This window comes from Streptomyces populi, assembly GCF_002911015.1.
GTDB classification, from domain to species: domain Bacteria; phylum Actinomycetota; class Actinomycetes; order Streptomycetales; family Streptomycetaceae; genus Streptomyces; species Streptomyces populi.
Map to the genome: position 1 here is coordinate 1 of NZ_KZ626847.1, position 166855 is coordinate 166855.

138 protein-coding genes, 1 tRNA gene and 1 pseudogene are annotated in these 166855 nt (G+C 72.6%); 60 read left to right on the top strand and 80 right to left on the bottom strand.

From position 1 onward, the window contains the following. From CW362_RS06465 to CW362_RS06475, 3 genes are all read right to left on the bottom strand, one after another. A partial coding sequence (locus CW362_RS06465; RefSeq protein WP_240657701.1) for a condensation domain-containing protein occupies positions 1–1674 on the bottom strand: 1674 nt, incomplete at its 3' end. Next, positions 1671–8273: a non-ribosomal peptide synthetase gene (locus tag CW362_RS06470; protein WP_103548397.1), complete on the bottom strand. Its 6603-nt coding sequence runs from the start codon at positions 8271–8273 to the stop codon at positions 1671–1673. The genes CW362_RS06465 and CW362_RS06470, both read right to left, overlap by 4 nt. Further along, on the bottom strand, positions 8263–9567 hold the full coding sequence (locus CW362_RS06475) for a condensation domain-containing protein (RefSeq protein ID WP_103548510.1): 1305 nt from the start codon (positions 9565–9567) through the stop codon (positions 8263–8265). The genes CW362_RS06470 and CW362_RS06475 overlap by 11 nt, the downstream gene beginning before the upstream one ends. A 193-nt stretch (positions 9568–9760) precedes the next feature. On the opposite strand from CW362_RS06475, the gene CW362_RS06480 reads away from it, so the two are divergent. Next, the gene (locus CW362_RS06480) at positions 9761–11746 is read left to right on the top strand and encodes an amino acid adenylation domain-containing protein (protein ID WP_103548398.1); all 1986 of its coding nucleotides are present in this window, start codon (positions 9761–9763) and stop codon (positions 11744–11746) included. 80 nt (positions 11747–11826) lie between these two features. Here CW362_RS06480 and CW362_RS06485 read toward each other — a convergent pair whose 3' ends face one another. Then, entirely contained in the window at positions 11827–13068 is a 1242-nt protein-coding gene (locus CW362_RS06485) for a cytochrome P450 (RefSeq protein ID WP_103548399.1), read from the bottom strand. Between the two features lie 175 nt (positions 13069–13243). Between CW362_RS06485 and CW362_RS06490 the strand changes: the two genes are divergently transcribed. The 4 genes from CW362_RS06490 (at position 13244) to CW362_RS06505 (ending at position 16813) form a co-directional block, all read left to right on the top strand. After that, entirely contained in the window at positions 13244–14035 is a 792-nt protein-coding gene (locus CW362_RS06490; RefSeq protein ID WP_240657703.1) for a thioesterase II family protein, read from the top strand. Further along, positions 14028–14786: an SDR family NAD(P)-dependent oxidoreductase gene (locus CW362_RS06495; RefSeq protein ID WP_103548400.1), complete on the top strand. Its 759-nt coding sequence runs from the start codon at positions 14028–14030 to the stop codon at positions 14784–14786. Before CW362_RS06490 ends, CW362_RS06495 begins: the two co-directional genes overlap by 8 nt. 72 nt (positions 14787–14858) lie before the next feature. Further along, entirely contained in the window at positions 14859–16097 is a 1239-nt protein-coding gene (locus CW362_RS06500) for a pyridoxal phosphate-dependent aminotransferase (protein WP_103548512.1), read from the top strand. Next, positions 16097–16813 carry a tryptophan 2,3-dioxygenase family protein gene (locus CW362_RS06505; RefSeq protein WP_240657705.1) on the top strand — a complete coding sequence of 239 codons (717 nt, stop codon included), beginning with the start codon at positions 16097–16099 and terminating at the stop codon, positions 16811–16813. The genes CW362_RS06500 and CW362_RS06505 overlap by 1 nt, the downstream gene beginning before the upstream one ends. A gap of 116 nt (positions 16814–16929) precedes the next feature. Here CW362_RS06505 and CW362_RS06510 read toward each other — a convergent pair whose 3' ends face one another. Beyond that, positions 16930–17439 carry a helix-turn-helix domain-containing protein gene (locus tag CW362_RS06510; protein WP_103548402.1) on the bottom strand — a complete coding sequence of 170 codons (510 nt, stop codon included), beginning with the start codon at positions 17437–17439 and terminating at the stop codon, positions 16930–16932. A gap of 418 nt (positions 17440–17857) precedes the next feature. On the opposite strand from CW362_RS06510, the gene CW362_RS06515 reads away from it, so the two are divergent. After that, complete coding sequence (locus CW362_RS06515; RefSeq protein ID WP_103548403.1) at positions 17858–19054, top strand: FAD-dependent oxidoreductase; 1197 nt, start codon at positions 17858–17860, stop codon at positions 19052–19054. Between the two features lie 121 nt (positions 19055–19175). Here the strand turns inward: CW362_RS06515 and CW362_RS06520 are convergent, their stop codons facing one another. Then, entirely contained in the window at positions 19176–19556 is a 381-nt protein-coding gene (locus CW362_RS06520; protein ID WP_103548404.1) for a VOC family protein, read from the bottom strand. A 3-nt stretch (positions 19557–19559) separates the two neighbouring features. Between CW362_RS06520 and CW362_RS06525 the strand changes: the two genes are divergently transcribed. Both CW362_RS06525 and CW362_RS06530 read left to right on the top strand, forming a co-directional pair. Then, entirely contained in the window at positions 19560–19742 is a 183-nt protein-coding gene (locus CW362_RS06525) for a hypothetical protein (RefSeq protein ID WP_103548405.1), read from the top strand. A gap of 143 nt (positions 19743–19885) precedes the next feature. Further along, the gene (locus CW362_RS06530; RefSeq protein WP_103548406.1) at positions 19886–20713 is read left to right on the top strand and encodes a restriction endonuclease; all 828 of its coding nucleotides are present in this window, start codon (positions 19886–19888) and stop codon (positions 20711–20713) included. 143 nt (positions 20714–20856) lie between these two features. On the opposite strand, the gene CW362_RS06535 is transcribed toward CW362_RS06530, so the two are convergent. Next, the gene (locus CW362_RS06535; RefSeq protein WP_103548407.1) at positions 20857–21621 is read right to left on the bottom strand and encodes an SDR family oxidoreductase; all 765 of its coding nucleotides are present in this window, start codon (positions 21619–21621) and stop codon (positions 20857–20859) included. Between the two features lie 100 nt (positions 21622–21721). On the opposite strand from CW362_RS06535, the gene CW362_RS06540 reads away from it, so the two are divergent. Then, the gene (locus tag CW362_RS06540) at positions 21722–22576 is read left to right on the top strand and encodes a helix-turn-helix transcriptional regulator (RefSeq protein ID WP_162683984.1); all 855 of its coding nucleotides are present in this window, start codon (positions 21722–21724) and stop codon (positions 22574–22576) included. A 68-nt stretch (positions 22577–22644) separates the two neighbouring features. Here the strand turns inward: CW362_RS06540 and CW362_RS06545 are convergent, their stop codons facing one another. Further along, complete coding sequence (locus CW362_RS06545) at positions 22645–24252, bottom strand: FAD-binding oxidoreductase (RefSeq protein WP_103548408.1); 1608 nt, start codon at positions 24250–24252, stop codon at positions 22645–22647. A 70-nt stretch (positions 24253–24322) separates the two neighbouring features. Between CW362_RS06545 and CW362_RS06550 the strand changes: the two genes are divergently transcribed. From CW362_RS06550 to CW362_RS06560, 3 genes are all read left to right on the top strand, one after another. Continuing rightward, the gene (locus CW362_RS06550) at positions 24323–24991 is read left to right on the top strand and encodes a TetR/AcrR family transcriptional regulator (RefSeq protein WP_103548409.1); all 669 of its coding nucleotides are present in this window, start codon (positions 24323–24325) and stop codon (positions 24989–24991) included. Between the two features lie 185 nt (positions 24992–25176). Next, positions 25177–26658 (top strand): extracellular catalytic domain type 1 short-chain-length polyhydroxyalkanoate depolymerase, encoded by a 1482-nt coding sequence (locus CW362_RS06555; RefSeq protein WP_103548410.1) that lies wholly within the window; start codon positions 25177–25179, stop codon positions 26656–26658. A gap of 163 nt (positions 26659–26821) precedes the next feature. Continuing rightward, entirely contained in the window at positions 26822–28267 is a 1446-nt protein-coding gene (locus CW362_RS06560; RefSeq protein ID WP_103548411.1) for a 3-hydroxybutyrate oligomer hydrolase family protein, read from the top strand. A 389-nt stretch (positions 28268–28656) separates the two neighbouring features. Here the strand turns inward: CW362_RS06560 and CW362_RS06565 are convergent, their stop codons facing one another. Further along, the gene (locus CW362_RS06565; protein ID WP_103548412.1) at positions 28657–29910 is read right to left on the bottom strand and encodes an MFS transporter; all 1254 of its coding nucleotides are present in this window, start codon (positions 29908–29910) and stop codon (positions 28657–28659) included. Positions 29911–30058: 148 nt separating this feature from the next. Between CW362_RS06565 and CW362_RS06570 the strand changes: the two genes are divergently transcribed. Then, complete coding sequence (locus tag CW362_RS06570; RefSeq protein WP_103548413.1) at positions 30059–30994, top strand: LysR family transcriptional regulator; 936 nt, start codon at positions 30059–30061, stop codon at positions 30992–30994. A gap of 9 nt (positions 30995–31003) precedes the next feature. Here CW362_RS06570 and CW362_RS06575 read toward each other — a convergent pair whose 3' ends face one another. The 5 genes from CW362_RS06575 to CW362_RS06595 form a co-directional block, all read right to left on the bottom strand. Beyond that, positions 31004–31261: a hypothetical protein gene (locus CW362_RS06575; protein WP_103548414.1), complete on the bottom strand. Its 258-nt coding sequence runs from the start codon at positions 31259–31261 to the stop codon at positions 31004–31006. A 77-nt stretch (positions 31262–31338) separates the two neighbouring features. Further along, entirely contained in the window at positions 31339–32208 is an 870-nt protein-coding gene (locus tag CW362_RS06580; RefSeq protein ID WP_103548415.1) for an SDR family oxidoreductase, read from the bottom strand. A 159-nt stretch (positions 32209–32367) separates the two neighbouring features. Continuing rightward, positions 32368–32898: a hypothetical protein gene (locus CW362_RS06585; protein WP_103548514.1), complete on the bottom strand. Its 531-nt coding sequence runs from the start codon at positions 32896–32898 to the stop codon at positions 32368–32370. A 21-nt stretch (positions 32899–32919) separates the two neighbouring features. Then, positions 32920–34062, bottom strand: a complete 1143-nt coding sequence (locus CW362_RS06590) for an acyl-CoA dehydrogenase family protein (protein WP_103548416.1) — start codon at positions 34060–34062, stop codon at positions 32920–32922. Positions 34063–34225: 163 nt separating this feature from the next. Then, on the bottom strand, positions 34226–35038 hold the full coding sequence (locus CW362_RS06595) for an SDR family oxidoreductase (protein ID WP_103548417.1): 813 nt from the start codon (positions 35036–35038) through the stop codon (positions 34226–34228). Between the two features lie 457 nt (positions 35039–35495). Between CW362_RS06595 and CW362_RS06600 the strand changes: the two genes are divergently transcribed. After that, positions 35496–36494, top strand: coding sequence for an NAD(P)H-dependent flavin oxidoreductase (locus CW362_RS06600; protein ID WP_103548418.1), 999 nt, complete (start codon positions 35496–35498; stop codon positions 36492–36494). 50 nt (positions 36495–36544) lie between these two features. Further along, the gene (locus CW362_RS06605; RefSeq protein ID WP_103548419.1) at positions 36545–37333 is read left to right on the top strand and encodes an enoyl-CoA hydratase-related protein; all 789 of its coding nucleotides are present in this window, start codon (positions 36545–36547) and stop codon (positions 37331–37333) included. Between the two features lie 78 nt (positions 37334–37411). On the opposite strand, the gene CW362_RS06610 is transcribed toward CW362_RS06605, so the two are convergent. After that, positions 37412–38095 (bottom strand): TetR/AcrR family transcriptional regulator, encoded by a 684-nt coding sequence (locus tag CW362_RS06610; protein WP_162683985.1) that lies wholly within the window; start codon positions 38093–38095, stop codon positions 37412–37414. A 185-nt stretch (positions 38096–38280) separates the two neighbouring features. On the opposite strand from CW362_RS06610, the gene CW362_RS45240 reads away from it, so the two are divergent. Further along, on the top strand, positions 38281–38859 hold the full coding sequence (locus tag CW362_RS45240; protein WP_276313649.1) for a hypothetical protein: 579 nt from the start codon (positions 38281–38283) through the stop codon (positions 38857–38859). A 118-nt stretch (positions 38860–38977) separates the two neighbouring features. On the opposite strand, the gene CW362_RS06620 is transcribed toward CW362_RS45240, so the two are convergent. The 3 genes from CW362_RS06620 to CW362_RS06630 all read right to left on the bottom strand — a co-directional run bounded on the left by CW362_RS06620 (position 38978) and on the right by CW362_RS06630 (position 44382). Continuing rightward, positions 38978–40066: a glutamate--cysteine ligase 2 gene (locus CW362_RS06620; RefSeq protein ID WP_103548422.1), complete on the bottom strand. Its 1089-nt coding sequence runs from the start codon at positions 40064–40066 to the stop codon at positions 38978–38980. A gap of 232 nt (positions 40067–40298) precedes the next feature. Further along, entirely contained in the window at positions 40299–42896 is a 2598-nt protein-coding gene (gene rph / locus CW362_RS06625) for a rifamycin-inactivating phosphotransferase (protein WP_103548515.1), read from the bottom strand. Between the two features lie 370 nt (positions 42897–43266). Then, positions 43267–44382 carry a MerR family transcriptional regulator gene (locus CW362_RS06630; protein WP_103548423.1) on the bottom strand — a complete coding sequence of 372 codons (1116 nt, stop codon included), beginning with the start codon at positions 44380–44382 and terminating at the stop codon, positions 43267–43269. 190 nt (positions 44383–44572) lie between these two features. Here CW362_RS06630 and CW362_RS06635 point away from each other — a divergent pair, with 190 nt between their 5' ends. After that, complete coding sequence (locus CW362_RS06635; protein WP_162683986.1) at positions 44573–45076, top strand: hypothetical protein; 504 nt, start codon at positions 44573–44575, stop codon at positions 45074–45076. A 94-nt stretch (positions 45077–45170) separates the two neighbouring features. Beyond that, positions 45171–45674, top strand: a complete 504-nt coding sequence (locus CW362_RS06640; protein ID WP_103548425.1) for a hypothetical protein — start codon at positions 45171–45173, stop codon at positions 45672–45674. A 110-nt stretch (positions 45675–45784) separates the two neighbouring features. Here the strand turns inward: CW362_RS06640 and CW362_RS06645 are convergent, their stop codons facing one another. The 3 genes from CW362_RS06645 to CW362_RS06655 are packed head-to-tail and all read right to left on the bottom strand — an operon-like array spanning position 45785 to position 47451. Continuing rightward, positions 45785–46135, bottom strand: coding sequence for a hypothetical protein (locus CW362_RS06645; protein WP_240657706.1), 351 nt, complete (start codon positions 46133–46135; stop codon positions 45785–45787). Between the two features lie 40 nt (positions 46136–46175). After that, positions 46176–46874, bottom strand: coding sequence for a VOC family protein (locus CW362_RS06650; protein WP_103548426.1), 699 nt, complete (start codon positions 46872–46874; stop codon positions 46176–46178). Between the two features lie 52 nt (positions 46875–46926). Further along, the gene (locus CW362_RS06655) at positions 46927–47451 is read right to left on the bottom strand and encodes a MarR family winged helix-turn-helix transcriptional regulator (RefSeq protein ID WP_103548427.1); all 525 of its coding nucleotides are present in this window, start codon (positions 47449–47451) and stop codon (positions 46927–46929) included. 52 nt (positions 47452–47503) lie between these two features. Here CW362_RS06655 and CW362_RS06660 point away from each other — a divergent pair, with 52 nt between their 5' ends. Beyond that, positions 47504–48400 carry an EamA family transporter gene (locus CW362_RS06660; protein WP_103548428.1) on the top strand — a complete coding sequence of 299 codons (897 nt, stop codon included), beginning with the start codon at positions 47504–47506 and terminating at the stop codon, positions 48398–48400. 113 nt (positions 48401–48513) lie between these two features. Here CW362_RS06660 and CW362_RS06665 read toward each other — a convergent pair whose 3' ends face one another. From CW362_RS06665 to CW362_RS06675, 3 genes are all read right to left on the bottom strand, one after another. Continuing rightward, positions 48514–49233, bottom strand: coding sequence for a VOC family protein (locus CW362_RS06665; RefSeq protein ID WP_103548429.1), 720 nt, complete (start codon positions 49231–49233; stop codon positions 48514–48516). Between the two features lie 181 nt (positions 49234–49414). Next, entirely contained in the window at positions 49415–49678 is a 264-nt protein-coding gene (locus CW362_RS06670; RefSeq protein ID WP_103548430.1) for a hypothetical protein, read from the bottom strand. Positions 49679–49880: 202 nt separating this feature from the next. Further along, positions 49881–50741, bottom strand: coding sequence for a class I SAM-dependent methyltransferase (locus CW362_RS06675; RefSeq protein WP_103548431.1), 861 nt, complete (start codon positions 50739–50741; stop codon positions 49881–49883). 94 nt (positions 50742–50835) lie between these two features. Between CW362_RS06675 and CW362_RS06680 the strand changes: the two genes are divergently transcribed. Continuing rightward, positions 50836–51444: a TetR/AcrR family transcriptional regulator gene (locus CW362_RS06680; protein WP_103548432.1), complete on the top strand. Its 609-nt coding sequence runs from the start codon at positions 50836–50838 to the stop codon at positions 51442–51444. Between the two features lie 58 nt (positions 51445–51502). On the opposite strand, the gene CW362_RS06685 is transcribed toward CW362_RS06680, so the two are convergent. Next, complete coding sequence (locus CW362_RS06685; protein ID WP_103548433.1) at positions 51503–52231, bottom strand: glycoside hydrolase family 16 protein; 729 nt, start codon at positions 52229–52231, stop codon at positions 51503–51505. A 312-nt stretch (positions 52232–52543) separates the two neighbouring features. Between CW362_RS06685 and CW362_RS06690 the strand changes: the two genes are divergently transcribed. Both CW362_RS06690 and CW362_RS06695 read left to right on the top strand, forming a co-directional pair. Further along, entirely contained in the window at positions 52544–52783 is a 240-nt protein-coding gene (locus tag CW362_RS06690; protein ID WP_103548434.1) for a hypothetical protein, read from the top strand. Beyond that, on the top strand, positions 52780–55308 hold the full coding sequence (locus CW362_RS06695) for an ABC transporter permease (protein WP_103548435.1): 2529 nt from the start codon (positions 52780–52782) through the stop codon (positions 55306–55308). The genes CW362_RS06690 and CW362_RS06695 overlap by 4 nt, the downstream gene beginning before the upstream one ends. A 116-nt stretch (positions 55309–55424) precedes the next feature. Here the strand turns inward: CW362_RS06695 and CW362_RS06700 are convergent, their stop codons facing one another. Next, complete coding sequence (locus tag CW362_RS06700; RefSeq protein ID WP_103548436.1) at positions 55425–56342, bottom strand: aminoglycoside phosphotransferase family protein; 918 nt, start codon at positions 56340–56342, stop codon at positions 55425–55427. Between the two features lie 309 nt (positions 56343–56651). On the opposite strand from CW362_RS06700, the gene coaD reads away from it, so the two are divergent. From coaD to CW362_RS06720, 4 genes are all read left to right on the top strand, one after another. Beyond that, complete coding sequence (coaD, locus tag CW362_RS06705; protein WP_103548437.1) at positions 56652–57080, top strand: pantetheine-phosphate adenylyltransferase; 429 nt, start codon at positions 56652–56654, stop codon at positions 57078–57080. A gap of 381 nt (positions 57081–57461) precedes the next feature. Beyond that, on the top strand, positions 57462–58331 hold the full coding sequence (locus tag CW362_RS06710) for a HalD/BesD family halogenase (protein WP_103548438.1): 870 nt from the start codon (positions 57462–57464) through the stop codon (positions 58329–58331). Positions 58332–58401: 70 nt separating this feature from the next. Then, the gene (locus CW362_RS06715; protein ID WP_103548439.1) at positions 58402–59247 is read left to right on the top strand and encodes a methyltransferase type 12; all 846 of its coding nucleotides are present in this window, start codon (positions 58402–58404) and stop codon (positions 59245–59247) included. Continuing rightward, positions 59244–61067, top strand: coding sequence for a choline/carnitine O-acyltransferase (locus CW362_RS06720; RefSeq protein WP_103548440.1), 1824 nt, complete (start codon positions 59244–59246; stop codon positions 61065–61067). The genes CW362_RS06715 and CW362_RS06720 overlap by 4 nt, the downstream gene beginning before the upstream one ends. Before the next feature lie 133 nt (positions 61068–61200). On the opposite strand, the gene CW362_RS06725 is transcribed toward CW362_RS06720, so the two are convergent. The 3 genes from CW362_RS06725 to CW362_RS06735 all read right to left on the bottom strand — a co-directional run bounded on the left by CW362_RS06725 (position 61201) and on the right by CW362_RS06735 (position 65810). Then, on the bottom strand, positions 61201–62343 hold the full coding sequence (locus tag CW362_RS06725; RefSeq protein ID WP_103548441.1) for a hypothetical protein: 1143 nt from the start codon (positions 62341–62343) through the stop codon (positions 61201–61203). A 59-nt stretch (positions 62344–62402) separates the two neighbouring features. Continuing rightward, positions 62403–64049, bottom strand: a complete 1647-nt coding sequence (locus CW362_RS06730; protein ID WP_162683987.1) for a hypothetical protein — start codon at positions 64047–64049, stop codon at positions 62403–62405. A 921-nt stretch (positions 64050–64970) separates the two neighbouring features. Then, positions 64971–65810, bottom strand: a complete 840-nt coding sequence (locus CW362_RS06735; protein ID WP_103548516.1) for a bestrophin-like domain — start codon at positions 65808–65810, stop codon at positions 64971–64973. Positions 65811–66407: 597 nt separating this feature from the next. Here CW362_RS06735 and CW362_RS06745 point away from each other — a divergent pair. The 3 genes from CW362_RS06745 to CW362_RS06755 all read left to right on the top strand — a co-directional run bounded on the left by CW362_RS06745 (position 66408) and on the right by CW362_RS06755 (position 70027). Further along, positions 66408–67550 carry a winged helix DNA-binding domain-containing protein gene (locus CW362_RS06745; RefSeq protein ID WP_103548444.1) on the top strand — a complete coding sequence of 381 codons (1143 nt, stop codon included), beginning with the start codon at positions 66408–66410 and terminating at the stop codon, positions 67548–67550. 105 nt (positions 67551–67655) lie between these two features. Further along, the gene (locus tag CW362_RS06750) at positions 67656–68339 is read left to right on the top strand and encodes a hypothetical protein (RefSeq protein WP_103548445.1); all 684 of its coding nucleotides are present in this window, start codon (positions 67656–67658) and stop codon (positions 68337–68339) included. Positions 68340–68419: 80 nt separating this feature from the next. Continuing rightward, positions 68420–70027: a serine/threonine-protein kinase gene (locus CW362_RS06755; protein WP_103548446.1), complete on the top strand. Its 1608-nt coding sequence runs from the start codon at positions 68420–68422 to the stop codon at positions 70025–70027. A 54-nt stretch (positions 70028–70081) separates the two neighbouring features. Here the strand turns inward: CW362_RS06755 and CW362_RS06760 are convergent, their stop codons facing one another. Then, positions 70082–70789: a response regulator gene (locus CW362_RS06760; RefSeq protein WP_103548517.1), complete on the bottom strand. Its 708-nt coding sequence runs from the start codon at positions 70787–70789 to the stop codon at positions 70082–70084. After that, positions 70774–72036 carry a sensor histidine kinase gene (locus CW362_RS06765; RefSeq protein ID WP_240657708.1) on the bottom strand — a complete coding sequence of 421 codons (1263 nt, stop codon included), beginning with the start codon at positions 72034–72036 and terminating at the stop codon, positions 70774–70776. The genes CW362_RS06760 and CW362_RS06765 overlap by 16 nt, the downstream gene beginning before the upstream one ends. A 338-nt stretch (positions 72037–72374) precedes the next feature. On the opposite strand from CW362_RS06765, the gene CW362_RS06770 reads away from it, so the two are divergent. The 3 genes from CW362_RS06770 (at position 72375) to CW362_RS06780 (ending at position 76123) form a co-directional block, all read left to right on the top strand. Continuing rightward, a complete protein-coding gene (locus tag CW362_RS06770) occupies positions 72375–73067 on the top strand; it encodes an ABC transporter ATP-binding protein (RefSeq protein WP_103548448.1) in 693 nt (230 codons plus the stop codon). Further along, positions 73064–75484: an ABC transporter permease gene (locus tag CW362_RS06775; protein ID WP_103548449.1), complete on the top strand. Its 2421-nt coding sequence runs from the start codon at positions 73064–73066 to the stop codon at positions 75482–75484. Before CW362_RS06770 ends, CW362_RS06775 begins: the two co-directional genes overlap by 4 nt. Before the next feature lie 189 nt (positions 75485–75673). Continuing rightward, the gene (locus CW362_RS06780) at positions 75674–76123 is read left to right on the top strand and encodes a hypothetical protein (RefSeq protein ID WP_103548450.1); all 450 of its coding nucleotides are present in this window, start codon (positions 75674–75676) and stop codon (positions 76121–76123) included. 17 nt (positions 76124–76140) lie between these two features. Here the strand turns inward: CW362_RS06780 and CW362_RS06785 are convergent, their stop codons facing one another. From CW362_RS06785 to CW362_RS06795, 3 genes are read right to left on the bottom strand one after another with little or no spacing between them, the layout of a single operon-like run. Continuing rightward, positions 76141–76515, bottom strand: coding sequence for a hypothetical protein (locus CW362_RS06785; RefSeq protein WP_103548451.1), 375 nt, complete (start codon positions 76513–76515; stop codon positions 76141–76143). Between the two features lie 18 nt (positions 76516–76533). Next, positions 76534–76917, bottom strand: a complete 384-nt coding sequence (locus CW362_RS06790) for a VOC family protein (RefSeq protein ID WP_037619804.1) — start codon at positions 76915–76917, stop codon at positions 76534–76536. Positions 76918–76974: 57 nt separating this feature from the next. Further along, a complete protein-coding gene (locus CW362_RS06795; RefSeq protein ID WP_103548452.1) occupies positions 76975–78186 on the bottom strand; it encodes a glycoside hydrolase family 3 N-terminal domain-containing protein in 1212 nt (403 codons plus the stop codon). 328 nt (positions 78187–78514) lie between these two features. On the opposite strand from CW362_RS06795, the gene CW362_RS06800 reads away from it, so the two are divergent. The 4 genes from CW362_RS06800 to CW362_RS06815 all read left to right on the top strand — a co-directional run bounded on the left by CW362_RS06800 (position 78515) and on the right by CW362_RS06815 (position 81353). Continuing rightward, entirely contained in the window at positions 78515–78979 is a 465-nt protein-coding gene (locus tag CW362_RS06800) for a GNAT family N-acetyltransferase (protein WP_103548453.1), read from the top strand. Between the two features lie 89 nt (positions 78980–79068). After that, positions 79069–79596, top strand: coding sequence for an SMI1/KNR4 family protein (locus tag CW362_RS06805; protein ID WP_103548454.1), 528 nt, complete (start codon positions 79069–79071; stop codon positions 79594–79596). A 43-nt stretch (positions 79597–79639) separates the two neighbouring features. After that, on the top strand, positions 79640–80305 hold the full coding sequence (locus tag CW362_RS06810; protein ID WP_103548518.1) for a class I SAM-dependent DNA methyltransferase: 666 nt from the start codon (positions 79640–79642) through the stop codon (positions 80303–80305). Positions 80306–81152: 847 nt separating this feature from the next. Continuing rightward, positions 81153–81353 carry a hypothetical protein gene (locus CW362_RS06815; protein ID WP_103548519.1) on the top strand — a complete coding sequence of 67 codons (201 nt, stop codon included), beginning with the start codon at positions 81153–81155 and terminating at the stop codon, positions 81351–81353. A 142-nt stretch (positions 81354–81495) separates the two neighbouring features. On the opposite strand, the gene CW362_RS06820 is transcribed toward CW362_RS06815, so the two are convergent. Beyond that, positions 81496–82266, bottom strand: a complete 771-nt coding sequence (locus CW362_RS06820; protein WP_103548455.1) for a polysaccharide deacetylase family protein — start codon at positions 82264–82266, stop codon at positions 81496–81498. A gap of 299 nt (positions 82267–82565) precedes the next feature. Between CW362_RS06820 and CW362_RS06825 the strand changes: the two genes are divergently transcribed. Together CW362_RS06825 and CW362_RS06830 are read left to right on the top strand one after the other, a co-directional pair. Continuing rightward, entirely contained in the window at positions 82566–83000 is a 435-nt protein-coding gene (locus tag CW362_RS06825) for a VOC family protein (protein ID WP_103548456.1), read from the top strand. A 348-nt stretch (positions 83001–83348) separates the two neighbouring features. Beyond that, entirely contained in the window at positions 83349–85940 is a 2592-nt protein-coding gene (locus CW362_RS06830; RefSeq protein ID WP_103548457.1) for a cellulase family glycosylhydrolase, read from the top strand. 97 nt (positions 85941–86037) lie between these two features. Here the strand turns inward: CW362_RS06830 and sigJ are convergent, their stop codons facing one another. Then, positions 86038–86976, bottom strand: coding sequence for an RNA polymerase sigma factor SigJ (sigJ, locus tag CW362_RS06835; RefSeq protein WP_103548458.1), 939 nt, complete (start codon positions 86974–86976; stop codon positions 86038–86040). Between the two features lie 204 nt (positions 86977–87180). Here sigJ and CW362_RS06840 point away from each other — a divergent pair, with 204 nt between their 5' ends. Next, on the top strand, positions 87181–87810 hold the full coding sequence (locus CW362_RS06840; RefSeq protein ID WP_103548459.1) for an LUD domain-containing protein: 630 nt from the start codon (positions 87181–87183) through the stop codon (positions 87808–87810). A 22-nt stretch (positions 87811–87832) separates the two neighbouring features. Here the strand turns inward: CW362_RS06840 and CW362_RS06845 are convergent, their stop codons facing one another. After that, positions 87833–94843, bottom strand: a complete 7011-nt coding sequence (locus tag CW362_RS06845) for a glycoside hydrolase domain-containing protein (protein ID WP_162683988.1) — start codon at positions 94841–94843, stop codon at positions 87833–87835. A 932-nt stretch (positions 94844–95775) separates the two neighbouring features. On the opposite strand from CW362_RS06845, the gene CW362_RS06850 reads away from it, so the two are divergent. After that, positions 95776–96672, top strand: a complete 897-nt coding sequence (locus tag CW362_RS06850; RefSeq protein WP_103548461.1) for an arginase family protein — start codon at positions 95776–95778, stop codon at positions 96670–96672. Between the two features lie 23 nt (positions 96673–96695). On the opposite strand, the gene CW362_RS06855 is transcribed toward CW362_RS06850, so the two are convergent. Next, a complete protein-coding gene (locus CW362_RS06855) occupies positions 96696–97394 on the bottom strand; it encodes a response regulator (RefSeq protein ID WP_103548462.1) in 699 nt (232 codons plus the stop codon). After that, complete coding sequence (locus CW362_RS06860; protein WP_206300879.1) at positions 97391–98704, bottom strand: sensor histidine kinase; 1314 nt, start codon at positions 98702–98704, stop codon at positions 97391–97393. The genes CW362_RS06855 and CW362_RS06860 overlap by 4 nt, the downstream gene beginning before the upstream one ends. A gap of 212 nt (positions 98705–98916) precedes the next feature. Here CW362_RS06860 and CW362_RS06865 point away from each other — a divergent pair, with 212 nt between their 5' ends. Beyond that, complete coding sequence (locus CW362_RS06865; RefSeq protein WP_103548463.1) at positions 98917–99621, top strand: ABC transporter ATP-binding protein; 705 nt, start codon at positions 98917–98919, stop codon at positions 99619–99621. After that, positions 99618–101963: an ABC transporter permease gene (locus CW362_RS06870; RefSeq protein WP_206300880.1), complete on the top strand. Its 2346-nt coding sequence runs from the start codon at positions 99618–99620 to the stop codon at positions 101961–101963. The genes CW362_RS06865 and CW362_RS06870 overlap by 4 nt, the downstream gene beginning before the upstream one ends. Positions 101964–102039: 76 nt before the next feature. On the opposite strand, the gene CW362_RS06875 is transcribed toward CW362_RS06870, so the two are convergent. The 5 genes from CW362_RS06875 to CW362_RS06895 form a co-directional block, all read right to left on the bottom strand. After that, a complete protein-coding gene (locus tag CW362_RS06875; protein WP_103548464.1) occupies positions 102040–103014 on the bottom strand; it encodes an NAD(P)-dependent alcohol dehydrogenase in 975 nt (324 codons plus the stop codon). A 554-nt stretch (positions 103015–103568) separates the two neighbouring features. Next, entirely contained in the window at positions 103569–104573 is a 1005-nt protein-coding gene (locus tag CW362_RS06880) for a MerR family transcriptional regulator (protein WP_103548465.1), read from the bottom strand. A gap of 3 nt (positions 104574–104576) precedes the next feature. Then, entirely contained in the window at positions 104577–105266 is a 690-nt protein-coding gene (locus CW362_RS06885; RefSeq protein WP_103548466.1) for a HEAT repeat domain-containing protein, read from the bottom strand. Between the two features lie 171 nt (positions 105267–105437). Beyond that, positions 105438–106046 carry a TIGR03086 family metal-binding protein gene (locus CW362_RS06890; protein WP_103548467.1) on the bottom strand — a complete coding sequence of 203 codons (609 nt, stop codon included), beginning with the start codon at positions 106044–106046 and terminating at the stop codon, positions 105438–105440. Positions 106047–106130: 84 nt separating this feature from the next. Beyond that, a complete protein-coding gene (locus CW362_RS06895; RefSeq protein WP_103548468.1) occupies positions 106131–106769 on the bottom strand; it encodes a TetR/AcrR family transcriptional regulator in 639 nt (212 codons plus the stop codon). A gap of 268 nt (positions 106770–107037) precedes the next feature. On the opposite strand from CW362_RS06895, the gene CW362_RS06900 reads away from it, so the two are divergent. Beyond that, a tRNA-Met gene (locus CW362_RS06900) sits at positions 107038–107110 on the top strand. Here the strand turns inward: CW362_RS06900 and CW362_RS06905 are convergent. From CW362_RS06905 to CW362_RS06915, 3 genes are all read right to left on the bottom strand, one after another. After that, positions 107067–108176, bottom strand: a complete 1110-nt coding sequence (locus CW362_RS06905; RefSeq protein ID WP_103548522.1) for an LLM class flavin-dependent oxidoreductase — start codon at positions 108174–108176, stop codon at positions 107067–107069. The genes CW362_RS06900 and CW362_RS06905 overlap by 44 nt on opposite strands. Positions 108177–108309: 133 nt before the next feature. Next, positions 108310–109134, bottom strand: coding sequence for a DUF1684 domain-containing protein (locus CW362_RS06910; protein WP_103548469.1), 825 nt, complete (start codon positions 109132–109134; stop codon positions 108310–108312). A 79-nt stretch (positions 109135–109213) separates the two neighbouring features. Continuing rightward, on the bottom strand, positions 109214–110137 hold the full coding sequence (locus tag CW362_RS06915; protein ID WP_103548470.1) for an LLM class F420-dependent oxidoreductase: 924 nt from the start codon (positions 110135–110137) through the stop codon (positions 109214–109216). Positions 110138–110392: 255 nt separating this feature from the next. Between CW362_RS06915 and CW362_RS45575 the strand changes: the two genes are divergently transcribed. The 8 genes from CW362_RS45575 to CW362_RS06950 all read left to right on the top strand — a co-directional run bounded on the left by CW362_RS45575 (position 110393) and on the right by CW362_RS06950 (position 118848). After that, entirely contained in the window at positions 110393–110476 is an 84-nt protein-coding gene (locus CW362_RS45575; RefSeq protein ID WP_354775551.1) for a putative leader peptide, read from the top strand. Positions 110477–110613: 137 nt separating this feature from the next. Continuing rightward, entirely contained in the window at positions 110614–111888 is a 1275-nt protein-coding gene (locus CW362_RS06920) for a sulfite oxidase (RefSeq protein WP_103548471.1), read from the top strand. 149 nt (positions 111889–112037) lie between these two features. Next, positions 112038–112658, top strand: a complete 621-nt coding sequence (locus CW362_RS06925; protein WP_103548472.1) for a DoxX family membrane protein — start codon at positions 112038–112040, stop codon at positions 112656–112658. 163 nt (positions 112659–112821) lie between these two features. After that, the gene (locus CW362_RS06930; protein WP_206300881.1) at positions 112822–113775 is read left to right on the top strand and encodes a universal stress protein; all 954 of its coding nucleotides are present in this window, start codon (positions 112822–112824) and stop codon (positions 113773–113775) included. Positions 113776–113802: 27 nt separating this feature from the next. Then, the gene (locus CW362_RS06935) at positions 113803–114729 is read left to right on the top strand and encodes a universal stress protein (protein ID WP_103548473.1); all 927 of its coding nucleotides are present in this window, start codon (positions 113803–113805) and stop codon (positions 114727–114729) included. 152 nt (positions 114730–114881) lie between these two features. Next, complete coding sequence (locus tag CW362_RS06940; protein ID WP_103548474.1) at positions 114882–117587, top strand: bifunctional acetate--CoA ligase family protein/GNAT family N-acetyltransferase; 2706 nt, start codon at positions 114882–114884, stop codon at positions 117585–117587. A 12-nt stretch (positions 117588–117599) separates the two neighbouring features. Then, positions 117600–118334: a CBS domain-containing protein gene (locus CW362_RS06945; protein ID WP_103548475.1), complete on the top strand. Its 735-nt coding sequence runs from the start codon at positions 117600–117602 to the stop codon at positions 118332–118334. A gap of 16 nt (positions 118335–118350) precedes the next feature. Continuing rightward, positions 118351–118848 carry a flavodoxin domain-containing protein gene (locus CW362_RS06950; protein WP_103548476.1) on the top strand — a complete coding sequence of 166 codons (498 nt, stop codon included), beginning with the start codon at positions 118351–118353 and terminating at the stop codon, positions 118846–118848. 124 nt (positions 118849–118972) lie between these two features. On the opposite strand, the gene CW362_RS06955 is transcribed toward CW362_RS06950, so the two are convergent. Then, positions 118973–119554, bottom strand: a complete 582-nt coding sequence (locus tag CW362_RS06955; protein ID WP_103548477.1) for an Rv1733c family protein — start codon at positions 119552–119554, stop codon at positions 118973–118975. A 224-nt stretch (positions 119555–119778) separates the two neighbouring features. On the opposite strand from CW362_RS06955, the gene CW362_RS06960 reads away from it, so the two are divergent. Then, complete coding sequence (locus CW362_RS06960; RefSeq protein ID WP_103548478.1) at positions 119779–120849, top strand: zinc-dependent alcohol dehydrogenase family protein; 1071 nt, start codon at positions 119779–119781, stop codon at positions 120847–120849. Between the two features lie 133 nt (positions 120850–120982). On the opposite strand, the gene CW362_RS06965 is transcribed toward CW362_RS06960, so the two are convergent. From CW362_RS06965 to CW362_RS07055, 18 genes are all read right to left on the bottom strand, one after another. Further along, entirely contained in the window at positions 120983–122554 is a 1572-nt protein-coding gene (locus CW362_RS06965; protein ID WP_103548479.1) for an oleate hydratase, read from the bottom strand. 105 nt (positions 122555–122659) lie between these two features. After that, positions 122660–123046 (bottom strand): hypothetical protein, encoded by a 387-nt coding sequence (locus CW362_RS06970; RefSeq protein ID WP_103548480.1) that lies wholly within the window; start codon positions 123044–123046, stop codon positions 122660–122662. Positions 123047–123095: 49 nt separating this feature from the next. Beyond that, complete coding sequence (locus CW362_RS06975; protein WP_103548481.1) at positions 123096–124310, bottom strand: globin domain-containing protein; 1215 nt, start codon at positions 124308–124310, stop codon at positions 123096–123098. Positions 124311–124357: 47 nt separating this feature from the next. After that, a complete protein-coding gene (gene adhE / locus CW362_RS06980; RefSeq protein ID WP_103548482.1) occupies positions 124358–127090 on the bottom strand; it encodes a bifunctional acetaldehyde-CoA/alcohol dehydrogenase in 2733 nt (910 codons plus the stop codon). 392 nt (positions 127091–127482) lie between these two features. Continuing rightward, positions 127483–130167, bottom strand: a complete 2685-nt coding sequence (gene ppdK, locus CW362_RS06985; RefSeq protein ID WP_103548483.1) for a pyruvate, phosphate dikinase — start codon at positions 130165–130167, stop codon at positions 127483–127485. 159 nt (positions 130168–130326) lie between these two features. Next, on the bottom strand, positions 130327–130644 hold the full coding sequence (locus CW362_RS06990) for a DUF3040 domain-containing protein (protein ID WP_103548484.1): 318 nt from the start codon (positions 130642–130644) through the stop codon (positions 130327–130329). A gap of 84 nt (positions 130645–130728) precedes the next feature. Continuing rightward, positions 130729–131205, bottom strand: a complete 477-nt coding sequence (locus tag CW362_RS06995) for an Asp23/Gls24 family envelope stress response protein (RefSeq protein WP_103548524.1) — start codon at positions 131203–131205, stop codon at positions 130729–130731. A gap of 142 nt (positions 131206–131347) precedes the next feature. Continuing rightward, positions 131348–134119 (bottom strand): fumarate reductase/succinate dehydrogenase flavoprotein subunit, encoded by a 2772-nt coding sequence (locus CW362_RS07000; RefSeq protein ID WP_103548485.1) that lies wholly within the window; start codon positions 134117–134119, stop codon positions 131348–131350. Between the two features lie 12 nt (positions 134120–134131). Beyond that, positions 134132–134899: an ABC transporter ATP-binding protein gene (locus tag CW362_RS07005; RefSeq protein ID WP_103548486.1), complete on the bottom strand. Its 768-nt coding sequence runs from the start codon at positions 134897–134899 to the stop codon at positions 134132–134134. Continuing rightward, on the bottom strand, positions 134883–135833 hold the full coding sequence (locus CW362_RS07010; RefSeq protein ID WP_103548487.1) for an ABC transporter permease: 951 nt from the start codon (positions 135831–135833) through the stop codon (positions 134883–134885). The genes CW362_RS07005 and CW362_RS07010 overlap by 17 nt, the downstream gene beginning before the upstream one ends. Further along, positions 135830–137173 (bottom strand): ABC transporter substrate-binding protein, encoded by a 1344-nt coding sequence (locus tag CW362_RS07015; protein WP_103548488.1) that lies wholly within the window; start codon positions 137171–137173, stop codon positions 135830–135832. Before CW362_RS07015 ends, CW362_RS07010 begins: the two co-directional genes overlap by 4 nt. A 16-nt stretch (positions 137174–137189) precedes the next feature. Beyond that, positions 137190–137417, bottom strand: a complete 228-nt coding sequence (locus CW362_RS07020; protein WP_037623574.1) for a 4Fe-4S dicluster domain-containing protein — start codon at positions 137415–137417, stop codon at positions 137190–137192. A gap of 40 nt (positions 137418–137457) precedes the next feature. Then, a complete protein-coding gene (locus CW362_RS07025; protein WP_103548489.1) occupies positions 137458–138246 on the bottom strand; it encodes a GntR family transcriptional regulator in 789 nt (262 codons plus the stop codon). 230 nt (positions 138247–138476) lie between these two features. After that, positions 138477–138746 carry a DUF4190 domain-containing protein gene (locus CW362_RS07030; protein ID WP_103548490.1) on the bottom strand — a complete coding sequence of 90 codons (270 nt, stop codon included), beginning with the start codon at positions 138744–138746 and terminating at the stop codon, positions 138477–138479. Beyond that, the gene (locus CW362_RS07035) at positions 138743–138937 is read right to left on the bottom strand and encodes a hypothetical protein (protein WP_103548491.1); all 195 of its coding nucleotides are present in this window, start codon (positions 138935–138937) and stop codon (positions 138743–138745) included. The genes CW362_RS07030 and CW362_RS07035 overlap by 4 nt, the downstream gene beginning before the upstream one ends. Positions 138938–139915: 978 nt before the next feature. Next, the gene (locus CW362_RS07045) at positions 139916–140374 is read right to left on the bottom strand and encodes an RrF2 family transcriptional regulator (protein WP_103548492.1); all 459 of its coding nucleotides are present in this window, start codon (positions 140372–140374) and stop codon (positions 139916–139918) included. Between the two features lie 58 nt (positions 140375–140432). Beyond that, entirely contained in the window at positions 140433–141692 is a 1260-nt protein-coding gene (locus CW362_RS07050) for an acyl-CoA dehydrogenase family protein (RefSeq protein WP_103548493.1), read from the bottom strand. Positions 141693–142451: 759 nt separating this feature from the next. Continuing rightward, a complete protein-coding gene (locus tag CW362_RS07055; protein ID WP_206300882.1) occupies positions 142452–143879 on the bottom strand; it encodes a hypothetical protein in 1428 nt (475 codons plus the stop codon). 305 nt (positions 143880–144184) lie between these two features. Here CW362_RS07055 and CW362_RS07060 point away from each other — a divergent pair, with 305 nt between their 5' ends. Then, positions 144185–145108, top strand: coding sequence for a carbamate kinase (locus tag CW362_RS07060; protein ID WP_103548527.1), 924 nt, complete (start codon positions 144185–144187; stop codon positions 145106–145108). Between the two features lie 43 nt (positions 145109–145151). On the opposite strand, the gene CW362_RS07065 is transcribed toward CW362_RS07060, so the two are convergent. The 4 genes from CW362_RS07065 to CW362_RS07080 all read right to left on the bottom strand — a co-directional run bounded on the left by CW362_RS07065 (position 145152) and on the right by CW362_RS07080 (position 147555). Continuing rightward, complete coding sequence (locus CW362_RS07065) at positions 145152–145433, bottom strand: SHOCT domain-containing protein (RefSeq protein ID WP_103548528.1); 282 nt, start codon at positions 145431–145433, stop codon at positions 145152–145154. Between the two features lie 173 nt (positions 145434–145606). After that, positions 145607–146059, bottom strand: a complete 453-nt coding sequence (locus CW362_RS07070) for an OsmC family protein (RefSeq protein ID WP_103548494.1) — start codon at positions 146057–146059, stop codon at positions 145607–145609. Continuing rightward, on the bottom strand, positions 146056–146718 hold the full coding sequence (locus CW362_RS07075) for a CBS domain-containing protein (RefSeq protein WP_103548495.1): 663 nt from the start codon (positions 146716–146718) through the stop codon (positions 146056–146058). The genes CW362_RS07070 and CW362_RS07075 overlap by 4 nt, the downstream gene beginning before the upstream one ends. Positions 146719–146853: 135 nt before the next feature. Further along, on the bottom strand, positions 146854–147555 hold the full coding sequence (locus CW362_RS07080; protein ID WP_103548496.1) for a CBS domain-containing protein: 702 nt from the start codon (positions 147553–147555) through the stop codon (positions 146854–146856). 330 nt (positions 147556–147885) lie between these two features. Here CW362_RS07080 and CW362_RS07085 point away from each other — a divergent pair, with 330 nt between their 5' ends. Next, complete coding sequence (locus tag CW362_RS07085) at positions 147886–148395, top strand: DUF2231 domain-containing protein (protein WP_103548497.1); 510 nt, start codon at positions 147886–147888, stop codon at positions 148393–148395. 259 nt (positions 148396–148654) lie between these two features. Here the strand turns inward: CW362_RS07085 and CW362_RS07090 are convergent, their stop codons facing one another. Continuing rightward, positions 148655–149530 (bottom strand): universal stress protein, encoded by an 876-nt coding sequence (locus CW362_RS07090; protein ID WP_206300884.1) that lies wholly within the window; start codon positions 149528–149530, stop codon positions 148655–148657. A 442-nt stretch (positions 149531–149972) separates the two neighbouring features. On the opposite strand from CW362_RS07090, the pseudogene CW362_RS07095 reads away from it, so the two are divergent. Next, a pseudogene (locus tag CW362_RS07095) lies at positions 149973–150814 on the top strand (sensor histidine kinase); the annotation flags it as partial. A 60-nt stretch (positions 150815–150874) separates the two neighbouring features. On the opposite strand, the gene CW362_RS07100 reads toward CW362_RS07095, so the two are convergent. Both CW362_RS07100 and CW362_RS07105 read right to left on the bottom strand, forming a co-directional pair. Further along, positions 150875–151339 (bottom strand): CBS domain-containing protein, encoded by a 465-nt coding sequence (locus CW362_RS07100; protein WP_103548499.1) that lies wholly within the window; start codon positions 151337–151339, stop codon positions 150875–150877. Between the two features lie 39 nt (positions 151340–151378). Beyond that, a complete protein-coding gene (locus CW362_RS07105; RefSeq protein WP_103548500.1) occupies positions 151379–152368 on the bottom strand; it encodes an Acg family FMN-binding oxidoreductase in 990 nt (329 codons plus the stop codon). Between the two features lie 225 nt (positions 152369–152593). Between CW362_RS07105 and CW362_RS07110 the strand changes: the two genes are divergently transcribed. Then, entirely contained in the window at positions 152594–153481 is an 888-nt protein-coding gene (locus CW362_RS07110; RefSeq protein ID WP_103548501.1) for a universal stress protein, read from the top strand. Positions 153482–153594: 113 nt separating this feature from the next. Here the strand turns inward: CW362_RS07110 and CW362_RS07115 are convergent, their stop codons facing one another. The 3 genes from CW362_RS07115 to CW362_RS43200 form a co-directional block, all read right to left on the bottom strand. Then, positions 153595–154518: a pyridoxamine 5'-phosphate oxidase family protein gene (locus tag CW362_RS07115; RefSeq protein ID WP_103548502.1), complete on the bottom strand. Its 924-nt coding sequence runs from the start codon at positions 154516–154518 to the stop codon at positions 153595–153597. Positions 154519–154868: 350 nt separating this feature from the next. Beyond that, positions 154869–155153, bottom strand: a complete 285-nt coding sequence (locus tag CW362_RS07120; protein WP_103548503.1) for a DUF1876 domain-containing protein — start codon at positions 155151–155153, stop codon at positions 154869–154871. 11 nt (positions 155154–155164) lie between these two features. Next, complete coding sequence (locus tag CW362_RS43200) at positions 155165–155443, bottom strand: hypothetical protein (RefSeq protein ID WP_162683983.1); 279 nt, start codon at positions 155441–155443, stop codon at positions 155165–155167. A 574-nt stretch (positions 155444–156017) separates the two neighbouring features. On the opposite strand from CW362_RS43200, the gene CW362_RS07130 reads away from it, so the two are divergent. The 4 genes from CW362_RS07130 (at position 156018) to CW362_RS07145 (ending at position 161652) form a co-directional block, all read left to right on the top strand. After that, positions 156018–156887, top strand: coding sequence for a universal stress protein (locus tag CW362_RS07130; protein WP_103548505.1), 870 nt, complete (start codon positions 156018–156020; stop codon positions 156885–156887). Positions 156888–156924: 37 nt separating this feature from the next. Next, on the top strand, positions 156925–158400 hold the full coding sequence (locus CW362_RS07135; protein WP_103548506.1) for a bifunctional aminoglycoside phosphotransferase/ATP-binding protein: 1476 nt from the start codon (positions 156925–156927) through the stop codon (positions 158398–158400). Positions 158401–158976: 576 nt separating this feature from the next. Next, a complete protein-coding gene (locus CW362_RS44005) occupies positions 158977–159252 on the top strand; it encodes a hypothetical protein (RefSeq protein WP_206300885.1) in 276 nt (91 codons plus the stop codon). 72 nt (positions 159253–159324) lie between these two features. Further along, the gene (locus CW362_RS07145; RefSeq protein WP_103548507.1) at positions 159325–161652 is read left to right on the top strand and encodes a heavy metal translocating P-type ATPase; all 2328 of its coding nucleotides are present in this window, start codon (positions 159325–159327) and stop codon (positions 161650–161652) included. Between the two features lie 143 nt (positions 161653–161795). Here CW362_RS07145 and metX read toward each other — a convergent pair whose 3' ends face one another. The 4 genes from metX to CW362_RS07165 form a co-directional block, all read right to left on the bottom strand. After that, complete coding sequence (gene metX, locus CW362_RS07150; protein ID WP_103548529.1) at positions 161796–162968, bottom strand: homoserine O-acetyltransferase MetX; 1173 nt, start codon at positions 162966–162968, stop codon at positions 161796–161798. Then, positions 162965–164326, bottom strand: a complete 1362-nt coding sequence (locus CW362_RS07155; RefSeq protein WP_103548508.1) for a bifunctional o-acetylhomoserine/o-acetylserine sulfhydrylase — start codon at positions 164324–164326, stop codon at positions 162965–162967. The genes metX and CW362_RS07155 overlap by 4 nt, the downstream gene beginning before the upstream one ends. Before the next feature lie 426 nt (positions 164327–164752). Beyond that, positions 164753–165121: a MerR family transcriptional regulator gene (locus CW362_RS07160; RefSeq protein WP_103548530.1), complete on the bottom strand. Its 369-nt coding sequence runs from the start codon at positions 165119–165121 to the stop codon at positions 164753–164755. A 58-nt stretch (positions 165122–165179) separates the two neighbouring features. Next, entirely contained in the window at positions 165180–166214 is a 1035-nt protein-coding gene (locus CW362_RS07165) for an MDR family NADP-dependent oxidoreductase (RefSeq protein WP_103548509.1), read from the bottom strand. Positions 166215–166855 lie beyond the last annotated feature (641 nt).

The following is a 166855-nucleotide window of genomic DNA, read 5'->3' on the forward strand; positions in this document are numbered from 1 at the left end:
GGCCCGGCCGGTCAGCGTCGCGTGGTCGACGCTCCCGTGGCGGTCGATCACCGCCGTCGCGTCCGGACGCCGACGCGCCTCGTCGAGCAGCGCCTGGTGCAGCAGCGCGTCGCCGACCGGCCGGGCCGTGTCGTTGACCGCCGTCCGCCGCCGCGCCTGGTGTTCGGGGAGGGCGAGCGGGTCGCCGTCCCATACGTCGTCCCCGTCGGCGAGCCGGTGCAGCAGGTCGCGGAACGCGGCGAACATGTCGTCGAGCACCGGGCCGGGCACGGTGTCGTCCCGCACGTCCCAGTTGACGAGCAGTGCCCCTCCCGCCTCCATCGCCTGGCAGTCCACCCAGACCTGCGGCGTCTGGCTGATGCCGTTGCGGATCCGGGACCGCATCATGCCCCGCGGGGCGAGACCGTCGGAGAGCCCGATGGCGCTGGTGAACACCACCGGCATCGTCGAACCCTGCCGACCCCGGCGGCGGGTGAGCTCGCGCAGCACCTCCACGCCCGAGAACAGCCGGTGGTCGAGGTCCTCGAAGAGCTGCTCGCCCGCCCTGCGGGCGCGTTCGGCGAAGGTGCCGGCGCAGCCGCCGTCGACGGCCAGCAGTTCGACGGAGGTGAAGTCCCCCACGATGTCGCCCACGTCCGGGTGCAGGGGCAGCCGGCTGAGCACCGTCACGTCGAGGGTGAACCGGGGGTTGCGGCTCCAGCGGCCGATCACCTCGGCGTACGCGGCCATCACGGCCGTCGAGGCGGAGACCCGCCGCTCCCCGGAACGGGCCTTGAGCGCCGACCACAGCGCGGGCTCCAGACGCAGCTCACGGCGGGTGAAGCCGGCCGGGCCCTGCCGGCTGGGCCGGTCGACCAACGGCAGTTCGGGGGCCGGCGGCAGGGTGTCCAGCCGCGCCGTCCAGTAGTCGCGGTCACGCTCGTAGGCGGGGCCCTGGCGCACCGCGCGTTCCGCCCGCAGATAGTCACGGAACGAGATCCCGGGCGCCGCGAGGGCGGCGTCGGGGTCCTCGTAAAAGGTGCCGAACTCGTCCAGCAGCCGGTAGATGCTCACGTAGTCGGCGATCAGGAAGTCGATGGAGAAGTGCAGGACGGCCCGGTCGGCCAGCTCGGTGACCTCCAGGGAGTACAGCGGACACACGGTGACGTCCTTGGACTCGGCGGAGAGCCGGCCGCGGACCTCGCGGAGCGTCTCCTCGCCCGCCGCCTCCGGCAGTCCGGTCGCGTCGTGCCAGCCGATGACCGGGGCGGGCGGGTCCTTCAGCACCCGCTGGTAGCCGTCGTGGTCGATGACCACGCGCAGCATCTCGTGCCGGTCGACCACCCGCCGCCAGGCCCGCAGCAGCCGGTCGCGGTCGAGCGCGGGGAACTCCAGCTCGCCGTAGGCGTGACAGGGCACCGAGCCGTACTCGAAGGCGCCCCGGCGGCCCAGCAGGTAGGCCGACTGGACCTCGGTGAGCGGGAACGGCTCGTGGGCCGCGGCGGGATCAGGCCGCACCTGCTGCGGGCCGCGTTCGCGCAGGGCCCGGAGCACGTCCTCCCGGCAGTCGGCGAGCAGCTTGCGGCGCTCGGGGGTCATCGCCCCCTCCGGTCCCCGGAAACGGATCCTGCCCTCGTCCTCCCACAGGTGCAGGCCGACCTGTTCGAGTTCGCTGATGATGCCGGCGGCGGTCACAGGACACCTTCTTCCAGTCGGACGGACGTTTCGTGCCGGTGGCTGCTCGAGATCTCGGCGTCGATGACGGCAGCGATCCCGGCGACGGTCGGATGATTGAAGAGCCGGCGCAGCGAGAGCTCCACGCCGAAGCGCTTGGAGAACTGCTGGATGACCCGGGTGGCGGTGAGGCTGTCGCCGCCCAGAGCGAAGAAGTCGGCGCTGCGGCCCACCCCGGGAGCCTCCAGCAGCACGGCCCACACCTCGGCCACCGCGCGTTCGGTGTCCCCCCGCGGCCGGTCGTCCGCCGGCGCCGCCTCCGCCGCACGGCGCAGCCCGTACGTCCGTGCGACGGCGGCGCGGTCCACCTTGGCATTCGCGTTCAGCGGCAGCCGGTCGACGACGGTGAGGTGTTCGGGAAGCATGTGGGCCGGCAGGCGCCCGGCCAGCGCGGCCAGCAGATCCGCTTCGGCCGGAGCGGGGCCCGTGCCCTGCTCCGGGGTGACGACCGCGGCCAGACGACGCACCCCGGCACTGCTGTCCACCCACGCCACCGCGCTCGCCACGCCGGGCAGCTCGCGCAGCCCGGTCTCGATCTCGCCGAGTTCGATCCGGTGGCCGCGCACCTTCACCTGGTGGTCGCGCCGGCCCAGGAACTCCAGGACCCCCGAGGGGTGGTAGCGGCCCAGGTCGCCGGTGCGGTACCACCTCTCGCCCCCGGCCGCCACGAAGGAGGCGGCGGTGCGGTCGGGGTCCCCGCGATAGCCGAGCGCCACGCCGGCACCCCCGATCCACAGCTCGCCGGGCACGAAGTCGGGCCGGTCCCGGCCGTGTGCGTCGACCACACGGAAGCGCTGGTTGGCCAGCGGACGCCCGTACGGGATCGACACCCACGCCGGGTCGACGGCCGTCACGTCGTGGGCGTTCGACCAGATCGCGGCCTCGGTGGCGCCCCCCATGGCGACGAGGAGGGCGTTCGGGGCGATCGCCCGGAGCCGGTCGGGCAGATCCAGCCCGACCCAGTCGCCGGAGGCGATCGCCACGCGCAGCCGAGGCAGCCCCGGGCCCGACTCGCAGGCCACCAGCAGCATGTCGAGCAGGGTGGGCACCGTGTTCCAGACGGTGACCCCGTGCTCGGCGGCGAGAGAGGCCCACACGGCCGCCTCCCGTCGGACGTCCTCGGTGAGGGTCACCACGGTGCCGCCCGCCGCGAGCACTCCGAACAGGTCGTAGACGGACAGGTCGAAGTCGAGCGCCGAGACCTGTAGGACCACGTCGTCGGACCCCACGCCGTAGCGGGCGTTGACGTCGTCGATGGTGTTGGCGGCGGCCGCGTGGGTGATCTCCACCCCCTTGGGCTCGCCGGTGGAGCCCGAGGTGTAGATGACGTAGGCGAGCTGTGCGGGGTCGACCGGCACCGGCTCCACGACCGGTACGGCCGCCGACGCCTCGGCCACCGGCACCGGTCGCACCGCCTCGTCCCAGTCGTCACCGGACCCGGGTCCGTCGGAGACCAGGGCCAGGCGCGCTCCGGCGGACCGCACGATCCGGTTGCGGCGCGCCGCCGGCTGGCCGACCCCGACCGGAACGTACGCGCAGCCCGCGGCCAGCACGCCGAGCACCGCCACCACCTGGTCGGGCCCCTTCGGCAGGCAGACGACCACGGTCTCACCCGGCCGCGCCCCGAGCGAGACCAGGTGCCCGGCGACGCCGAGGGCCCGTTCGGCCAACTCGGCGTAGGTCAGGGCCTCGCCGGACGCCGAGCGCACCGCGACGGCCTCGGGAGTGCCGCGGGCGACGTCCAGGACCGGCTGGTGCAGCGTTCGGGCGGGACGGGCCACGGCGGTGTCGTTCACCTCGGCGCGGACCTTCGCCTGTGCTTCGGGCAGGGCGATCGGCGGGGCCGGACGCGACCAGTCGCTGTCGGCGAGCGCGACCAGGAGGCGGCGCATCGCCTCCAGGGCCGCCGGGACGACTCCGGGGCTGTAGAGGCCCTCGACGTGGTCCCAGTTGACGGCGAGTCCGCCGCCGCGTTCCACCACCTGGCAGTCGAGGGCGACTTGCGGGCTCTGCGAGAGGCCGCGGCGCAGCTCGCCGAAACCGAACTCGAGATCCTTGAAGTCCGCGCTCACCCCGAGCGTGGAGGTGAACACCACCGGCATCAGCATCTGACCGCCCCCGGTGCGCCGGGCGAGCTGCTGCAGCACCCAGGTGGTGGAGACGTCGCGGTGCTCGATGCCCTCCCAGACCTGCCCCTGCAACCGGCGCACGGTGTCGGCCCAGGAGCCCTCGGGGCGGCTGTGGTGACCGAGCAGCAGCAACGAGGTGAAGTCGCCGACCACCTGGCCCACCTGGGGGTGCACGTCCTGCCGGTCGAAGACCGTCAGGTTGAGCGTCAGCGAGGTCTCGGCGCTCCACGCCGCCAGCACCTCGGCGAAGGCGGCCGCCACGACCGTCGAGGCGGTCAGCCCCTCGTCGGCCGTGCGGCGGCGGAGCTTCGCCCAGGTCTCCCGGTCGAGGTGGAACTCGTCCCGCACGAAGCGGGGTCGGTCGACGTGCTCCGGGTCGAGGGCGGTGGGAAGCGCCGGCGCCGCGGGCAGGTCCTCGATCGCCTTCAGCCAGTACTCCTCGTCCCGCGCCCTGGCCTCGGGATCGGTCCGCCGGGCGAGCAGGTAGTCGCGGAAGGACAGGTCGAGCGCCGGGAGTTCCCGGTCGGGCTCGGCGTACAGCGTGTTCAGCTCGGTGAAGATGGTCATGATCGACAGCGCGTCGAGCACCACGTAGTCGAAGCCCACGCCGAACACCGTGCGGCCGTCCTCCCGCTGTACGGCGCGCACGTCGAACAGCGGCCAGGAGGTCACGTCGAGCACCTGCTGAGCCATGTCCCCCAGTGCGGTGACCGCCTTGTCGTGGTCGGCCGCAGTGGTACGGGTGACCGCGAAGCGGTAGTACGGCACCTCGGGCAGGATGCGCTGGCCCCCCGCACCGTCCAGCACGGCGCGCATCATCTCGTGCCGCCGCACCAGCCGGTTCCAGGCGGCCTCCAGCCGGTCCAGGTCGACCCGGTCGCTCTCGAACTCCCAGTACCAGTACGAGGCGACACCACCGAGAGCGAAGTCGGGGTCGCGGCCGAGCCAGTAGGCGCGCTGCACATCGGTGAGCGGGAAGGGTTCGTGCCGGCGTGCCGGGTCGGCCGGGACCGTACCGGGCGCCGGAGTCTTGACGCGCGTCAGCGTCCCGGCGAAACCGCTCACCGTGGGACGGGTGAACAGGTCGCCCAGCCTGGCGTCGTACCCCTCCCGGCGCAGGGCGGCGAGCAGACGGGTGGCCTGTAGGCTGTCACCGCCGATGTGGAAGAAGTTGGTGTCCCTGCCGATCGGCCCGCCACCGAGCAGCTCCGCCCACAGCGCGGCGACCGTCTCCTGCGCCGCACCGCTCGGGGGCGCGGACGCGGCACCGGACATCCGCTCGCTCAGCGTCGCGGCCAGCAGCTGCCCCGCCGCGGCGCGGTCGACCTTGCCGTTGCGGCTCAGCGGCAGCTCGTCGACGGCCACCGCGCGGGCGGGCACCATGTACGCGGGCACCTGCCGGGCGGCGGTGGCCAGCACCTCCTCGGTGTCGGCCGAGGCCGGGGTGACCAGCGCGTACAGCGCGCCACCGTGCCCGGCGACCGGTGTCACGACGGTGTCGCGCACCCCGGGATGCAGGGCCAGGGCGCGCTCGACCTCGCCGAGCTCGACCCGGTAGCCGTTCAGCTTGACCTGGAGGTCGGCGCGGCCGAGGAATTCGATCACGGCCCCGGACCGGTAGCGGGCCCGGTCGCCGGTGCGGTACCAGCGTGTGCCGTCGGCCTCCAGGAACTTCGCGGCGGTCGACTCCGGTGCCCCCACGTACCCCCGAGCCACCCCGGCCCCGCCGATCCACAGCTCTCCGGCCACCCAGTCGGGGCGGTCGTTCCCGTGCTCGTCGACGATCCGGCAGCACTGGTTGGGCAGCGGCACGTTGTAGGGGATCGAAGCCCAGGAGGGGTCCACGTCCACGACCTCCTGGACGGTCGAGTGGATCGCGGTCTCGGTGGTGCCGCCCAGGACCACGAACACGCTGTCCCGGCGCAGCGCGTGCACTCTGCCGGGCAGGTCGAGTCCGGCCCAGTCGCCGCCGAGGAGTTGCAGCCGGAACGGCCAGCCGCCCGGCTGCGGCCGTGACCGGGCGGTGGTGAGAGCCATGTCGAGCAGCGCGGGCACGCAGTTGAGGACGGTGGCCCGGTGCTCGGCCGCCCTGCGCAGCCACGTCTCGGGGGAGCGCCGTTCCTCGTCGTCGACCAGGACCAGCGCGCCGCCGGAGGTGAGGGGGCCGAAGATGTCGTAGACGGAGAGGTCGAAGTCGAGCGCCGACAGGCACAGGGTGCGGTCGGTGGGCCTCATCCGGTAGCGCTGGTTCAGCGCGGCCACGGTGTTGTGGGCCGCCGCGTGCGTCAGCTCCACGCCCTTGGGCTCCCCGGTCGAGCCGGAGGTGAAGATCACGTAGGCCGGGGCGTCCGGCGGGACGTCCACCGGACGCTCCAGCGACGGCTTCCCGGGATCGGTGCCGCACCGCACGTCGACCTGCGCGATCCGGCCGTCGGCGGCGTCGCGGTCCGGGCCGCGGACCACCGCGCACCGAGCTCCCGCCAGCGTTTCCACGGTGCGTCGCCGTGCCTCCGGCTGGTCCGTGCCCACCGGCACGTAGGCCGCGCCCAGTGCGTGCACCGCCAGCACCGCGACCACCTGCTCGACGCCCTTGGGCAGGGTGAGCACGACCCGGTCGCCGGCGGTGACACCGGCGGTGCGCAGGACGTGGGCCAGCCGCAGGGCCCGCTTCGCGAGTTCGCCGTAGGTCAGCGTCTCGCCGTCGCCCCAGAGCGCCGCCGGCGCGTGGCCGCGCTCGGCCGCCTGCCGGAAGAACTCCTCGTGCAGGGCCCGGCGGGGCAGTTCGGTGCGGGTGTCGTTGGCGCTGCGGCGCGCCTGGAGCTGCGGTGCGGGCGGCCGCACCGGCAGACTCTCCCACCAGGCGCTGGGCTGCGAGGCGAGCAGCCGTACGCGGTTGACGAAGGTCTCGAACATCGCCTCGGGGACCCCGGCCTCGAAGAGGTTCTCGGTGGTCTCCCAGTTGATCAGCATGCCGTTCTCGTGCTCGATCAGCTGGAGGTCGATCCACACGCCCGAGGTCTGCGAACTCATCCACACCGGAGTGCCGAGCACCGCGCGGGTCGCCCCGTCGAAGAGTTCGCCGAGGCTGAGCGCGCTGGTGAACACGACGCCGGCCCGCCGGTTCGAGCCGGCGGCGGTCCGGGCCAGGTCACGGAGGACCGAGGTACCGCCGTACGCCGCGTGCGCGGCGTCGCGCCGGTACTGCTCCTGCACCGCGCGGGCGCGCTCGACGAAGGTGCGGCGTGCGTCGGGCGCCACCCGGAGCAGCAGCAGATCGGTGAAGTCGCCGACGATCCGGCCGACTTCGGGGTGCACCGGTATCCGGTTCAGCACCGGCAGGTTGAGCAGGAACTCCGCCTCCTCGCTCCAGGCCGCGAGGACGTCCGCGTAGGCGGCGGCGATGGCCATCGACACCGTCAGGCCGTTGCTGCGCGCGTGCTGGGCGAACCGCTCGTACGTCTCCGGCGCCAGCCAGGCGTGCCGCCTGACCGTGTGCACCCGCTCGATCCGCTCCGGCGGCGCGGCCAGCGGCAGCCGTGGTGCCTCGGGCAGGTCCTCGGCACGGTCGCGCCAGTAGGAGACGTCGGCCGGGCGGGGCCCCCGGTCGGACTCGGCGACCAGGCGGCGGTACTCGGGGAAGGTCAGGGCGGGCCGCGAAGGCGCGGCCTCCGGGTCCTCGTAGTGGCGGGCCAGGTCGCCGACGACGATCCGGAAGCTCGACGCATCGCAGACGATCATGTCGATGTCGAGGAAGAGCCGGCCCTTCCCGGCGGGTAGCAGGGCCAGCCGCACGTCGAGCCCGCCCCCGTCGCCGACGGGCAGCGTCTGGTGGGAGAGGCGCTCGCGCAGTTCCGCCAGCCGCCGTTCGCGCTCCGGCTTCTCCAGCCCGCGCAGGTCGACGACCTCGTCCAGCCCCCGGCACTCCGGCAGGATCCGCTGGCCGCCCCCGGCGCCGACGGCCGCGCGCAGCATGGGGTGCCCGCGGCGCAGCGCGGTCACCGCGCCGTTCCAGCGCGCGACGTCGGCGGTGACGTCGAACTCGAAGTAGAAGTGCGAGCCGGTGCCCAGCGGCATGCCCGGCTGCCGGCCCGACCAGTAGGCGTGCTGCATCGGGGCCAGCGGGAACTCACCGGCCTCGGCGGCCGGGTCCTCCCCGGCCCCCGGGCGGGGGCCCGCGCCGTCGTCGGTCCTGGACAGCAGCGCGGCCCAGGCACGCACGGTGGGTTCCTCCACCAGGTCGCCGAACGTCACCTCGACGCCGGCCTCCTGCCAGGAGGCCGCCAGGCTCATCATCCCGAGGGAGTCGAGGCCGAGGGTGACGAGGTCCTCCTCGAATCCGATCTCCGCGGCGGGGAGTTCCAGCCGTGCGGCGACGGTGTCACGGATCTCCTCGGCGGACAGCGCGCGTCCCGTCGTCACCTCACTGGTCATCGTGGCCTCCCGTGCGTGGCCCGGGGCGGGCCCCGGCCTGGTCGGTGTGGGGCGCCGCGCTGCGGGCGGCGGTCGTGCAGTCGTCGACGTACGCGGCGAGCAGCGACTCGGCGAACTCCGGGTCGAAACGGTCGGGGTTGTAGAAGAGCAGCACCCGCACCGTGTCCCGGTCGGGCACGGCGACCAGCTCCAGCTCGAAGCGGGTGGCGACGCCGTCGGGAACCAGGACCTCGATGTCCAGTCCGCCGGCCCGGGTCGAGTACACCGGGTCCGCCATCATCTGGAAGACCACGTCGTCGAGCCGCCGGTCGGTGTCCCTGAGACTGATCGGCAGCATCTGGAACGGCAGCGCCTGGTGGACGAACGCCGCCATCACCGTGCCGTGCGTGGCCCGCAGGTGCGAGGCGAAGCCGGTGCCGGTGAGCCGGGTCCGCAGCAGCACCATGTTGGCCAGGAACCCCACGGTGCGGCGGTGTTCGGCGCTGCGATTGGCGAACAGGGTCGCCACCGCCAGGTCCTCCGCACCGCTGACCGCCCGCAGGGCACGGTAGTAGGCGGTGAGCAGGGCCACGAACATCGTCGACCGCTCCCGCTTGGCCAGGGTGTCCAGCGCGGCCACCGTCGGCGCGTCGAGGACGTGCTGCACGAGCCTGGTGTCGCGCGGCGCGCCCACGGTGGCCTGCCGGATCGGCAGCGGGGGCAGCGTCACGTCCTTCAGACGTTCGCCCCAGAAGGCCCTCAGCCGTTTTCCGGAAGGACCGGCCAGGGCCTCGCGCTGCTCCTCGGCGAACCGGGAGTACGCCGTGGCGTCGTCGGAGGCCTTCCCCTCCAGCGCGGCACACAGGTCCTCGAAGATCACGTTGCAGGACCACGAGTCGGTCACCATGTGGTGCATGTTGAAACAGAGCACATGATGGTCCTCGGCGAGCCGCCACAGCGTGATGCGAACGGCGCTTTCGGCGGCGTCGATCCGGGTGCCCAGCTCCCTGGCGACCTCCCGGTCGGCGGACTCCCCCGGATCCGGCTCGCCGGAGAGGTCCACCTCGCGGATCTCCGGTGACGCGGCCGGGTGCACCAGAGCCTTGAGCCGGTGGCCGCCGCCGGTGAAGGTGGTGCGCAGAGCCTCGTGCCGGGACGTCACGTGGTCGACCGCCTCCCGGAGTCTGTCGCGGTCGAGCGGACCGCGCAGCCTGCACAGCACCGGGCAGTTGAGCGCGCCCTCCTCGCCCCGGTAGCGGTCGAGGAACCACAGCAGCGTCTGGCCCGCGGACGGACGGATCTCGGTGACTGTCACGTCCGGCAACGTAACGACGGTCGTCGCTCCCGCGGCCGCCGCTGAAAGAAAGCTGAGAGGACCTTCACGTTCCTTTCCCGCGGCTCGGGCCCGTCCCCCGTCCGGGCCAGGGTGGGGACACCTGTGTCGCGCGCGGCGCCCCCGCAGGGCGCCGGACCCCCTCCAGCGGCACCGTCACACGGGAGGTCGCCCGATGCCAGCCAACCCCTTCGAAGACCCGGACGAGAGCTACCTGGTCCTGTGCAATCAGCACGGCCAGCGATCGCTGTGGCCGGCCCGGCTGCCGTCCCCCGCCGGATGGCTGGTGGAGCTGCCCGCGACCTCCCGCGCCTGCGCCCACGTGCACGTCGAACGCGTCTGGCCGGACGTGCGCGCAAAGGCCCCCGCGGAGGCCGCGCCCGCCGCCGAGACGCTTCCCGTTCTCTTCGAGCGGGTGGCGGCGGAGCACCGGGAGCTGCCGGCGGTCGAGAGCGAGAGCACCGCTCTGGCGTACGGCGAGCTGGCGGACCGCGTGAACCGGCTGGCCCGGCGGCTGCTCGCGGTCGGCATCGGCCCCGGTGGCCTCGTCGGGATATCCGTACCCCGCGGGATCGACCAGGTGGTGGCGGCACTCGCCGTGACGACCGCCGGAGCGGGCTACGTACCCCTGGACCCGAGCTATCCGACGGCGCTGCTGCGCCACATGGTGGCCGACTCGGGGGTGCGGACCCTGCTGCACACCGGTCTGCCGCCGGTGGACGTCACCGGCCTGGACACCCTCGACCTCGCCTCCCCGGACACCGTTTCCCGTCCGGCCGGGCCGGTCACCGACGAGGAGCGACGGCGGCCGCTGCGCGCCGAGGACACCGTCTACGTCATCTACACCTCGGGCTCCACCGGGACGCCCAAGGGCGTGGTGATCCCGCACGCCGGTATGGCGGCGCTGGCCGCGGCGCAGCGGCACTGGATCGGCCCGGGCCCCGGCGACCGGGTGCTGCAGTGGGCCTCGTTCAACTTCGACGCCGGATTCTGGGACCTGACGCTGGCCCTGCTGTCGGGAGCCACCCTGGTGCTCACCGACGACCGCGCGGTGCTGCCCGGTGAGGAACTGCGCCGCACGCTGATCGACCGGCGGATCAGCCATGCGGTGCTGCCCCCGGTCGCGCTCACCGCCACCGACCCGGACGGCGTCCTGCCCGGCGGGGTGGTGCTCTCCACCGGGGACGCCTGCACACAGGCGCTGGTGGCGCGGTGGGCGCCCGGTCGGCGCATGTTCAACGGGTACGGGCCCACCGAGATGACCGTGGGGGTGACCATGGCGGGTCCGGTGCGGCCGGGCGAGCCGGTCAGCATCGGGGAGCCGTGGCCGGGCAACGAGGTCCGGGTGCTCGACATCGACCTCCGGCCCTGTCTGCCGGGCGAGGAGGGAGAGCTCTACCTGGCGGGCGAGGGGGAGGCCCTCGGATACCTGAACCGGCCCGCTCTGACGGCGGAGCGCTTCGTCGCGGACCCGTACGGCGGCCCCGGGAGCCGGATGTACCGCTCCGGCGACCTCGGGTATCTGGACAAGCACGGCTCGCTCTTCTTCACCGGCCGCGCCGACCGCCAGATCAAACTGCGGGGCTTCCGGGTCGAACTGGGCGAGGTGGAGACGGCGCTGGAGTCCTGCGACGGGGTCAGGCTCGGGGCGGTGGTCGTCACCGGTGAGGTGGACTCGGCGCGCCTGGTCGCCTTCGTGGTGCCCGACGCGTACCCGGTCGACGGCCTGGCGGAGGAACTGCGCCGACGGCTCGCCGAGCGGCTGCCGGCGCACATGGTGCCCGCTCGCGTCGAGGTGGTGGCGTCCCTGCCGATGACCGACAACGGCAAGATCGACCGGCGCGTCCTGGAACGCCGGGCCGCTTCGTCACAGTCCACCGCGGAATCCGGCGGTGCGGGCGCCACGACGGTGTCCGGCGGGTCCGCCCGGGCCTTCGACCGGTCCGACCCGGTGGCCGCGCTGTGTGAACTGGCCGCCAGGGTGCTGGAGGTGCCCGCGGTCGCGCCGGACGACAACTTCTTCGACCGCGGCGGGCACTCGGTGCTGGCGGTGCGTCTCGCCAAGGCGGTACGGGACGACTGGGGGATGAGCCTGCCGGTACGGGCCATCTTCGAGCGGCCCACCATGGCGGAGCTGGGCGGCCTGCTGACCGCGAACTGAGGCGGCGCGGACCACGGGGATCCGCGTCGGCCGGGCGGCCCCTTCCCGGTGAGCGGTACCGGGAGGGGCCCGGCCGCGGCTCAGTCGAGCCGCAGGTGCAGGGCGCTGTGCCCGAACAGGAAGTTGGAGTAGACGCGGGGCGGTTCCCGGAGGATCTCGATCCGGTGCACCCGGCGGACCAGGGAGTCCAGAACGGCGGAGAGTTCCAGCCGGCCGAGGAAGGCCCCCAGACAGAAGTGGGGGCCGTGCCCGAGGGCGAGGTGGGGGTTGTGCTCCCTGCCGACGTCGAAGCGGCGGGGCCGAGCGAAGACGGCCGGGTCGTTGTTGGCGGAGATGTTCCACAGGGTGACGATGTCGCCCGCCGACACCTCGGCGGGGCCGATCCGCAGGTCGGCGGTGGCCGTACGGGCGAAGTGCATGGCTGGAGTCACCCAGCGGAGCACCTCCTCCACCGCCGTCCGCACCGTCGCCCCGCCGGTGCGCAGCCGACGCCACTGCTCCTCGTGGGTGCCCAGGGCGTGCAGTGCGCCGATCGTGGTCACCCGGGTGGACTCGTCGCCCCCCAGGATCAGGCTGTAGCAGTTGAGAGCGAGATCGTCCTCCGTCATCGGCTCGTCCCCGACCCGGGCGCCGGCGATCATGCTGATCACGTCCTCGCCGGGACGGCGGCGGCGCTCGCGGACCACGTCCACGAAGTAGGACAGGATCTCGTTGCGGGCCTCCAGTGCGTCGAAGGGGTCGTCCTCGGCGCTCTCGGACGACAGCGCGCGCTTGTTCCAGTCGAGCAGCAGGGGCCGGTCGGAGGCGGGCAGTTCCAGCAGGTCGCACACGGTGTTGAGCGGCAGGTGCTCGGCGATGTCGCGTGCGGCATCGGCCTCGCCCGCACCGACCACGGCGGTCACCAGGGCGTCGGCCCGCCGCCGCACGGCGTTCTCCACGTGCCCGAGAACCCGTGGCGAGAAGGCGCGCAGCATCACCTGGCGCAGTTCGCGGTGGCGGGGCCGGTCCATCACCGCCAGCATCCGGCCGCCGGCCGAGTCGCCGCCGCGCAGCAGGACGTCCAGCACCGTGCCCCGGGCCGAACTCAGCCGGGCCGCGTCCTTGTAGCAGTTCTGGACGTCCCGGTGCCGGGCCACCGCCCAGAACCCGGGGCGGCCTCCCACAGGGGGGTGCCACCGCACCGGTTCGCTGCGGCGCATCCGGTCCCAGTACGCGTACGGGTCGTGCTCGACGAAGGCGGCCGGGTCGGCGAGGTCGGGAGCCGCACCGGAGGGGTCGTCGTACGGGCCGTCGAAGACGGCGGTGTTGCCGGAGGAGACCACCGGGAGACTCCTTTCGGCCCGGGCACCGGGCCTGCACGGGGGCGAACTTCTCGTCCCGATCCTCACTTCCCGCACCAGCGCCCGAGGCAGTGCTGAATGAATGCTGAAGGATTCGGCGGCGGCCCCCGGCGCGCGTGCGACTCTCAAGTCCGAGGCGGGGAAGGGGAGGTCGGCCATGAGCTTGCGTCGCGGATCGGTGCGCACGGTGACGAGCGCGTCGTGCCCCGGGCTCCGGCTGCTCGCGCTGCCGCACTCCGGCGGCCGCGCGGAGAGCTTCGCCTGCTGGCGCGCCCCGCTGCCCGCGGCGTTCCCCGGGGCCGCGGTGGAGCTGTGCGCCGCGCAGTACCCCGGGCACGGCGACCGGCTGGCGGAGCCGCCGAGGGAGGAGGTCGGCGCGATCGCCGAGGAGATCGTCGCCGACCTGACCCGGCTGCCGCCGGCGGACCTGCTGCTCTTCGGCCACAGCTTCGGCTCGGCCGTCGCGTGCGAGGTGGCCCGCCGCTGTCCCGGGGCCGGCATCGACGTCGTTCTGCTCGTCGCCTCTTCCGCCTGGGCGCCCGGGGACCCGGCCCGGCCCCCTCGCGATGAACACCTGTTGCCCGACGAGGAGCTCTGGGAGCGGCTGGTCGCGCTGGGGGGCATCGACTCCGGCATCGCGGCCGAGGCCGAGATCCGTGATCTGGTGCTCCCCGCGATGCGCGCGGACATCGGCGCGCACGAGCGCTACCTCGGCTCCCCGGACCCGGTTCCGCTCACCTGCGACGTGCACGTCTGCATGGCCCGGGGGGATCCCCTCGTGCCGGTCCTGGCCGGCCGTCACTGGAGTCGGCTCACCACCGGGAACGCGAGTGTCGACATCAGATCCGGAGCCCACTTCCACGTCTTCGACGACCCCGCGAGCCTGCTCGCGGACCTGGCACGGAGGGTTCCGGCCCATGCGAAGGGAGGTTGTACGGCGCATGAGTAGTTCTTGGGAGGGCCTGCGGCTGGTCGTCACCGGCGGCGGCTCGGGCATCGGGGCCGCCGTGGTCGCCCGCGCGGCCGGGCTGGGCGCCGACGTCCTGGCGGTCGGCAGACGTGCCGACCGGCTGGCGGAGGTGACGGCGAAGGCGGGGGCCGAGGGAGGGGGCACCGCCGTGCCGTACGCCGTGGACGTCACGGCCCCCGACTCCGCCGCGCGGATCGCGGAGCGGGCCGGGGAAGTGCTCGGCGGCGTCGACGCGTTGGTCAACAACGCGGGACACGCGGTCTTCGACCGCCTGGAGGACGCCACCGAGGCGGACCTGCGGGGGATGGTCGACACCAACCTGGTGGCTCCCGCCCTGCTGATCCGGGCGCTGCTGCCCATGTTGCGCAGCAGCCGGGGCTGCGTGGTCAACGTCTCCTCCGTCGGCGGCGTCCTGGCGATGCCGTCCCGGTCCTTCTACGGGGCCAGCAAGGCCGCGCTGAACTCCCTGACCAGGTCGCTGGCGGTGGAACTGGCGCCTGAGGTCCGGGTCAACGCGGTCCTGCCCGGTCCGGTCGACACGGGCCTGTGGGACCTGGCGGCCGGCGAGGGCGCGGACGCCCTGCGCGAGGGGATCGTGGCCGGCACCCCCATGGGACGGTTCGGCCTGGCCTCGGAGGTGGCGGCCTGGGTGTGCCACCTCGTCGACCCCGGGACCTCGTCCTGGATCACAGGATCCCTGGTGGCCGTGGACGGCGGACGAGCGGCGTGAGCCACACCCCAGGAGACCACCTGGCCGGCCCGACCCGGCCGGTCCTGCCACCAGCGGAAAGGCATGAATCAGATGACGCAGACAGCTCCACCCTGGTTCGCCCGGGCCTCGGCGATCCCCTCCTCCTGGCTGTACGAGTCCTTCCGGCTCGCCAACGAGCGTGAGCGGGAGCGCCCCGGTCTGATCAAGCTGCACGTGGGTGAGCCGGCCTTCGGCCCGCCGGACTCCGTCGCCAAGGAATTCGCCGCCGCCGCCGTGGAAGGCCGGGCCCGCTACATCGACGTGCAGGGGCTCATGGAGCTCCGCGAGCGTCTCGTGGACAAGCTCGACACCGTCAACCACATCGACACCGAACCCTCCCGGCTCTTCGTCAGCCCCGGGTCGTGCCAGGGGCTCAGCTCGCTGATGCGCTCTCTCGCCGACTCGGGAGCGGAGATCCTGCTGCCGGAGATCCACTGGCCCGTGCACCTGCAACAGGTCCTGCTCGCCGGATTCCGCCCGGTCTTCTACAAGCTCGACGAACACTTCGCGCCCGACCCCGAGTCGATCAGGCAGGTGGCCGGCCCCGCGACACGGGTGCTGCTGCTCAACACCCCGTCCAACCCCACCGGCGCGGTCATCGGCCTCCCGTTGCAGCGGACCCTCTACGAGATGGCCGACGAGCACGGCTGGCAGATCATCAGCGACGAGGCCTACGAGGACTTCGCCTTCTCCGGCCCCCACCTGTCGATCGCCGCCCTGGAGCGCGACCGCCCCGCACCGGAACGCATCGTCAACAGCGTCTTCACCTTCTCCAAGGGACTGGCGATGACCGGCTACCGGCTCGGTTACGTCGCGGTCTCGCGGCCCGGGACCGCCACCGCCATGCGCACGGTGCAGGAGTCCTGCATCATCGCGCCCTCCGCACCCGTCCAGTACGCCGGGCTGGCCGCCCTGGACGCGTCGGGAGCGCTCGCCGGCAATCACGACTTCGTACGGGGGAACCGGGACGCGCTGTCCCCGCTGGTCGACGAAGGACTGCTGCCCGCGCTGCCCGGCGGCGGCTGGTACGCCATGGCCGACATCTCCTCCACCGGCCTGACCGGCGAGGAGTTCAGCGCCGAACTCATGCTCCACCACGACGTCGTGGTCGTTCCCGGCAGCGGATTCTCCGCACGGCCCGAGTTCGCCCCGGACGGCTCGATGCGACCTCTGAAGCCCGGCGGCGTCGCGTCCGGCATGGTCCGGATCGCGTTCTGCGTCGACCGCGGGCAACTCACCACCGGAGTGGAGCGCCTGATCGGCCTGGTCCGCGAGAAGAGGGAACAGTGATGCGGACAGAGGTGACCTATGCCGCCTACCTGAAACTCGACGACCTGCTCAAACTCCAGGAGCCGCGCACACCCGACGACGCCGCGGACCTCACCACGGTGCTCTCCGAGCAGTTCTTCATCGTCAGCCACCAGACCTGCGAGCTGTGGCTGAAGCAGATCCTCGGCGACCTGGCCGCCGTGGAGGGCAACTTCCTGACGATGACCACCACAGACCTGGAACGGTCGGTCGACCTGCTCTGCCGGGCCGGTGAACTGCTGCGCCTGCTGCACGAGCAGCTCATGGCGCTCGAGCGGCTGCCGCTGGAGGACTTCGTCCGCTTCCGGCAGTACCTCGGCACGGCCAGCGGCGCCCAGTCCAGTCAGTCCCACGAACTGGAGCGGGTGCTGGGCAGTGCCAGCCGCTCCGGGTCGCTGTTCCTGGCCTTCCGCGCCGGGCTGGAGCGCATCGGCGCCGACCTGGAGGAGATCGTCGGAGCGGGCGTGGCGGCGGGTCCGTTCCACCGGGTCGTCGAGGCGATGCTCAGGGTCGGCAACGGCTACTTCCAGTGGAAGATCGGGCACGTGGGCCTGGTGACGAAGATGATCGGGGAGCAGTCGGGCACCGCCGGCACCTCGGGAGTGGCGTACCTCATGGACCGTGCCACGATGCCGTTCACCGAACTTCACGAACTGCGCGGCAAGGTGCACGAGCGGCGGCGCCGGCAGGTGGGCTGACCGCCGCGGAAGCGGCCCTCCGGCCCGCGCACGCGGGAGGACCCGCGACGCCGCACGCGAAGTGTCCGGCCCCTTCGAGGAGGGGCCGGACACTTCGCGTTCCGGGGCCGGTCGGTTCAGCCGGCGGCCTCCAGGATGTAGCCCCGGCCCCATACCGTGCGCAGGCTCAGACGGACGCCGTACAGCCGCTGGCGCAGCCGCATGATGTGCAGGTCTATCGCGTTGCTGGTGACCGCCTCGTTGTTGATGCGGCTCAGGGCCTTCTTCAGCCTGTCCCGGCGGACGAGATGGCCGAAGTCGGCCAGGAAACAGCGCATCATCTCGCTCTGCGCATCGGACATGGGCACCGACTGCCCGCCGTAGTAGAGCACCCCGGTCGGATCCAGCGCGGGCATGAAGTCCGTCCCGGTGCGCCGCTGCAAGGTGTGGACGCGCGCCGCCAGGTCGAGGCGGGCCACCGGCGGGCGCACCCAGTCCTCGGTGGGCGAGATGTCGTTCGGCGGTGCCGTCTGGCCCTCCAGGACCAGCAGGCACGGCAGCCCCGCCTCGCGCAGCTGGTCCCGTTCGTGGCTCTGTACCGGCCAGCGGAGAAACTTGACTTCGTGCTTGTGAACGAGCGTGGCCATGGTCGTGACCCCCGTTTCCCGTGACAAGTGGACGCTGGTGTGCGGGGCCGGTGACGTCGCCGGGGCATGCGCGCGTCCGTCCGGGCCGCCGTCGGAGTGTCGGCCGACGGTGCTGCCGGAGCTGGTCCGGGACGCGAGCGAATCGTTCCGCTGCTGCCTGGCTTCGACGCCGGTTCCCCAGGTGATGTCGTCACCGGCCCGTGACGGTGATCCTGCCGGGTCTCGATTCCAGGCCGGTTCCGGGTGGATTCCGCTTCGACGGGGGCTCGATTCCGGCCCGAGCCAGGGGCCGGCCCGCGGCGGGACGGCGAAAGGAGCACGACATGGTCGCGTGGGAGCACCGGGTGATCGGCAAGAGACCTCGTACAGAGGCCGACCGTCCGAAGCCTCTGAACGCGGTCATGATCAGGAGCACGCGATGAAGAACGAGAACAGCACTCCGCGCCGACGGGTCGCCGTCGTCGGCGCCGGCATCACCGGACCCCTGCTGTCCCTGTGCCTGGTGAGACTGGGCTTCGAGGTGGACCTGTACGAGGCGTACATGCGCCGGGCCCAGGACGTCGGCTCGTTCCTCAACCTCGCTCCGAACGGGCGCGCCGTGCTGGAGCGCCTGGGCCTGGCCGACCGGGTCCTCGAGCAGGGCACCGTGGCGGACTCCATCGGCTTCGCCAACCACAAGGGCCGGGAACTCGCGCAGAACCCGGAGACCACCACCAACATCATGCGCGGCGAACTCAGCGGTGCCCTGCGCGATGCGGCGACCGACGCCGGGGCGAAACTGCACACCGCCAAGCGCCTCGTCGCACTGGACGCGACCGGCGACGGCTGCTGGCGGATCGGCTTCGAGGACGGCACGAGGGCCGAGGCCGACCTCGTGCTCGGCTGCGACGGGGTGCACTCCACCACACGTCGGCTGCTGTTCCCCGACGCGCCCCGGGCCGCCTACACCGAGGTGGTCGGTTCCGGGGGCAGGTCGGAGATCGGCGCCGCGGACCTTCCCGTGGACGGGCGGTTCCACATGATCTTCGGCCTGCGCGGCTTCTTCGGCTACCAGGTGACGTCGCCCGGTGTCGTGTGGTGGTTCGAGAACCACCAGGAGACCCGCGAACGCAGCTTCGCCGAACTGGCCGAGGTCGACGATGCGCAGTGGGTGTCCCTGCTGGCCGACCGGCACCGCCCCGACCCCGCGGTGGTCCGGCGGATCCTGACCGCCTCCACCGGACCGGTCGGCCGGTGGCCGGTCCACGAGGTGCCGCCCCTGGAGACCTGGCACCGGGGGAGCGCTGCGGTGCTGGGGGACGCCGCGCACGCGGTGGCCCCGCACCTGGGGGCGGGCGCCGCGCTCGGTATGGAGGATGCCTACGAACTCGCCCTGGCACTGCACGAACACCCCACCGCGCCGCAGGCGTTCACCGTGTTCGAGGAGTCACGGCGGGACCGGGTCGCCGCGATGGCGAAACAGGCCCGGCAGACGGGTGCGGTGATGACCCCCGACCGATGGATCACCCGGGTGATACGCGACCTGATGCTGCCGATGGCCATCAAACAGGGGGTGCGCAAGGGCACCGAGGCGTACTCCTACCGGCCTTCGCCGTGGCCCGTGCGGGGCGACTGAGCCGGGGGCGGGCCACGGCGGACCTCGGGGCCTCCCGCCGCCGCTCCGCCGGGATCGCCCGGCGGGCGGTACGGGAGGCCCCGAGGGGCCGTCGGCGGTCATCGGCCGCCGGGACGGTGGTTCAGCGCAGCTCGCCGGTGACGATCCAGAGGTGACCGAACGGGTCGCGGAGGCGTCCCTCCCGTTTGCCGTACGGGCGGTTCTCCACCGGTACGACCACGGTGCCGCCTCCGGCGACCATCCGCTCGGCGACGGCGTCCTGGTCCGTGAACTCCGCTTCCAGGAGGACCGGGGAGCCGCCGACGTCGTCGGGCGAGAGCCAGCCCCACTCGGGCACTGCCGGGGACAGGGAGAGCGGTGAGCCGCCGATCCGCAGGACGACGACCATCACGCGGCCGTTGTCGTCCTGGGCGCGGAAGACCTCCTCGGCGTCCATGGCCTTCTGGTAGTAGGCCGCTGCGGTGTCGGGGTTCGGGACGATTAATCGTGGCGTCAGACTCATGAGTTGACCTTAGAGGACGTCCGAAAAGTCTGTCAGCGGGTCGGCCTCGCCGGCCCCGCCTTCACCCGCGCGGACGGCCCCGCCTTCACCGCATACCGCGAAGCCCTCCATGCCTGCCTGAAGGGCGCCGAGCCTGAAGCGGCCGCGCTGCGGGCGTCGTGGGAGGCCGAGAAGGCCGAGGGGTGAGGGCTGATCCGTTGTGAGTGGAGACGTTCGCCGGGCTGCGGACGGGCCGGAGAAGGTGTGCACGACGGAACCCGGTAGAACGGCCGCTGCCTGGGAAGACGCGGATTGATCTTCGTTGACGTCCCAGGGGAGGAAACACCACCATGGCCGTTCCCGCACGCGCCCGGCGTACCGCGCGCCGCTCCCGCCGGTTCGATCTCCGGGCGACGGCCCTCTACTTCGCCCTCCTCGCCGTCATCCTCGCTCTGATGGGCGCGGCCGTCCGTACCGCGGCCGCGGCCGCGGTGCACCGTCCCGTCTGGGCCGCGGCGCTCGTCCTCATGGGCGTCGGCGCCTTCATGGCCGGCTGCCGCGGGAAGCGCCGCATATCGGCGGCCAGGATCGCGCGCCGCTCGGCCGAAGCCCTGGACGAAGCCACACGGACGGCGGTCGAAGCGCTCGACGCGGCGTCACCGGCTCCCGCCGTCGGCCTGGTCCCCGCCGGGGCCGGCACCCGCAGCGGCCGCCTCGGCGCGGAACCCGCCGTGCTGCTTCCCGAGACCATGCCCGAGGTGCCCGCGGACACGGTGGAGATCGCCTACGAGGCCCTGGACCCGGACGAGTTCGAACAGGCGGTGGCCGAACTGTGCCGACGCGACGGCTGTCTCGACGTGGACGTCGTGGGCGGGGCCGGCGACCTGGGCGCCGACGTCGTGGCGAGGACGCCTGACGGGCGCTCGGTCGTCATCCAGTGCAAGCGGTACTGCGACGGCAACCGGGTCGGCTCACAGGACTTGCAGCGCTTCGGCGGCACCTGCTTCACCGTTCACGGCGCCGATGTCGCCGTCGTGGTCACCACCAGCGACTTCACCGCCCCCGCGCTCGACTACGCGGAGCAGTGCGGCATCGTGTGCGTCGACGGTCCGCAACTGCGGGGCTGGCAGGAGGGTGCGGGACCGCGGCCCTGGGAGGCGCAGTCGTCTGCGGACTGAGGCGGGTCGTGGGCGGCGCGCCGGACGCCACGGCGCCGGACCCCTGTCCCGACGAGAAGTCGGAGAGGGGGACCGGCTCCGTCTCACCGGCACCGACAGCCTTGCCGGCCCAGGGCGTCACGGGCCGTCCGTCCCGGTCCCGTTCACGGATGCGTCGGCAGTGCGGGGTTGAGGGTCGCGACGACCTGGTCGTAGTCGCCACGAGCCTCGCCGTAGCGCAGGAACTTCACCCGTTCGACCTGGATCTCCTTGGCGTCGGGCCGGGATTCGATCAGGCTCATCACCTCGGCGACGAACTCGTCGAGCGGCATGGCGTGTTCGTTCTCCTCGTGACCGGGCATCAGCGCCGTTCGCACCGCCGGCGGTTCGAGCTCCACGACGCTCACCGAGGTACCGGCGAGTTGCAGCCGGACGGACTCGCTGAGCATGTGGATCGCGGCCTTCGACGCGTTGTAGCTCGGTGTGATCATCAGCGGGGTGAACGCCAGGCCCGAGGACACGGTCATGATCGTGGCGGCCGGCCGGGTCTGGAGGTGCTCGACGAACGCGGCGATGAGCCGGATCGGACCGAGCAGGTTCGTCGTCACGGTCGCCTCGGCACCGGCGAGGAACGACTCGGGCTTGCGCCAGTCCTCGGCCTGCATGATTCCGGCCATCGTCACCAGGACGTCGAGGTCCGGATGGGCGGTCAGCACCTGCCGTGCGGCGGCGGTGATGCTCGCCGCGTCCGAGGTGTCGATGCGTACGGTGTCGATGCCGGGGTGCTCGGCCGCGATCCGTTCCAGCAGGTCGGCACGCCTGCCGCCGACGATGACGGTATTGCCCCTCGCCTTCAGCGCGAGGGCGAGAGCGAGGCCGATACCGCTGGTGGCCCCGGGGATGAAGACGGTGTTTCCGGAGATGTTCATGCTCCGATCCTCACCGTCCCGTCGGCGCGGGTGCAGAGACCGGTTATCGGGGGATCGGCGATCCCTGGTTCGTCCTCGGGGAGCGGACGACAATGGCCCCATGGACCGAGCAGCACTGGCTGAATTCCTGCGCCGCCACCGCGAGGCGCTCCAGCCGGAGGACGTCGCCCTTCCTCCGGGCGCACGACGACGGGCCCCGGGCCTGCGGCGCGAGGAGGTGGCCTCCCTCGCGGTGATGTCGACCGACTACTACACCCGGCTGGAACAGCGGCGCGGCCCGCAGCCCAGTGACCAGATGCTGGCCTCGCTCGCCCGTGCCCTGCGGCTGACCGATGACGAGCGCGCCTACCTGTACCGGATCGCCGGACGCAACGCACCGGCCAGGCTGTCCGCCCACACGCATGTCGCCCCCGCACTGCTGCGCGTGCTGGACCACCTCGACGACACGCCCGCGATGATCCTGACCGACCTCAACGAAACGCTGGTGCAGAACCGGATGGCCGTCGCCCTGTTCGGTGACGCCTCACGGCACACGGGGCTCGCCCGCAGCGCGGTCCACCGTTGGTTCACCGATCCGTCGGAACGCACCCTCTACCCCGAGGAGGACCACGAACGGCAGAGCCGCGCCCAGGTCGCCGGTCTGCGGGCGGCCCACGGGCTGCGCGGACCGGAGTCGCGTGCCGGGACACTCGTACGGACTCTCCGGAGGACGAGCGTGGAGTTCGCCGAGCTGTGGGACCGGCACGAGGTCGCGCAGCGCTTCGAGGACCACAAGACGCTCCTGCATCCCGAACTGGGCCCGATCGAGCTGGACTGCCAGGCGCTCTTCACCGAGGACCAGTCCCAGACCCTCCTCGTCCTCACCGCCCCACCCCGCACCGAGGGCCACGAGAAGCTGGGCCTGCTCGCCGTGCTGGGCCTGAACCGCTTCACAGAGGCGCAGCCCGATGTCTGAAGCCGCTGCGGGCGCCGCACATGGTGCCGGCGATCCGTCGCGGGCGGGCCCCGGCAAGGGGAGCCCTTTCAGCGCAGGGGGTCGATCACGACGCCGGGATTGAGGATCCCGGACGGGTCCAGCACGGCCTTGCCCGCCCGCAGGGCGGCGGCGAAGAGGTCCGGGCGCTGCCGGTCGTACCACGGCCGGTGGTCCCGGCCCACCGCGTGATGATGGGTGATGGTGGCACCGTGCGCGATCAGCGCCTCGGAGACCGCCTGCTTGATCTCGTCCCACTGCTCGACGGTCCTGCCCCACGCGCCCGCGGCGTATATCCCGAAGTACGGGGCGGGGCCGTCGGGATAGACATGGGTGAACCGGCAGGTCACGACACCCGTGGCGCCGACCTGGCGCATGGCGTCGCGGGCCGCCGCGTCGACGGCCGCGCGGAGGCCGGCGAACCGGTCCCAGGTGCAGGCCGTCTCGAACGTCTCCACGATCATGCCCTGGGCGGCGAGGGCGTCCCGCTGATAGGGCATCCGCAGGAAGGAGGAGCGCCAGGTGTCGGCGGCCGAGGTCCGGGCGGCCGTGTCCGCGGGGCCGGTGTACCGCGGTGGCTCCGGAAGCGTGCCCCCGTGGTCGAGGCAGAGCTCCAGCGCGCGTTCCGTCCACGCGTCGACGGGGTGGTCGGCGGACTCGAAGCCCAGCACCAGGACCGCGGTCGGGCTGCCCGCGTTGATGAACGCCTCCATCGGGTCCAGCAGCCGGCAGTTCGCCGGGTCGAGCCCGGACTGCGCCAGGGCCCGTACGGCCCGGACCCCCGCCTCGTGGTCCTGGAAGGCGACGGAGGCCCCGGCCCGCCACCGCGGTCGGTCCTGGAGGCGTACCCAGGCCTGGGTGATGACACCGAGCGTTCCCTCGGAACCGAGGAACATCCGGTCGGGCGAGGGACCGGCGCCCGAACCGGGCAGACGGCGGCTCTCGACGACGCCGGCGGGGGTGACCACCCGCAGCGACTCGGTGAGGTCGTCGATGTGGGTGAGGCGGGTCGCGAAGTGACCGCCGGCCCGGGTCGCCAACCAGCCGCCGAGAGAGGAGAACTCGAAGGACTGGGGGAAGAACCGGAGCGTGTATCCGTGGGGTCTGAGCTGATCCTCCAGGTGCGGGCCGAGGACGCCGGCCTGGACGAGCGCGGCCCGGCTGGTCCCGTCGACCTCCAGAACCCGGTCCAGGGAGCCGAGATCCAGGCTGACCACTCCCGCGTACTCCGCACCCGTACGGGCTTCGACGCCTCCCACCACGGAGGTGCCGCCGCCGAACGGGACGACCGCCGCGCCGGCGCCGTCGCACCATTCCAGGATCCGCACCACCTCGGCCTCCGACGTGGGGCGCATGACGAGGTCCGGCACGTGGGGCAGCTTTCCGAGCAGCGCGCGCACGACGTCGCGGAACGCCTGGCCGTGGCTGTGCGCCAGCCGGTCGCGGAGGTCGTGCGAGGCCGACCGGGCCAGCGAGGGCGGAGGCGAGAGCCTGCTCGGGGCCACCTCGAACGATTCGACCGGGGGAGCGGAGTGCACGGTCAGGTCCGCGTCGGGGAGCAGCTCGGCGGTGCGCCGGGTGAGTTCCGCCCGCTCCGCGCCGGTCACGGCGTCCTCGACGTTTCCCCAACCCCACCACGAACGCGTCCTGCGGCTCATCGCCCCTCCAGTCATCCGAACTGAACGCCGGGTAATTTACTGGTCGGTCACTTTGGCATAGGGTGGCGGCATGAGCAACCAGGAGAAGGCGACGCGGAGCGTGGGCACCAAGGGGATGCCCCGCAAGGACCGGGAGCGGCTGATCCTGGAGGCGGCCGCCGGGGAGTTCGGCGCGAAGGGCTACGCGTGCGGGTCGACCGCGCAGGTGGCGGCACGGGCCGGCATCACCAAACCCATGATCTACGAGTACTTCGGGTCCAAGGACAGCCTCTATCTGACCTGCCTCGACCAGGCCGGCACCCGCCTGGTCGAAGCCGTCGCGTCCGCCCAGCAGGGGCCCTCCGACCTCTCGCGCGCCGTACGCACCCTGGGGGCCGTCTTCCGCGCGCTCGAATCGCGCCCGCACGACTGGGAACTCGTCTACGACGGGACCCTTCCGGCCGAGGGTCCGCTGTACGAGGCGGCGACCGGATACCGGCGGGAACTCAACCGGATGGGCGCGGTGGGCGTGGCCGAATTCCTGCACGCCTCCCCGGCCGTGGAACCCCTCGACGCCGACCTCGGCACCCACCTCTGGTACGGGACCGTGAGCGCCGCCGTCGCCTGGTGGCGGCACCACCCCGAGCAGACCGCCGACGCGATGGCCGCGCGCTTCGAACGCATCGTCGCGGTGCTCTGCCCGGACCTGTGGGCGGCACCCGGAGCGGACGGAGGACCGTCCGGGGTTCGCTCGGCGTAGCAGAGCGGGCGGCGCTCCCGCAATCCGTGCGATGACGACTGCCATGCGCACGGTTGTGGTGGCGGACGCCATGTCACGGCGGTCACAGGCGGTCGACCCTGGGGTTCCGCAACGCCCCGCTCGTCCGATGGCCAGGGACGGCCCAGGACGGGCGGGGCCGGACACCCCCAGAGAGGGAGCCGCGCATGCACCGCCCTTCCCCACCACGACGGCCCCGGAACCGGCCGGCCCGCCTGTCGGTCCGCCTCCTCACGGTCGTGGCCCTGGTCCTGGGGGCCGCCCTGACCGGCCCCGTACCCATTGCCCGGGCCGCCGTGCCGGTCACCCGGGTCACCGGCTTCGGCTCGAACCCCGGCGGGCTGAACATGTACGTGTACCGCCCGGCGTCCCTGCCCGCGCACCCGCCCGTGGTCGTGGCGCTGCACGGCTGCACGCAGAACGCCCAGGTCTACGCCGACAACTCCGGACTGCCCCGGCTCGCCGACCGGGACGGGTTCGTCCTCGTGCTCGCGGAGACGACCTCCTCGAACAACATCCAGAAGTGCTTCAACTGGTTCCAGGCGACGGACAACCGGCGCGGTCAGGGCGAGGCCCTCTCCGTCCGGCAGATGGTGAGCCACGCCGTCTCCGCCTACGGGGCCGACCCCGGGCGCGTGTACGTCACCGGTCTGTCCGCCGGCGGCGCCATGACCTCGGTCATGCTGGCCACCTACCCCGACGTCTTCGCCGCCGGCGCGGTCGTCGCCGGTCTGCCCTACGACTGCACCCGGGACAACAGTCCGTACACCTGCATGAACCCCGGAGTCGACCTCGCCCCGAGCGCCTGGGCCCAGCGGGTGCGCGACGCCTACCCGTCGTACGACGGTCCCTGGCCCCGTACGGCCATCTGGTACGGCGACCAGGACACCACGGTGGTCCCGCTGAGCGCCGCCGAACTGCGTGACCAGTGGACGGCGGTGCGGGGACTGTCCCAGACCCCCACCCGCAGTTCCGTGATCGGCCCCGACTCCACCCGGCGCGACGAATACCTGGCGGCGGACGGCACGGTCGCCGTCGAGGTCGACGCGGTACCCGGCATCGGGCACGGCACGCCGGTCGAACCGGGCGGCGGTGACCGGCAGTGCGGTGCCACCGGCGCCCCGTACTTCCTCGGCTCGATCTGCTCCAGCTACTGGATCGCCCGCTTCTTCGGCCTCGAAGGCCCGTCGTCCGGCGGGGGCTCGCTGCCCGCACCCACCGGACTGGCCACGACAGCGGTCACCGACACCGGCGTCGGTCTGCGCTGGGACGCGGTGGGCGGCGCCGCCGACTACGCCGTGTTCCGCGACGGCGACCCGGTCGGGACGACGAGCGGTACGTCGTACACGGACACCGGACTGACGGCGGGCACCACGCACACGTACGCGGTCGCCGCGCGCGACGACGCCGGTACGGCGGGCCCCCGTTCGGGGACGGTCACCGCCACGACCACCGGCGGCGGCACCGCGGCCTGCTGGACGAGCAGCAACTACGCCCACGTCCAGGCCGGCCGGGCCGTCACCGGCGGCGGTTACACCTACGCCAAGGGCACGAACCAGAACATGGGGCTGTACAACACCTTCGTCACCCACACCCTCAAGGAATCACCCGTCGGCACCTACACCATCGCCGACGGCGGCTGCCCCTGACCGGACCTCAGGTCCCGTCCGCACACGGGAACACGGACCGCCATGGTGGCCGACGCTGCTCCCACCCCCGCCATCATGGCGGTCCGGCACATGTTCCCACCGGTCCCCCTGTCACTAGCCTCCGGCGCGTCCCCACCGTCCCCACTCGGATTCGAGGTCCCGGATGCCCCACCCCAGTACGGACGCCACCCCACCCGGCGGACGGCGGCCCCGATGGCGCGCCGCGCTGTGCGCGCTGGCGCTCGCGACCGCCGGTCCGGGCGTCCTCGCGTCGGCCGCACCCTCGTCCGCGGCCGGTCTCCACGGCCCGCGCACCGGGGCCTGCGCCGCGGGCGATCCGCCGCGGGTACCCGGCGCCGCCCACCAACAGGCAGCCTGTCTCGACGAGTTGACCACCGCCGGGACCGTGGCCTCCGGCCACACCGACCCCGCCGACTACGCGGGGCTGACGCCCAAGAACCTGCCGACGCCCAGCGGGGTGCCCGGGACCCAGATCGACGGTTACTTCCCCGACACGTCCACCACCAACACCAACCACGGCTGGAACCACGACGCGCAGTTCGTCATCCGGCTGCCCGACCACTGGAACGGCGGGCTCGTCGTCGCCGGAACACCGGGCAACCGCGAGCAGTACGCCAACGACCGCGCGATCTCCGACTGGGTGCTCTCACGCGGCTACGCCTACGCCGCCACCGACAAGGGCAACACCGGCCTCGCCTTCCACCGGGACGGCCGCCGCCCCGGCGACGCCATCGCCGAGTGGAACACACGGCTCACCCAGCTCACCCGGGCCGCCCGAGCCGTGGTCAAGGAGCGCTACGGGAAGTCCCCCTCCCGCACCGTCGCCACCGGCATCTCCAACGGCGGCTACCTGGTCCGCTGGCAACTGGAGAACCATCCCGAGCTCTACGACGGGGGAGTCGACTGGGAGGGCACGCTCTGGAACTCCGACGGCGGCCCGCTCGCCTTCCTGCCGACCGCGCTGCGCGAATACCCGGCCTACGCGGCGGGCGGACCCGGCGCCGACGCGGCTCGGGACGCCCTGCACGCGGCCGGCTATCCGGCCGGGTCGGAGTTCCTGTGGCCGTACCACTACAAGACCTACTGGGATCTGACCCAGCGCCTCTACCGTGAGGAACTGGACCCCGGTTACGACGGGGAGACCGAGGCGGGAACCCCGTTCTGCGCCTCCGGCACCCCCGGCTGCGACGCCGACTACGACTACGGCGCGAGACCCCGTGCCGTGCACCGCGCCGTCGGCCGCATCGCGCTGACCGGACGCATCGGCAAACCGCTCGTCTCCCTCCAGGGCACGCTCGACGTGCTGCTGCCGATCAGCCGCGACGGGGACGCCTACGCCCGGATGGTGCGCGCGGCCGGGCGGGGTCCGCTGCTGCGCTACTACCGCATCGCGGACGGGACGCACACCGACGCGCTCGTCGACGCGTTCCCCGACCGGCTCCGTCCGATGACCCCCTGCCACCGCTCGGCCTTCACGGCGCTGGAACGCTGGCTGGCCGGCGAAGGACGCCCGTCGGCCGGCCACACCGTGGCGCGCCCGGCCGACGCGGACGCTTCGGCACTGCTGGCCGAATGCCCCTTGGCTTGACGTCCTCACCTGCCCGGGGGCAGGTGATTCCGGTCCGTACTGCTCCGCAGTACCACCGTGGGTTCCTGTTTCACGGGCCTCCGCCGACCGGTGAGGGTCGGTCTCACGTGGCCTCCGCAGGCCTGACTTCCCGCCCGTCCGGCGGTAGGCAGGACAACTCCGTCGTCCGGCAAGGCGATCCTGCCATGCCGCTGCGGCCTTCCGGGCCGCCATGGGCAGGATGCCCTTCATCTCCACCCTGAAGGGTGGAGCACTGGGCAGACATTCGGTAGCGGCCGGGCCAGCCGATCCCCCTGCCGCGTCCTCGGCGGCGCGGGCCGCGGGCCGCGCCGCGACACTGCCTCGCGGCGGGCCCCGGCACCAGTACCTCCTGAGCGCACCGTCTCTCCTCAGGCGCGACCCGGCGCCGGTGCCGTCTCCGCCTCGGCGGTGCCGGGTGCCGCGGCCCGCCGGGGGAGCAGCAGCGGGGTCGCCAGCAGGAGGACGCCGGCCAGGGCGATGGCCGTGCGCGGGCCGAGCAGGGCGCCCAGTACGCCCCAGAGCGCGGTCAGGAGCGCGGTCGAGGCCTTGGTCGTCACCGCCCAGGCGGTCAGCACCCGGGCGACCCGGTCGTTCGCGGTGCGTTCGAGGCGGCAGGTGGAGGAGACGGGGTTGAAGACCCCGCAGCAGAAGATGAGCCCGAGCTCCACGCCCGTCACCAGCGCCAGTCCGCCGGTGCCCGGCCCCAGGAACGCCAGGCCGAGCGGCCAGATCGCGCGCAGCGCCCCGGACGCGACCAGGACCCGGTGCTGCCCGAACCGGGTGACCAGCGGCCGGGCCAGCCGCGAACCGAGCAGCCCGCCGATCGAGGGCGCGGCGAAGGCGAGGCCGTACTGCCACGGTGTGAACCCGAGCCGGCCGAGCATCAGGACGGCCAGCAGCGGCTGGGCGGCCATGACCAGGCCGTTGAACAGGGCCGTGTTGAAGAACAGCGGACGCAGCGTGGGGTCGGCGAGGACGTACCGCCAGCCGTCGAGCAGGTCCGGTGCCCGCATGCGCGCGGTCTCCCGGCGTCCGGGCCCCGGCTCGTGCCCGCCCGTCGCGCGGATGCCCAGGGCGGAGAGCAGATAGCTGACCCCGTCGGCCACCACCGTCGCCACCGGGCCCAGCAGGCCGATCGCCGCACCGCCCAGCGGCGGTCCGACGATCGTCGTCGTCCACGCCGTCGACTCGAGCCGGGCGCCCGCCACGAGCAGGTCCTCGGCCGGCACCAACGTCTTCAGGTACGCGCCGGAGGCGGCGCGGAAGGCGATGTCGGCCGCCGCGACGACGACCGAGACGAGCAGGAGCTGAAGGAAGGTGAGCACGCCCAGCGCGAACGCGGCGGGGATCGTCAGCAGCGCCGCGAACCGCACCAGGTCCATCGCGATCAGCACCGGCCGCTTGCGCCGGAACTCCACCCACGGGCCCAGCGGCACCGCCACGGCCGCGCCCACCGCGGCCCCCACGGAGGCGAGCACGGCGACCTCGGCCGGCCCCGCGTGCAGCACCCGGACGGCGATCAGCTCGAACGAGCCGAAGGCGAGCCACGTGCCGAGCGCGCCGGCCCCGTAGGCTCCCCAGAACCACCCGAACCGCCGCCCCAGCCGGTGCCCGCTCCTCACGCCCGTCCCCCCACCGCTCGCCCGTACAACCGATCCGCGCGTACAACCGATCCGCGTCCGATGGCATCAAAGCGGGCACTGTGACCAGGGATCAAACAACCGTGTGGCCGTACGCTACAACCATCGGTTGTGGAGCTAGGGTGATGACGTGGACCTCGACACCGTACGGACCTTCGTCGCCGTAGCCGACGCCGGGCAGTTCCAGGAGGCCGCCGCCGAGCTGGCGGTCACCCAGCAGGCCGTCTCCAAACGCGTCGCCGCGCTGGAGCGCACCCTCGGTGTGCGCCTGTTCGCCCGTACACCGCGAGGCGCCGAGCTGACCATCGACGGGCAGGCGTTCCTGCCCCACGCGCGCGAGCTGCTGCGGGTGTCCGAACGCGCGGTCTCGTCCGTGCGCACCGGCAGCCGTCCACTGCGCGTCGACATCATCGCCTCGCGCGGCGCGGCCTCGGGCCTGATGCGCGGCTTCCACCGTACGTACCCCGAGGTCGACCTCGACGTGGTGATGCTGTTCGACATCGAGACGGCCGTCGCCGCCATCCGGTCCGGCGCGATCGACGCGTCCTTCCGCGCCGTCGCCGTGCCCGGCCGGCCCCTCCCCGAGGACATCGAGTCCGTACGGGTGCTCGACGAACCGCTCCAGCTGCTCACCGGCCCCGCGCACGCGCTGGCGGGCGCGAGGTCGGTGACGGTGGCCGAACTCGTCGGCCACCGGATCTGGATGCCGGGCATCGTCCCCGGGACCGAGTGGGCCGCCTACTACGACGACCTCGTCGCCGAGTTCGGCCTCACCATCGAGGCGACCGGCCCCAACTTCGGCTCCGACGCGCTCCTCGACACCGTCGCCGACACCCCGGCGCTCGCCACCTTCATGGGCGGGCAGACCCGCCTTGTCTGGCCCACGGGCCACGGCCTGCGCCTGATCCCGGTGACCGACCCGACACCCGTCTACCCGCACTCGCTGCTGTGGCACCGCGACAACCCCCACCCGGCGCTGGGCACCCTCCGCACCCACCTCGCCGCCACGACGGCCGGCCACGACGCCGCCGGGACCTGGACCCCGGACTGGGTGCTCCCGCGCTGAACGCGGCTCCTACGGGCGCTCTCCGTCGTCGGCGCTGTGGTCGTGGACCCAGTTCTTGTGGGCGCTCGACCCCTCACGTCCGGGGGAGATCTTCAGTACGGCCTCGTCGTCGATCTGTTCCAGGCTGGTGATCACGTAGGGGGATCCGGTCTTCACCGCGATCCGGATGCTGCCGTTGGCGTACTCCGTCACCCGCAGCGTCCGCCCGCCGGACAGGGGGACGTCCTGTTTGCCGACTTCTCGTGGTCTCTCGTCTGCCGCAGCCATGACCGGCCCCTCGTGTCGCACGGATCGGAGGGCGTCACCTTACGCCGCCTTCGCCCGTGCCCGGCCCCCGCGGCCGGTCAAGGAGAAGGGGAGTCATCGGCCGCGGCGCGCAGGACCTGGTCCAGCGGTGTCGCCCGGTGTCCGGTGAGGTCCTCGACGGCGGTGGTCACGGTGGCGAGGGAGCCGTCGGCGATCGCCGCGTAGGTGGACACCCATGCGTCGAGCTGCCAGTCGGGTGCTCCGTACACCGCGCGGGAGGCGTACGCCTCTTCGGTCGTCTCCGGGACGTAGGAGACCGGCCGACCGCCGACGGCGGTGAGGATCCGGGCCACGTCGGCCAGGCCCAGCGCCTCCGGTCCCGTGAGTTCGTGGGTGCGGCCGGCGTGCGGACCCGGATCGAGCAGGACCGCCACCGCGGCGTCGGCGATGTCGTCCTGGGCGACCAGGGCCGCCCTGCCGTCCCCGGCGGGCCCGCGGATGGCGCCGTCGGTGCCCACGAGGGCGGGCATGAAGTCGGCGTAGAGGTTGTCCCGCAGGAAGGTGAAGGGGATCCCGGCGGCGCGGATGTGCTGTTCGGTGTGCCAGTGGTCCCGGGCCAGGGTGAAGGTCGCGTCCGGTGCGGCCCCGCAGAAGGAGACGTAGACCAGATGCGCGACACCGGCCCGGGCCGCGGCGTCGACGAAGGTGCGGTGGTCCCGGAGCCGTTCGGGGGACTCCGAGGCCGAGACCATCAGGACGCGGTCGGTGCCGCGCAGGGCGCGTGCGAGGGCTTCGGGGTCGTCGTAGGAGCCGGGTACCGCGATCGCGCCGGGCAGCAGCGGAGCGCGGGAAGGGGTGCGGGCCAGGAGGGTCTGCGCGATGCCGGCGGCGGCCAGCCTGCGCGCGACGCGCCCGCCCAGGCGGCCGGAGGATCCGGTGATCGCGTAGGTGACATCGGTGGGGGCCAACGTTCTCCTCCTCGGGCGGGTGCCGGGTGCGGGTGCCGGTCCGCCCCGGTGGCCGTCGCGGACGGGCGGTCCGCCGGGCGGGGGCGAAGCGGTACGGGACGAGTGTGGCGGTGGACCGGGGCGTCGCGCCCGCGGCCCGCCGACAGGGGTGCTCCGGTGTCACGTCCCAGGGTTCGTCAGCCAGCGGCCCGGGTGGCCGGGAGGCAGCCGGAGGTCCTCGCGCACGGCCGCGTAATAGCCTTCGCGGCCCCTGCGCTGGCGCTCCAGGAGTGCCTGCCACGCCTGCGGATCGAGGGTGCCGACGCGCTGGAAGCGTTCCATCTCCATCACCACGGTCACCCACTCCCGGGCCCGGTCCACCACTTCGCGGCTGCCCAGCATGATCAGGGCCTCTCCCGCGGGATCGCGGTCGTCGGTGGCCCGGGCCAGGAACGGTTCGGCCTCGGCCAGGGGCAGGGGGTGCGGGTGCGGGTCGTTGCCCAGGTGCGCGGCGACGCGGTAGGTGAGCGTCACCGACTTCTTCAGCGACCGCGCGTACTCGGAGTACACGGCGAGGCGCCGCTCGTCCCACCGGTCCGCGCGGTCCCGTTCGAAGCGCTCGCGATCGCTGCGGACGAGGGCCAGGTACGAACCCAGGGCGCCGATCACGACGCCCACGAGAGCGGGGAGTTGCTGAAGGAAGGCGGACATGTCCGCACCGTACACAGCGGATCAGGCGAGCAGCGAGCGTCCGATGATCTCCTTCATGATCTCCGTCGTCCCGCCGTAGATGGTCTGGACACGGCCGTCGGTGAACGCCTTGGCGATCGGGTACTCCGTCATGTAGCCGTAGCCGCCGTGCAGTTGCAGGCACCGGTCGGCGACCCGCTTCTGCAGCTCGGTCGCCCACCACTTCGCCATCGAGGCGTGGACGGCGTCCAGGGTGCCGCTCGCGTGCTCCTCGACGCACCGGTCCAGGAAGGCCCGGGCCACCGCGCACTCGGTCGCCATCTCCGCGATCTCGAAGCGGACGTGCTGGAGTTTCGCGAGCGGCCGTCCGAACGCCTCGCGCTCCTTCACGTACCGCGTGGTGATCTCCAGCAGGCGCTCCGCCCCGGCGACGGCGGCGACCGCGATCGTGACGCGCTCCTGCGCGAGGTTCGTCATCAGGTGCAGGAAGGCCCCGTCGAGCTCACCGAGCAGGTTCTCCTTGGGCACGCGGACGTCGTTGAAGAACAACTCGGCGGTGTCCTGCGACTTCTGGCCGATCTTGTCGAGGTTGCGGCCGCGTTCGAAGCCCGCCATGCCCCGCTCGACGACGAGCAGCGACAGTCCGCGCGCGCCGCCCTCGGGGGTGGTCCTGGCGACCACGATCACCAGGTCGGCGTTGATGCCGTTGGAGATGAAGGTCTTGGAGCCGTTCAGGACCCAGTGGTCCCCGTGGTCCTCCGCGGTGGTGCGGATGCGCTGGAGGTCGGAGCCCGCGCCGGGCTCGGTCATCGCGATCGCCGTGACGATCGAGCCGTCGCAGAAACCGGGCAGCCAGCGCCGCTTCTGCTCCTCGGTCGCCAGCGAGGTCAGATAGGGACCGATCATGTCGTTGTGCAGGCCGATGGCGAAGCCGGCGGCGTAGGCGCGGCCGAACTCCTCGGCGAGCACCGCGCTGTAGCGGTAGTCGGGGTTCCCGCCGCCGCCGTGCTCCTCCTCCACGGCGAGGCCGAGCAGGCCCTGCCGGCCGGCGGCCAGCCAGACCTCGCGGGAGACGATGCCGTCCTTCTCCCACTGCTCGTAGTGCGGCAGCACCTCCTTGTCCAGGAAGGTGCGGACGGTCGCCCGGAAGGTCTCGTGGTCCTCGGTGAAGATCTGGCGTCTCATGCGGAAGGCTCCTGACGGTCGAGGGGCAGGGTGGGTACGGCACGATCGAGGGACGGAGCGGGTACGACGCCCCGGCCGTGGGTGATTTCCGCGGTGCGGCCGCCGGGCCGTGCGGGCACACCACCGCCCCTCGCGGTTCCGGGAGGGGCCGGCCGCGCTCCGGTCACCGCGGGGCCGAGGCGAGGAAGCGGCCGGCTTCCTCGATCGCGCGGAGGCTTTCGAACGAGCCCCCGCCGTCGCAGGGGATCACCGCGCCGGAGACGTAGGCGGCGGCGGAGGACGACAGGAACATCGCCAGGTCCGCGATCTCCTCCGTGGTGCCGAACCGGCCCAGCGGAACACTCCTGACCGACCTGTCGCCGTTCGGGTCGTCTCCCGGCGAGAGGCGGGCCAGCCCCTCCGTCCCGGCGATCGGTCCCGGCGCTATCGCGTTCACGCGCACGCCCTTGCCGCCCCACTCCAGCGCGAGCACCCGGGTCAACTGGTCCACGCCGGCCTTCGCCGCGCACACATGGGCCTGATAGCGCACGGGGATCATCGCCTGCGGCGCGGTGATGTTGATGACCGAGGCGCCGGGGGCGAGGTGCTCGAACCCGGCGCGCATCACGTGGAAGGTGCCGTTCAGGTCGATGTCCACGACCACCTTGAAGCCGTTCGACGACAGCTCGTTCGCCTCCGCCAGGAAGTTGCCGGCCGCCCCGGAGACCAGGACGTCGACCGGCCCCCACTCCGAGCGCACCGCTTCGAAGACCTCCGCGACCGATTCCATGTCCCGCACGTCGGCCACGAAGCCGCGCACCGGGTTCCCGTGGACACCGAGCCGCTCCACGGCCGCGTCGACGTTGGACCGCTTCCGGCTGGCCACCGCCACCGCGGCGCCCCGCGCGGCGAAAGCCTCGGCGATGGCGAGGTTGATGCCGGACGTGCCACCGAACACCACCACCCTCCTGCCGCTGAAATCGAACTGGACGTCCATGCGTGTCCCTCCCTGGTTCCTGACGCGAACAGCCGCACCGCTCACGGGTGAGCAGGGGCTGCGATGACGGCAGCGTCGATCAAGCTGACAAAATAGTCAAGTCTTTGTCGAGTCACGCCCTCGGGTCTTCGGCGCGGTGCTGATTCGATTTGGCCGTGTCGTTGCGCGTCGAGCGAATCGACGATTCAGGGGAGTGGGGCTGTGATGTGCATCTCTTTGATAAAAAAGTCAGATCCCGGATCGGGTTGGGCGGGTCGCGGGAAAGTCGCTGGTCGGGCCGCTCGTGAGGCGGCCGGGGGGCGGGTGCCGGCGTCGTCCTCGGCGGGCGGCCTGCGGGCGGGCGTCCTTGTCCGATTCTGCAACGAGTTGCAGAATCGGGGCCCCGCCCCTCGCCGAGGTCCCCTCCGCCGGCCGTCACGCCGCCGAGGGCTCGACGAAAGCCGCCGAAGGACCCGCCATGCCGCTGCCCCCCGCCCTGTCACGGCCCCTCACGCTGCCCGTCGTGGGCTCGCCCCTGTTCATCGCCTCCGGACCCGAACTGGTCGTCGCCCAGTGCCAGGCCGGTGTGATCGGTTCCTTTCCGGCCCTGAACGCCCGGCCCGCGTCCCTCCTGTCCGACTGGCTGGACCGCATCACGGAGGAGAACGCCGCGTACGAGGCCGCGCACCCGGACGCCGTCGTCGCCCCGTTCGCCGTCAACCAGATCGTGCACCGCTCGAACGACCGCCTCGAGCTCGACATGGACGTGATCGTGAAGCACCGGGTGCCGATCGTGATCACCTCGCTGGGGGCGCGTCCCGAGATCAACGACGCCGTGCACGCGTACGGCGGGATCGTCCTGCACGACGTGATCAGCAATGAGTTCGCCCGCAAGGCCGTCGAGAAGGGGGCCGACGGCGTCATCGCCGTGGCCGCGGGCGCCGGTGGTCACGCGGGCACGCAGTCCCCGTTCGCCCTCGTCCAGGAGATCCGTGAGTGGTTCGACGGACCGCTGCTGATGTCCGGCGCCATCGCCCACGGCCGGTCGGTCCTGGCCGCCCTGGCCGCGGGCGCCGACCTCGCCTACGTCGGGTCGGCGTTCCTGTCCACCGCCGAGGCCAACACCCCGCCCGCCTACAAGCGGATGATCGTGGACAGCACCGCCAAGGACATCGTCTACAGCAACCTGTTCACCGGCATCCACGGCAACTATCTGCGCGGCAGCATCGCCGCCGCCGGACTCGACCCCGACGACCTCCCCGAGTCCGACCCCTCCGCGATGGACTTCGGCTCCGGCGGCAATACGAACGCCCGGGCGTGGAAGGACATCTGGGGATCCGGCCAGGGCATCGGCGCCGTCAAGCGGAGCCGGACCGTCGCCGAACTGGTCGCGGTGCTCAAGGAGCAGTACGACGACGCGCTGACCGGCCTCGGCGCCAGGACCTCGGTCCACAGGGCCCCGTCGAGGACCGCCTGAACCCCGTCTCCCGTCAGACGGTCCGCCAACGATCCAGGAACGGAACCACCATGCCGAACACCCCTGCCGTCACCACGTCCACCCGGGGAAACGTCCGGACGGTCCGGCTCGACCGGCCGGCCCGGATGAACAGCCTGGACCTGAACGCCAAGTCCCAACTCCTGGACGCGTTGCGGGCCGCGGCCGACGACCCGGACGTCCGTGCCGTGGTGCTCACCGGAACCGGACGGGCGTTCTGCGTCGGCCAGGACCTGGGGGAAGCGCGGTCCGCGGGCTACGGGCAGGCCATGGCCGACGCCGTACGGGAGCAGTACAACCCTCTCGTGCGGACCCTCCTGACGATGCCCAAGCCCGTGGTCGCCGCGGTCAACGGGGTCGCCGCGGGCGCCGGCATGGCACTGGCGCTGGCGTGCGACATCCGGATCGCCGCTTCGTCCGCGACGTTCACCACCGCCTTCGCGGGCATCGGCCTGTCCTGCGACACCGGGATCTCCTGGACCCTGCCGCGCGTCGCCGGACGGGCGGTGGCGCTCGACCTGCTGCTGCGCCCCCGGCTCCTCGGCGCGGCAGAGGCACTCGGCCTGGGACTGCTGCACCAGGTCGTCGCCGACGAGGACTTCGAGGGCACGGTCCACCGGAGCGCGGCCGAACTGGCCGCCGGACCCACCCGTGCGTTCGCCGCCATGAAGACCGCCGTCACCTTCGCGTCCGGGCCGACGCTCGACGCCGCGCTGGAATGCGAAGCGGCCCAGATCGCGCTCACCGGCGCCACGGACGACTACCGGGCAGGCTTGGACGCCTTCCTGGCCAAGCGGGCGCCCGCGTTCACGGGACGCTGATCCGTCCGCGCTCCCCGCGCTTTCGCCGTGACGGCCGACCCGCGGCGACGAACGCCGTCGCGCGGCCGCCCGCCCGCGTCAGCCGGAGGCCGTACCCGCGGAGGCGTCGACGCGATCGGCCCAGCCCTCGTCCGGCGCGCCCCGCAGCCCGATGGCCGCCGCCCACAGCCGTGAGAGGTGGTCGACCACCGTGTCCTCGTCGTACGGCTCGTCCATGGAGGACCGCGCGTGGGCGACCTGCTCGACCATCGACCCCAGCGCCAGGGCCGTCAGCCGGGTGTCCAGGTTCGGATTCGCCAGCCCCGCCTCCTGTAGGCGCCGGATGCCCCGCGTGGCACGGCTGACGTAGAACTCCCGGATCTCGAGGACCATGTGACGCACGGTCTCGTCCGCGGCCGCCCCCTGGTCCACGAGCCGTAGCACCTTGGACGCCCTGTCCCAGGCGCGCAGGTAGAGGCGGTTCGCCTCCACCAGCTTGGTGTAGGGGTCGTCGGCGGTGTCCGGCGGCACCAGGCTGGACGCGAACATCTCGCCGACGACCGACCGGACGACGTGGTGCAGCAGGTCTTCCCTGGACTCGAAGTACGTGTAGAAGGTCCCGTACGAGACGCCCGCCGCCTGGGCGACCGCTTCGGGGCTGAACGCCGACCACCCCTGCTGCTCCAGGACCTCCCGCCCGGCGAGGATCAGGCCGTCACGAGTACGCCGACCACGTGTGGTGGTCGGCGGCGTCGGAGCCGGCTTGGTCCTCTGTCGTCCCATGGCCCCATCATCGCACCCACCTGTGATCGCCTTGGGTCCGGCGGCGGCCCGGCGCCGGTCGTCCGCCCCCTCGCGGACACATGTGGGATTGCTGCGCATTCCGGCAACAAGTGTTTTTTCAGGGGTGGTCGGGAATATCCGGGGGCGAGCCGCAAGTCGATGGTTCAACAATCCCGGGGGGATCTGTGACTTTCATTCGCCGTGCCGTCACGGCCGCTGCCGCCGCCTCTGTCGTGATCGTGGTGACCTCGGCGGGCTTCGCGCTGGCAGGGGACGCGCAGCGGTCGTACATCGCCGGGGACGGCACGATCCATGGGTGCGTGAACGCGAACGGCAGGCTGCGTCTCGTCGAGCCGGACTCCGCCTGCCGCCAGGGCGAGGACTCCGTCACCTGGAACCGGACCGGCCCCCAGGGGCCCGCCGGTCCCAAGGGGGACAAGGGAGACAAGGGGGACGCCGGCGCTCAGGGGCCCGCCGGGCCCGCCGGGGCGGACGGGGTCGCGGGGGCGCACGTCGTCACCGTCACGAAGGACGTCGCCGAGCTGGACATGGTCGACGTCGAGGCGCGGTGCCCGGCCGGTGAGACCGCCACCGGCGGCGGGTGGTACATGCCCGGCGGCACCGCGATGGCGAACGGCCCGGCGCTGCACTCCAACCCGATCGTCTCCGGCGCCACACCCGTCGGCTGGACCGCCGGCTTCCTGAACGGCGCCGGCAACACGTACACCGCCGCCGTCTACGCGATCTGCGCCAAGACCGGCTGACCGCTCACCCCGGCCGGGGAAACGGCCGAGGGGCCCGGTGCCTCGCCGGACCCCTCGACGCCGGGCCCCTCGACCGCCCCCCGCACCTCGGTGCGAGGCGGCACGGTCCTGGCGGCGTTCATCCCTGGCTCTGCTGGACGCACTCGGTGACGACGTCCCGCAGGTTGCCCGTGCGCTCCCACATCCGGCGCTGCTCACGGGCGCCGGTACCCCGGCGCAGCAGTTCCGCGAGTGCCTTGTCGACGAGGTCGGTGTCGCCGGTGCGCGTCAGGGCGTCGCCCACGTGTTCCCGCAGTGTGCGCAGGACGCGTGCGGCGGGCCGGGGACGCATGGTCGTGGGGTCGAGGAGGTCCTGCTCGAGGCCGCAGCGGGCGGCTTTCCAGGCGGCGAGCCTGAGCACGTTCACGTTGTGGTCCGGTGCGGGCCGGCCGGCCCGCCAGTCACGTGCGGCCGTGTCCACCAGGGCGCGGGCCAGGGCCGCGATGAGGACGGCGGTGCCGGAGCGCAGGCACACGTCGGCCACCCGGATCTCCACGGTGGGGTAGTTCGCCGACAGGCGCGCGTCGAAGTACACCATGCCTTCGTCGAGGATGACGCCGGTCGCCACCATGTCCCTCACGCGGCGGTGGTACCGCTCGGCCGTACCGAACGGCTCCGAGGGCCCTGCCGAGGGCCAGCGGTCCCACATCCGGCTGCGGTAGCCGGCATAGCCGGTGTCCTGCCCTTGCCAGAACGGCGAGTTCGCGCTGAGCGCGGCCAGCACCGCCAGCCAGGGGCGCAGACGGTCCAGGACGGCCACGCCCTCCTCGTCGGACGCCACGGACACGTGGACGTGGCAGCCGCACACCAACTGATCGCGTGTCGCGATGCCGTACTGTTCGGCCATCCACTGGTAGCGGTCGTTCACGCTGACCGACGGGCTGACCGGCAAAGGGGAGGTCGCCAGGGCGGCGACCGCGCAGCCGATCTCACCGGCGAGGCGTGCCGCTTCCTTGCGGCACCGCACGATCTCGTTCCCGAGGTCCGCCATGTCCGACCGGGGATGCGTGGCGAACTCCAGCATCTGCCCGAACAGTTCTTTCTCGAACACGTCCTGTCCGGGGTCGTCCCGGTCGGCGTGGGCCAGGACCGCGGCCGACAACGCCTTCGGCTCCCCGGTCACCGGATCGACCAGGAGGAGCTCCTCCTCCACCCCGACGGTACGCAACGTCGTGCCACCTTCCTGCCACAGGCATACGGGACACACAGCCGTCGGCGGCCGCCGACGGCTGTGTGTCGCAAGACCCCGAATCCCCGAAAGTGCCCCCTCGGCACCTACGGCCGAGCGGTGTCGGCGTACGCCCCGGGTTCCCCGTTTGCGTACGGACGAACGTCCCCGGCCGGCCCGCCGACCGGGCGGTCTCCTCCGAGCGGTCGGCCGGGCCCCCGGGGGCCGTCGGTCAGGACAGGAGCTCGACGTACCCGTCGGCGCCGTGCACCCGGATCCGCTGTCCGTCCCGGATCAGCCGGGTGGCCCGCTCCACGCCCACGACGGCCGGCAGACCGTACTCCCGGGCGATGACCGCGCCATGGGTCATCAGACCGCCCACCTCCGTCACCAGTCCCGCGACCGCGACGAACAGCGGTGACCAGCTGGGGTCGGTGAAGGGCGTGACCAGGATGTCGCCCGCTTCCAGATCGGCCTCCTCCAGGTCGAGGACGACGCGGGCCCTCCCCTCGACGGTCCCGGCGGAGACGGGCAGGCCGATCAGGGCGCCGGCCGGCACGTCGTCGCGCCGGTACGACCCGGTGACGGCCTCACCGTCCGAGGTGAGCACCCGGGGCGGCGTGAGCGCCTGGTACGACCGGAACGCCTCCTCGCGCCGCCGGACGAGCCGGTCGTCCACCCGGTTCGTGCGCACGACGTCGTGGAACTCCTGGAACGTGAGGTGGAAGACGTCCTCCTTCTCGCGGAGCACGCCCGACCGCACGAGCCGCCCGGCCTCCTCCAGCAGGGCCCGCTTGTAGACGAAGGAGCGGCTGACGATGCCGTACTTCGGGTACTCCCGGTACCCGGCGAAGGCTCTGACCTGGTCGATCATCCGCTTGGTCGCGTCGGCTCTCCGCTCCCCGTCCGGCAGGGCCCGCAAGCGCGACAGCACCTCCCGCTCCTTCTCCCGGGCCTTCCGCAGCCCCTGTTCGAAGCGGCGCCCGGCGGCGCCCGGCTCGAAGTTCCTGACGTTGTCGAGGATCACGGGCACGAGCGTGGCGGGGCGCTCGCGCCACCGCGGCCTCGTGATGTCGATCTCGCCGACGCAGCGCATGCCGTACCGGTCGAGGTACGCCTCGATGGCGTCGCGGGCTTCGGTCCCGCCCGGCAGCTTCACCAGCTCGTCCAGGAAGTCCTCGTCCTCGACACCCCTCAGGAACGCCACCACCTCCGGATGCGGCCGGATCACGTCGGCGACGTCGAGCAGTTCGAGGCCCATCTCCGAGGTGATGTTGTCGGGGGCGGACAGCGTCAGCGTGTCAGCGGCGTTCTTCTCGCCCAGCCACTCCAGGAGCTTGTCGTTGAGCCACCACGTGGCCTCCATCCCCGCCATGATCGCCCGGATGTTCAGCGGATCACCGAGAACCCGCTTGTGCTCCTCGAAGGCCTCCAGCAGGAACTCGAACAGCGCCGGTCCGGTCTTCGTCCGGATGCCCTGCTCCAGGGCGGCCACGGACGCCCGGCTGCGTTCGATCAGTTCCGTGACGATGGCCGGATCGGCCTCGGCCGGAGTGGACACACCGGCCGCCGGCGGTTCGCCGGGAGCCGTGTCAGGGGGCGACGGGAGACCGTCCTCGTGGCCGAGGACGGTCTCCAGGGCGTCCCTGACCAGCGGATCGCCCCTCCCCATGACGTCCAGGAGCGCGGCGCGGCTCGCGGGCGAGGCCAGGCGCGGCGCCACGTCGACGAACAGCCTCCCGCCGGCCTCGTGCATCGGCACCATGGCCGTCAGCCGCCACATGGACAACCCCAGGGACTTCATGGGGTCGGTCATCATCTGCTGGTGGCCGACGGAGACGTAGAGGTGCTTCTCCTGGTCGTCGCTCTCGGGGACCGGGAACAGCGTGGTGATCGGCCGGCTCTGGACGATCCGGAAACCGCCGTCGGCCAGACACCACTCGATGTCCTGCGGGCGGCCGAAGTGCGCCTCGATCCGCCGTCCCAGCCGCACGAGTTCCACGGCCTGCTCGTCCGTCAGCGCGGGCCGCTCCCGCAGCTCCTCGTCGACCGTCACTTCCCGCGTGCCGCCGGCGGGCACGGCGTGAACGGCACGCCGCTTGGCGGAGATCGTCCTGGCGACGACCTCGCCGTCGCGCACCTTGAAGACGTCCGGGTTCACCAGGCCGGAGACGAGGGCCTCGCCGAGGCCGAAGCCGGCGTCCACGGTGGCGACCTTGCGGTTGCCCGTGACGGGGTCGGCCGTGAACAGGATCCCGGACGCGTCCGGGAAGACCATCCGCTGCACGACCACGGCCATGCGGACCGTACGGTCGTCGATGCCGTTCCGTCGTCGATAGGTCACGGCGCGCTCGGTGAACAGCGACGCCCAGCACCGGCTGATGTGCCGGAGGACCTCCGTGGGCCCCACGACGTTCAGGTAGGTGTCCTGCTGGCCGGCGAAGGACGCCGTCGGCAGGTCCTCCGCCGTCGCGCTGGAGCGGACGGCGTACGCGGAACGCTCGCCGAACCGGGTGAGCGCGCGGGTGATCGCCGCCGCGAGATCGTCCGGGACGGCGACCTCCTCGACGGCCCGGCGGATCCGCGCGCTGAGCGTCCGGACCGCCTCCCGGTCGTCCGGGTCCACGCGGGACAGCCGGTCGAGCAGATCACCGGCCGACGGCGCTTCCGCCATGACGCGCCGGAAGGCGTCCGTCGTCACACAGAAACCGTCCGGCACGCGGACGCCTTCGATCCGCGACAGCCCGCCCAGATGGGCGCCCTTGCCGCCGACGACCGCGCCCTGCGTCTCGTCGGTCTCCTGAAGATCCAGCACGTACCGCTCGCTCATCGCGAAGCCTCCGAGGCCGCCGTGCTCCGTCGTACCGCGGTGTCCGGTTGAGTCACCGGCGCCTCCCACTCTGTCGAACCTCTTGTCGGGCACGTCCCCATCCCTGATCGTCTTCCCGCCGGTGTGCCGCCCGGCCGCTCCGCCGGTCGGGCGGCACGCCTCCGCGCCTCCGCGGGTCGTGGCACAGGCCGACGATTGTGCGCCGTGACGGGGGCCTTGCGGCAAGACCCCCGGTGCGCTATACGTTGAGAGAGGCAAGGAGAGGGCTCTCCTTGCCTTCGCCATGTGCGGTCCGGACGGACGCACTTTCCTCTCCCGGCCTTCTCCCGCGGCGCGATGGCGTACGGGGTGAGGGAACGCCTCGTCGGGTTCAGGCGACGAGCAGGCGGAGGCCGAGTTCCGCCGTGTCGAGGGCGACGATGTCGCGGTTGCGCTCGGCCCACCGGCCCGAGGACAGGTCGTCGCGGAGGCTGTCCACCGCCCGCCGCTCGGCCTCCGGCCCGACCCTGGTCCACACCGACACCGCGCGCCGCACGGATTCCTCCAGGTAGGCCTCGGGCCGGCGCCAGTAGGCCTCGAAGAAGCCGTCGGCGCAGTCCCACGGAATCAGCACCGGCTCCGCCCGCCCCCCGATCGCGCGGGTCAGGTCGGCCAGCGAGGGCCAGCCGACGAGCAGGTCGGCGAACTCGGGCAGGTAGTCGCGCGCGAGCCAGAACCGGTCGCGCCAGTTGGCGTCGCTCGCGTCGTACGTGACCACCACCACGCGGCGGGCCACGCGCCGCATCTCGCGCAGCCCGGCGATCGGGTCCCGCCAGTGGTGGACGGTGCTGAAGGCCATCGCCGCGTCGAAGGTCCCGTCCTCGAACGGGAGGCTCTCCGCCTCGGCGGCCACGCACGGTGCCGCGCCCGCGGGACGCTGGGCCCGCATGACCGCCGACGGCTCCACCGCGGTCACGTCACGGTCCGGGGGCTCGTAGGAGCCCGTGCCGGCGCCGACGTTCAGCACCGTGCGCGCGTCCCCGAGCGCGTCCCAGACCCGCGCGGCGATCCGCGGCTCGGTCTGCCGCGTGGCCGGGTAGGCGGATCCGATGGTGTCGTACAACTGGGCTCCGAACATGGTCAGTTGTTCCTCCGGTGTCGTCCTGATCCCCATGGCCCGTGCCTCCAGTTCCTTGTCGATCGCCGTCACCATGGCGGCGGCACGGTCGCGTTGTTCCAGCAACAGGCCGCGCAGCCGGCGCAGCCGCGCGACCGCGTCGGTGGCCGGGTCGTCGACCAGATCCGCGATCTCCCGCAGTCCGAAGCCGAGCCGCCGGTGGGCGAGCACCTCCCGCAGCCGCTCCACGTCGTCCGCCGAATAGGCCCGGTATCCGCCCGCGGTTCGCGCGGACGGCCGTACGAGGCCGATCTCGTCGTAGTGGTGCAGCGTGCGGACGCTCACGCCGGCCAGCTCGGCCACGCGGCCCACGGTCAGGTGTTCCTCCATGCCGCCGACGATGCGGCATGACGCCGCGTGAGGGTCAAGGGCACGGTCCCGGGGCCGTGTGACGTCGTTACCGGGTTGTGCAACTGTTCCGCTTCCGTGCCGACTTGGCAGGGGACGGTGGGGTGAGAGGGGTGCCCTGGTAATTTGGCACGTCCGGTCGGGGCAGGACGGGTGTCGAGGGGGCAGGGACATGCGACGTGGTGGGAACGAGGCGGAACTCGGTGCCAGACGCGGGAGTTACCCGATAGCGGGCGTCACCGGGACGCTGCTGCAGATGTTCCGGCGGTTCGCCGTACTCTTCTGTCTCATCCTGCTGGGATTCAATATCTACAAAGGGCCCGACGGCGAGCTCTCCAAGGGACTGATCGCGGCGGCCGTGATCCTCGGTCTGGTCGGCCTGCGGGCGGCGTGGGGATGGACGTCCGTGCGCCTCGGGGTGCGCGTGTGCCACATCCACACCGGCGGTCTCGTCGTCACCGGTCTGTTCGGCCAGGTGAAGCACGTCGTGCCGTGGGACCGGATCGCCGTCCTGAAGCACATGTCCAATCTGACGCCCCTGCTCACCTTCCACCGGTTCGATCTGGTGCGCACCGACGCCAAGCCGGTGGCGATCCTCGTCCTGAAGGCGAAACCGGAGTTCGTGCCGGCGCTGAAGAGGGCGACGGAGCTGGCCGGTATGCGCGAGGAGGGGTGAACGGCCGCGATCCGGAGCCCAGGTGACACCCGGTCATGTCGATGAGCCATGTTCCTCTTCCCGCCCCGCGGGCCGGTGGGTCACACTCGGGCGTATGGACGCCATCCCGCTGAGCCAGGGCGACCTGCGCTGGATCTTCCCGGAGGTGCGGGACCCCGGCACGGTCCGTGGCGCTCTGTCCGAGGCGGACGCACAGGTCCGGGCCCTGGCCCGGCACCTCGGTCTGTTTCCGGGCGGGGTGGGCGGCGGCCTCGAGTTCCACCGGGTCGAGGGGATCGTGGTGGCGGGTCTCTTCGGCGCCGCCGAGGCGGAGGGACTCGCCTTCACCGCCGAGCTGTACTTTCCCCGCCGGTGTCTCTGGGACCTTCGATGGGGTCCTCCCTGGGAGGTCACTGCGGAGGTCATGGCCGTGTGCGACCAGGTGCGGGAATGCGGCGGCCACATCCTCGCCGAGAGGGCGGAGACCTTCACGACACCGCTCGAAGCGGCCGGAGGACTGGTGGAGGCGACGGCCTGGCTGCTCGAACGCGGGATCACGGAACCTCCGGCCTCGTGGCGGTCCCGGGACGGTGCCCGTTGCCGCGGCGCGACCCCGTAGGACACGGCCTCACGCCGAGGGGCGGCCGCCCGCCGGTCCGCCGCGTGCCACGGGGCGCCGGGGCCGACGCCCGGGCGAGACGGATCCGCACGATGCCCGGCCGGGCTCGATCACCCCGGCTCGGGGCGCGCGCACGAGGTGTTTCCGGAGGTGCCCGGACCGTCCGGTGACGAGACACCCGGCGCCTCGTCACCGACGAGGAAGAGCCTGAGGCGGCACTCGTCCTCCGCCTCGACACCCACCTGCCGCCCCCAGTGGGCGGTGAGACGGTGGGCGACGTCGACCAGCCGCCGGCGGTCCTCCCGGGTGTACGCGGGGTACCGCGCCCATCCCTCGTCGGCGATCCTGTTGCCGAGCTCGGTGAACAGCAGGGCCCGGAAACGCGCTTCCTCCTCGGTGGTGAGCGGTTCGGGCGCGTCCTCCGCGGGCCGCGTCCGGACGTTGTACAGGTCTCGTACCACTGCTCGGCCCGCCCTCTGCTCCAGATCCGTTCGCGCGAGCCTACCGGCCCCCGGCGAGCGACTCGGGGGGACCGGCCACGCCGACGCAGGCCTCGTTGCCCTCGGGGTCGGCCAGTACCCAGTTCGACGGGGCGTCGGCGTCGCTCACCAGACGGCCGCCCGCCGCCAGGGCCGCGGCGATCCGTGCCTCGGCCTGGTCGTAGGGCACCCACACGTCGACGTGGACGCGGTTGCGCCGGGGCCGTGGGGCGTCCATCCGCTGGAAGGAGAACGGCGCCCCGCGGCCGCCCGGGTCGACCAGGTCCTCGTCGCTCTTCGCGCGGTCCCGGTAACCGAGCAGGGCGCGCCAGAACGGCACCACGTCGGCGCCGGAGAGCGCGTCCACGGTGATCTGGACGGTCTGGACGGCGGACGGGTCGGCCGGGATGTCCAGCGAGCGCGCGATCGCCGAGATCTGCCCGGCGAGATCGATGTGCCGCTCGGTCAGTCCGTAGTAGTCGTCCGTGAGCGTGATCAGTCGTACGGTCACACCCTCCCGGCGAAGGTCGACGTCCGGGTGGTCGTCGACCACCCCGGGCAACTCGCTGATGGCCCGGACGAGTCGGGCCCCGGCCGCGAACGATCCGGTACGGAAGTACGCGCACGCACCTTCGCCGAGCACACGCCAGTCCTCCAGACCGGCGGTCTCGTGGAAGCGGCGCGGCCTGATGTGGCCGGTTCTGTTCTTTTCCTCGATCATGCCGCCAACTTAGCGGGCCACTCGGACAACTTTCCCGACCTCCTGGGCCCGGTCACCCGCCGTCGGGAACGCGCGGACGCTCGACCCGGGAGAGCCAGGCGGTGAGCAGCGTTTCGAGCGACTCGGCCTCGGCCGGCGTCAGCAGGTCCAGCAGGCGGCGTTCGTTGCGCATGTGGTCGGTGAAGGCCCGGTCGATCAGTTCGCGCCCGGGTCCGGTGAGGGCGACGATCCGGCCGCGCTGGTCGTCGGCGGAACGGCGGCGGGTGACGAGTCCGGCCCGCTCCAGACGGTCGATCCGCTTGGTCATCGCGCCGGTGGTGACCATGGTGTGCGCGGCGAGTTCGCCGGGTGCCCGTTCGTAGGGTTCACCGGCGCGGCGCAGCGCGCACAGGACGTCGAACTCGCCCTCGCCCAGACCGTAACGGTCGTAGACGAGGCGGAGTTCCTCGCCGAGCCGGTCGGCCAGGCGGTGCAGCCGGCCGATCACTCCTTGCGGGGCGATGTCGAGGTCGGGTCGCTCGCGACGCCACTCCGCCTGGATGCGGGCCACGCGGTCCAGAGGTTCACCGTGCTCCATGCCTGGCATTGTAGCTTCCCGGGAAGTTATATTGTCTTCCATGGAAGCTAATATGCGATGGGTGGCGCTGACCGCGGTCGCGCCGGTGGCCTGGGGGACCAATTACTTCGTGACGCACGAGTACCTGCCGGCCGACCGGCCGCTCTACGGGGCCGCCCTGCGGGCGCTGCCCGCCGGCCTCGTCCTGCTCGCCGTGCGCAGACGACTGCCGCGCGGTGCGTGGTGGTGGCGTTCCGCGGTGCTCGGGCTGCTCAACATGAGCGTGTTCTTCGTCCTCGTCTACGCCGCTTCCCAGCTGCTGCCGACGAGCGTGGCCTCGACCGTCATGGCGGTGGCCCCGCTGACGATGATGCTCATCGCCTGGCCCCTGGTGTCCGAGCGGCCGCGGACCGCTCACCTGGCCGGCGCCGTGATCGGACTCGGAGGGGTCTGCCTCATGCTGCTCGGGGGCGCGGGAGGCGTGAGCGTCGCGGGGGTCCTCGCCTCGGCCGCCGCCATGCTGGTGTCGTCCTTCGGGTACATCCTGGCCAAACGGTGGAACACCGGTGCCGACGTGCTCGCCTCGACCGCCTGGCAGCTCACCGCCGGAGGCGTGTTCCTGCTTCCGGTCGCCGCGGCCGTGGAAGGCCGTCCTCCCGCGTTCTCCGGGCAGACGCTCCTGGCGTTCGGCTACGTCACCCTGATCGCCACCGCGCTGGCCTTCGCGGCGTGGTTCACCGGGCTGCGGCACCTGCCCACGGGGACCGTCGGACTGATCGGACTGCTCAACCCCGTCACCGGCGTACTGCTCGGCACGGTGGTCGCCGAAGAGGCGCTGACCGTGCAGCAGCTCGGCGGACTGGCCCTGGTCCTGGCCGGAGTCGTCCTGGGCCGGCCCGGGCGCGCGGACCGGCGGAGCGTCGCCCGGGCGGCTTCCCGCACCTGTCCGACGCCTGTGCGCAACGAGTGATCCTGTGGCGCGCGTCCGCGGAGAGTGGTCCTCCCACGGGACGGCGCGTGCCGCCCGCCGGCCGGGCGACGACGTGGCGCCGCAGGCGTGGGGCGAACGCCTGACCGGGGGAGCTACCCCCGCCGCAGGGAGAACTCGTTGCCGTCGGGGTCCAGCAGCAGGACCCGGCCGCCGTGGTCCTCGCCGGTGACGGTACGCGTCGCGCCGAGCGAGACCAGACGGTCGACCTCCGCGTCCCGGTCGGCGTCGGCGGGGAGCGCCAGCTCGAAGTACAGCCTGTTCGGGCCCGTTGTCGGTGCCACCGGGGGGCCACCCCAGGTGATCTTCGTACCACCGTTCGGCGACTGGACCGCGGTCTCCTGGCCCTGGTCCCAGACCAGTGGCCACCGCAGCGCCTCGCTCCAGAAGTAACCGACCTCCTGCGTACCGTCGCAGGCCAGGGCTCCGATGGCTCCGGTGTCGGCGAGGAACTTGTTGCCCGCCTCGATGACGCAGAACTCGTTGCCGTCCGGGTCGGCGAGCACCACGTGCTCCTCTTCGGGGAGTTGGCCCACGTCGATGTGGCTGCCGCCGAGTTCCAGGGCCCTCGCCACCGTCTGCCGCTGATCCTCGGGCGAGGCGCTCGTGAGGTCGAAGTGCCCCCGGTTCGGGCCGGTCTTCGGTTCTCCGCCCGGCAGGAAACGGATGCGGAACCCGGTGGCGTCGGGCGGCAGGACCGCGGCGTCGCCGTCGGGGCCGTCGGCCGGCTCCCAGCCCAGGACGCCGGACCAGAAGCGCGCCAGTTCCGAGGGCCGGGTCGCGTTGAAGCAGATCGCGAACAGTTGGCTGCTCATACCCCAGGCATCTCCGATCCGCTGACGGTCGATTCGACGTCTTGCCCTGTGCGCGCGTGCAGCCTAGGGGCGGTCGTGCGGTGTCCGCATCCGAGTTTCCGCCGGAAGGAGGCCGGGGCACGGGCGGGGCGCGGATCTGTCCGGTGGGGCTGCCGACGGCAGGTCTGAGCGGGTGGCCGGGTCAGAGGGGCAGGTCGTGGTCGATGAGCGGGTGTCCGCAGGTGCTCCTCCTGCACGTGCCGAGCGGGCCGCCGTGCTGGAAGTCGGGGCACGGGCAGGACAGGCAGGGGATGTGTTCCTCGAGGCCCGGCTCCCAGCCGTGAGCCGTCAATCGTGCTCGGGCGGCTTCCTGAATGCTGCGTCTGTGCTCGTCGAGTTCGCGGAAGGCGGCCTTGTTCTCTTCGAAGGCCTTCTTCTGGGCCTCTGTCAGCTCGTCCTTCTTCATGGTGCCTCCGGAGGGGGAGATGGCGGCGAGAGGGCTGCTTGATCCCTACGATCACGATGGCCCGGTGGACGCCCGCTCGCACGTCGGGCGCGAGGACCCCGTCGCCGGAGGCACCGGGGGCCGTTCCGGTCCGTCCGGCAGGGGGCCGCCCGTACCGCCGCGACGGGCGGGCGCGGCCTTCCCCGCCCGCAGGGGTTCCCGTTCACCGGCGCACGGCCGTGACCAGCCACGCCCCCGTCCGCATGAGGACACCCGGCCCCTGTTCGTACGGCGTGAGGGCGGCGGAGAGCGCGGCCCTCGCACGGCTCGCCCCGTCCCCGTGGTCCGCGGAGTCGAGCAGCTCCACCAGATGTCGCCCGGGCCCGGACCCCAGCAGGTGCTCGGCGGCGTCGTCGGCGTCCCGTCCGAAGTTCCCGAGCGCGTCGACGGCTTCCGTGCGTACGCCGTCGAAGCCGGCCCTCGTCAGAACCTCTCGTACGACGACCGGGTCGGCCAGCGAGAACATGCCGGGGCCTGCGGAGTCGCCGGACGCCTGCGGCGGGGAGGTCGGCGTCGCGCTCACGGCGTCGTACACCAGGGCCCACTCGCTGCGGGCGGGGTCCGCCGTGCACACGAAGGCGAGCCGTCCGCCGGGGCGCAGCGCGCGGGCGATGTTGCCGAACGCGGCGACCGGATCCGCGAAGAACATGATCCCGAAGCGGCTCACGGCCACGTCGAAAACGGCCTCGGGCAGGGGATGGACCTGGGCGTCACCCCGCTCGAAGCCGATGTTGGCCAAGCCCTCCTCCGAGGCCAGCCCGCGCGCCCGGTCGAGCATGGGGCCCGACAGGTCAAGGCCCAGTGCCGATCCCCGGGCGGCGGTACGGGCGGCCAGCCGCGTGGTCGAGCCGGTCCCGCAGCCGACGTCGAGCACACGGTCCTCCGGGCCGACCCCGGCCGCGGCGAGGAGGGGCTCGTCGAAGCCCTCGTTGATGGCGTTCCAGCGGTCGTGGTGGTCGCTCCAGTGCCGGCCCTCGTCGCCGTTCCAGGCCTGGGACTGTGCGGTGTTGACGAGCTCGCGCATGGGACTCCTCCTGCCGGGGAGCTAGTATGGGCGTCTGCCCATACCAAGGTATGAGCGTTTGCCCATACTTGCAAGCGTCGCCCGGGAGGACCCGATGTCACCACGCGGAGTAGCGATCCCCGATGTCAGGGAGCGGCTCTTCGCCGCGGCGGAGCGGGTCCTGGCCCGGGAGGGCACGGCCGGACTGACCAACCGATCCGTCACGGAGGAGGCGGGCTGTGCGAAGGGGCTGCTCTACAACCACTTCGCGGACCTGGACGACTTCGTGACGCAGCTCGTCCTGGACCGGTTCGCCCGGATCGCCGCGGAGGTCGGCCCGCTGCCCGGCCGGGCGGGCAGCGGTACCGTGCACGAGAACCTCGCCGCCGCCGCACTCGCGATGCTCGGCACGAGCGGCCCCGCGATCGCCGCGGCCGCCCTCTCCCGCCACGAGGTCGCCCAGAGGGTGGCCCGGTCCTGGGCTGACGGCGCTCCCGGACCGGGCGCGGTCGAGGGCGCGGTGACCCGCTACCTCGAGGCCGAACAGCGGCTGGGCCGAGTGACCCCGGACGCCGACTGCCCCATGCTGGCCCTCGCCCTGGCCGGCACGGTCCACCACCTCCTGATGCACCCGGGTCCGCAACCGCAGGACAGTGCCCCGCTGATCCGCCGTCTGGTGGCGGCCCTGGTGCCCGCGCCGCCCGGGTCCGTGGCGGCACTCTGAGCGGACCGCTCTCCCCGGTCCTCGCGCGGCTCGCGGCGCACGGTCCGGCGGTGACGGATCAGGGGTAGTACGGGGTGTACGTGATCGAGGAGACCTTGAGGTAGCGGGCGCCGTCCGCGGTGGCCCAGGTCGAGGAGTCCGGGTTCCCCGGCCAGTCCCCGCCGACCGCGGTGTTGACGATGAAGTGCATGCCGACGCCGGGTGCGGTGGTGTACCACTTCGTCCCCTGGAAGGCGCCGTCCACCCAGAAGTCGATGTGATCGGGCCACCAGCTGAACGCGTAGACGTGGAAGCTGTTGGTCCAGCCGGACGCGTTGTTCGCGGACCACTGGGTCTGGGCGTTGTCGGTGTCGTGGAAGGTCTGGTACACGGTGTCGGGGTTCGAGCCGACGATCTCGGCGGCGTCGAACTCGGGGAGCCAGGGGTTCAGGTAGGCCGCCCACACCGCGGGGAGCAGACCCTGCCCGTTGGGCATGTTCGCGGTGAAGCTGTAGGTGCCGTAGCCGTAGAGGGCCTTCGATTCCACGCGGCCGGAGTAGTAGACCCCGCCACCCGCGTCGTAGGTCTTGATCATCAGGGTGTCGCCGTCGTACCAGACGCAGTTCGGCGTGTACGTCTCCAACTCGTTGTTGGCCGTCCATCTGCCGCTGATGACGTTCCAGGAGTTGACGGTCTGCGGCGCGCCCCAGGAGCCGGCGTGCGCGGGTTGCTGGGCCGAGAGCAGCATCACGCAGGCGGCGAGCACGGTGAGCATGAACCACTTGGGCCGTAAGGGGATCGTCGTCATCGGAGCTCCGTTGCTCGATGGGGGAGACACGGCGTGGGAGCGGTCCCACGTCTTCATCCGGAACGTAGGACTTTGTTTAGGACCTGACAATAGGAGCGGCATAGATTGCCGTTTGTGTTCTGAACGTGAACGAAAGGCCGTGCCGCCTTCGCGGCCGCCCGGCCCCACCGGGAGGACCGGCGCCGCCCGTTCCGGCACCGCCCGTTCCGGCGGCGACCGGGACCGTTGCCCGCCCGGGTGGGGTTGACCCCCCGTCGTAGACGCCGGTCCGCCGCAGTGCACAGGAACCTGCGCGCGGACGACTGTGTACGCATGGCACAGGAACCCGCGGCCGTCGGACCGCATGCGCCCGCCGGACAGGCCCCGGCGCCTCCGCCCGGCCCGGTCGAACTCGCCGATCTCGCCGCGCTGGAGGTGCTCGCGCACCCGCGGCGGCAGCGGCGCGTGCTCCGGCACCTCACCCCGCACGGCCCCGCACGCACCGCGCATTCACACACCGCGAATCCGCCCGTCACGAATCCGCCCACGACGAAGAGGACCGATCCCTCATGATGCTGCGCTACGCCCTGAAGTCGGTCCGTGCCCGCAAGGCCGCGTTCTTCGGTGCCTTCCTGGCCCTGATGTGCGCGGCGGCCCTGATCACCGCCTGCGGCACCCTCCTGGAGACGGGCTTACGCGGGTCGATCCGCACCGAGCGGTACACCGCCACCCCCGTCCTGGTCTCGGCCGACCAGAACGTCCACCGGACCACGGTGAAGCACAAGAAGGGCAAGACCAAGATCAAGCACAAGGCGAAGCCCATCGCCGAGCGGGCCTGGCTCCCACAAGGTCTGGCGGACACCCTCGCGCACACCCCGGGCGTCGCCCGTGTCGTGCCCGAACTGACCTTCCTCGCCCAGCCGTTGACGGCGAACGGCACGGGCGGCCGTACCGCCTACGGGCACGCCTGGGACTCCGCCGCCCTCACGCCGTACAGGCTGACCGCGGGGAAGGCGCCGAAGAGCCCGACCGACCTCGTCGTCGACCCGTGGCTCGCCGGACGGGCCCGGCTGGAGGTCGGCGACCGGCTCACCGTCCAGTCGACGCAGGCACCGCGCACCTACCGCGTCTCCGGGATCGCCGCGCCGACCGTCGACGTACGGCACCAGACGTCGCTGTTCTTCTCCACCGAGGAAGCCCGCAGGCTGGCCGCGCACCCCGGGAAGGTCACCGCGTTCGGCCTGTTCCCCGACCGGGGCACGGACACCGGACGGCTGCGTTCCGCCGTGGCGCGGACACTGCGGGGCACCGGCGCGCAGGTCGGCAGCGGGGATTCCCGCGGGGCCGTGGAGTTCCTGGACGCCGCCGCGGCCCGCACCAAGCTGGTCAGCCTCGGTGGTGCCATGGGCGGCACCTCGCTGCTGGTGGCCGTGCTCGTGGTCGTCGGCACCTTCGCACTGACCGTGCAGCAGCGCCACCGCGAACTCGCCCTGCTCCGCGCCGTCGCCGCGGGCCCGGGACAGATCCGGGGCCTGCTGGGCCGTGAGGCGCTGATCGTCGGTGCGGTCGCCGGCCTCACGGGGGCCTTGCTCGGGCTGCCGTTGGGCGGCCTGCTGCACAGCAGGTTCGTCGCCATGGGGGCCGTCCCCGCGACGCTTCGGCTCACCGTCGGCGTCTTCCCCGTGGTCGCGGGCGTCGTCGCGACGACGGCCGGAGCCTGGGCCTCCGCCCGGGTCGCCTCCCGCCGGATCACCCGGATCCGTCCGGCCGAGGCGCTCGCCGAGTCCCGCACCGAGCCCGCGCGGCTTCCGTGGGGACGTGTCCTCGCGGGACTCCTCCTGCTCGCCGGCGGTACGGTCCTCGTCGTCGTCCTCACCTCCCTGCGCACCGAGCCCGCGTCGACACCGGTCACCTTCCTGGCGGTCGTGGTCCTGTCCACCTCCGTCGCGCTGCTGGGGCCGCTCCTGGTCAAGGCGGCCGTGCTGCTCCTCGGCGGCCCGCTGCGGCTCATCGGGCCGGGCGGCCGGCTGGCCACGGCCAACCTGCGCGGCAACGCCGCCCGCATGGCGTCCGTCGTCACTCCTCTCACCCTGCTCGTCGGCATGACCTGCACGGTCCTGTTCGTGACACCCACCCTCGGCGACGCGGCCCGCGCCCAGGCCCGCGAGGGCGTGCGCGCCGACCAGGTCGTCGTCCCGGCCGGCCCCGGCGTCCCGGCCGAGGCCGCACGGCGGCTGCGCGCCCACCACGACGTGGCCACCGAAGTGGTGCGTACGACCGTCCGGGTCGGCCTCGACAAGTACGCCGCGCAGGGCGTCACTCCCGCCGGGCTCACCCGCACCTGGGACCCGGGCGTCACCGCGGGATCCCTCGACCGGCTCACCGACCGCACCGTGGCCGTGAGCGAACTGGCCGCCGACCAGCTTCACTTGAAGCCCGGCAGCACACTGAAGCTCACTCTCGGCGACGGCACGCCCACCGAGCTGACCGTCGCCGCCGTCTACAGCAAGGGGCTCGGCTTCGGGGACCTCACCTTCACCCACGACCTGGTGGCACGCCACGTCGACAACCCCCTCGCCGCCGTGGTCCTCGTCAGCACGACCCGTACGCGGACGCAGATCGCGACAGCGCTCCGTGACGTCCCCGGCGCCCGCGTCGTCTCCCCGCGCACCGCCGACCACCTCCAGGCGCAGCGGCAGCAGGCGAACGCGGAGGTCAACCACCTCGCCATGGGGCTGGTCCTGGCCTTCACCGCCATCGCCGTCGTCAACACGCTCGCCATGTCGGTCTCCGAACGCGTCCGTGAGTTCGCCCTGCTCCGGCTCGCGGGGGCCACCCGCCGGCAGGTGCTGCGCATGCTGCGGACCGAGGCGCTGTCGGTGGTACTGCTCGCCACCGTGCTCGGCAGCGGCATCGCCCTCGCGGTCCTGACCGCGTTCAGTGTCGGCATGACCGGTCGCGCGGCCCCGTCCGTCGCTCCGCTGCTGTACGTCGCCGTCGTGGCGGTCGCCGGACTCCTCGCCCTCGCCGCCACCGCCCTGCCCGGACGCGCGGCACTACGGGTGCGCGCGGTGACGGTGGCCACCGCCAAGGAGTAGCGCCGGGCTCGGGGACCGAGACCCTGCTCCTTCGGTCAGGGCCTCGCCGGGCCCTTCGACGGCCGGGGCCCCGGAGAACGGCTCCGGGGCCCCGGCCGTTCTCACGGGATCCTCGGTCACCGGCCTGCCGTCGCGGTGAGGCGTCGCAGGGAGGCCTGGGCGGGCGGGCCCCAGCTGGGCTTGCCTCCGGGGCGGCCGTGGACGCCGGCGTCGGCGACGTGCAGACAGGCGAGAGCCCGCAGCACCGCCCAGCCGCGGGCGCGGCGAAGGGTCGCGGGGTCCGGGCTCGGCCGGTAGGCCTCGTGGAAGCGGTCGACGGCGCCGTCCGGCAGCAGGATCCACGCGGCGGCGAGGTCGAAGGCCGGATCGCCGGCGAAGAGGTCCCCGAAGTCGATCACGCCGGAGACGGTGCCGTCCGTGGTCAGGACGTTGGCGGGATGCAGGTCGCCGTGGAGCCAGAGGCGCGGGCCGGTCCGGTCGGGCGCGGCGGCCGCGTCCTCCCAGACCGCGCGGACGGCGATCGGATCCTGGACCAGCCCCAGTTCGGTGGCCGAGGCGAGCGCCCGGGTGAGGTGTTCGGCGGTGTCGGCCAACGGGCCGCCGCGGTCCCGGCCCGCCGGTGCCGCGTCGGGGGCGGGCCGGTGAAGGGCGGTCAGGAAGGCGGCGAGGGCGTCGGCGGCCTCGGCGGGGCGTGTGGCGGGGGCGCGGTCGGCGGGCTCGCCCGGCACCCAGGTGGTGATGAGCCAGGGGCGCGGGAACCGCTCACAGGGCTCACCCAGGTACTGAGGGACGGGAATCCGCAGGGGAAGTCCCGGGGCGAGGAGGGGCACCCACTCGTGCTCTTTGCGCAGCAGCGCGTCCGCGGACCGCGTCGCCCAGGGCAACCGGACGGCGAGGTCGTCGCCGAGCCGCCACACCTGGTTGTCCCAGCCGAGCGCTCCGAGTTTCAGGGGCAGATCCGCCAGATCGGGACACTGCTCGCGCAGCAGGTCCCGGATCAGGTCCTCCGTGATGTCCGGCTCGGTGAACGTCATGCGGGGCAAGGGTAGTTGGGCTACGGGGCGCCCGGGTTCCGATCAGATCCGTGCCGGGGACCGGGTTCCGGTCCCCGGCACGTCAGCCGTCCGTCCGGTACGGCGCGGAGCGGACCCGCCGGGCCGTGTTCGCGGCGAAGGAGACACTGTCGTCCGGGTCTCTCCCGGCCCGCTACCGGTGTCCGCCCGGTCGGCCTCGCCGTCGACCGGCCGAGGAACGGGTCGACCGACCCTCTGTGAGCCCGTCCCGCATGGCCGCGATCTACGTGTGATGTTGCCGAGAGCGGCCGCTTGTTAGTCTTTCCGATCATGCGAGCCCTCTTCCCAGGATCCTTCGACCCGATCACTTCAGGGCACCAGGACGTACTCCGGCGCGCTGCCCTCCTGTTCGACGAGGTCGTCGTGTGCGTGATGTTCAATCCGAACAAGACCGGCCGCTTCCCCGTCGCGGAACGGCTGGACCGGCTCCGCGCGGCAGCGGCCGACTTGGGCAACGTGACGGTCGACTCCCACACCGGCGGCCTGCTGGTCGACTACTGCCGCCGAGCCGGAATCGACGTCGTCGTCCGCGGGGTCCGGGGCGTCGCCGACCTGGACTACGAAATGCCGATGGCCCGCATGAACCGTGAACTGGCGGGAGTCGAAACGTTCTTCATCGCCGCGGACCCCGCCCTGGCCCACATCTCCTCCACCCTCGTCACCGCGATGAGCCGACAGGACCGTGTCCCCGAACGGTGATGTGAGCGAGCCTCTTCCGGCGATGTGCGGACCGTAGGGGCGCTGACCGCTGACGGACCTCGGGAGAACTCCTCTTCGACCTCGCCCGGGCCTGTCGCGGGGCGCACGGCCCCTGCGGCCCCTGCACGACGGCCGGTCCGTGTCGAGCCCGCGAAGGCATGCTGGAGCACACAGTTGGGCAGTGTGACGTGTCACAGACAGCGCGGCGCCACTGTGGGAACTTCAAGTGCCTTTCTTGCCGGTCGAGTTGCTGAAAAGCCGAGAGCGAGGTCCGGTCGACCGCACGGGTCATGATGCTCGTCCCGTGCGTGTGGAAGAGGTGGGACCGCGGGCCGGCGAGGGAACCTACGGGAGGGGTGGCCTCCATGCGGAAAGGATCGAATGCGCTCTTCGGAAACTCTGACGCTTGATCAGGTGGTCGACACGGACCGCTACCCCCTGTCGGACATCACGAGCGCCCGGGGACAGGCCGTGGTTTCCCGTGCCCGGCACGACCTGGCGACTCTCGGCTGCACCGTGCTGCCGGACTTCGTCCGCCCGTCACTGCGCGATGTGCTGCGGCAGGAGTGCTCGGCCATCGCCCCCCGGGCGCACCACGACGTCGAGACGGTGAACGTCTACAACATCGCGGTGGACTCGGAGCTGCCGGACGGCCATCCGGGACGGAAGACCTTCGAGCGGGGCAACGCGTTCGTCGCGCGGGACCGCATCCCCGCGGACGCCCTCATCGGCCGGCTCTACTCCGACACGGTGTTCCGGGACTTCGTCGCCCGCTGCTTCGAACTGCCGGAGCTGTACGAGCTGGCGGACCCGCTCTCCGGGCTGGTTCTCAACGTCGTCGCGCCGGGCATGGAGCACCCCTGGCACTTCGACACCAACGAGTTCACCGTGAGCATGCTCACCCAACAGGCGCAGGCCGGCGGCGTCTTCGAGTACTGCCCGAACATACGGACCGCGCAGGACGAGAATTTCGACGACGTCCGGGACGTGGTGGACGGCCGGGGCGAGCGGTTGACCCGGCGCCTCCCCCTGCAACCGGGTGACCTGCAGTTGTTCAAAGGCCGCTACTCGCTGCACCGGGTGAGCCCGGTGCGTGGCGAGGTCGCGCGCCACTCCGCGATCTTCGCCTACAGCGAGCGCCCCGGTGTCATCGGGAGCGTGGAACGGACCCGGCAGCTCTTCGGCCGGGTACTGCCCGAGCACCTGGCGGCCGAGGGCCGGGCGGTGCGCGGCGACCGGCTCCTGGACTAGCGGGCGGCGCGAGAACGCGTAGTCGCCGCAGGCCGTTTCCCTTGCGCGATCCCACGGAGGAGTAAGCCCTGTGCGTTTCGACGTGACCGGAAAAGTGTCACTCGACCATATCTACGACCAGCCCGATCCGCGTACCTACTTCAGGGTGCTGCGCCCCCTCGACTACGGCGTCCCGCAGCAGGCCAAACCCTACTTCGCCAAGATCATCACGGAGTACCGGGAGTCCCGGCACGTCGCGGTGCCGAAGGTGCTGGACATCGGATGCTCATACGGAATCAACGCCGCCCTGCTGAAGTACGACGCGACCATGGACGAGCTGTACGCGCGGTACGGCGACGAGGAGCACATGGGTGAGAGCCGCGAGGCTCTGCTGGCCCGCGACCGGGAGCTGGCCCGTTCACGCCAGCCCCCGCAGGCGATCCGCTTCACCGGCCTCGACACCTCCGGCAGCGCGCTGTCCTACGCTCGCGAGGCCGGGTTCCTCGACGACGCGGTGCACGCCGACCTGGAGGCGCACGAGCCCACACCGCGACAGCGCGCCCAGCTCTCGGGCACGGACCTGGTGATCTCGACGGGCTGCGTCGGCTACGTCACCGAGCGGACGCTCACGCGAGTCGTCCGGGCGCAGGGCGTCCACCGGCCCTGGATGGCGCACTTCGTGCTGCGGATGTTCCCGTTCGACCCCGTCGAGCGCGCGTTGGCGGGTCTGGGCTACCGGACCGTCCGCGTCGACGAGGTGTTCAGGCAGCGGCGGTTCGCCTCCCCGCAGGAACAGGCACTCGTACTCGACAGCCTGTCGGCCGCAGGAGTGGATCCACGGGGCCTGGAGGCGGAAGGCTGGCTGTACGCACAGCTCTACATTTCCCGGCCGCACGACGTCACAAGTACCGACGATCCGAATCGAGACCAGAGTTGAAGACCAGTCAGGATGGTTCGGGCAACGCGACCTTCGCCCAGGAGGAAAGCCTCCCGCGCGTTCCGCTGCCCACGCTGGATGCCAGCTGCGAGAGGTTCCTCGCATGGTGCACGCCGCTGCTGACCGCCGACGAGCGGTCGGAGACCGAGGCGGAGGTCGCCGCCTTCCTCCGGCCCGGTGGCCCCGGCCGGGTGCTGCATGCCGCCCTGGAGGAATACGACGCCACGGAGGGTGTGCACAGCTGGCTCGACACCTTCTGGCCGTACCGGTACCTGGGCCGCCGGGACCGGATCGCGCTCAACGCCAACTTCTTCTTCCTGTTCCAGGACTCGGACCAGGCGCAGGTGGAGCGGGCGGCCGGGCTCGTGGCCGGAGCCCTCAACCACAAGCGGCAGATCGATCAGGGGCTGATCGCACCGGTGGTGCAGCGCGGAGCACCTCAGTCGATGGTGCAGAACAAGTTCCTGTTCTCCACCACGCGCATTCCCGGCGCGCTCCAGGACACCGTCCGTGCTCCCTACACCGAGGAGTGGCCCGGTCCGTCCCAGGCCCGGCACATCGTGGTGTTCTTCCGGGGCGGCATGTTCCGGCTGGACGTGCTGGGTCCGGACGGTGTCCCGCACAGCCTGGACGACATCGAGGCGGGGCTGCGCGCCGTGATGAAGGCCGACCCGGTCGGTGCGGACGTCCCGGCGGGCCACCTCACCACCATGGCCCGCGCGGAGTGGGCGGCCGCCCGGGAGGCCCTTCTCGCCTGCCACCCCCGCAACGCCGAGGCCCTCGACGACGTCGAGACCGCGCTGTTCTGTCTCGCACTGGAGGACTTCGCCCCCGCGGACGTCCAGGACGCCTGTGACCAGCTGCTGTACGGAGACCGCGGCAACCGCTGGTTCGACAAGGCCGTGTCCTTCGTGGTCTTCGCCGACGGACGGGCGGGCATCAACGTCGAGCACTGCGAGTTGGACGGGACCACGATCCTCAGCTTCACCGACGCCCTGCTCGACACCCCGGCCGAGGAACAGTCCCGGCAGTCCGGAGCCCGCTCCCAGGGGCTGCCGGCGCTGGAGCCGATCGTGTTCGAACTGGACGACGCGCTGCGGGACCGGGCGCGCTCCGCCGCCGACTCGTTCGCGGCGTACGGGGAGAACACCGCGACCAGCACGTTGTCGTTCGCCGACTTCGGCAGCAGCGCGGTCAAGGCGCTGGGAGTCTCGCCGGACGCCTTCGTCCAGGCCGCGTACCAGCTCGCCCACCAGCGAGCCAAGGGGCACCTGGGCGCCACGTACGAGTCGATCGCCACCCGGCAGTACCGGCACGGGCGGACCGAGGCGATGCGCGTCGTCACCACCGAGATGGCCGCCTTCGTGGAGGCGATGGAGGACCCGGCAGCGGACGCGGACGCCCGGCGCGACGCGTTCCGGGCGGCCACCGAGGCCCATGTGGCGCGTGCGAAGGCGTGCCAGGCCGGGCAGGTGCCGGAGCAGCACCTGTGGGAACTGGAGTTGATCCAACGCCGGCGGGGGGCCGAGCTCGGGGTGACCGAGCAGCCCGCGCTGTACCGGACGCCGGGCTGGCTGACCATGCGGGACGACTACCTGAGCACGAGTTCCGCGCCGTCCGTCAACATCCAGTACTTCGGCTTCGGGTCGACCAGCAGCCGGTGCATCGGTGTGGCCTACGTGCTGCTTCCCGATCGGTTCAATCTCTACCTGAGCACGCCGTTGCCGGTCGCCGCGCAGATGCGCACGTTCGCCGACCGGCTCCGGGAGGCGGTGGACGAACTCCGGGAGCTGCTGGCGCCCGAGCGGCCCGAGGACTGAACGGACCCCGCCGGACCGTGGTCCCCGACCGGGACTCCCGGTCGGGACTCCCGGTCGGGGACCACGGTCCGGCCCGCCTCGAAGTCCTTCTGCGAAGTCCGTCCTGCGGCAGCGCCTGCGGGGCTTTCGCGGCTCAGTGGCGGCGGGCCCAAGTGGCGAGCGGAGCGGCGCGGTAGCCGGGGGCCGGTGTCGCGCTGAGGCTCTGCGCCAGCGCGGCCGGCTCGACGGGCGCGGAGGCCACCTGCACGCAGGCGGTCTTGGGTTGCGTGGTGCTCTGTCCGAACCGGCAGGCCACGCCGGTCAGCCTGATGGTGATGAAGTCGGTGATCTGCGCGCCGAACCGAATGGGCTTGCCGTTGATCTTGATGTCGCCGACGGTGAAGCCCTTGTCCTGGGGCACCTCGTAGACGAACCGCACGGGGTGGGTCGCGCTGCCGCGCTGCCTGATCCAGTAGTCCTTGGGGTCCGAGCCGTCCGGGGTGGCCCAGCCGTCCGTGGCCAGACCGTCGAAGTAGAGACCGACCGGGTCGGCGAGGGAGACGTCCGCCTTCTGCCGGGCGAGGGCGTTCACGGATCCGCCGATGTGCGGGTCGCTGTTGCGCTCGGGCGCGCCGTACTTGCTGCAGTTGATGAGTTCCTGCTCGGTGGTCAGTTCGTGGCCGTCGACGACCCGCACGATGGTGGCCGCGGCCGCGAGTTCGATCTCGGCGCCCAGGGTGTTGTTGGGCTGGATCAGATGCATGGCGCCGTCCGTCGTGGAGTCGTTCCACCGGTTACGGGGGTTGTAGGTGCCGGTGGCTCCGAAGAGGTCGCTGTGCTGGATGTCCGGGTTGATGTGTGTCCGGTAGAGCTCGAGAACCTCGGCAGGGTTCGACTGGGCGAGCAGATGCCAGTACTCGGGGCCCTCGCAGGTGAACAAGACCTTGGTGATCTTCCCGGCGGCATCGCGGGTGACGCTCCACTCGCAGTACTCGTCCTGGACGTCCCGGCTGGCGTCGGCCCGCTGCCACCGCTGGGCGTCGGACAGAGACTGGATCTTGACCAGACGGGGGAAGGCCGTCCAGGTGACGGAGGCCTCCTGGGCGTCGGCCGCGGTGTCGGTCTTGGTGAGGTTGTAGAACTGACCGCGAGGGCTGTCGTTGAGCACCTCATGGGGGTCGGGGCCCGTGATCGAGTTGTCGACCTGGCCGCTGATGAACATGTTCCAGGCCTTCAGACCGGTCTCGTCGAGATCGTCGAGGTGTCCGGGCGGGCCGTAGGAGGCGAGCGGGCTCATGGGGCACTCCTTCGCTGAGAGGTGGCCGGGGACGGATGAGCCACGGACGCGGGCGGCTGTCAGGAGGCGGGTGCGACCGTGCCGTCGTCGTTCATCCTGAGCCGTGCGGCGTCCACGGGAATGTTGGTGGTGGGCAGCGTCAGCTCGAACTCGTTGAGCCGCATCGCCTTGAAGTCGCGGCGGCGGGACTCCGCCAGCCGGACGTAGTCGTCGAAGCCGGCGGACTCGCGGATCCGTCGGCCGACGCGGCCGAGGTAGTCGTCGATCCGCTGGGCGAAGGTCTTGGGCCAGACGTCGTCCGCGAGGGCCCAGGCGGCGGCGAAACGGCCCTCGGGGCTGCTGGGCGGCAGACTCGTGGCGGCTTCCAGGATCGCCTGTACGGTGTGGTCCTGCAGCTCGGTCACAGCGGTCGGCGTGGTGGGGACATGGGCCATCAACTGCGCCCGGACGGAGCTGAAGACCGGATCGGTGAAATCGACCATGAACGCGCAAGCGGCGAACTTGTCCGTGATCAGGCCCTGTTCCACCATCTGCCGTACCACGTCGTTGTCCTCGCAGGCCGGCTCCGGTACGACGAAAGCGAAGAACGTGTCCCCCGGCTGAGAGAAACCGCTGCTCTTCTCCTCCAGGGCGAAGTCGAAAGTCGTAAGGCTCTCGACGTAGTGGGCGGCCGGGGCCATGGGGGGAAGGGCGGCCGTGACGGGCAGTTCGAGATCGCTCAGGAGCGCGTCGCCGTTCAGCCAGAAGCCCGGGGGCAGCAGCAGGTCACCGCTGGAGGGGGTGATCGTCGAACTCTGGGTCGTCGTACTGGCCAGGTTCACCGCGGTCGTGGTGAACAGATGGCGCATCAGCTGCTCGGGATGTTCCACGATGCCGTCCTGTGCGACGGCTGCCAAGCGCGCGGCGGTCCAGCGGCCGATCAGCGCGCGGACGGTCAGCTCGAGATTCTCGGCGCCGACGACCTGCTGATACAGCGGGTCGTCACGGAAGGGGGAGTCCGGGGCCAGGCGGATCGTCGCAGCCTGGGACTGCCAGTTGCTCCAGGGCGCTTTCAGCTCCTTCATCACGACGCTGCCGTTGATGTGGCTGTCGAAGCAGCCGTGGCCGCGGGAGCCGGGGGCGAGGGCGGACCACGAGTTGCCCGCCCACACCCACACGGGGCTGAGCCGCATGTAGTAGTTGAAGACCTTCGCGACCGGGTCCCAGGCGGCGACCTGCAGGAACGTCGCGGCCGGATCCTCGTTCGCCCCTGTGCTCACCAGCAGGTCCACGTCCCGGCCGGTGGCGGCGCGAGCGACGGCGAACCGCATGGCGCGCGGCGGCTCGGGGGCGGAACCGAGCGGTATCTGCCCGGCCTCGCCGATCAGGTACACGGACTGGTTCGCTTTCGTCGCCGGCTCGGGCAGCCCGGCGAGGAGATCCTGCACCGTCAACGGGAAGGCGTCCTTGCGGAAGAACAACTCGGCCATCGGATCCCCCAGCTCCGCCAGCTCATGGGCCTCCAGCGGGCGGGCCTGCTGATCGACGCCCACCACGAAGCGGTACAGCTTCGGTGCGTTCCGGTCGTCGAAGTCCGCGTCGCCCAGGGCGGAAAGGACCGCACGGCTGGTGGGGTGTGCGATTCCGGGTGGGGAGCCGCGGGTCTCCGCGGTGCGAGCCTGCTGCAACCAGGCCGTTGCCCGGCGATGCTCTCGTATGCCGTCCACCGACTCGACCTTTCGTCGCCCACAATCGTCCAGCGAGGTGGGAGCGGTGCGTCAGGGGGCTTGAGTGCCTCGCACTCCATGACCAGTCTGCCTCGCCCGGGGACGTGATGCATCCTCAGCCACGGGGGACCGCGCACATGGCTGGTGGTGGCCGTCCGGGCGCATGGAGACGCTCAGCTCCTGAAGCACGGAGGCGATCGGGTTGTCGACCGCGTTCGCCCCCGAGCCGCGCAGAGCAGCGTCACCACGAAACCGTCCTCACGGCCGTCCCGGGTGCGGCTGTCTTCGTCCCGCGCACGGAGATGGCGTGGAGTTCTTCGGTCGCCGGCATCACGCATCCCTTCGGTCGTCATGGGCACCACACATCACGCTCCCATGTACGCCGAGACCTCGCTCGGCGAGTTGCCTGCGCAAGGTGGTCCAGGGCCGAGCAGGCACGATGAAGGGGTGCAGATGACCCTCGAACAAGCGCTGTCCATTCAGCGCCGCCATGAACAGGGCATCCTGTCCTTTCCGTCCGTGACCGGCGCTCCACCGGGCCCGTCACGGAACCGGTGGAGAGGACCTGCCGCCGCTCGGCCCCGGCCGTTTCCGCCGACGCTCCGGCCGATGACGGCCGCGGCCTGTTCCGGGTGCTGCTCCAGCCATGTGCCGAGGTGCCTCCCGACGGCGTCGCGACGGCCACGGTGCGGCGGCCGCGGGAACTGCGGAGCCCGGGTGCTGTGCGCAGGGCCAGCAGGGTTTCGAGGATCGGACCGCCGGTGCGACCAGCCGCTTCCACGGGTACGCCCGGCCCGTCGTCGGCGACGAGTGAGGGCTTGCGGGCAGGTGGTCGACCCGAGGGGTGCGGACCGTCGTCGAAGCGTGCCGACGGTTCCGTGGAAGTCGCGGACGACACCCTTTCAGGCAGCGCCGAGGACTCTATTCCCCGGACTTCAGCGGTTGGTGCTCGGCGCCCACGTCACCGGCTCCCCGGTTCCAGTACTGCGCGAGCGCCCCTTCCCTGTACGGGGCCGGACTGACGCTGAGTTCACCGGCGAACGGGCGGTCCAGGACGAAGACCAGGAGCAGGCTGAAGCCGACGAGCCCGGCGACCGAGGCGACGAAGAGGAGCTGGACCCTCAGTTTGCGCATGCCGTAGAGGAACGTGAGCGGGACCAGGACCAGTGCGCCTCCGAAGGCCAGAACCTGGAGCAGCGGGGGGAGTTCCTGGCGTGCCATGGTGATGCGGGCGCGGCGCTGGGAGGCGACGTCGTTGAGACGGGTGACGGCCTCCTCGTAGAAGACCTGCTTGCTCGGGCTCTTCGGGTCGTAGTCCTGGAGCGCCTGGAAAGCGGCTCGGAGATGGGTTTCCGTGGCTCCGTAGCTGGGGTCTCCCGCGCGCATGCGGGGCCACTGGTCCTCGACGACCGCGTGGACGTATCCGCTCACGGCGGAGTCGAGACGGGCGCGGACCGGCGCCGGGAACGCGGCGGCGTCCCGGGTGATGAGCGCCGCGTCGGTGGCCTCGGTGGCGACGATGGTCTGGGTGTCCTCCAGTTGGGTCCAGAGGGTGACGATGACGAAGGCCAGGATGATCCCGTAGATCGCGCCGAACATCCCGAGTGTCACCCCGACCATGTCGTTGTGTTCGCCACGGGCCACCGAGGGATACCTGCGGCGCAGCAGCACGCTGCCGCCGACGGAGAGGAGGACGGTTCCACCGACGACGCCGACGGCAAGCGTGAAAGTGCTGAAGTGGTTGAGCAGCCACAGCGAGATGTGTGTTGATTCCAGGGCGGACACAACCGTCCCAACGCGCGGCGCTGATCAGCCGCTACGGGTGCGACCGGCGGTTCACACCACAGGGTGAGGGATCCATTCCGCCGGACCTCGTGCGTCCTCGCGTCTCACACGGCCGCCCCGCGGACGCGGAGCGGTGGGCGCGCCGTGCATCGCGCCCCCACACCTGCCCCTCGGTGCCGTCCGGCATCGGTCCTTCGGCGTGCGTCATGGTGATCGGAGAGAGCGCCACGGTGACTTTCCCCAGCGTCAACCGCGGTGCGGCGGTGTGGACTTCGCACCGCCAGCGGGCCGGGTCGGCCCCGTCAGGGCAGCGGCGCCGGCGAGCGTGAGCGCGGCGCGGCGAACGAGGGGCGGGCGGCGGCCATCGGTGGTCGTGTTCAACATGAGTACAGCGTGCTGGTCATGACCGGACAGGCGCCATCGGTGACGTCCCGCCCCCGGCCCTGAGCCGACCCTGACGACTTGTCAGGGTCGATGGGCGGTCGGATCGCACTGGCTCCGGAAGCGAGGGACCCGGGCACATGGACGTCGGAATTCGGCGCGCGGGGCGGCGGCGAGCGGGATAATCCGGGCATGACCCTCACCGCGCGACAGCTCACCCTGGCGACCCTGGACCGTCAGCTCCTGCTGGAGCGCGGGCGCCTCGACGTGGCGGAGGCGGTCCGCCGGGTCTGCGCCGTTCAGGCGCAGGCGCCCGCCTCGCCGTACGTGGCCCTGTGGAACCGGGTGGAAGGCTTCGTGCCCGAGCAGCTCGACGCGGCGTTCACGGAGCGCCGGGTCGTGAAGGCGACCCTCATGCGGATCACCTTGCACGCCGTCCACGCCGACGACCACGCGCCGTACCACGCCGCGATGGCCCGGAGCCTGCGGGCGTCGCGGCTGTACGACCGCCGCTTCACCTCGACCGGGCTGACCGACGCCGACGCCGACGGGCTGCTTCCGTGGCTCGCCGAGTTCCTGGCCGGTCCCCGCACCGGTGCCGACGTGGAGGAAGAGGCCACGGCGCGCTTCGGTGAGCGGGCGCACCGTGTGTGGTGGGCGCTGCGGACGTACGCGCCGATCCAGCACGTGCCGACCGGCGGTCCGTGGTCCTTCAAGCTGCCGAACACCTACCTCGCCGCGCCCGTCGCCCCCGGGGCCGCGGCACAGGACGCGGCGGCGGGAGTGCGGCGGCTCCTGCTCGCCCACCTCCGGGCGTTCGGACCGGCGTCGGCACAGGACTTCGCGCGCTTCACCCTGCTGGGACGCCCCGTGATCACCCAGGCGCTCGGAGAGCTCGGCGACAGGGTGGTGCGGGTTCCCGGTCCGGGCCGTGCCGTCCTGTACGACCTGCCGGGCGCCACCGTGCCCGCCGAGGACACCCCCGCGCCACCGAGGCTGCTGCCGATGTGGGACAGCGTGCTGCTGGCCCACGTCCTCCCCGGGCGCGTCATGCCCCCGGACCACCGGCCCCTCGTCGTCCGGCGCAACGGCGACATCCTGCCCACCCTGCTCGTCGACGGGCAGGTCGCCGGGGTGTGGCGGGCCGTGAACGGCGGCCTGGAACTGACCGCGTTCCGGGCGCTCGACAAGGCGGCCTGGCGCGGACTGACCGAGGAGGCGGAGAAACTGGCGGCCATGCTCGCCGACCGGGACCCGGCCCCGTACAGCCGGTACAACCACTGGTGGGACAAGGGGATCCCCGGTGTCGAGACCAGGACCGTCAAGGGCCGTTGAACCGGCCCCGGGCACACGCGTCGCCGAACGGCACCCGGACGGGCCGTGGTTCCCGCGGGGGAGGGGCCGAGTCCGCCCCGGCCAGGGCCTCTTAGGATTCCCCGTATGGCGAAGCGCAAGGTTCAGCGGAGGGTGCGGACGATCCTGGGGGAGGACCCCACGGCCATGGTCTGGTGCGAGATCCACAAGGCGATCCCGAAGCCGCCCGCCGACGTGCACCGGGCCGCCGGCAAGGGCCGGCTCAAGCCGAGGCGCCACTGGCTGCTGTACGTCGGGGCGGCCGTGTTCTTCTTCGTGGTCGTCCCGATGATGCTGATCGACAAGCTCGGTGACCGTCTCGGCGGGCAGTCCTCGGGGAGGCGGTCACGAAATGCCGGAACGGCCCGGGACCGGACGTCCGCCGGCGGGCGGCCGACGACGGGGAACCGCGGGCGGGAGGACCGGACCGACGGCGTCTTCGACGGGGACTGGGACCTGACGGCGGGCAGGCTGCTCCTGCGTTGGTACACCCAGTCGCCCGAGCCGAAACGGCTCGTGCTGCTGGCCCGCGACAGGGTCTGCGTGGCCGCCTCTCCCCGGCGCCGTCTGTCGCCCACGAAGGCGGACGACTTCCGGATCGTCGCGGAGTACCCGGCGCACGAGATCCGTGTGGAGGGCGAGGCCGGCCAGCCACGCGGGTTCGCCACGTTCCGGCTGTGCTTCACCGACGGCTCCTGGCTGGAGCTGGGCCGCCTGGCGGAACCCGAGGACGCCGACAGCTTCCTGCGGCGCGTGGCCACGGGTCACTGACGAATCGTCATGAGGCAGGCCGTAGGCTGTCGTTGATCAACACCGGGGCCAGGGGTACGGGGTCGGGGGGACCAAGTCCGATGAAGAGCGCAGCCGAGACCTTCCAGCCGCTGGAGGCGGACGATCCGCGTCTGGTGGCCGGTTACCGCATCGCCGCCAGACTCGGCGCGGGCGGCATGGGCCGGGTCTACCTGTCGCACACGCAGGGCGGCCGGCCGGTGGCGATCAAAGTCGTACGTCCCGAGCTCGCCGACTCACCCGACTTCAGGCACCGGTTCCGCCGGGAGATACAGGCGGCCCGGCGGGTCCGGGGCGCCTACACGGCCGAGTTGATCGACGCGGACGCGGACGGCACACCGCCCTGGCTGACCACGCTGTACGTGCCCGGCCCCTCCCTGGCGGAGGTGGTGGCCCGGCGCGGCCCCCTGCCGGTGCAGGCGGTGCTGTGGCTCATGGCGGGGGTGGCCGAGGCACTGGAGGCCATCCACGGCGTCGGCATCGTGCACCGCGACCTGAAGCCGTCGAACGTGCTCCTGGCCGCGGACGGGCCACGCGTGATCGACTTCGGCATCTCGCTGGCTTCCGGCATCACCTGGCACACGGCCACGGGCGCAGCCATCGGCACACCCCAGTTCATGGCACCCGAACAGGCGTCGGCGGGTGAGGTCACCGCCGCCACCGACGTCTTCGCGCTCGGGCAGACGGCCGCGTTCGCCGCACTGGGCGAACCGTTGTACGGGGACGGCCCCTCGGTCAGCGTGCTGTACCGGATCGTGCACTCGGAGCCCGACCTGTCGCCGCTGCCCGAACAGATACGGCCGGTGATCGCCCGCTGTCTCGCCGCCGATCCCGCGGAGCGGGCCACTCCCTCGGAGATCGTCCACTGGTGCCGGCAGCGACTGGGCCGGGACGCGGACGACGGCGCGGGTCCGGCCGTCTGGAGGGAGATCACGGGACCGGAGGTGACCGTGCCGGCTCCCGTGCCCGATCCGACCCCGGCACACACCATGCCGTTGATCGCCCGGCCGCAGACGGCGCGTCCGGTACGGCCCCCGTCGCGACGGCGGCGCGTCGCGCGGATCGCGGCGTTCGGCACGGCGTGCGCGCTGCTGTTCACGGGGCTGGTGTGGACGGTCGTGGAAGCGGGTGAACAGTTCCGCCGGATCGGCGGGCTCGCCACGTCGACGTCCACGCCGGGCGCGTCCCCGAGGACGTCAGCCCCCTCGAAGGGGCTCGGGACCGTCTCCGGCACGGGCCGCCGGACACCGAAGCCCTCCGACTCCCCGGCGACCGCGTCCGCCTCCCCGCTGCCCGAGGCGCACCCGCTCCAGTGGCTGGACGACAAGCACTCCCTGTACATCGAGCAGCCGGTCGACCGCGACGACGCCAAGGGCGACATCCGTTTCGTCTGCGACGCGAACAGCTGCGCTCTGTCGAGCGACACCAGCGTGATCACCATGCTGTACACCGGGAAGCCCGGCGCCACCCTCGACTCGTGCCGCATCGCCCTGACCGGCGCCACCGGCCACCGTCTCCCGCTCGCCGCGGCGGCGGCCGGGAGCGAGATCTGCGTCAAGCACCCCTCCGGAGACATCGCGCTGCTCGTCATCCAGGTCAAGTCGACCGCGCTGGCGGACAAGGGCAGCTTCCTGACCGCGGACATGACGGTCTGGCGGGCGTCCGCCTGACCCCTTGCGACGCGCCGCCGGCCCTGCCCGAGCCGGCCGGTCCCGCCCGGGACCTCAGTCCGTTCCGTGCGGCCCCTGCGGGGAGATCAGACCGCTCTCGTAGGCGAGGACGACGGCCTGTACGCGGTCCCTCAGGTCGAGCTTCGACAGGATGCGGCCCACGTGCGTCTTGACCGTGGTCGGGCTGAGGAAGAGGCGGTCCGCGAGTTCGGCGTTGCTGAGGCCGGTCGCCAGCAGCCGGAGCACCTCCAGCTCGCGCGGGGTCAGCCCGGACAGATCGCGGTGGAGGCCGGTCCGCGGGGACTCCTCGCGGTGCGCGAAGCGCTCGATCAGCCTGCGGGTGATCGTGGGCGCGAGCAGCGCGTCGCCGGAGCGCACCAGGCGCACGGCCGCCACGAGGTGTTCGGGGGTGACGTCCTTGAGCAGGAAGCCGCTCGCTCCGGCGGTGAGCGCCGCGTACACGTAATGGTCGAGGTCGTACGTGGTGAGGATGATGACCCGGGTGTCGCCGGAGCCGTCCGGGCCGTCGCCGAGGATGCGCCGGGTGGCCTCGATGCCGTCCATGCGGGGCATCCGGATGTCCATGAGGACGACGTCGGGCCGGGTGCGCCTGACGGCGTCGACCGCCTCGGCCCCGTCCGCCGCCTCGGCCGTCACCTCGATGCCGTCGGCGGCGAGGATCATCCCGAAGCCCGTGCGCACCAGGGCCTGGTCGTCCGCGATGACGGCGCGCAGGGCGGGGCCGTTCACACCGCCTCCCAGGGGATGCGGGCCGTGACCTGGTACCCGCCGGTGGGCGTCGGTCCGGCGGTGAGCCTGCCGCCGTAGAGCGCGAGCCGCTCGCGCAGCCCGATCAGTCCGCGGCCGTTGCCGTCCACCGGAGGCGAGTCCCGGACGGCTCCCGTGTCGCTGACCTCGATCTCCAGCCAGGAACCGGCGAAGCCGACCGTGACCCGCGCGCCGGCGCCCGCCGCGTGTTTGATCGTGTTGGTGAGCGCCTCCTGCACGACGCGGTACGCCGTGAGCTCCACCCCGGGCGGCAGCGGCACGGGCGGCAGCGACACCGTCAGGCCCACCGGCGTCCCCGCGGCCCGTACCCTCTCGGCGAGGGCGTCGAGCTGCCCGAGACCGGGCTGCGGCTCCAGACCGTCGGCGGGAGTGTCGGTGCCCGCGTCCGGGCCCGCGAGCAGGCCCATCACATGGCGCAGCTCGGCCATGGCGGCGCGGCCCCCGGCCTCCACCGCCAGCAACGCCTCCTTGGACCGCTCCGGAGCCGCGTCCATCACCTTGCGCGCCGCGCCGGCCTGTATGACCATCACGCTCACATTGTGGGTGACGACGTCGTGGAGCTCGGCGGCTATCCGGGCGCGCTCCTCCTCGACGGCCCGGCGCATGGCCTTCTCCTGAGCCCGCTGCAGGTCCGTGAAACGCTTCCGGCTGGCCTCCAGCCGCAGGCGCCCGAGGCGGACGAGGCTGGCCAGCACCCCGACGACCAGGAGCACCACGGCGGGGCTGGACCAGCCGGGGAGCATGGGGTCCGTGTCCCGGAACGCGACACCCGCCAGCACGGCGGCGGCGATCAGCGCGACCAGCGCCCGCTTCCGGTAGCGGCTGTGCGCGACGGCTCCGTACGCCGCGATGCTGCATGTCAGCACATTGATCCAGGAGACGGCGTCGCCCAGGGCCAGTGCGGCGGCGGCGATCACACCGAACGCGAGCAGCGGGAACCTGCGCCTGGCCACGAGCGGCAGCGCCGACAGCACGACCAGGACCCAGGGCGCGGAGGACCGCGGGTCGTACGTGACCCCCGGGCCGGGGACCGGGGGCCGCTCCAGGTACGGCATCCCGTCCCGGCCCACGGAAACGGCCCGGGAACTGATCCGTACCGGCCCGTCGCCGGGATAGCGCGCCGCCACCACCAGCGCGACGACGGTCAGCACGAGCGCCAGCAGCACGTCCGCGCGCACCGCCCGCCGGGACAGCGGGACGGGCTCGCCCTCCGGCCGCATCGCGTCGCGGACATGCGCCCACCACGTCCCCGGCCGCAGCGCGTCGCCGGCCCTCTCCCGCCATGTGCCCGCCCACGACGCGTCGCGCGGCCGCCCGTACGGGTCCTCCTTCTCCATCCGCACATTGTGCGGTCCCGCGGCACGGGTCCACGTCCACCTGTGTGACCGGCCCACCTGCCCGCCAGGCGTACTTCTCGAGGATGACCCCCCGGCCGGATCCTCCGCGGGGAGGGCCGTATGTCGGTGCCGCGGCCGACGCGCCCCCGAGGCGCCCGCCCGTACGTTCACCTGGCCCGCACCGGGCACCAGCTCCCCGACCACGAAGGACGGACACACCCATGACTCACGTGATCGAACTGGAGGGCGTGGCCAAGCGGTACGGCGGCGCCGACGCCCCGGCGCTGGGACCGGTCGATCTCTGCGTGGCCCAGGGCGAGGCCCTGGCCGTGACGGGGCCGTCCGGCAGCGGCAAGTCCACGCTGCTCAATCTCGTCGCCGGTCTCGACCGGCCGAGCGAGGGCACCGTGACCGTGGCCGGACAGCGCGTCGACCGGATGGGCGAGCACGCGCTGGCCCGGTTCCGCCGCGAGCGGATCGGCATGGTCTTCCAGTTCTTCAACCTGCTCGACGACCTCACCGTCGCCGACAACATCCGGCTTCCCGCCCAGCTGACCGGGACCGCCCGGCGGGCGGCGGCGTCCCGGGCCGGGGAGCTGATGGAGGTGCTGGGGATCCAGAAGCACGCCCGCGCCTACCCGGGGCGGCTGTCCGGCGGCGAACGCCAACGGGTCGCCGTGGCACGGGCCCTGGTGAACAAGCCCGCCCTGCTGCTCGCCGACGAGCCGACCGGCGCGCTGGACACCGCGTCGGGACAGGACGTACGGGAACTGCTCGTGGATCTGCACCGCGGCGGACAGACCGTCGTCCTGGTCACGCACGATCTGGAGCTGGCCCGGGCGTGCGCGACCCGCACGATCCACCTGGTCGACGGTCACGTCGCCGTCGACACGCACGCGGAGGCCGTCCGATGATCCGGTTCGGCAGCGGTGCCCTCGGGCGGGTCGTGCGCTCCGGGGTCGGCAGACGACGCGTCCAGACGCTGGTGATCGCCGTGGCCACGATGATGGCGGTGGCCTCGGCCGTGGTCGCCGGGTCCCTCATGGTCGCCACGAACGCCCCCTTCGACCACGCCTTCGCACGCCAGCACGGGGCGCACCTCACCGCGTCGTTCGACCCCGGCCGGGTGAGCGCGGCGCAACTGGCGGGCACCCGGGACCTGGAGGGGGTCACGGCGAGCGCGGGACCGTTCCCGGCCACGACGATCAAGCCCGTGGGCCGGGACGGCGGACACCTGCCCGCGCTGACGCTGGTCGGACGGTCCGGTCCGGGCAAGGACGTGGACGCGCTGGACCTGAAGTCGGGCCGGTGGGCGCGGAAGTCCGGCGAGATCGTCCTGGCCGCCTCGTTCTCCGGCCAGTTCCTCGAACTCGGTTCGACACTGATGAGTTCCGACGCCGCGGACGCGCGGACGCTGACCGTCGTCGGCTTCGCGCTGTCGGCCGGCGGGAGCGCCGAGATGTGGGCGACCCCCGATGAGGTCAGGTCGCTGGCGAGCGGGGACGGCGGCCTCACGAGCCAGATGCTCTACCGCTTCGACTCCGCGGCGACGAAGTCGCAGATCGCGGCCGACCGCAAGAGGCTCGGCGCGGCCCTGCCCTCCGGGGCGCTGGTCGGCACCCAGTCGTGGCTGGACACCAAGCGGGCCGCCGATCAGGGCGCGGCGGCGACGATCCCCTTCCTGTTCGCGTTCGGCGTGCTCGGCATCGTCATGTCGGTGATCATCGTCGGCAGTGTGATCAGCGGCGCCGTCGGTACGAGCCTGCGCAGGATCGGCATCCTCAAGGCCGTCGGATTCACCCCGCGCGAGGTCGTACGGGCCTATGTGGCCCAGGCGTTGATCCCCGCCGCGGCCGGCATCGCGCTCGGGGTCGTCCTCGGCAACCTGCTGGCCGTGCCGCTGCTGAACGACACCGAGTCCGTGTACGGCACCGTGTCGCTCTCCGTGGCCTGGTGGGTGGACGTCGTGGTGCCGGCCGGCGCGTTGCTCGTGGTGGCGGTCGCGGCACTGGTGCCCGCGCTGCGGGCGGGCAGGCTGCGTACGGTCGAGGCCATCGCCGTCGGCAGGGCGCCGCGCACCACGCGCGGACAGTGGGCGCACCGGGCCGCGGGACGGCTCCCGCTCCCGCGCCCGGTGACGTACGGTCTCGCGAGTCCCTTCGCCCACCCCGTACGGGCGATCGCGATGGTGCTCGCGGTGGCGTTCGGGACGGTCGCCGCGACGTTCGCGGTGGGACTGACGCAGTCCCTCGACGCGGTGGCGAACGCGCAGGATCCCGAGAACCGCGCCGACGTCACCGTCGTCAGCGGCGGTCCCTCCGGCTCCGGGCCCGGCACGGTGGAGAAGAGGCAGAAGCCGCCCCCGGGCGGCTCCCGGCAGGCGCCCGCGGGCGCGGGGCCGAACCAGGGGCAGGCGTCGGCGGATCCGGCCGCGGTACGTGCCGCGATCGCGGCACAGCCCGGCACCGCCTCGTACTACGGCACGGCGACGGGCGACGCCACGGTGTCCGGGATCTCCGGCACCGTCCGGGCCACCCTCTACCAGGGTGATTCCCGCCCCGGTGGTTACGAGATGATCGCCGGGCACTGGATCTCCGGGCGGGGCCAGGTCGTGGTGCCCACCGGCTTCCTGGAACGGACGGGCACCAGGATCGGCGACAGCGTCCGCGTGACGTTCCAGAAGGAGACCGTGAGCCTGCGGATCGTCGGCGAGGCCTTCGACACGTCCGACGACGGCATGCGGGTCCACGCGGATCTCGACAGTTTCGCGAAGGCGGAGCCGGGGGTCTTCCACGTCGAGGTCAAGTCGGGTGTCTCTGCGGCCGATTACGCGCAGAAGCTCGCCGGGGTGGTCAAGCCGCTGGGCGGTGACGCCTTCGCCGAATCCGCCCCGGAGGGCGAGAACATGATCGTCCTGCTGGAGGCGATGGCCGCGCTCCTCACCTTGATGCTGGTCTCCGTGGCGGGCCTCGGCGTACTCAACTCCGTCGTCCTCGACACCCGTGAGCGCGTCCACGACCTGGGGGTGTGCAAGGCGCTCGGCATGTCCCCGCGGCAGACCGTGAGCCTCGTGCTCGCCTCGGTGGCCGGGATCGGCGTGGTCGGCGGACTGATCGGCGTCCCGGCCGGGTTCGCGCTGCACGGCTACGTGCTGCCGGTCATGGGACGGTCCGCGGGCACCGGCCTTCCGCCGTCGGTCCTCGACGTGTACGACACCTCGCAACTGGTGCTGCTGGGCCTGGCCGGGGTGCTCGTCGCGGTGCTGGGCGCGATGGCCCCGGCGGGGTGGGCGGCCAAGGTCCGCACGGCCACGGCGCTGCGCACGGAGTGAGGCCGACACCGTGGGGTGCCTCGCCAGGACGGGGCGCCCCACGGCGCTCGGGCCGTCCGACCGCGGGGCATCCCGTGGCGTCCGGCCCGGCCGCGCCCGGCTCGATGCCCTGGCGCGCCGTCCGCCTCCGGTGCCAGGATGACTCCATGGAGATCACCGGAAAGGCCCGTGCCGCGTAAACGCCCGGGTATGCTCCGCGCCGCGCAGGAACGCCGACCGCGCCAGTGGGCTCGCGAACTTCCTCCCGTCGACCTGCTGTCACGCGATGCGAGTGCCGCGATCCATGTGATGGAGCACAGTGGATACAGCCATGAAGTCCAGCCGGGGCGGACCTCGCAGTTCCTCCGCGCCTATCGGGAGTTCCTGCGCCGTCCCGGCGGGAGACTGGCGCTGACCGCGTCGGAGTGCCCGTCCTGTCCCGGGTGCCGGTACGACGACGTCGCGGTGGTCAGGGACGCGCTGGAGCACATCACCGGCGAACTCCCCGCCCCGGTGCGCACCGAACTGCGACGGCTGCTGGAAGGCCTCGACGCGGAGTTCCGCCGCAGGACACTGCACGATCCTGATCCGAGCCACTGGGTGGACCGGAGCGGAAGCCCGTATCCGTGGTGGCATCGGCGGCGGTACGTGGGCCGTTGAGCGGGGACGGGGACCACTCACGCGGACCCCTCGTCCCGGGCCCGTAGCCACCGCCGGGCCGCGGCCGGCGTCACCGGGCCGCCGTCGCTCCAGGAACAGACCTCGAGCCACGACAGGTAGCCGCCCCGGGTGAACACCAGGACCTCACCGGGACATTCGCCGGACTCGGTGAACAGCGTGGCCTCGGCGGCCACGACGGTGCCTGGGTCGACCGGAGCCCGAGCCGCGGCGTCCGTGTCGACGTCGAAGAACGCCGTCCCGCACCCGCACGCGCAGCGTTCGCGTACGCGGAGGTGCGGAAGCTGTCGACGCAGGGCGAGGTGCGCCGGATCGTCGGTTGCCAGGACGGCGTCGAGCACGTCGGCCACGTCAGCGGGAAGGCTCTCCGCCATTCCAGGGCCACCTCCGCGTCAGGCCTCGTCGAAGCACAGGCAGAACGGGTGTCCGGCCGGGTCGAAGAGGACCCGGACGTTGTCCTGCGGCTGGACGTCCGCGACCGTGGCGCCCAGGGCGACCGCGTCGGCCACCGCTGACTCCAGGTCACCGACCTGGAAGTCGAAGTGCATCATGGGCCGTTGGTCTCCGTCGGCCGGCGGCCACACCGGTGCCCGGTAGCCGTCCGCCTGCTGGAACACGAAGAACGGCCCTTGCGGGGAAGCGGCGACGACAGCCGTTCCGGGCTCCTCGTGCCCCAGGTGCCAGCCGAGGAGCTCGGCGTAGAACCTCGCCAGGCCGCCGGGGTCCGGCGCCTCGACGGTCGTTCCCCACCACATGCCGGATGTCCGGGATCTCATGCCGCCACCTTGCACCACGAGGGCGGTCCTGTCGTGCACCGCCCCCGGGCCGACCAGTCAGCCACAAGTCAGCAGGCCCGCCTTCTGCTTGGCGTTCAGGACGCGGTGCACGCTCTGGCTCACCTGTGTGCGGAACGTCGAGCTCTGCGTCATGCGGTTCTGTACCGCCTTGGTCATGGCCGGGATCAGGTTCGGTTCGACGGTGAGGACCACGTCGCCGCCCGCGGAGAGGAACTTGACCGCGCGGTCGCCCGGGGCCACGGCCTTCACCGCCACCGCGTTGCCCAGGTCGTCCGAGATGACCACGCCCTTGAAGCCCATGTTCTTGCGGAGAATCGTCTGGATCACCGTGGGGGAGAACGCGGCACGGTTCTTCGCGTCGATCCTGCTGTACGTGGCGGAGGAGATCATGACGAACGGCGCCCCGGCGTCGATGCCGGACTTGAACACCGTGACGCTCGGGCTCGTGCTCGTCGTCACCGTGTCCACGACGCCGGCCGTGGTGTCGGTGTTGCCCCGGACGTAGCCGAGCCCGGGGAAGTGCTTGAGCGTCGCCAGCACCCCGGACTGCAAGGAGCCCTGGAGGAACGCGTTGCTGTGGGGCGCCACGACCGCCGCGGTGTGGCCGAACTCGCGGTTGTACTTGCCGATCGGCGCGTTCGCCGTGCCCAGACTCGCGGGGACGACGTCCGCGACGGGCGCCAGGTTCAGGTTCACCCCGGCCGACTTGAGCTGCTTGGCCCACGTGGCGGCTTCGCCGCGCAGCTTCGTCGTCGTCCACGTGCCCTGGGTCAGCGCGCTCGGGATCGTCGAGAATCCGGGTCCGGAGAGCACCTGCACCGCTCCGCCCTCCTGGTCGGTCGAGACCAGCAGGCCGACACGATGCCCGGCCACGCTGTCCGCCTTCGCCTGCAGACCGTCGACGAGGGACTTGGTCGCGCTCGTCCCGGCCTTGCTGCGCCCGGCGAGGAAGACCGAGCCGACGTGGTACTGGCGCATGAGGTCGATCCGTTTGCTGTCCGGGGCGGACGGCACGACCGACCCCATGAAGAGCTGACCGACCCGCTGCGAGGCCGTCATCGCCGAGTAGGTCTTGTCCGCGCAGGTGGAGGCGGCGTACTTCGAAGGCGCGGCGGAGGTGTCGATCGGGGCGGCCTGCGAGACCTGCACGGCCAATCCGGCCGCCACGAGGGACACAGCCAGCGAGGACGCGAGCCAGACACGTCGGCTGATGCCGGAGCGACGGGTGGGCGACTGGTGTGATGCCATGAAGATACTCCGAGGGTGCCTGCTGCGGGCAGCTTGTATCTCGAGCGGGTCGTCAGTTGCCGGTCCCATTTTACATCCGCGGACCTCGGCCGGTCCTGGTCGTGCGCGGAGGGGGTTCCGGGCCCCGGGCGCCCGCCGGCCCGCGCGGAGCCCGGAGGGGCGGCCGACGACGTGCTGCGGACGGAGTGCCCCGCCCGGCGGCGCGTCCGACCGGTCGGCGCCACGGCCCGGGGCGTCGGTCCTTGAGGTTTCACGGGTCCTGGTGGGGAGCGGGCAGGGGCGCGTGATGCGACGACAGCCGGCCGAGACGACAAAATAAGGTGAGGGCATGCCAGTTCTGCCGTACCTGCAAGAGATCACCGCCGACAACTTCGAGGCCGCCGTCGGTCTGAGGGTCCGCCCCGACCAGGAACACCTGGTGGCACCCGTGGTGAAGTCGCTCGCCGAGGCCTATGTCCACCCCGGGGTCGCCTGGCCGCGCCTCATCTGTGCCCACGGCGAGGCCGTCGGGTTCCTCATGGCCTTCTTCAGCATCGACTGGACCGGCGACGGCACCGACTTGCGCTCCGGGCTCTGGCGTCTCAACATCGCGGACGGACAGCAGGGCCGGGGCTACGGACGCTTCGCGGTGGAGGCCGTGGCCGCCGAGATCCGGCGCCGGGGAGGCACGCGCCTGACCACCACCTGGCATCCCGGTGAGGACGGCCCGTCGGGCTTCTACTCGAACCTCGGGTTCAGGCCGACCGGAGAGACCAGCGGCGACCAGACGGTGGGCGTGCTGGAACTGGACTGAGGGCCGAAGAGGCGGGCTGAGGGCCGAAGAAGCGAGCTGAGGGCCGAAGCAGTGGGCCGGGGCCGTCCCGCACTCCTACGATGCCGTGCATGGCACGCTTCGAGGATCTTCGGCACTCCTTCTGGGACACCGGCAACGACCACGGGGTGCAGCCGGCTCTGACCGGCCGGGTCGTGGAAGAGGCCGAGCGGCTGTTGGAGGTCACGCTCCCCGCGTCGCTCCTGGACCTGCTCCGGGTCCGGAACGGCGGCCAGGTGAAGGACAGCCGCGCCGCTTTTCCCACGAGTCGGCCGACCTCGTGGAGTTCGGACCACGTCCCCTTCGACGGTTTGATGGGCCTGGGGCGTCGTGCGCGGACACTGTCCATGCTCGACAGCCCGTACCTGGTCGAGGAGTGGGGCCTGCCCACGGCCGTGGTACTGCTCTCGGGCGACGGGCACTACTGGATCGGGCTCGACTACCGGGCGTGCGGCCCGCACGGAGAACCGTCCGTCACCTGGTTCGACGCGGACGACGGATCGGACCTGGCCCTCGCTCCGGACTTCCGCTCCTTCGTCGAGGGGCTCACCTCCGCCGACGCGTTCGAGGACGAGGAGGGTGGAGACGCTCCCGACTGACCTCGCGGGCGCGGCCGTCGGCCAAGGCGGTACTGTCGCGCGCGTGGTGGAACACGATGCTCTGCATGTCGTCCGTGATGCCTACGACGCTGTCGCTTCCGAGTACGCGCGGCTGTTCCGGGACGAGTTGGGTCAGAGACCCTTGGACCGGGCGATGTTGGGCGTCTTCGCCGAAGCCGTCAGGGCCGGTGGGGGCGGTCAGGTCGCCGACCTGGGGTGCGGGCCCGGTCATGTCACCGCCCATCTCGCCGGTTCGGGGCTCGACGTGTTCGGTGTCGACGCCTCTTCCGAGATGGTCGAGCTGGCCCGTCAGGCCTGTCCGGACCTGCGGTTCGAGGTGGGCACGATGGCCGCGCTGGACATCGCCGACGGCGCGCTGGACGGTGTGCTCTCGCGCTGGTCCATCATTCACACCGCGCCACACGAACTCCCCGGCGTGCTGGCGGAGTTCCATCGGGTGCTGGCGCCCGGAGGGCACCTTCTGGTCGGCTTCTGGGGCGGCGACGACCCCTCCCGGCCCACGCAGGTCTTCGACCACGCGGTCACGCCGGCCCACCGGTGGCGGCCCGATCACCTTTCCGCGATGCTGCGCGAGGCCGGGCTGGACGAGGTGGCCCGGATGATCCGTGAGCCTCAGCCCACCGACCGGCGGCAGTTCCAGGAGGTCCATCTGCTCGCGCGCAAGGACGCCGTACCGACGGCGGACTGACGGTACGTCGCTCGACGGTGATGCGGAACGGATGCCCTGCCGGGTCGGGGGTCGTCCTGTCGGCGGCGACGAGGGACCGTCAGCTCACCGGCACCGGTGCGGATCGAGGCTCCGCCGATCCGCGGCCCGGCCGACCTGGCCGCGGCCGACGCTCTCCGTGTCGAGTCCGCTCCGGAAGGTGACCGCCCCCTCGCTGTCGTCCCCGTCCCGGCCGCGGCACCCTGCCCGACGTCGCGCCGGCCCCCTCGGCGCCCGGTGCCGCCGCCGGTGTGCATCGACGTGACCGGGCCGGCGTCCGGCCGGTCGTTCGGTGCGTGGGTCCGGTACGCCGGCACCGCTTTCGCCGTCGTGCCCGTCACCGCCGGGGCGCCCCCCGGACCTCGCCCCCCGGGCGCGCCGATCCGCTCCACGCCCTGGGCGCCCCCCCGCGTGCCACGCCGGGCCCGGTGCTCCGCCGCGTACGGCCCGGCCGGGGCACGTGCTCGCCCGGGTCCTGAGCGCCGCCGCGGGCGAGGCCCGAGCCGCTCCGTGGTCCGCCGACCGACGCCCGTCCTGGCCGCCGCCGTGGTGACGGCCCGGATCCGGCACCCGGCCGGCAGCGGTGTGGCCGGTTGCACATCCGCCGTCGGAGCGGAAAACGGCCGGCGTCGAAGAGCCTTCTTCTCGGCGCCTGTTGGGCCCGAGCGAGGCTCGGGGAACGGCCTCGCGCCCGCCCGGTCGAGGCCTGTCGGGCGTCCGGAGGGGCCGTGGACGTCCCGAGCTGGACGGGAGGGGGCCGTGAGGCCCGTACACTCGGCAACCGCCTCCGTTTCCGGCGCGAGGCCCCGACAGGAAGGACGCGTTGTCCGTGTTCCAGGAAGCCCCGATCTACCGCCAGCTCGTCGCCGAGCGCGGTGACATCCCCGCGCAGGTCCGAGGTGAGGCCGAGCGGATCAAGAGCGACCTGCAGCGGGTGATGCCTCCCCTCCGGACCTCGGCGCCCGCCGCGGCCGAGCCCGTCTGGTCCGGCGCCCCCGCCGGCCTGGCGCTCCCGCCCGGCGCACAGTAGGGCTGACCCGCCTCCTCCGCGGTCGGCCTCGTTTCCGGCCGGCACGACCGTCCCGGAAGCCTCCGGCTTCCGGGATCAGAACGAACCGGACCCTTCTCTCCCGTCGGCCCTCGTGAGCCGACGGCGGGCCCGGCTCCCGGGTTCAGCGCACCGGGAAGCCGAACGTGTGGCCCTGCTCCTTGAGCCAGGGGAGGATCCTGCGCAGGGCCTCGACGGTCTGGGAGCGGTCGCCGCCCGCGTCGTGGAAGAGGATCGTCGGGCCGTTCGGCGACTCCCGCTCGACGGTGGCGACGACGGCGTCCGTGCCCGGCCGCTCGAAGTCCTTGGAGTCCACGTTCCAGCCCAGCGGCCGCATGCCCCGGGAAGCGGCCAGCTTGCGGCTGTACGGGGTGAAGGCCCCGCCGGGCGCCCGGTAGTACATGGGTCGCACGCCCCCGGACGCCTTGGTGATCATGCGTTCGGCGTCGAGTATCTGCTGCGACTGGTACGCCTCCGGCTTCTTGTCCATGGCGGTGTTGTGCGACACGGAGTGGTCACACAGCCGGTGTCCCGCCGCGACCACCTTCTTCACCAGGTCCGGGTGGGCCTGCGCCTGCGTTCCGACCATGCAGAAGGTGGCCTTCACCCCGTACTCGCGCAGCACGTCCAGCACCTGAGGGGTCCACGCGGGGTCGGGGCCGTCGTCGATGGTGATGTTGACGCCGTGCGCGCCCTTGTCCGAGGCGTGCGCGATGGTCACCGCCACCGGCTTGGCGCGGTCCGCGTCGGCCGACGCGGACGGGCGCGGCGTCGAGGGGTGTACGGCACCGGCCTGCGCGGTCCACACCGAGGCCCCGGCGGCGAGCAGGGTCACCCCGAGTGCCGCCCCGGCCACCTTGCCGTACCAGCCCCGCTTGCTGCCGTGCCGTGCCATGTCCGCCCCGCTCTCACGCAGTTCCCCGGTCGCCTCCCGACCACCTGGCAGGACGAGCGACGGCGCCCGGAGGATCCGTCTGTTACAGATCACGGACAATTTCGAGAGGGAACGGGGACAACTCGGCGGGGAGCGGCGGGAGACGGGGGCCGGCGCCACTCCCGGCACCGGTGGCCCGATGCCTCGCTCCCGGAGGCGCGAGCCGCACCGCACCGCTCATGAGCGCAACCTGTTTTTCTTTCAACATGACCGGGAACAAAGGCAGTTGAGCTGCGAGATTCCCCTGCTACGGTGGCCCGATGTCATCCGTCAAGCAGTTCCAGGTCACCTTCGACTGCAAGGAGCCCGAGCGCGTCGCCCGCTTCTGGTGCGAGGTCCTCGGGTACGTCGTGCCGCCGCCGCCGGCCGGGTTCGACACGTGGGACGAGTTCACGCTCTCGCAGCCGCCCGAGACCCGGGGCTCGTGGTTCGCCTGCGTCGATCCGTCGGGCGTCGGCCCGCGGCTGTACTTCCAGCGTGTGCCCGAAGGAAGGGTCGTCAAGAACCGGGTGCATCTCGACGTGCGGGTCGGCACCGGACTCGTGGGGGAGGAGCGCCTGGCCGTGCTCGAGGCCGAATGCGCACGGCTGGTCGCGCTCGGCGCGGTCCACGTGCAGACGCTGTTCGCCGATGACGAGAACGAGTCCTGCATCCCGATGCAGGACATCGAGGGCAACGAGTTCTGTCTCGACTGAGAGGCCGCGTTCCGGACAAGTGCGACAGGTGGGGCGGTCGGCGACGACGCCTCACCACCGGTCGGCCGGACCGTTACCGTGGTGTGATCAAGGTCGTCCGGCGCCGTACGGAGGGCCGCGGTCCGCCCGCGGGGCACCGGCTCCGCGAGCGACGGGCGGCGGCGGGTCCGGCGACTCCCGGGCCCGGCAAGCGAGTTCGGATCTCCGCCCCCGACCCGGCGAAAGCGCCTCGCGCGAGCGGCCCGCGGCCTCCCTGCCGCCCGTACCGACCCGAGCTCCGCCTATCAAGAGAAATTCCTGTTCACAGGGCTTTCGCAGGACCTTCACACTGCCCTATCTTCTCCATCCATGCTCCCAGCCGATGATCAGAGCGGCGGCCGTCGGCTTGCCCGCATCGCGTCCTTCGCCACCGTGGTCGTCCTCGCGGTCCTCTGCGCCGTCCTCGGCCTTGCCGACGGGACCGGACTGTTCGCCCCGGAGAACTGGCTGGACGCGGGTTTCCTGCCCGGCAACGCGACCAGCCCGGCGTGGGCCACGGTGGTGTTCCTGCCCCTGCTGATCGGCGGCAGCGCGGTGGCCGTCCACCGGGTGGTGCGTGCCGCGGCTCCCGGGGCGAAGGCGCGTTGGGTCCTCGGCGCCGTCTGGGCGAGCCTGGTCCTCGTGGCGGTCCTGGCCAAACTGGCCTACAGCGTGCTGCTGCTGGCCGTCGCCGGACCGGCCGGGCTGCACATCTTCCCGACAGCCGGGGCGTTGCTCGGCGAGTGCGGGCTCACCGGTGCGAAGTACGCCGTGTTCGGACCGCTGGTCGCGGGCGTGTCGGCAGCCGCGTACCGGATCGGCGTGTGGCGCCTGCGCCGTAGGGCGGACGAGAGCGGTGAGCCGGACGAGGGCCGCGAGAGCGGCGAGTCCGCCGCAGAGGCCCCGGGCGCCGACATCAACGAGATCGCCGGGTTCGCGTGGCTGCCCGCCGGTGCCGCCGTGGCGCTCCACGCGGGCACCGGCATGTTCGCCTGGGCCGCCGGCCCGATACCCGGCGGCCTCGGCGTGGCCACGCTGATATCCGGCGTCGCCACCGTGCTCGCCGGTATCGGGCTCTGGCGCCGGGTGGTGTCGCCCGGACTCACCCACGCCGGTACCGGGGTGACCCTGTGGTCGCTCGCCACGACGCTCACCGCGGCGGGAGCCCTCGGGTTCGTGCCCCTGTGGCTGATCGACGCGGGCCTGAACGGATTCGGCGGAGCCCTGTTCCCGGTCGCGTCCGCGCTCACGAGGGTCGCGGAGGGCGTGGCCGCGGGCGTGTGCGCCGGCGTCGTCTGCGTGCCCTGGGTCGCGGAAATGGCGTGGAGGCGACGGCGGGAGCCCTCGGCCGAGCGCGGCGGCCTGGCCCGCGCCGTCCGGTGGGCGCCGCCGGTCGCGATCGCCGCGGTGCTGGCGCTCGCCGCGGGCACCCTGGCACCGGGACCGGCGACGGAGGTCGCCTCCGTCGCCGCGCCCACGCAGACCGCCGGCGGCGACCGCGACGAGTTGCTGCCGCTGACCGTGTTGCGTCGCGAGGGACAGGACCCGGTGATCGGCGACAGCACGGGACGCCAGGTGCTGCTGCGCGGTGTGAACGTCAACCAGCTCATCGACTACGGGCAGCCCGACCCGGCCAAGCCGACGGTGTGGCCGCTGAAGGACTCCGACTACGCCCAGATGGCACGGTACGGGTTCGACGTCCAGCGGCTGGCCCTGTCCTGGTCGGCCCTGGAGCCGAAGCGGGGCGAGTTCGACGAGGGTTATCTGGAGCGGGTGCGCACCGCCGTCCGGCAGGCCGCCGCCCACGGGATCCACACCGTCCTCGACATGCACCAGGACACGTACTCGAAGTACGTCAGCGCCGCGCCGGGCACCCGCTGCCGCGCCAACGCCTCACCGGAGTTCGGCAACGACGGCGCCCCCGAGTGGGCGACCCGCACCGACGGCGCCAAGGCCTGCGGCTTCCTCGGCCGCGACCTCGCGCCCAATGTGCAGCAGGCGTTCACCAACCTCTACGACGACACCGACGGCATCGGCACCGAGTTCGCCCGTGCCTGGGGCCGGCTCGCCAGGACGTTCGCGGACGAGCCCGCCGTCGCCGGCTACGACCTGCTCAACGAGCCCGGCCCCGGAAACGCCCCGGGCGTCACGTCCTCGATCCTGCTCGGACGCCTCTACCAGCAGGCGATCACCTCGATCCGCGCCGCGGAGTCGAAGGTGCCCGGCGGCTTCCACCACCTGGTGTTCTTCGAGCCCTCGATCCTCTGGTCGGGCCTGGGCTTCGACACCACCCCGCCGGCCGGGTTCTCCGACGACCCCCTGCTCGTCTTCTCGCCCCACCTGTACAGCGAGTCGATCACCATGGACCAGGGCCTGGGCGTCACCCTGACCTCGATCGAGCAGGGCTACACCACCGCCGAGCGCACCGCCCGGGCGTACGGGGCACCCCTGTGGTCGGGCGAGTGGGGATGGTTCGGGGAACCCGACGACTTCCACGCCCGGTTCGACCGCTTCCTGGAGCGGCAGAACAGCGACATGCTCGGATCGGCGATCTGGGTCTGGAAGAAGGCCTGCGGCGATCCGCAGAACGACCCGGCGGCCACCACCTCGGGCGGCGGCGTCGTGCTCCACACCTGCCCCGAGGGTGAGCCGCTGGCGAGTCCGGCCTTCGAGATCACGGCACTGTCCCAGGCGTACCCGCGCAGCGCCCCCGGCCGTCTGAACTCCCTGAAGTCCTCCCTCACCGAGCGGGACCTGCGGCTGGCGGGCTCCGGGACGGGCACCCTGGACGTGTGGGTCCCCGGCCCGGCCCGCCCGGAGGCCGAGGGCGGCGGCCTCACCGGCATCCGGCTGGAGCGGCAGCCCGGCGGCTGGCGGCTCACCGCGCACACCTCCGGCCGGTACACCCTGCGCGTGGCGTAGTGGCCGCCGTCGGCCCGGCCCGCCTCGGGGGCGGACCGGGCCGACGGCGCCGGGCACCGCGAGCGGAGGACGGCACGGGGGCCGGACGACCCGCGCGTCACCCCGTGGTCCAGCGCCGGAGTTTCTCGGGATTGCGCACCACCCAGATGTTCTTGATCCGGTCGCCCACGACCTCGAACGCGAACACCGTCACGGTGGTGCCGTCCTGCTGGGCCACCAGTCCCGGCCGGCCGTTGACGGTACGTTCCAGGAGCAGCATTCCGTCGGGCCTCCGGCGGGCGAGATCGACCCAGGCGTGCGCGATCCGCTCACCGCCCTCGATCGGGCGCAGGAAGGTCGAGGCGAGACCGCCGCCGTCGGCGGTCGCCGTGGCGTCGGGGTCGAGCAGACCGATGAGGGCCTCGATGTCCTTGGCCTCCCACGCCTTCTTGAAGGCGCCGACCACGTCGGTGTGCCGGCCCGCAGAGGTCGCGGAAGGCCGTGCGGCCCGGACCCGGCGGCGGGCCGAGGAGGCCAGCTGGCGGCACGCCCCCGGCGTACGGCCGACGATCTCGGCCACCTCGGCGAAGGGGTGGCAGAAGACGTCGTGCAGGACGAACGCGACGCGCTCGGCCGGGGTCATCGATTCGAGCAGGACCAGGAACGCCAGGCTGACCGACTCGTCCAGGGTGACCCGGTCCGCCGGGTCCACGGCCGCACCCCCCTGCCGCCCGCCGACCCACTCCGCGCCCCCGGGCAGCGGCTCGGGAATCCACTCGCCCACGTAGGTCTCCCGCCGGGCTCGTGCCGAGCCGAGCACGTTGAGGCAGACACGGCTCGCGACCGTCGTCAGCCAGGCGCCGGGGGACTCGATGGCGTCCTGCTGCTGCCGGGACATGGCGTACCAGCGGGTGTACGTCTCCTGGACGGCGTCCTCGGCCTCGGTCAGGGACCCCAGCAGCCGGTAGGCGAGATCGAGCAGGTGACGCCGCTCGCTCATCACCGCGTCCAGGCTCGGATCGGGGCGGCCGTGCCCCGGGTCGGATCGGGTGGTCATGGTGCCGACAGCTCCCTCGGTCGCATGTGCTCTCACCGGTACGACAGGACAGCGCACCGGAATGTGAGGCCGGAGCGCCGCCCCACATCCGGCCGGACCGGAGCCGCGCCTCACATTCCGCGGGGCTGTGCTGTCGAACAGGTGAGACCGGCACATCATCCAGCGGACAGGAAGACCGGAGACACCATGACTGCCCCGACACCTATGACACCGACGACAACGACGACACCGTTCACCGCCCCGGCGACCGACGAGCGGCTGGAACGGGTGGCCGCCGCGCTCAAGGAGAGGAACTTCGACGTAGAGATCCTCGACGACGCCGCCGCGGCACGGACCCGCGTCAAGGACCTGATTCCCGCGGGCAGCTCGGTGTTCACCGCGGCCAGCGAGACCCTCCGCCTGTCCGGCATCGACGAGGACATCAACGACAGCGGCCGGTACGACTCCGTCAAAGTGCGCGGGCTGACCATGGACCGCGCCACCCGGATGGCCGAGATATGGCGGATGCTCGCCTGCCCCGACGCCGTGGTGGGCAGCGTCTGCGCGGTCACCGAGACCGGCTCCCTCGTGGCCGCCTCGGCCAGCGGCAGCCAACTGCCCGCCTACGCGGGCGCCGCGCCCCGCGTGATCCTGGTGGTCGGCGCGCAGAAGGTGGTGCCCGATCTGAGGACCGCGCTGCGCCGCGTCGACGAGCACTGCGTCCCGCTGGAGGACGAGCGCGCCAGGCAGGTCTACGGAGTGCCCGGCGCGCTCAACCGCCTCCTCGTCCTCAACGCGGAACCCCGGCCGGGACGCGCCACCGTCCTGCTGCTCCGTGAAGCGATCGGATTCTGAAGCACCAGGAGGCTTTCCGCGGTCACGTCGTGCCGGCCACCTCCGGAACGCCGGTGCGCCGCGCCCACTCCGTCGCCGGCGACCAGCGTCCGGCGCCGCCGACGGATCCCGTTCCATCGCCTCCGGGCGGCCGGGGGACGGCGCCCGCGCCATCGCGGTCGCCGCCGTTCCCGCCGGCTGCGACCGGCCGGTCGTCCCGGTCCGTGGGCTGGAACGCGACCGTGTAGGTCCGGGTGACCGAACCGTTCGCCGAGGTCACCCTGACGGTGCGGGTGGTGAACCGGGATCCGGCCGGAGAGAGGACCGGACCGCCGTAGGTGACCTTCACCCGCGCGCCGGACCGGGCCGGTACGGCGGAGACGGCCGGGACCCTCGTGTTCTTCGGCCAGTCGACGACGTAGGTGGACACCTCCGGGTCGAACCCGTCGACGGGGACGCCCCCCACGGTGATCGCGGTGGCGTCGGCGACACTCGCCGCGGTGGCGTCCGCGAAGTTCGTCACCGTGACCGATCCGTCGGCGTTCACGGTCACGTGCGCCGCCATCGCGGCCGCCAGGTTGATCCGCTGCCAGCTCGCTCCGCCGCCCGCGGTGAGGTCGAGCGGGTACCCGGAGTCCGTCGCGGTCTGCTCCAGGACCTGGGTGCGCTGCTCGGTGGTGAGGTCGGGGAAGGCCGTGAGCAGCAGGGCCGCCGCGTCGGACGGCGTCTTGAGCGTCTGTCCGGCCTCCGCCACCCGGGAGAACCCGTAGGTGAGGCGCCGCGTGTACAGGTCGACGTCCTGCGCCGTGCTCAGGCCTGCGTAGGCGTCCCCCGCGCAGACGGCGAGCGTGTTGCCGTACCCCTCGTTCTCGCACTGCGCGAGCAGCACGTTCTCGATCTCGGTGTGGGCCTGCGTCAGCAGTCTCCGGAAGTCGGGGTCCGCCCACCGGTGGGCCACGGTGGCCTGTCCGGTGATGCGTCCTCCCATGACGTCTAGCGGGTAGTGGAACCCGAGGACGACGCGGTTGTCCCCGTACTCCGAGGTGCGCGCGAGGATCGACGGTGCCAGTTCCGGCAGGAGCGTGGCGAGGACCGTCCCGGCTTCGTAGCCGCCGTAGGTGTGGCCGCTCGGATACGAGCCGCTGGTCGCGAGGCCGCTGTAGGAACCGTCCTGCGACTCGTGGACGTCACCCCCGTCGCCGACGAACCCGAGCCGTACGTAGGGGCGCAGATAGCCGTAGTGGTTCTTCGCCGCGTCGACCTTGTCGAGGTTCTTCGTGACGCGGGAGAACAGAGCGCTGGTCCTGGGCAGTCGGCCGTCCTCGAGGGCGTCGCTGTAGATCCGGCCGAGCCGGGAGCCGAGGCCGTCGGCCATGGTGACGGTGGCGCTGTTCGTGGCGTCCACCTCGGCCCGGTCCACCTCCTTCTGCGTGGCCGCGTTGTTGATGCGCACAGCCGTCCTGTCGTTCTCCGCGGTGGGCGAAGTGCCGTACGGAACCTTGGTGTTGGTACCGAGAACGTCGGCGCGCAGGTTGCCGACACCGCTGAGCAGGCTGTCGAAGTAGTCGCTCCCGTCACCGGTCGTCGGCCAACTGTCCGAGGAGTAGGTCGTGTTCAGCACGTCGTCCGGGAAGGGGGACGACACGTACGCCGGGCCGGAGGCGTCCGCCGGGGCGGTCGCGCCGGATCCCCGTGCCGAGGCGGTCGTGGGGGAGTCGTCCGAGGTTCCGGCGGGAGTGACCGCGGTGACGACGGCCGTGTGCGCCCCGGCCTTGCCGGAGGCCGTGAGCAGCGCGGTGTCCGCCGTGGCGGGAACGTGCGCGGTGGTCCCGTCGTCGAGGACCACGGTGTAGCCGATGACCGGGAACCCGCCGTCGCCGGCCGCCCGCCAGGTCACGCGGACCCGCCTGCTGTCGGTGACCACTCCCGTCACGACCGGCTTCTGCGGCTTGCCGCCACCGGTCACCACGGGTGCCGTGGCGGCGCTCGGGCGCGAGGCGCCGACGGCGTTCACCGCCCGGACCCGCGCCGTGTACGACCGGCCGGTCCGCAGCCGGGTGAACGTCGCGCTCCGGCTGTCCGGGTCGTGGATCTCGACCCGGTGGCCGTCGTCGAGGGTGATCCGGTAGCCGGTGACCGGCGAGCCGCCGGTGTCCTCGGGCGCGGACCAGACGACGGTCACGCTCGTGCCGGACGAGGTCGCCGACACCGTGTCAGGTGTGACCGGTACCGTTCTCGGCCTGACGGTGAGTGCGGCCATGGCGCGGCGGAGGGTGTCGTACCGGGCGGTGAGGGTCGCGTCCCCGGCCGTGTCGTCCGCGACCGCGGTCCTCGCCTCGGCGAGTGCCGTGGTGAACGCCGTCCACGACGCGTCCGTGTAGCGGTCGTCGGTGAGGGCGGACGCGGTCGCGACCAGGTCCTCCAGCCTCAGCCGGGGGAGCGGGACCAGCTGTCCGGCGGCGAGGGCGAGGCTGCGGGTCCGGGTGTCGATCTCGAGCCGGGTCGCGTCGTCGGCGTCGACGAGGGCGCGTGCGGCGGCGAGTTCGCGCCGGTACACGCCGAAGTCGATCGTGTCGTAGCGATCGGCGTGGTCGGACAGCCCCTCGTACCGGTCGATCGCCTTGCGCAGGGCGGACCTGTCGGTGGCGGTGGGCGTTTCGACGTGGTCGAAGGTGATCCGGCCCAGGTTCGCGACGTAGGGATGCGAGGAGTCCGGGGTCGTCACCAGCCGGAGGTGGACGGCGTGCGTTCCGGTGATCGCCCCGGGCAGCGTCAGGCTCGTCGTCCCTCCCGACGACCACGCGGCACCGGTGACGGGCAGCGGGACGGTCGCGTACGGCGTTCCGGGGGCGGTCGCGTCGAAGGCGTCCAGGTAGAGCTGGACGGCGGAACCGGTGCCGCAACGGGCGGAGTTGTTGGCGTAGGTGATCGTGACAGTGTTCTTGGGGGAGGCGCCGAAGCCGATGTCGCCGTAGTCGAGCCAGGCTCCGTCGTAGGTGCCGCCGAGGTCGGTGGTGGAACCCGCGCCGCTCCAGCCGACCGGCTCGCTCTTGAGTCCGCCTCCGCTGTGGGAGCGGAACGCGGTGGCGTCGAACACCACGGGCGCGGACGTGTCCTGAGCGAGCGTCAGTGCGTAGACGTTGGCCACATAGGGCTGCGCGGACGACTGGGTGCCGGAGACGAAGTCGGCGTACACGTCCTGGACGCCGCTGAAGACGTCCGGATCGAGCCGTACGGTCGTGGTGGCGACGGTTCCCCAGCCCGATCCGGTGTAGTCGAGGGGGATGTCGGCCTTCTTCGGACCGTCCTTCGAGCCGAGGCGCAGTTCGATGTGCGAGTCCGACGCCGCGCGCGACCGCGGCTTGTCATAGCGGACGGTGACGCTGTCGGCGCCGTCGTGGAGGTCGATGCCCCGCCACTGGGCCCACGCGCCGTTCGTGGTGTTCTCGAAGATGCCGTTCGTGAGATCGAGGGGGAGCGAACCACCGCCGGTCGTGGTGCTGCCGGCCGCGGTCAGCGTGGCGAGCGTGGTCGTGGTGGACGAGGAGACCGCGTTCGCCGAGAACTGGTACCAGTCGAAGTTCGACACCCACGACTGGCCGGACGGGGCGTGGAAGACGAACGTCGCGCTCGACGCGCCCAGCAGGGCGTCCGGGTCGGTGACGGCCGCCCGCACCGTGCTGTAGTACTGCCGGCCGCCCGTGCCGGGCAGCTGGACGGTGGCCACGACGGGGCCGTCGGCGGCACCCGCGTGGATGTCCACACTGCTCGGCTTCGCGGTCGTAGGCTGCGAGTTGGCGTAGCGGACCGACACGCTGCGCGGGGCGACCCCGCCGAAGTCCAGCCTGGCGAACCGCTCCCACGACCCTTCGGTGACGCCACCGAGGTCGCCGTCCGAGTAGTACGCCTCCTTCACCAGGCCGGGGCCCTCCATCTGGTCGGGCGCCTCGGCCTGGAGGACGGCGTAGCCGCCCTCGTCGAGGGTGAGCGCGTCGGCGGCGGACCGCAGCGCGTCCTCCGCGGCCATGATCGTGCCCGTCACGGAGGCGGTGTCCGCCAGGACGGTCCGCGCACGCTCGAGCGCCGACCGGAACACGTTCCACGAGCCGTCGGAGTAGTTGCCCTCGCGCACCGGCACGGCCTGGTCGACGAGCGCGCCGAGCGCCTTGCGGGGCACCGCGGCGGCGGAGACGACGAGCGGGTCGGTCGGGGACGTCCCGGTGCCGCGCACCGTCGAGGCCCGCACGCCGTGTGCGAAGGCCGCGTCCTGGAAGGTGATGCCGAAGCGCGCGTCGACCTGCGTGCTGCCGGTGAGCGACAGCGTCGCGGTGCGCGGGCCGGCGACGCGCAGGTCCGCCGTGACACCGCCGGGCAGGCCGGTCACGGTGGCCGCCCCGGTCCCGGTCAGGCTGGTCCCCTTGCGGGCGGCGAAGGACGCCAGTCCGGACAGGGTGAGCCGTACGCTGCCGTCGAGGGTGCCGTCCGCCCCGGTGGCGACGGTGCCCGGGTCGGCGGAGACGACGGTGTCGCCCCGGCCCGTGCCGCCGTCACCGGTGTCGCCCGCGTCGGTGTCCAGCGAGTAGGCGGGCTTGGTGTGGGCGCCCCACTGCGAGGGCTTGGCGCCCATCGTGAAGTCCAGGGTCCCGCCGGCGACGATCCGCGAGTAGTCGAGCCAAGTGTCGTCGAACCGCGCGCCGTTGAGGGTCGCGCTCTGCACGTAGTAGTTGCCGGGCGACACGTTGTCGGCCTTCACCGTGAACCGGGCGCCGTTGGCGTAGCGGATCGTGGTGGAGTCGAAGAACGGGCTGCCGATCTGGAACTGGCCGGAACCGGCGGTCACCGGGAACAGCCCCAGCGCGGCGCCGACGAACATGGTCGACATGGTGCCGGCGTCGTTGTCCATGGTCGGCAGGAAGCCCTTCGGGGAGAGCTTGTACACCTGGGTCTTCACCGGTGGGCGGAACTCGCCGCCGGAGCTGGGGGCTTCGTTCGAGGAGCCCGTCGCGATGTAGCGGTTCCAGGTGGCGCCGGTGTAGACGGCGCGCACCCACTTCTGCGTCAGGCTCGGCTCACCGACGTAGTTGAAGAGGTACGGGGCCTGTAGGTCGATCTCGTTCGCGTTGGAGTGCAGCATCGTCGAGCCGTCGTCGGCGGCGGAGTCCTCGCCGAACATGTGCTCCACGGCGGCCCTGCCGGCCCGCGCGCCGCCCATGGCCTCGATGAGACCGCCCATGTCGTACGCGTCGTACCAGTGGTACTGCCAGAGCGTGCCCTGGTAGAGGCCGGCCGCCTCGAACTTCTCGTGGTCGGCGCTCTGCCAGTCGCCGCCCGTGGCGCGCGGGGTGAGCAGACCGACCTTCGTGCCGTCGGCCGCCGTCCAGGCACCGGACTTCACGAGGTGGTCGATCGCCATCGTCGCCTGGGTGCGCAGCTTCTTCGCGTCCTCGTCCTTGCCGAGCGCGTCGGCGATGACGGACAGCGCCCACTGGTCGTAGCCGCGCTGCACGGTCTTGCCGGGATCCCCGCTGACGTAACCCTGCCGCAGCTGCGCCCCGGTGTAGTACCCGGCGTACGACTCCAGCGCCGGGTACGCCTCGTCGAGCCGGTCGAAGTCCGTGAAGCCCTTCGACAGCGCGTCGGCGACCAGGACGGGCGAGCGCTCCCAGCGCACGGTCGGCACCGAGTGGGTCAGGCTGCCGAGGCTCTTGCCGGAGGCGTGCACATCGGCGAAGAGCTCGATCAGCGACTGCACCATGTCCCGGTAGGCGGCCGGGTCGATGTACGCCTCGACGGAGTACTTGCGGAAGTCGTCCCAGGTGGACCAGCCGTCGTAGTACGTGAAGCCGTTGGCCTTGTGCACCGCTCCGTCCGCGCCGCGGTACGTCCCGCTGGTGCTGGTGGCGTTCACCGGCAGCGCGTACATGCGGTACAGGTGCGTGTAGAACTCCTTGGTGAGCGTCGACCCCGGATCGGACTTCTCGGAGGCGTGCACGTCGACGGCGCCGAGCGCGCGGTTCCAGTCCGCCTTCGTCTGCGCCCGCACCTGGTCGAAGGTGAGCCGGCCGACCTCGCTCCGCTGGTCGGTCGCGGCCTGTTCCGCGCTGATCGGCGACAGCGTGACGCGCAGTTCGATGTCGTTCCCGGCGGCCTTGTCGAACCCGAGGACGGCGCCGGTGTCGGTGCCGTCCTGCGCGGTGGCGTCGCTCAGCCCGCCGTCGCCGCCCCAACTCCGCAGGGAGGTCACGGGGACGTTGGTGGTGGCGTCGTAATACAGCTGGTACGAGGCGCCGTTGAACGACCCCGCGACGAGCCCGCTGATCGAGGTGGTCCCGTCCGGGAGGGTCGTCGCCTTCAAGGTCGAGCGGGTGCGGCTGGTGAAGTTGTTCGCCAGGTCGAGGACGAGTTCGGGCTCGGACCCGGCGGGGAAGCTGTACCGCTCCAGTGCCGTGCGCGTCGTCGCGGTCATCTCGGCCTTGACGGTGCCGGGGTCCTGCGTCACCGACGACGCGGTTCCGGAGACCGCCCCGAGCCCCACCCGGTAGTGGCCGGGTGTCGCGGTCTCGTCGTCGTGGCTGTACGTGTGGGCGTAGGTGCTGGGCGCGGGGCGCTTGTCGTAGCGGACGGAGGTCGGGACGACGAGCAGGTCGCCACCGCCCCCCGAGCCGCCGACGCCGTCGAGGTTCGTGGCGGTGAACCCGGCGATGCGGTCCTCGTCGTAGTCGTACCCGGAGTGGCTGCGGTCCGGCGTGGTCAGCGGGTTGACCTTGGCCAGACCGTGGGGCGCCTGGGCACCCGGCAGGTCGTTGCCGTCGTCGCCGGCGGTCGACACGAACGGGTCGACGAGTGTCGTGTAGTCCGTCCCGCCGGATGTCCCGCCGGATCCTGCGGACGCGGTCGGGGAAGGCGCCGCCGCGGCCACACCGCTCCCGCCCGGAGCGGTGAGGGCGAGGGCCCCGGCGAGCAGCGCGACGGCCGTCGCGCGCAGCGGCCGGGACCGGCGGGTGGTGCCCGGAAGGAGCACACGGGGTAAGGGGGACCGGGATCTGATGGGCACGTAACCTCTCCACGTCGCTCGTACGCACACACGGTCCGGTCTCACCGGAAGACAACGTTGTCGGCCCGGCGCGCCGGGCGTGCAACCCAGGGTGAGTCGGAAGTGGACACACAGGATCGCACCCGTACCCCGGATTGCACCCGCCGCGTTCACGACCGTCCGCAAGGGGACACGGCGAAGGCGTACAACGGGCGAACGTCATCCGTAGTCCGGTGGAACCACATGGGCACGGCTGCGATCCTCGTGGACAACTCGCCCTGCATGAAAGCTTCTTGACGATATGTCTTCCGCGAGTGGCCCCTCCGGGCGGCCGTTCGCCGGTGCCGGGACGGCCGGCAGAGGTCGGTGCCGGAACGGCCGGCAGGGGGCGGCGTTTCCGGCGCGGGTGCCTCGTTCAGGTTCGGCCCGCGGCCGAGCGGTTCCTCACGTCGGAGTCCCGGACCGGGGCGCCTCCACGTCGGACCGGGGCGCCCAGGGGTCCGGCTCGGCCTCGTTCCTGCTTCAGTCGTTCGTTGTCCTCAGTCCGTTTCCTCCGTGTCCTCGCCTTCGGCCTGCGAAGGAGTCGTCCGAGGGACATCGGTATGGGTCTCTTCCGCATCGTCGTCCGTGCGTTCGCCCTCTGCCTGGGACGGGGTCGGGAACTGATCGCTCATGATCGGCCTCGCTGACCGGTGTGTCGGGTCCGGTGTCGTGGTGTTCGCCGGAGCGCCGTGACGGCCCGGTGGAGAACCACTCGTACGAGCGCCCGGAGGTGACTGGCGCCGTGCGGACCGTCGTGCTCCTCCGGCACGGGTACCCACGGTCCCTGGGTTCTCACGTCGTGGTCCCGCCCCGGCCCGCCGAGCTCCTCGGCGGCGACGCGCACCGCGCGTCGGTCGCGCGGATCGCGGAAAACCGTGGCCGGCGCCGCCCCGCGCGGTCATCATGGCCGGATGCGCCGTCTCGTCGTCATCGACGCTCCGTCCAATCTCGGTCTCCGGCCGCCCACCGAAGGCAGTGTCCCCGGGTGTTACAAGCTGGCGGGTGCGCTGCGGGAGCAGCGGCTGGTTCAGCGACTGGGGGCGTACGAGGGCGGAGTCGTCGTTCCGCCCCGCTACGACCGAGGTGAGTGGAGGGAGGGCGACGGCGTGTTCAACGCCGGAGCGATCGCCACGTACACCCGCAAGCTGGCCGACCGCGTCGAGCACCATGTCCGGGCGGGCGACTTCCCGGTCGTCCTGGGCGGGGACTGTTCCATCCAGCTCGGCGCCTCGCTCGCCCTGCGCAGGATCGGGCGGTACGGACTCGTCGTCATCGACGGATCGGCGGACTTCCGGCACCCCGGCAACTCCGACCGCATCGGTGCCGCGGGCGGCGAGGAGCTGGCCATCGGGACCGGCCGCGGCCAGAGGGACCTGACGGATCTCGAAGGACTGCGGCCGTACGTCAGGGACGAGGACGTACGGGTCCTCGGCATCCGCGACTACGACGAGGAGCGGGCCGAGCTCACCGAGTTGAAGATCATGAACGCGACGGTCGGCGAGATCCGGGAGTGGGGCGCCGAGGAGCTGACGGGTGCGGTTCTGCGGACCCTCGAAGTGCCCGTGACCGACGGGTTCTGGGTGCACCTGGACGCTGACGTGCTGGACCCGTCCGTCATGCCCGCCGTCGACAGCCCCGACCCCGGTGGGCTCCTGCCCGACGAACTCGCCTCACTGCTGCGGACGTTGGTGCGATCGGAACGATGTGTCGGCTTCAACCTCACCATCTACGACCCCGATCTCGATCCCGACGGTTCCTGCGCGGCCCTCCTCGCCGACCTCCTCCAGGAGGCCTTCGCCCGGGCTTGACCGGGACCGGCCCCGGCTTCGGGCTACGGCTCGGCGGACCGTCGGGCGGCCTCGCGCTCACCGGCGCTGACCAGACCGGTCTCGTAGGCGACGATGACGGCCTGGACCCGGTCACGAAGCCCGAGTTTGGCGAGGATGCGGGCGACGTGGGTCTTGACGGTCGCCTCGGCGAGGTGGAGGCGGGCGGCGAGTTCGGCGTTGCTCAGTCCCCGGGCCAGCAGACCGAGGACCTCCAGTTCGCGCGGGGTGAGCGAGGCGAGGTCGCGGTGGAGGGCGGCGGTGTCGCCGCCGTGCCGGGCGAACCGCTTCACGAGGCGGCGGGTGATGGCGGGCGCGAGAAGGGCGTCGCCGGTACGGACCGTGCGGACGGCCGCGGTCAGCTGCTCGGGGGTGACGTCCTTGAGGAGGAAACCGCTGGCACCGGCGGACAGTGCCGCGTAGACGTACCGGTCGAGGTCGAAGGTGGTCAGGATGATGACGCGGGGCTCGTCGGGGGCGCCGGTGAGGATGCGGCGGGTGGCCTCCAGACCGTCCATCTCCGGCATCCGGACGTCCATCAGGATCACGTCGGGACGGGTGCGGCGCGCCGCTTCGACGGCTTCGGCACCGTTGGTCGCCTCGGCGACGACGCCGATGCCGTCGGCGCGGAGGATCATCCGGAACCCGGTGCGGACCAGGGTCTGGTCGTCGGCCAGGAGCACGCGCGGCGGCTGCTCGGTCACGGTGCCTCCAGAGGGATCAGCGCTTCCACACGGTAGCCGCCGGTCAGGCGTCGGCCGGTGCTCAGCGTCCCGTCGTAGACCGCGAGGCGCTCGCGCAGGCCGATCAGGCCCCGGCCGTTGCCGGTGGCCGCACCCGTGCCCGGCCGTCCGCCGGTGTCGGTGACTTCCACCCGGAGCCGTTGTGGTCCGTATTCGACGGTGACGCAGGCGGTGGCGCCGGACGCGTGCTTCACCGTGTTGGTCAGGGCCTCCTGGACCACGCGGTAGGCGGCGAGTCCGACGCCGGGCGGGATCTCGCAGGGCGGTCCGGTCATGGTCAGCTCGACCGGCAGTCCGGCGTCCCGTACCCGTCCGACGAGCGTGTCGAGCTGGTCCAGGCCGGGCTGCGGGGTCAGCTCCGCCCCGCTGTCCGCCAGGTCCTCGTCCTCGCTCGCCGGCTCGTCCTCGTCGGTCATGGTGAGCAGGCCCATGACGTGCCGCAGTTCGGTCATGGCCGCCCGGCCGCCCGCCTCGACGGCGAACAGGGCCTCGGCGGCCTCCTCGGGGTCGGTCTTCATGATCTTGCGGGCGGCACCCGCCTGGATGACCATCACGCTGACGTTGTGCGTGACGACGTCGTGCAGCTCGCGGGCGATCCTCGCACGCTCGTGCTCCACCGCCCGGCGCAGCGCCTCGGCCTGTTCGCGTTCCAGGGCGGAGAGCCGGGCCCGGCCCTCGTCGGTCCGGAGCTTCCAGGTGCGCAGTCCCAGCGCGGCGCCCGCCATCGGCACCAGGATCAGCAGGACGATGTACTCGTTGGGGACGACCGGTGTCACCGAGTTCCCCGAGGTGCCCACCAGCAGCACCGACACCGGCAGCGCCGCCAGGGTCGCCAACCGGTACGGGCTGTACACGGCGGCGCTGTAGACGGCGATGACGAACGCGTACAAGGTCAGCCGCAGAACGCTCTGCGGTGTCGCCAGGGTCGCGGCCGTCACGACGCACAGCACGGTGAGCGGGAAGCTGCGGCGCAGCGCCAGGGCACCGGAGGCGACGGCTGCGAGCGTCACCATGAAGGCCAGGCCGCCGGGGCCGGACGGGCGCGGCACGACGTACGTCACACCGGGCGCGATCTCACGCACCACGATGTTGTTCGCGTTGTCGATGCCGTAATAGACCGTGACGACACCGAGCACCAGTGCCACCAGCACGTCGAACCGCCAGGCGCGACGGCTGAGCCGCAGTGGTGGACCGGCCGGGATCCAGGCATCGCGGACAGCCTCGCGGGCCAGGGTCCGCAACCGCTCCCACGTCGTACGCGCGCTCGTCACCGGTTCATTGTCGCCGCCGTCCGCACTCACGGAGTCCGCCTCGGCGACCGTTTCCGGCGTCCCGCCTGCATCGGACGCCTACATCGAAAGGATGACGTTCCGGGAGGTCATCCCGATGCGGTACGGCAAGGGGTCCGGGCGGGCGACGCGTTCGGGCCGGCCGGGCTCCTAGCGTCCGACGGGTCCGATCCCCGTACCGAAGGAGCCCTTTCATGACCACGCCGGTGATCGAACTGTGCGAGGTGAGCCGACGCCACGACGACGGACCGCCCGCCGTGGACGACGTCTCGCTGACCGTGCGGCCCGGCGAGGCCGTCGCGATCCTCGGCCCGTCCGGCAGCGGCAAGTCCACCCTGCTCAACCTGATCGCGGGGCTGGACCGTCCGGACTCGGGGACCGTCACCGTGGACGGAGTGCGCGTGGACCGGTTGGGGGAGGCCGCGTCGGCGCTCTACCGGCGGTCGAAGATCGGCATGGTCTTCCAGTTCTTCAACCTGCTCGACGATCTGACCGTGGCCGACAACGTCGTCCTGCCCGCGCGGCTCGCCGGTACGGCACGGGCCGAGGCCGACCGCCGAGCGGCCGAACTCTTGGAGGACCTCGGCATCGACCGGCACGCCGGCGCCTACCCCGGGCGGCTGTCCGGTGGCGAGCGGCAGCGCGTCGCGGTGGCACGGGCGCTGATGAACAGGCCGCCGCTGCTGCTGGCCGACGAGCCGACCGGAGCCCTGGACACGGCTGCCGGACAGGACGTCAGCAGGCTGCTCCGCGACCTCCACGCAGAGGGCCAGACCATCGTCCTGGTCACCCACGACCTGGCGCTCGCCCGGTCCTGCACCCGGCGGACGGTCCGGATCGGCGACGGCCGGATCACCGAGGACGTCGACTCGCGAGCCGCCGCCGAGGCCGCCCGATGAGCGCGCTCGGCAAGGTGGTGCGCTCCGGGGTGGCACGACGCCGGGTGCAGACCCTGGTGATCGGGCTCACCACACTGATGGCGGTGGCCGCCGCAGTCCTCGGCGGAACGCTGACGGTGGTCTCCGACGCACCCTTCGACGACGCCTTCGCCAGGCAGCACGGCGCGCATCTGTCCCTCCGGTTCGACGCGGGCAAGGTGAGCGCGGGGCAGTTGTCGGCGTCCGGGGACACCGAGGAGGTGAGCGCGGCGGCCGGACCGTTCCCCACGGCGACGGTCACCCCGCGGGCGGACAAGGAGGGCCCGGGGTGGCCCATGACCGTCGTCGGCCGCAGTGGTCCCGGCCGGGACGTGGACGAGGTGGCGCTGCTCGACGGACGGTGGCCGGTCCGGGCCGGCGAGATCGTGCTGTCCGCCGATTCCCCGCTCATCCCTGAACCGGGAAGGAGAATCGCCCTCGCCCGACCGTCCGGCGTTCCGACCCTGACGGTGGTCGGTGTCGCCCGGTCGGTCACGCGGACCGCCGACGCCTGGGTGCTTCCGTCCCAGATGCCGGCGCTCACCGAGCCCGGCAGCGGCGGCTACCAGATGCTCTACCGCTTCACCCGGGCGGGCACCGCCGCGCGGATCATCGCGGGCGGCAAGGCCGTGACGGCATCCCTGCCGCAGAAGGCGGCCGTCGGCGAACAGTCATGGCTGACCGCCAAGAAGAACGCCGAGCGCGACACAGCCCTCTACGTCCCGTTCCTCGTCGCGTTCGGCGCCCTGGGTCTGATCATGTCGGTGCTCGTCGTCGGCAACGTCGTCGCGTCGGCCGTCGGCGCGGGAACGCGCCGGATCGGCATCCTCAAGGCCGTCGGCTTCACCCCGGCCCAGGTCGTACGGGCCCATGTCGGCCAGGCGCTGGTCCCGGCCGCGGCCGGCACGGGACTCGGTGTCCTCGCGGGCCATCTGTTCGCCGTGCCCGTACTGGCCGAGGCGGAGGACGCGTACGGCACCTCGTCCCTGGCCGTCGCCCCCTGGGTCGACCTGGCGGTGATCGCCGGGGTGCTCGGCCTGGTGGCGGCGACCGCGTGGGCGAGCGCCTTGCGGGCGGGCCGGCTGCGTACGGTCGACGCCCTCGCCGTCGGGCGTAACGCCTCGGCGGAGCGCGGTCGGTGGGCGGTCCGGCTGGCCGGCCGGCTGCCGTTGCCGCAGCCGGTCGCGCTGGGTCTGGCCCGGCCCTTCGCCAGGCCCGCCCGCGCGCTGGCCATGGGCACGGCGGTGCTGTTCGGCACGGTCGCCGTCACGTTCACGGTGGGAATGGGCGCCTCGCTCGGCGAAGTGATGAAGGCCAAGGCCCATGACGTCGCCGATGTGACCGTGCCCGAGCCGCTGCCGGACTTCGGCCCCGGAGGTCCTGTCGCCGACAGGCCGCGGGCCGATCCCGCCGCGGTCGCCGCGGCCGTCGAGGCCGCCCCCGGCACCGGGAAGTACTACAGCGCCGCGACCGTACGGGCCACCGTGTCCGGCCTCACCGGCATCGCCCATGTGATCGCCTTCACCGGCGACGCCTCCTGGGGCGGCTACACGATGGTCGAGGGCCGCTGGATCGACAAGCCCGGCGAGGCGGTGGTCCCCACCCCCTTCCTGACCGCCACCGGCACCCGCATCGGCGACACCGTCACCCTCGGCGGCCTCGCCGAGCCGGTCACGGTCCGGATCGTCGGCGAGGTCCTCGACCCCCGCAACGACGGCATGCAGGTCTTCACCGACGTCCGCACCCTCGCGTCCGCCCGTCCCGATCTGACGGACACGAGCCACCACATCGCGGTCACCTCCGGCACCGACGTCGCCGCCTACGTCGACGCGCTGAACAAGGACCTGACACCGCTGGGTGCCACCGCCCGGGCCGGTGGGCTCGACGGCGGCAGTGACATGGTCGTCACGCTCGACGCGCTCTCCGCGACCCTCACGTCGATGCTCGTCGCCGTCGCCGCGCTCGGCGTCCTCAACGGCGTGCTGCTCGACACCCGCGAGCGGGTCCGGGAGATCGGGGTGCACAAGGCACTGGGCATGACACCCCGGCAGACCGTCACGATGGTCATCACCTCGGTCGTCGTGACCGGGCTCGTCGCGGGGGCGCTCGGTGTGCCGCTCGGCGTGACCGTGCACGGCTGGGTCATGCCCGCGATGGGCGAGAGCGCGGGGCTGCGCCTGCCCGATTCCGTCATCGCCGTCTACCACGGAGCCGAACTCCTCCCGCTCGCACTCGGCGGCCTGCTCATCGCCGCCCTGGGCGCGCTCCTGCCCGCCGGCTGGGCCGCGAGAACCCGGACCGCCACGGCCCTGCGCACCGAATAGAGGGCCGGCCCCGGCGGAACACTGCCGGCCCGCGGTGGTGACGGCAGTGCTCCGCCGGGGCCGGTGCCGCCGTCCGTCAGACGGTGATGACGACCTTCGAGCGCGCGTGCTCCCCTTCGAGGTAACGGATGGCTTCGGGCGCTTCGCCCAAGGGGTAGGTGCGGTCGATGGCGGGGACGAGTTTTCCCGACCCGGCGAGTTCCCCCAGCGCCGCCAGGTTCTCCCTGCTCGGTGTCGCGGTGAGGACGAACAGCCGGTGGCGGGCGAAGCGTGACATCACCTGCCCCCTGAGGAGGAGGCCCATCGGCCCGACCACACTCCCGCCCTCGAACACGCCCCCACCGGAGAGGACGAGCGTCCCGGTGGGTTTCAGCGCGCGGCGGAACCCGGTCAGCGAATGGTTTCCCACCAGGTCGAACACGACGTCGTACCGCCGTCCGATCCGGGTGAAGTCCTCCCGGGTGTAGTCGACGAGGTGGTCCGCGCCGAGCGACCTGACCAGGTCCGTGTTTCTCGTACTGCACACACCGGTCACCTCCGCGCCGAACGCCTTGGCGATCTGTACGGCGAAGGTGCCCACCCCGCCCGACGCGCCGTTGATCAGCACCTCCTGGCCCGGCCGCACCCCTCCCAGGTCGCGCAGGCCCATCAGCGCGGTGTTCCCCGCCAGCGGCAACGCGGCCGCCTGCTCGAACGACAGCCCGGCCGGTTTCGGCTCCACCGCGCTGTCCGGGGCACACACGAACTCGGCGAAGGCGGCGTCGGCCTCGCCGAACACCTCGTCGCCGGGACGGAACCGCTTCACGTTCCTGCCCACCGCTTCCACCCGGCCCGCGAAATCCGTGCCCCGGATCTTCGTCTTCGGGCCGTTCAGCCCGAGCCCCAGGCGCGCCAGGTACGGATCGCCCCGCATGAGGTGCCAGTCGCGCGCGTTGACCGCGGCGGCGCGCACTCGGACGAGCACCCCGTCGTCGGCGACGGCCGGCGCGTCGACCTCCCTGAGTTTCAGGACATCGGGTGAGCCGTACCGGTCCTGGACGATCGCCTTCATCGGTCCTCCGTGGCGAACGAGTTCGGTGCGGAACGGGTGGCTGAGCGGAAGTCCAGCACCCCTCACGAGGGTAGGCAAGGGACCGCGGCACGGGTATCGGGGCGAACCCCTAGGGCGTGTTTCGAAAGTAGCGTCGTCCGCCCGGAGGGCGGGGCTCGCGGCGTCTGGTGCGGTGCATCGCAAGGCGGAGGGTCGCCCGCGTACTGGGTGTACTCGGGTGATCCCGACAACGCGGCGTGGGGGTACCCCCTGCTCGAAGAGCTTGGGGGAGCCGTGCCAGGCGTCGCGAGCCAGACGGGACTTTCGAAACACGCCCTAGGTGACACGTGGGACATGGTGGGGGTGTGGGCGACGCACCGCCCGAGGCCCTCGAGTTCCCGGGAGGCGGTCAGCCGCCCTGGCCGGCGTTTCCGACCCCCAGGCCCCCCGGCCCGGCACGCCGTTCCGCTCGACCGGGCCGTAATACAGGGCTGTTACACATGCCGTCAGACACGACACATGCCGCTGGACACGACCTACGCCACCGGCGAGGCGCCGCCCCGGGGGGACACGGGTCACCGTGCGTCGCGCAGCCGGAGGAGGTAGGTCGCGGTCAGCGCGACGGCACGGTCCGTGTCCCGAGACAGTTCCACGAGCGCGTGGGACACCCTCGTCCCCGGGATGCCCGCCAGTGCCTGGGTCAGCCGTCCGCGTGCGGATGCCCGCGTGGTGGGGCGGGCGAGCCGGTCGAGGAGCCCGGCCGCGAGCCGGTCCGCCGTGGCGTCGTCGCCCGCCAGCACGCTCAGGGCGTCGGCCGCGTCCGTGTCGTTGCGCCCCTCCACGATCATGTCGACGAGCGTCGGGACCGCGTCGGCCACGCCTCGTGCGCCGAGCGCCAGAGCCGCATGCCCGCGGACCACGGGGTCGGGGCTCGCCAGGGCGGTCCGCAGCTGCGCGGTGGCCTCGGCGCCGGGCATCTCGGCGAGCGACCGGACGGCCCGTTCCCGTACCGCGGCCACCGGGGAGTCCAGGCCCTTCGCGAGCAGCGCCGGGCCGCGGTCGCCGGAGCGCGCCAGTGCCCAGCGAAGGGCCCCGGCGACGTTCGGCTCCGTCTCGCTCAGCGCCGCCTCGACCAGGGCCTCCACCGGCACCGGAACCTCGCCGGACGAGGAGAGCGCCGCTCGCTGGCGCGCGTCGGCGTTCTTCGAGGCCAACGCCTGTAGGAGCGCGACGACCTGGAGCACGTCCTCCCAGTCGGCCGGCTCCGCGGCCCGGATCCTGTCCAGCCGCGTGAGCAACTCGGTCTCCGCCTCGATGCGTTCGCGGGTCCGGCCGATGAGGTTCTCGACGAGTGACGAGGGCGCGAAGCCGGGATCGTCGAGCGCCCGTCCGATCTCGCGCAGCGACAGCCCCAGCGACCGCAGGCTCTCGATGTGGAAGATCCGCCGGATGTCCTGGCCGGAGTACTCCCGGTAGCCGGAGCCGGTGCGTCCCGAAGGGCGCACCAGACCGAGCGACTCGTAATGCCGCAGCATGCGGGCACTGACGCCGGACCGTCGCGCCACCTCACCGATCAACACGCCCTATCGTCCCTCCCGGTCCGGCCCGTCGAGGACCGCGACGCGCTTCGCCTCCTCGATCGCGAGCTCGAAACCGGCGTCCGGGTCGCGCAGCAGCCGCTGCGTGGCGAGCGCGTGGGCACGCACCTGCGGCTCGGACGCCGTGGTCGCGGCGTGCACCACCGGCACCATCGCCTCTCCCAGTGCCACCAGGGCCTGGCTGAGACTCAGCTGCGTCTCCCGCCCGCCACGCCCGAGTTGCGTCGCCAGCAGCGTGGCCAGTGCGGCCTCCTCGCCCTCGGGCACGAGCACGACCGCGGTCCGCCAGGCGCTCCGTGCGACCTCGTCCTCGCTGTCGGACAGCAGCGCGGGCGTGATCGCCGGCCACGCCCTCCGGTCCCCGATCTTGGACAGTGTGTGCAGGGCCTGGCTCCGTGCCTGCGCGTGGTCCGAGCGGACTTCGCGGAGCAGCGCGGGAAGCGTCACGGACACCGGGTGGCGGGTGAGTGCCCAGGTCAGCATGTCGCGGACGAAGAAGTCGGGCTCGATCGCGCACCGGTGGACGAGACCGGCGACGAACCGTGGGCCGGGTGCCGCGCCGGCCGCCATGGCGGCCCGGAGCCGCACCGACGAGCGGCCGTCCTCGAGCCCCCGGAGAATTCGTACCGCATCCGCATCCGCATCCGTGTCCTGGTCCTGTCCCGTGACCGTCATCGAGACCACCTCCTCGGCGAGCAGTGAAGACCTTGTCACCGTGTCAAGGTCAAGCGTCCTGCCCAGCCCGGCCCCGCTCAGTCACGACTCGCCCCGCACCCGGTTCGTCCCGCGCGGCGGCGCGAGGGCGCACGCCCGGTGTCCTCGGGGCGATGCCCGAGGTCCGTGGGTTCAGGCACGCGCGGGCCACCGGTCCGGTTCCCGGCCCAGCAGGCGCAGCGTCTCGTCGAGCGGTCCCGACCCGTCGGGCACGCCCAGCGCCGGGGCGAAGGCGTTTCCAGGGCCGCGGACGGCCGGATCGTCCGGTACCCGTCGGGCCGTGGCGAGCGCCGCGCCGAGGACGTCGTCGGAGAGTTCCAGGCCCGCTCCCAGGGTCGCGGCGACGTCCCAGGCGTGCACGACGTAGTCGACGAAGTGGAAGCGGACGGCCTGCCGTCCGGGAAAACTTCCGCCCAGCTCGGGGAGCGCGAACTCCCGCTCCGTCACGCCGGGTTCGGCGAAGGCCGCGAGCACCGTCGCCGCGGCCGCCTCGTGGACGCGGGCCGGCTCGTCCATGTCCCGCGGTTCCCGCCAGTGTGCCGCCTCCAGTCCCGCTCCGCGCGCGGCCGCCGCGAAGCCGAGGTGCTGTGCGGTCATGTGCGCCACGAGCCGGCGGAGGCTCCAGTCCGCGCACGGTGTGGCGCGGTCCCAGTCCGCGTTCTCCGCCAGTCCCACCACCCGCAAGGCCTCGTGGACGGCGATCCGGTCGAGTTCCACGATGTCCGCTCCGGTGACATTCATGGTCCGACCGTAAAACTGTGCGACCGGTCGTGCAATTTGTTTTCCGGCCGCAGATCCCTCCGGGGCCGGGGCCGGGTCAGGGGGTCATTCCCCCAGGGGTACGGGCGTCCCGTCCGCCGAGGCGTTCCGCAACCGGTCCGCGATGCCGACCCGGGCCCGGCCGTAGGCGGTCTCCTCGTCGTGCAGCACGGATACGGCGTTGGCCGTCTCCATCAACGCCACCAGTTCGAAGGCGAGTTGGGGGACATCGGTGTCCGAACGCAGCTCTCCGCCGGTGCGGGCCTCGTCGATCGTGCGCTCCATCAGGCCCGTCCACGCCCGGTGGGCCGAGACCACCGCGTCGTGCACCGGCCCGGACCGGGCGTCGAACTCGGCGATGACCCCGTAGAAGAAACAGCCGCCCGGGAAGACCCGACCGCGGGAGTACTCGAGCCACAGCTCGCACAGCCGCCGCACCCGACCGACCCCGGCCGGCACCTGTTCCGCGGGCCGGATCACCCGCTCGGCGAAGATCCGTCCGGCTTCGCGCACGGTCGCGAGCTGAAGCTCCTGTTTGGACCCGAAGAGGGCGAACACCCCGCTCTTGCTGAGCCCCAGTTCGGTCGCGAGCCGTCCCGCGGACAGCGCTTCCAGTCCTTCGACCGACGCGATGTCGACCGTTCGGTCCAGTACCGACTGCCGGGTACGGTTGCCCCGTTCGATCCGCCCGTCGAGCCGGGTCATCGCCGAACTCCCCGGCGCGTGTCCACCCGGGCCCGGGTGTCCTGCCGGCCCAGCGCGGCCGCGGACACGCGGCACCGCGCGCCGGGTCCGGGGAGCGGGGGGCTGCCGCCGGGGAATGTCGGATCGTCGCTCACGACAGACCACTCTAAGTCTCACGGAACGGCCGACGGCACGGCGCGGAGCGAGCCCGTCGCCCCCGGCCGCGTGTTTCCCGGCCGAAACCCCGAGCGATGGAGCGCGGAGTGTTCGTATGATCGGCTGCGGGACGGGGTTCGTAGCGCAGAGGTCGTCGCGCCTTCACCTCATGTGGGAGGACGCCGGTTCGAATCCGGCCGGCCCCGTCCCACCCGTGCCGGGCGTCCCGGCAGGGCGTGCATCGGCCGGGGAGGCCGGGCGCCAGCCCAGCTCGGGGGCGATCAGGTGCCGTGTGTCGTGCAGGATCTGTTCGTACTCCTCCCGGTGGAACTCGTACGGCAGTTCCAGGCGCAGCTCCGACACCTGGGCGAGGACCGGGTCGGCGGTCAGGTGTTCGAGGATCTGTTCGGCGGTGCCCACCACGTCGGGGGCGAACAGGGTCCGCTTCGGGCCCTGGGGTGCGAGGGTCCGGGCGTGACGGGCGGCCGCGTAGGCGCGGTAGCGGGCCCGGCCGGCCGCGTCCGCGCCGTCGAAGGGCACGATCACCCGGCCCAGCGCCACCCGTGCCGGACGCTCCGCGCCCTGCGCGGACAGCCTCCGGCGGTACTCGGCCAGCAGATTCAGCTGTGCCGTGGTGAAGTCGTCGGTCCCCTCGCCGGTGACGATGTTGCCGGTCAGCAGACCCAGGCCGTTCTCCGCCGCCCAGCGCACCGAGCGCAGGCTCCCGCCGCCGTACCAGACGCGGTGCGCCAGACCGGGGCTGTGCGGTTGCAGACGGGGGCGCTGGACGTTGCCCGGCGAGTGGATGACCGTGTCCGGACCGCCGAGGTGGTCGCCGCGCAGGTTGTCGAGGACACGGGCGATCCTGCCGTACGACAGGTCGAGGCGGCGCCAGTCCCCGTCGTGCACGAGGTCGCCGAGCAGGTCGGCGTGCGGCATCCCGGTGCTGAAGCCGATCTGGAGCCGGCCCCGGGACAGCACGTCGGCCAGCGCCAGGTCCTCGGCGAGGCGGAAGGGGTTCTCGTAGCCGATCGGTATGACCGCGGTGCCGAGTTCGATCCGCTCGGTGCGCTGGCTCGCCGCGGTGAGGAACACGGCCGCCGAGGCGACACCGTGTTCGAGGTGCCGTTGCCTGATCCAGGCACCGTCGAAGCCCGCCCGCTCGCCGTGCTCGAACAGCCGGAGGGTCTCCTCCAGGCCGGTGTACGGGTCGTCGTCGGCGAAGTTGCCCGGGGTGAGGAAGGCCAGGGAGGTGATGGCGGGAGTGCTCATGAGGCGCGGGCCCTTCAGCTCGTGATGGTCTCGGCGGGGGAGGGGAGCCGGGGGCCGGGACGTGCGCCGGGGACGGCGGCCGGGGCCGGGGCGTGCCGCGGCCCCGGCCGCCCCGGTCCGGGAAGCGGGGTGTTCAGGAACCGCCGCGTTCGCGCGGGATCTTCTGGCCCGCCTCGATCGCCACCGGCAGCCGGTTCTCCGCCGGGGGGAGCGGGCAGGTGGCCAGGTCCGTGTAGGCGCACGGCAGGTTCGCGGCGCGGTTGAAGTCCAGGACGACCGTGCCGTCGGCGGCGGGCGCGTCGACGGACAGGGACCGGTTGGCGGCGTAGGTGGTGACCCCGGACGTCGCGTCGGTGAACAGGACGGTCAGCCGGCCCCGACCGTGCCCGGGGAACGCGGTCAGCGCCAACGGGCGTCCGTCCAGCTCGAACTCGATCCTGCCGGGGGCCTCGTACACGTGCTCGAGGCCCTCGACCGCGGCGCCCACGGTGGTGGGCCGCGGCTCGTCGAAGGGGACGTAGTGGCCCGTCACGGCCCAGCGGGGGTCGGGGGCGTAGACGGGCGTTCCGGCGAAGGCCGTACGCAGCGGGGCGTCCGGGTGACGGGGCCGCACGATGTCATGGCCGCCCCGCTTGGCGACCTCGATGACGGCGTCCTTCCAGACGGCGTCGACGCCACCGCGTTCGGGCAGGACGCCGAACCGGTGCTCACCGCGCACCGGCGTCCCGTCGACGGTCAGTTCCTCGCCCTCGTCGAGGGTGACGACGACCCCGTCGCGGCCGGTGCGCCAGGCACCGGGCGCGTCGGGGAAGCGCTGCGGCCGGTCGTCGAGCCAGTGCAGGCCGGTGATCGCCAGGAATCCGTGCGGGTGGGCGAGTTGCGCTTCCTGGGCGCGGTACCACTCCAGCCACCGCTCGGTGAAGGCGTGGAGGTCCGTCGAGGTCGCCTCGGTGGTCATGAATTCTCCTTCGGTGTACGGGGGTTCGCTCCCGCGCGGGGATGCCGTGACGCGGGAACGGTGAACCGGGTGGTGGGGCTCAGCGGGCCAGTTCGCCGAGGAGGGCCCAGGTGCGGCGCCGGGCCGCCTCCCCCGCCAACTCGGTGCTCGAGAAGACGACTTCGGTGGCCCCGGCGTCGCGGTAGCGCCGTACCTCGGCCTCGACCGCCTTCTCGTCGCCGATCACGGCCAGGTCCGCGGCGCGCCGGCCGCCGGAGAGTTCGATGACCCGGGCGTAGGACGGGATCTGTTCGTAGAAGGCGAGGCTCTCGGTGGCCCTGGTTCGCACGGCGTCCACGTCGTCCGTGACCACGCCCGGCACCAGCGCCACGATCCGGGGAGCGGGCCGTCCGGCGGCCTCGGCCGCGGCGGTCAGGGCGGGCACGATGTGTTCGGCGAGGGCGCGCGGCCCGGCGAGGTAGGGCAGGATCCCGTCCGCCAGTTCACCGCTGACCCGCAGCGCCTGGGGGCCCATCGCGGCGACCAGCAGCGGAACACCGCCCTCGGCGCCCGGCACGCGCGCGGGCATCGGGGTGGTGGCGCTGAGCAGTTCACCGTGGAAGTCGGCCGTGCCGGTCTCGGTCAACTGGCGCAGTACGGTGAGGAATTCGCGCAGACGGGCGATGGGACGCTCGAAGGGCAGGCCGAAGCCGGTCTCCGTCAGCAGTTTCGTGCCCAGGGCCAGTCCGAGGTGGTAACGGCCGTGGGTGGCGGCCTGGGCGGTCTGGGCCTGGCTGGAGACCAGCAGCGGATGGCGGCCGAAGACGGGGATCGCGGAAGTGCCCACGTGCAGTTCCGGTACCGCGCGCCCGACGATCGCGGCGAGCTGCGGTGAGTCCGCGCCGAAGGTCTGGCCGAACCACACGGACCGCAGACCGGCGGCCGCGGCCTCCTCGGCCAGTTCGACACTGGCGTCGACCTGGTTCTGCGCGTCGGACGCGTTGAGTGCTACTCCAACTGTCATGTCAGTTGGAACGGGTCCTCGACGAGCCCGCATTCCGTTCGTGTGTGACGGCTGTATGTCAGTCGTGTGATGCGCGGTCGGCCGGGTCCGCCGGTCTTCCGGCGCGCGTGTCCACGGGGCCGTGGGTCTGCGGGGCCGACGGCCGGACGCGGGACGGCAGGGCGCGGCAGCCACGTGCGTCGACGGGCCTGCCGGTCGTCTCCCCGGTACGAACAGTGCGTTGACGCCTTCCGCCCCGCGTGATTGCATCCCGCCATGCCGTTGTCGGAGCCCCTGACCCGCCGCCGTGCCGTGGACCTCGTCCGCGTCGCCGCCGCGCTGTGTCGGACGACCGGCTGACCACGAGACTTCCCCTCCCCGTTCCCGACCGCCGCCAGGCGTGAGCCGGTCGAGCTCGTACGGGCCGTCCCGGGCAGGACCGCGCCTTCTCCCGCAGAGCCCTCTCGTTCGTCCCCCCGTCATGATGAGGACCCGCCATGCCTTCACCCGTCCCTGCCGACCGCCGCCACGAGACCGAGTACGACCGCCGCCGACTGCGCCAGTGGCTCGCGGGTGAGGCCAGAGCCGACGGGGTGACCCGCCGTCAACTGCTCACGCTGCTCACCGCGACCGCCGCCGGAACCACGCTCGGCACCGCACGGCCCGCCCGCGCCGCCGACAGGACGATCGTCAAGCCGCTGCCCGCCGAGTGGTTCATCGAGCGCGGCACGAACGCGGAGACCCGCTGGGAGGCGCTGCGCGGAACCGGTCACCACACTCCGAACGAATTGTTCTTCGTGCGCAACCACACCGCCACACCCGTCCTGAAGGCCGACGACTGGCGGCTGCGGCTGTGGGGGAGCGGACTGCGCGGCAGCCCCGGCGAGGACCGTCCGGTGGAGTTCGGGTACGACGATCTGCGCGCGCTGCCGGCCGTCACCCGGACCGCCTTCGTCGAATGCGCCGGGAACGGCCGCTCGTACTACACGACGCAACAGGGCGAGACGGTCACCGGAACCCCGTGGACCCTGGGCGCGATCGGCGTCGCACGCTGGCGCGGGGTGCGTCTGGCCGAGGTGCTGCGCCGGGCCGGACTGTCCCCGCGCGCCGTGGACGTGCAGCCGCGCGGTCTGGACGCCGAGTACGTCAGCGGCGGCGAGAGCCTGGGCCGGGTACGCCGCCCGCTGCCGCTGGCCAAGGCCCTGGACGACGTCCTGCTCGCGTACGAGATGAACGGCGAACCGCTCCCGTACGACCACGGCCATCCGGTACGGGTGTTGGTGCCCTCATGGGTGGGGATCGCCTCGATCAAGTGGGTCGGCGACATCGAGGTGTCCGCGCAGCCGCTGTTCTCGCCCTGGAACACCACCTTCTACCGGCTGTTCGGCCCCGCCCACCCCGAGGGCGGCAGCGCCCCGCTCACCCGACAGGCCGTCAAGAGCGCCTTCGAGCTGGCGAGCGGGGCCACGTTCGAGGCGGGTCGCGGGCACGTGCTCCACGGACGGTCGTGGTCGGGCGCGGGAGCCGTCGCCAGGGTCGACGTCAGCACCGACGGCGGCGCCCACTGGCGGCCCGCCCGCCTGCACGACAGGCCCCGGACCGGCACCTGGACCCGCTGGTCGCTCGGCTGGAGCCCCGACACACCCGGCACCACCCACCTCCTGGCCCGCGCCACGGACACGGCCGGCCGGACCCAGCCGGACACCGCCGTCCCCAACACGCAGGGGTACCTGTTCGACGCGGTGGTACGGCATCCGGTGAACGTGGTCTGACGGACGGCGGACCTGTTCCCAACAGGCCTTCCACACAGGGCCGTTCGGCCCCACGGCGACAGCCCTTCGGCATCGGGCACCCGGCATCGCACGGGACGAGAGTGAGACGCGTCAGGCAAGGACCCGACTCTCCCGAGGGGATTCCCACCATGGCCGTTCACCAGCACCCGCACCGCAGTTCCGGCTTCCGTCTGTCCGCCGTCCTGCGCGGGCACCGGACCGCGTCCGCTTCCGGGACCGCCGTGGTGGCGGACACCGCCCCGGCCTACGCCCTCGCCCTCCTGCGCCTGCTCACCGGGTTCGTCTTCCTGTGGGCCTTCCTCGACAAGACCTTCGGCCTCGGCTACGCGACCCCGTCCGGCAAGGGTTGGGCCGACGGCGGATCGCCGACCAAGGGGTTCCTCAGCGGAGTCGCGGCCGGACCGATGGAGTCGACGTTCCACGCGTGGGCCGGCACCGCCTGGGCCGACTGGCTGTTCATGCTCGGTCTGCTCGGCATCGGTCTGGCCCTGATCGGCGGGGTCGCGCTGCGGTTCGCCGCCGTCGCCGGCACGGCCATGATGGCCCTGATGTGGTTCGCCGAGTGGCCGCCCGCCCGGCACCTCTCGGACGGTTCGCCGAGCATGTCGACGAACCCGTTCGCCGATTACCACCTCGTCTACGCCGCCGCCCTGGTCGTCCTGGCCGTCACCGCCGCCGGCGACACCCTGGGCGCGGGCCGGCTCTGGGCCCGGCTGCCGTTCGTCCGCGACCACCGCTGGCTGCGCTGAACCCTCACGGCGCCCGGTCCCGTACCGGCACCCTCGGCCGCTGCCGGGCCCCGTACCCGGCATCGAGCCGCACCGCGGCCGCCCGGACCCGGACGACGACCGGCGTCTCCCGCACCAGGGCCCCGAAGCAGCCCCCGAAACCCGATCCGCCGCGTCACAGGAGATGAAGACCATGCCCCGCACTGTCACCGTAGGTCTCGACGGCTCGCGCGAGAGCCGGGCCGCCGCCGAATGGGCGGCCCGCGAGGCGAAGCTGCGTGATCTGCCGCTGAAGCTCGTCCACGTGTGGGAGCCTGTGCCGGAGCCGATGGCGCAGGCCTCGCTCCTGAGCGCCGAGACGCAGCAGCACCGGAGCGAGCGAAGCGAGATGGGGGTACCCCCGGCCGAAGGCTGGGGGAGGATCCCCCAGGAGGCCGCCGAGGCCGTCCGGCTGCGTCACCTCGACGTCGAGGTGGTCACGGAACAGCTTTCCGGCCACCCGGGCGACGTGCTCGTCAAGGCGGCGGAGGACGCCGAACTGCTCGTCCTGGGCTCGCGTGGCCTCGGCGGGCTGGGCGGCTTCATGGTCGGCTCGGTCGGTCTGTCCGTCGTCGCGCACGCCGAGCGTCCCGTGGTGCTGGTCCGGTCACAGGAGCAGGCCGCCGACGAGCACGAGACGGACCCGACGGGTGTTCCGTCCGCCGGGACACCCTTCCGGCCGGTCGTGCTCGGGCTCGACGTCCAGCACCCGGACGAGACGCTCCTCACCTTCGCCTTCGACGCCGCCCGGCGGCGGGAGACCTCGCTGCGGGTCGTCCACGCCTGGTACCCGCCGCCCTACTACGCGTACGGCACCCCCGTGAATCCCGCCCTGAACGAAGCCCTGGCGCTGAGCGCCGAGGCGGAACTGGCGAAGGTGCTCAGCCCCTGGCGGACCCGGTTCCCGGACGTGGAGGTCGTCGAGGTCACCCGGTACGGCAGCCCCGCGTTCCACCTGGTGAAAGCCTCCCGCGAGGCCTGCCTGGCCGTCGTGGGCCGGCGCGCCCGCCGCCTCCCCGTCGGCGCCCACATCGGCCACACCACGCACTCCGTCCTGCACCACGCCACCGCCCCCGTCGCCGTCGTCCCCCACGACTGACCCCCTTCCCCCGAGGAGAGCAGACCCATGAACGCAGCGGTCGTACGAGCGTCCGGCGAGCCTCCGGCCGGTGGGACGAAGAAGACGGAACGGCCCCTGGTCGTCGGCGTGGACGGCTCCGAGCCCAGCCTGCGCGCCGCCGACTGGGCGGCCGACGAGGCCGTGCTGCGCGGTGTGCCGCTGCGGGTGGTGTACGCCTCCCTCTGGGAGCGCTACGAGGGCACGGCGCTCGCCGGGGAGCACAAGCCGTCCGAAGAGGTCCGCGCCGACGACATCGTGGCGGTGGCCGCACGCCGGGTCCTGAAGCGTCACCCGGACCTCGAGGTCTCGGCCGAGATCCTGGCGGAGGAGCCCGAGTACGCCTTGGTGCGGGAGGGACGCGACGCCTCCGCGCTGGTGCTCGGCACCCGGGGCCGCAGCGGTTTCGTCGAGATGCTGCTGGGCTCCGTCAGCCTCGCGGTGGCCGCGTACGCCGACTGCCCGGTGATCGTGCTGCGCGGCGGCCACGACAACCATGTCGGTGACGCCACCGCACACCGCGTGGTCGTGGGGGTCGACGAGAGCGGGAAGGACTCGGCGGCGATGCGTTTCGCCGTGGAGGAGGCGAGGCTGCGCCGGGCGCCCCTGGACGCCGTACGGGCCTGGCGCTGCCCCGCGCACGAGAGCGTGGACCATCCCCTGCTCGCCGGCGAGCCCGCTCGGCTGCACGAGGAACAGGCCGTCGAGACGCTGGACGAGGCATTGAAGAACGCGCCGGCCGATGTCGACGTGCACCGCCGCACCGTGGAGGGCCCCGCCCGCCACGTCCTCCTGGGCGCGTCCCGGGGCGCCGGTCTGCTGGTGGTCGGCGCCCGGCGCCGTCCCGGACGCCTCGGGCTCCAGCTCGGCCGCGTCGCCCACGGAGTCCTGCACCACGCGGCCTGCCCGGTCGCCGTGGTCCCCGAACCGGCGTGAGGCGGCGCGACCCCGCACCGCGGCCGCCCGGGCGGGGCCGGTCGGCGGCGGTGGCAGGGCCGACCGGCCCCGGAGCGGCCCCGTACAGCCCATGGGTCCCGTCCCCGCTCCGCCGGACGATCGAAGTACCGAGTGATGGGAGGAGATCCGCGATGACGGACGACCTGCTCGAACGGCACCCCGTCCACGCCCTGCTCGCCGACGGCACCACCGCGCGCATCCGGCCGGCGCTCCCGGGCGACCACGACCGGCTGCGAGGGTTCTACGAGGAGATGGCGCCGGAGAACCTCCGGCTGAGGTTCTTCTCCGCGAGCGGGCGCTCGGGCACCCAGGCCGCCGACCGGGCCTGCGCCCCCTCCCGCCCGGGTTACCGCGCCCTGCTGGCCGAGGCGGGCGGCCGGGTGATCGGCCTCGCCGAGTACGACACCGGCGGGGAGGAGGGCACGGCGGAGGAGAAGAGCGCGGAGATCTCCATCGCCGTCGCGGACGGCCTCCACCACCGGGGCGTGGGCACCCTGCTCGTCGAGCACCTCGTCTCGTCCGCCCGGTCCGAGGACATCACCGCCTTCACCGCCGACGCCCTCGGTGAGAACCACGAGGTGCTCCGGCTCTTCGCCGACCTCGGCCTGCGCACCACCCGCCGCTTCGAGGGGCCGGAAGTGCGCTGCACCATCCACCTCGACCAGGACAACGCCTACCTGGCCGCGGTCGAGGCCCGCGGCCGCGCCGCCGACGTGGCCAGTCTGCTGCCCCTGCTGCGGCCCTCCACGGTCGCCGTGGTCGGGGCGGGACGCACACCGGGATCGGTGGGTCGGGCCGTCCTGCACCACCTGCGCACCGGCGGCTTCACCGGTCGCCTCTTCGCCGTCAACCCCCGCATCGAGTCGGTGCTCGGGGTGCCGTCCCACCCGTCGGTCGCGGCACTGCCGAAGACACCCGATCTCGTGGTCGTGGCCGTACCGGCCGCCGGGGTGCCCGCCGTCGCCGAGGAGTGCGGGAAGGCCGGGGTCCGCGCGCTCGTCGTGGTCACCGCCGGCCTCGACCGCACCCAGGCGCGGGCGCTGCTGACCGCGTGCCGCACCCACGGCATGCGGCTCGTCGGACCCAACTGCCTCGGTGTCTCCAACACCGACCCGGAGCTGAACCTCGACGCGACCTTCGCCGCGGGCCACCCGCGTCCCGGCACCGCGGGCATCGCCGTACAGTCCGGCGGCGTCGGCATCGCCCTGCTCGACGGGCTGTCCCGGCTCGGCATCGGGGTGTCGTCCTTCGCGTCCCTGGGCGACAAGTTCGACGTCAGCGGCAACGACATGCTCCAGTGGTGGGAGGGCGACGGCCGCACCGACCTCGCCCTGCTGCACCTGGAGTCCTTCGGCAACCCGCGCGCCTTCTCCCGCACCGCCCGGCGGGTGACCCGCCGCATCCCGGTGCTGACCGTCGACGCCGGCCGCACCGACGCGGGCCGCAAGGCGGCCGCCTCCCACACGGCCGCCGCGGCCACCCGCACGATGACCCGCCAGGCGCTGTTCACCCAGGCAGGCGTCACCGCGACCCGCTCGGTCGGCGAACTCCTGGAAACCGCGGCCCTGCTCCACTCCCAGCCGTTGCCCGAAGGCCCTCGCGTCGCCGTCGTCACCAACGCGGGCGGAGCCGGGGTGCTCACCGCGGACGCCTGTGCCGAGGCCGGACTCGTCCTTCCCCCGTTCACTCCCGCGGTGATCGACGACCTTCTCGCCGTCCTGCCGGAAGGCGCCACCGTCGGCAACCCGGTCGACACCACCGCCGCGGTGGCCGAGGAACAGCTCGCCGAGTGCGTCGACCGCCTCACCCGGTGCTCCGGCGTCGACGCCGTCGTCGTGGCGCTGGTCCCCACCGCGGTCGCCGCCGCCACCGGCGACGACCTGGTCAGGGCCCTCACCACGGCTCCCGGGCGCAGGGCCCGCCCGGTGATCGCCGTACGGCTGGAGCAGGACCGGTCCGTGGAACTGATGCCCGCCGACGGCGGCACCGTCCCCTCGTACGCCGAACCGCAGTCGGCGGCCCGCGCCCTGGCCCACGCCGCCCGGCGCGCCGCCTGGCTCGCCCAGCCGGCCGGAACCGTCCCCGGACTGGACGGCATCGAGTCCGAGCGGGCCCGCACGGTCGTCGAGGAGTACCTCGCCTTCAACCCCGACGGCGGCTGGCTCGACCCGCGCACGTGCGCCGAACTCCTCGCCTGCTACGGCGTTCCGCAGATCCCGTGGGCCTGGGCCGAGTGCGAGGACGACGCCGTGCTCGCCGCCGACCGGCTGCGCGGCTTCGACGGCAGGGTGGTCATGAAGGCCCACTGGCCCGGCCTCCTGCACAAGACCCAGCAGCGCGCGGTCCACCTCGACCTGCGCGGCGACGCCCAGATCCGGGCCGCGTTCCGCGACCTGGAGACCCGCTTCGCCGGCCTCATGACCGGCGTGGTCCTACAGCCCCTCGCCGACCGCGGCACCGAACTCCTCGCCGGCGTCGTCCAGGACGAGGTCTTCGGCCCGCTGGTCCTGTTCGGACTCGGCGGTACGACGACGGACGTGCTCGCCGATCACGCGGCCCGCCTCGCCCCGCTGACCGACCGGGACGTGCACGAACTGATCACCTCGCCGCGGTGCGCCCCGTTGCTGCTGGGCGCGAACGGAAGCACCCCCGTCGACCTCGAACGGCTGGAACAGCTGCTGCTGCGGCTGTCCCGGATGGCGGCGGACCTGCCGCAGCTCGCCGAGGCCGACCTCAATCCCGTCCTGGCGACACCGGGCGGGGTCACCGTGCTCGACGCACGGGTGCGGCTGCTCCCGCGCCGCTCCCAGGACCCGTATCTGCGCAGACTGCGCTGAGGAGGAACGGTCATGCGACACAACAAGGTCGGATCCGTGATGACCACGGACGTCGTCCGCGCCGAGTACGGCACGCCGTTCAAGGAGGTGGCACGGCTGCTCGCCGACCACCGCATCAGCGGACTGCCGGTGGTGGACGAGGACGACAAGGTCATCGGTGTCCTGTCGGAGACGGACCTGATGATGCACCGGGCGGTCACGCCGGATCCCCACGAGCCGGAACACCACCCGAGGCCGACGGACCTGTTGCCGGGGGCCAGGCGCCAGAGGGCCAGGAGCAAGGCCCGTACCGCCGGTGGACTGATGACGTCACCGCCCGTCACGGTGCACGCCGACGACACCATCGTCCAGGCCGCCCGCACCATGGCCCAGAAGCACGTGGAGCGGCTCCCCGTCCTCGACGAGGAGGACCGGCTCGTCGGGATCGTCTCCCGCCGGGACTTCCTCCAGGTCTTCCTGCGGCCGGACGCGGAGATACGGCGCGACGTGATCGACGAGGTACTGGTGGGCTCGCTGTGGCTGGCGCCGCGCAGCGTCGAGGTCTCCGTGACGGAGGGGGTCGTCACTCTCACCGGGAGCATGGAACGCAAGAGCGAGACCGAGATCGCCGTGGCCATGACGCGCAGGATCGACGGTGTGGTCGACGTGGTCGCCCACCTCACCCACCGGCTGGACGACGCGCACCTGCGCCCGGACCACGATCGCACACCGCACGGCGTGACCGAGGACTGGCTGCGCCGGTTGTGAAAGGAGGCGGACCGCCATGACCGACACCGTGCTGGTCACCTACGGAACCACGAACGGATCCACGGCGGAGATCGCCGAAGCGGTCGCCGGCACCCTGCGCGAGCAGGGACTGACCGTCCAGGTCCTTCCCGCCGGCTCCGTGACGAGCGTGACGTCCTACGACGGCGTCGTGGTCGGCGGCGGGCTCTACGCGGGACGCTGGCACAAGGACGCCCGACGGTTCGTGCGCAGGCACCGCGCCCTGCTCGCGGACCGCCCGGTGTGGTTCTTCAGCAGCGGACCGCTCGACGCCTCCGCCGCCGAGCGGGACATCCCGCCCGTGCGCGGGGTGCAGAGGGCCATGACCCGACTGGACGCCCGCGGACACATCACCTTCGGCGGGTGCCTGAAGGAAGGAGCCAGGGGACGGATCGCCAAGATGATCATCAGCTCCGGCAATGGCGGTGACTTCCGGGACTTCGACGCCGTCGAGGCGTGGGCGAAGGGCGTCGCGGACTCCCTGAACCACAAGTAGCACAAGCATCTGACCCACAAGCAGGGCAAGCGGGAGGGGGGAAGCCGTCGGACTCGTCCACCCGCTCCGCCTCACGGGCCCGGACCGCCTCTGCGGCCCGGGCCCGAATCCGGTCCGCGGCCGGTCAGCCGGTCCTGTGCCCCCAGCGCGGTTCCACCAGCACCCACTCCCGGGCCCACGCCTCGACACGGCGCCGGTCGAGCCGCCGACGGGCGACCGTGCCGGAGCCGAACACCAGGCCGGCGACGGCGGTCGCGGCCGCGGTGCCCGCGACACCCGACTCGACGGCCGCCCTCGTGGGACTCGGCGGCGCGAAGGTGAGACGGCCGTGGCCGTCCTGCCAGACCGTCACCTTCGATCCCGCCCTGCTCCCGGTGCTCACCAGGGCCCGCCCGGTACGGGGCGAGCCGTCGGCCGCCGTCCAGCGCACCGCCGTCATCAGGCGGCCGGAGCCGGAGCCCGGCCCGGCGGCGACCAGCGGGACGTCGTGCAGGACCACGGCGCGGACCGACTGCCGTTCGGCTCGTTGCCGTGCGAACGCGTCGTCCGCGGCCCGGGCGGTCACCAGCCCGGCGGCGGTTCCGCCCAGGGTGAAGACCGTCCAGGCGGCCAGGACGATCCAGGCCTCGATGACGTCGTCGCGTCGCCGCAGCGGGTTGTCGTACCACCGCCACAGCCGCTTCCTCGCGTACGCGTCGAGGGGCATGGACCGGCACCTCCTTCGTCGTCCTGGTGACACTTCCGACGGTGACAGCCGGGGCCCCGCCGCGGCAGAGGCCGACCAGGCGCCGTGGCAGGGCCGCCCGGGTCCGGGGCCGGGGCCGGGCAGCGGACGTCGAGGGCCGGACGGCCCATGCGCAACGCCTCACGACGGAACAAGCTGGACTCGAAGGCTCATCTCGTACCGGACAGGGGAGGGCGAGGGAAATCATGAAGGGCTACGTCTTCCACGGTCCCGGGCAGTCCGCCTGGGAGGATGTCCCGGACCCGGCGATCAAGGAACCCACCGACGCCGTCGTACGGGTCGATGCCGTCACCATCTGCGGCACGGATCTGCACATCCTCAAGGGTGACGTCCCCGAGGTGCGTCCGGGAACGGTCCTCGGCCACGAGGCGGTCGGCGAGATCATGGAGGCCGGCAGCGATGTGCGGACCGTGCGTCCCGGCGACCGGGTGCTCGTCTCCTGCATCACCTCCTGCGGCCGCTGCCGCTTCTGCCGGGAGGGCATGTACGGCCAGTGCCGGGGCGGCGGGGGCTGGATCCTCGGCCACCTGATCGACGGCACCCAGGCCGAGTACGTCCGCGTCCCCCACGCCGACCTCTCCGTGCACGCGCTGCCCGGAGCCGTGGAGAGCAGGGACGCCGTCCTGCTCGCGGACATCTTCCCGACGTCCTACGAGGTCGGCGTTCTCAACGGGCGCGTACGTCCGGGCGACACGGTCGCCGTCGTCGGCGCCGGACCCATCGGCCTGGCGGCGGTCGCCACGGCGCAGCTGTTCTCGCCCGAGCGGATCGTCGCCGTCGACCTCGCCGCGTCCCGGCTGGAGGCCGCCCGGCGGCTGGGCGCCGACGCCGTGGCCGACGCGGGCGAGGACCCGGAACAGCTGATCGCCGACCTCACCGACGGCCTCGGCGCGGACGTGGTCATCGAGGCGGTCGGGGTGCCGGAGAGCTTCGAACTGTGCACGCGCATGGTGCGGCCCGGCGGTCACGTCGCCAACATCGGCGTCCACGGCAGGCCCGCGACGCTGCACCTGGAAGACCTGTGGATCAAGAACGTGACCATCACCACCGGGCTGGTGGACACCCGCTCCACCCCCACCCTGCTCCGCATGACCGCCGCAGGCCGGCTGCCCACCGCGGAGCTGGTCACCCACACCTTCCCGCTGGAGCACATGGAGGAGGCCTACGACGTCTTCTCCCGGGCCGCCGACACCGGCGCCCTCAAGGTGGTGCTCGGCGCCCCGTCGCACGACGACCTCGCCGTTCCCGCGGCCTGACGGACGTGACGAGCCGGAGCGCGCGACGCCGTCCACCCGGGCGCCCCGGGACCGTGTGACCTTCTCACGGTGAGGACACCGAACGCCCCTCGGTCCGAGGGGCGTTCGGTGTCCTCACCGTGCGGGGGATCGTCTAGCGGCGGTGCATGGTCTCCAGGGCGGCCGCCAGTACGCGGGGGTCGTGGTGGCCCTTGTAGACCTCCGGCGGGTGCCTGTCCAGCTTCAGGAGCCGGGTCACCGCCGTCCAGGCGGTGCGCACCGAGTACTCGACGGTGAAGACCACGTCGTCGGGCACCTCGGCGAACTGCCCGATGAACGCGAGGTTGACCGACCCCTCCGGAACGACCCCGGGCCGGTCGTCGCGGCGGCGCGCCAGGAACTGGCTGGTGATGTACGGCATCACGCAGGGCACGACGGTGGAGGTGTCCAGGACCCGGGCGGCCGTGCGTTCGTCGAAGGGGAGGTGGTGCAGGACCTCCTCCAGGATCTCCCGGCCGGAGCACGCCGTCATCGGCTTGCGGACGTGGTCGCCTTCACGGCCGGGGAACAGGCCGTACCCCCACCAGACGGAGACGTCCTCGGGCTGGTCGCGGTAGACGGGCTGACGGTTGGCGACGATGGTGAGCAGCCAGTTCGAGTCCGTGAACGTCATGAGCCCGCCCCTGCCCGCGGGCCGGCCGCTGAACTCCTCCAGGGCTCCCAGGAAGGCGGGGTCCTTCGCGGTGACCGTGAACGACTCCCACCGGGACTCGTCGACGTGCTTGTCGAACGCGGCCGGGTCGCCGAAGTCGTCACGCCCGCGGGCCAGCCGGTGCCACAGCAGCCAGGCGTCCGAGCGGTGCGGGACCGGAGGCGGCGGCGAGGTGTGGGACCCGAGGCTGGAGGCGTCGGTCATCGAACCGTTGGTGACGAGGACGAGGTCGCCCGGGCCGACCGGGACCCTCTCCTCGTGGCCGTCGCGGTTCAGACGAAGGCCCGTGACCGTACCGCTGCGCAGGCCGGGGGTGAAGTCGAGGTCCGTGACCCGGCAGCCCGTGTGGAGGCTGACACCGCGCTCGCGCAGCCACGCGGTCAGCGGCCGCACGATCGAGTCGTACTGGTTGTACCGGGTCCGGTGGATGCCCGACATGGACGCGAACCCGGGGAAGAGGTGGATGAACCGCTTCAGGTAACGGCGGAACTCGATCGCGCTGTGCCAGGGCTGGAAGGCGAACGTGGTGCACCACATGAACCAGAAGGTGGTGGTGAAGAAGTGTTCGCCGAAACAGTCGGTGATCCGCTTGCCGTCCAGGCGCCCCTCGGGCGTCGACAGGCAACGGACCAGCTCCAGCCGGTCGTACTCGGAGAAGCCCATCGACGTGGTGTCGACGATCTTCCCGTCGCCGTCGACGAGCCTCGCCATGTCGTCCCAGCCGAACTCCTCGTACCCGGCGAGGATCTCCTCCGTCACGGAGACGGCGGGGTCGTCGAGCGTGGGGATGCCGGAGAGGAGGTCGTACGTGCAGCGGAACTCGGCCTCGAACATCCGCCCGCCGCGCATCGTGTAGCCCGCCTCGGGCGTGCCGCCGGCGTCCAGGCTGCCGCCGAGGGCGCGCTGTTCCTCGAAGAGATGGATGTCGCTCCCCTCGAAGCCGCCGTCGCGGATCAGGAACGCGGCCGCGGCCAGCGCCGCGATCCCACCGCCCACCAGGTAAGCCTTCGCCATCACAACTCCCGGTCGTCGTGTCGCACATCAAGGGGCCGTTCTTCACCGCGTTCCGGTGGACAGCGGGCCCGGCCGGCGCGTGGGCGCCGGCCGGGCCCGCGCTCCTCACGGACTCACGCCGTCCCGGAGTTCCCCGCCGCGCCACGGCGGGGCCGTCGTGCCGCGGCCGTCGTCCCAGTAGTGGGCGGCCTTGTCCGTCTGGCGGCGCAGCCGGTCCTGGAGCCGGTCGACGAGTTCCGTGCCCGTCGCCTCCTCGGCCACCGCGACGACCTGGCGGCGCCCGACGCGCACGTCGGCCGTGGCCGCCCAGGGGTGGCCGGCGTGGTGGGCCGCCGCCCGGGTGATGCGTACCTCGCCGGTGACGGCGGGCAGTCCCGGCCGGGCGAGGACGGCGTCGATCTTCGTACGGGCGTACGCCAGGGTGGCTTCGTCCACGGCGCCGTCGGAGCGCAGCCGGACCAGCGGGGTCCGCCGGGTGCTGTCGGTGGTCACGGGGTCCTTCTTTCGGAGGCGGAAGGGCGGAAGGGAGGAAGGGAGGGGGTCAGGCCGCGGTACCGGGCAGCCACAGGTCGGGGCCGAAGACCTCGTAGCGGATGCGGCGCGGGGAGACACCGGCGGCCAGCAGCTGTCCGCGCACGTCGCGCATGAAGGGGAGGGGGCCGCACAGGAACACCGTGGCCCCGTCGGGGATCTCGGTGTCGTCCAGGTCCATGAGCCCGGTCCGCGCCTCCGGCTCCTCCGGTCCCGGGTGCTCGTACCAGAAGACGGACCGGGCGTCCGGCAGCCGTCCCACGAGCGCCTGCGTCTCGGCGCGCAGGGCGTGGTCGGCGGGGGAGCGGTCGGCGTGCAGGACCAGGACGGGCCGGGTCGGTCCGAGGGCCGCGAGGTGGGCCAGGATGCCGGTCATCGGGGTGCAGCCGATGCCCGCCGAGACCAGGACGACCGGGGTGGTGGCATCGGCCGGGCCGTCGAGGAAGACGTCGCCGAACGGCGCGGACAGCGACAACTCGTCGCCCTCCCGCAGGGTTTCGTGCAGGAGGGTGGAGACCTCGCCGTCCGGCCCCCCGCCCTCGCCCGTGGCCCGCTTCACGGTGATCCGCCGCAGCTCACCGCCCGGATCCGAGGACAGGGTGTACTGGCGCAACTGGTGCACCCCGTCGGGCATGCGCACCCGGACGCTCACGTACTGGCCGGCGCGGGCCCGCGGTGCCGGCTCGCCGTCCGCCGGGCGCAGCAGGAAGGACACGGCGTCGGAGGTCTCCGGGCGCCGTTCGACGACCGTCCACGGCCGCCAGATCACACCGGGCCGTACCCCCGCGTCCTGGTACAGGAGGGCCTCCCGGCTGATCAGGGCGCCGGCCATCAGCCAGTAGACCTCGTCCCAGGCGGCCGCGACCTCCGGGGTGACCGCCGCCCCGAGGACGTCCGCGATCGCGCCGAACAGGTACTTGTGGACGATCGTGTACTGGTCGTCGGTGACGCCGACGGCGGCGTGCTTGTGGGCGATCCGCGACAGCAGCGCGTCGGGCCGTTCGTCGGGGTTCTCCAGCAGTGCCGTGGCGAATCCGGCGATCGAGCCGGCCAGCGCGCGGCGCTGGGCTCCGCTGGCCTGGTTGCCGCGGTTGAACATCCCGTCGAGCAGTTCGGGCCGTTCGCGGAACATGGTCGCGTAGAAGCGGGTGGTGATCTCGTCGAGCGCCCCGGCCACGGCGGGCAGGGTGGCCCGTACGAGGGCTGCGGACTCCGCGGACAGCATGGAACCTCCAGAGAAGGGTGGTGTGAGGGGGAGGGACGGGGACTCGGTCAGACGGAGGAAGCGGCGGCGGCACCGTCGTGCGCGGCGCGGCCGTAGTAGGCCGTGCGCATGAGCTCCCGCATGTCGTCGAGCATCGGCATCCGGGGGTTGGCGGGCGCGCACTGGTCCTCGTAGGCGTTCAGGGCCTGTTGGGGCAGCGCGTCGAGGAAGGCGTGCTCGTCGACGCCGAGGGCCTGGAACGTCGGCTCGATGCCGACCCGGTCCCGGAGCCGTTCCACCGCCGCCGCGAGGGACTCGACGCCCTCGGCCGGGGTGGCGGCGGGCAGACCGAGGGCGCGCGCGATGTCCTGGAAGCGTTCGGGGGCCTGGTAGTTCTCGTACTTGGGCCAGCCGGTGAGCTTCGTCGGGACGGTGCCGTTGTAGCGGATGACGTGCGGCAGCAGTACGGCGTTGGTGCGGCCGTGCGCGACGTGGAAGGTGGCGCCCAGGGTGTGGGACATGGCGTGGACGATGCCGAGGAAGGCGTTGCCGAAGGCCATGCCGGCGATGGTGCCCGCGTTGTGCATCTTCTCCCGCGCCCGCTCGCTCGCCGCGCGGTCGTTGACCGCGGCCTCGATGTTCTCGAAGATCAGCCGGATCGCGTGCAGGGCGAGACCGTCGGTGAAGTCGTTGGCGTAGACCGAGACATAGGCCTCGATGGCGTGGGTGAGGGCGTCGAACCCGCTGTCGGCGGCCAGGGTTCGCGGCAGACCGGTGGTGAGCAGCGGGTCGACGATCGCCACGCTGGGGGTGAGCGCGTAGTCGGCCAGCGGGTACTTCTTGCCGGTCGCGGAGTCGGAGATGACGGCGAACGGCGTCACCTCGGCCCCGGTGCCCGAGGTCGTCGGGACGCACACGAGCCGCGCGAGCTTTCCGAGGACCGGGAAGCGGAAGGCGCGCTTGCGGATGTCGGAGAACTTGTGCCGCATGTCGGCGAAGTCGACGTCCTTGCCCTCGGCCTGCTGCTCGTACAGCAGCCACATCACCTTGGCCGCGTCCATGGGGGAGCCGCCGCCGAGGGCGATGATGGTGTCCGGGCGGAAGTCGCCCATGAGCCGGGCGCCGCGCCGCACGGAGTCGATGGTGGGCTCGGGTTCGACGTTGTCGATGACCTGGACGGTGACCGGCTCCCGGCGCCGGCGCAGGACGTTCTGGATCCGGTCGACGAGGCCGAGACGGGTCATCGTCGCGTCGGTGACGACCGTGACGCGGTGGACGTCCGGCATCGAGGCGAGGTAGCGGATGGACTGGGGCTCGAAGTAGATCTTGGGCGGCACCTTGAACCACTGGAGGTTGTTGCGGCGCACCGACACCCGCTTGATGTTGAGCAGTTGGGCGGCCGAGACGTTGTTGGACACCGAGGTGCTGCCCCACGAGCCGCAGCCCAGGGTCAGCGAGGGCAGCAGACTGTTGTAGATGCCGCCGATGGCGCCCTGCGAGGACGGGGCGTTGACGATGATCCGTACGGTCTTCATGCGGCGGCCGTACGCCTCGGCGAGTTCGGGATCACCGGTGTGGATGACGGCGCTGTGGCCCTGGCCGTGGAAGGCGACCATGTCGGCGGCCAGATCGAAGCCCTGTTCCGCCGAGCCGGCCCGCAGGACGGCGAGGACCGGGCAGAGCTTCTCGCGGGTCAGCGGCTCCTGCGGGCCGACCCCGTCGGCCTCGACCAGGATCAGTGAGGTGTCCTTCGGCACCGAGAACCCGGCCTGCTCGGCGATCCAGGCCGGACTCCGGCCGACGGCCGCGGAGTTGACCTTGGGCTCGCACCCCGCGCCCGCCGTGCCGGCGGGGAACAGGTACGCCTCCAGCTTCGCCTTCTCCTCGGCGGTGGCCAGATGGGCGTGCAGGGTGCGGAACTCGGCGAGGACCGCGTCACGGACCTCCTCGTCCAGGATGACGGCCTGCTCGGAGGCACAGATCATGCCGTTGTCGAACGACTTGGACAGCACCAGGTCGTTGACCGCGCGGCGCACGTCGGCGCTGCGGTGGACGTAGGCGGGAACATTGCCCGCGCCCACCCCCAGGGCGGGCTTGCCGGCCGAATAGGCGGCCCTGACCATGGCGTTGCCGCCGGTGGCGAGGATCAGGGAGACGCCGGGATGACGCATCAGGGCGCCGGTCGCCTCGACGGACGGCGTCTCGATCCACTGCACGCAGTGCTCGGGCGCCCCCGCGGCGACCGCCGCGTCACGGACGATCCGCGCGGCCTGCGCGCTGCAGCGCTGGGCGGAGGGGTGGAAGGCGAACACGACCGGGTTGCGGGTCTTCAGCGCCATGAGCGCCTTGAAGATCGTGGTGGAGGTCGGGTTGGTGACGGGGGTGACCGCGCACACCACCCCGACGGGCTCGGCCACCTCGGTCATGTCGTCGATGTCGTCCCGGGCGACGACGCCCACGGTCTTCATCGGACCCATGCTGTGCGTGACGTACTCGCAGGCGAACATGTTCTTGGCGGCCTTGTCCTCGAAGACGCCGCGGCCGGTCTCCTCCACCGCGAGCGCCGCCAGGGAGGTGTGCTGGTCCAGCGCCGCGACCGAGGCCTTCTTCACGATGTGGTCGACCTGCTCCTGGTCCAGCGACTCGTACGCGGTGAGCGCCTTGAGGGCGTTCTCCACCAGGCGGTCCACCGCGAGGGCGATGTCGGACGGAGCGCCCGCGCGCCGGGCCGGCACGCCCGCGATCGGGGACGGCACGCCTGCGGGGTCGGTGGTCGCGGTGCGGTCGTCGTGGCGGGTCATGGGAGCGGGCCTCCGTGGTCGGTGAGGGACGCAACGCGGGTGGGGCGCTGGGGCGGGAGCGGTTCCGCGGGGCCGCGGGCCGTTCCTGCCGTACCCACAGCGTCTCCCGCCGGGTGCGTCCGTGATCAGGTCCCGTCGGGTCCCCGCCGGGGGGCCGATCGGCCCTGAAGTACGGGGCCGGGTCAGCCCGTTGACGACGCGCGCCCCGACCGTGGGCCCGGCCGCCCGGCCGCCTGCCCGCTCGCTCCGGTCCGCGTACGGCGTCGTACGCGAACGCCGTCCGCCGGGGGCCGGACGGCCTCACGGGCCGTCACCTCACCGTCGACCCTGGGTCGATGACCGTGTGCGTACGGCCCGGGTCCCCGGACCCGGGCCGTACGCGTCCTCCCCTTTCACCTGCTGTCGCTCGCCCCCGTCCCGGAGAGCGCGGCACGCCCGGCCTCCAGACGCGCGACGGGGACGCGGAACGGCGAGCAGGACACGTAGTCCAGTCCCGCCGCGTGGAAGAAGTGCACGGACTCGGGGTCCCCGCCGTGCTCACCGCAGACGCCGATCTTCAGGTCGGGACGCGTGGCGCGGCCCTCGTCCACCGCGATGCGGACCAGCCGGCCCACCCCGTCGCGGTCGAGGCTCTCGAACGGCGAGGTGGCGAAGATGCCCTTGTCGAGGTAGGCGGAGAAGAACTCCGCCTCGACGTCGTCGCGGGAGAAGCCCCAGGTGGTCTGGGTGAGGTCGTTGGTGCCGAAGGAGAAGAACTCCGCCTCCTCCGCGATGCGTCCGGCCGTGAGCGCGGCCCGCGGGAGCTCGATCATGGTGCCGACCGGGAGCCGTACGGGGACACCGGACTCCTGGGACACCTCGGCCAGGACGCGTTCCACCTCGGCCCGTTCGATGCGCAGTTCCTCGACGGCGCCCACCAGCGGCACCATGATCTCGGCCTTCGGCCGGCCGCCGGCCCGCGTCCGCTCGACGACCGCCTCGGCGATCGCGCGGACCTGCATGGCGACCAGCCCCGGGACGACCAGTCCCAGGCGTACGCCCCGCAGCCCGAGCATGGGGTTCTCCTCGTGCATGCGGCTCACCGCGCCGAGCAGATCGGTGTCGTGCGGGTCCGGCCGTTCGCCCCGGGCCTCGACGGCGGCGATCCGCACGGCGAGTTCCGTGTGGTCGGGCAGGAACTCGTGCAGGGGCGGGTCGATGAGCCGGATGGTGACCGGCAGACCGTCCATCGCCTCCAGGATGCCGCCGAAGTCCTGCCGCTGGAGGGGCAGCAGCGCGCCGAGGGCCCTCTCGCGCTCGGTCTCGTCACGCGCCAGGATCATCGCCTCGACCAGCTTGCGGCGCTCGCCGAGGAACATGTGCTCGGTGCGGCACAGGCCCACGCCCTGCGCGCCGAACCGCCGGGCGCGCGCCGCGTCCTCGGGGGTGTCGGCGTTCGCCCGCACCTCGAGGCGCCGGGCGCCGTCGGCCCGCTCCATGACGCCGGCGACGGCCCCGACCAGCGCGTCGGACCGCTCGCCCGTCTCGAAGTACCGCATCACCGCGGAGTCGACCAGCGGAGCGGCGCCCAGGTACACGGCACCCTCCGAACCGTCGACGGAGACGACCGTGCCCTCCTCGACGACGGTGGTCCCCACGGTGAACCGGCGCGCCCCGGTGTCCACCGTGATCTCCTCGGCCCCGCACACGCACACCCTGCCCATGCCCCGGGCGACGACGGCCGCGTGGCTGGTCTTCCCGCCGCGGCTGGTCAGCACCGCCTGCGCGGCGATCATGCCGGGCAGATCGTCCGGGGTGGTCTCCTGGCGCACCAGGACGACCTTCTCGCCCGCCGCGGACCGGCGGACCGCCTCGGCCGAATCGAACACCGCGGCGCCCACGGCCGCGCCCGGGGAGGCCGGCAGACCGTGGGCGAGGGCCTCGCCGACGGCCGAGGTGTCGAAGCGGGGGAACATCAGCCGGGCGAGGCCCTCCCCGCTGACCCGGGCCAGACCCTCGTCGGGGGTGATCAGACCCTCGTCGGCCAGCTCCGTGGCGATGGCGAACGCGGCCTCGGCGGTGCGCTTGCCGACCCGGGTCTGCAACATCCACAGCCGGCCGCGCTCGATCGTGAACTCGATGTCGCACAGGTCCCGGTAGTGCGTCTCCAGCGTGCTCATGTGGGAGCGGAGCTGTTCGTAGGACACCGGGTCCAGCTCCGCGAGGGCCGTCAGCGGGACGGTGTTGCGGATGCCCGCCACGACGTCCTCGCCCTGCGCGTTCGCCAGGTAGTCGCCGTACAGGCCGGGCCGCCCCGTGGACGGGTCCCGGGTGAAGGCGACGCCGCTGCCGGAATCGGCGCCGAGGTTGCCGAAGACCATGGTCTGCACGTTGACCGCGGTGCCCAGGTCGTCGGGGATGTGCTCGCGGTGGCGGTAGATCCGGGCACGCTCGCCGTTCCAGGACTCGAACACGGCGAGCACCGCCCGGCGCAGCTGCTCGGCCGGGGACTGCGGGAAGTACTCACCGGTCTCCTGGCGGACGAGGTTCCGGTACGCCTCGACGAGACCGGCCAGGTCCTCCGCCGTCAGGTCCAGGTCGCTCGCGGCGCCCCGCGCCCGCTTCAGGTCGTCCAGGACGCCTTCGAAGAGGGAGCCGTCGACGCCCATGACCGTGCTGCCGAACATCTGCACCAGACGGCGGTAGGAGTCCCAGGCGAAGCGCTCGTTGCCGGAGACCTTGGCCAGGCCGAGGACGGACTCGTCGTTGAGGCCGACGTCGAGGATCGTCTCCATCATGCCGGGCATGGAGAAGCGTGCCCCGGAGCGCACGGACAGCAGCAGGGGGTCGTCCGGCTGCCCCAGCCGCCGCCCGGCCGCCTCCTCCAGGGTCGTCAGGTGGTCGGAGACCTCCCGGATCAGACCGTCCGGCTCGGCCCCGGTGGTGAGGAAGGCCCGGCAGGCGTCCGTGGTCACGGTGAATCCCGGCGGGACCGGCAGCCCCAGCCGGGTCATCTCGGCGAGGTTGGCTCCCTTGCCGCCGAGCAGGCCGGCCAGGTCGCGGCCGCCTTCTGCGAAGTCGTACACGTAACGGACCATGACGCCGGTCTCCTCTGACGGGTTGCGGACTGGGCCGGGTCTCCAGCCTCCGACCCGTACGGGCGGACGGGCAGGTGCTGTCGGGCCCCTTCACGGGGCCGGTCGGCCCACCGGGGCGGCCGGGACCTCCCCTTGCCGGTCCCGGAGGCCGCGAGACGGTCAGAACCACGGGGTGAAGGGGCCCGTGGTTCTGATCCAGCGGCCCAGCAACCTGATGATCTGCAGCACGGTCAGCGGCCACATGACCGCGAAGCACCAGAGGAGAGCGGGCTCCGACGTGCGGATGCCGACCACCGCGAGGACCACCGAGCACACCAGCATCAGTGCCACCGTGAGGGGCAGTCGGCGCCCGCCGGACGGGCGGCTCGGCACCGGCGCGGGGTCGTGGTCCTGCCGCAGTCCCTCCTCGATCTCCGCGAGCGCGGCACGTTCGCGCGCTGTGAGACGGACGCCGTCCGTCCGGTCGCTGTCGTCCACGGCGACGCACCTCCTGAGGGTTCTTCCACGGCGGCCGGTGGACGCGGGCCTCCGGCGTCGGGGCGGCGGGTCACGTCAGGCGGGTCACGTCACACGCGGGCCGTCCCGCGGCTCCTCGTCCGGCTCGTCCGGCAGGCGGACGTCGCCGACGACGACGTTCACCTCCACGACCTCCAGGCCGGTCATGCGCTCGACGGCGGTGACCACGGCGACGCGCAGGTCCGCGACCACGTCGGTGATGGGGTACCCGTACTCGACGACGACGTCGAGATCCACCGCGGTCTGCCGTTCGCCGACCTCGACGCTCACACCGCGGGTCTGACCGGGGCGCCCGGCGGGCACCCGGTCGCGGACGGACCCGAGGGCCCGGGTCATGCCGAGGCCGAGGCCGTGGACGCCGGGCACCTCGCGCGCGGACGCCGCCGCGATCTTGGCCACCACGCCGTCGGCGATGGTGGTCCGTCCCTTGCCGCCCGGATCACCGGTGCCGGAGCCCCGGATCCCCGTGGCCCCGCCCGTCTCGTTCCTCGTGGTCCCGGAGCGGGTTGTCAGGTCCGTCATCAGGACCTCCTCGGTCTTGCGTGCGGACACCTCGCGTGGCTGGAGGGGGACGGTCGGCCGCTGCCCCCTCCAGCCATCGTCACACGAACGGCTCAATTCGTGCGATCCGGGACAAGGGGGCATCGTTCGAATCGGGGTGCCGTCACAGGGCTCGCGCCGCGTAGGCCCGTACGTCGGCGTCCGGGTCCGTGGTCGCCAGGGCCAGGGCCGCGCGGGCCTCCTCGCCGCCCCGGTGCCGGGCCAGCGCCAGCACGGCGGCCTTGCGCACGTCGGCGTTCGGGTCGGCCAGGGCCTTGGCGAGGGCGGGCACGGCCGGGCCCGGGTCCGCGGCCGCCAGGGCGGTCGCGGAGCCCGCCCGGACCTGCCAGGCGGGGTCGGCCAGGGCGGCCACCGCCCGGGCGGCCAGCGGCGCCGGGCAGCCGGTGGCGCCCAGTGCCTCGTAGGCGGCCGCGCGCACCAGCGCGTCCGGATCGTCGACGAGTACGGCCAGGGTCGCGCGGGCCGTGCCCGGCCGGGAGTCCGCCCGCCCCGCGTCGCCGGGCCGCGCGGCGGTGGTGCCCAGCGACCTGGCGATCGTCACCCGGACCTCGCGGGACGGGTCCGAGGCCGCGCGGGCCACCTCGGCGGTGGCGTCGACGGACACGAGTGCCCGCACGGCCTCGATGCGCACGGCGATGCTGGAGTCCGACAGGGAGTCCCCGAACAGGTCGGCGTCACCGAGGCGCAGGGCGCGCAGGACGTCCAGTGCCGCGGCCCGTACGACGGGGTCGTTCCCGGACAGCCCCGCGGTGAGGCCGTCGCGCAGGGCCTGCTCGGCCGGGAGGGTTTCGACGAGTTCGCGCAACGAGCCGGCCGCGGCCTCGCGCACCGAGGGGTCGGCGTCGGCGAGTGCCCCGGCGAGGGCGGGTCCGGCACCGGGTGGCACGGTCTCCGTCAGGACGGTGACGGCCGTCCGGCGGACGACGGGATCGGGGTCGGCCAAGTAGGGGACGACAGCCACGAGTTCGGGCTCCTCCTCCGCGAGCGCGAGGAGCTGGAGCAGGCGCGGAGTGGCGGGAGCGGCGGCCGCGGCACCGGGACGGACGGCCGGGGCGGGCCGGGGCGACAGCGCCACCGGCGCGGCTTCCCGGGCTCCCGCCGTCGCCACCTGCTGCGCGTGGACCTCCCCGAGGGGGCGGGAGGGGCCCCCGGCCGGGGTGAACCCCTCCACCGGGACGAGATAGGGAGCCACGGGGCGGGCCGTGAACTCCATCGTGCCGGAAGGCGACTTGTACAGGTCCAGATGGTGGAACCAGGACGTGTCGTCGCGCTCCGGGTGGTCGAGACGGTCGTGGTAGAGGCCCCAGCGCGACTCCGTACGGGCCAGGGACGCCCGCGCGGCCATCTCCGCGCAGTCGCGGATGAAGGTGACCTCGGCGCAGCGCATCAGTTCGTGCGGGGTGCGGGCGCCCATCGCGGCGACGTCGGCGCGCATCCGCTCGAACGCCTCCAGGGCGAGGGACAGCCGGGCGCCGGACTTCGGCGGGGCCACGTAGTCGTTCACGAAGCGGCGCAGCTTGTACTCGACCTGGGGCTGCGGCGGGCCGTCCGGGTTGCGGTAGGGGCGGTAGACCAGCTCGTGCGCCTCGCGCAGCTGGTCCGGCGGCAGTTCGCCCTCGTACGCCGTGTACCGGGCCGCGTCCGCGCCCGCCAGGTCGCCGAACACGAAGGCGCCGATCATGTAGTTGTGCGGTACGCAGGCCAGGTCACCGGCCGCGTACAGGCGCGGGACGGTCGTTCGGGCGTGGTCGTCCACCCGCACCCCCGAGGCCGAGTGGCCGCCGCACAGACCGATCTCGGAGATGTGCATCTCGATGTCGTGCGTGCGGTAGTCGTGGCCGCGGCCGGAGTGGAACGTGCCCCGGGTCGGGCGCTCGGTCGAGTGCAGGATCGACTCCAGGGCCGCGACCGACTCCTCCGGGAGGTGGCTCAGCTTCAGGTACACCGGACCGCGGTCGGAGGCCACCTCGGCGGCGAACTCGGCCATCATCTGCCCGGACCAGTAGTCGGAGTCGACGAACCGCTCCCCGTGCCGGTTGACCTGGTAGCCGCCGAAGGGGTTCGCCACGTAGGCGCAGGCCGGACCGTTGTAGTCCTTGATCAGCGGATTGATCTGGAAGCACTCGATACCGGTGAGCTCGGCGCCCGCGTGGTACGCCATCGCGTAGCCGTCGCCCGCGTTGGTCGGGTTCTCGTACGTGCCGTACAGATAGCCGGAGGCGGGCAGGCCGAGTCGGCCGCAGGCGCCGGTCGCCAGGATCACGGCACCGGCGCGGACCGTCACGAACCGCCCGGTGCGGGTGTTGAACCCGGCCGCGCCCACGGCCCGCCCGTGGGCCGTCAGGACGCGCACCGGCATGACCCGGTTCTCGATCCGGATCCGTTCGCGCATCTCACGCCGTCGCAGCTGCCGGTACAGGACCTTCTTGACGTCCTTGCCCTCCGGCATGGGCAGCACGTAGGAGCCCGAGCGGTGCACCTGGCGGACCGCGTACTCGCCGTGCTCGTCCTTCTCGAACTTCACCCCGTACGACTCCAGGCGCCGCACCATGGCGAAACCCCGGGTGGCGGTCTGGCGGACGGTGGACTGGTCGACGATGCCGTCGTTGGCCCTGGTGATCTCGGCCACGTAGTCGTCGGGCTCGGCGCGGCCGGGGACGACCGCGTTGTTGACGCCGTCCATGCCCATGGCGAGTGCGCCGGAGTGCCGGACGTGGGCCTTCTCCAGCAGGATCACCCGCGCGCCGTGCTCGGCGGCCGTCAGCGCCGCCATCGTGCCGGCGGTGCCGCCGCCGATCACGAGGACGTCGCACGCGAGTTCCTCGGCGTCGGCGAGGGCGGGAACGACGGGCGGGGTGTTCACGGGAGTGGTCACCGGACATGCCTTTCAGGTACCGAGCGAGGAGAGGACTTCGCGGCGCAGGGCCACGCGCGCCGGATCGTCGTGCGCCGTACGGTCGCGCGGGCGCGGCACCTGGTGCAGCGCGGCGAGAGCGCCGGAGCCGAGCAGCGCCACCCGGTCGCCGAGGAACAGGGCCTCGTCGACGTCGTGGGTCACGAACACGACGGTCGCGCCGGTGCCCCGCAACACCTCCACCAGCAGGTCCTGCATGCCGGCGCGGGTCTGGGCGTCGAGCGCCCCGAACGGCTCGTCCATGAGGACGGCGCGCGGGGCCGGTGCCAGGGCGCGGGCCAACTGCGCGCGCTGGCGCTGGCCGCCGGAGACCCGGTGCGGCAACTGCCGTGCCTGTCCGGCGAGTCCGACCCGGGCGAGCCAGGACTCGGCCTGGGCGCGGCGTTCGGCGCGGGGCAACCCCTGGATGGCGAGGGGGAGTTCGACATTGGCGCGCAGGGTGCGCCAGGGCAGCAGGGCATCCTCCTGGAAGACCAGGGCGCGGTCGGCACAGGGGCCCGTCAGCGGGCGCGTGTCCTGGGTGGCCGCTCCGGCGAGGGGAGGCAGCAGTCCGGCGAGGGTGCGCAGCAGCGTCGACTTGCCGCAGCCGGAGGGGCCGACGAGGGTGAGGATCTCGCCGGGGGCCACGTCCAGGTCCACCCCGTGCAGCACGGGAGCGTCCGGGTGGCCGAGGACGGCGTCGCGCAGGGCGAGTCCCGCCCCTGTGCGCGACACCGGACGGACGTCAGACGAGCTGGTCATGGGGCACCTCCTGCTCCGTCGCGGACGCCGCCGGTACGGCGGTGAGGGGGCCGCGCGCCCGGCGCGGGGCCCGCGCGCCGGGGACGTACGACGTACGGGGCAGCCAGCGGGTCAGGCGGCGGCCCAGGACCTCCACGGCCGTGGAGGTGATCCAGCCGAGGACGCCGATCGTGACCATCCCGACGAACACGCCCGGGTAGTCGACGATCGTGTAGTCCTGCCAGGTGCGGTAGCCGACGCCGTACTGGCCGGAGATCATCTCGGCGGAGATGACGCAGATCCAGGAGACGCCGAGGCCGACCGAGAGGCCGCCGAAGATGCCGGGCAGCGCACCCGGCAGGACGACCGAGCCGAGGACGCGCAGGCGGCCGGCGCCCATGGTGCGCACCGCCTCCTCCCAGACGGGCGTCAGCGCCCGGACGGCGTGACGGGTGGAGACCAGGACCGGGAAGAACGCCGCGGTGAAGGTGATGAAGACGATGCCCTGTTCGTCGGAGGGCAGCAGGAGGATCGCCACGGGGACGAGCGCGATCGCCGGGATCGGCCGGACCACTTCCACGAGCGGACCGAGCAGGTCCTCGGCGAGGCGGGAGCGGGCCACGAGCACGCCCGTGGCCACGCCAAGGACGGCGGCCAGCAGGAAGCCGGTGAGGATGCGGGTGAGGCTCTCGGTGAGGTCCGTCCAGTAGTCGGGTCCCGACAGGCGCTCGGCGAAGGCGTGTGCCACGTCGGCGACCGTGGGGAACTGCGAGAAGCGCAGCCACAGGTCGACGTCCAGGCCGGTCAGCAGCTGCCAGACGCCGAGGGCGGTCGCCAGCGAGCCGAGGCGCAGTGCGAACCGGCCGTACCGGCGCGGATACCGCGGCGCGAACCGGCCGGCCCGCCGTGGACCGCGTGGCGCGAACCGGCCGTCCCCTCGCGGGTCCCGGGTCATGACGCCCGCCGCAGGGCGTCGGCGTAGGTGATGACGTGGGCGCCGGGGTGTCCCGCGGTGTACGCCTTCGCGGTCGCCGGTGCGACGAAGGGGAGCGACCGCTCGCCGTCGGCCACCCAGACCGCCCGGTCGGCGAACCAGAGGGTGCCGGTGGTGGCGTCGGGCACGTAGGCGGCGCGGATGCCGGCCTTGTGCCCGGCGAGGTGACCGAGCAGTTCCTCGGGCGACCCGAAGGTACGGGTCTGCCGGGCGCCCTCGGTCCACACCTCGCTCGCGGCCGGTGGGGGACCCGCGGCGAGGTGCTCGGCGTAGGCGGGTCCGAGGGCCTTCCTGACGTACCGGTCGTCGACGAAGGCGTCGACGTCCACGTCGCCGGTGAGCTTCGCCGACCTGAGGATCGACACGTCCTGCTTCAGGGCGGAGACGAGCCGCGGCTTGATCGCCGGGTCGAAGGTGGCGATGCCGTGGGCGCCGTTGTACAGGTAGACGACCTCGGCGGGCAGTCCGGTGGCCTCGGCGACCTTCTCGGCGGCGGACACGGGGTGGGCGTCGAGATAGTCCGTGGTCTTCGCCTGGGCCTTGAGGAAGGCTTCCAGGACGGCGGGCCTCTTCTCGGCGAAGTCCTCGCGGGCGGTGACGCCGTGGAAGGTCGGCAGGTCGAGCTGGGCCCCGTCGTACAGGGCCTTCGCCTTGCCCTGGTAGGCGAGCAGGCCCGGCCAGGCGACGAACTGGGACAGCGCGTCGACACTCCCCGCGGAGAGGGCGGACGCCCCCACCGCCGGCTGCTGGTTGAGCTTCTCGATGCCCTTGTCGGGGTCGACACCGGCGCGCCGCAGGGCCCGTACGAGTGTGCCGTCGGCGGCGGAGCCGATGCTCGTCGAGACCTTCTTGCCCTTGAGGTCCGTGAGCGAACCGATCCTGGAACCGGGGGCGGTGACGACGGTGTTGAGGCCGCCGCGGAGGTTGTAGCCGGTGACCGACACGAGGCGGGTGGGGCGGCCGAGCTGCTTGCCCCGGGCCGCGTTGATGAGCAGGGGGAAGTCGCCCATCGAACCGATGTCGATCTTCCCGGCGGTCATCTGGGCGGTGATGGGGGCGCCGGTCGCGTAGTCCTGCCAGTCGACCTTGTAGGTGTGGCCGTCGTGCAGGGCGCCGAGCTCCTTCTCGAACAGGCCGAGGGAGCGCAGGAGGGTGCCCGCGGTGACGGTGTTGATGGTCCTGGACTGGTAGCCGACCGTGACGGTGACGGTGGAGCCGTCGCCTCCGGCCGCGGCCGTGCCGCCGCACGCCGTCAGCGGGAGGAGCAGCAGGAAGCTCGCGGCAACCGCTTGGTGCTTCATGGGAGTTCAGGACCTTTCACCGGAGCAGATAGGGCATGTTGACCGTGACGGCTCCGGTGGGACAGCGGGCCGCGCACGGGCCGCAGTACCAGCACTCGTCGACGTGCATGTAGGCCTTGCCGCTGCTGTCGTCGATGGCGAGGGAGTCCAGCGGGCACATGTCCACACAGAGCGTGCAGCCGTCGATGCACTTCGACTGGTCGATGGTCACGGGCACGTCGGCCCGCTGGGGCGCCAAGGGCATGGCTGTCTCCGGGAAGGTCGTGCGGTGGAGGAAGGGGGTGTCAGCAGGAGCGGCGCAGGAGGCCGCTCATCGTGATGCGGTCGCCGCGGAACCGGATGAACTCCAGGTCGACCGGGCGGCCGTCGTCGAGGTGCGTGAGCCGTTCCAGCATGAGGACGGCCGTGCCGCGCGGGGCTTCGAGCACGGCGGCGGAGTGGGCGTCCGCGGTGACCGCCTCCAGGGTGATCTCGGCGTGACCGAGGGGCCGGCCGGTGATGGTCTCCAGGAGGCGGAAGACGTCGGTGTTCTCCAGGTCGGCGCCGAGCAGGGCGGTACCGATGTCGAGGGGGATGTAGGTGAGGTCGAGGGACAGGGGGAGGCCGCCCAGGCGGCGCAGGCGTTCGATGTAGAGGACGTCGGTGCCGGGCGGGACGTGGAGCCGTTCGGCGACCGGCGCCGGAGCCGGCGTGGGACCGGCGGTGCGGACCTCGTTGGTGACCCGGCCGTGTTCGTGGAGGGTCTCGGCCAGACCCATCAGGCGGTCGAGGCCGTGCGGGTACTTCCGGGCGACGACCACGGTGCCGACGCCCGGCTGGCGGTCGACCAGGCCTTCGGCGCGCAGCAGGTCGAGAGCTTCGCGGACGGTGTTGCGCGAAGCTCCGTAGTCACCGGCGAGGATCGACTCGTGAGGCAACGTGTCCGTGGGGAAACCGCCGGTGAGGAGTTGGCGGCGGAGGAGGTCGGCGAGCTGCCGGGCCCGGTCGGCGCGCAGCCGACGCCGCGCGCGGTGGGCGGCGACGGTGGTCGCGCCCTGGCCGGCGTGGTCGCGGATACGGTCGGTGGGAGGCACGGGTCGAACCCTATCGATCCAATAGGGAAAGCCGTGTTGCCGGAATGTTGCGCCACTTGAGGAGGGGGCGGACACGCGTCCGGCCTGGGGTTTCCGGCGTACGGGGGCCACATGTGCCATTCACCCCGGGGCGCGGGTCCGGCGACACGCCGTCGCGGCCGCCGCCCGGCCGCCGGGACCTTCGCGCACCGGGGCACACCTCCGTGCGCCGGATGCATGGGCCGAGGTGCTCAGAAGTGCCAGCTCACCGTGTTGTCCGCCGCGGTGACGAGAGCCAGGACGACCAGGTCGGCGGCACCGAGCAGTGTCCCGAGGTAGGCCCGGTGACGGTGGGTGGTGCCACGGTGCAGGGCGAGGAGTCCGAGAACGACGGCGGTCGGCCCCAGGAACAGGTTGAAGACCAGGAGTCCGACCAGGCCGAGGACGAAGGACGCCGCGGCCAGGGCGTACGGGTCACGGCGCGAGGTCGTCCGCGTCGTGCCGGTCACGGGGCGGCTCATCGGGCCTCCCCGCTCCGGGAGGGGGCGCGCCTTTGCGCCGCGTCACCGTCCGGACGGTGTTTTCGCAGACCGTAGACGAGCAGCCAGCAGCCGATGGCCACGGCCGCGGCCAGTGTGACGGGCAGCGGCAGGTGCGCCGCGGCACCCACCACCACTCCGAGGAGCAGGAAAGCGGCGACGAGGAAGAGCATGTGTCTCCTTCCGGGTTCACGGGGCCGCGCGGACGAATGATCAGCGGAGCCCGGGTGCCCTGAGTACCACCCGGAAAACTCCGGCCGTTCCGCCGTCCGCCAGGTCGGCTTGAACCGTTCGGCCACGCATGGCGGTCCCGGTCCGACGGGCGGTCGCGTCTCGGGAACCGGAACCGGACCGAGTACGGCCCGGAGTCCGCTGCGGCTGCGGCTGCGGCTGCGGCTGCGCCTGTCGCTGTCCGGGATCTTCCTGCCCGCCTTCCCCGCCGTGACCGAGGCGCGGGGCATGACCGCCTTCCCGGCCGGAACGCGCACCGCGGCACGCGTCGGCGCCGTACCCGCCCGCTCATGGCCGTACCCGCCTCCTCATGGCGGCGGGTACGGTCGGAGAGCAGCGGCCGGGCGGTGGACCAGGATGGTGCGGTCGGGTCAGCGACTTCCGTCGCCGGTGGGGGAATCGTCGGGATCGATGCCGGTGAAAGCGGACGGATCCTTCGCCCCGCTGGGGCGCCTGGACCTACCTCGACGGCCGGTGTCGTGCATGCCTCTGGACGACGAGCGCTCGGCCTGGTCCTCGCCCCGGCCGCTCATGCTGCCCAAGGGTGTGCCGGACCCCGACGCCTCCTTCTCCTCCTTGGTGGTCTTGCCACGTGGCCTGTCGGCCTCGGGCGCGTACTTGTCCGGATGGAAGGACCGATGGGGGCTGGGATTCGGCTGCTGCGATTCTTCGTTGATCGACGGAGTCCGGCGTAGTCCGTTTTCTTGTCGGGATTCGCCTGTGCCGCTCTTGTGCCGCGCATGCTGCGGAGTCTTCGCCATCATCACGAGGCCTCGCTTTCGCTCGGTGGTACTGGTCCACTCGGCCGCGTAATGCGCGAGTTGCCCTATTTCGACGCGAGAAACTCCCTCTCGGTGACCTTCCTGACCGCGCTGCCCGTTCGGCCGTGCCGTTGTCGCGGGCAGTGCGGGTCCGTGGGGTCAGGGATTGGCCCAGGCTCCCGGAGCGTCGGTCAGGGCGTGGACGTCGGGAGGCAGTCGGGCGGACGCCACGTCGGCGAGCGAGACTCCCTCGAGGATCTCGCGCACGTTGGACCGCAACGCGATCCACAGGGGGAGCAGCGACTGGGCCGGACCGGTGTAGGAGAGGTCCGGGGGGCGGACGCCGCGCACCGAGACGAGCGGTCCGTCCACGGCGCGTATGACGTCGGCGATGGTGATGGACCCGGCGGGCCTGGCCAGGCGGTAGCCCCCGTTGCCGCCGCGCTGGCTGAGGACGAGACCGCCCCGGCGCATGTCGTTCAGGATGCCTTCGAGGAACTTGTGCGGAATGTCCTGGGCGTCGGCGATCGCCTCGGCCTTCAACGGTGTCTCGTCCCGTGACGCGGCGAGTTGCAGCGCGGCACGTACCGCGTAGTCCGCCCTGGCTGAAATCCGCATGCGCGCATTATCCCGTACGGCCCGGGCCGGTATCCGTGCTCTCTCGCCGCTCTCCCGCTCAGGCGGGCAGGACGAACGGCGGGTGGGCGCCGTTGAGGAAGTAGTCCCCGACGTCACGGAGCCGGTGGCCGACGGGTTCGTACAGGGCGTGGGTCCGCGCGTTGCGCCAGAACCGGTCGAAGCCGAGCCGGGAGGACGCGGAACGGGCGCCGACGACGTCGAGGGCACGTGTGGTGGACTCCTGCGCGGCCCTGGACGCGGCGGCTTCGGCCATGGCCACGAGGGCGGAGATCTCCGCGCACTCGTCGTAGCTCAGGTCCTCACCGCGTGCCAGTCCGCCGTGCACCGCCCGCACCGCCTGCTCGGCGAGTGCCGAGGCGGAGCGGGTGAGGACGGTGAGCTCTCCGTGCAGGGTCAGGATCCGCGGGTCCGAGGGCGAGCCGACCGGCCAGGCGGGATGCCAGAGCGATTGGCCCGCCCTGCTGTACTCGCGCACTTCGGTGAGCACCCCCTCGGCGATGCCGAGAAGGATCTGGACGGAGAGGAGGCGTCCGACCGGCGAGGTGAAGGCGGTCAGGGGCGACAGGACCTCCTCGTCCGCGGACAGGGACCCGAGCACGCTGCCGGCGGCGACCGGTACGGCGTCGAAGTCGACACTGCCGCCGGCCGCGAGCCGCTGGCCGAAGACGTCGGAGTCGCCGTCGATCCGCACCCCGGGACGGGCGGTGTCGACGACGACGGCGAAGGGCTCGCCGGTGTCGGTCCGCTCGCCCCGTACGGCGAGGCGGTCGGCGACCAGGACCCCCGTGGCGTAGCTCTGCCGGCCTTCCAGGACGTAGCCCCCGGCCTTCCTGGTCAGTCTCAGCGGCGGCTCCTGGCGGGCGAGACCGCCACCCCAGAGGAGGGGCTTCCTCGTGGAGCGCTGCACGGCTTCGGTGGCGCGGGCGGAGTCGGCGAAGGACAGCGCGCTCCACGACAAGAAGTAGTGACAGCCGAGCAGTTGACCGATCGCGCCGTCGGCGGCGGAGATCTCCCGGACGACGGCGTAGGCCGTCGTCCAGTCCGCGCCGCCTCCTCCGGAGTCGGCCGGTACCAGGAGCGTCAGCAGTCCCGCCTCGCGCAGCCGGGCCACCTCGTCGAAGGGGGCCTTGCCCGCCTGCTCCCTGGTGACCGCGTCCGTGGCCAGGTCTTCCGCCGTCTCGCGGGCCGCGCGCAGCCAGTGCGCGCGGTCGAGTACGGCCGGGTCGGGTCCGGTCGTTCCGGGTGCGGTCAGGTCGGCTCCGGAGCCGGCTCCGGACGGCGCGGTGGCAACGCCCATGATGTTGGTTTCCTCAAGGTCGGCGGCAAGGTGCCGGGTCGGGAGTCTCTTGCCGGTCGGGCACGCGCGCGTGGCTCACGCGCCGTACGGCGCCGATCCGGCGCTGCTGGCTCTGCCCGGCCCGGGGCGGAGGCGGATTCGCCTGGTCGCGTGGGGACGGGAGGGAAAGGGGCGGCACACGCACGACGTGGGTGCCGGGCGCCCTACGCGCTACAACAGACGGCGCTGGCGACACGACCGAAGTCGACGTGCCGGCGGCGAACCAGTCGCTGCTGCGTGGGGGGCATGTACATCATCCTGCGCAGCCACCGGACGTCCGGTCAATGCTTTCCTAGTAAATCGATAGGAAATAGAGGGAGCCCGGGCCCGCGGACGCGGGAGGACCCGACGACTATCGGCCAAGGCCTGTCGTCCGGCACGCGGTCCGCGACTGACGGGAAGTCATACGCACTGTTCGCCCGGGCGAGTCGACTGTCGTCGTACGTGCGGAAGACGGCGCCGGGCACGGCGAGTCGGGGTCCGGCGCGACCACGCTGGTGGACCACGCCATCGTCGTGCCGGCACGTGGTCCTTTCGCGGCCGGGAGCCGCCTCGTCATGATCGCGGGCTGCGGCACCGAGGCGACCTCGGGGGATACGTGCGGTCGCCCGCGGTGGCCGCCGCCGACTTCCCCCGAACCCCGCCCGCACCCTCCTCGACCGCTCCGGTCGAGGAGGGGGAGTCGGGCGTCGCCGACGGGCCGTGCCGATCGAGCTGCGCTCAGCCGCTCAGCCCCGCCTCCCGCTTGCGTCGACGCAGTACGTAGTCGCTGAAGAGGTGTCGGCTCCGGTCGAGCAACTCTCCTGTTTCCTCGGCGTCCTGACCGCGAGCGTCGGGCGACGGATGCCAGCGCTGCACGGACTGCCCGGCCCAGGTGCGCAGCTTCACGTCCTGGTCCTGCAGCAGGCCGACCGCCGCTCGCAGCGCCACGACGCCACCGCTCGCGTCGAGCAGCCGGAACGCGCCGAGGCGCACGTGCCGTGGCCGCTCGGAGCCGGCGCGCTCCGCGAGCCAGTCGGAGGGCAGGTCCTTCGCCCCGGGCAACAGGGCGGTGACCGCCTCACGGACGACACCGGGGGAGGGGTCGTCGAGGAGCGGTCGTACGTACCGCGGATCCACGTGGTCCAGGGTCCGCAGTCCGGCCACCGACCGCGCCCGCACCCGGGCATCCGGGTGGGTGAGCAGCGGCCGGAGCAGACCGGCGTCCGCGCGGTCGCCGCACTCGGCCAGCCCGATGACCGCACCCGGCGGCGGTCCCGGGGCGTCCGCCGTCGTGCACCGCCGCCGGTACCAGTCCGCCGGGTCGCCTCCGTGCTGTCGTACGACATACCGGGCGCAGGCACGTACGAGCGCGGATCGGTCGGTGAGGAACGGCTCCGCACGCTGCGGCTGCCCCGCCCGTCGCAGCCCGGTGACGCCGGCCGAGCGGATACGCGGATTGCGCGCGGACAGCAGGGCGGGCAGCACCTCCTCGTACGCTTCTTCCTCGTCGCCCAGGGCCGAGAGCGCCGCCGTGGCACACAGGTCCTGGACGACGCTGTCCGTGTCCCCGGCGGCCGCTCGGGCCAACTCGGCGGGACGCAGCACCCCTTCGTCGATCGCCAGCCGGTACGCGAACCGCCGTACGACCCGGTCCGGGTCGGCGAAGAGAACAGCGAAGTGCTCCCGGGACGCCCCGCGCAGGGTCCGGCCGAGCACCTCGGTGCCGAAGGCGCCACGCTCGCGGCGCCCGACACGCAGGACCAGCGACGCGACGCCCACCGCGGAGTCCGCGTCCAGGCCCTCGCGCAGCACCTGCCGGGCGTACTCGCGCACCGGGCCGACCCAGTCGGCGCAGCGGATCACGACGAGCGGCAGCAGTCCGGGGTACCGGGCCGAGCGGCCCACCGCTTCCTGGCGGATCCGCCCGTCGCGGTGGCAGAGGGCGAGTGCGAGCCGGGACTCGTCGAACCGGTCCAGATCGGCGGGCAGCGGGACCGGAGGGCAGCCCTGCGGCCTCGACGACGTTCGGGACCAGGGCACTTCACGCACCGCCGCGTCCAGCGCGAGCCAGTCGCCGGGGTCGGTGACATCGAGCGCGCTCTCGAGCGGCGCTCCGCCCGCGAGCTGCACGGCTGCTGTCGTACCGCCCTCGATGTCCTTGATCATTTCTGTCCTTTCTGTCCTTCCGGCAGTGGATCGAGTGATCGTAAGGCGCGTGGTCCGTCCAGGTCGCACGAAATACGGCCGCTCCCGGAGCCGCCCGGCCGGCCCCGCGACAGGGGCCGTTCGGTCGGCGGCGGCCGGGACCAACGGTCCCGGACGGGGAAGTTCGGCCACCGACCACGACCTCCGCCGCCGCCAAGAATGGTGGGGGCTGCTCCTCACCCGCCTCCGTCGGCGTGGACCACCGGGCGGGGAACCAACTGCACACCGTCAAGGCCGTCCTGGCCGTCACCCTGGAGGACCGAGTCATGCGCATCGTCATCGCTCTGGGCGGCAACGCCCTGCTGCACCGCGGCGAACGCCCCGACGCGGCCGTCCAGGAGTCGAACGTCGACCGCGTCACCAACGCGATCGCGGCCCTCGCCCACGACCACGAGATCGTCGTCACGCACGGCAACGGCCCCCAGATCGGCCTGCTCGCCGCGGAGAGCGCCGCCGACCCGGTCCTGAGCGCCCCCTACCCGCTCGGCCTGCTCGGCGCGCAGACCCAGGGACTGATCGGCTCCCTGCTGGTCCGCAGCCTGCACGACGCCCTGCCCGGACACCGGACGATCGCGTTGGTCACCCACACCCTGGTCCGGTCCGACGACCCCGCCTTCGAGCACCCCACGAAGTTCGTCGGCCAGGTGTACCCGTACGACATCGCGTCGGCGCTCGCCCGCAAGCGCGGCTGGCACATCGCCGCCGACACCACCGGCTGGCGCCGCGTCGTCCCCTCCCCGGCACCCGAACGGATCCTGGAGACCGAGACCGTCCACGAGCTGCTCGCCGGTGGCGCGCTCGTCGTCTGCGCGGGCGGCGGGGGCGTCCCCGTGACCGCCGACCCGGACACCGGAGCGCTCACCGGGGTGGAGGCCGTCGTCGACAAGGACCTCACGGCGGCCCTGCTCGCGGAGGAACTGAAAGCCGACTTCCTGCTCATCCTCACCGACGTGCCCTGCGTCTACGCCGACTTCGGGACTCCCGGCCAGCGGCCCGTCCTGGGCGCCACCCCCGCCGACCTGCGCGGGCGAAGCTTTCCCGAGGGTTCGATGGGACCCAAGACCGAGGCGGCGGCCCGGTTCGTGGAACGCACCGGGGGACTGGCCGCCATCGGTGCCCTGGACGCGGCGTACGAGATGGTCCACGGCACGTCGGGCACGCTCGTCCGCCCCGACCTGCCGGTCGTGTGACCCTCCCCGGGCCCGTCGTCGCAGGCGACGACGGGCCGCCGGGTCAGGCCTTCCCGGAACTCCCGCCGTCGCCGGAACGCAGAACGGCCAGGCGGCTTCGGTACTCCTCCTCGTCGATCTCCCCGCGGGCGAAGCGTTCCGCGAGGAGCCGCTCCGGAGCGGCGCCGGGCCCTGTGTGCCCGGCGCCCGCCCCGCCGTCCGTCGGCCGGGACACGGCCCGGAACAGCAGGACGGCGAAGACGATCAGCACGGTCCAGAAGAGGATCATGCCGACCGACATGGTGAACCAGCCCCACCCGTTTGGATCATGTCCGTACCAGAACATCACGGTCACCCGCTTCCTCGTGGCCGCCGGACGTGGGCTGCCCGCCCGTGGTTCCGGCGCGCCACTGTCAGTGTCGGTCCCCGGCCACTCGCCTGCTGTGAGCCGAAGAGCCCGCATCCGCCGGGGCGTTCGGCCCCTCTGCCCGGAGTGGTCGGCGACCGGGCCGGGCCGTCTCAGCTCCCCACCTCGATGCGGATCCCGGGAGGATCGTGAAGTGTGTTGTGGACCGTGCAGTGCGAGGCGACGGCGAGCATGGCGGCATACCGCTGAGCCGGCAGCTCCGGAGGTGGAACGACGACCACGCGCACGGAATCGACACGGGCGGGCCGGTCCGTCGCCATGGTGAACTCCGAGCGGACCCGCAGTCCCTCCCGGGACAGTCCGTGCCGCTGGAGGTAGCGGCCCGCGTAGAAGGCGACGCAGGTGGCCAGTGATGCGGCGAACAGTTCGACCGGGGTCGGCGCGATGTCCGTTCCGCCCGCGTCCACGGGCTGGTCCACCAGGAGCCGGTGCCCTCGGATGTCCACCTCGTACGCGTCCCCGCCCACATGGGTGACATCGAGCCGGTGTTCGACCGCGGGTCGTGGTTGTCGCGCGGCCGATGTGTCCGGTGCCGTGTCCGTCATGGCGCGGCCTCCGTCGACTCGCCGGTGAGCCGCGGTACGACGTCCACGACGCCCTCGACCGCGTGTACGAGGCGCACCGCCACGGAGACGAGCGAGGTGTCGTGGACGTGACCGCGCAGGGTGACGACCCCCTCGCACACGTTCACGTGGATGGCGTGGCTGAAGCCCGGGAAGAGGTACGACACCACTGTGCGCCGGACCTCCTCCTCTATCTCCTGGTCGGGCCGCAGGAAGACCTTGAGCAGGTCGGCGCGGCTGACGATGCCCTGGAGCATGCCGATGTCGTCGACCACGGGCAGCCGTTTGACGTGGCGGACGGCCATGATCCGGGCCGCCTGCGCGAGGGTGGCGTCCGCGTGGACCGTGACCGCCGGGGTGCTCATGAGTTCCGCGGCCCTGGTCGCACCGGCCTTGGCGGCGTCGGCCAGGCGCTCCTGCTGCCGGGAGAGGCTCTGTTCCTCGTCCCGGAACTCCTCCTTGGGCAGCAGGTCGGCCTCGGACACGACACCGACGACGCGTCCCTCGCCCTCCAGCACGGGCATGGCACTGACCTTCCACTGCTCCAGGGTCCGTACGATCTCCTTGAACGGAGCGTCCCGTCCCACGGCCACGACCGTCTGGGTCATCACATCGCTGACGATGTGCGGAGTGCCGGTCATGTCCCAACACCTCGATTCGTTGTCGTCTCGACCGGTCGCCGCCGGTCCGACGGGTCCACCTGGTTCGTGTGACGACCCGGACGGGTCGGCCGGGTACGACTGCGACCGCGTCCGGGGTGTCGGCTCCGGAGCCGCTCACGTGGCCGGTCCGGCCCGGCGCGACGTTCCGGCCCCCGGAGCCACGGGGGTGTCGTCCAGACGGTGGTGCAATTCAGCGGAGACGCCGACCACCCCGTCCACGCCTTGGCACAGGCGCACGACGACCGGGACGAGCGACTTGCGTTCGACGGTGCCCTTCAGCGACACCCGCCCGTCGACGACGTGCACGGTGACCGCGCCGGGAGCGACGCCGAGGGTGTGCACGAGCACCTCACCGGCTATCTCCTCCCGGATGGCGCTGTCGCCACGAAGGAAGACACGCAACAGGTCCGCCCGGCTGACCAGGCCGACCAGCCTGCCGACCTCGTCGACCACCGGCAGCCGTTTGACGTGGTGGAACTCCATGACCTGCGCGGCCTCGACCGCCGTCCACCGGGGCTCGGCCGTCACGGCCGGGCTGTTCATCAGCCCCTCGGCGGTCGTTGCCTCCGCCTTCGTGCGGTCGGCGGGGCGGGAGTGCAGGACGGGCAACAGGCCGGCCGGATCGAGCTGGGCGGCTTCCTTGCGCAGCAGATCCGCCTCGGAGACCACGCCCACGACGCGTTCGGCGTCGTCCACGACCGGTACGGCGGTGACGCCGTACTCGGCGAGCAGCTTGGCGATCTCCTTGAAACCGGTGTCCTGGCGCACCCTGATGACCGACGTGGTCATGAGGTCGCGTACCGTCCGGTGCCTCATGGATCCCACCTCCTCGTGCCGTGCGGGTCCCCTCTTCACTGTCCGTCGGCCCAGGCGGCGGCCGCATGGGCCGGACGGTCCACTTCCCTGCCCCGGGAGGCCCTGGCGGCACCGGCCCCGCTCGACGCCGCCGGCCGGGCCGTCCTGACGGCACTCGGCACCCTGCCCCTGCCCTTCCGGTGGCCGCCCTCCGCTGAAGGCCGGGTCCGCCCGGTGCCCGGATGCGCGGTTCCCCGCGACGTGGAGTTCAGAGGGACCTGAGAGATTCCTGTGCCAGTCTGGCGCGCCTGATCGACACCGTGAGTACCCGTCCCCCCGAAGGAGTTGTTGATGAGCCTGGTCAACGGCCTGCCCGCGCACGTACTGCTGGTGCATTTCGTGGTCGTTCTCGTTCCCCTGACCGCACTCGCCCTCGTGGTCTGCGCGATATGGCCCGAAGCGGCCAGGCGCCTGGGCGTCGTGCTGCCGCTGCTCGCCCTGGTCACGCTCGTGAGCGTGCCGCTCACCTCGAACGCGGGCGAATGGCTGGAGGGACACGTCGCCGACAACGCGCTGGTGCGCCGCCACGCCGAACTCGGGGACGGCCTTCTTCCCTGGGCCGGGGGCCTGTTCGTCCTGGCGGTCGTCCTCTGGTGGAAGGTCGGCCGCACCGCGGCGTCCGGGGCCGCGGACGCCACGCCCCGACCCGCCACCCCCGTGAGGGCCGCGGCCGTGGTGCTGTCGCTCGTGGTGGCCGCAGGAGCCGTAGTGGACGTGTACCGCATCGGTGACTCGGGGGCTAAGGCGGCGTGGCACGACGGCTATTCCGAGACGGCCTCGCACGGAGGCGACGAGGGCTGACGCGTCCGGCAGGCCGCGGTCCCGGGGCCCGGCGGAGGCCCTGTCCGGCGACGCAGGCGGGACAGCGGGTCCGCGTCGGCCCGGCCGACGGCCGACGCGGCGAAGTCCTCGGCCGCGGCGAGCAGTTCGTAGCGGCGGGGACGGGGAGGGCGTTCTGGACGTGCCGGGTTCTCGGAGCCGTGGGCCGAAGGCGTCGTTCCGCGGTGCGCCGGGGAAACGGACGAGTCCCGCGAGATCGTGGCGGCATCCCGCGGAGGGATCAGGTCCTGTCCGGTACGACCGCCACCGGACATGCGGCGTGGTGCAGCAGGGTGTGGCTCACACGGCCCAGTTGGAGCCCGAAGCGACCGGATCTGCGACGCGCTCCGAGGACCACCAGGTCGGCGGCGGCCGAGCGGTGGACCAGCACCTTGCGGGCCGCTCCCTCGACGGTCGTCCGACGCAACCGCACGTCCGGATGGGCGGCGGACGCGTCGGCGACGAGGGTCTGGATGAGGGCAACGGCCTGTTTCTCGTGCTGATGCTCCGGATCCTCCGCCAGTGCCGTGTCGTCGGCCGCTTCCCGGACCGGACACCGCCAGGCCCGGACGACATCCAGCTCGCACCCGCGGGCCGCGGCTTCCCGGAACGCGAACCCGACCGCCTCCCGGCATGTGTCGGGGTCGCCGACGCCGAGCAGGATGCGCTCGTGGGATCCGGCCAGAGCCGCCTTGTCGCCCCTGACCACGATGACCGGGCAGTGGGCGCGGGCCGCCACCGCCAGCCCCACGGAACCGAGCAGCGTGCCCTTCAGCTCCCCGCGGCCCCGTGAACCGGTGATCAGGGTGGTGGCGTTCCGAGCCTCGTCCAGGAGCGCGGAAACGGCCTCGGCCGGCACGGTCTCCGTGGAGACGCTCAGACGGGGGGCGTGCCGGCGAACCCGTTCCGCCGCCGAACCGACGATGTGCTCCGCCAGCACCCGCTCGGAGGAGCGCTCCCGGCTCAGTGTCGGAAACGCCCCCTCGTACCGCTCCCACAAGGACGCGTGGACCAGGCGCAGCGGAAGCCGGTTGCGGGTGGCCAGGTCCACCGCCCAGTCGACGGCCAGGAGACTGCCGTCCGATCCGTCGACGCCCACGACGAGGGGGAGTGTCATTGTCTCCACCGCCTTCTTCCTTGTCCGCTCGTGCGGTACGGGGTGTCACTCCCACGGTGGCCCCTGCCGGCAGGCTGACGGCAGGGGCCGTTCAGCCCTCCCTTTCGGCTTTCAGCCCTGGCGGTGCGGGCACGGCCCGAGCGCCGTTCGGCTCACCGGCCCGGCCGAGGAGGACCACCGTTGGAACGGTCCCCTCCGTGCGGCACCGGCGCGCGCCGACCGGGATGTACCGAGAGGTCGGAGGCAGCATGGCGCAGACCTCGAGCGAGTTCCGCGAAGTGCTGTCGCACCTGAAGCTCGGCGATCTCCTGGATGAGCTTCAGGCCCGTCTCAGTGCCACCCGGGGCACGCCCGACCGTGTGCACGGCCCGCTGGGCGAGCTGATCCGCCGTCCGGAACCCCTGCGCCTGCACGAGCTCTCCGGCATCCCGCCTCCTGCGGCTTTCCGGCCGGTCACCCGGAGACGCACAGCTTCGTCGGCGTCCCGATCCGCGTGCGGGACCAGGTCTTCGGCAAGGAACCACCACGCTTCGAAGGGCTCGGTCCGGCGGTGGCCGTCCCCATCGGTACCGGTGCGACCGACGTGAGAGGAGTGGTGCTCCTGGCCCGCGGGACCGGCGGACCGGTCTTCTCCGACCGGGAGACCCCGATGTTGCGGGGATTCGCCGCGCAGGCCGCGATCGCCTTGGAACTCGCCGAGCGGTGGCAGGACGCCGAGCAGATCGCGGTGCTGAAGGATCGTGACCGGATCGCCCGCGATCTGCGCGACCTGGCCATCCAGCGACTGTTCGCCACGGGGACGACGCTCCAGAGCGCGGGCCGGTTCATCACCTGCCCGGAGGCTTCCGAGCGAGTGCTGAGGGTCGTGGACGACCTCGACGAGACCATCAAGATCATCAGATCGGCCATCTTCGGGCTCCGCGTCCGCGACGGGGACGCGACCGGCGGCGGGCTGCGGGCCACCGACGTGCCGCGCGAGACCGCCGGCCATGTCGTGGCCGTGCTCGTCGAGGCACTGTCCGATGTCGCCCGGCACGCGCATGCCGACGGGCCGACGTGGAGCTGACCACCGACGGCCGGGAGGTGCGTCTGAAGGTCTCGGACGACGGGACGGGGATTTCGCCGGGCGGCCGCCGCAGCGGACTGCGCAACATGGCGGGGCGGGCCGGACAACTCGGCGGGTCGCTGGAGTTGAGTGCTTCCCGCAGCGGTGGCGCACTGGTCTGTCGGCACGTTCCGCTGTCGGCGGGGGAGAGGGGCGCACAGGGGGGACGGGGCACGTAGGACCGTGTTCCGGCTCTTCGGGGCCCGGGCGCAGGGCGTGACCGTCCGGGATGCCGTGTCCTAGGACGGGACCGGTCCGCCACCGTCGGCCCGGGGGATCGGCGCCGGTGCTTCCTGCAGGACGTTCCAGGCGACCGGGCCGAGCAGGTCGGTGAGTCGTCGGAAGACGTCGAGAAGCAGGTCGTCGACCGTCAGCACACCCACCACCCGGCTCGCGTCCAGGACCGGCAGTCGACGGACACCTGTCCGACGGAACGTCCGGTAGGCCGCCTGGAGGTCGTCGTCGGCGTCGACCGTGACGGCGGGCGGCGACATGACCGCGTCCACCCGTGTGCCCGGGGCCAGGCCTCCGCCCATGCCGCGCACGGCGAGATCGCGGTCGGTGACTATGCCGTGCAGTGCTCCGTCCCGCACCACGAGAACCGATCCGACGGCGTGCTCGGCCATCTGCCCGGCCACCTCGGCCAAGGTGGCGTCAGGTGTCACGCACACCGGAGGAGCGGTCATCACCTCCGAGGTCTTCATGGGACTGCTCCTCGCTGATGTGTGAGGCGGGTGAAGGCGTCAGAGGAAGTCGAGCACGTCTGCCACCGGCCGCCGCGGGCTCTCCTCGCCCTCGGGGCCGTAGCCGAGCCGGATCACCATCTGGACGTTCGCCATGGCGGAGACCGGATCGCGGACGGCCCACCGGATGTCCTGCCACTCCAGCGGCTGGGACGTGACGGAGGCGACCAGTCCGTCCGTGGTGGCCTGGAGCAGAACCCGCTCCAGCGCCTGGCCTGCGCGCACCCAGTCCACGGGTTCGTCGCGGGCCGTCCCGAGCAGAGCGATGTTCGGATTCTCCTCGAAGGCCGCTCTGCCGCGCCCGGGCATCGGACGGCCGACGGCGAAATCACGTACGGGGACCGACGTGCCGCGCTGCCGCGGGCCGAACGCCTCTCCGGGGATGCCGTCCGCCGCCGCGGTGACGGCCGACGACTCCGTACGCGTCCAGCGAACCGTCTCCGCGTGCACTTGCGGGTCGAGTGCCTCCGAGTCCTCGGCGTCCCGGATCAGGTCGAGAATCGACCGGACATGCCAGGGGTCGGGGAAGAACAGTTCCGCGCCTTCGAGGCGGGCCGCCTCGGACAGCCGTTCTCTCGTGGCGACAGGGACCTCCTCGTCGCGGAAGGGGAAGCGGCTGGAGTGCCGACGCCGGATCGAGGGGGCCAGCCGCGCGAGCGTGTCGCCGGACGGTCCGGTGCCGGACAGGTGCACCTCGGCGAGGAGCTCCGCGGAGGCGGGATCGGGTAGCAGCAGGACCCTCGGCGTCAGACCGGCCGCAGCGGCGGCCACGCGCAGATTGAACAACGCGGCGCCGCAGCCCATGTACAGGCCCCGGTTCTCCGGATCCGTGTGCGGGAGGGCGCGCTCCAGGTCGGCGTAGAGCCGGAGGACGCCCGTGTCCCGCGTGCAACGGAACACCCAGGGCTGGGCGTTGTGCAGCGAGGGAGCGGCGACGGCGTCCGTCACGAGTGCCGTGATCGTCTTCGTGTCGAGAGGTTCTGCGTTCACGGTGCCTTCCCTTCGTGCGGCTCCTCGTCCCGCCCCCGGTTCCGCAGACGACGGTCCCGCCGTCGATTCCATGAAAGGCCACGGGAACGTCGGTCCGGCAGGGGCCATTGGTCCTCACAACGGGTCCTGCCGGGGCCGTTCGGCCCAGCCTCGGGGACGAACGGCCACTCCCCGGACTCTCGTACGCGGTGTCATCGTGGAACGACCCTGAACCTTGGAGGGATCATGCTTGCCGTGCGCGGACCGGTCGTCGTGGGGGCGGATGGATCCGAGGGCGCGGAGACGGCCGTGCGGTGGGCGGCCGCCGAGGCCGCGTGCAGGGACGCGCCACTGCACATCGTGTGTGCCACCGCGCTGGACACCCTGGTCGCGGACGTGCCGTCCGAATCCGTGGCCCGGCGGGTGCTCGACGCCGGTTCGGCCACCGTGGAGAGCGCTGTCGCGGTGGCGGAGGGCGAGGCGTCCGGCATCCGCGTCGTCCCCGTGGTCAGCCACGCGGCCGCCGCGCAGGCCCTGCTCGAAGCGGCGGGCGACAACGGCCTCATCGTGGTGGGTACCCGTGGATCCGGCGGGTTCGCCGCACTTCTGGTCGGGTCGGTCGGGCTCTGTGTGGCCGCCTACGCGACAGGTCCCGTCGTCGTGGTGCGCGGCGAGCCCGACCACGTCACCACGGGAGTGGTTCTCGTCGCCGTACGCGACGAACGGGACCTCGGCGTGGTGCGCTTCGCGGCGCGGACCGCCGTCCGGTACAAGGCCTCGCTGCGCGTGCTGAGCACCTACGCCTACTACCAGTACGCGGGAAGCATGGTCCCGTTGCTCGGCGACCTCACCGAAGTCGCCGAGGAACAGGCGAGCTACGCCAACCGCCTCATAGCGCCTGTGCGGGACGAGTTCCCCGGCCTGACGGTGACCAGCGATCTGGTCAGGGCCCACTCCCCGGCCGGCGCCCTCGTCGACGCCTCCGCCCACGCGGATCTGGTCGTGGTCGGAGCCCGTCGGCCCGCGCACGTTCCCGGGGCACCGCTGGGACACGTGGTCCACGCCGTGCTGCACCACGCGCACTGTCCCGTGGCGGTGGTCCCTCACGGCGAACTCCATCGTTCCGAGGACTGACCGGCCGGCCGGACACGAACCGGACGAGGCCGGACACGAACCGGACGAGGAACGGTTCGCCGCACTGGAGGGGCGAGCACGGACGGAAGGGACAGGAGTGCGCGACGGGGCGCCTATCGATCCGCCGCGGTGATCCTGCGGCCGGTGAGGCTCGTCGGTCGGATCGACACCCACATCCCGCGTTCACCGCCCGCCCACGGCCGGGTGTGGGCCCGCTCGGTGAGCTCGCGCACGGCGTCGGGATCGGTGGTCACGCTCGCCGGGCCGACGGCGAGCACGCTCCAGCCCTGACTCAGGGCGTCGTCCACGTGGTCGACCTCGAAGGCGACCTCTGCTCCGACAGCCGCGGCGGGCAGCGAGTCGGGGGCGGTTCTGAACGTGATCGTGTCGTCGAAGAACTCGTAGTTGACCGGGACGACCGCCGGGCGGCCGTCGGGCGTGGACACCGCGATGCGTCCCACGCCGTGGGTGGACAGCAGGGCGCGGCACTCGTCCGGGGCGAGATCCTGAAGCCGTGGACGCGGCAGCGCGCGGCCCTGGCCCGGCGGCAGGTCGGCTCCTCCTCCGCGCAGGGCGGCCGCCGTGGTGCCCAGCGCGTCGGCCAGTCTGATGAGAGCCGCCAGGCTCGGGTCGGCGGGGTGTTCCTCGATGTACGACAGGTAGCGGGGCGACATCCGCGCGCGGCGGGCGGTCTCCTCGACGCCGAGTCCTTGTCTGCGCCGTTCGACGGCCACACGCCGGCCGACGTCACCGGGGCCGGGAGAACCTGCCGCCGGGCTCCTGGGGGAATCGGCCTTCGTCGGGCCGGCGTCCTGAGCGACGGGCTCGTGAACCGCTTCCGGCCGTCCGTGTTCAAGATGGTGGATGTGCGCGTCGGGCCCGGGGAACACGAGCGCCGTCTCCTCCGTGTCGGACCAGCGCACGTCGTACGGCGGTGTGCCGTCCGCGTGGTGGAGTCCCACGATCTCCCCGTCGCGCCGGACCGCGCCGGACCTCGTGCCTTCGATGACGAGCTGATCGCCCAGGTGAGCTCGCATGGTGGCCGCCCTCTCTTGATGATGGTGCTGTGTTTCGCGGGGTTCCGGGCTCGGCCGTCGGTCTCGATGCGCCGCGCCCGCCCCTTTCCGGTCCTGGGGGCTCTGACCGTCAGCACGCCGTCGCCCAGTTCCGTGCCGATGTTTTCGGTGTCGGCGCCCGTGGCCCGCTCCCGCCGGACGCGGGCCACCCGCCGTGGGCGAAGGCCGCGTGCATCAGCCGATCCTTCCTGGTGCGGAGGTCGTCCGGCTCGCGCAGGACGACGGGTCGCGTGTCGCCGCCGTGTCGCGCTGGGTGCCTCATGGGGTCCCCTTCCTCGGTCCGGGCGCTTCGGTTCCGGACGGGTCGTGGCTCACAGGGACCACGCGGCCCTCTCGCGCCCGTCCGGCCGCGGTGCGCCCACCCCCTCGATGTCGTGCTCGGCGACCCGCAGCAGCTTCCGGCCGAGGTCGTTCAGTGCGCGGCCGGCCGCCAGTTCGTCACCGATCTCCGGGACGTCGGCGTCCGCGGGATTGCAGTGCGCGGTCCCGTGACCGGTGAGTTCCGCGGTACCGGTGTCCAGTACCACGCGTGCCTTCGTCGTTCCCCCGTCCTCGAAGAGGTGGAGACGACACTTCCATTCCGACGTGTGCGACATGGTCTTGCTCCTCACGTGGGTACCGGCTGCCGTGGTGCGAGCCGCTCCTCGATGTCGTGCAGGACGCGGGCGGCGAGCGCGCTCGGCCGCTCCGAGGTCGTGGCGCAGGGTGCGACCGACGCCCGGATCCGGCGGGCCGCGGGCGCGGAGCGTTCGGGGCGTGCGGCGACCGGTGCGACGCGGAGGTCACGGACGGACAGGCTGAACGCGGCCGGGGCGGTCGTCCCCTCCCGCGAGCAGGACTCGGCCATCGTCACTTCGTACGGATCCGTGGTCGTCGCGTTCGTCATGAGTGCCGCCTCCTCGGCCCGTGTCCGGCCGCCGGCCCGCCACCGGAGGAAACGCGCGGACCACAGCGGCTCCGCCCGCTCCCCCTCGGTGCCCCACTGCCTGGACCTGTGGCGGTCCAGCAGCAGACACGTGCCCGCCCAGGCCCTGTAGACCCCGAAGGCCGTGCCGAACGCGGCCGCGCCGCCCAATCGTCCGGCCGGCGGTTCTCGCGTCGAGCTGGCTCGTCGGCGGGCGCGGGCGGGCCGTACGTGGACGGTTCTCGGGCGTTCACGGGTCGGCCTCCAGCGGTTCGCTGGTCCCTCTCCCCCCCCACTCCTGCCCTCAGTCTCGAACACGGGCGGGTCCGGGTCATAGGCCGAAGGTCCCTGGTGCGCCGGTTTCCGGTCCCAGGAGGCCGACGGGCTTTCCGCCCCTCCGGTCCACATGCGCGTCGGAGTGGAATGAGGTACTCCTCGAAGGGAGAGAACACGCCGTACCCGATATGGCGGCGGCGTCCGGAGCGAGCTCACCACCGGACTCGTCCCACGTCGCACCCCCTCATCCCCCGCTTCGTACCAGACGGAGGCCGCCGCCATGCAACCCGTCGTCACCGTGGGCCTCGACGGCTCGCCCGAGAGCCTGGCCGCCGCACGCTGGGCCGCCGAAGAGGCCATGAAGCGCGGACGCGCCCTGAGGCTGCTGCACGCGTGGCCGTTGCTGGCTCAGGAACCGGCCCACACCGCCCCCGAGGTCGACCAGAACTACTGGGCCAAGCGTCTGGTGCACACCGCGGAGGCCGAACTGCGGACACGTCACCCGGGCCTGAACGTCATCGGCGATCTGGTCCCGGAGGACGCACAGGAGGCCCTGATCAAGGCGGCGTCCGAGTCCGAGATGCTCGTGCTCGGCTCCCGGGGGCTGGAGACCGTCGAAAGCTACTTCCTGGGCGACGTCAGCATGCCGGTCGTCGCGCGGGCCGAGCGGCCCGTCGTCCTGGTCCGCGCGGATCCGACGACGGAAGAGCCGTCCCCCGCACGCGTGGGGCGCGTGGTGGTGGCGTTGAAACTTCACGGCTCGGGCGAGGCGTTGCTCGACTTCGCGTTCCACACCGCCGCGGCCCGGGGCGTGCCCCTGCTGGCCGTCCACGGCCGCAGCGTGCCGCTCCACGCGCGCATGCCCTGGGGCGCGGACCACGAGGTCGCCGAGGAGATCACGAGGGAGGCGAAGCAGCAGCTGACCGGCGTGCTCCACCCGTGGCGCGAGAAGTACCCACAGGTGCAGGTGGCCGACAGCATCCGTCTGGCGAGCCCCGCCAAAGCCGTCCTGCGGGCCGCGGAGGACGCCGCGCTGCTGGTCGTCGGCCGCCGCGCGCACCGGCACGGAGTGACACCGCACCTGGGTCCCGTGGCCCACGCGGCCCTGCATCACGGACGCTGCCCCGTGGCCGTCGTACCCCATGACTGACCCCGTCCGCTCCGTGGGACCATCGCCCCGGGCGGAGGTGCGCGAGACCCACACCGCGATCGTGTTCTTCGCCGGTGACCGTGCCTACAAGGTCAAGAAGCCCGTGGACCTGGGGTTCCTCGACTACACGACGCGCTCGGCCCGCAGGGCGGCGTGCGAACGCGAGGTCGCCCTCAACCGCCGCTTCGCACCGGATGTGTACTTGGGCCTGGGCGAGGTCTCCACTCCCGACGCCGAAGCCGGTGAGCCGCTCGTGGTGATGCGCCGGATGCCGACGGACCGACGCCTGTCCCAGCTCGTGCGATCGGGTGCGGTGCCGGACGACGTGCTGCGGGCTGTGGCGCGGCGGCTCGCCGCCTGGCACGCGAAAGCGCCCCGTGGCCGGGACGTGGACGAACAGGGCACGCGGGACGCGCTGGCGGCGCGGTGGGAGGCGAGTTTCGCACAGATCCGCGCGTTGGCCGGCGAGGGCCCCGTGCCCGACGGGGTGCCCGAGATCGAGCGGTTGGTACGCCGATATCTCGCCGGGCGCGAGCGGTTGTTCGACTCCCGCATCGGGCAGCGGCGGGTGGTGGACGGCCACGGCGATCTGCTCGCCGAGGACGTCTTCTGCCTCGACGACGGCCCCCGCATCCTGGACTGCCTCGAGTTCGACGACCACCTGCGGTACGTCGACGGCCTCGACGACGCCGCCTTCCTCGCCATGGACCTCGAACAGCTCGGCGCCCCGGAGGCGGCGGCCCACTTCCTGGCCTGCTACAGCGAGTACTCCGCGGACCCCGCGCCCCCGTCACTGTGGCACCACTACGTCGCCTACCGCGCGTTCGTCCGCGCCAAGGTGTCGCTCATCCAGGCGGAGCAGGGAATGCCGGGAGCGGAGACGGCGTCACGCCGTCTGGTCTCCACGACCCTGCGCCACCTGCGCACCGCCGCCGTCGGACTGACGCTCGTGGGCGGGCTGCCGGGCAGCGGGAAGTCCACCCTCTCCGGTGCCCTGGCCGACCGGTTGGAGGCCACCCTCCTCAGCAGCGACCGTCTCCGCAAGGAACTGGCGGGCATCCCGCCCGAGCGGTCGGCGGCGGCCGCCTACGGCGAGGGTCTGTACACACCCGAGTGGACGGACCGGACCTACGCCGCCCTGTTGGACCGCGCGGCCGCCCTGCTGTCGTCCGGCGAGTCCGTGCTCCTGGACGCCACCTGGTCCGCGCCGGAACAGCGCGCGGCGGCACGGGAAGTGGCCGAGCGTACCGGTGCCGACCTGGTGGCCCTGCACTGCCGAGTGCCGGACGAGGTGTCGGAGGCCCGCCTGAGCACGCGTTCCTCCGGGCCGTCCGACGCCGACCTCGACGTCGCCGCCGCCATGGCGGCCACGGAACCCCCCTGGCCCGAGGCCGTCGCCATCGCCACCAGCGGGCCGCTGGAAGCCGCCGCCTCCCGAGCCCTGGCCGCCGTACGGCCGTGGGGCACCGGCCAGGCGCCGGTCTTCCGTCGGCCCTACATGGAACCGGATTAGCGCCACGACGGACACAGGTCCGGTACCACGATGACCTGGTTGCCTGGTTGCCTGGTTGCCTGGTTGCCTGGTTGCCTGGTTGCCCGGGAGCCACTCCGTCCACCACCGACCGCGGAACGTGCCCTCGCGGAGGTGGTCCTGCTCTGCGAACCCCCGCCGACCGCCCACGACGCCTACGAGGTGTTCGCCCACGGCACCACCACGGGTCTCCTCAAGGCACCGCACCCCTGACGCGAGGCCGAACAGTACGGCGGGCGTGGGCCGGTCGGCCGGTCGCCGGGGCCCTCCGGCCCTACACGCCGTCCGGTGCGCGGCGGTCTCATGGAAGTGAGCCGGGGGCCACAGGAGGACGCGGAGAAGCGGAGCGAAGCCGCGCACCGCGTGATTCGGGCCCGCAAGAAGCGGGCGGCCCCCGGCCCCACGACGCCGTGAACGCCACCATCGGTGTGCCGGGCCATGTCCTGCGGCCGAAGCGCGGTCGCGCCGGGCTCGACGACGCTGGTGGAGGCCGGTGCGACCGCCGCCCGACGAGCGGCCCGTAACGGCAGGCCGCGCGGTTCCGAGGTGTCGGACGCCATGACCACGACCGCCGGCCTCGGGGACCAGGGCGTCGAAAGCGTCTTCGGCATGATCCGTCCGACACGGGTGGCCCTGGTCGGTTCCGGCGAAGTCGTCGACCGACCGGGGACCGTCGACGGCCTGCTCGGCGAACGGTCCGGTGTCCGCATCGAGGACGAGGACGCGGCCCGGCTCACCACACTGTCCGACAGCGCCGACCTCCTTCTCGCCCGCTCGGCGTCCCTCCGACGCTTCCGTCCGGTCGGAAGCAGGGCCGGACGTCCCCTTCCGTGAGGGCCGAGCACCACGATGGGATGGAAGGAGACCGATCCGGCGGGCAGCGTGCCGGAACGACCGAGGTGAGCCATGAACCACTCGACTCTCACCGTGCTACTGCACCGCGTGAGCGCCCCGGACACGGCCAGAGGGCTGGAACCGGTTCTTCTGGTTGTCACCGCGGCCGCCCTCACCGGCGGCGGCATCGCTTGGCTCGTGAACTCCCCGGACCTCGCCGGCCTGCTGTGGGCTCTGGGCACCGTGGCTGCCGTCGTCCCCGCGGTGGGGTGGGTGCTGGCCGAACTGCGGCACGGACACGGGGGCGTGGACCTCATCGCCGTACTCGCACTCGGCGGGACCCTGGCAGTGGGGGAGTACCTGGCCGGTGCCCTGATCGCGCTGATGCTCGCCACCGGACGCACCCTGGAAGCCGCGGCCCGGCAGCGCGCCTCCCACGACTTGTGCGCCCTGCTCGAACACGCGCCGCGCTCGGCACGTCGGCGCACGGACGCGGGAGTGACGGCGGTACCGCTGGACCAGGTCGTCGCCGGAGATCTGCTCGTCGTTCGTCCCGGTGAGGTCGTGCCTGTCGACGGCCGTGTGGAAAGCGCCGCCGTGCTCGACGAGTCGGTGCTCACCGGTGAGCCCGTCCATGTCGAGCGGCTCCGGGGCGAAGGAGTGCGCAGTGGTGTGGTGAACGCCGGGGGCGTCTTCGAATTGCGGGCCACCGCCACCGCGAGCGACAGCACCTATGCGGGAATCGTTCGGCTCGCCCAGCAGGCCAAGGCCGGGTCCGCGCCTGTCGTGAGACTGGCCGACCGCTACGCCGCTTGGTTCGTGCCCCTTTCCGCCGTCGTCGCGGGACTGGCGTGGCTGATCAGCGGCTCCGCCGTCCGGGCGGTCGCCGTCCTGGTCGTGGCCACCCCCTGTCCGCTGCTGCTGGCGGCCCCGGTCGCGATCGTCTCCGGCCTCTCCCGCGCCTCCCGACTCGGCGTGATCGTCCGCGACGGCGGAGCACTGGAGAATCTCGGCCACGCTCGCACCCTCCTGCTCGACAAGACCGGCACCCTCACCCGGGGCCGTCCGCGCGTCCTCGGCATCACCGCCCGCCCCGGCCTCGAACCCGCTGAGGCCCTGCGTCTGGCGGCCTCGCTCGACCAGTACTCACCCCATGTCCTGGCCCAGGCCATCGTCGACACAGCCAGAGAACGCGAACTGGAACTGACGACCGCGACGGACGTCACCGAGGAACCCGGCAGGGGCGCCACCGGCGTCGTCGACGGGCACAGGCTGGCCATCGGCCGCCTGGATCCCGGCCACGCACGGCCCGCCTGGGCCAGGGGGGTCGACAACCGCGCCCTCCTCGACGGAGCGGCCGTCGCCTGGCTCGCCCTCGACGGAGAGCCGGTCGGCGCCGTCCTGCTGCGCGACCCCGTGCGCCAGGACGCCCCGCGCACCCTGCGTCACCTGCGTGCGGCCGGGATCCGGAGGTTGTTGATGCTCACGGGTGACCGTGCCGCACAGGCCCAGGAAGTCGCCGCCGTCCTCGGTCTGGACGGCGTGCGTGCCGAGCTCGGTCCGGCCGACAAAGTCGCCGTCGTTCGTGCCGAGCGCGAGCACGCGGTCACCGTGATGGTCGGGGACGGCGTCAACGACGCCCCCGCCCTGGCCGCCGCCGACATCGGCGTCGCCATGGGCGCGCGCGGCTCCACCGCCTCCTCCGAGGCCGCCGACATCGTCCTGACCACCGACCGCGTGGATCGCCTCGCCGACGCCGTCACCATCGCCCAGCGCTCACGCCGTATCGCCGTCCAAAGTGCCCTCGGCGGCATGCTGATGTCCCTCGTCGCCATGGCCGCGGCCGCCGCCGGCCTGCTCCCACCCGCCGTCGGCGCACTGCTCCAGGAGGGGATCGACGTCGCCGTCATCCTCAACGCCTTGCGTGCCCTGCGCGTCGACCAGGCCGTACGTCCGGCCGTCACCCCCGAGGCCGAAGCGCTCATCCACCGCTTCGCCGACGAACACCTCGACCTCCAGGATGTCCTCGACGCCGTACGCGACGCGGCAGACCGCCTCTCCGACGGGTCCGGCCCCGCCGCACTCGCCGCGGTGGAGGAGACCCACCGCCTGCTGGTCGAACGGCTGCTGCCCCACGAGTACGCGGAAGAACACGAGCTCTACCCCGCGCTCGCCCCCGCCCTCGGTGGACCCGAGGCCACGGCCACCATGAGCCGGGCCCACTCCGAGATCACACGTCTCTCCCGTCGCATCGCCACCCACCTCGAACTGGCCCGTGCCCACGAGGGCCTTGCCTCCGAACAGATCGACGACCTGCGCTCCTGCCTCTACGGTCTCAACACCGTCCTGCGTCTGCACTTCACCCAGGAGGAAGAGAACTACTTCTCCCTGGCTCCGTGAGAGCGAGCCTCTCCGCCGTCAGGCGGTCGGAGCAGTGACAGCCCCGTGCTGTCGCCCTGGCGGCGTCTTCAGCCGTGCGCGACGACAGCGACAGGAACGGTGGCGTGGTGCGGGACCGCATGCATGACCGGGCCGGCGAACGGTCACGTCGTCTTCCGGTCGGCGTGTTTCCCGGCCACGAGTTCGTCCACGAGCGCCGCGACCTGTTCCACCTCGATGAGGAAGCCGTCGTGGCCGTAGGGGGACTCGATCAGCCTGAGACCGCCGGCGGTGGGGATGCCCGCCGCCAGTCCCGCCTGCTGGGCCGTCGGGTAGAGGCGGTCGGAGTCGACGCCCGCCACGAGGGTGGGGGCGGTCACCCGGCGCAGGGCGGCGCGCACGCCACCGCGGCCCCGGCCGATGTCGTGGCTGTTCATGGCCTCGGACAGCACGACGTAGCTGCCCGCGTCGAAGCGGCGCACCAGTTTGTCGGCGTGATGGCCCAGGTAGGACTCGACCTGGTACCGGCCGCCGTTCCAGGGGTCTTCCGCGCCCTGGGGCGTACGGCCGAAGCGGACGTGGAGTTCCGGCTCGCTGCGGTAGGTGACGTGGGCGATCCGCCGGGCCAGGCCGAGTCCGGTGTGCGGGCCACGGCCGGTGTCGTGGTAGTGGCCCTCGAGCCAGTTCCGGTCGGAGCGGATGGCGCGCAGCTGGACGTCGGCCCAGGCGATCTGTTCGGCGCTCGCCGCGGCGGTCGTGGCGAGCAGCAGGAGCGCACCGGTCCGCCCGGGGTACGACACGGCCCATTCCAGCGCCCGCATCCCGCCCATCGAGCCGCCGACCACCAGCGCCCAGCGGTCGATGCCGAGCGCGTCGGCCAGGCCCGCCTCGGCCGCCACCTGGTCGCGCTGCGTCAGGAAGGGGAAGTCGCCGCCCCAGTGGCGTCCGTCCGGTGTGAGCGAGGCGGGACCGGTACTGCCCTGGCAGCCGCCGAGGACGTTCGGCGCCACGACGAACCAGCGCTCCGGGTCCAGGGCGCGTCCCGGTCCGACGAGGCCGTCCCACCAGCCTGGGGTGGGGTGCCCGGGGCCGGCCGGTCCGGTGACGTGGCTGTCCCCGGTGAGGGCGTGCAGGACGAGGACGGCGTTGGAGGCGTCCGGCGCGAGCCGTCCCCAGGCCTCGAACGCGAGCCGCACACCCGGCAGTTCACCGCCCGCCTCCAGCGAGAGCGGCTTCTCGTGGCGGTACCACCGGCGACGCCCCGGCGGGTCCCCCTCCCGCCAGGCACCGGTGACCGGCGGAAGGGGTTCCCGGTGAGGCGTCGATACCGTGTTCAGGACGCGCCCTTGGCCGCGCGGAAGCCCGCCTCCAGGTCCGCCTTGAGGTCGGCGAGGTTCTCGATGCCGACCGACAGGCGCACCAGGCCCGGTGAGGCGCCGGTCGCCGCGAGCTGCTCGTCGTCGAGCTGGCTGTGGGTGGTGGACGCCGGGTGGATGATCAGGCTGCGTACGTCGCCGATGTTGGCGAGGTGGCTGAACAGCTCGACCGCGTCCACGAACCGCTTGCCCGCCTCCACCCCGTCCCGCAGCTCGAAGGAGACCACGGCGCCGGCGCCGCGCGGAAGGTACCGCTGTCCCGCCTCGTACCACTTGCTGGACTCGAGCCCCGGGTAGTGGACGGCGGCGACCTCGTCACGCCGCTCCAGCCACTCGGCCAGTGCCTGCGCGTTCGCCGAGTGCCGCTCGATGCGCAGGCTCAGCGTCTCCACGCCCTGCAGCAGCAGGAACGAGGAGTGCGGGGAGAGCGCCGGGCCGAGGTCGCGCAGCAGTTGTACCCGGAGCTTGACCGCGAAGGCGCCGGGGCCGAGGGCCGGCCAGTACCGCAGACCGTGGTAGCTCGGGTCCGGCTCGGTGAAGTCCGGGAACCGGTCGGGACGCGCGCCGAAGTCGAAGGTGCCGCCGTCGACGACCACACCCGCGATGGCGGTGCCGTGCCCGCCCAGGAACTTGGTGGCCGAGTGCACGACGATGTCCGCGCCGTGCTCGAGGGGCCGCAGCAGGTACGGGGTCGGGACGGTGTTGTCCACGATCAGCGGCACCCCCTCGGCGTGCGCGACGTCCGCGACCGCGCGCACGTCCAGCACGTTGCCGCGCGGGTTGCCCAGCGTCTCCGCGAACAACGCCTTGGTGTTCGGCCGGACGGCGGCCCGCCAGGCCTCGACGTCGTCGGGATCGTCGACGAAGGACACCTCGATGCCGAACCTGGGGAGCGTGTGCCGGAAGAGGTTGTACGTGCCGCCGTACAGCGACGTACTGGAGACGATGTGGTCGCCCGCGCTCGCGAGCGTGAGGAGGGCCAGCGTCTCCGCCGCCTGTCCGGAGGCGAGCGCGACGGCCGCGACGCCGCCCTCGAGCGCGGCGATCCGCTGCTCGAAGACGTCCTGGGTGGGGTTGTGGATGCGCGTGTAGATGTTTCCGGGTTCGGCCAGCGAGAACAGGTCGGCCGCGTGACGGGTGTCCCGGAACACGAACGACGTCGTCTGGTAGATCGGGGTCGCCCGGGCGCCGGTCGTCGGGTCGGGCGCGGCCCCGGCGTGAACCTGCCTGGTCTCGAAGGACCATGCCGAGGTGTCAGGTCCCGCGGGTACCTCTTCCGGGGTGTGGCCGGCGGTGACGGAATCGATGGGCTGGCTCATGGTGCCGCTCCCTGTACGGAGGGTGAGAGGGGGAAGGTGCGAGGAACCACGGCGCCATGGACCACTGCCGGTACGACGGCAGCGGTCGGCGCTACGCGGTGAAGGAGATGCTGGTCAGAAGCCCGAGCGTGACGTCAGCTCGCGGCGGGACAACCGGTGGTGGTGACACGCACGTAATCGACGTGGCGGCGGGTCACGAGCACGGTCATGGGCCCAGATAACCACATGACGCCGTCACGAACCAGCCAGGCGGGTGTGTTTCCCTCGCCGGAGGGCACGGCGGATCCGCCGCTCCGGACGGGCGCCGGTCCGGCGCCGGGGGATCGCCGGCCTCACGCACGGGAGGGTGCGCGACCGGTACAGCAGGGCGCACGACCCGTACAGGATCGGCCGCTTCGCCCGGCTCCCTCCGCCCCGCCCGTGGGTTCAGCCCTGCCCCGTCCGGTGTGCCAGGCGGTCGCGCAGGCGGGTCAGGCGGCCGATCTCGTCGTCGATGGCCGCCAGCCGTCGTTCGACCACGCCCGGGCCCGGGGAATCCGGCCCGCAGCTCGTGCAGGCCTGCTGCGGATTCTCGACCAGGAGATGAATCCGGTCGGCGACGGTGCGCAGGTCCTCGACGGTCAGCCCCAGGCCGAGCAGTTCACGGATGACACGGAGCCGGGCCACGTCCCCCGGCCCGTAGTGGCGTTGGCCGGCGGCCGTGCGCGTCGGCGGTCGCAGCAGCCCGCGTTCCTCGTAGAACCGCAGGGCCCGCGGGGTGGTTCCGGCTGCCGCCGCGGCGTCTCCGATGCGCATGACCACGTCGCCTCGCTTCGTGTCGGGCGCCCGCCCGCGCGGTACGGCGGCGAACGCTTCAGTGCGGCGGCAGTTCCACGATCACGGTCCCGAAGTGCCGCCCCTCGAACAGTTCCTGCAACGCTTCGGGGACGCGTTCGATGCCCGGGATCCGCACGTGCGGAAAGGTGATCTCACCCGCGCGCAGCCAGTCGCCGAACCGCCCGACCCACTCCTCCGCCGCGTCGGGATGGTCGGAGCCGTTGTATCCGCGCAGGGATATTCCCCGGGTGACGAGGCGGAAGGTGTCGATCTCCGCCGGAGCGCTGCCGCCGTCCCGGTGGGGTGACAGCTGGCCGGACAGCGCGCCGACGAGGGCGAAGCGGGCGCCGTGGCGCGCCACCTCGAGCGCGGCGGTCAGCTGCTGACCGCCCACGGTGTCCAGGACCACGTCGACGCCCTCGGGCGCGGCCACGCCCAACTGCCCTGCGAGCGACGGTGACCGGACGTCGGACACCACCACCGAGTCGTAGCCCAGTTCGGTCCGCAGCCGCTCGGCCTTGCCCGGAGAACGCGTACTGCCGATGACCCTCCCGGCGCCCAGCAGCCGGGCGACCTGGCCGGCCAGGGACCCCACCCCGCCCGCCGCGCCGGTGACGAGGACCGTGTCGCCGGGACGGATGCCGGCCAGCCGGGTCAACGCGCCGTAGGCCGCGCCCGACGACAGGTGGGCGGCCGGATCCGGCAGTACGTCGCCGACCACGGTGCAGTCCGCGGCGGTCACCAACGCGTGCTCACGCCACCCGAGCAGGTGCGTGACGACGTCGCCCGGCCGCAGCGGGCTGCCCGGTCCCGCGGCCACGACCTCGCCGACGGCGGGGCCGAAGAGCGCGTCACCGACGTGGATGGTCGGCAGCGGTACCCCCTCGGGCGCACCTCCGATCAACGTGCGCAGCCCCGGGAACACGAGGAAGTACCGGTTGCGGACGACCACTTGTCCGGGGCCGGGAACGGGCAGCCGCTGTGCGACGACGGCGAGCTCGGGGCCGGGCAGACCCTTGGGCTCGGTGACGAGACGGACCTCGCGGGTGACGGACGGCGGGGGAGTGGACATGGAAGAGCTCCTGGATCGAGGAGGGAGGCCCGGCGACGGAGGGCCGGAAGGAGGGTCCGGCTGTGGCGGGCCGGTGTGGGCGCGCACACGCTAATTCCTGACGTGCGGGTCAGAGGCAAGCACCGGCTGCCCGGGGACGCCTCGGCACGCGGTTCCACCGGCTGTCCGCCGTCCCTCCTCGGTGCACGCCGTCGACCGTCCGTACCGGCCAGTGGTCCACCCCTTGGACATGTCGCGTACCCCGGCGAGCGGTTGGCGACGGCTGTGCTCGGGGCCGCCGCGCCCGCGCCCGCCGCGTGTCCACCGAACCGGCCCGCGCTTCCCGGTGCTTCTTCGCCCCCATCCCCGCCGACCAGGCATTTCCGCGCCGTCGCGGAGTCGTCGGCAGGGGCCGCGAGGGGTCTGCTGCCATCCTCCCGACCCGTCCGCACGGGCCCGGCCCGAGCCGTCGGCCGGCACGGAACCATCCCGCCGCGCCAAGGAGTTCCGGACAAACGGAGAATCCCTCCGTGTCCGCGATGCAAGACCCGCTCCGAATTTCTTGACCACTCCGGCGGACGTCTGCTGAACTCCCGTTCCATGAACCCGCACGTGGTCCTCACCCGGCGGCGCCACATCGATCTGGCGCACGTCGCCAGCGC

What these genes read in the sequence shown, in the direction of transcription:
- CW362_RS06470 (WP_103548397.1), bottom strand. Translation starts at nt 8,273, where the DNA reads ATGACCAGTGAGGTGACGACGGGACGCGCGCTGTCCGCCGAGGAGATC.
- CW362_RS06480 (WP_103548398.1), top strand. Translation starts at nt 9,761, where the DNA reads ATGCCAGCCAACCCCTTCGAAGACCCGGACGAGAGCTACCTGGTCCTG.
- CW362_RS06490 (WP_240657703.1), top strand. Translation starts at nt 13,244, where the DNA reads ATGAGCTTGCGTCGCGGATCGGTGCGCACGGTGACGAGCGCGTCGTGC.
- CW362_RS06495 (WP_103548400.1), top strand. Translation starts at nt 14,028, where the DNA reads ATGAGTAGTTCTTGGGAGGGCCTGCGGCTGGTCGTCACCGGCGGCGGC.
- CW362_RS06500 (WP_103548512.1), top strand. Translation starts at nt 14,859, where the DNA reads ATGACGCAGACAGCTCCACCCTGGTTCGCCCGGGCCTCGGCGATCCCC.
- CW362_RS06505 (WP_240657705.1), top strand. Translation starts at nt 16,097, where the DNA reads ATGCGGACAGAGGTGACCTATGCCGCCTACCTGAAACTCGACGACCTG.
- CW362_RS06510 (WP_103548402.1), bottom strand. Translation starts at nt 17,439, where the DNA reads ATGGCCACGCTCGTTCACAAGCACGAAGTCAAGTTTCTCCGCTGGCCG.
- CW362_RS06515 (WP_103548403.1), top strand. Translation starts at nt 17,858, where the DNA reads ATGAAGAACGAGAACAGCACTCCGCGCCGACGGGTCGCCGTCGTCGGC.
- CW362_RS06520 (WP_103548404.1), bottom strand. Translation starts at nt 19,556, where the DNA reads ATGAGTCTGACGCCACGATTAATCGTCCCGAACCCCGACACCGCAGCG.
- CW362_RS06530 (WP_103548406.1), top strand. Translation starts at nt 19,886, where the DNA reads ATGGCCGTTCCCGCACGCGCCCGGCGTACCGCGCGCCGCTCCCGCCGG.
- CW362_RS06535 (WP_103548407.1), bottom strand. Translation starts at nt 21,621, where the DNA reads ATGAACATCTCCGGAAACACCGTCTTCATCCCCGGGGCCACCAGCGGT.
- CW362_RS06540 (WP_162683984.1), top strand. Translation starts at nt 21,722, where the DNA reads ATGGACCGAGCAGCACTGGCTGAATTCCTGCGCCGCCACCGCGAGGCG.
- CW362_RS06545 (WP_103548408.1), bottom strand. Translation starts at nt 24,252, where the DNA reads ATGAGCCGCAGGACGCGTTCGTGGTGGGGTTGGGGAAACGTCGAGGAC.
- CW362_RS06550 (WP_103548409.1), top strand. Translation starts at nt 24,323, where the DNA reads ATGAGCAACCAGGAGAAGGCGACGCGGAGCGTGGGCACCAAGGGGATG.
- CW362_RS06555 (WP_103548410.1), top strand. Translation starts at nt 25,177, where the DNA reads ATGCACCGCCCTTCCCCACCACGACGGCCCCGGAACCGGCCGGCCCGC.
- CW362_RS06560 (WP_103548411.1), top strand. Translation starts at nt 26,822, where the DNA reads ATGCCCCACCCCAGTACGGACGCCACCCCACCCGGCGGACGGCGGCCC.
- CW362_RS06575 (WP_103548414.1), bottom strand. Translation starts at nt 31,261, where the DNA reads ATGGCTGCGGCAGACGAGAGACCACGAGAAGTCGGCAAACAGGACGTC.
- CW362_RS06585 (WP_103548514.1), bottom strand. Translation starts at nt 32,898, where the DNA reads ATGTCCGCCTTCCTTCAGCAACTCCCCGCTCTCGTGGGCGTCGTGATC.
- CW362_RS06590 (WP_103548416.1), bottom strand. Translation starts at nt 34,062, where the DNA reads ATGAGACGCCAGATCTTCACCGAGGACCACGAGACCTTCCGGGCGACC.
- CW362_RS06595 (WP_103548417.1), bottom strand. Translation starts at nt 35,038, where the DNA reads ATGGACGTCCAGTTCGATTTCAGCGGCAGGAGGGTGGTGGTGTTCGGT.
- CW362_RS06600 (WP_103548418.1), top strand. Translation starts at nt 35,496, where the DNA reads ATGCCGCTGCCCCCCGCCCTGTCACGGCCCCTCACGCTGCCCGTCGTG.
- CW362_RS06605 (WP_103548419.1), top strand. Translation starts at nt 36,545, where the DNA reads ATGCCGAACACCCCTGCCGTCACCACGTCCACCCGGGGAAACGTCCGG.
- CW362_RS06610 (WP_162683985.1), bottom strand. Translation starts at nt 38,095, where the DNA reads ATGGGACGACAGAGGACCAAGCCGGCTCCGACGCCGCCGACCACCACA.
- rph (WP_103548515.1), bottom strand. Translation starts at nt 42,896, where the DNA reads ATGAGCGAGCGGTACGTGCTGGATCTTCAGGAGACCGACGAGACGCAG.
- CW362_RS06630 (WP_103548423.1), bottom strand. Translation starts at nt 44,382, where the DNA reads ATGGAGGAACACCTGACCGTGGGCCGCGTGGCCGAGCTGGCCGGCGTG.
- CW362_RS06635 (WP_162683986.1), top strand. Translation starts at nt 44,573, where the DNA reads ATGCGACGTGGTGGGAACGAGGCGGAACTCGGTGCCAGACGCGGGAGT.
- CW362_RS06640 (WP_103548425.1), top strand. Translation starts at nt 45,171, where the DNA reads ATGGACGCCATCCCGCTGAGCCAGGGCGACCTGCGCTGGATCTTCCCG.
- CW362_RS06650 (WP_103548426.1), bottom strand. Translation starts at nt 46,874, where the DNA reads ATGATCGAGGAAAAGAACAGAACCGGCCACATCAGGCCGCGCCGCTTC.
- CW362_RS06655 (WP_103548427.1), bottom strand. Translation starts at nt 47,451, where the DNA reads ATGGAGCACGGTGAACCTCTGGACCGCGTGGCCCGCATCCAGGCGGAG.
- CW362_RS06660 (WP_103548428.1), top strand. Translation starts at nt 47,504, where the DNA reads ATGCGATGGGTGGCGCTGACCGCGGTCGCGCCGGTGGCCTGGGGGACC.
- CW362_RS06665 (WP_103548429.1), bottom strand. Translation starts at nt 49,233, where the DNA reads ATGAGCAGCCAACTGTTCGCGATCTGCTTCAACGCGACCCGGCCCTCG.
- CW362_RS06670 (WP_103548430.1), bottom strand. Translation starts at nt 49,678, where the DNA reads ATGAAGAAGGACGAGCTGACAGAGGCCCAGAAGAAGGCCTTCGAAGAG.
- CW362_RS06675 (WP_103548431.1), bottom strand. Translation starts at nt 50,741, where the DNA reads ATGCGCGAGCTCGTCAACACCGCACAGTCCCAGGCCTGGAACGGCGAC.
- CW362_RS06680 (WP_103548432.1), top strand. Translation starts at nt 50,836, where the DNA reads ATGTCACCACGCGGAGTAGCGATCCCCGATGTCAGGGAGCGGCTCTTC.
- CW362_RS06685 (WP_103548433.1), bottom strand. Translation starts at nt 52,231, where the DNA reads ATGACGACGATCCCCTTACGGCCCAAGTGGTTCATGCTCACCGTGCTC.
- CW362_RS06690 (WP_103548434.1), top strand. Translation starts at nt 52,544, where the DNA reads ATGGCACAGGAACCCGCGGCCGTCGGACCGCATGCGCCCGCCGGACAG.
- CW362_RS06695 (WP_103548435.1), top strand. Translation starts at nt 52,780, where the DNA reads ATGATGCTGCGCTACGCCCTGAAGTCGGTCCGTGCCCGCAAGGCCGCG.
- CW362_RS06700 (WP_103548436.1), bottom strand. Translation starts at nt 56,342, where the DNA reads ATGACGTTCACCGAGCCGGACATCACGGAGGACCTGATCCGGGACCTG.
- coaD (WP_103548437.1), top strand. Translation starts at nt 56,652, where the DNA reads ATGCGAGCCCTCTTCCCAGGATCCTTCGACCCGATCACTTCAGGGCAC.
- CW362_RS06710 (WP_103548438.1), top strand. Translation starts at nt 57,462, where the DNA reads ATGCGCTCTTCGGAAACTCTGACGCTTGATCAGGTGGTCGACACGGAC.
- CW362_RS06725 (WP_103548441.1), bottom strand. Translation starts at nt 62,343, where the DNA reads ATGAGCCCGCTCGCCTCCTACGGCCCGCCCGGACACCTCGACGATCTC.
- CW362_RS06745 (WP_103548444.1), top strand. Translation starts at nt 66,408, where the DNA reads ATGACCCTCACCGCGCGACAGCTCACCCTGGCGACCCTGGACCGTCAG.
- CW362_RS06750 (WP_103548445.1), top strand. Translation starts at nt 67,656, where the DNA reads ATGGCGAAGCGCAAGGTTCAGCGGAGGGTGCGGACGATCCTGGGGGAG.
- CW362_RS06755 (WP_103548446.1), top strand. Translation starts at nt 68,420, where the DNA reads ATGAAGAGCGCAGCCGAGACCTTCCAGCCGCTGGAGGCGGACGATCCG.
- CW362_RS06765 (WP_240657708.1), bottom strand. Translation starts at nt 72,036, where the DNA reads ATGCGGCCGGAGGGCGAGCCCGTCCCGCTGTCCCGGCGGGCGGTGCGC.
- CW362_RS06770 (WP_103548448.1), top strand. Translation starts at nt 72,375, where the DNA reads ATGACTCACGTGATCGAACTGGAGGGCGTGGCCAAGCGGTACGGCGGC.
- CW362_RS06775 (WP_103548449.1), top strand. Translation starts at nt 73,064, where the DNA reads ATGATCCGGTTCGGCAGCGGTGCCCTCGGGCGGGTCGTGCGCTCCGGG.
- CW362_RS06780 (WP_103548450.1), top strand. Translation starts at nt 75,674, where the DNA reads ATGCTCCGCGCCGCGCAGGAACGCCGACCGCGCCAGTGGGCTCGCGAA.
- CW362_RS06785 (WP_103548451.1), bottom strand. Translation starts at nt 76,515, where the DNA reads ATGGCGGAGAGCCTTCCCGCTGACGTGGCCGACGTGCTCGACGCCGTC.
- CW362_RS06790 (WP_037619804.1), bottom strand. Translation starts at nt 76,917, where the DNA reads ATGAGATCCCGGACATCCGGCATGTGGTGGGGAACGACCGTCGAGGCG.
- CW362_RS06795 (WP_103548452.1), bottom strand. Translation starts at nt 78,186, where the DNA reads ATGGCATCACACCAGTCGCCCACCCGTCGCTCCGGCATCAGCCGACGT.
- CW362_RS06800 (WP_103548453.1), top strand. Translation starts at nt 78,515, where the DNA reads ATGCCAGTTCTGCCGTACCTGCAAGAGATCACCGCCGACAACTTCGAG.
- CW362_RS06805 (WP_103548454.1), top strand. Translation starts at nt 79,069, where the DNA reads ATGGCACGCTTCGAGGATCTTCGGCACTCCTTCTGGGACACCGGCAAC.
- CW362_RS06820 (WP_103548455.1), bottom strand. Translation starts at nt 82,266, where the DNA reads ATGGCACGGCACGGCAGCAAGCGGGGCTGGTACGGCAAGGTGGCCGGG.
- CW362_RS06825 (WP_103548456.1), top strand. Translation starts at nt 82,566, where the DNA reads ATGTCATCCGTCAAGCAGTTCCAGGTCACCTTCGACTGCAAGGAGCCC.
- CW362_RS06830 (WP_103548457.1), top strand. Translation starts at nt 83,349, where the DNA reads ATGCTCCCAGCCGATGATCAGAGCGGCGGCCGTCGGCTTGCCCGCATC.
- sigJ (WP_103548458.1), bottom strand. Translation starts at nt 86,976, where the DNA reads ATGACCACCCGATCCGACCCGGGGCACGGCCGCCCCGATCCGAGCCTG.
- CW362_RS06840 (WP_103548459.1), top strand. Translation starts at nt 87,181, where the DNA reads ATGACACCGACGACAACGACGACACCGTTCACCGCCCCGGCGACCGAC.
- CW362_RS06850 (WP_103548461.1), top strand. Translation starts at nt 95,776, where the DNA reads ATGCGCCGTCTCGTCGTCATCGACGCTCCGTCCAATCTCGGTCTCCGG.
- CW362_RS06865 (WP_103548463.1), top strand. Translation starts at nt 98,917, where the DNA reads ATGACCACGCCGGTGATCGAACTGTGCGAGGTGAGCCGACGCCACGAC.
- CW362_RS06870 (WP_206300880.1), top strand. Translation starts at nt 99,618, where the DNA reads ATGAGCGCGCTCGGCAAGGTGGTGCGCTCCGGGGTGGCACGACGCCGG.
- CW362_RS06875 (WP_103548464.1), bottom strand. Translation starts at nt 103,014, where the DNA reads ATGAAGGCGATCGTCCAGGACCGGTACGGCTCACCCGATGTCCTGAAA.
- CW362_RS06885 (WP_103548466.1), bottom strand. Translation starts at nt 105,266, where the DNA reads ATGACGGTCACGGGACAGGACCAGGACACGGATGCGGATGCGGATGCG.
- CW362_RS06890 (WP_103548467.1), bottom strand. Translation starts at nt 106,046, where the DNA reads ATGAATGTCACCGGAGCGGACATCGTGGAACTCGACCGGATCGCCGTC.
- CW362_RS06895 (WP_103548468.1), bottom strand. Translation starts at nt 106,769, where the DNA reads ATGACCCGGCTCGACGGGCGGATCGAACGGGGCAACCGTACCCGGCAG.
- CW362_RS06905 (WP_103548522.1), bottom strand. Translation starts at nt 108,176, where the DNA reads ATGAGCACTCCCGCCATCACCTCCCTGGCCTTCCTCACCCCGGGCAAC.
- CW362_RS06910 (WP_103548469.1), bottom strand. Translation starts at nt 109,134, where the DNA reads ATGACCACCGAGGCGACCTCGACGGACCTCCACGCCTTCACCGAGCGG.
- CW362_RS06915 (WP_103548470.1), bottom strand. Translation starts at nt 110,137, where the DNA reads ATGACAGTTGGAGTAGCACTCAACGCGTCCGACGCGCAGAACCAGGTC.
- CW362_RS45575 (WP_354775551.1), top strand. Translation starts at nt 110,393, where the DNA reads ATGCCGTTGTCGGAGCCCCTGACCCGCCGCCGTGCCGTGGACCTCGTC.
- CW362_RS06920 (WP_103548471.1), top strand. Translation starts at nt 110,614, where the DNA reads ATGCCTTCACCCGTCCCTGCCGACCGCCGCCACGAGACCGAGTACGAC.
- CW362_RS06925 (WP_103548472.1), top strand. Translation starts at nt 112,038, where the DNA reads ATGGCCGTTCACCAGCACCCGCACCGCAGTTCCGGCTTCCGTCTGTCC.
- CW362_RS06930 (WP_206300881.1), top strand. Translation starts at nt 112,822, where the DNA reads ATGAAGACCATGCCCCGCACTGTCACCGTAGGTCTCGACGGCTCGCGC.
- CW362_RS06935 (WP_103548473.1), top strand. Translation starts at nt 113,803, where the DNA reads ATGAACGCAGCGGTCGTACGAGCGTCCGGCGAGCCTCCGGCCGGTGGG.
- CW362_RS06940 (WP_103548474.1), top strand. Translation starts at nt 114,882, where the DNA reads ATGACGGACGACCTGCTCGAACGGCACCCCGTCCACGCCCTGCTCGCC.
- CW362_RS06945 (WP_103548475.1), top strand. Translation starts at nt 117,600, where the DNA reads ATGCGACACAACAAGGTCGGATCCGTGATGACCACGGACGTCGTCCGC.
- CW362_RS06950 (WP_103548476.1), top strand. Translation starts at nt 118,351, where the DNA reads ATGACCGACACCGTGCTGGTCACCTACGGAACCACGAACGGATCCACG.
- CW362_RS06955 (WP_103548477.1), bottom strand. Translation starts at nt 119,554, where the DNA reads ATGCCCCTCGACGCGTACGCGAGGAAGCGGCTGTGGCGGTGGTACGAC.
- CW362_RS06960 (WP_103548478.1), top strand. Translation starts at nt 119,779, where the DNA reads ATGAAGGGCTACGTCTTCCACGGTCCCGGGCAGTCCGCCTGGGAGGAT.
- CW362_RS06965 (WP_103548479.1), bottom strand. Translation starts at nt 122,554, where the DNA reads ATGGCGAAGGCTTACCTGGTGGGCGGTGGGATCGCGGCGCTGGCCGCG.
- CW362_RS06975 (WP_103548481.1), bottom strand. Translation starts at nt 124,310, where the DNA reads ATGCTGTCCGCGGAGTCCGCAGCCCTCGTACGGGCCACCCTGCCCGCC.
- adhE (WP_103548482.1), bottom strand. Translation starts at nt 127,090, where the DNA reads ATGACCCGCCACGACGACCGCACCGCGACCACCGACCCCGCAGGCGTG.
- ppdK (WP_103548483.1), bottom strand. Translation starts at nt 130,167, where the DNA reads ATGGTCCGTTACGTGTACGACTTCGCAGAAGGCGGCCGCGACCTGGCC.
- CW362_RS06995 (WP_103548524.1), bottom strand. Translation starts at nt 131,205, where the DNA reads ATGACGGACCTGACAACCCGCTCCGGGACCACGAGGAACGAGACGGGC.
- CW362_RS07005 (WP_103548486.1), bottom strand. Translation starts at nt 134,899, where the DNA reads ATGACCAGCTCGTCTGACGTCCGTCCGGTGTCGCGCACAGGGGCGGGA.
- CW362_RS07010 (WP_103548487.1), bottom strand. Translation starts at nt 135,833, where the DNA reads ATGACCCGGGACCCGCGAGGGGACGGCCGGTTCGCGCCACGCGGTCCA.
- CW362_RS07015 (WP_103548488.1), bottom strand. Translation starts at nt 137,173, where the DNA reads ATGAAGCACCAAGCGGTTGCCGCGAGCTTCCTGCTGCTCCTCCCGCTG.
- CW362_RS07020 (WP_037623574.1), bottom strand. Translation starts at nt 137,417, where the DNA reads ATGCCCTTGGCGCCCCAGCGGGCCGACGTGCCCGTGACCATCGACCAG.
- CW362_RS07030 (WP_103548490.1), bottom strand. Translation starts at nt 138,746, where the DNA reads ATGAGCCGCCCCGTGACCGGCACGACGCGGACGACCTCGCGCCGTGAC.
- CW362_RS07035 (WP_103548491.1), bottom strand. Translation starts at nt 138,937, where the DNA reads ATGCTCTTCCTCGTCGCCGCTTTCCTGCTCCTCGGAGTGGTGGTGGGT.
- CW362_RS07045 (WP_103548492.1), bottom strand. Translation starts at nt 140,374, where the DNA reads ATGCGGATTTCAGCCAGGGCGGACTACGCGGTACGTGCCGCGCTGCAA.
- CW362_RS07050 (WP_103548493.1), bottom strand. Translation starts at nt 141,692, where the DNA reads ATGGGCGTTGCCACCGCGCCGTCCGGAGCCGGCTCCGGAGCCGACCTG.
- CW362_RS07055 (WP_206300882.1), bottom strand. Translation starts at nt 143,879, where the DNA reads ATGATCAAGGACATCGAGGGCGGTACGACAGCAGCCGTGCAGCTCGCG.
- CW362_RS07060 (WP_103548527.1), top strand. Translation starts at nt 144,185, where the DNA reads ATGCGCATCGTCATCGCTCTGGGCGGCAACGCCCTGCTGCACCGCGGC.
- CW362_RS07065 (WP_103548528.1), bottom strand. Translation starts at nt 145,433, where the DNA reads ATGTTCTGGTACGGACATGATCCAAACGGGTGGGGCTGGTTCACCATG.
- CW362_RS07070 (WP_103548494.1), bottom strand. Translation starts at nt 146,059, where the DNA reads ATGACGGACACGGCACCGGACACATCGGCCGCGCGACAACCACGACCC.
- CW362_RS07075 (WP_103548495.1), bottom strand. Translation starts at nt 146,718, where the DNA reads ATGACCGGCACTCCGCACATCGTCAGCGATGTGATGACCCAGACGGTC.
- CW362_RS07080 (WP_103548496.1), bottom strand. Translation starts at nt 147,555, where the DNA reads ATGAGGCACCGGACGGTACGCGACCTCATGACCACGTCGGTCATCAGG.
- CW362_RS07085 (WP_103548497.1), top strand. Translation starts at nt 147,886, where the DNA reads ATGAGCCTGGTCAACGGCCTGCCCGCGCACGTACTGCTGGTGCATTTC.
- CW362_RS07090 (WP_206300884.1), bottom strand. Translation starts at nt 149,530, where the DNA reads ATGACACTCCCCCTCGTCGTGGGCGTCGACGGATCGGACGGCAGTCTC.
- CW362_RS07100 (WP_103548499.1), bottom strand. Translation starts at nt 151,339, where the DNA reads ATGAAGACCTCGGAGGTGATGACCGCTCCTCCGGTGTGCGTGACACCT.
- CW362_RS07110 (WP_103548501.1), top strand. Translation starts at nt 152,594, where the DNA reads ATGCTTGCCGTGCGCGGACCGGTCGTCGTGGGGGCGGATGGATCCGAG.
- CW362_RS07115 (WP_103548502.1), bottom strand. Translation starts at nt 154,518, where the DNA reads ATGCGAGCTCACCTGGGCGATCAGCTCGTCATCGAAGGCACGAGGTCC.
- CW362_RS07120 (WP_103548503.1), bottom strand. Translation starts at nt 155,153, where the DNA reads ATGTCGCACACGTCGGAATGGAAGTGTCGTCTCCACCTCTTCGAGGAC.
- CW362_RS43200 (WP_162683983.1), bottom strand. Translation starts at nt 155,443, where the DNA reads ATGACGAACGCGACGACCACGGATCCGTACGAAGTGACGATGGCCGAG.
- CW362_RS07130 (WP_103548505.1), top strand. Translation starts at nt 156,018, where the DNA reads ATGCAACCCGTCGTCACCGTGGGCCTCGACGGCTCGCCCGAGAGCCTG.
- CW362_RS44005 (WP_206300885.1), top strand. Translation starts at nt 158,977, where the DNA reads ATGACCACGACCGCCGGCCTCGGGGACCAGGGCGTCGAAAGCGTCTTC.
- CW362_RS07145 (WP_103548507.1), top strand. Translation starts at nt 159,325, where the DNA reads ATGAACCACTCGACTCTCACCGTGCTACTGCACCGCGTGAGCGCCCCG.
- CW362_RS07155 (WP_103548508.1), bottom strand. Translation starts at nt 164,326, where the DNA reads ATGAGCCAGCCCATCGATTCCGTCACCGCCGGCCACACCCCGGAAGAG.
- CW362_RS07160 (WP_103548530.1), bottom strand. Translation starts at nt 165,121, where the DNA reads ATGCGCATCGGAGACGCCGCGGCGGCAGCCGGAACCACCCCGCGGGCC.
- CW362_RS07165 (WP_103548509.1), bottom strand. Translation starts at nt 166,214, where the DNA reads ATGTCCACTCCCCCGCCGTCCGTCACCCGCGAGGTCCGTCTCGTCACC.